The 230,686-nt window shown below is 61.0% G+C and carries 162 protein-coding genes, 2 tRNA genes and 4 pseudogenes (1 of these 168 cut by a window edge); 83 read left to right on the forward strand and 85 right to left on the reverse strand.

Features of this window, described 5'->3' with window-relative positions:
• Positions 1-70: 70 nt before the first annotated feature.
• Positions 71-517 carry a zincin-like metallopeptidase domain-containing protein gene (locus WG908_RS02510; protein ID WP_340185377.1) on the forward strand — a complete coding sequence of 149 codons (447 nt, stop codon included), beginning with the start codon at positions 71-73 and terminating at the stop codon, positions 515-517.
• A 50-nt stretch (positions 518-567) separates the two neighbouring features.
• Positions 568-1,413 (forward strand): putative phage abortive infection protein, encoded by an 846-nt coding sequence (locus tag WG908_RS02515; RefSeq protein WP_340184997.1) that lies wholly within the window; start codon positions 568-570, stop codon positions 1,411-1,413.
• On the opposite strand, the gene WG908_RS02520 is transcribed toward WG908_RS02515, so the two are convergent.
• Genes WG908_RS02520 through WG908_RS02530 form a run of 3 tightly spaced genes read right to left on the reverse strand, consistent with a single transcriptional unit; the run spans position 1,408 to position 3,139 of the window.
• Complete coding sequence (locus tag WG908_RS02520) at positions 1,408-2,292, reverse strand: hypothetical protein (RefSeq protein WP_340184998.1); 885 nt, start codon at positions 2,290-2,292, stop codon at positions 1,408-1,410. The two genes, WG908_RS02515 and WG908_RS02520, sit on opposite strands and share 6 nt — an antisense overlap.
• On the reverse strand, positions 2,289-2,783 hold the full coding sequence (locus WG908_RS02525) for a GNAT family N-acetyltransferase (protein WP_340184999.1): 495 nt from the start codon (positions 2,781-2,783) through the stop codon (positions 2,289-2,291). The genes WG908_RS02520 and WG908_RS02525 overlap by 4 nt, the downstream gene beginning before the upstream one ends.
• Positions 2,780-3,139, reverse strand: a complete 360-nt coding sequence (locus WG908_RS02530; protein ID WP_340185000.1) for a type II toxin-antitoxin system TacA family antitoxin — start codon at positions 3,137-3,139, stop codon at positions 2,780-2,782. Before WG908_RS02530 ends, WG908_RS02525 begins: the two co-directional genes overlap by 4 nt.
• 168 nt (positions 3,140-3,307) lie before the next feature.
• Here WG908_RS02530 and WG908_RS02535 point away from each other — a divergent pair, with 168 nt between their 5' ends.
• From WG908_RS02535 to WG908_RS02550, 4 genes and pseudogenes are all read left to right on the forward strand, one after another.
• The gene (locus tag WG908_RS02535; RefSeq protein ID WP_340185001.1) at positions 3,308-4,048 is read left to right on the forward strand and encodes a hypothetical protein; all 741 of its coding nucleotides are present in this window, start codon (positions 3,308-3,310) and stop codon (positions 4,046-4,048) included.
• Positions 4,049-4,208: 160 nt separating this feature from the next.
• Complete coding sequence (locus WG908_RS02540; protein ID WP_340185002.1) at positions 4,209-5,033, forward strand: IS5 family transposase; 825 nt, start codon at positions 4,209-4,211, stop codon at positions 5,031-5,033.
• Between the two features lie 14 nt (positions 5,034-5,047).
• Positions 5,048-5,299: pseudogene (locus WG908_RS02545) on the forward strand (IS3 family transposase); the annotation flags it as partial.
• A 35-nt stretch (positions 5,300-5,334) separates the two neighbouring features.
• A pseudogene (locus WG908_RS02550) lies at positions 5,335-5,577 on the forward strand (transposase); the annotation flags it as partial.
• Here the strand turns inward: WG908_RS02550 and WG908_RS02555 are convergent.
• The gene (locus WG908_RS02555; RefSeq protein ID WP_340185003.1) at positions 5,562-5,807 is read right to left on the reverse strand and encodes a hypothetical protein; all 246 of its coding nucleotides are present in this window, start codon (positions 5,805-5,807) and stop codon (positions 5,562-5,564) included. The pseudogene WG908_RS02550 and the gene WG908_RS02555 overlap by 16 nt on opposite strands.
• 29 nt (positions 5,808-5,836) lie before the next feature.
• Here WG908_RS02555 and WG908_RS02560 point away from each other — a divergent pair, with 29 nt between their 5' ends.
• Positions 5,837-6,100: a hypothetical protein gene (locus tag WG908_RS02560; protein WP_340185004.1), complete on the forward strand. Its 264-nt coding sequence runs from the start codon at positions 5,837-5,839 to the stop codon at positions 6,098-6,100.
• A gap of 12 nt (positions 6,101-6,112) precedes the next feature.
• Here WG908_RS02560 and WG908_RS02565 read toward each other — a convergent pair whose 3' ends face one another.
• A complete protein-coding gene (locus WG908_RS02565) occupies positions 6,113-7,105 on the reverse strand; it encodes an Lrp/AsnC family transcriptional regulator (protein WP_340185005.1) in 993 nt (330 codons plus the stop codon).
• Positions 7,106-7,366: 261 nt separating this feature from the next.
• Here WG908_RS02565 and WG908_RS02570 point away from each other — a divergent pair, with 261 nt between their 5' ends.
• A complete protein-coding gene (locus WG908_RS02570) occupies positions 7,367-8,839 on the forward strand; it encodes a phosphotransferase family protein (RefSeq protein ID WP_340185006.1) in 1,473 nt (490 codons plus the stop codon).
• Between the two features lie 58 nt (positions 8,840-8,897).
• Positions 8,898-10,013: an Rv3169 family protein gene (locus WG908_RS02575; protein WP_340185007.1), complete on the forward strand. Its 1,116-nt coding sequence runs from the start codon at positions 8,898-8,900 to the stop codon at positions 10,011-10,013.
• Between the two features lie 104 nt (positions 10,014-10,117).
• Here the strand turns inward: WG908_RS02575 and WG908_RS02580 are convergent, their stop codons facing one another.
• From WG908_RS02580 to WG908_RS02590, 3 genes are all read right to left on the reverse strand, one after another.
• Positions 10,118-11,275: a serine hydrolase domain-containing protein gene (locus tag WG908_RS02580; protein WP_340185008.1), complete on the reverse strand. Its 1,158-nt coding sequence runs from the start codon at positions 11,273-11,275 to the stop codon at positions 10,118-10,120.
• 383 nt (positions 11,276-11,658) lie between these two features.
• Entirely contained in the window at positions 11,659-12,573 is a 915-nt protein-coding gene (locus WG908_RS02585) for an NADPH-dependent F420 reductase (protein ID WP_340185378.1), read from the reverse strand.
• Complete coding sequence (locus WG908_RS02590; RefSeq protein WP_340185009.1) at positions 12,486-13,808, reverse strand: NtaA/DmoA family FMN-dependent monooxygenase; 1,323 nt, start codon at positions 13,806-13,808, stop codon at positions 12,486-12,488. Before WG908_RS02590 ends, WG908_RS02585 begins: the two co-directional genes overlap by 88 nt.
• 122 nt (positions 13,809-13,930) lie before the next feature.
• On the opposite strand from WG908_RS02590, the gene WG908_RS02595 reads away from it, so the two are divergent.
• Positions 13,931-14,533, forward strand: a complete 603-nt coding sequence (locus tag WG908_RS02595) for a TetR/AcrR family transcriptional regulator (RefSeq protein ID WP_340185010.1) — start codon at positions 13,931-13,933, stop codon at positions 14,531-14,533.
• A gap of 98 nt (positions 14,534-14,631) precedes the next feature.
• On the opposite strand, the gene WG908_RS02600 is transcribed toward WG908_RS02595, so the two are convergent.
• Positions 14,632-15,270, reverse strand: a complete 639-nt coding sequence (locus WG908_RS02600) for a TetR/AcrR family transcriptional regulator (protein WP_340185011.1) — start codon at positions 15,268-15,270, stop codon at positions 14,632-14,634.
• A gap of 114 nt (positions 15,271-15,384) precedes the next feature.
• On the opposite strand from WG908_RS02600, the gene WG908_RS02605 reads away from it, so the two are divergent.
• Positions 15,385-16,263 carry an SDR family oxidoreductase gene (locus WG908_RS02605; RefSeq protein ID WP_340185012.1) on the forward strand — a complete coding sequence of 293 codons (879 nt, stop codon included), beginning with the start codon at positions 15,385-15,387 and terminating at the stop codon, positions 16,261-16,263.
• A gap of 263 nt (positions 16,264-16,526) precedes the next feature.
• Complete coding sequence (locus WG908_RS02610) at positions 16,527-17,171, forward strand: TetR/AcrR family transcriptional regulator (protein ID WP_340185013.1); 645 nt, start codon at positions 16,527-16,529, stop codon at positions 17,169-17,171.
• A 584-nt stretch (positions 17,172-17,755) separates the two neighbouring features.
• Here the strand turns inward: WG908_RS02610 and WG908_RS02615 are convergent.
• The 6 genes from WG908_RS02615 to WG908_RS02640 all read right to left on the reverse strand — a co-directional run bounded on the left by WG908_RS02615 (position 17,756) and on the right by WG908_RS02640 (position 25,677).
• On the reverse strand, positions 17,756-19,951 hold the full coding sequence (locus WG908_RS02615; RefSeq protein WP_340185014.1) for a TonB-dependent receptor: 2,196 nt from the start codon (positions 19,949-19,951) through the stop codon (positions 17,756-17,758).
• Positions 19,952-20,064: 113 nt separating this feature from the next.
• A complete protein-coding gene (locus WG908_RS02620; protein ID WP_340185015.1) occupies positions 20,065-20,577 on the reverse strand; it encodes a nuclear transport factor 2 family protein in 513 nt (170 codons plus the stop codon).
• A gap of 505 nt (positions 20,578-21,082) precedes the next feature.
• Positions 21,083-22,516 (reverse strand): MFS transporter, encoded by a 1,434-nt coding sequence (locus WG908_RS02625; RefSeq protein ID WP_340185016.1) that lies wholly within the window; start codon positions 22,514-22,516, stop codon positions 21,083-21,085.
• Entirely contained in the window at positions 22,513-22,713 is a 201-nt protein-coding gene (locus WG908_RS02630) for a hypothetical protein (RefSeq protein ID WP_340185017.1), read from the reverse strand. The genes WG908_RS02625 and WG908_RS02630 overlap by 4 nt, the downstream gene beginning before the upstream one ends.
• A gap of 55 nt (positions 22,714-22,768) precedes the next feature.
• Positions 22,769-25,183, reverse strand: a complete 2,415-nt coding sequence (locus tag WG908_RS02635; protein ID WP_340185018.1) for a TonB-dependent receptor — start codon at positions 25,181-25,183, stop codon at positions 22,769-22,771.
• A gap of 14 nt (positions 25,184-25,197) precedes the next feature.
• On the reverse strand, positions 25,198-25,677 hold the full coding sequence (locus tag WG908_RS02640; protein ID WP_340185019.1) for a hypothetical protein: 480 nt from the start codon (positions 25,675-25,677) through the stop codon (positions 25,198-25,200).
• A gap of 186 nt (positions 25,678-25,863) precedes the next feature.
• Here WG908_RS02640 and WG908_RS02645 point away from each other — a divergent pair, with 186 nt between their 5' ends.
• A complete protein-coding gene (locus tag WG908_RS02645) occupies positions 25,864-26,835 on the forward strand; it encodes an efflux RND transporter periplasmic adaptor subunit (protein WP_340185020.1) in 972 nt (323 codons plus the stop codon).
• A 38-nt stretch (positions 26,836-26,873) separates the two neighbouring features.
• Positions 26,874-28,223, forward strand: a complete 1,350-nt coding sequence (locus WG908_RS02650) for a TolC family outer membrane protein (protein ID WP_340185021.1) — start codon at positions 26,874-26,876, stop codon at positions 28,221-28,223.
• Positions 28,224-28,266: 43 nt separating this feature from the next.
• Here WG908_RS02650 and WG908_RS02655 read toward each other — a convergent pair whose 3' ends face one another.
• The 6 genes from WG908_RS02655 to WG908_RS02680 all read right to left on the reverse strand — a co-directional run bounded on the left by WG908_RS02655 (position 28,267) and on the right by WG908_RS02680 (position 73,937).
• Positions 28,267-30,318: a preprotein translocase subunit SecA gene (locus WG908_RS02655; RefSeq protein WP_340185022.1), complete on the reverse strand. Its 2,052-nt coding sequence runs from the start codon at positions 30,316-30,318 to the stop codon at positions 28,267-28,269.
• Positions 30,311-32,464, reverse strand: coding sequence for a peptidase M50 (locus tag WG908_RS02660; RefSeq protein WP_340185023.1), 2,154 nt, complete (start codon positions 32,462-32,464; stop codon positions 30,311-30,313). Before WG908_RS02660 ends, WG908_RS02655 begins: the two co-directional genes overlap by 8 nt.
• 7 nt (positions 32,465-32,471) lie before the next feature.
• Positions 32,472-34,301, reverse strand: coding sequence for a GAF domain-containing protein (locus WG908_RS02665; protein WP_340185024.1), 1,830 nt, complete (start codon positions 34,299-34,301; stop codon positions 32,472-32,474).
• Positions 34,302-34,436: 135 nt separating this feature from the next.
• Positions 34,437-34,739 (reverse strand): DUF3467 domain-containing protein, encoded by a 303-nt coding sequence (locus WG908_RS02670; protein WP_340185025.1) that lies wholly within the window; start codon positions 34,737-34,739, stop codon positions 34,437-34,439.
• Complete coding sequence (locus WG908_RS02675) at positions 34,736-71,332, reverse strand: putative Ig domain-containing protein (RefSeq protein ID WP_340185026.1); 36,597 nt, start codon at positions 71,330-71,332, stop codon at positions 34,736-34,738. The genes WG908_RS02670 and WG908_RS02675 overlap by 4 nt, the downstream gene beginning before the upstream one ends.
• Before the next feature lie 517 nt (positions 71,333-71,849).
• Positions 71,850-73,937 (reverse strand): catalase, encoded by a 2,088-nt coding sequence (locus WG908_RS02680; protein ID WP_340185027.1) that lies wholly within the window; start codon positions 73,935-73,937, stop codon positions 71,850-71,852.
• A 184-nt stretch (positions 73,938-74,121) separates the two neighbouring features.
• Here WG908_RS02680 and WG908_RS02685 point away from each other — a divergent pair, with 184 nt between their 5' ends.
• Positions 74,122-74,862 (forward strand): VirB8 family type IV secretion system protein, encoded by a 741-nt coding sequence (locus WG908_RS02685; RefSeq protein WP_340185028.1) that lies wholly within the window; start codon positions 74,122-74,124, stop codon positions 74,860-74,862.
• A 321-nt stretch (positions 74,863-75,183) separates the two neighbouring features.
• Here the strand turns inward: WG908_RS02685 and WG908_RS02690 are convergent, their stop codons facing one another.
• The 4 genes from WG908_RS02690 to iolG form a co-directional block, all read right to left on the reverse strand.
• Positions 75,184-76,050 carry a MurR/RpiR family transcriptional regulator gene (locus WG908_RS02690; protein WP_340185029.1) on the reverse strand — a complete coding sequence of 289 codons (867 nt, stop codon included), beginning with the start codon at positions 76,048-76,050 and terminating at the stop codon, positions 75,184-75,186.
• A gap of 109 nt (positions 76,051-76,159) precedes the next feature.
• Positions 76,160-76,549: a hydroxypyruvate isomerase family protein gene (locus tag WG908_RS02695; protein ID WP_340185030.1), complete on the reverse strand. Its 390-nt coding sequence runs from the start codon at positions 76,547-76,549 to the stop codon at positions 76,160-76,162.
• Between the two features lie 8 nt (positions 76,550-76,557).
• Positions 76,558-76,920, reverse strand: coding sequence for a hydroxypyruvate isomerase family protein (locus WG908_RS02700; RefSeq protein WP_340185031.1), 363 nt, complete (start codon positions 76,918-76,920; stop codon positions 76,558-76,560).
• Positions 76,917-77,918, reverse strand: a complete 1,002-nt coding sequence (gene iolG / locus WG908_RS02705; RefSeq protein WP_340185032.1) for an inositol 2-dehydrogenase — start codon at positions 77,916-77,918, stop codon at positions 76,917-76,919. Before iolG ends, WG908_RS02700 begins: the two co-directional genes overlap by 4 nt.
• Before the next feature lie 177 nt (positions 77,919-78,095).
• Here iolG and WG908_RS02710 point away from each other — a divergent pair, with 177 nt between their 5' ends.
• From WG908_RS02710 to WG908_RS02745, 8 genes are all read left to right on the forward strand, one after another.
• A complete protein-coding gene (locus WG908_RS02710) occupies positions 78,096-79,364 on the forward strand; it encodes an MFS transporter (RefSeq protein ID WP_340185033.1) in 1,269 nt (422 codons plus the stop codon).
• A gap of 118 nt (positions 79,365-79,482) precedes the next feature.
• Complete coding sequence (locus tag WG908_RS02715) at positions 79,483-80,751, forward strand: serine hydrolase domain-containing protein (RefSeq protein WP_340185034.1); 1,269 nt, start codon at positions 79,483-79,485, stop codon at positions 80,749-80,751.
• A complete protein-coding gene (locus WG908_RS02720; protein WP_340185035.1) occupies positions 80,748-82,679 on the forward strand; it encodes a bifunctional 5-dehydro-2-deoxygluconokinase/5-dehydro-2-deoxyphosphogluconate aldolase in 1,932 nt (643 codons plus the stop codon). Before WG908_RS02715 ends, WG908_RS02720 begins: the two co-directional genes overlap by 4 nt.
• Positions 82,676-84,508, forward strand: a complete 1,833-nt coding sequence (gene iolD, locus WG908_RS02725) for a 3D-(3,5/4)-trihydroxycyclohexane-1,2-dione acylhydrolase (decyclizing) (RefSeq protein ID WP_340185036.1) — start codon at positions 82,676-82,678, stop codon at positions 84,506-84,508. The genes WG908_RS02720 and iolD overlap by 4 nt, the downstream gene beginning before the upstream one ends.
• Positions 84,508-85,401, forward strand: coding sequence for a myo-inosose-2 dehydratase (gene iolE / locus WG908_RS02730; protein ID WP_340185037.1), 894 nt, complete (start codon positions 84,508-84,510; stop codon positions 85,399-85,401). The genes iolD and iolE overlap by 1 nt, the downstream gene beginning before the upstream one ends.
• Positions 85,398-86,225: a 5-deoxy-glucuronate isomerase gene (gene iolB, locus WG908_RS02735; RefSeq protein WP_340185038.1), complete on the forward strand. Its 828-nt coding sequence runs from the start codon at positions 85,398-85,400 to the stop codon at positions 86,223-86,225. The genes iolE and iolB overlap by 4 nt, the downstream gene beginning before the upstream one ends.
• 4 nt (positions 86,226-86,229) lie before the next feature.
• Entirely contained in the window at positions 86,230-87,177 is a 948-nt protein-coding gene (locus WG908_RS02740) for an alpha/beta hydrolase (RefSeq protein ID WP_340185039.1), read from the forward strand.
• A 119-nt stretch (positions 87,178-87,296) separates the two neighbouring features.
• Positions 87,297-88,808, forward strand: coding sequence for a CoA-acylating methylmalonate-semialdehyde dehydrogenase (locus WG908_RS02745; RefSeq protein ID WP_445326659.1), 1,512 nt, complete (start codon positions 87,297-87,299; stop codon positions 88,806-88,808).
• Positions 88,809-89,228: 420 nt separating this feature from the next.
• Here the strand turns inward: WG908_RS02745 and WG908_RS02750 are convergent, their stop codons facing one another.
• From WG908_RS02750 to WG908_RS02770, 5 genes are all read right to left on the reverse strand, one after another.
• Positions 89,229-91,322, reverse strand: a complete 2,094-nt coding sequence (locus WG908_RS02750) for a TonB-dependent receptor (protein ID WP_340185041.1) — start codon at positions 91,320-91,322, stop codon at positions 89,229-89,231.
• A gap of 1,620 nt (positions 91,323-92,942) precedes the next feature.
• Positions 92,943-93,170, reverse strand: coding sequence for a hypothetical protein (locus WG908_RS02755; protein ID WP_340185042.1), 228 nt, complete (start codon positions 93,168-93,170; stop codon positions 92,943-92,945).
• 284 nt (positions 93,171-93,454) lie between these two features.
• Complete coding sequence (locus WG908_RS02760) at positions 93,455-94,900, reverse strand: efflux transporter outer membrane subunit (RefSeq protein ID WP_340185043.1); 1,446 nt, start codon at positions 94,898-94,900, stop codon at positions 93,455-93,457.
• Positions 94,893-97,994: an efflux RND transporter permease subunit gene (locus WG908_RS02765; protein WP_340185044.1), complete on the reverse strand. Its 3,102-nt coding sequence runs from the start codon at positions 97,992-97,994 to the stop codon at positions 94,893-94,895. The genes WG908_RS02760 and WG908_RS02765 overlap by 8 nt, the downstream gene beginning before the upstream one ends.
• Before the next feature lies 1 nt (position 97,995).
• Positions 97,996-99,129 (reverse strand): efflux RND transporter periplasmic adaptor subunit, encoded by a 1,134-nt coding sequence (locus WG908_RS02770; RefSeq protein WP_340185045.1) that lies wholly within the window; start codon positions 99,127-99,129, stop codon positions 97,996-97,998.
• Between the two features lie 141 nt (positions 99,130-99,270).
• On the opposite strand from WG908_RS02770, the gene WG908_RS02775 reads away from it, so the two are divergent.
• Positions 99,271-99,960, forward strand: a complete 690-nt coding sequence (locus WG908_RS02775; RefSeq protein WP_340185046.1) for a helix-turn-helix transcriptional regulator — start codon at positions 99,271-99,273, stop codon at positions 99,958-99,960.
• Positions 99,961-100,581: 621 nt separating this feature from the next.
• On the opposite strand, the gene WG908_RS02780 is transcribed toward WG908_RS02775, so the two are convergent.
• From WG908_RS02780 to WG908_RS02795, 4 genes are all read right to left on the reverse strand, one after another.
• A complete protein-coding gene (locus WG908_RS02780; protein WP_340185047.1) occupies positions 100,582-100,869 on the reverse strand; it encodes a recombinase family protein in 288 nt (95 codons plus the stop codon).
• A gap of 314 nt (positions 100,870-101,183) precedes the next feature.
• Positions 101,184-101,639: a hypothetical protein gene (locus WG908_RS02785; protein WP_340185048.1), complete on the reverse strand. Its 456-nt coding sequence runs from the start codon at positions 101,637-101,639 to the stop codon at positions 101,184-101,186.
• Positions 101,640-101,641: 2 nt separating this feature from the next.
• Entirely contained in the window at positions 101,642-103,819 is a 2,178-nt protein-coding gene (locus WG908_RS02790) for an RHS repeat-associated core domain-containing protein (RefSeq protein ID WP_340185049.1), read from the reverse strand.
• A complete protein-coding gene (locus WG908_RS02795; RefSeq protein ID WP_340185050.1) occupies positions 103,816-104,106 on the reverse strand; it encodes an SIMPL domain-containing protein in 291 nt (96 codons plus the stop codon). Before WG908_RS02795 ends, WG908_RS02790 begins: the two co-directional genes overlap by 4 nt.
• 149 nt (positions 104,107-104,255) lie before the next feature.
• Here WG908_RS02795 and WG908_RS02800 point away from each other — a divergent pair, with 149 nt between their 5' ends.
• From WG908_RS02800 to WG908_RS02815, 4 genes are read left to right on the forward strand one after another with little or no spacing between them, the layout of a single operon-like run.
• Positions 104,256-106,505, forward strand: coding sequence for a TonB-dependent receptor (locus WG908_RS02800; protein WP_340185051.1), 2,250 nt, complete (start codon positions 104,256-104,258; stop codon positions 106,503-106,505).
• Positions 106,505-107,092, forward strand: coding sequence for a hypothetical protein (locus tag WG908_RS02805; RefSeq protein ID WP_340185052.1), 588 nt, complete (start codon positions 106,505-106,507; stop codon positions 107,090-107,092). The genes WG908_RS02800 and WG908_RS02805 overlap by 1 nt, the downstream gene beginning before the upstream one ends.
• On the forward strand, positions 107,089-108,594 hold the full coding sequence (locus WG908_RS02810) for a PepSY-associated TM helix domain-containing protein (RefSeq protein ID WP_340185053.1): 1,506 nt from the start codon (positions 107,089-107,091) through the stop codon (positions 108,592-108,594). The genes WG908_RS02805 and WG908_RS02810 overlap by 4 nt, the downstream gene beginning before the upstream one ends.
• Positions 108,591-109,631, forward strand: a complete 1,041-nt coding sequence (locus WG908_RS02815) for a pyridoxamine 5'-phosphate oxidase family protein (RefSeq protein WP_340185054.1) — start codon at positions 108,591-108,593, stop codon at positions 109,629-109,631. The genes WG908_RS02810 and WG908_RS02815 overlap by 4 nt, the downstream gene beginning before the upstream one ends.
• Before the next feature lie 465 nt (positions 109,632-110,096).
• Here WG908_RS02815 and WG908_RS02820 read toward each other — a convergent pair whose 3' ends face one another.
• Together WG908_RS02820 and WG908_RS02825 are read right to left on the reverse strand one after the other, a co-directional pair.
• Positions 110,097-110,840, reverse strand: a complete 744-nt coding sequence (locus WG908_RS02820) for an energy transducer TonB (RefSeq protein WP_340185055.1) — start codon at positions 110,838-110,840, stop codon at positions 110,097-110,099.
• Between the two features lie 4 nt (positions 110,841-110,844).
• On the reverse strand, positions 110,845-112,926 hold the full coding sequence (locus WG908_RS02825) for a TonB-dependent receptor, heme/hemoglobin family (RefSeq protein ID WP_340185056.1): 2,082 nt from the start codon (positions 112,924-112,926) through the stop codon (positions 110,845-110,847).
• Positions 112,927-113,055: 129 nt separating this feature from the next.
• Here WG908_RS02825 and WG908_RS02830 point away from each other — a divergent pair, with 129 nt between their 5' ends.
• Both WG908_RS02830 and WG908_RS02835 read left to right on the forward strand, forming a co-directional pair.
• Positions 113,056-113,844, forward strand: a complete 789-nt coding sequence (locus WG908_RS02830; protein WP_340185057.1) for a DUF4198 domain-containing protein — start codon at positions 113,056-113,058, stop codon at positions 113,842-113,844.
• 32 nt (positions 113,845-113,876) lie between these two features.
• Positions 113,877-114,365 carry an EF-hand domain-containing protein gene (locus tag WG908_RS02835; protein ID WP_340185058.1) on the forward strand — a complete coding sequence of 163 codons (489 nt, stop codon included), beginning with the start codon at positions 113,877-113,879 and terminating at the stop codon, positions 114,363-114,365.
• A 98-nt stretch (positions 114,366-114,463) separates the two neighbouring features.
• Here the strand turns inward: WG908_RS02835 and WG908_RS02840 are convergent, their stop codons facing one another.
• Together WG908_RS02840 and WG908_RS02845 are read right to left on the reverse strand one after the other, a co-directional pair.
• Positions 114,464-115,498 carry a tyrosine-type recombinase/integrase gene (locus WG908_RS02840; RefSeq protein WP_340185059.1) on the reverse strand — a complete coding sequence of 345 codons (1,035 nt, stop codon included), beginning with the start codon at positions 115,496-115,498 and terminating at the stop codon, positions 114,464-114,466.
• A gap of 143 nt (positions 115,499-115,641) precedes the next feature.
• Positions 115,642-115,733 (reverse strand) — tRNA-Ser (locus tag WG908_RS02845).
• A gap of 229 nt (positions 115,734-115,962) precedes the next feature.
• Between WG908_RS02845 and WG908_RS02850 the strand changes: the two genes are divergently transcribed.
• Positions 115,963-116,772, forward strand: a complete 810-nt coding sequence (locus WG908_RS02850) for a DUF1134 domain-containing protein (RefSeq protein WP_340185060.1) — start codon at positions 115,963-115,965, stop codon at positions 116,770-116,772.
• Between the two features lie 7 nt (positions 116,773-116,779).
• On the opposite strand, the gene dinB is transcribed toward WG908_RS02850, so the two are convergent.
• From dinB to WG908_RS02865, 3 genes are read right to left on the reverse strand one after another with little or no spacing between them, the layout of a single operon-like run.
• On the reverse strand, positions 116,780-117,865 hold the full coding sequence (dinB, locus tag WG908_RS02855; protein ID WP_340185061.1) for a DNA polymerase IV: 1,086 nt from the start codon (positions 117,863-117,865) through the stop codon (positions 116,780-116,782).
• Between the two features lie 37 nt (positions 117,866-117,902).
• A complete protein-coding gene (locus WG908_RS02860; protein WP_340185062.1) occupies positions 117,903-118,436 on the reverse strand; it encodes a DUF177 domain-containing protein in 534 nt (177 codons plus the stop codon).
• A complete protein-coding gene (locus WG908_RS02865) occupies positions 118,433-118,960 on the reverse strand; it encodes a ubiquinol-cytochrome C chaperone family protein (protein WP_340185063.1) in 528 nt (175 codons plus the stop codon). Before WG908_RS02865 ends, WG908_RS02860 begins: the two co-directional genes overlap by 4 nt.
• A gap of 219 nt (positions 118,961-119,179) precedes the next feature.
• On the opposite strand from WG908_RS02865, the gene WG908_RS02870 reads away from it, so the two are divergent.
• Positions 119,180-119,692, forward strand: coding sequence for an outer membrane protein assembly factor BamE (locus tag WG908_RS02870; protein ID WP_340185064.1), 513 nt, complete (start codon positions 119,180-119,182; stop codon positions 119,690-119,692).
• 40 nt (positions 119,693-119,732) lie between these two features.
• Here the strand turns inward: WG908_RS02870 and WG908_RS02875 are convergent, their stop codons facing one another.
• Positions 119,733-121,040: a tetratricopeptide repeat protein gene (locus WG908_RS02875; RefSeq protein ID WP_340185065.1), complete on the reverse strand. Its 1,308-nt coding sequence runs from the start codon at positions 121,038-121,040 to the stop codon at positions 119,733-119,735.
• Between the two features lie 406 nt (positions 121,041-121,446).
• Here WG908_RS02875 and WG908_RS02880 point away from each other — a divergent pair, with 406 nt between their 5' ends.
• A complete protein-coding gene (locus tag WG908_RS02880) occupies positions 121,447-124,719 on the forward strand; it encodes a PAS domain S-box protein (RefSeq protein WP_340185066.1) in 3,273 nt (1,090 codons plus the stop codon).
• Between the two features lie 58 nt (positions 124,720-124,777).
• Here the strand turns inward: WG908_RS02880 and WG908_RS02885 are convergent, their stop codons facing one another.
• Both WG908_RS02885 and WG908_RS02890 read right to left on the reverse strand, forming a co-directional pair.
• On the reverse strand, positions 124,778-126,355 hold the full coding sequence (locus tag WG908_RS02885; protein WP_340185067.1) for a class I adenylate-forming enzyme family protein: 1,578 nt from the start codon (positions 126,353-126,355) through the stop codon (positions 124,778-124,780).
• A gap of 219 nt (positions 126,356-126,574) precedes the next feature.
• Complete coding sequence (locus WG908_RS02890; protein ID WP_340185068.1) at positions 126,575-127,522, reverse strand: NAD-dependent epimerase/dehydratase family protein; 948 nt, start codon at positions 127,520-127,522, stop codon at positions 126,575-126,577.
• A gap of 289 nt (positions 127,523-127,811) precedes the next feature.
• On the opposite strand from WG908_RS02890, the gene WG908_RS02895 reads away from it, so the two are divergent.
• From WG908_RS02895 to WG908_RS02905, 3 genes are read left to right on the forward strand one after another with little or no spacing between them, the layout of a single operon-like run.
• Complete coding sequence (locus WG908_RS02895; RefSeq protein WP_340185069.1) at positions 127,812-129,053, forward strand: acyl-CoA dehydrogenase family protein; 1,242 nt, start codon at positions 127,812-127,814, stop codon at positions 129,051-129,053.
• Positions 129,046-130,119, forward strand: a complete 1,074-nt coding sequence (locus WG908_RS02900; protein WP_340185070.1) for a phosphotransferase family protein — start codon at positions 129,046-129,048, stop codon at positions 130,117-130,119. Before WG908_RS02895 ends, WG908_RS02900 begins: the two co-directional genes overlap by 8 nt.
• Before the next feature lie 8 nt (positions 130,120-130,127).
• The gene (locus tag WG908_RS02905) at positions 130,128-130,874 is read left to right on the forward strand and encodes an SDR family NAD(P)-dependent oxidoreductase (RefSeq protein WP_340185071.1); all 747 of its coding nucleotides are present in this window, start codon (positions 130,128-130,130) and stop codon (positions 130,872-130,874) included.
• A 65-nt stretch (positions 130,875-130,939) separates the two neighbouring features.
• On the opposite strand, the gene WG908_RS02910 is transcribed toward WG908_RS02905, so the two are convergent.
• Positions 130,940-131,461: an SRPBCC family protein gene (locus WG908_RS02910; protein WP_340185072.1), complete on the reverse strand. Its 522-nt coding sequence runs from the start codon at positions 131,459-131,461 to the stop codon at positions 130,940-130,942.
• 130 nt (positions 131,462-131,591) lie between these two features.
• Positions 131,592-132,452: an SDR family NAD(P)-dependent oxidoreductase gene (locus WG908_RS02915; protein WP_340185073.1), complete on the reverse strand. Its 861-nt coding sequence runs from the start codon at positions 132,450-132,452 to the stop codon at positions 131,592-131,594.
• 778 nt (positions 132,453-133,230) lie between these two features.
• On the opposite strand from WG908_RS02915, the gene WG908_RS02920 reads away from it, so the two are divergent.
• Positions 133,231-135,198, forward strand: coding sequence for an oxidoreductase (locus WG908_RS02920; RefSeq protein ID WP_340185074.1), 1,968 nt, complete (start codon positions 133,231-133,233; stop codon positions 135,196-135,198).
• A gap of 329 nt (positions 135,199-135,527) precedes the next feature.
• Positions 135,528-136,475, forward strand: coding sequence for an ROK family protein (locus WG908_RS02925; protein WP_340185075.1), 948 nt, complete (start codon positions 135,528-135,530; stop codon positions 136,473-136,475).
• Positions 136,476-136,710: 235 nt separating this feature from the next.
• Here WG908_RS02925 and WG908_RS02930 read toward each other — a convergent pair.
• The 3 genes and pseudogenes from WG908_RS02930 to WG908_RS02940 form a co-directional block, all read right to left on the reverse strand.
• Positions 136,711-137,651: pseudogene (locus WG908_RS02930) on the reverse strand (IS3 family transposase); the annotation flags it as partial.
• 198 nt (positions 137,652-137,849) lie between these two features.
• On the reverse strand, positions 137,850-138,212 hold the full coding sequence (locus WG908_RS02935; RefSeq protein ID WP_340185076.1) for a hypothetical protein: 363 nt from the start codon (positions 138,210-138,212) through the stop codon (positions 137,850-137,852).
• Positions 138,213-138,377: 165 nt separating this feature from the next.
• On the reverse strand, positions 138,378-139,331 hold the full coding sequence (locus WG908_RS02940; RefSeq protein WP_340185077.1) for an alpha/beta hydrolase: 954 nt from the start codon (positions 139,329-139,331) through the stop codon (positions 138,378-138,380).
• A gap of 287 nt (positions 139,332-139,618) precedes the next feature.
• Here WG908_RS02940 and WG908_RS02945 point away from each other — a divergent pair, with 287 nt between their 5' ends.
• Entirely contained in the window at positions 139,619-140,329 is a 711-nt protein-coding gene (locus WG908_RS02945) for an alpha/beta fold hydrolase (RefSeq protein WP_340185078.1), read from the forward strand.
• Positions 140,330-140,340: 11 nt separating this feature from the next.
• Positions 140,341-140,712 carry a nuclear transport factor 2 family protein gene (locus tag WG908_RS02950; protein ID WP_340185079.1) on the forward strand — a complete coding sequence of 124 codons (372 nt, stop codon included), beginning with the start codon at positions 140,341-140,343 and terminating at the stop codon, positions 140,710-140,712.
• 44 nt (positions 140,713-140,756) lie between these two features.
• Here the strand turns inward: WG908_RS02950 and WG908_RS02955 are convergent, their stop codons facing one another.
• The 6 genes from WG908_RS02955 to WG908_RS02980 all read right to left on the reverse strand — a co-directional run bounded on the left by WG908_RS02955 (position 140,757) and on the right by WG908_RS02980 (position 147,361).
• Positions 140,757-140,939, reverse strand: a complete 183-nt coding sequence (locus WG908_RS02955; protein ID WP_340185080.1) for a hypothetical protein — start codon at positions 140,937-140,939, stop codon at positions 140,757-140,759.
• An 88-nt stretch (positions 140,940-141,027) separates the two neighbouring features.
• Positions 141,028-141,339, reverse strand: a complete 312-nt coding sequence (locus tag WG908_RS02960; protein WP_340185081.1) for an alcohol dehydrogenase catalytic domain-containing protein — start codon at positions 141,337-141,339, stop codon at positions 141,028-141,030.
• A gap of 129 nt (positions 141,340-141,468) precedes the next feature.
• Positions 141,469-142,557 carry a Rieske 2Fe-2S domain-containing protein gene (locus WG908_RS02965; RefSeq protein WP_340185082.1) on the reverse strand — a complete coding sequence of 363 codons (1,089 nt, stop codon included), beginning with the start codon at positions 142,555-142,557 and terminating at the stop codon, positions 141,469-141,471.
• A 37-nt stretch (positions 142,558-142,594) separates the two neighbouring features.
• The gene (locus WG908_RS02970; RefSeq protein WP_340185083.1) at positions 142,595-143,668 is read right to left on the reverse strand and encodes an NAD(P)-dependent alcohol dehydrogenase; all 1,074 of its coding nucleotides are present in this window, start codon (positions 143,666-143,668) and stop codon (positions 142,595-142,597) included.
• Between the two features lie 9 nt (positions 143,669-143,677).
• The gene (locus WG908_RS02975) at positions 143,678-146,281 is read right to left on the reverse strand and encodes a TonB-dependent receptor (RefSeq protein WP_340185084.1); all 2,604 of its coding nucleotides are present in this window, start codon (positions 146,279-146,281) and stop codon (positions 143,678-143,680) included.
• A 141-nt stretch (positions 146,282-146,422) separates the two neighbouring features.
• The gene (locus WG908_RS02980) at positions 146,423-147,361 is read right to left on the reverse strand and encodes an AraC family transcriptional regulator (protein WP_340185085.1); all 939 of its coding nucleotides are present in this window, start codon (positions 147,359-147,361) and stop codon (positions 146,423-146,425) included.
• Positions 147,362-147,625: 264 nt separating this feature from the next.
• Here WG908_RS02980 and WG908_RS02985 point away from each other — a divergent pair, with 264 nt between their 5' ends.
• Positions 147,626-148,468 carry a p-hydroxycinnamoyl CoA hydratase/lyase gene (locus tag WG908_RS02985; protein WP_340185086.1) on the forward strand — a complete coding sequence of 281 codons (843 nt, stop codon included), beginning with the start codon at positions 147,626-147,628 and terminating at the stop codon, positions 148,466-148,468.
• 185 nt (positions 148,469-148,653) lie between these two features.
• On the opposite strand, the gene ligA (WG908_RS02990) is transcribed toward WG908_RS02985, so the two are convergent.
• The 3 genes from ligA (WG908_RS02990) to WG908_RS03000 all read right to left on the reverse strand — a co-directional run bounded on the left by ligA (WG908_RS02990) (position 148,654) and on the right by WG908_RS03000 (position 151,882).
• Positions 148,654-149,058, reverse strand: a complete 405-nt coding sequence (gene ligA / locus WG908_RS02990) for a protocatechuate 4,5-dioxygenase subunit alpha (protein ID WP_340185087.1) — start codon at positions 149,056-149,058, stop codon at positions 148,654-148,656.
• 10 nt (positions 149,059-149,068) lie between these two features.
• Positions 149,069-151,216 carry an acetate--CoA ligase family protein gene (locus WG908_RS02995; RefSeq protein WP_445326652.1) on the reverse strand — a complete coding sequence of 716 codons (2,148 nt, stop codon included), beginning with the start codon at positions 151,214-151,216 and terminating at the stop codon, positions 149,069-149,071.
• Between the two features lie 201 nt (positions 151,217-151,417).
• Entirely contained in the window at positions 151,418-151,882 is a 465-nt protein-coding gene (locus tag WG908_RS03000) for a MarR family winged helix-turn-helix transcriptional regulator (protein WP_340185380.1), read from the reverse strand.
• A 139-nt stretch (positions 151,883-152,021) separates the two neighbouring features.
• On the opposite strand from WG908_RS03000, the gene WG908_RS03005 reads away from it, so the two are divergent.
• Positions 152,022-153,422 (forward strand): aldehyde dehydrogenase family protein, encoded by a 1,401-nt coding sequence (locus tag WG908_RS03005; RefSeq protein WP_445326660.1) that lies wholly within the window; start codon positions 152,022-152,024, stop codon positions 153,420-153,422.
• A 23-nt stretch (positions 153,423-153,445) separates the two neighbouring features.
• Here WG908_RS03005 and WG908_RS03010 read toward each other — a convergent pair whose 3' ends face one another.
• The 7 genes from WG908_RS03010 to WG908_RS03040 form a co-directional block, all read right to left on the reverse strand.
• A complete protein-coding gene (locus WG908_RS03010; protein ID WP_340185089.1) occupies positions 153,446-153,625 on the reverse strand; it encodes an FAD-dependent monooxygenase in 180 nt (59 codons plus the stop codon).
• Positions 153,622-154,563, reverse strand: a complete 942-nt coding sequence (locus WG908_RS03015) for a Gfo/Idh/MocA family oxidoreductase (RefSeq protein ID WP_340185090.1) — start codon at positions 154,561-154,563, stop codon at positions 153,622-153,624. The genes WG908_RS03010 and WG908_RS03015 overlap by 4 nt, the downstream gene beginning before the upstream one ends.
• Before the next feature lie 23 nt (positions 154,564-154,586).
• A complete protein-coding gene (locus WG908_RS03020; protein ID WP_340185091.1) occupies positions 154,587-155,429 on the reverse strand; it encodes a class III extradiol dioxygenase subunit beta in 843 nt (280 codons plus the stop codon).
• The gene (ligA, locus tag WG908_RS03025; protein WP_340185092.1) at positions 155,429-155,848 is read right to left on the reverse strand and encodes a protocatechuate 4,5-dioxygenase subunit alpha; all 420 of its coding nucleotides are present in this window, start codon (positions 155,846-155,848) and stop codon (positions 155,429-155,431) included. Before ligA (WG908_RS03025) ends, WG908_RS03020 begins: the two co-directional genes overlap by 1 nt.
• Complete coding sequence (locus tag WG908_RS03030) at positions 155,845-156,870, reverse strand: amidohydrolase family protein (protein WP_340185093.1); 1,026 nt, start codon at positions 156,868-156,870, stop codon at positions 155,845-155,847. Before WG908_RS03030 ends, ligA (WG908_RS03025) begins: the two co-directional genes overlap by 4 nt.
• Positions 156,867-157,745, reverse strand: a complete 879-nt coding sequence (locus WG908_RS03035) for an NAD(P)-dependent oxidoreductase (RefSeq protein WP_340185094.1) — start codon at positions 157,743-157,745, stop codon at positions 156,867-156,869. Before WG908_RS03035 ends, WG908_RS03030 begins: the two co-directional genes overlap by 4 nt.
• Positions 157,746-157,812: 67 nt before the next feature.
• Complete coding sequence (locus WG908_RS03040) at positions 157,813-158,985, reverse strand: LysR family transcriptional regulator (RefSeq protein ID WP_340185095.1); 1,173 nt, start codon at positions 158,983-158,985, stop codon at positions 157,813-157,815.
• A gap of 101 nt (positions 158,986-159,086) precedes the next feature.
• Here WG908_RS03040 and ligK point away from each other — a divergent pair, with 101 nt between their 5' ends.
• From ligK to WG908_RS03055, 3 genes are read left to right on the forward strand one after another with little or no spacing between them, the layout of a single operon-like run.
• Positions 159,087-159,761 carry a 4-carboxy-4-hydroxy-2-oxoadipate aldolase/oxaloacetate decarboxylase gene (ligK, locus tag WG908_RS03045; protein WP_340185096.1) on the forward strand — a complete coding sequence of 225 codons (675 nt, stop codon included), beginning with the start codon at positions 159,087-159,089 and terminating at the stop codon, positions 159,759-159,761.
• The gene (locus tag WG908_RS03050; protein WP_340185097.1) at positions 159,754-160,809 is read left to right on the forward strand and encodes a 4-oxalomesaconate tautomerase; all 1,056 of its coding nucleotides are present in this window, start codon (positions 159,754-159,756) and stop codon (positions 160,807-160,809) included. The genes ligK and WG908_RS03050 overlap by 8 nt, the downstream gene beginning before the upstream one ends.
• Positions 160,806-161,735 (forward strand): amidohydrolase family protein, encoded by a 930-nt coding sequence (locus tag WG908_RS03055; protein ID WP_340185098.1) that lies wholly within the window; start codon positions 160,806-160,808, stop codon positions 161,733-161,735. Before WG908_RS03050 ends, WG908_RS03055 begins: the two co-directional genes overlap by 4 nt.
• 26 nt (positions 161,736-161,761) lie before the next feature.
• Here the strand turns inward: WG908_RS03055 and WG908_RS03060 are convergent, their stop codons facing one another.
• Complete coding sequence (locus tag WG908_RS03060; RefSeq protein ID WP_340185099.1) at positions 161,762-162,004, reverse strand: antirestriction protein ArdA; 243 nt, start codon at positions 162,002-162,004, stop codon at positions 161,762-161,764.
• Between the two features lie 451 nt (positions 162,005-162,455).
• Between WG908_RS03060 and WG908_RS03065 the strand changes: the two genes are divergently transcribed.
• The 9 genes from WG908_RS03065 (at position 162,456) to WG908_RS03105 (ending at position 169,407) form a co-directional block, all read left to right on the forward strand.
• A complete protein-coding gene (locus WG908_RS03065; protein WP_340185100.1) occupies positions 162,456-163,727 on the forward strand; it encodes a tyrosine-type recombinase/integrase in 1,272 nt (423 codons plus the stop codon).
• Positions 163,728-163,833: 106 nt separating this feature from the next.
• The gene (locus WG908_RS03070; protein WP_340185101.1) at positions 163,834-164,415 is read left to right on the forward strand and encodes a tyrosine-type recombinase/integrase; all 582 of its coding nucleotides are present in this window, start codon (positions 163,834-163,836) and stop codon (positions 164,413-164,415) included.
• Positions 164,412-165,014, forward strand: a complete 603-nt coding sequence (locus WG908_RS03075) for a hypothetical protein (protein WP_340185102.1) — start codon at positions 164,412-164,414, stop codon at positions 165,012-165,014. The genes WG908_RS03070 and WG908_RS03075 overlap by 4 nt, the downstream gene beginning before the upstream one ends.
• A gap of 149 nt (positions 165,015-165,163) precedes the next feature.
• Positions 165,164-165,493 carry a DUF3768 domain-containing protein gene (locus tag WG908_RS03080; protein WP_340185103.1) on the forward strand — a complete coding sequence of 110 codons (330 nt, stop codon included), beginning with the start codon at positions 165,164-165,166 and terminating at the stop codon, positions 165,491-165,493.
• A 2-nt stretch (positions 165,494-165,495) separates the two neighbouring features.
• Positions 165,496-166,095, forward strand: a complete 600-nt coding sequence (locus tag WG908_RS03085; RefSeq protein ID WP_340185104.1) for a hypothetical protein — start codon at positions 165,496-165,498, stop codon at positions 166,093-166,095.
• A gap of 418 nt (positions 166,096-166,513) precedes the next feature.
• Complete coding sequence (locus WG908_RS03090) at positions 166,514-167,113, forward strand: DUF805 domain-containing protein (RefSeq protein ID WP_340185105.1); 600 nt, start codon at positions 166,514-166,516, stop codon at positions 167,111-167,113.
• Between the two features lie 181 nt (positions 167,114-167,294).
• On the forward strand, positions 167,295-168,149 hold the full coding sequence (locus WG908_RS03095; RefSeq protein WP_340185106.1) for a hypothetical protein: 855 nt from the start codon (positions 167,295-167,297) through the stop codon (positions 168,147-168,149).
• 50 nt (positions 168,150-168,199) lie between these two features.
• On the forward strand, positions 168,200-169,069 hold the full coding sequence (locus tag WG908_RS03100) for an SHOCT domain-containing protein (RefSeq protein ID WP_340185107.1): 870 nt from the start codon (positions 168,200-168,202) through the stop codon (positions 169,067-169,069).
• The gene (locus WG908_RS03105) at positions 169,063-169,407 is read left to right on the forward strand and encodes a lysozyme inhibitor LprI family protein (RefSeq protein WP_340185108.1); all 345 of its coding nucleotides are present in this window, start codon (positions 169,063-169,065) and stop codon (positions 169,405-169,407) included. The genes WG908_RS03100 and WG908_RS03105 overlap by 7 nt, the downstream gene beginning before the upstream one ends.
• 293 nt (positions 169,408-169,700) lie before the next feature.
• Here WG908_RS03105 and WG908_RS03110 read toward each other — a convergent pair whose 3' ends face one another.
• Both WG908_RS03110 and WG908_RS03115 read right to left on the reverse strand, forming a co-directional pair.
• Positions 169,701-169,877: a hypothetical protein gene (locus WG908_RS03110; RefSeq protein WP_340185109.1), complete on the reverse strand. Its 177-nt coding sequence runs from the start codon at positions 169,875-169,877 to the stop codon at positions 169,701-169,703.
• 48 nt (positions 169,878-169,925) lie between these two features.
• On the reverse strand, positions 169,926-170,171 hold the full coding sequence (locus tag WG908_RS03115) for a hypothetical protein (protein ID WP_340185110.1): 246 nt from the start codon (positions 170,169-170,171) through the stop codon (positions 169,926-169,928).
• Between the two features lie 950 nt (positions 170,172-171,121).
• Here WG908_RS03115 and WG908_RS03120 point away from each other — a divergent pair.
• The 13 genes from WG908_RS03120 to WG908_RS03180 all read left to right on the forward strand — a co-directional run bounded on the left by WG908_RS03120 (position 171,122) and on the right by WG908_RS03180 (position 193,596).
• The gene (locus tag WG908_RS03120) at positions 171,122-171,688 is read left to right on the forward strand and encodes an RNA polymerase sigma factor (RefSeq protein ID WP_340185111.1); all 567 of its coding nucleotides are present in this window, start codon (positions 171,122-171,124) and stop codon (positions 171,686-171,688) included.
• Positions 171,685-172,731, forward strand: a complete 1,047-nt coding sequence (locus WG908_RS03125; protein ID WP_340185112.1) for a FecR family protein — start codon at positions 171,685-171,687, stop codon at positions 172,729-172,731. The genes WG908_RS03120 and WG908_RS03125 overlap by 4 nt, the downstream gene beginning before the upstream one ends.
• Positions 172,732-172,893: 162 nt before the next feature.
• On the forward strand, positions 172,894-175,659 hold the full coding sequence (locus tag WG908_RS03130; RefSeq protein WP_340185113.1) for a TonB-dependent receptor: 2,766 nt from the start codon (positions 172,894-172,896) through the stop codon (positions 175,657-175,659).
• A gap of 158 nt (positions 175,660-175,817) precedes the next feature.
• On the forward strand, positions 175,818-177,734 hold the full coding sequence (locus tag WG908_RS03135; RefSeq protein WP_340185114.1) for a DUF3604 domain-containing protein: 1,917 nt from the start codon (positions 175,818-175,820) through the stop codon (positions 177,732-177,734).
• Between the two features lie 116 nt (positions 177,735-177,850).
• The gene (locus tag WG908_RS03140; protein WP_340185115.1) at positions 177,851-179,788 is read left to right on the forward strand and encodes a DUF3604 domain-containing protein; all 1,938 of its coding nucleotides are present in this window, start codon (positions 177,851-177,853) and stop codon (positions 179,786-179,788) included.
• A 53-nt stretch (positions 179,789-179,841) separates the two neighbouring features.
• Positions 179,842-180,744, forward strand: a complete 903-nt coding sequence (locus WG908_RS03145; RefSeq protein ID WP_340185116.1) for a peptidylprolyl isomerase — start codon at positions 179,842-179,844, stop codon at positions 180,742-180,744.
• Positions 180,741-181,727 (forward strand): HupE/UreJ family protein, encoded by a 987-nt coding sequence (locus tag WG908_RS03150; RefSeq protein WP_340185117.1) that lies wholly within the window; start codon positions 180,741-180,743, stop codon positions 181,725-181,727. The genes WG908_RS03145 and WG908_RS03150 overlap by 4 nt, the downstream gene beginning before the upstream one ends.
• Positions 181,728-181,891: 164 nt before the next feature.
• Positions 181,892-183,880, forward strand: coding sequence for a TonB-dependent receptor (locus WG908_RS03155; RefSeq protein ID WP_340185118.1), 1,989 nt, complete (start codon positions 181,892-181,894; stop codon positions 183,878-183,880).
• Between the two features lie 675 nt (positions 183,881-184,555).
• On the forward strand, positions 184,556-186,904 hold the full coding sequence (locus WG908_RS03160; RefSeq protein WP_340185119.1) for an ATP-dependent nuclease: 2,349 nt from the start codon (positions 184,556-184,558) through the stop codon (positions 186,902-186,904).
• The gene (locus WG908_RS03165; protein WP_340185120.1) at positions 186,901-188,778 is read left to right on the forward strand and encodes a UvrD-helicase domain-containing protein; all 1,878 of its coding nucleotides are present in this window, start codon (positions 186,901-186,903) and stop codon (positions 188,776-188,778) included. Before WG908_RS03160 ends, WG908_RS03165 begins: the two co-directional genes overlap by 4 nt.
• 128 nt (positions 188,779-188,906) lie before the next feature.
• Positions 188,907-189,776, forward strand: coding sequence for a glycosyltransferase family 32 protein (locus WG908_RS03170; RefSeq protein WP_340185121.1), 870 nt, complete (start codon positions 188,907-188,909; stop codon positions 189,774-189,776).
• Positions 189,773-191,995 (forward strand): family 16 glycosylhydrolase, encoded by a 2,223-nt coding sequence (locus WG908_RS03175; RefSeq protein WP_340185122.1) that lies wholly within the window; start codon positions 189,773-189,775, stop codon positions 191,993-191,995. Before WG908_RS03170 ends, WG908_RS03175 begins: the two co-directional genes overlap by 4 nt.
• Positions 191,992-193,596 carry a carbamoyltransferase C-terminal domain-containing protein gene (locus tag WG908_RS03180; RefSeq protein ID WP_340185123.1) on the forward strand — a complete coding sequence of 535 codons (1,605 nt, stop codon included), beginning with the start codon at positions 191,992-191,994 and terminating at the stop codon, positions 193,594-193,596. Before WG908_RS03175 ends, WG908_RS03180 begins: the two co-directional genes overlap by 4 nt.
• A gap of 336 nt (positions 193,597-193,932) precedes the next feature.
• Here WG908_RS03180 and htpG read toward each other — a convergent pair whose 3' ends face one another.
• The 7 genes and pseudogenes from htpG to WG908_RS03215 all read right to left on the reverse strand — a co-directional run bounded on the left by htpG (position 193,933) and on the right by WG908_RS03215 (position 201,794).
• Positions 193,933-195,819: a molecular chaperone HtpG gene (htpG, locus tag WG908_RS03185; protein ID WP_340185124.1), complete on the reverse strand. Its 1,887-nt coding sequence runs from the start codon at positions 195,817-195,819 to the stop codon at positions 193,933-193,935.
• A 128-nt stretch (positions 195,820-195,947) separates the two neighbouring features.
• Positions 195,948-197,118 (reverse strand): annotated as a pseudogene (locus WG908_RS03190) (IS3 family transposase).
• A 78-nt stretch (positions 197,119-197,196) separates the two neighbouring features.
• Complete coding sequence (locus tag WG908_RS03195; protein ID WP_340185125.1) at positions 197,197-197,535, reverse strand: hypothetical protein; 339 nt, start codon at positions 197,533-197,535, stop codon at positions 197,197-197,199.
• Positions 197,536-197,717: 182 nt separating this feature from the next.
• Complete coding sequence (locus WG908_RS03200) at positions 197,718-198,401, reverse strand: hypothetical protein (protein WP_340185126.1); 684 nt, start codon at positions 198,399-198,401, stop codon at positions 197,718-197,720.
• A gap of 320 nt (positions 198,402-198,721) precedes the next feature.
• On the reverse strand, positions 198,722-199,003 hold the full coding sequence (locus WG908_RS03205) for a hypothetical protein (protein ID WP_340185127.1): 282 nt from the start codon (positions 199,001-199,003) through the stop codon (positions 198,722-198,724).
• A gap of 94 nt (positions 199,004-199,097) precedes the next feature.
• A complete protein-coding gene (locus tag WG908_RS03210) occupies positions 199,098-200,708 on the reverse strand; it encodes a DUF927 domain-containing protein (RefSeq protein ID WP_340185128.1) in 1,611 nt (536 codons plus the stop codon).
• A 228-nt stretch (positions 200,709-200,936) separates the two neighbouring features.
• On the reverse strand, positions 200,937-201,794 hold the full coding sequence (locus WG908_RS03215) for a hypothetical protein (RefSeq protein WP_340185129.1): 858 nt from the start codon (positions 201,792-201,794) through the stop codon (positions 200,937-200,939).
• Positions 201,795-202,192: 398 nt separating this feature from the next.
• On the opposite strand from WG908_RS03215, the gene WG908_RS03220 reads away from it, so the two are divergent.
• On the forward strand, positions 202,193-202,744 hold the full coding sequence (locus WG908_RS03220) for a hypothetical protein (protein ID WP_340185130.1): 552 nt from the start codon (positions 202,193-202,195) through the stop codon (positions 202,742-202,744).
• A 222-nt stretch (positions 202,745-202,966) separates the two neighbouring features.
• Here WG908_RS03220 and WG908_RS03225 read toward each other — a convergent pair.
• The 5 genes from WG908_RS03225 to WG908_RS03245 form a co-directional block, all read right to left on the reverse strand.
• Positions 202,967-203,040 (reverse strand) — tRNA-Gly (locus WG908_RS03225).
• A 135-nt stretch (positions 203,041-203,175) separates the two neighbouring features.
• Complete coding sequence (locus WG908_RS03230; protein ID WP_340185131.1) at positions 203,176-205,368, reverse strand: KAP family P-loop NTPase fold protein; 2,193 nt, start codon at positions 205,366-205,368, stop codon at positions 203,176-203,178.
• A gap of 52 nt (positions 205,369-205,420) precedes the next feature.
• Positions 205,421-205,951, reverse strand: a complete 531-nt coding sequence (locus WG908_RS03235) for a hypothetical protein (protein WP_340185132.1) — start codon at positions 205,949-205,951, stop codon at positions 205,421-205,423.
• Positions 205,948-206,289 (reverse strand): helix-turn-helix domain-containing protein, encoded by a 342-nt coding sequence (locus WG908_RS03240; protein ID WP_340185133.1) that lies wholly within the window; start codon positions 206,287-206,289, stop codon positions 205,948-205,950. Before WG908_RS03240 ends, WG908_RS03235 begins: the two co-directional genes overlap by 4 nt.
• Before the next feature lie 60 nt (positions 206,290-206,349).
• Positions 206,350-207,666 carry a hypothetical protein gene (locus WG908_RS03245; protein ID WP_340185134.1) on the reverse strand — a complete coding sequence of 439 codons (1,317 nt, stop codon included), beginning with the start codon at positions 207,664-207,666 and terminating at the stop codon, positions 206,350-206,352.
• Between the two features lie 107 nt (positions 207,667-207,773).
• Between WG908_RS03245 and WG908_RS03250 the strand changes: the two genes are divergently transcribed.
• The 12 genes from WG908_RS03250 (at position 207,774) to WG908_RS03305 (ending at position 219,919) form a co-directional block, all read left to right on the forward strand.
• Positions 207,774-208,049 (forward strand): hypothetical protein, encoded by a 276-nt coding sequence (locus WG908_RS03250; RefSeq protein WP_340185135.1) that lies wholly within the window; start codon positions 207,774-207,776, stop codon positions 208,047-208,049.
• Complete coding sequence (locus WG908_RS03255) at positions 208,046-209,764, forward strand: recombinase family protein (protein ID WP_340185136.1); 1,719 nt, start codon at positions 208,046-208,048, stop codon at positions 209,762-209,764. The genes WG908_RS03250 and WG908_RS03255 overlap by 4 nt, the downstream gene beginning before the upstream one ends.
• 534 nt (positions 209,765-210,298) lie before the next feature.
• Positions 210,299-210,892: a hypothetical protein gene (locus WG908_RS03260; RefSeq protein ID WP_340185137.1), complete on the forward strand. Its 594-nt coding sequence runs from the start codon at positions 210,299-210,301 to the stop codon at positions 210,890-210,892.
• 120 nt (positions 210,893-211,012) lie between these two features.
• Positions 211,013-212,170 carry a type IV secretory system conjugative DNA transfer family protein gene (locus WG908_RS03265; RefSeq protein ID WP_340185138.1) on the forward strand — a complete coding sequence of 386 codons (1,158 nt, stop codon included), beginning with the start codon at positions 211,013-211,015 and terminating at the stop codon, positions 212,168-212,170.
• Between the two features lie 121 nt (positions 212,171-212,291).
• Positions 212,292-212,855 carry a tyrosine-type recombinase/integrase gene (locus WG908_RS03270; protein WP_340185139.1) on the forward strand — a complete coding sequence of 188 codons (564 nt, stop codon included), beginning with the start codon at positions 212,292-212,294 and terminating at the stop codon, positions 212,853-212,855.
• A gap of 58 nt (positions 212,856-212,913) precedes the next feature.
• Positions 212,914-215,169: a protein kinase domain-containing protein gene (locus tag WG908_RS03275; RefSeq protein WP_340185140.1), complete on the forward strand. Its 2,256-nt coding sequence runs from the start codon at positions 212,914-212,916 to the stop codon at positions 215,167-215,169.
• Positions 215,170-215,788: 619 nt separating this feature from the next.
• Positions 215,789-216,451 (forward strand): hypothetical protein, encoded by a 663-nt coding sequence (locus tag WG908_RS03280; RefSeq protein WP_340185141.1) that lies wholly within the window; start codon positions 215,789-215,791, stop codon positions 216,449-216,451.
• Between the two features lie 28 nt (positions 216,452-216,479).
• Positions 216,480-216,743, forward strand: a complete 264-nt coding sequence (locus tag WG908_RS03285; protein WP_340185142.1) for a hypothetical protein — start codon at positions 216,480-216,482, stop codon at positions 216,741-216,743.
• A gap of 11 nt (positions 216,744-216,754) precedes the next feature.
• A complete protein-coding gene (locus WG908_RS03290) occupies positions 216,755-217,141 on the forward strand; it encodes a hypothetical protein (protein WP_340185143.1) in 387 nt (128 codons plus the stop codon).
• Between the two features lie 166 nt (positions 217,142-217,307).
• Entirely contained in the window at positions 217,308-218,222 is a 915-nt protein-coding gene (locus WG908_RS03295) for a replication-relaxation family protein (RefSeq protein WP_340185144.1), read from the forward strand.
• Between the two features lie 72 nt (positions 218,223-218,294).
• Entirely contained in the window at positions 218,295-219,425 is a 1,131-nt protein-coding gene (locus WG908_RS03300; protein WP_340185145.1) for a radical SAM/SPASM domain-containing protein, read from the forward strand.
• 11 nt (positions 219,426-219,436) lie between these two features.
• Positions 219,437-219,919, forward strand: coding sequence for a hypothetical protein (locus WG908_RS03305; RefSeq protein WP_340185146.1), 483 nt, complete (start codon positions 219,437-219,439; stop codon positions 219,917-219,919).
• 12 nt (positions 219,920-219,931) lie between these two features.
• Here the strand turns inward: WG908_RS03305 and WG908_RS03310 are convergent, their stop codons facing one another.
• From WG908_RS03310 to WG908_RS03330, 5 genes are all read right to left on the reverse strand, one after another.
• Entirely contained in the window at positions 219,932-221,920 is a 1,989-nt protein-coding gene (locus WG908_RS03310; RefSeq protein WP_340185147.1) for a type IV secretory system conjugative DNA transfer family protein, read from the reverse strand.
• Positions 221,913-222,623: a hypothetical protein gene (locus WG908_RS03315; protein WP_340185148.1), complete on the reverse strand. Its 711-nt coding sequence runs from the start codon at positions 222,621-222,623 to the stop codon at positions 221,913-221,915. Before WG908_RS03315 ends, WG908_RS03310 begins: the two co-directional genes overlap by 8 nt.
• 300 nt (positions 222,624-222,923) lie before the next feature.
• Positions 222,924-223,115, reverse strand: coding sequence for a helix-turn-helix transcriptional regulator (locus WG908_RS03320; protein ID WP_340185149.1), 192 nt, complete (start codon positions 223,113-223,115; stop codon positions 222,924-222,926).
• A 35-nt stretch (positions 223,116-223,150) separates the two neighbouring features.
• The gene (locus WG908_RS03325; protein WP_340185150.1) at positions 223,151-224,257 is read right to left on the reverse strand and encodes an integrase arm-type DNA-binding domain-containing protein; all 1,107 of its coding nucleotides are present in this window, start codon (positions 224,255-224,257) and stop codon (positions 223,151-223,153) included.
• A 370-nt stretch (positions 224,258-224,627) separates the two neighbouring features.
• Positions 224,628-225,578 (reverse strand): SDR family NAD(P)-dependent oxidoreductase, encoded by a 951-nt coding sequence (locus tag WG908_RS03330; protein WP_340185151.1) that lies wholly within the window; start codon positions 225,576-225,578, stop codon positions 224,628-224,630.
• 475 nt (positions 225,579-226,053) lie between these two features.
• On the opposite strand from WG908_RS03330, the gene WG908_RS03335 reads away from it, so the two are divergent.
• The 3 genes in view from WG908_RS03335 to WG908_RS03345 are tightly spaced (each overlapping or abutting the next) and all read left to right on the forward strand, a layout consistent with a single transcriptional unit that may run on beyond the window.
• On the forward strand, positions 226,054-228,900 hold the full coding sequence (locus WG908_RS03335; protein WP_340185152.1) for a monovalent cation/H+ antiporter subunit A: 2,847 nt from the start codon (positions 226,054-226,056) through the stop codon (positions 228,898-228,900).
• The gene (locus WG908_RS03340) at positions 228,897-229,253 is read left to right on the forward strand and encodes a Na+/H+ antiporter subunit C (RefSeq protein ID WP_340185153.1); all 357 of its coding nucleotides are present in this window, start codon (positions 228,897-228,899) and stop codon (positions 229,251-229,253) included. Before WG908_RS03335 ends, WG908_RS03340 begins: the two co-directional genes overlap by 4 nt.
• Positions 229,250-230,686, forward strand: partial view of a monovalent cation/H+ antiporter subunit D gene (locus WG908_RS03345; protein WP_340185154.1) — the 5' portion only. The gene runs 87 nt beyond the window's last position; the window shows 1,437 of its 1,524 coding nt (coding positions 1-1,437); its start codon is at positions 229,250-229,252; its stop codon lies beyond the right edge, outside the window. The genes WG908_RS03340 and WG908_RS03345 overlap by 4 nt, the downstream gene beginning before the upstream one ends.

Here is a 230,686-nt window from a genome sequence, read left to right on the forward strand (position 1 = left end):
CCCGTGCCAGGAATAATTGCGCTATATTTCCGAGCGCAATTCCTTTCTGGACGCATCCCCTCCGCTGCGGATGGAGCCCTTTCATACATTACGCTTTCACTGGCCTACCACGCCATTGCCTACGGCTTGCTACATCCCCACTCGCGATACCGTCCAAATGGTGCCGTTTGCCCGCTTCAAGGAGGCGAAGGGCTACTACTCGGTTCTAGCGCATGAACTGACGCATTGGAGCGGCGCAAAGTCCCGCCTTGACCGCGATCTGACTGGCCGTTTCGGGTCCGAAAGCTACGCCACGGAAGAGCTTGTCGCCGAGTTGGGCGCGGCGTTCGTCGGCGGGCAACTGGGCATTGGCTGCGAACCGCGCGACGATCACCCACCCTATATCGCGACATGGCTCAAGGTGCTCAAAAGCGACAGCCGCGCAATCTTCACCGCCGCCGCAAAGGCACAGGCCGCTGCGGACTATTTGCGGGCCTTTGCGACAGCAGAGATCGAGGGGGCGGTTGACCACGCTTGATATGACCGGCGGCCTGGGGTCTAACGATGTTAATAGAGCGGGGATCAAGCATGAATATCAAGCCATCGGTTATAGTGTTTGGCCTGATCATGCTGCTTATGTTTTGGGGATACTGGGGCGACTACAGCTACGCGATCGCAAACTTTTTTATTGGCGAGGCCACCAAGGAGCAGGTCGAAAAGGCAGGAACATGGGGTGATTCATTCGGCGCGTTCAACGCACTGATATCGACCATTGGATTCATAACGGTCCTTGCCACCCTCCTCTTGCAAGCGCGATCGATTAAGGACCAGGCGAACGATCTGCACCGCCAACGTTTTGAAGCAACATTTTTCGAGTTGCTGCGGGTGATGCGCGGTTTGCGTGAGGAGGTGTTGTTTCAGCATTCGAAGGACTATGTCGCCTCGAGGAAAGAAAAGAAGGGTACATCTAGCTTAGTTCCGATCACCACCGGTATTAAAAGGAAAGGAATTGATGCGATCAGCCATGCGAACCAGGAATTTGTACACTGGCTGATTAAATTAGGCCGGGCCAATAATCCGACCATTGAAGATATGATCAACACCTATATGCGGCGTATTCACAGTACATACGAAGCGACCCTCGCTCCCTATTTCAGGATCATTTACACGATCCTTTACCGTATAAAAACCGACCCAATTATCCCTGAGGCTGACAAACGTTACTATGCCAATCTCCTGCGTTCGCAGATGACCACGTTTGAAATCACGCTCATGGGCATCAATGCCCTGGCACCTGTTGCGAAGGATTTTAGCGAGCTTGTCACTCATTTCCGGATGCTGAAATATCTGCCCGACAATCTATGCGAAGGCGATTGGAGAGATTTTACAAACCCGAAGCTTTCGCGGCCCGCGACTGACCACGTCCAGCTATGAGGATGCCGAAGATTCGCGAAGGATCGCCGCTACCCGCTGAGCATCATAATCGGTTTGATTGGCGCGTACGCGATCAAGCGCCGACATCATCCCCATCTGACCAAGCGACCAGATGACCAGTCCCCGGCCATCATCCATGATCCCCGCTGGAGCATCGCCGACGAGCTGAATGGCCTCATCATCTGATATAGTTCGACCGGCCATTGCGCACAAATAGGCGTAACTCGCCGGATGGCGCGCCCGAATGACCGACCACACGTCATCGGGAATGTTCGTTGATCGCAAGGCGGCTTTGCTGATGATCCAGCCCTCCTCAATCCGTACCGCGAATTCCGGCAGCACCTCATCAAGGATTGCCGCATCCGCTTTATAGGCCAGCGTTTTTGCGGCTCGCGGGTCTCCGGATTGCCGCCAATATGCAGCGATAGCGACAGGATCAAACAAACTCTCATCACTGCTGATCGCTTTGAGCCATCTCGCCGCCGCGCCCCTTGAACCTTTGTCCGCCCAGCGTTCCAGCACTTCATGTCGCGTAGGGAGCGGGAACCATTCGAAAATCGCAGAGAGAAGCGCATCGACGCGGGTTTGCAATATACGGTCATCTCTTGGGAGGGCCTGCACTTCCTCAACGAGAAGGGAAGCCCGCTGCGCATGTTCGCCGCTGGAAGTCCGCAGCAGTCGTAGAAGCCTCCCGCGCAGCGCCATGCGCAAAGGTGTTGCTTCCTTCATCGTGAGGCATATCGCCCTGCAAAGCTCATCAAAGGTGATGGAGGCGATGTATGCGTGGAAAAGACTGCGTTCGACTTCGTAAGGCGTGAAGGCGCGGGCGCATTCAGTGATCCGCTCCAGCTTCTCATCGAAGTTAGCCCGTGGCGTCACAGATTCTTCCGCAGATCGCTTAACGATATCATCAGCGTCATGTCATGCGACGGTGATTGCAGAAATCCCCGCGCGAGATAAAAATTCTTCGCGTCTTCACTAATGGCATGAACGATCATGCCACGTATGCCGACGAGATCGGCGGCAGCGATGACACGTTTGCCTGCATCTTGCACGAGATCGCGTCCCAAACCCATTTTTTGATAACTGCGGTCGATGGCAAGGCGGGCCAGGGTTACAACAGGGACGGGATCGGGCATGTTGCGACGAAAGCGCCCGCTGGCTTCAGCGCTGGCTATCGAACTGGACGCGAGCGCATAGTAACCGACGACTTGCTGCTCTTCCGTCGCAACCACGAAAGTACGACTTGCGCCGCTACTCTGGTTCGTTCGGGCACGGCGCTTGAGCCAGTCATCGAGTAAGGGTATCCCGGAATCAAAATCGTCTAGCAAATGAAGATCGGCTAACGGCGCTGGAGCAAAAACCGTCACTTTTTCTCCCAGAGCGGCGTCGCCCGCATCGTCTGGCGCAGCTTTTCGTTTGACTGTGGCGGAGCATCGAGCACAGCGAGGAAGCGCTCATAAGTTTCCGCGTCCACGGAAATCACAGTCTGATCGAGAATAGCGTCTTCGGCGGCTCGGCGCGACGCTTCTATCATAAAGTCCGTGCGGGAACGGCCTTGCATCTGCGCGGCCCGATCGATCAGGGCGCGAGTATCCTCACGCATCTTCAAATTAACAGCTTTGATATGATTATCTGCGGTTTGTGGTGTTGGCATTTTTGAATCCTTTGACCCATCATACCACGAAAGATACACAATGGGTATCTTTTTGTAGCCTATCAGCATTCGATATGGCCAGCCATTGGACACACAGGCTACGATCACATCGCGCCCGAACATTAGACGACCCGTATCACGGATGGCGGAAATCTGCCATTTTTACTCGGAATTAACCATAATCTCCGATAATATGGGCATGGATGAGGGCAACGAAGGCGACAGACCTCTATCGACTTGCAGCGAGACAATATCAACGACACCAAGCGGCAAGTCGATACGATTGCGTCAGCAATCGCGCCTTCTCTGGTTTTCGGTGCGGTGGCGCTACCGCCCGGTTTGCCCGACTATCGCAAGATCGAACTTGAATCTCGTGCCGAGCAGGCCAAGATTTCTGCGCAGGAAGCCGGGTTCGTCGCGGCTGACATGAGCAGAGCTTTCGATGGCAAAACGATACAGGAACGCGACAAGGACGAGGAGAACCGCCTTTATGTCGCATCCCTCGTTCAGGAAGTAGAGCAACGCCTTGAACGTGAGCGACAAGAATGGTCGCGGACGTCATCGACCGTAAGCAGCGTAACCATGACAGGGGCCGAATGGGCGAAATTGGCAGACCGCTTGCGTAATGACGATGATCTGCGCCGCCGCATTATGGATGTGTTTGAAAAACGAGGCATGACTAAACAGGAAGCCGAAGCCCGGTATGAACGTGTCGCGGACATCGCTGAGATCGCGGCTATCCCGCCGTCACAGCGGACGGATGAACAGAAGGCCACTATGAAACAGGCCGAAGCCGATCCGACATTGAAGCGAGACATGGAAGATGCGCGACAAGCCCAACTTGGCAGAGCGCCAGCCCGCTCAACTGGTTTGGCAGAAAACTTTGAAGCAGCAGCTTCAAGTCAGTCAGTAGCGACGGCACAAGCCGTAACGCCTCCTGCGTCTGCACCAACAGTTGTGCCCGGTATGGGATTTTGATCCGCTATCGCTGGAGTTTCACCGCATGTTGCGTGAAACTTCCTTTGGAATAGGCCGATAGCATATAATTTGCGCCCTCTGACGTAACAGCACTCAGAGGCTGTTTGGAAAATCGGATTGAAGGATTTCCTTGCGGCATGAAGTCTGATTCAGGGCGCGGATGTGGACTGAAGCGAGCCGTGGCCGGATATCGAAGATCGAGCGCAAGACGAAGCGTTACCCGAGCGATTTGACCGATGAAGAGTGGGGGCGGATCGCACCGCTGATGCCCCGACCTGGGCGGCGCGGCCGCCCCCGCGAGGTGGATCTCCGGGAGGTGATCAACGCGGTGCGTTACCTCGTGCGCTCGGGTTGCGGCTGGCGGATGCTGCCCATCCACTTCGGCGCCTGGCAGACGGCCTACGGCTGGTTCCGCGAACTGTCTCGCCGCTTCCTGTTCCAGACGATCCACGACATCGAGTTGATGCTGGACCGCGAGCAGCAGGGTCGAGAGCAGAGCCCGAGCGCGGCGGTCATCGACAGCCAGTCGGTCAAGGCGCCATCGGCCGACGAGCGCGGCTTCGACGCCGCAAAGAAGATCGTCGGACGCAAGCGACATATCGCGGTCGATACCGACGGCCGGTTGCTTATGGTGAACCTCACGTCCGCCGACATCTCCGACAGCGCCGGTGCGCAAACGATCCTCGACGGCATCCGCAAGCGCTGGCCATGGGTGAAGCATCTCTTCGCCGATGGCGCCTACGACCGCCTAAAACTCATGGAAAAGGCCAGCTATCTCGACTTCGTCGTCGAGGTAGTCCGCCGCTGCGATACCCAAAAAGGCTTCAAGGTCTTGCCGCGCCGCTGGGTCGTCGAACGGACCTTCGGTTGGATGATCCGCTGGCGCCGCCTCGTCCGCGACTATGAGAAGCGGATCGACGTCTCGCACGCCATGATCCTCGTCGCCATGGGCGGAAACCTCCTACGCCGGAACGCTCACCCCTGATTTTCCAAACGGACTCTAACGACTATCAGAAAAAGCTGCAGGCCTATGGCCTGCATCCATCGATGAGCGGCAAGGGTAATTGTTACGACAATGCCTCTGTCGAGACGTTCTTCAAATCCCTGAAGGCGGAACTCATCTGGCGGCAGAGCTGGCCAACGCGCCGTCAGGCGGAAGCTGCCATCTTCCAGTACATCAATGGCTTCTACAACACCCGTCGCCGCCATTCATATCTCGGCGGCATCAGCCCCCTCGCGTTCGAAGCAAGGTGGCTTAATGAGATAGGTGACCGGCACAAAACCGTTACAAGTCCACATCGGTGCAGGTGCTCATCGAGGCCGCAGGCGCAACCCTGCGCTTTCTCCCGCCCTACAGCCCCGACTTCAACCCGATCGAGAAAGCGTTCTCCCGCCTCAAGGCCATGCTCCGTAAAGCGGGCAAGCGAACGGTCAGCGGCCTGTGGAGCTTGATCGGCAAACTCGTAGATATCTTCCAGCCTCAGGAATGCGCCAACTACTTCAGATCATGTGGCTACGAACCAGAATGATCGAAAAACGCTCTAATATCTACACGGCGTATGCGTTGCTGTAACTGGCGGCGCTCGGCAAGCTGGGCCTCGACAAGTCGCTGGCGCTGTTCGCGGTCGCGCTGGAGCGCGGCCCACGCTTCACGCTCATTCTCCGCGCGGAGTTTTGCATAGCGCCCGGTAATGCGGTCAAGCACACCAGCCAGACCGTGACGCATACGTTCGCCGCGCTGCTGCTGGTCCATCTTCAAGGCGTTGCCTGCGCGTCGATGACGGCGAGATGCCGCGCCAGATCGATCGCAAGGCCAAAAGCCTTCAGGAATATGGCGACGCGGCGGGCGTGGATGAAGGGACGTCGGGCATTTCCACCCGCTTGCCCTTCAAGGCGCCGTCGGCGAGCTTGAGCCACGACACGACCGAAACCGGCGCCGATCCGGTCCGCCTCATGCATGTGCCGGAAGGCATGGTGCGACAGGAGCCGTTCCCGACCGGGACAGAGGCGCCCTGCCTGAAGGTCATCAAGGGTGAGCGCGCGTCGCGCTAATTTCAGCCGGGATCAGGTATATTTGTTGCCCCACCTCGTGTCGTTTTTGTACGCGCCGGCCAGGGCCGAGATCGTGACGTCGATGATCCCGTCGACCCGGGCCAGTTCCTCATTCTTGATCCGCTTTATCGCATCCATGTCCTCGCCGAACATGATGCTCTTTATCGGAGCAGGTCCGGTCGTCACGAAGATTTGGGGAAGCCAGGGCTTTCCCCGCAGACAGCTCAACACATCGGCCAGGCAGTTTGCTCTTGGTTCTATTTCGACGAACGCGAACGCCCGGATGCCCAGCGCCTGCGGATCGAGAACGGTGATGAACCGAATAAGCCCCCGACTTTCCAGACTGCGCACGCGGTAGCGGATGGTGCTTGCGTTGATCTGATATTTGCGCGCGATCATGTTGATCGATTGCCGGGCATTGCCCAGCAACTCCGTGATGATCTGACAATCCAGCTCGTCGACCTGTCCGGCGAATATCCGGCCGATCTCGCTCATCGTCTCTGCAAAATCAGCCTTGGGTTCAGGCAGGGAATCGAAGCGGACATAGCGGGGCTGAAAGGAAGGAATGTCGAGAACGACGGACACCGTGAAGCGATAGACGCCCGCTACCATGCCGATGCGGTTTGCCATCAGGTCGTGGAGCGCCCTGACCGTGCCGAAGCGGATCATCAGCAACAGGTCCCACTGGCCGGCCACCAGCTGGCTGATCAGCATGACTTCGGCGATAGGCCGGATATCCGCGGCGACGGCTTCAAGCGGACGGCCTCGCACTTCCAGCGACACGAAGCACACCTGCTCTCCGGCCGCCGTGAGATCGAGCACAGCCAGCACATGCGACACCCGCCGCCGATCGAGCGCGCGCATGCGGCCAGTCACCTGCGCCAGCGGCGCGCCCAATGTTTCGGCGACCGCGCGAGCGCTGACCAACGGGTCGGCGGCGAGCGCGTCCAGAATGGCTCGGTCCACTTCCGTCAGCACCAGATTTTTCAAGCCCTTGCCGGTCATTTTCTCTCCTTGGCCGCCACCTGGATAACGCGCCGGCTGCACCCTGCATAGCAAATGCGCGAATTATGCAAAAACAAGCAATATATGATACGCTCTATTGCGGTTTTTTGCACCTTATATAGACTATTTCATTATTTGAGCAATGTGTCGCTTGACGAAACTGCTCAAGACGAATATCTGGACGGCGAAGGCGGACTAACCCGTCAACATTGAGGATGGCGGCACGGCAAAGGCCGGGCGGCATTACCTGAAAGCAGGGTCATGAATCTGGAAAGGCGCCGCCTCCTTGAGGCGATGGCAGAATCGATCAACCGGATATCGAGACGCTATGACGTCCCGGCGTCGGACATGGACCATATGGCGGCGATGACCGTCGCGAGCGAATTGTCCCGTCGCGACGAGGAAGATCGGGCGCAGCATATCTATGGCCAGGGCTATCTGTTGGCGGGTCGGCTGGCCGCGCTGGTTGGCCAGGACGAAGCCTCCAAGCCCCTGATCGCGCATTTGGACGGATTGCCGACCACCCTGGAAAAGAACGGGGACCAGGCATCGGCCCGCGACCTGCTCGATACGCTCAAGACCCTGCTGGCATCGCTGGTTGCAAGGTCGGGTTATCCCGCCGATCCGACCGGCGCATTGCAACCTGTCATGACATCGCTGTTCCAATGGGAATGCGACCTTCTGAAACTTCCCGAACCGCACAGCACGCCGCCGCAGACGCGGGATGTAAAGGAAATGCTGGAAAGCTCGGCCCGCAAGCGGGTGCCCGACCTTGCCGGCGCGCGGGTCGTCGATTTCAACAGCCTGATCGGCGGCTTTGCGAATGAAACGACGCTGTTCAAGCTGGAAGATGGCCAGGGCAGGATCTGGGACCTGGTTTCGCGCGCCGGGACGGGCTTGCAGCTAGGTATCGAAGGGCGCGACCTGGGCGGCGAATATCATCTTCTGCGCTACCTCCATGCCCATGATATCCTCGTTGCCGAACCGATCTGGCACGAAGGCGATGTCGAACGATATGGCACGCAGTTCCTGGTGACCCGCAAGTTGGAGGGGAAGAATTTCGGAACGGTCGTTCATGCCGAGCGCCTGAGATCTTCGCAACTTCGCGCCCTGGCGGTCCAGCTCGCGAAAATCCATTCCATGCCGCTCGACGCGACTGATCCCGACCTTGGCAAAAGTCACCTCGACACGGCCCTGATCGGGGCTTCGACCACCGACGCGGTCGGCGACTATCTTGAGCGCTGGATCAGGCTGTGGCGATCGACCGGCCTTGAAAATTCGCCCTCGATCGAGGCGACCATGCAATGGCTGCGCGCCAACCTGCCCCAGAATGCCGAAGCGCCGGTTCTCGTCCATGGCGATTATGCGCTTCACAACATCATGATCCAGGATGACAGGATTACCGGCATTCTCGATTGGGAAATGTCGCATCTGGGCGACCGGGCCGAAGATCTGGCCGGGCTGCTCGCGTCCTTCCCCGATGCGGACGACGCCGCAACCTTCATGCAATATTATATAGAGGCAGGCGGCAAGCCGGTGACGGCGTTCCAGCGGGAATATTGCAACGTGTTCCGCTACTTCGGGATGTACGTCGTCATGCTGGAATCCGAATTTCGCTTCTATACCCTTTCCGGCGTTCATCCCGAATTGCTGGTGTTGGGCTCCTTCGTCCAGACGCCCGCTTCGCGCATGGCCCAGGCCATCGAAAAGGCCGAGCAGGCCAGGGCGCTGTGATAAGGGCCACCGCCCGAGCAGGCGGAACCCATGGTTTTACCCTTAGAAAGTCAATGTAATGGCGCTTACAGCATGGGATGATTATTTCATCCACCAGACCGGAGATACGCTGGACACGGTCGCGGACAAGAATGAAAATTTCATGGACCGCACCTGGTTCGGATGTCACGGCCAGGATGGCAGGACATATATTGCCGCGGGCCTGGGCACCTATCCCAACGTCAGCGGCCATGGCGTGATCGATGGTTCCTTTTGCGTCATCCGCGACGGGGTGCAGCATAATTTCCGCGCTTCCCGGCATATCACGCATGATGGAGGCGGGACCGACCGCAACAACAGCGTCGTGGGACCGCTGACGATTGAAACGATCGAGCCGATGAAGCGGCACCGCTTCTCTCTGGGTCCAAATCCGCATGGCATTACGGGGTCGATCGACGTGACTGCCCGCGCGGCGCCCTTCCTGTACAACAAGCTGGACGTGCCCAGCCATCCGATGACCCATTTTACCCAGATGGCCCATTTTGACGGCGCCATCACGATCGACGGCGAGAAGATCGCGCTGGATCGTTATGTCGGCGTGCGTGACCGTACCTGGGGCGTTCGCGGCAAGGGATTGATGCGCCATGTCGAAGCCTATTTCTGGATCATGGGGCATTTCGACGATTTCAGCCTGAACTTCACGTTTTTCCACGTGCCGGTGGAAGGCAATAATTACATTCTGGAAGACGGCGGAATCATGCACGATGATGGCCGTGTCACTCGCCTGGTCAAAGCCCGGCATCGCTTCCATTTCGACGAGGACACGACCGCTCCGGGCAGCACCCGCCTGTGGAGCCGGGCGGAGTGGGAGTTCACCGACGAGCACGGCAAGATCTGGAAGCTGGAGGCCAAGGGCATTCACCAGCCCTTCTACAATGCCGGCCAGGGCTATGACGATCGCCACGGCCTGGACCGTGGGCCGCTGCTGGTCGAAGGCGAAAGCTGGGACTTCAACAGGAATTCGACGCTGGCCGACCTTCGCAACAGCCGGACCGGCGATGACGACCGCTGGCACTTCGATATCCAGGATCGCCTTGCCGAATTGACGCTGAACGGAATCAGGGGCGTCGGACTGGTCAACAATGTCTGCGGCCCGCGCGAAGGCTGGGCCTATAGCCCGACGCTGCAGGATTGACGCCGGCAAGAGGACGGCATTGCAAAAGATGCCGTCCTCTTGCCGACGCGGGCGGGGCAGGATCGCGCCCGGCGCGCAGCCGCGAAATCGCGACCGCATGACTGTCAGCAAGCCGCCTCGGCTGCATATAGCGCATCAAGCAAGGCGGCGACCCGTGGATCGATCCATCGTTCATCGGGATTCCGCATGGTATTGGTCACATAAGCGACGCCGATCCTTCGCGCCGGATCGGCAAACGCAACGCTGCCGCCAAAGCCCGGATGGCCGAAAGAGGCCGGATTCGGCCCTATGCCGCCATCATTGAGGCGGAAACCGGCGGCATAGCGGCCGGGGACGCCCATGGCCTGATCGATGCCGGCAACGCGCTCGCGGATCGCCTGATCGAGCACCGTCCTGCCGAGCAGCCTTGGTTCGTCCTGCCCGCCGTCGCTGACCAGATTTGCATAGAGCTTCGCCAGGGCGCTGGCGCTCGCGGTCCCGGCCGCGGCCGAATGCCCCGCCGCGCGCCAGTAACGCTGGTTGGGAAAGTCCCAGGCGATCATCGGATTGGCGAGCGCGGCCGCCATGGCTTGAGGATTGGGCGCTTCCAACTCGCCGCCGGCGGCCTCATCCGGTCCGAACATCGCAGCGTAGCGATCATCTTCCTCGATCGGCAGTCCCAGGAAAATATCGACATCGATTTTCGAGGCGATTTCTTCGACGTAAAAGCGAGCGATGGTCTGGCCGTCGATCCGGCGGACAAGTTCATCGGCCAGGGTGCCGATGGTCAGCGCATGATAGCCCCACAGTCCCGGACCAAAGAATGGTTCCTGCGCGGCGAGCATGGCGGCAACGCGATCATGGGCGATAAAATCTTCCAGCGTCACCGGCTCGCGCGCGCCCACCAGGCCAGCCTGGTGCGACATCATTTCGCCGACCGTGATCGCCGCCTTGCCGTTCGCCGCGAATTCCGGCCAATAGGCGCAGACGGGAGTTTCATAATCCAGCCGGCCCCGGTCGACCAGCATTGCGATGCAGATGGCTGCCACGCCCTTGGTCGTTGAATTGACGCCGAACAGGGTACGATCCGTTATCCTGACGGACCGATCGTCGAAGTGGGTCCCCCCCCACAGATCCACCACCGCAGCGCCGTTTCGATAGACGGCGAACCCCGCCCCGACATCCCGCCCCGATGCCAGATTATCCTTGAACGCTTCGCGGACGCCCTCATAGCCGGGCGCCACGGTTCCCTGAACATCGACGTCCCTGGTTTCCAAACTCATCACTATTTTACCTCTCGCGGTGTTATCGGGGAAAGGCATGCGGACGCGAGCACTGTACGCATCGCAACGGCCGCCGGGCCGGGCCTTCGCATCATCCACTCCTTTGTCACCAGCCTGCCTGCTGTCGTTCTTGCGCCCGCCGGGCTTGCCCGCCCGGTCGGGCGGCAACCCCCACAGGAGCGCAAGCGACTTTGCCCGCTGCTGTTGATGCCGCTGGTGAATGATCGCGTCCAATACGGATTCTGCGTCGATTAATCCGAAAATCGTCATATTCGAACGCCGATCCGATGTGAGTGTCGGGCGTGCCCGCGATCCCCAACGCATGATCAATGTCGCGATCATAGCCGAAGAAGGCTCTTCCGCCCGACCCGCCGCGAGGACGCCTACATGAAGATGAGGCGGTTCAGAGTGACGAGAAGGTCGGTATCGGGATTGCTCTTCCCATCGCCAAAGCGATCCTGCGCGACTGCGGCCACCAGTTCGCGACGGATGGGAAGGCGCGCTTTCTCGGCCGTGGGCAAGGCTGCCGCCAGTTCCTCTTTGTCGAGATCGGTGCAATAGACCGGCGATCCGGGCTGCTGACGCCAGGAGTCGGCGATCGATCCCGCGTCGACCGGGTCGAAGCCGGTTTCGTCGACCAGGCGCATCGCCACCTCTCGATCGACCGCCCGATCGGCGGCGACCGGAATGGCGATGCGGTCGGGACTGCCCGGCGCCTTGCCATATTCACGAAAGGACCGTGCGCCTATCGCGTTCCACGCTTTGGCGACCGGCCGGCCCAACTGCTCGACCACCCACAGGCTTTCCACCTGGCCCGCTTCGATGGAATCGATTTTGCCGTCCCGCGCCGGGTAATAGTTGGCGGTGTCGATCACCACCGTGTCCTCGGGGACGTTCGCGAGAAGATGCCGGACCGTCGACAGGCGTTCGAACGGGATCGACAGGATGATGACATCCACGCCTTTCACCGCGTCCTCGGCCGTGGCCGCGCGAGCGCCGGATGCCAGCATCTCCTTGTCGATCGTATCGGGGCCGCGCGAGTTCGCGACTTTAATCTCATGACCGGCTTTTGCCAGTTCGCGGACGAGCGTCTTTCCGATATTGCCGGTGCCCAGAATTGCTATCTTCATGATCTTATCCTCTTCGCTTGAAAATTGACGTCGTGGTTCGCGCCGGGCCCGTGGAGCCGGGACTTGCCGCCCTTGATTCTTCAGCCTGCAAGGCGCTGATCCATACCATATTGTGCGGGCGCGCCGAGATGCTCGCGCAGGGTGACCCCCGCATATTCCCGGTGAAATAGCCCGCGATCCTGAAGGATCGGCACCACGCCATCGACAAAGGCGTCGATCCCGTCGTCATATACATCGGGAGATATCCAGAAGCCATCGGCCGCGCCGGCTTCGAACCACTCCTGCATGTGATCGGCGGCCTCGACGGCCGGCCCCGCGATCACGGGATGATAGTCAATCACGCCATGGGCCAGCACGTCGCTCAGCGACCAGCCCTGGCGCGCGATCGCCAGCGCGTGCGCCGAGCGCGGATCACCCGGCGAGGGTCGCGCCGCCGCCAGTTGCGCCGGAGACAGAGGCTGATCGAGTTGCGCCGGGTCGAGACGCAGGCCGAGCATCTGGCCGAGATAGGCGACACGTTGCGGGAACAGACGCCCGTTCAGCGCGATCCTGCGATCCAGACCTGACCGGCGGTCGGCCGTGATCGTGGTCATCAGGCCGGGGAAGAATTTTATCTCGTCGGGATCGCGGCCAGCGCGCCTGGCGGCGTCGCGGAGCGCCATGCGCTGTGCGCGGGCGTCGTCGATTGTGTAGGTCGCGCCGATAACGCCACTGGCGTAGCGCCCGGCCACCTCCAGCCCGTTGCCGCCGCCGCCCGCCTGGAAAATCACCGGCTGGCCCTGCGGCGATGGCGGAAGCGGCAGGGGGCCGCGCGAGCCGACATGGCGGCCCCGCAAATGGATGGGCTGGATCTTCGCCGAATCCGCAAAGCGCCCGGACGCCTGATCATGGATCCACGCATCCTGTCCCCAACTGCCCCACAAGGCCTGCACGATCTGGACGAATTCGTGCAGCCGCTCATATCTGTCCGGGCGGGGCGGGACGTCGCGGCCATAATTGGCCGCCCCGGCCGGATCGCTGGTCGGCACCGCGTTCCATCCGGCGCGACCATGGCTCATGATATCGAGCGCCTTGAACTGGCGGGCCAGATTATACGGCTCGTTGAACGTGGTGGAACCGGTGGCGACCATGCCGATCCGTTCCGTTTCGCGCGCGACCGCGGCGAGCACCATCATCGGATCGATGGTGATCATCGGCGCCTCGGCTTCGACATCGCCCATCAAAGCGGGGAAGTCCGGCACGAACAGGAACTGGAACTTGCCCCGTTCGGCAGCCTGGGCATGACGCACCATCGCATCCACGCTGCTATAGGCTGTCGGCGAAACGCCGGGCATCCGCCATGCGCCCGGTTGCGAACCGTAGCCGTTGCCGAAATGCATGCCGATCATCATCTGTCTGGTCATCTTGTCTTCGTTTCGCTGGCCGATGGTGCGCCCTTGTCGGACGGCACGATTACATCCTATATGGAGACTATCTCCACTTAAGACGCCAAATACGGAGAGCATCTCCGTTATTCAAGGGTCAAATGAACGCCATGCCTCACACGCCGACCGTCCGCGAGCCGCGCAGAGACGCCCAGCGTAATCGGGCATATATTCTCGATGCGGCGCGACAGGCTTTCCTGAACGAGGGCGTCGAGGTGTCGATGGATGCGATAGCCAAAAAGGCAGGGGTGGGTGCGGGCACCCTGTACCGGCATTTCCCGAACAAGGATGCGCTGCTGGCCGCGCTACTCGATCTCCATCACGCAACCCTGGACGAACAGCGCACGATGATCGAGGCGGAGGAACGCAATAGCGGACAGGCCCTGGAGCGGTGGATCGACGCGCTGGGCGACTGGATGCTGGCCTATCACGGGCTTCCCGAGCCGCTGCGGGCTGCATGCAAGGTCGAATCGGCTTTGACCCCGACCTGCCTTGACGTCATCGCGACCACGGAAACCTTCCTGCAAGCCGCGCAGAATGACGGCTTTGCGCGTTCAACCTTGCAGGGACGCGACATCTATCTTGGTGCTTTGGCGATAGCCTGGGCAAGTGGCATTACGACCGCCGACCAGCGGATACGGACCGTACTGCGCGACATGCTCAAGGACGGATGGTCGGCGCACGGCGCAAATTCGGGCTACTGATCTTGGCACAGGTCGCGATGCTTCGCTGGGCGGACCGGGGGAGCATCGTCGATTGGGTGACCGTGGCGCCCCAGCCGTCATCGGGCGTCGGATCGCTTTCAAGGGTGAAGGGACGCCTTGCGGCCGACCTCAAGCAACAGCCCGGCGGCTTCGCGATTCGCCGCGGCTATCGCGGGGTTGGACGTTGCTTGAGCCATCACGATCGATCCCTGGACAAGCGACAGGATCTGGACGACCGTCTTTTCAGGGTCGATCAGTCCCAACGGCCCGACAAGCGACGCGACAAGATTGTGTAAACTGTCGAAATAGGACGATATTATCGACTGTATCTCGGGCGAGTTCGCGTCCGGCCCGAATTCGGCCATGCCTTTGACGAACGGGCAGCCACGGAAGGACGGGGTTCCGAAGGAGCCACCCAGCACGTCGAAAACCGCAAGGACACGCTCGGGCGGCGATAACGATGGTGCGTCGGTCGCGGCCGACAGCATCTCAAGCCACATGTCATTCTTCTGCCGCAGATAGGTCGCGATCAGATTGGCCTTCGAGGGGAAATGTTTGTAGAATGTCATCTTGGCGACGCCGCTTTCGGCGATGATCCGGTCGATGCCGACCGTGTGGATACTCAAGCGGCCGAACAGGGCCGACGCCGTCTTCAAAATGCGCTCTTTCGGGGCGAGCGCGCTAAGCGGTTGATCGTCCAAATCGTCAAATGTCATCGCCACGTCGCTCATACCCATCTCCGATCCAGCCCAAATCGCTCGGCAGACAGACTGGCCTGTCTATTTCTCACTTGCAACTATAGACAGGTCTGTCTACCACAATCCAGAGCCTGAAAACGGAAAGGACCTGGAATGAACGGAAAAGTAGTTGTCGTAACCGGCGCTAGCAGCGGATTTGGCAAGCTGACGGTGTTGGAGCTGGCGCGACGGGGGCACAGCGTGATTGCAACCATGCGCGATGTCGACGGGAGGAATGGTCCCGTCCGAGACGAGCTGATCGAAGCGGCAAAGGCAGAAGGCAAGGCGCTCCAGATACTCGAAATGGATGTTACCGACGAAGCGTCGGTGAACGCCGCGATCGACCAGGTGATCAAGCAGCACGGAAAGATCGACGCGTTGATCAACAACGCGGGAACCATGTTCGTTGGCGTCACCGAAGCCTACACGATCGCCGATGTCGAACGGCAGTTCGCGGTCAATTTCTTCGGCGCCGTCCGCGCCGATCGCGCCGTGCTGCCGCACATGCGCGCTGCTGGCAGCGGCTTGCTCGTCCATGTCACATCGCTGATGGGCCGGCTCATCTTTCCCTTCTTCGGTGTCTATTCCGCGAGCAAGTTCGCGCTCGAGGCGCTGGCCGAATCCTATCGTTACGAACTGTCGAGCTTCGGCGTCGATTCGGTGATCGTCGAGCCGGGACCATTTCCCAGCAATCTGCTCCCGTCCAGCCCGGAGCCGTCCGACGAGGCTGTGCTGGCATCCTATGGACCGGTCGCGGCAATCCCCGGCCAGATCAAAGACCCCGCAAATCAGGGCTACGATCCGACCAACCCGCCCCGCCCCCAGTTGGTGGCCGATGCGATCGCGGGTCTGGTGGAAGCCACCGAACGGCGTCCGCTGCGGACCGTCGTCATGCCCGAAGGCATGGATCTTGGCGTGGAACGGCTCAATCAGGCTGTTGGCGCGATCCAAAACGACATGCTTGGCGCGCTTGGCATGGGCGGAATGATCTGAAATCCGGGCCGGCAGGTGGATTGCACCACCACCTGCCGGCGCCTTCCCACATATTCACTGCCGTTCGAACCGATCCATTCGCCATCATCCTCGCTTGCCAATGCTTCAGACCCAGCCTGATCGGCACATAAATCAGCCAGTTCGCCTCACATCGGCATGTGGTGCAGGAAGAAAGTATGTTCGCTTTTTTCTGGACTCGCCTCGATAGACATGGAATTTGGCAGGGGTGAGGGCGGTCGCCGAAGGCGACACGAGGGAGTTGGATGACCAAGACGGCAATAGCGATATCGCGGCGCGAAGAACGCACCAAGCGGCGGCGAACTCAGATCATCGACGCCGCCCGAGTTTGCGTTCGTGATGACGGCTTCCACGCCGCAAGCATCAGTCGCATCGCGGCCACGGCGGCAATGAGCGCGGGCCACATCTACAAATATTTCGAGAATAAAGAAGCGATCATGACGGCGCTTATAGAGCACCACATGGATGAGTTCTCGGTGCTCATAGCTGAAATCGACCAGTCGGAGAAACGAACCGTTCAATCCCTGGTGCAGTCGTTTGTCGCCAAGCTTCCTTCAATTCTCAAGGACGATCGCACCGCCCTCTGGCTGGAGATTCAAGCCGAGGCCGGGCGCAATCCCAGAGTCAGAGAAATGTCCATTTTGTCAGCGAACCGGTTTCGAGAGACCATTCGCAAGGTCATAGAACCTGTACTCGAAGGAAATACCGAAGAAGAAATCGACACTCGCGTCGAAATGCTGCTTATATGCATGCACGGCCTTGGTTTGCAGGCAAGCGCACAGTCAGGCAGCGGCTTTCTCGCGCTTGCGACGGCTGTCGAACTCACCTTCCAGACCATGCTGACGACAGGCTTGCAGTCTGTTGCCCCGCGCAAGGTCAAGGCGGCGTAGAGCGAGAGCGCCCAGGGAGCGCAACTGATCGACCAGATGCGCCGCGATTGGTACTGCACGCCGCTGGAACAGCCTGTTTGATGCGAACATCAGTCGGCGCCCAGGGCCGATACGCAGTTCAAGATGTCAGGATAACCAGGCGAGCCGGAATCATTTGGCGAAAAAAACTGACATCCCGCTGGTGATCAGGGTTGGACAGGGCATCCATCCGGGCCGCTTGTCGATATCGTCCCCAGACAAATCTCAACCGAAACCGGCGGTTGCGCGCTCGAAACGCTGAAGGGGCCGGCGCAAAATCCTTACAAGTCGATGATTTGCCGTGACGTCTTCTTCCACGTCGGACCTATGTCCGTGCCATTCCGGCGGGCGATCCGCTCGTCTGCCGGGATCGAGGCATCGGTTTGTCCCCTTCCCCTGTGGATATCAAAAGAGAGATATCCACAGGGTTTGAGGGGCCGATTACATGGCCAAGATGCGGCCCTTAGAGCGCGCTGCGTTTGATCCAACGCAATTCGCGCGCTCTAAGCTTTTCTTTTCACATCGCTTTTGTCGGAAAACCGGTTCCCACTTTTCCGCACGATGCTTTAGAACGCATATTCCATGCGCAGGCCGTATGTGCGCGGCAATCCTGCATTATAGGATGTGCCGAACGGCACCAGCGTTTGCCGGCGCGTCACATATTTGTTGTCGAACAGATTGTTCACGAAGAAGCCGACGCGCAGGTTCATGCCGGGAGGGCTGACATAACCCGATGCGTTGGCGAGGAACAGTCCGCCGTCCCGGTCGTACCTCAGGTTACCGCCGGCGCCGGGCTGGTAATTGATACCCGAACGGTACGTGGCGAGACTTGAAAGCGACGCGGTCCATGATCCAACAGCGAAGTCGTAGTTGGCGCTGAACGATCCTGCCCATGTGGGAGCCTGCGGCGGTGGCGTACCGGTCAGGTTGGTCACCAGGGGGTCACAGTTGACCAGTCCCGCACCCGGAACAAAGCATGCAAGCCCGATGACGCCATCAAACGGCTTGTACCGCGGATGTTGCCAGGCGCCGGTAAGCCCGAAGTTCAGACCATCCATCGGAATGATCTGTGCCTCGACCTCGATGCCATAGTTTTCCAGGTTCGCGCTTGAGGTGACGCTGCCGCCCTGGGTGACGTCGCGGATCGTCTGCGCTTGCAGACCCTTGTTCTTGAAATAGAACGCCGCTGCGTTCAGGCGAAGCCGGTTGTCCAGCATCGATTGCTTGATGCCGATCTCATGGCTGGCGATCTTTTCAGGACGCACGACTGCAGGCGGCGAGAGTTGCGAATCCGGGAAGCCGCCCGCCTTGAAGCCGCGCGTGAAGCTGTAGTAAACATTGGTCGGCCCATTGTCCCACGCCAGCACGAAGCGCGGCGTGAACGCCCGCTGGGTCGCCCGCAGATCCACACCCCAGGGGAAGCCATATGCCGACCCCCTCATGCCGCGCTCGTCATAGGTGTAGCGACCGCCCAAGGTCACCTTCACCTGGTCGGTAAGGTTATAATAGCCTTCCAGGAAGGCCGCATAGGAACTTGTGTCGCCGCTGTTCAAGAAACCATCCGTGGTGGAATCGTCCTGGGTGGGGCTGGTTATGAAAGCTGCCCTGAAATGACGCTTGTCGCGCAGATAGCTCAGACCGAACAGATATTCGAACCGGCCGCCAAGCTGCGAGGCGACCACGAAGTCCTGCGAGAAGGTCTTGCCGCCGACATCCGCACCGACATATTCGAACAGCGGCAGCGGAGTCATATCGGTATCGCCGCCATTGTGCAGAGTCTTCTGACGGCGGTATGTCGTCGTGCTCGTCAGCAGGAAGCTGTCGAGATCGAACGTCATCTTGAGGGTGGCGCCGTAAAATTTCGTGTGCGCAGGCGGCGCATAGGATTCATTTTGTTGTTCATAGAATCCGAGCGTGGGGCTGACCACGCCGGGTGCGATAACGCAGCCCAGGCACGTTTCGTCGTTGCGCCCCAAGGTGCCCGTGCGCGTCACGGTATTGCGCAGGTCATAATATTCACCGCCAAGCACGATGTCGGCAGCGCCGGGAGTCCAGCGCAGTTTCGCCCTTGCGCTGTAATTCTTTTCCCAACCATTTTTGCTGTTGGTGGTCAGGTTGCGAATGAAGCCGCCATTATGCTTGTATCCGCCCGAAACGCGCAGCGCGAGATCCTCGCCAAGCGGCAGGTTGATCATGGCGTTCAGCTGCTGACGATCGAGGTTGCCGACCTCGCCGCGCACACGGCCTTCCAACTTGTCCGTAGGATCGGCGCTGTTGATGATGATCACGCCGGCCGACGCATTGCGGCCATAGAGCGTGCCCTGCGGACCGCGCAGAACCTGGATGCTGCCGATATCGAAATTATCGAGGAATTCGTTCGCGGTGATGGTGTTCGTCAGATAGGCGCCATCTTCATAGATCGCGACCGGGCTTTCCAGGCCTGCCGCCGTAAACGCCACGCCAAGCCCGCGAATATTGGGCGAGAAGAAGCCGGCGCTGACGGTGAAATTCGCGCCTGGCGTCACTGACGCGATATCGGAGATCTTGGACAGGCCAAGCTTCTGTACGGTGTCGGCCGTTACCGCAGTCACCGCGATCGGCGTATCCTGCAACCGTTCCGACCGGCGCTGGGCGGTGACGACGATGTCGGCGGTTTCCGCATTGGCATCCGCCGCGGGCGCCGGATCGGACTGGGCCTGTGCATAGCTCGCGGAAGCGAGCAGCCCGCCGAGCGCAATTGCGATCGGTCCTAATTTCCTCATAATATTCCTCCCTTTACCTTGTTAACCAATGCATCCATGTCTTTAATCTTCCTATTATTATAGCGGCCTGCGACCACAGAAGATTATAGACCCCCTTTAAAAAATTGCCTTATTCAGCGTGCGCGAACAAGTGTTCTGGATAATTTCATCGACTTTATGAGCCACCTGTCTCCCTTTTTCTCATAGGTTTCATGATAATGACCCATGCCGTTCATATATCTCATCGGCTGACCTTCCGAGAAGTAAACCTCGTCTTCGAAAGGCCATATCGCCTTCGCCGTCGTTTCGGTCAGGATTTCGATGGTCGGGTTGAAGAGCTTATGCACGAGAAGATTGTGCTCCGCCATATTACGAGCGACTTCGACAATGTTCTTCGCCCCTATTACGGGCCAAGCCACGCCATTTTCGACAGACTGTAGAAGCTCCAAGCTAAATTCGCTGCCTGTGCGCATCCACTCGCCGGTCTTGGGGTGGCGCGCCGTCATGGCGTTGGTTTCATCGAACACGGCATCATCGGTGAAGAGCTCACCAAAGCCGTCCCAGTCCTTCGTGTCTACGCAATAGGCATAGCGGGCCTTGCATAGCCTGACCCCTTCGATGGCCAGCAAACGATCTACGGCGTCCATCCAGCACTCTCCCAGGCAAGCTGCTATTCATTCCCGTTCGTGATGACGGATTAGGGTTGGGTCAACTGATACTAGTATTTTAACAATCGCGCGCACGCACGGTCACGCGCGTGTCGATTACTTGGAATATTCTTGCAGCTAAGCTCACTCCCCCGGTCCACTGACTATGCAGGCCGCTTCACCACGGCTTCTTTGCGCTCGACCATCCACGCGAAGGCGTGGCTTGTCAAGAGAACGGGCGTCCTTTTTTCTGCGGTGCAGCTTGCCTGCCACACTCGCCCGTTCCCGCCGCTAAAATATATCCCGCACCGTCAGTCCGCGATCGGCGCGCCATCGACGGCGACCGCAGCACGAGGTGAGCGAGGACGATATCCCCGCGCCGCGTTTTCAGGTCATAGCCGATGTCCTGCCGCTGGCCCAGGCGGCCGCACCTGTGCCGCGCCAATGAATTTTCATATCCCGTCGAGATCGGGATCGAAGGCGGATGACGATGCCCCTGGGCACGTCAAGGTTCCGTCCGTCCGGCTGGAAGCGCGCCGCCCTCGTTCGACTTCGCGCTTTTGAGGAAGAGCGCGGCTATGACGATGCCGATGAAGCAATAGGCGGCGCCGACATAGAAGCTCGGCGCAAAGCGGGCGAAAGGGTCAGCCGCGGTCGACAGGCCCGGCGCGGCCACCAGTAGCGACATGCCCACCGCGGAAACCATCTGGCTGGCGGTGTACATTATGGCGGTGGCGACACCTTGCTGTTCAGCCGGAATGACTTTCAGCCCCTCGTTGAGCGACATGTTGACGCCGGTCAGCGTAGCAAATGGCGCCAGGAAGACGAACAGCAGCAGGACCCCCGCCGCCATGGATAGCGGAACCTGCGAGAGGATCAGGTACAGCGTGGCCAGAAACAGGAAGACCGCGGCAAGGGAGCGTTTGGGGAAGGGGAGGACGAAACGGTTGGAAACCGGCGCCAAGGGAATGAGCAGCAACGAAGCGACCGACATGGGTAGCAGCGCATAGGAAGCCTGTAGCGCCGAGAAACCAATCGCTTTCTGAAACGAGATGTTGGACAGCACGATTATCCCCTTGCCCACGATCACGATCATGGAAAGCAGACCTATCGCCGCAAAGAAGTTTTTCGTACGGAACAACGCCGGTGAGATAAGGGGCGCGGAAGACCTTTTCTCAGCCACGATGAACAACACGACCAGTGCGAGCGCGACCGCCAGGGCCGAGGGCGCGGCAGCACGCAGTTCTTCCGATTTGGCCGTGAACGACGACAGGGCATATATCAGCGACGCCATCGCCGACGCCAGAACGACGGCATTCAGATAAGGGATGCGGGTCGTCCGGGCATCGTTCGAGCGCGCGCCGACCGCGCCGATCCTGGTGAGCAGCACGAGCAGCAGGACGCAGACCGGGACGTTGAGCAGGAACGACGTGCGCCAGCCGAACTGGCCGATGCTCCACCCTGCCACGATTGTCAGCAAAGGCGCGCCGACAGCCTGGCTGGCCATATTGATGGTATAGGCCCTGAAGCGCTTCGGTCCCGAGGGAAAGGCCAGCGTCAGCGTCGAAAAAGCCGAAGGATAGATCAGCCCTCCACCGATCCCCTGAAGGCAACGCCCCACGAGCAACAGGGGCAGGCCGGGCGACATGCTGGTAACCGCGCTGCCCGCAAGAAACATGACCAGGCCAGCTCTCAGCATCGCCTTCTGGCCGAAAATGTCGGTCAGCCGCCCGCCGACGATCAGGACGCCGGCATAAGCGATGATGTAAACCGTCAGCACCCATTGTGACAGGGCCGGGCCAAGACCCATGCCCCGTTCCATCGACGGCATTGCGACGCTGGCGAGGGAAAAGTCGCTCCCCACCATCGTCTGGGCCGCCACCGCGATAAACAGCAGCAGCATCGGATTATGCGCGCGCGATGCAGTGTCTGGGGTCATTGCTTTTCGATCCGCTTCAGCTTGACGGGTGACAAATGCCGCGGACGGGCCGCGCCGCAGCCGAAGAACGGCCAAGCGCGGCCCGCCGGTTCATCGGCAATCGCACCGTCACTGCGGCGCTGCAACGCGGTGGATCCGTCGGCGCTTCGGATCATGAAGTGGTCGATGCCATAGGGGATCGTCTCTGGCGTGGCCAATGGCGGATCCCCATATTTGAAACGGGATGCATGTCATGTGCCGCCACGCCCAGGACTATCGTCCGAAGGCAACGGTGACGCGGAGCATGATTTCCCGGCCCCGATTGAGCACCGCATAATCATCCGCCGGGACGCCGCCAGCGACCGTGCCGGAAGCGCCGCCCGTGAAGGTCAGTTGCTGCCCGCCGGCCCAGTAGAAATCGTTGGTCAGGTTGCGACCGATAAGCGCCACTTCCCAGCGATCCTCGGCTTGGGCGATCCGCGCCGTGGCGTCTATGAGCGCGCGCTTGGGCGACCTCAACCCTGGGGTCAGCGCCGCGTCGGTCGGCGAACCGCCGGCGAAGGTGACGTCGGCGGAAAGGCCAAGCTTGAGCGTCGAGCCAAGCGGGGTATCATAGCTTGCGCCCGCATTCCCCGCCCATTTGGGCGCGTTGATGAGTTGCCGCCCGGACAGATCCTGATTGTTGCCAGTCTCGCCCGGCAGGATCGGACGGGCATTACCGCCGCCCAGCGCCCGGAAGTTGCAGCCCTGCGCCTGCGACTGGCCTCGCCAGCAGGGAGCGAAATATTCGAGATATTTTGCATCATTATAGCTGATCGCGCCCCTGAGCGTCAGTCCCTCGATCGGGGTGCGGTAGTTCATGTCGAACTCGATGCCCTTGGTCCGCACGCCGCCGGCGTTACGAATGGTGCCGACGGAGTTTTCGAACGCGGTAATCTGGAGACCCGTCACCTTGTAGCTGAACAGCGACAGGTTGGTGCGCAGCGCACCATCGAGCATCAAAGCCTTCACACCGCCTTCGAAGCCCTTGATTTTCTGCGCATCATAATTGAGCGGCAGGCCGGGCGTCCCGCCGCTGCCGTTGAAACCGCCCGACAGAAAGCCCTTCTTGAAGGACCCGAACAGGGTCAGCTGCTCCGTGGGTCGATAGGTGGCGGTGAGTTCAGGCGAGAAATCGTTGAACGAAGCCTTGTTCACCGGGGTTGTGAAAGGAATCATCGGATTGGTGCGCGAACCGGACAAATCCGCCAGGAATACGGGGAGCTTTTTCTTCTCGTGCGAATAGCGTCCGCCCGCTGAGAGTTCCAGTTGCGGGGTCACGTCGAATCGGGCCTGGGCAAATGCGGAATAGGCGATGCCGTCCTGGACGACATAATATTGCGATATTTCGGCCGGATTGCTTTGGTTGATAAACGCATGCTGGCCGACCGAGGATTTGGTGTCGGAATAGATTGCGCCGACGGTGAAATTCAGTGGCCCGTCAAAGCTGCTGTTGGCGCGAAGCTCCTGCGAAATCTCTCGATTGTTGAAGAAATAGTAGGACGCAAGCGCCGGCAGACCGAAGCTGTAGCCAAATGCCAGGATCGGAACGACAGGATAGCGCGCGAAATGTTCAACGGTCGAGAACTTGCTCTTGTAGAAACTGGTGACCGAAGTCAGGTCGATCGTATCGCTGGGCTGATAGTTCAGTTCCAGCCCGGCGAGAATTTGCCGTTGATCACCATAGGTATGGCCGTCGCCGAATTTCGGCTCATAAGGCGTGAAAGCCGTGCTGACATTGTCGGTGCGGTCGTTGCGATTGTCCGCTTTACAGGCGGAAACCACTCCGGGAATCTGGGGCGTACCAAGCGGGCAGTTGATGAGCTGAGAATTTTCGGCAGGCCCGGCGCCCTTGGCCTGTCCATAGGCAATTTTGAGACGAGCCGTGAATGCGTCGGTCGGATCGAACTTCAACGTGCCGCGCAATGCGATTTCACGACTGCGCGGGCCGTAGCGGTGGAAGGGCGGGTCTATGTTGCCCGCAGGGACATCATTCTTCACCCAGCCGCGCAAGTCCGAACCATAGACGGCAAGCCGCGCACCGAGCGTATCGGTCAACGGACCTGCAACAAAGCCTTCGCCGCGCCATTCATGGGCATTGAATTCGTAACCGACCGACGCCTTGGCCTGGAAATTCGGCGTGGGATCGGCGCTGCGGACCGAAATGATGCCGCCCGGGCTGTTTTTGCCGAAGAACAGCGCCTGCGGCCCCTTGAGAACCTCGATCTGCTGGAGATCCATGAACGCCAGGCGGCGAACGGTCGACTTCGCGACCTGAACACCGTCGATGTTGAACGACACCGCCTGATCGCCGAGCGGGTTGGTGTCGGGGCCGGACACGCCGCGCAGCGCGATGGTGCCGCCCTGCGAAGCGCCGCCAGATCCCAAGATCGTCAGGCCGGGCACAAGCTGGGCAACCGCGTCGACGCTGTTGATCCCGCGCCGCGTGAGTTCCGCTCCGCTGACCGCCGTCAGCACGACGGGAACCGCTATCGATGTCTCGTCGCGCCTGCGCGCGGTGACGATGATATCTTCGGACGATGCGGAACTGGACGCATTGGCTGCCTCCTGCGCCACCGCAACGCCCGGCACCACGGCGGCAAGCGCGGATGAGACAAAAAGAGCCGATTTGATAGCTGATTTCATCATGGCAATCCTCCCTTTTATATCACCCTGTGCTGCCCTTCGCTGTCCCCTGGCGTCAATTGAGTAATGCATGTGATGATATGAACAACGCTCATCCAATCCATTGGATTGGCGTTGATGATCGAGCAAAACCAGAACCGGCAGAGCAGGCTTGGGGGTGCGCGAACGAATGCGGCCAAGCATAGACCTGTGGCGAGGCTGACGATGACTTGCCGATTTCGGCAATCTTCTCGCACCCAAGGGGATGCGCTTGAAGCGTTCGAGCCGGTCGAGTTTTGCCCGACGCGCCGGCGCGCCTGACAGAACATCCTGACGAAAAGGCGGATTTGTTCTTTCCGTTGGCCTTGCGCCGGGTTCGTCCATGCGGCCGGAGCGCAGCGGAAGATCAGCACAAAGCGCCTGTGGACCGGTGGCGCGATCATTGAGCCGGGCTTGGCGCCGATCAGGCAAGCCAGCGCCCCCATCGCGACGGCGATCTTGGGAAATATCCTGGCCATGATCCGCCAATCGCGTGCCAGACAATTCCACCATCACAAATAGTTGCAACATATTGCCAGGTTGGCTAGGCTGGCGATGCGGAATAAAAATGCGGATTTCCGCCCTTCCGCCAAAGATACAAGTCGCAAATTACTGCATCCGATAGCGGGCGCTGTCCGATGCCGTGCTTTGGGGGGGCTTGGTCGATGGATCGCAAGCAGGCTGTTGTTTTCGGTGGCGGTGCACTGGCGCTGATTGTCGGGATAACGCTTGTCGCGCGCAGTGGGGAAACACCCGCCACGCCCCGGGAAGCGCCGGTCCCATCCGCCACCGTCGCGACCGCCAAAGCCCCTGCCCCGACGGTTCCGTCCAACAGCGGCAACGCGGTGGCACCGCCCGGACTGGATGCTGCCCGGCCGGCCGATTGCCTGATCGAACCAAGTCAGGTCGTTCGCGTGAACAGCGGTGTCGAAGGCGTGGTCCAGAATATCTATGTCGACAGGGGCGATGATGTCCGGCGTGGGCAGGTCGTCGCCCAGTTGTACACCGATGTCGAGCGTGCCGCCGCCGCCGCGGCGCAGGCCCGCGCATCCAACCCCCACGCCGAGCGTGCCGCCGCAAGTCGCGCGGCGTATCTTGCCACGGTCAGCCAGCGATCGGACCAGGTCAGCCAGTATCTGGCCCGTGATGCCGTGGACGAAGCGCGCGCCAACGCGCAATCGGCGGCGGAGGAGCGCAAGGCCGCCGCGGAAGAGCAGCGGGTTGCGCGCCTGGAATATGTCCAGGCGCAGCGCGTGATCGGACAAAAGACCGTGCGCAGCCCTGTCAATGGGATCGTGACGGAGCGACGCATGGCCCCTGGCGAATATCGTGGTGCCGACGCGACTCATATCCTGACGATCGCGCAGGTCGATCCGCTGAATGTCGAAGTGTTCGCCCCCATCGCCCAACTCGACGCGGTGCAGGTCGGCGACGAGGTTTCGATCTTTCCCGAAGCGCCGGTCGGCGGAAAGTACCGGGCGCGGATCAAGGTGATCGACCGTGTTTTCGATGCGGCCAGCGGCACATTCGGGATGCGCCTCGCGCTGCCCAACCCCGGCAACAAGCTGCCCGCCGGGCTGCGCTGCCGGCTCGAAATCGATCGCAAACCCGCAAATAATGCCGCGCGGCCGGCGTAAACGGTCCCACTCAACAACCAGACAGGAGCTTGACGGGCATGACCAGGAAGCAAGCCTATTTCGCAGGTATCGCTGCATGCGCAATCCTGCCTTCGTCCGTCGGCGCCGAAACCCTGCAACAGGCGCTGGAAAGCGCATATCGCAACAACCCGACCATATCGGCCCAGCGCGCGGGCATCCGCGTCGCCGAAGAGGATGTGCCATTGGCGCGCGCCGCCGGGATGCCCACGATCGATGGCAGCGCCACCTATCAGGAGAATGTCCTTACGGGCAAACCGGCGCCGGGCGGATTCTTCTCGAACCCGGATCGCCAGTTTGTCGGCCAGCTCAACGCCAATGTTCCGCTTCTGGATTTCGGCGGTGTGCGCGGCAGCATGAGCGCGGCCAAGGCGCGGGTGGAGGCGAGCCATTTTGGCCTGATCAAGACCGAGGCGGACCTGTTTTCCGCCGTCGTGGGGGCCTATATGGATGTGGTGCGCGATGAGGCGGTCGTCGGTCTTAACCGCAACAATGTCGAGGTGATGCGCTACACCGTCAAGGAAGCGGTCGATCGCCGCCGCGCCGGCAGCCGGGGTCCGACCGACGTGGCGCAGGCCGAAGCCCGGCTGGCGCTGGCGGAAAGCCAGATGGAAACGGCCGGAGCGCGGCTCATTTCGAGCAAGGAGCAATATATAAGGCTGGTTGGCCATGCCGCCGAAAATCTGGAACTGCCGCCGCCATTGCCGCAGATGCCGGCTTCATCCACGCAGGCTGTGGAAACGGCGCTGGCCAACAATCCTGAAATAGCATCCGCGCGCGCGCAGCGCACCGCCGCCGGTTTCGACATCGATGTCGCCCGATCGCAGGCCTATCCCAAATTCAGTGCGATCGGCGGGATCAGCCAATATGATTATCTGGGGTCGCTGGCCCAAGGCACGGGGCCCCGCAACGGTGATCGCGGCACCACCGCCTTTGTCGGCGTGACGCTGAAAATGCCCATCCTGGACGGCGGCCGCAGCGGTGCGCAGACACGCCAGGCCCTCGCCAAGCAGGATGTTGCCGACAAGCAGGCGCTGGACGCCGAAGGCAAGGTCATTGCCGAAGCCCGCTCCGCCTTTGCCACATGGCAGGCCGCGACCCATGTGACCGACACCGCCCAGCGCGGCGTTGCCGCCAATCAGCAGGTGCTGGCGGGGATGCGCGCGGAAGTGGGCGCCGGGCTGCGCCCGCTGCTCGATCAGCTCAATGCCGAACAGGAACTGCTGAACGCCCAGGTCACGATGCTCACCGCGCGGCGCGATGCCTATGTCGCGGGCTTCGCGCTACTCGCCGTGATGGGCAGGGCGGACGCGGCGGACCTCAATTTCGACAAGACCATGCTCTATCAGCCGACCGTGAAGACGGATTGAGCGGGCAGCATCCACCCGTCGCCTGCGCCGACCCGCCTCCGTCTTAATCGCCGCCGCCAAAGGCCATGGTTTTGCGGAGCCGCTCCTCGGCCAGTTCCGTCTGCCGCCGGTCGGCCGCGTGGCGTTTCTCGGCATGGCGCTGCGCCAGCCGGCGCAGCATGTTCGCCTTGCCATCGAACAGCGGCCAGTTCCTGGCGGAAGAACCGACGATCCGGGCGGCGCGCGGCGCGAAGTCCCTATATAGCTGGTCGTCCAGCGCCGTGATCGCAATGGTGCTGCCGGGATCTCCCTGCCGCCCGGCACGGCCGAACAGCTGGCGATCGATCCGCGCGGTATCGTGAAAACCGGTGAGGATGACATGCAATCCGCCATGGGCTTTGGCCGTCGGGTTCAGCAGAATGTCGGTGCCGCGTCCGGCCATGTTGGTCGCGACCGTGACGGCCCCCGGCTCCCCCGCCTTCGCGATGATCTCCGCCTCCTCCTCGTCCTGCCGCGCGTTCAGCACCCGGTGCGCTATGCCCGCATGCGTGAGCGCCTGCGAGACGGCGTCGGAATCCGCGACGGAGCGCGTGCCGATCAGCACCGGACGCGCGCCTTCCTGCGCGTGCATCCGGGCGACTTCAGCGGCAACCATTGCCCATTTTTCCTGCGCCGACCGCACCATCGCATGACCGCGATCGCTGCGAAGATCGGGGCGGTTGCGCGGGATCACCACGACCTTCAGCGCATAATCGGCCCATAGTTCATCCGCCACTTCACCGGCGGTTCCGGTCATGCCGCTCAGCCGGCGATAGCGGCGGAAAAAGCGCTGATAGGTGATCCGCGCCATGGTGTTGCGGACGCCGGAAATATCCACCGCCTCCTTGGTCTCCACCAGTTGATGCAGCCCGCCTTCCCACGATCGGTCCGCCATCACACGGCCGGTGGATTCGTCGACGATCTGAACCTTGCCATCCGTTACGATATAGTCCCGATCGCGCAGGAACAGGCGTGTGGCGGAAATCGCCCGCATCGCCAGTTCCTCGCGCGCCAGCCGGATACGCCATTGGGTGTGCGGCAGACCCTGGGACAGTTCAGCAACTCTGTCCTTGCCATGCGCGGTCAGGTGGACCGAGCGCGTCGCTTCGGTCAAAATATAGTCGCGGCCTTCCTCCAGCATGGCGGCCAGTTCCAGTGCGGCGAGATAGACGCCATCGGCGTCGCCGGGCAATTCGGCCGAAAGGATCAGCGGCGTGCGCGCCTCGTCGATGAAAATCGAATCCGCCTCGTCGACGATTGCGAAATGCAGCCCGCGCATCAACAGCGGCTGCGTACCGTGACCGAACAGCTCTGCGATCAGGCGCCGCCCCTGCCCCCGCCTCTTTCCCAGCGCCGTCTGGTCGCGCAGATAGTCGAAGGTCATTTCCTTGTTCGTGCCATAGACGATATCGCATCCATAGGCGGCGCGGCGCTCAGGATTTTCCTGGCCGTTGACGATCAGGCCGCAGCGCAGGCCGAACCGTTCGATCACCGGGCGCAGGCCGTTGCAGTCCCGTTCGGCCAGATAGTCGTTCACGGTAAAGACATGGACCGGCATACCGGCCATCGCCGCGGTGATCGCGGGCAGCAAAGCGGTGATCGTCTTGCCCTCGCCGGTGGCCATTTCGGCCAGCCCGCCATCCAGCATCACCAGCCCGGCCATCAGTTGGACGGGGAAATGGCGCAGGCCCAGTTCCCGCCCGCTCACTTCGCGAATGAGGGCAAAGGCTTCGTCAACGGCCGCTTCGCCCAGCCGATCGCACATCAACCGTTCGCGCATCTCCATGCAGGCGGCATCGAGCGCCTGATCGGACAGGTCGGCAAACGCCGCGGACCGCAGGGCAATCCGCTGCGCGCGATCGAGCAGGCCTGCCCTGTCCCGCTGAACGGCCAGCATGAAGCGTCCCAGCAGGAGGTCGAGCGGCCGGTCCCACTTCCATGATGGCGCCGGCCCACGCTCGGCATAGGGCGCGATGACGGGGCGGGCATCGCTTCGCGCCTCATGCCAGAAATGGCGCGCCTTTTCGCGCAGCTTGTCATTGAACGCGGCCCAGCGCGAAAGCGTCGCCTCAACCATTGAATTGCGTCAGGAACAGCTGGCGCAGCCGGCGCATGAACTGCCAGCCGACCGGTTCCCAGCCCAGTTGCAAGCGGACATGAACGCGGGTGCCAAAGCGCGCATCGCGCAGTTGCCGCGGCAGGGAGACATCGAACAGGAACACGCGGCTGAGCGCGGTCAGCCCTTTCTCATCCCCCGGATCGGTGGGGATGCTTCCGCCATAGGTGGTGGACAGCGCCTCGCTCGGCAGTTCGAAGGTGCCGCCCGGTATCGCGCGGGCAATGTGCCCGTCCCAGCTGCGCCCCGGTGTGGACGCCAGCCAGAAACGCAACCCCCGCAGCCGCGCCCGCACAAGCTCGATGTCGTCCTGCGGCACGACCACCCGCGCCACCGCCGCATAGCCGGGCGTCACATAGCCCAGAAGCGTACCCTTTTGCACGTAGCGGCCGGGCAAATCCTGCGCCGGTGCCTGGGTGAGCATGAATGTGCCATCGGTGCCGGCTGTCAGGCCCAGATCCCCCAGCCGCTGTTCCTGAACGGCCAGCCTGCGGGAATATTCCCGCCATGCATCCTGGCTGATCTGCCGCTTGACCAGATCACCCGCCAGTTCGGCATCGGCTTCCACCTCAAGCTCACGCAAGCGCCAGCGAATCTGCTCGACTTCGGCCTCCAGCACCGGGTTTTCCGCCTGCATCAGCAGCGTCCCCCTTTTCACCTGCGCGCCGTCGGATGCCGCCAGCCGGGTGATGACGCCATCGGCGCCAGCGCGAACATGCGCCTCCTCCGGCAGCCAGACGATCCCCTGGGCATTGACGTGCAATGGCAGCGGAACAGCAAACAGCGCCAGCATGAGCGCGCCAACCATGCCGAGCGTGATCCGCATCGCCCGTTTCCGGTTGCCATGCAGTTGCGGGCTGGACACCACATGGGCAAACATCTTCCAGACCGGAAGGCCCAGCCCACTCCACAATGACCAGAGCGCGATCAACACCCCGACCACAAAATATTTCTGGGCGACGAACAGCGCGATGGCGATCAGCATCGTCATACGGGCGATCAGCGCGGCGGGGGCAAAGAAGAGGAACCATCTTTTCTCCCCCGGCGTGGCGTCGAACGGCAGCCCGCCGGGGGTGCGGAATATATATTTGTCGACCAGATGCGCCCAGAACCTGTTTGCGCGACTGCCAAGATTGGGAATCTCTATGAGGTCGGCCAAGATGTAATAGCCGTCGAACCGCAGAAACGGATTGCCGTTGACCAGCACGGTCGACACCCCGGCAATCAGCATGACGTTGAAGGCGATGGCCCGCGCCAGTCCCGGCTCCATCAGCACCCACGCAAAGGTTGCGAGCGCGGCGACAAACACTTCCGTAATCATGCCAGCCGCGCCGACCAGCGCACGCTGCCATTTGCTCGCAAGGATGCTGACATGCGAAGCATCGACATAGGGAACAGGCACGAGGATGAGCAGCATCACGCCCATTTCCCGCACTTCCCGGCCGAAATTCTTGGCCGCAAACCCGTGCCCCAGTTCATGGATGCATTTGACCAGCGGATAGATGAGGGCGATGAGCAGCAGATTGTCCGCCGCCAGCACCCGGTCCGCCAGATTGCCCGTCATCTCGTTCCAGTGGGCGCCGACCAGGAGCAGTGCGGGAACAACCACACTCAGCCACAGAAACAGGCCCGCGACGCTGAACAGGGGCGCGACCACATTCATATGGCGGGTCAGGAAACGGTCCGGATCGACAAGATTGAGCCGCACGGACATCGGGCTTTTGAGATTTTGCAGCCAGCGCTGGCGCCGCTCCTTCTTGAGCCGCTGATAGGCTTCGCCGGTGTCGGGCAATGTATCGCTCGCGAGCAGGTCCGCCGCATGTAGCTGTCCCAGCGCGGCAATGACGTCATCCTGACTGGGCGCATCTTCGCCCAGGCGCTCCACCAGCAATTCCCACAGCGCCTCGACCGTCGTCGATCCGTCCAGTCGGCCCGCCAGTTCATAGGCGCCCTTGGGGAAGCGGTGCGCCTTGCCAGATGCACCGTCGTCTATCACATACCAGACCTGCCCGCGATAACGATGCCTGCGCACCCGCACATGCCCCTTGAGCCGGGGGCGGAGCCGCGCGACCTGAAACCATGACGAACTGTGGAACGGATTAGCCATGATGCGCTCAGGGGATCCACTTCCAGAAGAACAGCTGGAGCCAGTTGCGCAGTCCGCGTGTCCATATCCACAGGTTCGATCGGCGGTCGATCGTCACCTTGGCAATGCCTTCCATGCCTGGACGCAGCGTCTTTGGCGCGTCGCTGTCCAGTTCGGCCTCGACCCGAAACGTGTTCTTCCCTTCCTGCGTCCCGGTTACGGATGAGATGCGGGTGACGACGAATGGCACGGTCCCCCCGGCAAGACCCGTGGGAGCAAAGCGTCCCTTCTGTCCCGGCCGCACATAGGTGATATCCGCTTCCTCGACATGAAGGACGACGCGAAAATCGTCGAGCGGCGCTACTTCGAACAATATCTCGCCCTCCTTGACCGGCGTGCCGACGAGTTGACTGACATCACCCGAAACCAGAACGCCTGATAGCGGCGCGAGAATATTGGTCCGTGCGAGCTTATATTCGATGAGGCGGAGCTGCGCTTGCGCCTGGCGCAGCTTGGCCCCGTCCAGATTCATGTTCGATCGCTCGTGCTTGGCGAGCGATTGCCGATATTCCCGGTCGAGCTGCTGCACTTCGCTTACCGAACGGGCATGGTCCAGCAGCAGGTCGCGATCGTCGAGCGTGGCAAGCAACTGGCCCTGCTTTACGACATCGCCCGCGCGGGCATGGGATTGAGCGATGAAACCGGAGAAGGGCACCGCCGCAGCGCGTTGCACCCGGCCCTCCAGCGCGGCATCGGCGCTGACACGGAACTGCGCGAGCGGCACGAGCAGGATCAGCAGCAACAGGAGAGCGGCAACGCCAAGCGCCTTGGCAAGCGGACGGCGGGGGCCGAACAATGCGCGCGCGCCGTCCATCATGTGCCGACGCGCGCGACCACCGAACCAGCGTTCCTCACGCAGTTTGAACGCCAGCAATTGCGCTGTCAGGCTCGCCACGCCCTGGGCGAACAGCAGATCGCGCGCAGCGAAAGTAACGCCTTCCGCATCGCGCTCCAGCGTAATGACCCCCACCGGCAGCCCGCGATCCAGCACCGGCACGGACGCGACCGCCGTCAACCCCCCGCCCGCAGCCAGACGGGCCTGTTGAAGCGTGATGAGGCGGTTGCCATCGGACGGCGGGACGCTGAGCGTTACGCCCTGATCCAGCGCCTCGTCCATCGCCGCCTCGATCGCTTCGGCGGTATCGGATTTCTTGCGAAACCATGCACCATGGGACATCGCGGCGAGAGACACCTTATCCTTGTAAACCTTGCCAAAGCTCACGCGCGAACATTCGAGCGCGACCGCCAGAGCATTGCACAGGCCGACCGCGGATTCATCGAAGCTTTCATGCTCCTCAATCGCCGCCAGCACATCCAGCGCAGCAATGGATGCGGCGTTTCTATCGGCCTGTTCGTTCGCCTGATGCTGCCATACGATAGACAGGATCCAGCCTACGCCCCAATGGAGTTCGCGCAATATCGGCTGCAACCGCTCCGCCGTTGCCCCTGTAATGACGAGCACGACCGCGCCATAGGTCCGCCCGGCGGCCGCGATGGGATAGGCGATGCCGGTCTGGGCGGGATGATCCGGGTCGTTTTCAACGACTGCCTGGCCACTGGCCAGCGTCTGTTCAGCCACTTTGCGCAGATGCGGGATATCCTGCGGCCCGGCGGGCCAGGAGGCCGCCGGCGCGAAGCTGTTCTCCTCCCCTTCCAGCACGACGAGCCCGGCGACGGCCCCAGGCGTGCGCGCGCATTGCAAATCCAGCCAGGCTCGGCAAAAGGACCCGGCATCGCGCGCGCTGGCCATCGATGCCCACAGCCGGGCATCGTCGGACGGTTCGGGTGTGGCAGGCATGGCTCTCAAATTATCATCACCCCCCAAACGCTTGCCCGCCTCATCCGGGGCTTCCCCAACCGTCAACCCGCCACGCGGGCACCGCGACCATGGACGCAAAAGCGCGTCCGGTCGCCATTTCCGCCGACGTCGTCCTCAGGCAAGTTTGCCGTATCGCGTTTCATAGTCGCGCACGAGTTGCGCCAACGCCTCGCTCAGCCGTTTCGCGGCAAAGGGGCTGAGGATGATCCGGTGCTGCAAATCCACTTCCAGTTCAGCGGGCGTAGCGCTGGGCTGGTCCCAATTCTGGTTCACGCCGAAATTGAGCACCACCTCCTCACGGGTGCTGGTGGCGTTGCACATATTGCAATAGCTGCTCTTGAGATTGGCACTGTTGAACCGAAGCGTCTGCTGGCGCGGCGCGGCCTGTCCCTTGGGCGTCGCGGTCTTTTCATTCATGTGCTTGTCTCCAGTTCGCCCGAAGGCCCTTCACCGGCGGGCGCGGCGGCCTTGCGGCGCTTGTCGCCCGACTTTTCTCTCGGCCGATTGAGGCCGGGAATGAGAATGGGGATGAAATCACCACCAGTCGTGCAGTCACGGTCATCGCCATTGTCGAGCAGGAAGCGCGACAGCCATGTCGAGCATTGATCATCGCCGCCGGTCATCGCGGCCATCATGCCTTGAACGGCAGGTCGCGCGCCCATGTTGATTTTCGGCGGCACGGCGGCGGCTTTCGCGACACCTGCTGCCGTGCCGGATCCATCGCCCGGTGCTGAAGCCGCTGGCGCCGGCGTGACGGGCGCGGGCGTCGCGCGCGGAGCCGATGCGGGCGATGGCGGCGTGCCGGACTCAGCCGCCGGGACCGGAGCGCCGTCGTCAGGCTGCGCCTGCTTACTGCCGTCCATGCCCTCTTCATACCAGGCCGAATCCGTCGCGTGGATATCCCGTGCCCAGCGATCCACCGCATCGTAAAAGCCATAAGTGAGCGGACCGAAATCAGCAGGAGGCACGACCTGCGATCGCCACAGCGGCGCGGGCTTGGCCGGGGTAAATTCGATGTCCGGCAGGTGGGGGTTGGCGAACGGGCGATGGTCGCGGATGTCGGCGATCAGCGAAGGCGGCGCATCGCCCCACGCCGCAAACCCCTTGTCGATGTCCAGCGCCACGCGCGTCGCGAGCCACAGGTCCGCAATGGTTTGCCGACGATCGGCATCGGCATCGCCAAAATAGCCGACCAGTTGCAGCGCCTGATCATCCTGGGTGGCGGACGGTGCGGCCGCGTTGATCGCTTCGACCCTGACTTCCAGCACTTCGCTCGACCCATAGGGAGCCGTTTCGGGCACGGTCGCGTCCAGGCTGAGTATCCAGCGTTCGCCCGCTGCGATCGGTGTATCGCTGCTGACGCTGATCCGGGCGAGACGCTTGCCGCCCTCGGCAGCCTCGGTCACGAAGCCAAGGCTCGCGCCCGCGGGGAGATCGGCCCCCGGCAACACGCCATCGACGCGCAACAGCGCGGGATCGTACATGACCGTGAATGTCATGGTCTTGACGCCGCCCTGGCTGGCGAAGCTGACTTGCAGCCCGGCACCATCGGCAAGCGGGACATCGACATGCTCGCCCGGCCCGCGCATGAAGTCGGGCAGGCTCGCGCTGCCCGCCATGGACTGGCTGAAGGTCAGGCTGGTTCGATAGGCGCCGCCGGTCAGGCCATCATTATTGCCGTCCAGCACCGAACCATCAGCGCTGATGAAAGCGCCATGGGCGATGACCAGATCATAGCTGCCATATTGCAGCGGCTTGCCATCGGCGCGGGTGAGCGCGAAGCCCAGCCCATCGGTCGCAAAGCCGAGCGTGAGCGCGACCGCATTGCCGGCACCGTCGGTCAGTTGCACCGCCCGGCTGCCCGCCAGAGCATCTAGCGGTTCGGAAACGCGCACGACCAGACCGCCATCGGCAAAGCCCGCCTGCGTCAGCCGCAGCAGCGGCGGATCATTGACGACAAGGCTGATCGGCGATGCCAAGAAACTGCCATCGTCATTGCGCAAGCGCGCGCTGACCAGGAAATTGCCATCATCGGCATATATGTGGCTGGCCGCGCTGGCGCTGCCTGCCACCGAAACGGGCGCCGTGCCATCGCCCCAGTCGATGATCCATTCGATCGGCCTGTCGTCGCCCGGATCGCTCGATCCCAGCGCAATCATATAGGTTTTGCCGGTCAATGTCGTGGTCAGGCCCGATACGCTGAGGATCGGCGCAACATCGGCCACCGCGACATTGAAGCTCTGTTCGGCCTGCGCGCCATGGGGATCGGTCACGCGGACGGTAAAGACCGCATCCGCGCCGCCATCGGCAGGCAGCCAGCTGAGCACTCCGCCGTCCGTCAGCGTTGCCCCCGCCAGTCCTGACACCAGCGAGAATATCAAATCGCCAGGCGCATCGTCGCCATCGCTTGCGACAAGCTGCAACGACAGCGCGCTGCCTTCGTTCACGCTGACCGGGCCAGGCGCCGTCAGGACCGGCGCGATATTCGTCACCTCGATAGTGAAGCCGACCTCTGCAAATGCCCCCAGCGGATCGGTTACGCGAACGATCACCGGCTGACTGCCAAGCCCGGCGGCCGTCCAGCTGAACTGGCCATCGCTCGTCACATTTGCTCCCGCCGGGCCGCTGACCAGCGAATAGGCCAACTGCGGCGCGGCATGATTGCTGTCGCTGGCGGAAAGCGTGATCGCGACATGGCCGCCCGTCTGTACCGAACGATCGGCTATCGCCGCGAACACGGGCGCGGGGTTGGACACGGTGATCGCAAAGCTGCGTTCGGCAATCAGTCCGCCGCTATCGGTCACGCGCACGGTCACAGACCGGGAGCCGGGATCGCCCGCCTGCCAGCTGAACAGGCCGCTGGCCGAAATGGTCGCACCGTCGGGACCGTTCACCAGCGAATAGGTCAGCGCTTCGGCGACATCCTCATTGTCGCTGGCCACGATCGGCAGGATTAGCAGCTTGCCGCTTTCGATCGCGATATCGCCTAGCACGGGCAGCGTCGGCGCGGTGTTGCCGATGACCGGCACGACATTCAGGGCGAAACTCCGCTGGTCGAAGGCACCATCGGGATCGGTGACGCGAACCGTGACCTGGCTGGCCCCGCTTCCTGTCGCTATCCAACGCAGTTCGCCGGCCGGCGAGAGCGTCGCGCCGGCGGGACCCGCGATCAACCTGTAGGTCAGGTCAGTCGCGACATCATCCTCATCGCTTGCGGCCAGCTGGAGCGTGAACAGCGATCCTGCATCGACGTCACGATCAGGCAGCGGGGCAAAGACAGGTGCGGCATTGCCCGGCACCACGACGGTGATGGCAAAGCTGCGCTCGGCCGTTCCGCCATCGCTGTCGGTGACGCGGACCGTGACATTCTCGATACCCGGCAGGCCGGCTGTCCAGCTGAACAGGCCCGAAGGACTGACGCTGGCGCCGGCGGGGCCGGAGATGAGTTCGTAGGTCAGAGCCGATGCGGTATCCTCGACGTCGCTGCCCAACAGATTGAGCGTGACGAAACTGCCCTGCACCGCGCTGCGATCCTGCACGATGGCAAGTTCCGGCAGGTCGTTGACGGCATTCACGGCGATGGCGACGCTGGCCGACACCGGCGCGCTCAGGCCGTCGGTGACGCTGTAGGTGAAGCTGTCTGCGCCCGCAAAGTTCGCATCCGGGCGATAGGTCCATGCGCCACCCGTCACGGTCGGCGGGATGAGCGTACCATTTGCCGGGCCGCTCAGGATCGCGACACTCAGCAGATCGCCATCGGCGTCATCATCATTGGCCAGAAGGTCGATGACGATATCCTGATCTTCATTCCCGCTGCCGCTGTCGTTGGTTGCAACCGGCGCATTGTTCGCCACCGCCTCGAACATGATATTGTCGATGGTCACGCGGCTGTCGAGATCGCCCATCGCTATGAGATCGAAGGACAGCAACGCGCCGTTGCTGCGGTCGACGCCTGCAAGCGAGACGGTCACCGTGGCGGTGCCGGCCAAAGGATCGCCGGTCACGGTCACGCCGGGGGCAAGGTAGAGCGATCCATCGGCCTGAAGGTTGAGCAGGGCGTCGGAAAGGTCCAGCCCGTCCAGATCGCCCAGCAGCGACTGGCCGGTAACCGGATCGAGCAGCGCCACTTCGAACGCATCGGGCGGCAGCGCGCTGTTCGCACCCAGCACCGCCGAACGGATCTGGAAACTGATTTCCGTCGCGCCATTGGGCAGGACGAATTTCTGGCTGAGCGAGGACAGGAAACGGCTGTCTTCGGCCAGCACGCCCAGGCCGCCGGAAACCACGCCGCCTCCAACTGGCAACCAACCCGCCGCCGCACCGAAATCGCCGTTCTGGAACGGCGCGGTCGCTGCTGTTCCCGGCGTCAGCAAGGCAAGCGGCGCAACGGCGGTGGGGGTCGAATTGCCAGTCCCGGTGAGCGTGACAGTGCGCACCGCCCCCACCACCGGCGCTGCGACCGGTACGACCGGCAGATCGGCCAGGCCCGGCAAGCGCCGCTCGCCCAGGCCCAGCGATTCATTCATCACTCGGCCGACAGTCGTGGTCGGCAGTTCCGACAGGCCAAGTTCATGGCCCATTTCGTGGATCAGCACGGTGAGCAGATCGTACCGCCCCGCCGCCGCGCTGCCGTCTATGGCGATCATCCGGCTGCCCGACGTCAGGAACTCGCTCGCCCCGTTCGGCGTGCTATCGACGAACCAGCCGCGTCCGGCACCGTCCGCATCGATCGCGATGACATGGCCTGAATGAACCGCCAGCGCCGCATCCTGATGATCGGTCACGGTAAATTCCAGATCGGCCAGTTTCTGCGCGTCGGCATCGCTGATCCCCGCCGCCATCCAGGCGAGCCGCGCGTCATCGACCAGGCCGACAAGCTGTTCCAGCGTGACGGCCGGCGCGGCGGGCGTGATCGCGACGCCTTCGGCCGCGACCTGCGGCGATCCGGGCATGACGCCATTCATCGCCGCGACCGTCGTGAAGCGGAGGTCGTCGAGCAGATATATCTGGCTGACCGCCGTCCCCAGATCCTTGGCCGCGTGGGTGATCGCGTCGATGAATGCCGCGTCCTCCAGATCCTGTTTGTCCTCCGCCGTCGGCGCCATATTTTCATGGGTGATCGTGATCGTCGCCGAGCGGCCCTTATATTCATCGGGAACGATGACCGAGAATTCGCTGGACGTGAACATCCCGGTGCCCAGATCGACCTGCCGCGCGCCTGCCTCCTGATTGGCGACCAGCGCATCGATTGTCGGCAGTCCGGCACCTTCGAAACGGACGCGAATTTTCGCGCCGGGCTGCAACATATAGGGCTTGTACACCTTGAAGGTCAGATAGGGCTGATCCTTGGGCACATAGACGAAATTGTGGGTGATGGAATCGAGGCCCGGCAGGATCCGTCGCGTCTCCATCTTGATCGCTTCCCAGATGTCGCCATCGGGCAGGAAGGAATCGATGATCTTGGTGAGGGCGGCGCTGGCCCCCATGATCAGCGAATAATTGTCCTGATTGGGGAACAGCTTGTCGAAGCCGTTTTCGATCGCATTGGAAACATAGGCCTTCAGGCGATTGAGGCCAGCTTCGTCCTTGGTATCGGCACCCAGGGACATGGTGACGCCGGTGCTTTCGACGAGCGTGTTGAGGCCGTCGTTGAGCGCTTCTGTCGCCATGCCAGCGGCCTTGAACACCTTGTTGGTCGCTTTGAAATATTTGTTGACCATGTCGATTTTCTTGCCGGGATCGAAACCGGCCCAGCCCACGACCTTTGCTGCCAGCTTCGCCTCAATAAAGTTCAGGGTCGGCAGCTTGAAATTGCCGATCGTGATCTGGTTGGCCAGGCTGACCTGGCTGTCGAAAAAGTCCTCCCAAATCTTGACCAGCACCTTCTTGACCAGCGCCTGGGGATTGGTGTTGACCATGAACAGCGCGGCGACATCGATCTTGCCGATGGCATCGGCATCGGGCAGGCCGAGCAGATCGAGCTTGAACCCCTCCCCGCCATGAAATGCGAAGCCTGGAATTTCGTATGAAATCGGGAAGCGGCCCGCATCGTCAGCCAGTTCGCCGGTCGCAATGCGCTCCAGATGGACGTTGAGCGATTCGCGCGTGCCCTGTTCGAAATTGCCGTTGAAGATGCTCTGGACGGCGGAGCCGCCGGGATTGGGCGCTTCGCTATTGTCGGTGGTGACATCGACCTCGCCGCCGCTGATGATCGGCCGGAAATCCGCCCCGCCGCCGACGGCCGAATAGAACCAGCCGGTGCCGACGCCGTCGGTGATGTTGAAGTGCGTCGTGGACGTCGTGTTGCCGGTGACCATCTGGTTCGCCGCACCGATGCGCACCGACATGCTGGGGCTGGTCACCTTGCCCGGATCGACAAAATACCATGGCTCCATATTCCATTGATCGAGCGAGGGTACGCCGAACACCTTGGGCCGGATGCCATCGTCGGTGATGCGCCGATAGATATCCAGTCCCTGGAATTTGGTCATGTTGGTGTCGATCGTGCCGGCATACCATTGCCACACGCGGCTGTGCGGGCCGCCTGCGCCCAATCCGGCGAAATCGTCCAGATTGAACCCGGATACCCCCGGCACCACGCCGCCCAGATATCGCGAAATATCCGTCGGGCCGATATCGCGCCCGTTGGGCGTGGCCGTCGTGAAGGTCTGCGACGCCGCATCCTGGTAATAATTGTCGCTGAAACTGACGTTCGACCACAATTTGACGTCGGGATCGAGGAAATCGCCGAACTTCACCGGATCCAGCTGCACGCCCAGCGTCTGCGCCAGGTCCTGGAATTTCTGAATGCGGAACGCCATCTTGGCGGCACCGGCCGCTTCGACCATGCCCTTGCCGACGCCGCCCAGGATCGCCCCCGTCGCCACCAGCGAAAGGCCGCCTGAACCGACGGCCGATCCGACGGCGCCCACAGCCGTGGCGACCGAACGCACGGCGAGCGCCAGCGACTTGAAACTGCTATAGGCCTTCGCGATGTTCAGCAGCGTGTTGACGGGAATATCCAGCGAATCCTGGACGAAATCATGCGGGTCCAGCGTCGTCATGTGGATGCCGCTGGTGACCCGGCCATAATAGCCAAGGCGCTGGATAATCTCGCTGTTGACCACCGTGCCGCGTGAATGGCCGATGAAATGCAGTGGCGAGCTGAGCAGCGTATTGCTCGATTCCGCGTCCAGATCCATGAGCGCGGCAAACAGGGCGTCGGCGGCAGCTTCGGAGAAGCCCGCTTCGGCATGGGCGGATTCGCGAACCCAGTCCGAAATCAGCACGACAGGCTTGCCGGCATAGGCTGCCAGCATATCGCCAGTGACAACCCTGGTCGGGTTGCTCATGTCCACCCAGGTGCCCTCGTTCTTGTCATAGAGCAGGACGATGCCGCCCCCGCCCAGACGCGAGATCATCTCTCCCATTTCCTGGAAAGCCGCAGGCTGGTGGAAGGAATCATTGTCGGTCCAGATGCCGTCCAATTGGAATCCGTGGGTCAGTACGGTCACGCCGTTGAATGTGCCGGCCGGCACCTGATCGGGCAGGACGGTGAACTGCCGGAAATCGCGAATGCCGAATTCGGTTGAGCGGACCCCCCAGAAATAGGTCTGGCCGCCGGTCAGGACCCGCGCGAATTCGGGATCGAACGTCAGTTCGAACTTGCCTGGCGGCAGTTCCCCATCCGGCACGACTTCGCCCGTCGCCAGAACCCGCCATTTGCCCGCTTCCAAGTTCAGCTTGGTGAAGATGCGGCTGGGATGCTTGTCGGAACCCTGCCAGTCGGGCTGTTGCAGCAAACCTCTTTCGCGGATCGGATCGTCCGGCCACAACCCGTCGCCGGGCGCCAGCGTGCTGAGATAGAAGCTGGTCTTCATCACCGATCCGGCGGGCATCAGCGTCGGATCGAACTCCCATTTGAAGGTCAGCGGTGGCGGGTTGTCGCCGTGAAGGTCCAGTTCGGTGGTAGGGGTGAGCAGATTGAGCGCCTGGACCGCATTGAGCGCCAGTCCGCGCCCGTGTCGGGTGACGTCGACGGCGCCCTGACCGGCGGATTCATTATAGATGTCGAACGGATAGTTGGGATTATCGATCGCCTTGTCCTGAAACTCGACAAGCAGCTTGTCGAAATCGCTGCGCTTGGCGATTTCACGAACCTTGTTGATGTCCATGACGACGATGTTACCGGCGCCCCGGTAATTCGCGTAAAGCTTGGTGCCGGAGCTATCGACACGCAATTCCTCCAGGAACGCGAACGGAACCGGCGTCGTCGCCCCGACGAGCCGACGGTTCGGCCCGAAGGGATCCTTGATCACGAGAATCTTGGAGCCGACCCGGTAAAATTCATCGACCAGTTGCGAATAGTCCATGTCGCGATACCAATAGAGTGTCGGCAGACCCCAATCGGCGACGAACATATATTCCAGGTCGGGCGTGACCGCGATGCCGGACGCATTATGGACGTTGAGATCCGGCACCCGGCCGATCGAAAAGCGGCCGTCATCGGTGCTGCGCTTCTTGTCGACGCTGATGACCAGCCCGCCGATGGTGAACGGTTGTTCGAACACGCCGATTTCCTGACCCATGGTCAGGGTCGCGATCTGGGTAACGACGTGCGTTCCCGCAGGCGTGCGCTCCAGCAGCTTTGCGCCACGATTGCGGTCCCCGCGGGCCACGAACACCATCTTGTTGGGATCGACCGTCGGCTGGATATCGAACACCTCGATGCCCGCCGCCACCTTGTCCACGACCGTGCGCCATCCATGGATATTGGCCTGATCCTCGGCCGGACGCTGCTCTTCATCGACGTTGACGACCATGATCAGGCCGGCATCGCTGTTCTGATTGTTGATCCAGGGGCGCTGGCCGAACATTTCGGATACCGGCAGGCCGACATAGAGGCGGGTGCCATCGGCGTTCAATGCCATGCTGGTGATATGGCCGAACTGTTCGCCCTTGCTGGTAATTTCCATGTTCAGCGTATGCTGCGGGTCGGCGACGACCTTCAGGTAATTGTCCCGGCCCGGATCGATGTTGATGACATAGACCTTGCCCAGACCGGCAGCGTAGAGATAGCCGTTTTCCGTATCGACCGCGAGCGCCGTGACCACGCCGCCCTCGACCTTGATGAAATCATTGTCGCCGTTGGGATTGAGGTCATATTGGCGCAGCGTCAGCGTATCGATGACGGCAATGCCCTTTTCGGTCGCAACAAAGGCAGCGCCCAGGTCGCCGGTCACGACGATTTCCCTGACCGGCGCGCCCAGATCGATACGGGCGATCAGCTGGTCGGTAGGCTGTGCGGTTTCGAACGACAGCTTGCGATCGATGATCTGCACGCCCTTCGCATCGCCGACAAACGCATATCCCGCCTTGTTGTCGATCTTGACGACCGCGCTTTCGACCAGCTCGGTGAAGTCATTGGGTTCGCCACTCGCCGACCCGAACGATCCGACAGCCGGGCGCACGATCGTGATATCGCTGGCCCCCAGCAGAACGGTGGGGGGCGCGGTGAAGCTGAGCCGCTGTGTCCCGCCAACCTCTCCCGTTATCACCGCGTCGGATATGACCACGCGCTTGGATCCGTGGGTCAGGACGACGCGGACATTCTCTTTCTTGGCGCTGATCGACCCGGCTTCGCCGTCGATGAAGTCAAGGCCCGTTATCGTGACGGCGGTGCTGCCGTCATTGGCGACCAGGGTTGCGACATTGGACACCACAGGCCCCTTGTCGGACTGGAAGGCCTGCGGCGGGAAACTGGCAAGGATCGTCTTGCCGTCATTGAGTTCCGCCTGCGTGAATTCAGGTGACAAGTCGATCCGGCGGACCGCCGCCTGATCTTTCGCCAGATCGGCGTAAATCTGGATTTCCTTGAGCTGCGCGAACAGCGGCAGCGCAATGGATCCAAGCGCGGCCCCAGCCAGGCCCAGCGCCACCGTTGCGCCTGCCAGGCCGCCCACCGCGGCAATGCCGATCGCCGGCGCGAACACCAGCGCATTGAGCGCGGTGAAGCCGACATTCAGCCGCAGGATCGGCAGGGGCTTTGCCGCGCCCGCGACCAGCACCGCGCCGCGCCTGCTCAGGCCGGGGAACGGCGGCGACTTGGCCCGTGCCATGCCGTCCGCATCGATCACCCCGGAATCGATGACCGTCCAGACCGGAATGGTTTCGCCATTGGGTCCCAGCGGCAAATCAACGCTGGCGAAGAACCAGACCTGATCGCCCGGATTGCCCGCTACCGGCACCGCGATCTGGACCGTATCGTTGAATTCCGCGCCGTCGACCTGGAGGTCGAATGCGCTGAGGAAGTGGAACGCATCGGTCGCCGGCATGACGATGGGCAGTTCAGCCTCCGTCAGCGTATCGATCGTGACCGTTGCATTGCCGCTCAGCGCGCCCGGTCCAAAGGCGATCTGGACGCCATCGGCATTCTGCACGATCGCGCCCTCAGCGCCATTGACCGCAACATCATCGCCTATGACCGGCGGGGCGACGGTTACCATCACCCGGTCTTCACTGAACCCGTTGATCACAGTGACAAAGGTCGACCCGGCGCCGACCCCGCGCATCAGGCCGGTTTCATCCACGGTCACGATCGCGCTGTCGGCGGACACATAGACGGTCCCTGCCGCCGCGCCGTTGGCGAAGGTTTCCTCCGTCACATCAAGGCTGGTGATAATGGCGCGCGAACCGCCGTTGGGCAGCAGGGTCACGCTGTCGGGATAGGCGTTGATCCCGTAAATCTGCGTCATCAACTCGCGCACGCTGTCGGGATCGCCGACCGTCAGCGACGTAGCCGCAGCGATATTGCCGCGCGACACCTTGAGATAAGTCGCCCCCTGAGCCAGAGCCAATAATGTCCCGTCCGCGCCCAAGCGGACGATATCGGGATGGCCGACGCTCGCCGTCACATAGGAATAGGGCAGCGCAACATCGGCCTGATCGGCAAACTGACCGACAAGCGCCACGCCGCCGCTTTCGCCCGGTGCGGCAAAAGCGGGCTGGCGCAGTGCGAAATTCAAGGACAACAAGGCGGCGTCGGAGACGCTGATGTCGATCACGCCTTCGGCCGAACTGCCAAAGCCGTCATCGGCCGAAAAGCGGATCGACGCCGCGCCCGAATATCCAGCTGTCGGCGTGAACAGAACGCCAAGCCCGTCGGCGGCAAGGGCGGCCGCTCCGCCAGTCGCCCCGACGATACGGAAATAGAGACGGTCGCCATCCGGGTCGGTCGCAAGCTTGGTCAGATCAACATAACGCTGCAAGTCGACATGGGTTTTTTCCAGCGAAATCGTGGCGGCGATCGCCGGCGACTGGTTTGCACGGAAACCATAGTTGGCAGCGACGATCTGATTGTCGATCGCGTCCGTCGCGCCATCGCCGCTGACATCCGATCCGGCAAGGGCGGCGACCACGGCGGCGCTGTCCAAGCCATCGACCTTCGCATCGCCGTTGATATCGCCCGCGACGCGCATCTCGAAGGAATAGGCTCCGCTGCCCGAAATCCGCAATTCATGCAGGCCCGATGTGGATAGCGCGAACAGGGTCACAAGCTTGCCGCCCGCCCGGGCGCTCGCCAGAGGGGTGAGCCCTGCGATCTGGGGCGTTACCGTGCCTGTGGTCTCTACCCTCAGGATGACGAACGGGTTGGGCAGCCCCTCCAATTCGCTCTCGCGCAGCGTGAACGCAAAACTTTCCGCGCCGCCCGCACCCAGATTGCCCGAGACGGTCTGGCCGGTGAACGTCGCCGGGGTCGCCAGATCCGCGACGATCGCTTCCGTCACCACGGTGCCGTCGCCATTATGGACGATCCGTTTGCCCGCGCCCGATGAAGGCACTTCAAGCGCCAGCCGACCATCGACATAGCCATAGCGGATGCCCGCCCCGGTCACGAGATCGCGCAATGCGGTCAGCCGGTTGTCCTCGTCCCAGCTATAGATGCTGGCCTTGCCCGATGCATCGGTGACCTGGGTAACATTGCCGCGCGCGTCATGCAGGAAGCGCAGCGCATCGCCGCCCAGCGCGGTGACGCCGCTGTCGCCGATCAGCAGCTTGCCCGCTGACTTTTGAATTTCAACGGTGCCGCGCTGGCTGTCGAGAATGGAAATCGTGCCGTCAGGCGCACGCAGGGCATAGTCCCGGTCGCCGAACACAGGCGATCCGGGATTATAGGCCGCGCCGCTATCCACATCGTAGAATTTGCCGCCAATCTTGCGAAGCTGGACATCGATAGAACTGAGTTGCCAGCCATGTGTGCCATCCGCCGTCCAGGCGGGGCGGTAGAAGGTCTGGCCGCCGATGACTTCCTCGACGGGGCTGAAGGTGAAGCCTGCCCGTTCGCCGGTGGGCAAGGTCAGGAACAGTCGCGTGCCGATTTCGAACGCGGGCAGCGCGCCGCCTGCATTGGGCTGGATCCCTACGCTGGTGACGATATCGGCGTCGATCCCCAGGAACGTCCATTTGCCCGTAATGCTGTCATAGGCCCGGACCAGATCGAACGGCACGCCGCCCAGCACGGTCGATATATCGACATGCTGCGTCGTATAGCGGGACAGCTTGTTCGCGCCCGTGCGCAACTCGATCGTGGCGCTGTCGACGCTGGTGCGACCGGAAATATCGGTGGCGGTCAACCGCAGACGATAGAAACCGTCAGCCAGGCTGCGCCCGTCCAGCGTCGCGAGCGTACCCGAAAGGTTGGCGCCGCCTTCGCCGAGCAGGGTGACATCGCCCTGTCCGTCGATCAATTGCAGCGTCCAGCCGTCGAGATTGCTGTCGTCGATCGTCCCGGTGATGGCCAGGGTCGATGTAACGATAGCGTCGTCAATGACGCCGTCGAACAGGGCGCTGGGCGCATTCTTGTCCAGCGGGTCGCGCACTTTGAGGATTTGCGTGATGGTTTTTTCACCACCATCTGCGTCCCGCGCAGTAACGGTGAAACTATATTTGCCCGGCGAACCGGCAACCACCGTTGCCCGCCCATTTGCGTCGAGCGGCACGTCCTGGCCATCGAGCAGAACGCGCAGCGATGTGATGTCGGCCAGGCTGTCCGCCACGGCGTGGATCAGCACATTTTGGCCCGGCGCCGCCGGGAAGCTGGGCGTCAGTTCCAGGCGGACGACTGGCGGCACGGGATCGATGGTGGCGCGCAGCAATATGGTTTGCCGCACCTTGGCCCGTCCGTCGTCGGCAATCAGGGTGACGGCATAATCGCCCGCCTGACCAGGACCAGGGGTCCAGACAAATTCGCCGGTAGCGGCGTCGAAACTCGCTCCTTCGGGCAAATCCTCGGCAGAGAATGTCAGGACGTCTTCGCTATCGGGGTCGCTTGCCCGCACGATGAAGCGCTTCTCCTCGCCGATCAGGAAGGCATGATAGCCCTCATCCAGCACCGGCAGACGATTGACGTTGGCCACCCGGACCATGACGTCGATGCTATCCACCGCGCCCAGCGGGTCGGTCGCGGTAAAGCGCAGAACATGATCCCCGGCCTGTCCATAGCCTGGCGTCCATTGGATCTCACCGCGCTCCGGGATGAAAAGCATGCCTTCGGGCAAGCCGTTGGGGACCTGGTAGATGATCGGGTCAGCATCGGGATCGCCCGCGATGATGCGGAACAGCATCGGCGCGCCTTCCCGCGCCAGTTGCAGGCCCATAGGCACGAACACCGGTGCCTGATTGGCATTGGCGACCGTCAGTGTGATCGTTTCGCTGCTGCTGGAATGGCCGTCGCTTACGGAGAAGGTGACACTATATTCGCCGCTGGAGTTGAGCGGCGGGGTCCAGACGAATGCGCCGGATTGAGGATCGAGCGAGGCGGTGTCCGGCGCGCCGCTCATCGTGAAGGTCAGCCGGTCATTGTCCGCGTCAGCCCCGACCAGGGTGAACGCGAGTGCGGCGCCCTCCGTCACACTTTGGTTGCCTACCGGAGCCAGTTGCGGGGCCGCATTCGTTGCGCGCACGACCACCTTGAACGATGCCGTGCCGCTCACGGGCGTAACGACGCCGCTGCCCGAATCCGTCACCGTCACTGTGGCATCATGGCTGCCGGCCTGCGCCAGCGTCGGCGTCCATTCGATCGTCGCCTTGCCGTAAACGCCGGTGGGGGTGATGGTGGCTCCGGGCAGCCCGGCGAGCGCATAGGTCAGCGCGTCCTGGTCCATGTCGGCGACATTGACGGTAACCTTCATGGTCTCGCCGATCACCGCCACGACATCGCCAATATGGCCGATTTCAGGCGCTTCGTTGGGGCTGGTCACCTTGATCGTGAAGGCATAGCCGCCGCCAAGCGGCTTGCCCGATCCGTCCCCATCATCAGTCGCGGTGACGATGACGACATGGTCCCCGCGCGCATTGGCACCGGGCGCAACGCGAATCTTGCCGGTGCCGTCGCCATTATCGACGAAGGAGATGAAATCGGGCAGCGGACGGAACGGGCTTTCGTTGCGCAGGGCCAGGACCAGCGGATTGCCGTCCGCGTCGCTCGCGCTGACGGGAATTTCGAGGACCGCATCCTTGGCAACAGTCACATTTTCGATGGGACTGACCACCGGACGACGGTTCTGGTTGAACACGCTGATGGGAACGATGATGTCCGTCGTCAGCGGAACGCCCGTCCCATCGCCGGTATCGGTCGCGCGGAAACGCACGACATGGTCGCCAGCCTGCGCATTGGTCGGCGTCCAGGTGAAATCATAGGTTTCGGGATCGAATGTCGCGCCGGGCGGGATGTCGCCGATCAACTGGACGGTTACGGTCCGCGACGTCTCGCTGGTTTCGACCGCCTCCCCGTTTTCGCCGTTGCGCAAAGCGGGTGTGTAATAGGGATTGTCGGGATCGAAGGCGAAAACGTTGAAGGCAAGCTGCTGGCCTTCGAGAATCTGCCACCCTTCAAGCTGGTCGAATATCGGTGCGGCATTGGCGTTGCCGACCGTAATCTTTGTCACGAACCGCACCAGCGTTTCGCCGTCGGTAACGAAGAAGGCGATGTCATAGACACCGTTCTGAATATAGTTGGGCGTCCAGGAAAATTCGCCGGTCGTGGGGTTCAGCGCCGCGCCAAAGGGCAGGTTTTCCGCGCCATAAGACAGTTCGCGGTCGCTGCGCGAACTGGCGTTGATCCGAAAATTGACGAGATCGCCTTCGCGTGCGATCCTGTCGGCGACAGGCACCACCTGTGGCGGCTCGTTTCGTTCGGCAACGAACAGGGTGACAACCACCTCGTCACGGGACAGGCCATCGGTGACGAAGAAGCGGACATCATATGTCCCCGCCGATTCATAGCCAGGCAACCAGGAGAAGGCCCGCGTTGCCGGATCGAAGGTGGCTCCGGCGGGCAGCCCGTCCGCCCAATAGGTCAGCGGCTGCGATTCAGGATCGACCGCGACCAGCTCGAATTCGAACAACTGCCCTTCACCGCTCGACACGGCGGAGAGCGACGATGTGAATTCCGGCGCGCGATTGCCCCCGGCGATCGCCAGCACGAAACGCTGGAGCGAAACGGCGCCGCGAGCGTCGAACGCCTCGATCACCACCGGGGTGATCGAGGCCGTACCGGCAGGCGGCGTCCATTGCAGCAGGCCGGTCGTCGCGTCGATCGTCATGCCCGCAGGCGCAGTGAGCAATCCGAAGGATACCGCCTGCCCTTCGGCATCGTTCGCCACGACTTGATAGCGCAGCGGCGTTCCCACGGTCGCCGATTGCGGCGGCACACTGACGAAGGACGGCGCGGTGTTGGGGACGGCATTCGCAACGATGCCGGTCACGAAATCAAGCCTGCGATTGGCCGATGTCGTGATTGAAACCGTCCGGCCGGACGTGCTTTCCCCTGCCTCCAATATGCCATCAGTCGGCAGCGCACCGGACAGGTCGATCAGGAAGCGTCCGTCGTCGGTCTGGCCGGTCGCACCCACCGGAACGCCGGGGAAGCCGCCAAGCGGGTCGATCGTCAGCAAGGCGGGCAGGGTGATCGGCCCGTCGGTCTTGTTGGTAATCGTGACCTTGTAGGAAATGGTGCCCGTCTCGCGGTCCAGTCGGGTATCTTCGAACAGGATGTCGACAAGGGTCGAGATATCCTCGAACGCCGCGAACCCGGTCTGGTAATTGACGCCCATGCGCTGGCCGTTCGCCGAAGTCAGCGGAGCGCCGATGGTCAGCGTGTAATCGCCCGCCGGGATATTGCCGACGTTGAGATAAGCGGTCCGGCTGGCGGCGTCATAGGTGACGGCGCGGATCTGCTGCGCGCCCAAAGTGGCGTGACTGAGCGTGTAATATTCGGCATTTGTCACCGATCCGGCCTGGCTGGCCGATCCGGCGAACATGTCCTGATCGAATGTCACCGACAGGAAGGCCTGCGGCAGCGCGATCTGCGCGCCGGGGGACGGATTCGTGGCGACCACGATGGGCGCGGTCGCAGGCGCGATGAGGTCGACCTGGTTGCTCTGGCTGACCAGCACGCGGCCATCGCTGGTCGTGATGACGACATCTCCGCGCGACCCTCCCTTGGCCACGTCGATCCGCCGCAAAGTCGCGGTATCCACCATGGTGAGTGCGCCGCCCGGTTCCGCCAGCCCCGCATCGTCGACTGTTCCAGCGGTGTGCGTGACGAACAGCAATCCGTCGAGCCGCGTTCCCGCCTTGCCAAAGGCAAGCGAATCCGCGGGCGCATCGAACGTCAGCATGGTTTCCGCACGCGCGCGATCGGTGAAACGCACCACCTGCTTGCGGTCCGGCCATGCCACGGCCCACAATGCGCCATCATTGTCGAATGCGAGACTGCCGACACGCAGGTTTTCGTCCCTGCTCCACTGGGTGAAGCTGCCATCGTCGGGATCGAAGACCGACACGCCGCTGTTGGTCGACACATAGATTTTGCCGGTGGCGGGATGCACCGCCAGCGCAATGGTGACGCCATCGCCGAACCGGTCGAGAATAGCCCCTGTCTGTGGATCGAGCCGCAACAGCGGCCCTCCGCCCGTGGTCGCCCACAGTCCGCCGTCGCCATCGAACGCCATGTTGAAAATGGCGGTGTCCAGTTCTGCAAACGGTGTTGCCGCTTGGCCGCCCTGTCCGCTGAATTTCCAGATCGTGCCGCGATTGGCGCCGCCGGAAACCAGGAAATCGCCCTCCGGCGTCTCCACGATCGCCATCGGCCCGATTTCGGTCGTGCTGCGCGTGATGCCGGTGGCGAAGGCGCGCGCGGCAAAGGGATTGAGGACGGAATCGAATTCGCTCGGCGCGCTTAGCGGGGCCGCGGCAGGAACCAGCGCTTCGGCTTGGGTGAACAGCGCGTTGATCGAAGGTTCCGGCGTCGGAGCGGGCGGCTGACCGAAATTGGGCGCCGTCGTGTCGGGCACGGTGGGCACACCGCCCAGATTGACGCTGGACCCGTCGGAAATGGCGTTGACGCCGGGCCTGGGCACTTCGCGATTGCCCGCAATATCGGTCGCCAGTGCCAGGAATTCATAAGTTTTGCCTGCATCGCCCTCAAAGACAAGCATACCGGCCACGTCGGGCAACATCCGACGCCAGATTTTAAAATCACCCCCATTTTCAGCGGCATAAAGCGTCACATGCTTGACGCCTGAACCGCCGACATCATCCTGAACGCGCCAGTTCACTTCGAAATTCGCCGTCGTGCCCACTCTTTTGGCGGTGAGCGTGCTCGTCGGCGCGGCCGCGTCCACCATTTGACTGAGGACAATGGTATCCTCGGGCGCGAAGCCATCCATCAGCACTCGCGCGGAGGCGGAAATGCGCTCGCCAGTCGCCACATCGTCCGCAGGGACGATGGTGTAGCTGACAAAGCCCGCGCCCGTCCCGCTCGCATCATTGGGGGCCAGCAGGCCGCGGGTCGCATCCTGCAGGACTTCGCCCGTCAACGGGTCGATCGCCTGGATAAGCCAACTTGCGCTCGCCGGCTGCCGGAACAGGTCCAGCACCGCGCTGATCCGCAGGATGAACCCGCGCGTGGCGGTAAAGTCGATCTCGGCATCGAAACTGGTGCGGCCATCGGGCACGTCGATGTTGATATCGCCGATCTTGATATCGCCGAGGCGGAAGCTGCGCGGATCGAGATCGGGGTCGAGCGTGGTCACGACCTGGATTTCGTTGGTATAGCGCGCCGAGCCTGCCGCATTTTCGAAGCTGACGGTGTAAGGTAGTTCCGCCGCGCCCGGCAGCCAGCCCTGCGTGTCGAGCGTTTGCGGACCTGTGATCGATGCCAGCCGGTTGACCTGACCCTCGCTGGCGAAGAAGCGCGAGAAATCGAGCTGGGCAAATTCCTGCCCATCGACCGGCTCCGGCCCGTTGATCTGGAAATCGGCGGGCAACCCCGCGCCGCGCTGGTCGAACGGCACCCATGGCACGAAAATGCGGAACGCTTCGAAATGCGTGGGCGTGGACAGTCCCAGATCATAGTCCGCCCGGACCGGGAGCGCCGGAACCGGTATCTCGCCATCATATCGGTCGCTGTGGCGCGGGTCCATATATTCAATGGCCGCCATCAGCCCGTCTTCATGCCCATAATAGCCGCGGACCTGATCGAAGAAGGCGAGCAGATCGCCGGTGGAGCGTACCGCAGACCCACCGGGGCCGAACAATATCCCCGATGCCAGCGTCGTCATCAGGCTGACGATATGCTGTTTCGTCCGAATGGGCGGAACGTCCTGCTCGTCGCGCAGCAGTCCGGCCTGCTCCAGCGCGGCGAGATAGAGGTCGGTCCACTGCCCTTTATCGGCGGCCAGCGCCAGCAACGGTGGGGGCGCATCATTCGCCTCAAGGATCGCGGTGCGCAGGTCGCGCGCCTGCTTCGACTGGAAGTCGACAAATTCGGCCCGCGTCATCGTCGTGGCCGCCGCGACGATATGGAAGCGGAACGGGATGAACGGGATTTCATCCTTGCTGGGAACAGCGCTATTCTGCTGGTAAAGGCCGACAAAATCGAGTTGGTCGAGCGTGCTGCGCGCGGCAGGCATGATCTCGCTCACCTTGTCCTTGACCGCTTCCCACCAGTCGCCAAGGCCACCCTCGTCACTGTCCAGGATCGGCGCGAGGTCGGGGAACAGGCTGTTCATCCTATCCTGAAACGCGCTGAACGCACGATCCGCCATTTCCTTGAGCCCAGGATAGGTGCGAACATTGACGCTAAAGCCGCCAAAACCGTCGGCCGGCTGATCGAACAGGAAGCCCGATGTCAGCAACTGCCCGTTGGTGTTGGTGATCGATTCCAGGTTGATGAAGGGAATATCGGCATTGTCGCCACCCTCTGCGCCCTCTGGAATACCGCGCACATTGGTGAAGAATTCGAGGAATTTGAGGCCATAGACATATTGGTTGTAATTCAGTTCCGGCACGCCGACCTGGAAATAGGTGTAGGGCGCATCGAGGTTCGAAATATTCTGGAGCGCGATGGAATAGGTCGCCTGGTCGCCCGCCAGTATGACACGCGGCCCACCCACGCCGATCGTGACTTCGGGTTCGATCCCACGCTCGATCAGGAAGCGATAGGGTTCGACCGTTTCGGCGCCATCGGGATTGGTGACCTTCAGGTCGTAAAGGCCGTGCGGCGCGTCGGTAAAATCGAATGTCGCGATAATCGTGCTGCTGTCGACCACCTCCCAGGCGACAGGCTCAAACTCGGCGATGCCGGGCCGGGACAGCTTCAGGATCGCATCCTCATGGAAGCGCGCGCCCTTGATCGTGGTGGTGACATAGCGGCTGTCGCCGCCGGTATCGGTCTCTATGCTGGTGATTACCATCGGCATGAGATCGGCGATCAGGCGGACCGTGCTGCCTTCGTCCGGGCCGCTATGGCCGCGCACCATCACATAATAGACGCCCGGCTCCGTATCCGGCACGATCGCGGTCAGTTCCTGCGCCAGCGGCCCGGCATAGGTCGCGTCGAACAGGGCGGAGGTCGGCACATCGTCATGCCGCAGGAATACTTCGTTGATCGCACGCTCATCATCGGACGCCACGCGCAGCCGCAGGGTCTGTTCCGCCGGCACGACGATACGATAAAGCCGCTCCTGCCCCGGCTTGAGATTGGCCGACAGCGGGATTCCGAGCGTCAGCGTCTCGATGGAGATGCTGGTGGCGTTGGCGGCGGCGGTGATGTTGTTCGCCTCGCCCGCATCCTCGAACAACTGGTTGCGCGCATCGGCGCGAACGATAATGCGATAATCGCCCGCCGCCGCGCCGGGCAGCGTGGTATTCAGGCTGAGCGTATAGCTCTGGTCCGCCAGCAGCGATCCGGCAAAATTGGCGCGCCCCAGCAGCTTGTCGCCCACGTCCCAGGTCGCATCGCGCGACAGATAGACCGCATCGCTCCAGCTTCCCGAAGCGGTCACCATGCTCTTGTTCGTCACCGTCCAGCTGACGGTGACGGGATCGCCCGCCTGCTTGTTGTCCGGCGCCACGATATCCGTGACCTGAATGTCGGTTGGCGGCGGCAGCTCGATGACCATCGGCACATCGCTGCCACGGACATTGTTGCGCTCGTCCGCTTCAAAGAGACTGCCGGTAACGTCATAGCGCGCCGGATCGGTCACCACGAAAACATAATAGGCTTCGGTGCCCAGGTCTCCCGGAACGACGAAATCCTTGACCACGGAATAGGTGCCGCCCGCGTTCAGACCGCCGTCATGGCGGATCGAACCCAGGAAACGGTCCGATGTCAGGTCGAGAAACGGATCGCGTGAGAGATAGACAAGGTCGTCCCATTGCGGTTGCAGGGCCGGGGTAGCGCCGCCCACATTGGTGACGCTATATTCCACACGGAAGGGCTGGCCACGGGTCGCGCGCAAAGGCACCCCGAGCGTGGCGACCTGAAGGTCCGGCGGGGTATAGGGCGTCAGCGTGACCGGCTGCAGGGTCAGGTTGTTGCCTTCCCCTGCATATTCCCGAACCTTGCCATTGACCGCGCCGCGCACCCCGGCCAGGCGGGACGAAAGCGTGCTTTTGGCATAGCCCGATTGTTCAAGGCCCAAATCCGCCGCCGCGATGACGTTGAAATCACCCTCCAGCTCGAACGGCAGGCTGACGGTGACCGTGGCAATATAGGATTCGCCGGGATTGAGGATGCCGACATGCGCATTTTCCGCGCGGACGATCACGCCGGGCGCCGCTTCCCGCGACATCAGCCAGTCGCCTTCATCGAGCGAGGCATCGAGCGACAGATAGACCCGGTCCACCCAGGAGTCCTCGCGCGTCGCCCGCGTGCCGACATTTTCGACGCGGAAGCTGATTTCAACCGTGCCGCCCGCAGGCAGCGTGTCCGGCAGGGTCAGTTCGGTAACCTTGAGGTCCGCCTCGCGATAGACGACCGGAAACTGCGCCTGTTCGACCGTCCCCGCGGGCAGTTCGAATACGAACTTGCGGAAAGCATCGTCCTTCAGCGCATCATTATTGCCCGACCGGACGATGTCGCTGGGCACCACCGGCCGCGATGGCGTGTTGGTGAACACATAGACATAATATTCGCCGTCCACCCCGGGCGGCATGTCGAACTCCAGCGTGTTGCTGTAGCTCTGCCCGGTTGCCAGCCCTTCATTGGCCTGCGTTACCGAACCCACATAGGTCGCGCGGTTCGCAATGAAGGTCGGGTCCTTGGACACCCAGATCTGATCGGTCCAATATTGCGTGCCCGACCAGACCGGCGCGCCCTTATTTTCGACGGTATAGGTAACGCTTGTCCGTTCGCCGGAATAGGCGACGACGCCCGGCGCGGCGGGCACCACGCTGACCACCTGCAAGTCGGCAGGGGCGTTCGTCACGGTGGTGGCGGCGAACTTTGCGTTGTCGAGCATGTTAGGGTCACCGCCCAGTGTCGACCTGACGATGACATAAAGCCCGGCAGCGGCAGGATTGAGCGTGAACGTCGCGCTGTTGGTATAGCTTGCACCCGGATCGAGCGACGAGAGATTCTGGAAACTGCCAAGATCGAATATGTTGCGCGCATTTTCCAGCAACGGCGCATCGGACAGATAGACCTGGTCCGTCCAGCCATTGGCCTGCGCATCGCCGGTCGACCGCACCGTCCAGCTGACGGTGAAATCCTCGCCGCCCTTGGCCGACGCCGGAGCGGTTACATCCGTCACCGCGATGGCGCGCGTGCTGGAAACCGGCGGGGTGCCGACGATCTGGATCGCGCGGGCGCGATAATTGCTGCTCTGGATTTCGGCCGGATCGTCGGGGTTGACATTGATCGCCAGCGAATCTTCCAGCAGCGTCGCATAGGGATCGACCCAGGGCATGATATAATATGTGCCGGACACCAGGTTGGCAGGCAGGGTCACAGTCAGTTCGCGGTCATAACCCTGCCCTTCCACAAGCGGGCCTCCGGTGTAGGGAAGGCTGGTGAGCAATATGTCGCCAAGGCCGGGGTGCGGACGGTTCTTGTCCCTGGTCAGCCAGATCTGCTCGGTCCATTGACCAAGATTGCTGGTGCCAGCGCCACGATTGGTCACGGTATAGCGCACCGGCACGCTGTTGCCCTCGAATGCCTGGGCGTTGGTGACGACATTGTCGACGACAAGATCGGCGAACGGCACAGGTTCGACATAAATCTGGTGCGCGCGCACGTTACTGGCCGCCGTGTCGTTCGGCCATTCGTCGATGGCGTTGCCGGTATCCGTGGCCACCAGCACGAACACATTGCCCCGGAACCGCAACGGCACGGTGAAGGTCGCGGAACTCGACTCATAGCTGTCCAGCGAATCGAGCGCGATCGGATTGGCCAGCTGCGACACGAGGATATCGTCGCCGCTGATCTTGTCATCCAGCGACAGCCAGACCTGATCGGTCCAGTTGCCATTGGCTTCGACCAGCCCCTGATTGATGACGGTGAAATCGACAGACGCGGTGGCCCCCGCTGCCACCCTGTCAGGCGCGATGATTTCGCTGATCTGCAAATCGGGGCGCGGCAGCACCGATACGAGGATAGATTCGTCGTCGACCGAACGATTGTTCGCCTCGGCGGAATGTTCATAAACGGCGTCGCCTGCATCGGTGACAACGATCACCTCGAACCGTTCGCTGGTTTTGGCCGGCAAGCGCATTTCCTCGCGCCGGCTATAGCTGGTCCCCGCCGCCAGCGGGCCGGTATAGCTATAGGTGCCGATCAGCGTGCCTGCGCCGCTGTCGCCCGCCTTGCGCAGATAGACCTTGTCCACCCAGCTGCCCTCGGCCGCGCTCAGCCCTTCATTCTTGACCGTCCAGCCAATGTCGACCACGCCGCCCTCGACGCCATTGGCCGGCGCGGAGATGGCCGTGACGCGAAGATCGGGCGGCGGCGAGAGCGAGATGCTGATCGGGGCGGATGTGCCGCTATTGTTGCCGGTAAAGGCAAATTCATAGGGCTGGCTGCCCGGATTATCGCCGCCCGGCGCGATTACGACGATACGGTAATCGCCCGCTATGCCATCGGGCAAAGTGAAGTTGGCCGTGCGGTCGTAACTGTCCCCCACCCCAAGGAAGCCGAGATGATTGACCGAACCAAGCAGGATCCGGCCACTGCCATCGGTCCTTTCCAGATAGACGCTGTCGAACCATTCGCCGGTATTGGTCAGGCCGATGCCCTGATTGCTTTCCCGCCAAGTCACATCGATGGACGTGCCCGATTGCGCCAATGTGGGCGCCACCACGCTTTCGATCTGCAGATCGGCCCAGGCGATCGGCGACACGTCGAAAAAGCCCGTCAGTGCGGTGCGGTTCGCATCGGCGCCGTTTTCGAACACCGCCTCTGTCGCATCTGAACGAACGAACAGCGTGTAGCGACCGTAGAATCCGGCAGGCAGGATCAGATCAAGGTCGGCGTCATAGCTGTCGCCCAGTGCCAACCCGCCCGAATGGACCAGCTCGCCCAACATTAGGTCGTCGCCATCGCCGAATATCTGATTGCGCGACATATAGACGCGATCCGTCCAGCTTCCGGTGGTCCCAAGGCCGGTGCCGATATTGGTGACAGTCCAGCCGACCGTGACGCGCGCGGGATCGTTGATCGTACGGGCTGGCGCGGTGACGTTGCCGACGTCCAGGTCGGCATAGGGCGCAAGGCCCACCATAAGGGCGACAGAGGCGCTGTTGTTGGTTTCGCCTCCACCGGTTTCGGGCACGGTGGCGCCGCTATCGCTCTGCACGATGATGCGATATTCACCCGAAGCATCAATGGGCAGATGGACGGTGAGCGCACCGTCGTAAACCTCGCCGACGTCCAGGCTAGATCCGCGCACGACCTCGCCCAGTTTGATGTCTGCCGCATCCACGATGCCATCGCGGGAGAGCCAGAGGCTGTCCGTCCAGCCGCCGATGCTGGCCCCTGTCCCATCGTTGCGGACCTGCCATGTCACGGCGATGTCGCTGTTCGATTGCGGATCGACGCCGCCCGGCAGGGTGAGGTTGATCGGCACCAGATCGGGATGGGTCAGGGTCAGCGCGTTCGACGCGCCGTCATTGTCGGCCTCTATGCCGCCTTCGAACACTTGCTGGCCAACATCGGCGCGGACGAGAATGGAATATGCGCCATCGGCCAGGTGCACCGGCAATGTGACCGACTGATGCACCTCATAGGCCTCACCCGGCGCAAGATCGAACGTGCGGACGATGCTGGCCAGCGTCGTCGCGCCCGAAACGGTCGTGTCGTTATCCACATAGATACGGTCGGTCCAGGGCGCGCTCGCGCTCACCGTGCCGCTGTTGCGGATGATATAGCTGATCTCCACCGTTTCGCTCGGTCGCGCACCCGAAGGCACGGTGACGCTTTCGACGACCAGATTGCCTGAGGGCGCGACAGCGAAACGGACATGCGCCGAAACCCCGGCATTGTCGCCTTCAAGGCCATTTTCGAACACGGCGCTTCCGGCGTCGGTCACCAGTATCAGGCGATAATCGCCGCTGCGTCCGTCCTGCACGCGGGCTTGAACGGATACGGTATAGCTGTCGCCTATTGCCAGACCGGCATCGCGCGGAACTTCGGCCAGCACCAGGTCGTCCGCGTCGGCGACGCTATCGGCCGACAGTATCAGCCGGTCGACATGACCGCCGGCAGCAGCCGCGTCCCCGGTGTTGCGCACGCGCCAGGACACCGTGAAGGGATCGCCGCCCAGCACGGTGGCAGCCGGGCCGGATATGGCCTCTGTCACCAGGTTGGGCGCGCGGCTGGTAATGGCGATGTCCGCAGGACCACCCGCATTGTCCGCCCGCGTATCCGGTTCGACAATGTCCTGCGCCGCATCGGTCACGACATAGATACGATAGTCGCCCGACGTCACATTCGGCAGGGCCAGCGTAGCCGAACCATTGTAGCGGCCCCCATCCGCCAGTCCGCCGGTTCGGGCCACATTGCCCAGGATGACATCGTCTGCGTTGCCGAGGATGGCATCGCTGCTCAATATCACCCGGTCCGACCATGTGGCGCCGTCCGCCGTCTCCACACCGGCGTTCGTCACGGTCCAGCGGACCGTGATGTTGCCCCCGCCCAGGCCATTGGCGGGCGCCCTGACATTGCTGACGCGCAAATCCGCATATTGCCGGGCAGCGACGGCGGTCTCAGCTTGCGCGCTATTATTTCCCTCGGCGGCGACGCCGGCCGCCGCCTCGCGCACGCTGGACTGCCCGTTCGCATTGCTGTCGGCGATTATGGTGACGCGGATGTCGCCAACCGCGCGCTGCCCTTCGGGCAGGGTGAAGCTGGCGGTGCGCGCGCGGCTTTCGCCCGCCGCCAAAGCGGCGGTCGTGACGATCGTGCTGTCGAACAGCGTCTCACCGGTGGTCAGATTCTGTACCAGCAGGCGATTGTCGAACCCTGCAAGGGTGCCGACATTGCCCAGATTGCTTTCATCCCATGTCAGCGTGATGGCATCGCCCGATGCGGGCGCGCTGTTGCTGATCGCCAGATTGCGTATCTGGAGATCGGGCGCAGACGTGATGATTGCGGCCGTGCTGTTGTTGGTCTCGCCAGTGGCGGTTATATTCGCTTCGGCAACCTGATCGAAAATATCGGTGACCACCGAAAATTCGAAAATGCCCTGCCCCGATATGCCGGCGGGCCAGAGGATCTGCGCGGACCGCTGCACGGACTCGTCCGCGCCCAATGCGCCGGTGAAGCGCACCGTGGCGACCCGGACCTGCTGCCCGGTCATGACATTGCGGACGAACACTCGTTCGCTGAAATCCGCCGCCGTCGCGCTGTTGCCCGCGTTGGTGGTGGTCCAGTTGACCGTGACGGTATCGCCAGGGTTCCAACCGCCAGCCGGGTCCGCCGCGACGGCGGAAACGACGAGATCGCGGAACGGGGCCAGTTGGGACGTGAACTCCAGCGTCGCGGCGTTGTTCGTTTCGGCGGTGCCCAGGATATTTTCTTCGCCGATGGTGTTGGCGACGTCGTTCGTCACCGTCACGCCGATCCGGCCGACACCGCGATTGCCCGTGGGCAGCGTCAGCGTGGTTTGCCGCTGCCGTTCACCCTCCGCGGCGATCACCGTGCCGCTGTCATCCAGCAGGATGTTGCCGATAATCTCGTTGGTATCCAGATTGCGCAGCAACGCCCGGTCCTGCCACGCCCCGCTAGTCGGGCGCGTACCCTGATTGCGCGTTTTCCAGCTTATGGTGATCTCGCTGCCGGAACTGATCGTGCCGCTGCTGCTGACCGCCAGCTCGATCGGAATGAGATCGGGCGAGGGCCGCACCTCCAGCGAGGAGATGCGGATAGGCGCGATCAACGTGTTTTCGATGATGTTGAAGCTATACGTCCCGACCGATGCGGCCTGTTGCACATAGCCTTCGATCAGCAGCGTGTAGGAACCGCTATCGGGAAGGACCAGCGTATCGACATCGTTCATGTCACCGGCAAACAGCTGCCGGCCATTGGGGGCAATCAACCGCCAGTGGGTGGACACGCCGGCGTAGCTGAGCCTGTCGAAGAAGAAGCGGTCGCCCGCCTCGCCGTCGAACCGGTACATATCGGTTTCGGAGCCGGGGCTAAGCGTGCCATTGACCGGTACGCCCGGCGTGATCGGCAGCGCATCGGCGAGTTTTTGCAGACGGATCGAATAGTCCCGATCCGCCGTCGTGCCGCTTTCGATCCGCAGCACATGGTCGCCAGCGGGCAGACGATAGACCACCTGGGCGTTTGACCGATCATAGCTGTCGGTCTGGGTGAAGGGCAGCGCGGCAAAGTCACCGGCGGGGCCGGTCAGCCGCCAGCTGACATCGCCGAACGGCGACAGCGCATCGACATAGACAAGGGTTTCCTCGGCCAGCGTGAAACGCAGATCTTCCCGCTGGCCGGGTTGATCGAGCGTCGAACTGATCGTTTCGCCCAGATCGATCGTGCGGCTCTTGTGGACCAGCTTGTCGACCTGAAACTGGTAATCGACAGGGCCGGATTCGCCGATCTGGCCCTCATAGGCCAGCGTATAGACGCCTGCCTTGGCGAGCGTGACGAAGCCGGTATCGGTGCGGTAATTGGCGCTCATCGCCACCCGGCCATCGGGATCGAACAGTCGCCATTGGCCCGATCCGGGGCTGGAGATGAAATCGAAATATATCTCGTCACCGACAGCGCCGGTGAATGTGTAGAGATTGGTGCCGTTGCCCGGCTCCAGCCGGCCGGTGGTCGGCGCATTCAGCACAAGGTCGCTCGCCAGCGCCGTATCGAGCAGGCGGAAAGCAAAATCGCCGGTCAGGTCGTCATTGGCATCGACCGTGATGGCATAGTCGCCCGGCTCGAAGAACATTGCGCCGGGCGATGCGCCGGAATGGGCATCGGCATTCTGGAAATTACGCGAAATTATGGTCCCGGATGGTCCGGTCAGCGTCCATGCGAACTGGGCCGTGTTGATCAGGCTGTCGAATATCAGATATTGCGGGTCGCTGACGGTGAAGGTGTATCGCGCCTTCGCGCCTGGCACGGCGATGGTGCCGCTGATCGTGTCGCCGCTCGTCAGCGGTGTGCTGCTGTCGACCATGTCTACCACACGGAAACTCAAAGTCTGCGGCGCCGACGTGCCCACGCGCCCTTCAACCAGCAGCGTGTAGGTGCCGTCGAGCGGCAACACAGGCTGCTCGACATCCCCGACCCGCGTCGTGTCGAAAACCAGATTGCCGGCCGGGTCGATCAGCCGCCAGAAGGGATCGTTCGATCCGCTCAAAAGGTCGAAAAACAGCGCCTGGCCGGCGGCAGCATCGAACCGGTATATTTCCGTCAGGTTGCCGGGGGTGAGGGTGAGATCCTGCGTTTCGTTCAGGTCAATCGCCGTGCCGTCCGCCAGCGACGCCAGGCGGAAAGAATAGCTGCCAGTATTGGCGCCGGTGGCGGAAATGGCGACACGATAGGTTCCGGGCGCGAGCGTCATGACCGGGTTGCCGGAAAATTCGGCAGAATCCGTGCTGTTGAAACTGCGCGCGGCGGGCGTCTGGGTCGGCCCGCTAATGTCCCAGCGCAGCGCGCTGTTATTGGTCAGCGCATCGAAAACGACCGATGTTTCTTCCGTCAGGGTAAATTCGTAGCGCTGCACCGCGCCGGCCGCAGCAATCGAACCGCTGACCGCATCGTTGAGCGCCAGCGCCGTCATCGGTTGCGCCGCGGCGGTCATGGCGATTGCGAAATTATCGAAATCCTGATCGGCTGTCGCGCTGCCCTGGCTTGCGCCCAGCACCAGGCGCCCTGCCTCCAGTTCCATGCCCGCCACGAAGAAATCGGTGACGGCGGCGATGGTCGCGCCCCCTTCGGGCGTGAGTTCGATCGTGACCAGCGATCCGCCATCGGTCCGCTCCACGACCATCCGCGCGCGCGCCCAATCACCGCTGGCCAGCGTCAGGCCGGGATTGGCGATGTCGGTCAGCTTGACGCCATTATAATGAATCGAAATGTGATTGGCGTTGACTTCGCCGTTGCTGAGCGTGTCGAAACCTATGCCCAGCGCACCGGCGAGATTGGCTTCGGGCGTCACCAGCATCCCCGGCCCGCCATTGCCATATTGGCTGACCGGCAGATAGAGCAGGCCAAAGCCGTCGGCGTCGTCCGTCTGGCCGGCGCGGCGGGTCAGGCGGAAATCGAAACCCAGATCGACGACATCCTGCCGCCCGCTGCCGGTGGCGGAAAAGGCGATCGAATTCTGGCCGTTCGCTTGCAGGGAATCGGTCAGCCTGATGACATTGTTGCCGCCATCGGACAATATTTGTGCGGCCGTCCCGCGATGATTGCCCAATATATAGGGCAGGCCCGCTACATCGAAATTCTGGCTGGTCCGGCCGCCTGCCGCCAGGATCGGCGGCTCGTTGTAAATGAAGCTGTAGCTGCCATCCGTGGTGGCCGAACGCCGCCCTTCCACCAGCAAGGTATAGGTGCCGGCCATCGCCGCCGTCATCAGATCCGTATCGCCAAGGCCCACGGGGCCGAAAATCACCTGGCCCAACGGGTCGATCAGGCGCCAGCTATGGTTGCCGGACGAATTGCTGACCACGTCGAAACCGAAGCGCATACCGGTCGTCGCGGTGAAGCGGAACATATCCGTTTCCTGACCATTCTGGCCGATGGTGCGATTAAACGTCCCGTCCGGCACTAGTTCCTCGGCGGATGCGAGGTCGAGCAGGCGGAAACTGTAGTCGCCGGTATTTTCCGCCGTCGCGTCGATCGTCAGCGTATAGCTGCCCGCGCCAAGGCTGAGCACCGGATTGCCGCCGAAATCATAGCCGTCGGAGTCATGCACGTTGCGGCTGGCGACCTCGACGCCATCGGGGCCTCGCAACGTCCAGTTGAAACTGGTCGCCGTCGTCAGAGTATCGAACACCAGCTTGCTGGCCGCGCCGAGCGTGAAGCTGTAGGCGTCGCTTTCCCCCACCGTGCCGATCGATCCGTCCACGCGCGACCCGATGGTCAGCGCCGCATTCCGCGTGGTGACGGGATAGACGCCGAACTGATAGTCGGCGACCGTCGCCGTATAGGCCGGCCCCTCGATCAGCAGCGAATAGACGCCGCTTATGGCAAGCTCCAGCCCGTCAATATTGCCGATTATATTGGGACCGAATACTTCATTGCCGAACGGATCGATCAGCCGCCACCGCATGTCGTTGTGAACGGTGCCGCCGTCGAAGAAGAATGCTTCCCCCGCATTGGCGGCAAAGCGGTAGATGTCCGTCTCGCTCGTGGGCGTGAGCGTTCCCGAAACCGGCGAACCGAGCGTCAGTGGCGTCCCGAGGGAAAGGTCGCGCAGGCGGAAGTTATAATTGCCGGTCACGCTGCCGACTGCGTCGATCTTCAGCTGATAATCCCCCGCACCCAGTCGCAGGACGGGCGACGCCGTGAAATCGGCGGAATCCGTGTCGCTAAAGCGCCGGGCAGTGACGATTTCGCCCTGCGGGCCGGTCAGAGTCCAGTTGATGTCGCCCGAGTTTGTCAGGCTGTCGAGCATGACCAGCGTTTGGGCCGTCAGGCTGAAGCTGTAGATATCGCTTTCGCCAGGCTTTGCGATGCGGCCGGAAACACCATTGGCGTTGGTCGTGCGCAGCAGGGCGCCGCCGCTCAACGCCGCACTTTCGAAATCGAGCGCATAGAGAAGGCCATCGGTGCCCGGCGTCGGCGGACTCGTCATTCCGGCGGCCACATCAGCCTGGCTGCGCGCAACGTCCCAGATGCGGAAGCTGTCGACTGCGCCTTCCCACTGGCCGTAGCTGATCTCGACCTCCTCATACTGGCCGATCAGCAGCGGTTCGCCCGCATCGGCATTATTGCCGATCCTGATCGCGTCCGATGCCTGCTCCACCCCGTTCACGAGGATTTTCATCGCGCCGCCGTCACGGTCGGCCACCAGCGCGATATGCGCCCATTCGCCCGCGGCGATCAGTCCGCCGCCGGTCTGGATCGACTGCACCCCGGACGCATCGCGCACCGCCGCCCAGACGGACCCGTTGGCGTTGACCGCAATCCGGTAGGGCGAAGTGCCATGGGTCGATTTGGCGACCAGCGACGTCCAGCTGTTGGTGAACCGGTCGAGCTTGAACCAGCCTTCGACCGTCAGATTGCGGCTTGGCGATATCTGTGGGCTGTCTGGCACCTCGACATAATCGACCCCGCGGAGGCCAAGTGCGTTGCCGCTCTTGCCAGGCTGTATCCGTGGCGCTTGAGGATTGGGGCCGTCGAGCGTGATCGCCACCGGCGGCGTGGCCGCAACCTTGTAGGCAGCGAAGCGGAAATCGACCGGCCATTCCCGCCAGACGCGTGGTTCGACGATCAGCGTATAGACGCCGCCGATTGCCAGCGCCCCGGTTTCCCGCGAGGAAAAGTCGTCCGGACCGAAAATCTGGCGGCCATAAGGATCGATCAGCCGATACGACACCCTGTTGCCCGAATTGGTCACCTGCTGGACATCGAACAGCAGATTGTCGCCCGGATCGACGCTCAGGCGATAAGCGTAGCTTTCCGAAGACCCGCTTGCCGTTTGCGAAATCGCGGTATCGAACGGCACCAGCGGCGCGGCGGACAAGTCGAGCAGGCGGAAAGCGAAGGCGCCGGTGGCAGCACCCGTGCCATCGACCAATATGGTGTAGGTGCCCGGCTCGACGGTGAAAACGGGGTTGCTGCCGCCCAGTTCGTAACTGTCGCCGTTGCGCAGATTGTTCGATATAGAAAAACCGCCCGGTCCGGTGACGGAAACGACCATCTGATCATTGTCATGCAGACTGTCGAACACCATCATCGTGCGTTCGGCGACGGTGAAGGTGTAGGTCCGCTTGTCGCCCGGCGTGCCGAGGCGGCCCTCGACCACCCCCTTGACGTTTGCAAGGTCGCGCAGGACCGGGATTTTCGCGCCGGTGACATTATTGGTCACGGCGCCCGATGTCACCGCGTCCAGGCTCAGTCGCAACGCCAGGCCGGTGGTGTCCGTGGGCGCACCCGCGTTCATGTTCGCGGCGATCTGCGCCTCCGTGCGCCCGCCGTTCCACACGCGCACCTCGTCCAGCCCGCCCTCGAACTTGCGATAGGCCTCATGATATTCGCTGGTGCCGCCGATCATCAAAGGCGTGGCAGCCGAACCGTTCGACACCGCCGTGCTGACCGATCGGGAGGCTGCCAGCACACCGTTGATATAGATTTTCATCGTACCCGTGCTGCGCTCCAGCACCGCGGCGACATGACTCCATTCGCCATAGGGCACAGCGCCGCCCGCCGTCTCCAGCGTGTCGTTCGACGTGCCGCGCATAGTTGAAAAATGTATGTAGCCGTTGGCGTTGAACCATAGCGAATAGCCGCGCTGCCCCGCGTCGTCGGCCTTGTAAACGATCGGCGACCATGTGTCGGCCTGCCGGTCGGGATTGATCCAGAATTCGATCGTCACATCCTGCCGCAGGTCAAGCGCGGGATCGACGATCTGGATCTGCTCATGCGCTGAAAATGAAAGGGCGTTGCCGATCTTGCCCGGTCGCGTCAGCGCCCCGCTGGTCGTGCCGTCGATGGCAATCGTCTGGGTGGGGTTGGTCGGCCTTTGCAGGGTGAAGCCATAGCTCTGACTGGCGCTGCCATCCCACACCCGCCCTTCCAGAAGGATGAGGTAGCGCCCTGTCTTGGGCAGCACGATCTCGCGATTGTCCATGTTCGTGGGGCCGACGAACTGAAGGCCATCGGGATCGATGATCCGCAAAGAGGCATTGGGCTGGCTTTGCAGATTCTGGTAGAATATCGTCTCGCCCGCCGCCCCTTCGAAACTGTAGACATCCGTTTCGCGTAAAGGGCTGAGATCGGACCGAACCGGCCGGCCAAAGACAAGTGCGGTGGCCGATGCCGTGTCGATCAGGCGGAATTCGGCGCTGCCCGTCTTTCCGGCGTTGGCGGAAATATCCAGATCATAATCGCCGGCGGGAAGCGTGAAAATGCGGTCAGCATTGTTTTCGTATGAATCGGTGCTGTAGAAATTGCTGCCGACAAGGTTCAGTCCGGCGCTTGAGATGGCCCAGGAAATCTCAGTGTCTGGCGTGAAACTGTCGAAATAGAAGGATTTGGGCGCGGTCAGCGTGAATGTATACCGCTGTTTCTGGGTCGGCTTGGCGATCGTCGCGGTGGTCCGCTCGCCAAAATCGAGCGCGATGGGGGCCGGGTCCGCTTCGATCCGCGACAGCGCAAACTGATAGTTTATTGTGGCTGTGTTGTCCCAGGGCCGCCCTTCCACCAGCAATGTATAGGTGCCGGCGCGCGGCATGGTGATGGCGGCATCGCGAAAGTCGGTGGGGCCGTATACGATCTGACCAAAGGCATCGAGGATTTTGACAGATCCGTTGCCCGCCCCCTGAATACCGTCGAAAAAGACCTTCTCGCCCGCTGCCGCCGTGAAGCGATAGACATCGGTTTCCCGGCCCGGATCGAGCGTGCCGGACGTGGGGGAACCATCGACCGCGAGCAATGCCCCGGCGGCGGCATCGAGCAGGCGGAACTTATAGTCGCCCAGCGTCCGTCCGCCGGTTTCTACTTGCGGCGACCCCCGGACCACCAGTTCATAGTCGCCTGCCTCCAGCAGCATCGGCGTGCGGTTCTGCTGTTCGTAGCTGTCCGAATAATAGAACCGATTGCCAAGGGAAGCCTGCGGCCCGCTCAGCGCCCATTCAAGATAGACCTCGGCGCTGTAAGTGTCGAAAATCACAAGCTTCTGCGTATCGACCGTAAAGCGATAGCGCTGAACATCTCCGGCCTTGGCGATGGTGCCTTGCGTGATGTCATTCAGCGTCAGGTCAATCGGCGCCGGATCGGCCGGACGATTGAGGATGAAGGCATAATTGTCCGACGCGCCGCTATCCCAGACACGGCCTTCCACGACAAAATAATAGGTGCCCGAAACGGGCATGACGAGTTCGTGATAATCGAACCCGGCGGGACCGAACAATTGACGCCCATTGCTCGAAAAGATGCGCCAGCTCGCGCTATTGGGATAGTCGCGAACGTCGAGAACGATCTTTTCGCCAGCGCTCGCGGTAAAACTGAAAATGTCGGATTCGCGAACGGGCGTGAGTGTGGAGGATGTGACGCTGCCATCGGCCGCGACGGGCGTGGCGCTTGCAAAATCGAGCAGGCGAAAGCTGTAGGCGCCGGTGCTGCCCTGCACGCGGATCTGATAGTCGCCCGGCTGCGTCAGGTCGATAAATGTGTTCGCGTAATTCTCGAAACTGTCAGTGTAAAAGAAGGGGCGATCCGGCGTGATCCGCCCGGATGGACCGAACAGCGCCCATGTCTTGCCCGTGTCGGGCGTCAGGCTGTCGAAATAGACCCTTGTGGGTGCGGTAATGGAAAAGCTGTGGAGATCGGCTTCGTTTGCGGCGCTCAGCGTATCGCCGACCGATGCACCGAGTGCAAACGCGGTGCCTGCCCCCCTGTCGGGCGGCGCCGTGTTGCCGGTGCGGCTGACCTTGAGCGCATAGTCGACCGGCGCCCCTTCCCACACCCGCCCTTCGAGGACCAGAACATAGGTTCCGTCATAGTCGAGCGTGAGCGGCACCGAGCCATTGAACTGGCGCGCGGATGTGACGAGACGGCCCAGCGGATCATATAGCCGCCAGAACGCATTGACATTGGTGCTCGAAATTCGCTCGACCGTGATCGCATCGCCTTCTTGCCCCGTGAACGCGAACATGTCGGTCTCGTTGCCCGGCTCCAGCCTGCCGGTCGTTTCCGCGCCAAGCGTCAGCGCGGTTGCGCTCGCAAGGTTGAGCAGGCGGAACTGATAATCGGCGGCCACGTCCCCTGCACCATCGACGGTGAGCGTATATGTGCCCGGCGCAAGGTTGAGCAACTGGCTGCCATTGGCGTCGATTTCGGCTGAATCGGAATAGTAGAAATTGCGATCCGCAACCTCCGCGCCGAACGGCCCCGTCAGCGACCAACTCAACGCGGAATTCGCCGTCAGCGAATCGAAGGCCAGCTTCGTCGCTTCGCTCAGCGTGAAGGTGAAGCGATCGGCTTCCCCGGCATCGATCCGCCCGCTGGTCAGCGCGTTCGGCGTCAGCGCGGCAGCATCGTCCGAAACCTTGAGCAGTTCCGCGGTAAATGCCGCGCTGCCCTGATTGTAGAGATAGCCTTCGACCGCGATCAGATATTCGCCCGTCTGGGGCAGCTTCCCCAGGTCGATATCGCCCAGTCCCGAACCGTTGAGCAGCAAGGCGCCATCGGGGCGATATACGCGTATATACTGGCTGTTGCTGGCGCTGAGCAGGTTGAAGAAATAATGGTCGTCCTTCACCCCGTCGAACCGAAACAGCTTTGTCTCGGTCCCGCGCCGCAGGACACCGCTGGCGACCAGAGCGCCCGGCGCGAGTCCCGCAGCGGTCTGACCGGTCGCCTCGTCAAAGCGCCAATAGCCCGCAAGGCCGCTCTCGCTGCCCGTCAGCGGGCGCTGATATCCGCTGGCGATGTCGGCCGCGCTGCGCGCCATGCCCCATAGGCGCACATCGTCCACCTGCCCGTCGAACGGATAATTGCCGGTCGGCGCCGCACCGATGTTGAGCGCATTGGCGCTGTGATTGATGGCTGCGTCATAGGCCTTTTCGGCAACCAGCGCGCCATCGACATAAAGCCGCAAGGTCGTGCCGTCATAGGCTCCGGCGACATGTTTCCATTGATCCGTCGCGAGCGGCGCCTCGACAAAGCCATCGCTCCAGTTGTTGACGAAGAAGCGGACATTTCCCCCGACACGCACCAGCCCGTAGCCATTGCTCCATCCGGTATCGTTCAGCTTGCTGACGATGCCCTGATAGAAGCCGCCCCCGCTGCGTGCGTTGACCCATGCCTCGAGCGTGATCGCTGCCGGATTGAGTGCGGCGTCGTTCGCGACCGCAAGCTCGCCAAGCGTGGCGACATCCCAACTGCGGTTGATCGTTCCGCCCTGCGCCGAATAGTCGATCGGCGCGCCCGCGGCGTGCGCAATATTGGCCAGAGCGCCGCCATCCTCGATCGTCGCGCCGAAACTGTCCCCTGCACTGATCGCAGTGGCCGTCGTCGAAAAATCGAGCAGGCGGAAGGCAAAATCACCAGTTGCATCGCCATCGGCGAACACCGTCAGCTTATATTGTCCAGCGACAAGATTGAGCAGCGGGTCGCCGTTGAAGGAATCCGAACTGTTGAAATTCCGGTTGTTGATGACCTGACCGCGCGGTCCGCTGAGCGACCATTTGAGGCTGTCGCGGCGAATCAGATTGTCGAACAGCAGCTTGCTGTCGCTGGCGAGGTCGAAATCGAACACCGCGCTGCTGCCTGCGGTCGCGAGGCGCCCCTGTACCCGTTCATTGATCGTCAGGGCCGCGCTGGCCTGCGTAATCTTGCCGAAGGTGAAGGAGTAGCTGATGTCGGCCGTGGCCGAACTATACACCCGGCCTTCAATCTCCATCATGTACGTACCGCTGCGGTTCAGCAGATAGGCACCGGAATCGTCGAACCCATTTGGCCCGGTGACATATTCGCCGTCCGGGCCGATCAGCCGCCACGCTGTCGATTCAGCCGGATAGCTGTGCGCATCAAAGAAGAAACTGTCCCCGGCCAGCGCGTCGAACGTGTAGAGCGCGGTTTCGTTCGCCTTGTGCAGCCCGTTGACGACATCGCCAGGCGTAAAGACATCGGCATTGGCTATATCGAGCAGGCGGAATGCATAATTGCCGGTCGCGTCTGCCCGGCCATCAATGCTCAGCGTATATTCGCCCGCTTGCAGATCGAGGATGTTGCCACCCGAAAAGTCATAGGAATCCGACTGGGCCAGATTGCGGTTCGAAACAATGCTGCCTTTCTGGTCCGCCAGCGCCCAGACCATATTGTTGGTGGCGGTGAGGGAATCGAACACCACCTTCTTGGGTTCGGTCAGGGTGAATGCGAAGCGATCGGTTTCACCCGGCACTTCGATAGTGCCGGTGATCGGCGGCACGTCGGCCGCCAGCAGCAGGCGCGGCTCTACCGGTTCAAAATGGAGCCGGTTTGCCAGACTGGAAGAATTTCGCAGCGCCGACCGGCGGCGCATACGCCAATTTTCGGGCAGTCGGTCCAACGAGCGCCGCCCGCAGGCCAGCATATCGCCTAAAATGCGAAGCGCCTTTAGGTCGTGCTCCATAGTCCCCCCCAAACGGCATCCAGACTGGAATGATCGTCTGTTGCCCTGCTTTGGGACAAGAGGGTGGAACATACCCTCCGTTGGACCGGTGAGCCCGTCGAACAGCGGAACCGGCAACGCGGACGACAGTTCCTGTCACACCGGCTGGTTTAGACCGGGGTGACCAGAACGTGAGCGACACGACCCGCTTACTTTCAACATTTACCGTCTAAATTCGACCGCGATTTATCGCGGCATACTTATCTTCGAATCAACCTAACTAGTCTGTCAAACCTTGCAACTTATCGCAAGCTGATTACCAGCATTCATGCAGGTAGGCTGCCCGACATTCATGGAAGCAGGCCATGTCGCCCCGGACACCGGCAAGGACTGGGCGCGCCATTTTTTGGATCGCGCGCCCGTTTCCAATTAGTGACGCGGTTCGTCGTCCAAGGGCTTCAACCGATGTTCATCGTCATGCAAGCATGCGCACTGCCGGTTCGCGGGCGTAGAAGCGCTGGCTCGCCGCCTTCACGAACTTGCCATCGAGGCCAGTCACGCCCTCGTCGGGTACGACCCCGGCCTTGTCGAGCAGCGGCTTACCCGCGTCGCTGGCGCCGATGGCTTTAAGATGCCCGAACGCATTCATGACGAACTCGACCGCAGCCCCCTCGTTGATCAGCGCCGCGCAGCCGTTCTCGGACAGGATAATGGCGACAGCGTCGAATAGCTGGCTCGGCGATCCAGCCAGTTGGCCGTCGGCCTTTTGCAGCGACCCGTCCGACAGTGTCGCTCCGCCGACCTTCGGCGCGACGATCACGGGCTTGCCCTTGGCCTTTTTCACGGCCGCAACCACTGAATTGAGCGCGGCGGCGTCGGTGCCATCGGCGATCAATATGCCGACAGCACGCCCTTCGAGCGTCGACTTCATATTTTTATGGATCGACAGCGCATCGGACGGCGCCATGTCGACAGGCTCCTTCGCGGCCGGCGCCTTTTCGGGCAGGGGGATATTCAGGCCGGCGGCAACGCGCTTGGCCAGTTCTTCGTCGACGTTGCGCAGGTTGGCGACCATGCGACCGGGCACCTGGTCCAGCAATCCGACCTTGGAGAGTTCGAATACGAATGACGAGGCGATGTGCGCCTGTTCATTTTCGGTCTGGGAGCGGTAGAACAGCCGCGCCTGGCTGTAGTGATCGGCGAACGTCTCCGACCGAATGCGCAGCTTGTCGCCCGCTTCGTCGGCACCGGTCGCGGCGTTTGCCGTTACAAAGCCGGCATCATGGCTTTCGCGTGGCCCGCCTTCCTCACCATGGGCGGCAAGGCTGTTAGGCTCGTAATTGGCGCGACCCTTGGGGACCATTGTCTGCATCTTGCCGTCGCGCTGGAAATTGCCAAACGGGCAGCGGGGTGCGTTCACGGGAATTTGATGGAAGTTGGTCGTGCCCAGGCGGGAATTTTGCGTGTCGAGATAGGAGAATAGCCGCCCCTGCAGCAGCGGATCGTTCGAAAAATCGATGCCCGGCGGGACATTCGACGGCAAAAACGCGACCTGTTCGGTCTCGGCGAAGAAATTGCCGACATTGCGGTTGAGCGTCAGCGTTCCGATCAGGCGCACCGGCACGTCGTCTTCGGGGATGAGCTTGGTTGCGTCGAGCACGTCATAGGGTTGCGCTTCGGCGAAAGCCTGATCGAACAGCTGAATGCCAAGGTCCCACTGCGGGAAGTCGCCGCTGTCGATGGCTTCGAACAGGTCGCGGCGGTGATAGTCATTGTCGGCGGCCTGAAGCTTCAGCGCCTCGTCCCAGATGGTCGACTGCAAGCCCAGCCTTGGCTTCCAGTGGAACTTGACGAAACTCGCCTTGCCCTGAGCGTTGACCAGCTTGAAGGTGTGGACGCCAAAGCCTTCCATCATGCGCAATGAGCGCGGCAAAGTGCGGTCGGACATCGCCCACATCAGCATATGGGTCGTCTCTGGCATCAGCGACGCCCAGTCCCAGAAGGTGTCGTGCGCCGACCCGGCCTGCGGATAGCCACGGTCGGCCTCCATCTTCACGGCATGGACGAGGTCGGGGAACTTCAAAGCGTCCTGGATGAAGAAGACAGGAATATTGTTGCCGACAAGATCCCAATTGCCTTCTCGCGTATAGAATTTGACCGCGAAGCCGCGCACGTCGCGCGGTGTGTCGACCGATCCCGCACCGCCCGCAACGGTTGAAAAGCGAACGAAAACCTCGGTTTTCTCGCCCTTGGCGAACACCGCCGCGCGTGACAGGTCCGAAATGTCGGCGGTCGCTTCGAACACGCCATGCGCGCCGGAGCCGCGGGCATGGACGATCCGCTCGGGGATACGTTCATGGTCGAAGTGGAATATCTTTTCGCGTAGCACGAAATCTTCGAGCAGCGTCGGACCCCGCGCGCCGGACTTGAGGCTGTTCTGATTGTCGCTGACCGGCACGCCGTGATTGGTCGTCAGGACCGCCGTCACCTCCGCGCCTGCTTCCGCGGTCTGGTGAGTCTCGCCGCCATTGGGCTTTGGCGCGCGTGTCGGTGTCTTGGCCATGGAATGATGTCTCCGGTCTCATGTGAAGGCGCATTCCCAGGCGCGCGGGAATGACCGATCCACCCCAAACGCGCGAACGGGCAGTTGGTCGCTGTTGCGGGCGATTATCATGCGGGGCCGCGCCGTTGGCGAAAGCAGGGCGGCTGACCGACGTGACCAAAGCTTCGTGCCGACAGGATCCTGCGTGGCCACAGCGCAATCGAGAATGACGCGCGGCACCGCATCGGGCGTCAGCTTCGAAGAGCGGTGGAACGCCGCCCGCGCCGTCAGCTGGGCCGATGATAGCCAGGAAGGGCTGCGTCGGTCGCGGCGCATGGCCTGGCTGGTCGCTGGCCTGGCCTGTGCAGTCGCCTTTTTCGCGGTGGTTGCCATCGCGCTGATGATGCCGCTCAAGACCATCGTCCCCTATACGCTGCTGGTCGATCGGACGACTGGCTATGTCCAATTGCTCAAGGGCGACGGCCGTCAGACCCTGGCGCCGGACGAGGCGCTCACCAAATCACTGCTCGCGCAATATGTGGTCGCGCGCGAAGGGTTCGACATCACCAGCATCGAAGCAGACTATCGCAAGGTAGGCTTGTGGTCTTCAGAGCGCGCGCGCAGCGACTATCTTGCCATGATGCCCGCCTCCAACCCGGCAAGCCCGTTCCAGCGCTACCCGCGTACCAGTGTGTTGGCCGTGCATATCAAGAGCGTCTCGCCGCTTGGGCCCGGCACGGCCCAGGTCCGGTTCGAAACCGAGCGCAAAGACCAGGGCCAGATGGAAGGACCGCGCGATGCATGGGTCTCGATCGTCCGCTATCGCTTTATCGATGCGCCCATGTCGATGGAGGACCGGCTGATCAACCCGTTGGGCTTTCAGGTCCTGCGTTATCGACGTGACCAGGAAGCCTTGCTCGAGCCGGCCATGGTGCCCCAACCATGATCCGCTGGACTGCGCCACTTGTGCTTTTCCTGCTCTGCCTCCCCGCTGCGGCGGAGGTCGTGCCCCAAGCCTCGCCTGGCGATCCACGCCTATCCGCGCGAGATTGAATTCGTCGCGGGCCTCGCCGCAGCTAGCGAGCCTTTGCATCGATGGCGGCGAAGCCTTTCAAGCTGGTGGTCTAGCGATAGTCGAACCCGATGAGACCGTTCCGCCTACGACCCGGTCGCCACATCGTGACCGGCGAGATGCGCGCCCAGCTCTGCATCGACGTCGCCGCACCGGCCTAGATTCGCGAGCCCTGCCGCAACCGCCGTGGCGCGGCTAGGAGGTGGCGCGTGAAATCTTGCGGCTGGCAAGCCCGATCGCAAGGGACTGCGCGAGGCACATTGATGCCGCCAACGAACGGAAGCCGCGGACCTCGGACTCGCGAACCTGTAATACCAGCGCACCCTCCTTCGCGATGGCGCCGATGACGCTGTCGGTGATGGCGATCACCGCACCTTGACCCGCGAACGCCTCGACGAGAGCGATCGTTTCCGCACTGTACGGGGCATAGCTAATTGCCACCAGGACGTCTCCGTCCCGCAATCCGCGGGTCTGCTGCAGGTGAAGGCCGCCGACGCCATCGACAAGAACGGTCCGCTTGTCGGCTTGCGCCAGCATGTAGGTGAGATAGCTGGCGACGGGGAAGGAGCGTCGAAAGCCGGTCACATAAACCGTGTCGGCTTTTTCGATCAGGTCGATCGCCTCGGTCAGTTCGCGCATTCCCACCGAATGGTTCAGATTCTCCAGTGCGAGAATGTTGCCCCTGACGAATTCGGACAGCAACTCCCGCGGCCCCTCCTCCTCGCCCGGCGCGGCATAACGATGCTGCCGGATCCGCTCGGCATAGCCCAGCGAATGATCCTGCTGTAGCAGTCCGTCGCGGATCAGCCGTTGCATGGGGCTGGCGCCGGCAAAGCCGAACGCCTGTGCGAACCGCACGATCGCGGAAGGCTGGACATTGCTACGTTCGGCCACGACCGCCAGCGTCTCGAACGCGAGATCGTTGGGCTCGTCCAAGATATGCCGGGCGATGCGCTGCAAGCGGTCGCTGAGTGCGTCATAGCGCTCGCGTATGGTCAGGAGGAAGCTTTCCAGATCCTCGGGCGGCTTGGGCGTCATTTGCATTACATTCCTAATGACCATGAAAGAGATCCCAGAACAAGCATTTCATCATCGCTTTATATGCTTCAGACGTGCCGGATGACCGCTCGGCCGCGCGGGCGACCATGGCAAGGGCGGCGGTGCGTGGCCCCTAGACAACGGTGAACGCCGCAGGAAAGCAGTCGAGCGTGGCGGCGAGATCGCCCGATGCCCAGGCCTCCAAGCCCACAGGACCATCATACCCCATCGTGGCTAGTGCGCGCGCGGTGTTGGAATAGTTGATCTCGCCGATATAGGACAGCACCTGGCGGCAAAGCTCGATAAAATTCCCCTCGCCAATCTGCGCGTGATAAAGGGCCGGCATCAGGCGAAGCGAGGGGCGTTCGATCGAAGCGATCAGATTCAGGCATTCGGATGCCTTGTCGAACGGAACCCCGGGATGATCTAGGGGGGCGTTCAGATTCTCCAGCACGAAGGTGAGCCACTCTTCTTCGCCAAGATCGGCGAGGCGGCGCAGCGTGTCGCCCGCCGGCAGCCACATAGCGCCCGTCAATTCGGTCGCCGGTCGCAACGACAGACCGTCCCACCCAGTCCGGTGCCGTGCAGGTTGAGCCGCGGCACGCCAAGCCGTTTCACGACCGCGACGGATTCACCCGCCGTTGCCAGAAGCTCGTCGGCGCCCTCGCGATCGGCAAATCGGCCACGGACATAGTCGGTCATCGATGAGAAGGTAGCGCCACTCGTCGCCAGCGCGTCGATATCGTGGCGCGTCCAGTCCCAGATTTCCCCCAGGAATCCGGCCACGTCGATCCGGCGCACACGCTCCAGCGGTGGCAGATCGACAAACAGCATCTCGCTCGACGCCGCCAGCGGAAAGGGGACGCCCGGGAAATGCCCTTTGGCGGCGCTCATTGATCGCCCCCGGTTACAAGTGTGACCACGCCGCCGGTGCGCGCGGACCGTTCTGCTGCCTGCGCCAAAACCAGCGCGCCGACGCCGTCGTTCTGGTCCGCCAGCGGCGCCGCCTTGCCTTCCACCACATCGGCGAAGTGCTCCATCTCGATCCGATAGGCGTCGGCGTAGCGGTCGAGGAAAAAGTTCTCGAATGGCGCGCTCTTGGCGCCTGGCTCGGTCCAGCTTTGTACGGTCGTCTCGAGCACATTGTCGGCGCGGATCAGCCCCTTCGACCCGAAGGCTTCGATTCGCTGGTCATAGCCATAGCCGCTGCGTCGGCTGTTAGAGATAACGCACAGCTTGCCAGTAATGGTACGCAGTATGATCTTGGCGCTGTCAAAGTCGCCAGCCGCGCCGATCTCCGGGTCCACCAGTACAGAGGCGGAGGCAAAGACGCTCTCGATCTCGTCGTCCAGCAGCCAGCGCGCCATGTCGAAATCGTGGATCGACATATCCTTGAAGATGCCACCTGACGTCTTGATGTAGGCCGGCGGCGGCGGCGCGGGATCATGGCTGATGATATGGAGCGTCTCCAGCGCGCCGACCGCGCCTTGTGACAGCTGCGCGCGCAGGCTGGAGAAGTTCGGGTCAAAGCGGCGATTGAAGCCGAGCAGCACTTTCGTCCCGACGGCCTCTAGTTCCTTCAATGCTCCCAATGCGCGACCAACGTCCTGATCGAGCGGCTTTTCGCAGAATACATGCTTTCCCGCCCGGACTGCGGCGAGCGTATAGTCGAGGTGCGTGTCGGTCGAGCTTGCGATTACGACGCCGACGATTTCGGGATCGGCCCAGACCTGCTCCACGTCGGCGACCCCCGCCGCGTGCAACTTCGCCAGCCCAGCAGCATCGCTATACGGGTCGACGACATATTTCAGCGACAGCCGTGCGTTGCGCGCAGCGTTACCGGCGTGGATGTGCCCGATCCGGCCGGCACCGATGACTGCAATACCATTCATGCCCGCTCCTAAAATAGAATGAATATTCCGCAATCGTAGCCACGAAGCGATTCATTGTGAAGAGGGTTCCTTCTTAAAATATGCCTTCAGGCCTCCTTCCTTATGGAATTGATATTCTATATCATCCATTGACAGAAGTTTCAATTCTCGTATCCGGGGGTAGAGAGGAAAAATGCGATGACCGAAAAGATCGGATTCGCCGCTCCGACGCGGCAGCCGAAGGTGCTGCCCTCGAAGACGCGGCGGTTGGCGATTTTGCTCTTCCTCGCCTATTCATCACTCATCACCCTGTTCCAGGGCGTGCAGAACATTCTGTTGCCGCCCGTTGTGCAGCGGCTGGCGCCCGATGCGAAGGTGTCAACGATGGCCCTTCTGGCTACGCTTGCCTCGGTCACCACGGTCATCGCGCTCTTCGCAGGGGGTGCCGTGTCGGATCGCACGCGGTCGCGCTGGGGACGGCGGACACCGTCGCTGGTGCTCTCGTGGCTCGCGGGCGTGATCCTGATGCCGGTCATGGGCATCGCCGGTTCGGTCACGCTTCTCGCGGTGGCGATGCCGCTGCTGTGGTTCGCGCTGAATTATTACCAGTCGGTCCTTCTGGCCGCGCTGCCCGATCGCATCCCGGAAAACGAACTCGGTTTTGCCTCCGCCGCGGTCGGCCTCGGCGCTCCGGTCGGGATATTCTGCGGGGTCAACCTGGCGGCGTTCGCGTCGAACGTGCTGGTCGGTTACATCCTTCTGGCGATCCCCTTCACGATCCTGACCTGGGCGCTGGTGTTGCTGGAGCCCGAGGGACCGTCGGTCGACATGTCCGTCCCGCCCCGGCAGCCCATGTCACTGATTACCTTACTGGCGCAATTCTCCAGCGTGCGGGACCGCAATTTCGCCTTGGCACTGGCGTCGCGCTTTCTGATGTTTCTGTGCTATTTCTCCGTCAGCGGGTACATGTTTTACATTGTACAAGACTATGTTGGGGCGGCGAAGACACCCTTTGGCAACGCCGCCACGGGCGTCAGCATCCTGCTGAGCGTGATGACGGTCACCTGGCTGGTGGTCACGCTAGGATCGGGATATTTCGCTGACCGGATTCGTCGCACTGCGCTTGTCGTCGCACTCGCTTCGTTCGGCGCCGCGATCGTCACCATGCTGCCAGCGGCCAGCCCGAACTGGCCAGTAATGCTCGTTTTCGCTCTCGGCATCGGGCTGACCTTCGGCGCCTATTTCGTACTTGACCTGAAGTTGGCCATATTGGTCCTGCCCGCTCCAGAGACCGCCGGCCGCGACCTCGGCATCCTTCTGGCGGCTGGATCAGCACCCGGAGTCATCTCCCCTGTGATCGCCGCGTCGATCATCGAAGGCGGCGGCTACCCGGCGTTGTTTTTTTTCGGGGCGGCAGTCGCTGCGCTGGCGGGCGTGTGCGCTATCCTCATTCGGATCGTCCGATAAACGCAAGGCGCGGCCCAACCATGTGTTGCATTATTAATTCCAATAAATTATGAAATAGAAATAACATTCCGATATGGACGCCGTTATGCAAATAGCCACGAAACAATTGGATCCCGACATGTCGTCGGACGGCGGCGCAGGAGGCTGGGCGCCGATCGATGCGATGATCCGCGACGTGGTCGATCGCGGGCTGCTCAGTGGCGCGGTAACGATGGCGTGGCATCGCGGCGGGCTGGCCCACGCGTCGGTAATCGGGTGGCAGGATGTCGCCACCGGCACCCCAATGCGGACGGACACGATTTTCCGGCTATTCTCGATGACCAAGCCAGTCATGGCGGTCGCAATGATGATCCTGCGTCAGGAAGGGCGCTGGGCGCCTGAAGACCGGCTCTCCGACCATCTCCCCGAACTCGCCGGGTTGGAGGTACTGCGCGGGGTGGACGCCGGCGGCATGCCGATACTCTCGCCCCCCGCGACGCCGGTGCTGATCGAACATGTGATGACCCACCGCGCCGGTTTCACCTACGGGTTCAGCGACGAGCCGGTGGACCGTGCCTTTCGTGCGGCGGGCGTACCGATCGTCCCCCATGACTTGCCGCTCGCCGACTATCTCACGCGGCTCGCCCGCGCGCCGCTTGCCTTCGATCCTGGCACGGGGTGGTGTTATGGCGTCGCCATGGACGTGCAGGGCGCCCTTGTCGAGCGGTTGAGCGGCATGACGTTGCGCGACTTCATGATCGAGCGAATCTTCACGCCGCTCGGGATGGTCGATACCGATTTCGTCGTGCCGGCATCGAAGCGCGACCGCTTCGCCAGCCTGTACGTGCTGCCAGGCGACACCTTGCTGGAGGCGAGCGCCGAAGGTCCGATGCCTTACGACAATATGGCACATATTCCGGCAAACGCGCTCATCCTTCCCTATGACCGCATCCCTGCCTTCGCATCGGGGGGCGGGGGGCTGGTCTCGACGGCAGGCGACTATCTGCGCCTCGCCCGAATGCTGCTGAACTGCGGCGAACTGGACGGCGCGCGGATTTTGAGCCCGGAGGCGGTGACGGAGATGACGCGCAGCCACACGCCGCCGGCGCTGCTGACCGGCGCCTATGGCACCGCGCCGCACGTCCTGCGGCCGGGCTATGAATTTGCCTATAATGGGGTGGCCGTTACCGATCCTGTTGCGGCCGACGTGCGGCTGGGACGCGACACCTATTTCTGGGATGGCGCGGCGGGGTGCTGGTTCTGGGCAGATCCGACCAACGATGTTGCATTCGTCTGCCTCGTCCAGTTGCTGGCCGACGCCGAGCGCCTGTCGCTGCAATTCCGTAGCCGCGGGCTGGTGGCCGATATCGTCGCGGGCGGGGCGCGACACGGGGGAGACGACAATTGAGCGACAGGGCGGCCGCGATCAAATCTCTGGATATCATCACGCTGGGGCGGTCCAGCGTCGATCTCTACGGGGAACAGGTTGGCGGACGGCTGGAGGACATGGGCTCGTTCGCCAAATATGTCGGCGGCAGTCCCACGAACACCGCGGTCGGCGCCGCGCGGCTGGGCCTCAGGACCGGACTCATCACCCGCGTCGGTGCCGATCACATGGGACGCTTCATCCGCGAGGAGCTGGAACGCGAAGGTGTGGACGTCACTGGCGTGGTCAGCGACCCCGACCGCCTGACAGCGCTCGTCATCCTCGGCATCCGCGATCCCGACACCTTTCCGCTCATCTTCTATCGCGAGAATTGCGCCGACATGGCGCTGTGCGAGGCGGACATCGACGAGGCTTTCGTTGGCTCGGCAGGCGCGCTGCTCATCAATGGCACGCACCTGTCGCGTCCCGATGTATTCGCCGCGAGCGTGAAGGCGGCGAAGGCGGTGAAGGCAGCGGGCGGTCGCGTCGTGTTCGATATCGACTATCGCCCGGTGCTGTGGGGCCTGGCCGGCAAGGACAATGGCGAGGACCGCTTCGTCGCCGACGCGGATGTCACTGCCGCGCTCCAGCGCGTGCTGCCGCTGTGCGATCTGATCGTGGGAACCGAAGAGGAGGTGCACATCCTCGGCGGGACGACCGACACAATGGCCGCACTGGGCGCGATCCGCGCAAAAAGCGCGGCGCTGCTGGTGTGCAAGCGCGGTGCCGACGGCTGCGTCGCTTTCCCGGATGCGATCCCCGGCCGGCTGGGCGACGGCGTCGTCGGGCGCGGCTTCGCAATCGAAGTGTTCAACGTGCTGGGCGCGGGCGACGCCTTCATGGCCGGGTTCCTGCGCGGCTGGCTGCGCGGCGAGCCGATCGAAACCTGCTGTACCTATGCCAATGCCTGTGGGGCGATCGTCGTGTCGCGTCACGGCTGCGCGCCGGCGGAACCAAGCTGGCAGGAATTGCAGATGTTCCTCGCGCACGACAACTGGCCGCTCCGCCTGCGTGACAGCGCCGCGCTGGAACAGGCGCACTGGTCTACTAACCGCCATCCCGAATATGTCGACCTGACCGTGCTCGCGATCGACCATCGCAGCCAGTTCGACGAATTGGTCGCGACGCTGGGCACTGGCAATCTCGACCACATACCCCGCTTCAAGGAACTGGCGCTGCGCGCGCTGGAGCGGGTGGCGCGCGACCACCACGGCTACGGCCTGCTGGTGGACGGGCGCTATGGCGCGCGCGCGCTGGAAGCGGCAGCGGACACGCCCTATTGGGTTGGCCGTCCGATCGAACTGCCTGGCTCGCGCCCGCTGCAGTTCGAGGGCGGACGCGAAGCGGCGACAATCCTCGCCGACTGGCCGCTCGACCATGTCGTCAAATGCCTGGTCTTCTACCACCCTGACGACGACGCCGCTCTGCGCGAGGCCCAGGATCGCCAGATCCTGCACTTGTTCGAAGCATGCCGCCAGACCCGGCACGAATTGCTGTTGGAGGTGATCGCGTCCAAGCACGGCCCGGTCGCCACCGACACGATGGCGAGGCTGGTTGGGCATTTCTATGGGCTGGGCGTGTATCCCGACTGGTGGAAACTGGAGCCCGCCGTCGAACCGGCGGCCTGGACCGCGGTGGAGGCGGTGATCCACGAGCACGATCCCTATTGCCGTGGCATCGTGCTGTTGGGGCTGGCCGCCACGCAGGACGAACTGCTGACCAGCTTCGCCGCCGCGGCGACCAGCCCGATGGTGAAGGGGTTCGCGGTAGGCCGCACGATCTGGGCCGAGCCGGCGGCGAACTGGCTGGAGGGTACGATCGACGACGAAGGCGCGGTGGAGGCGATGGCGGCGAACTTCTCCATCCTGGTCGATGGTTGGCGCGCGGTACGCGAAAGGCAGGCGGCATGAGCGCGGCGACGATCCGACTGACAACCGCGCAGGCGCTGGTGCGCTGGATGGCGGCGCAACATGTCGCCACGGACGGGGGCGAGGTGCCATTCTTCGGTGGCGTTTGGGCGATTTTCGGTCATGGCAACGTGGCGGGTATGGGCGAAGCCCTTGCCGGCGTGGGCGACGCGTTGCCAACCTTTCGCGCGCACAACGAGCAGGGGATGGCGCATGCCGCCATCGCGTTCGCCAAGGCCAACCGGCGCGAACGCGCGATGGCCTGCACCACCTCGATCGGGCCGGGCGCCACCAACATGGTGACCGCAGCCGCCCTGGCGCACGTCAACCGGCTGCCGGTGCTGTTCCTGCCCGGCGACGTCTACGCCAGCCGCCGCCCCGATCCGGTATTGCAACAGATCGAAGATTTCGGCGACGGCACGGTCAGCGCCAACGACTGCTTTCGCCCGGTCAGCCGCTACTTCGACCGGATCAGCCGGCCCGAGCAAATCCTGGACGCCGCGCCACGCGCAATGACCGTGCTGACCGATCCCGCCAGCACGGGTCCGGTGACGCTGGCACTCTGTCAGGACGTGCAGGCAGAGGCTTATGATTGGCCAGAGAGCTTTTTCGCGCGGAAGGTATGGCGGCGGCGGCGACCCCGCCCGGACGAGGGGGAACTCGCTGCGCTGGTCGACGCGATCCGCGCGGCAGAACGTCCGCTGATCATCGCCGGCGGCGGCGTGCTCTATTCACGCGGCGAAGAGGCGCTGGCAGCTTTCGCGCACGCGACTGGCATACCCGTCGCAGAAACCCAGGCCGGCAAGGGTGCGCTGGTGTGGGACCAGCCCGAGGCACTCGGCGCGATCGGTGTCACTGGCACCAGTGCGGCCAACCGCGCCGCAGCGGCGGCGGACCTGGTGATCGGCATCGGCACGCGGTTGCAGGACTTCACCACCGGATCGCGCACTCTGTTCGGCGGCGCGCTGTTTCAGGTCAACGTCACCTCGCACGACGCGGCGAAGCATCATGGGCAAGGCGTCGTGGGCGACGCGCGTGCGGTGATCGAGACGTTAACGGAGAAACTCGGCGACTGGCAGGTGCCGGTGGCATGGCGGGAAGCCAATGCCATTGCAGTGTTGGAGTGGAACGTTGCGGCCGAGGCGGCGACGACTCCCTCCCACGCGCTGACGTCCGACGCGCAGGTCATCGCCGCGGTTTGGCGGCAGGCCAGCACCGACACCGTCGTCGTCTGCGCGGCGGGCGGACTGCCTGGCGAACTGCACAAATTGTGGCGCACGCACCGGCCAGGCGGCTATCATGTCGAATACGGCTTTTCATGCATGGGTTACGAGATCGCTGGCGGGCTGGGCGTGAAGATGGCCGATCCGGCGCGCGACGTGGTCGTGATGGTCGGCGACGGCAGCTATCTGATGCTCAATTCGGAACTGGCGACCTCGGTCATGCTGGGGTTGAAGATCACCGTCGTGCTGCTCGACAACCGTGGCTATGGCTGCATCAACCGGTTGCAGCAGGCGACCGGCGGGCGGCCCTTCAACAATCTGCTCGCCGATACGCGGCACGAAACGCTGCCTGCGATCGACTTTGCCGCCCATGCCCGCAGTCTGGGCGCGACGGCGGAGAAGGTCGCCGGCATTTTTGATCTGGAGAAGGCGCTCGCGCGCGCCGCCGCTTCGCCGAAGAGCTATGTCATCGTGATCGACACCGATCCGAGGATCACGACCCAGGCCGGCGGCCATTGGTGGGACGTCGCGGTGCCCGAGGTCTCCATCCGCGATGAGGTCGCCATCGCCCGGGCCCGCTACGAAATAATGAAGAAGGAACAATCGTGATGACGATCCGCTGGGGCGCCAGCCCGATCGCCTGGGCCAATGACGACTTGCCCGAGCTGGGGGGCGACACGACGCTCGACGCGCTACTGACCGATGTGAAGGAGATCGGCTTCGATGGCGTCGAGCTCGGCAACAAATTTCCCCGCGACCCTGCCACGCTGAAGCCGATCATGGCCGGTTACGGTCTGGACATCGTCGGCGGATGGTACTCGTCCAACCTTCTCGTTCGCGACGCCGACGCCGAGATCGAAGCGATGACGGATCATCTGGCGCTCCTCGAAGCGATGGGATCGAACGTGTTCATCCTCGCCGAAACTTCGAACGCGGTGCACGGCGACCGATCGAGCCGGCTCGACACGCACCCGCAGCTTGCCGACGATGCGTGGGTGCGTTTCGGCCAGCGGCTGGACGCGGTAGCGGCCTATGTCAACGGACAGGGCTTGTGCTTCGCCTATCACCATCATTGCGGCACCGTCGTCGAGAGCGCCGCCGAACTCCGCCGCTTCTTCGAGGTGACCGGCGACCATGTCGGGCTGGTACTCGACACCGGCCACGCATTCTGCGGTGGAATCGATCCGGTCACAATCGTGCACGAGCGACTGGAACGCGTGAACCACATCCACTGCAAGGACGTGCGGGCCGCCCGGCACAAGGCGTTCCTCGCGAACGGCAGCAGCTTTCTCGACGGCGTGATCGGCGGCATGTTCACGACGCCGGGCGATGGCGATTATGATTTTGCGCCGTTCATGCGCGCACTTGCGGGGGTGGATTACACGGGCTGGATCGTCATCGAGGCGGAGCAGGATCCTGCGATCGCGAATCCTCGCACCTACCAGCAGCTGGGCCTCGATACGCTCAAGCGTCTCGCCCGCGATGCCGAGCTGGTCATATGAGCTTGCGCGTCCGCAGCAAGACGCCCGACGCCAGCGGCGTCGTGCTTGACATCACGCCGCAGAGCGCGGGTTGGCGCTATGTCGGCTTTCGGGTCGTAAGGCTTATGGCCGGCCAGGCCTATGACGGGATCGAGCATGGCCGGGAGGCTTGCCTCGTCATTCTCTCGGGCACGATCGACGTCATCTGCGGCAATGAGCGCTTCAACAATGTCGGTGAGCGGGCGGACGTTTTCGACGGTCCGGCCACCTCGGTCTATGTGCCGGCTGGAACGCCCTACAGGATCGAGGCGGATGGCGTCGCCGAGATCGCTATTTGCACTGCACCCGGCACGGGGAAAGGTCGCCCACGCGTCATATGTCCAGAGGATGTCGGCCTTGAGACGCGGGGACAGGGCACGAACACGCGCTTCGTACGCAATATTCTCGATGACAAGGCCGAAGCCGAGAGCCTGCTCGTGGTCGAGGTAATCACCCCCGGCGGTCATTGGTCGAGCTATCCGCCGCACAAGCATGATCGTGACGTCTATCCAGAGGAAACCTTCCTCGAGGAGACTTATTACCACCGGCTGTCGCCGCAGCAGGGCTTCGCATTCCAGCGCGTCTACACCGACGATCGCTCAATTGATGAGACAATTGCGGTGGAGGACGGTGACGTCGTCATGGTGCCGCGCGGCTATCATCCGGTCGGGGCGCCGCACGGCTATAATCTCTACTATTTGAACGTCATGGCAGGACCGCGTCGCAATTGGGTCTTCGCAAACGACCCCGCGCACGAATGGATCGTGCGCTCGCCGTCACAGCCAACCCAAACCCCAGGAGAGTGAACCCATGGCCCTCGATCCGGTCCTTCAGCAGATTCTAGGCCAGCTTCCGATCCCTTCCGGCGAGATCGACTTTGCAGCGATGAGAATGGAAACAGCGCCAATGGCGCCCCTGTTCCATGGTCCGGAGGGACCGATCGTGGTCGGCGCGGTCGAGGACAAGGCACTTTCAGGCCCCGCTGGCAACAGTGTAGCGATCCGCATCTTCCGTCCGGCCGGCGCGCCCCTCGGCACTCTGCACTTACTCCACGGGGGTGGCTGGGCTGTTGGGGGCATCGATTTTGTCGAGCCGCTGGCCCGGCGCCTGACGCGCGATCTCTCGATGGTCGTCGTCACCAGCGCCTATCGGCTGGCGCCCGAGCATCCATTCCCGGCCGGCTTCGAGGACTCGCTCGCCGCAGCGCGCTGGGTCCTTGATCATGTCGGCGAGCTCGGCGGCGCGGTTCACCCGGTCGTCATCGGAGGCGAGAGCGCCGGCGGCAATCTGGCCGCCGCCATCGCCCTGGAATTGCGCGAGACCGCCGGCAAGAATTTCGACGCGCAGTTGCTCTTCTTCCCTGCCGTCGATCTTCGCAATGAGGCGGATAACTATCCGTCCCGCCGCGCCAACGCCGATCCGAGCCTGCGCACAGAGACTTTCCCGCAGATCATGGGAGGCTATTGCGGCGGGCACGATCCCGCCGACCCGCGGATTTCACCCCTCGCCGCGGAGCGCCTCGACAATTTGCCTCCGGCCGTGGTCGTGGTGCTGACCGTCGATCCGTTGCACGACGAGGCTGTCGCCTATGCCGATCGGCTGCGACAGGCGGGCGTGGCGGTCGACATCATCGAGTTTGACAACCTGACACATGGCTTCGCTAACCTGTCGGCTCTGGTGCCGGCGGCGGCTGATGCCACTGACATGGTGGTCGATCGCCTGAACTCACTGCTCGCCAGGCCGGGAAGCGACGCATAGCTGGAATCTCGAATGACTGCGGGCGCCAATCGCAGTCCCGTGCGGACCAGGCCGCCGCGAAAAAAATCCCAAGGAGTATAGTTGTGGCAAGTACGAGCCTTCGTGACGTTCAGCATTTTATCGGCGGCCAGGCGGTCGCGTCAGCCTCGGGTCGGTTCGGCGACGTGTTCGATCCGAACGTCGGCCGCGTGCAAGCGCGCGTCGGGCTTGGTACTGCTGACGAGTTGAACCGCGCTGTTGAGGTTGCGGCGGCGGCTCAGCCGGCCTGGGCGGCTATCAACCCGCAGCGGCGCGCGCGGGTGATGTTCGCGTTCAAGCAACTGGTGGAAGCGGAAATGGATTCGCTGGCGCGGCTGCTCGCCTCTGAACATGGCAAGGTGGTCAGTGATGCCAGGGGCGACATCCAGCGCGGCCTCGATGTGGTGGAATTCGCCTGCGGCATCCCTCACCTGCTGAAGGGAGAGTACACAGAGGGTGCCGGGCCGGGGATCGACGTCTATTCGATGCGTCAGCCGATCGGCATCGGCGCGGGCATCACGCCGTTCAACTTTCCGGCGATGATCCCGCTGTGGATGAGCGCGGTCGCGATCGCGACTGGCAACGCCTTCATTCTCAAGCCGTCGGAGCGTGACCCCTCCGTGCCGGTGCGCCTTGGCGAACTGTTTCAGGCGGCAGGCCTGCCCGACGGCATCTTCCAGGTCGTCCACGGCGACAAGGAGATGGTGGACGCCATCCTCGATCATCCCGCGATCGGCGCGGTCAGCTTCGTCGGCTCATCCGACATTGCGCAATATGTCTATTCGCGCGGCGTCGCTGCGGGCAAGCGTGTGCAGGCGATGGGCGGGGCGAAGAACCACGGCATCGTTATGCCCGACGCAGATCTCGACCAGACCGTCGCAGACCTGTGCGGCGCGGCTTTTGGCTCGGCGGGCGAGCGCTGCATGGCGCTTCCGGTCGTGGTTCCGGTTGGCGCGGAGACCGCCGAGCGGCTGAAGGCGAAGCTGATCCCTGCGATCGGGGCGCTGCGCCTCGGCGTCTCCACCGATGCCGATGCCCATTACGGCCCGGTCGTCACCGCCGAGCACAAAGCCCGGATCGAACGTTGGATCCAGACCGGGGTGGAGGAGGGCGCGGAACTGGTCGTCGACGGCCGCGGCTTCACCCTACAGGGGCATGAAAATGGCTTCTTCGTTGGTCCCAGCCTGTTCGACCACGTCACACCGGACATGTCGTCCTATCGCGAGGAGATTTTCGGACCGGTGCTGCAAATCGTCCGCGCGTCGAGTTTCGAGGAGGCGCTCGCGCTGCCATCCCGACACCAGTACGGCAACGGCGTGGCGATCTTTACTCGCAACGGCGATGCCGCGCGTGAATTTGCGCAGCGTGTCAATGTCGGCATGGTCGGTATCAATGTTCCGATCCCCGTACCTGTCGCCTATCACAGCTTTGGCGGCTGGAAGCGCTCGGCATTTGGCGATCACAATCAACACGGTATGGAAGGCGTGCACTTCTGGACCAAGGTCAAGACCATCACCCAGCGCTGGCCCGATCATATGCTTGCCGAAAGGGGCGCGGAAGATGGCGGTCCAAGCCGAAACATGGGTTCGTTCGTGATCCCGACCATGTCGTGAACGGCCAAACGTTCATCATCGCTGCCCGAAGTGGTCCTACCCGACGCGAGGGAGAAGGAGTCGCCAACGGACGGAAACATGGAATGGCTTGAGCCGGCAAGTGACGCCCAAAAAATGCTTGTCTGGTCGTAGATCTAGCGCCAGGCGGGTGCCTGCGCGTCGACGGCGATGATAAAGCTTGAGGATGATGTTTTTATCCCCCCGAGATCGGGGATCATCGCCTCGCGCAGCAGATATTTCTGGACCTTGCCGGAAACGGATGTTCTCAAGCGCCGTACGAACTGAACAAAGTGCGACGAGTCAGACTCTTCGCACTTTGATATAACCGGTCAATAAGAGCCTTAAGCATGCCCATGGACAAATGCGCTTGCTCAATCTCCGGCCCTGCTACCCACATTGTTTTCGACAGATAAAGGCGACCTAGAACTTGAGGTCCAGGGCAAGACCGAGCTGGCGGAAGCCATTGTAGCTGAGATTCTGGATATGGTCGCCGGGGAAGAACGGATGCCCCTGCACTGTGGCGACAAAATGTTCGTTCGTGCAGTTGCGGCAGAACGCACGGAGGGTCCAGCCCATCGGTTTCTGGGTCAGGGCAAGCCCAAGATCGACTGTAGTGTAGCCCTTCTGCTCGGCGCTGGGGTTCCCGTTCGACAGGAAGTTGTAGGAGGATTGTGAGCTAATGCCGACGTTCAGTGTGGCGGCGAAATCGTCGCCCAATGGCTGTTCGTAACTTACGTCCACCAGTCCCTTCCATTCTGGCGCGTTCGGCAGTCTCCTGCCGGAAGAGTCCGTGACTCCGTTCACGCAGTCCGGCTGCCCAACATAGCAGGTATCCCCCGTGAACGAGATGAAGCGGGCATCCGTGTATGCAAGTCCTCCGCTTAGCGTCAGGCGCGGCAAGGGGCGAGCAATGATCTGAAGTTCCGCGCCACGAGTGCGGAGCTTGCCGGCGTTCTGAAGCAGAAACGACAGATTGGTGAAATCGATGCTCTCCGCCTGGAAATCCTTGAACTCCGTGTTGAACGCAGAGACGTTGACGGTCAGCTTGCGGCCAAAAAACTGAGCCTTCGATCCGATCTCGAAATGGGTCGATATCTCTGGACGTACATATGAGAAGGAATATTGCGCATATCCCGGCCCCTTATAGCCGCGCGCGGCGGTGCCGTAGACCATCCAGTCGTCGTCGAAATCATATTGCAGCGTTGTGCGCCAGGAGAAGTTGGTTTCTTTGCGGCTTTGCTCGTCCTCAGCCGCAACCGGCAGAAGTGACAGAACGCCTCCCCCCGCCGTGTTTTCAAAGCGCATGTTTATGGTTTCGTGCGTGAGACGGGCCCCCGCGGTCAGCTTCAAGCTGTCGGTAAGCCGATAGGTGCCCTGCCCGTAGACAGCATAGCTGCCGAGTTGCTGGCGCCAAAAGCTATCGGACCCGAGAATTGTCGTGAAGCCAGGAGGCACTGGCATCCCGAGCGTAGCCGCCAGCAGAGAGCTTTCCTGAACACGGGCCTTCAACAGGTAGAGCCCCACCTGATAGTCGAACCTGCCGCCGGTGGGCGAGGTAAGCCGCAGCTCGTCGGAAAACTGCCTCGCCGTGATCCCCCCGCCGAAGAACTGGACGAGTGGCAGCGGGCTATAGTCAGGATCGAACGCCTGGGATGTTTTGAAATCCCGGTAAGCGGCGATGTTCGTAAGCCTCATGCCGCCATCGAATTCGTAGGAAATCTTCGCCTGGCCGCCACCGACGCGCAGATCATAAAAGGTTGGCCCATCATACGCGCTCTTCGAATTACTCACGCTGGGAGTGATGCCAAGCGCCGGAAGTATCGAAGCGAGGGGGCTTGCGGGCGTCACGACGCGGAAGCTCGCAACGCCGCCGCCGGCCCCGCGCGAATCCATATAATCGCCAGACAACAGGATGGAGAGGCGATCGGTCGGCTCCCAAAGGATCTTCGCAGACCCTCCGATCTGACGCAGGCCGCCTTCAAAATCAGGATTTGGCACAACATTCTTCTGAAGCGCCGAGTTTTTTACGTAGAACCCATTGATACGTATGGCCGCGTCGCTGGAGACCGCAAGGTTTGCGATCCCCTGCACGCGGAACAGGGATGTATCGTTCGCGTTGTCGAGCTGTCCATATTCCGAAAACAGGCGACCCGAGTTGCTTCCAAGCTGCGGATCATTGGTGCGGATATTGATCAACCCCGCGGAAGCGTTCTTGCCGAAGAGGAATCCTTGCGGTCCGTTCAGCACCTCCACCTGAGCCAAATCCGTGAAATTGATGACGCCCAGCTCGGATCTGATCAGGGTCACATCGTCGAGCACGACCGCGACGCTCGGCTCCACCGAACGCTGGAAGCTCGCCGTCCCCACGCCGCGAATCGCAAAATTGGTTCCCTGCGCGTTGGAGGCGTTGTTCTGCGTGACAAGGCTCGGCGAGAGCCGGCCCAGATCTTCCGGATTTTGGACGCCCTGTTCACGTAGGGTTTCACCTTCGATCGCGGTGAGGGTGATCGGCACGTCCTGCAGCCGCTCCGGCCGACGGTTCGCAGTTACGATAATATCTGCGAGGGTAGCATCAGCGTTGGACTTGGCGGCGGGTACGGGGACCGCTTCTCGCGACGTGCCACTTTCTGAGCGGGATTGAGCGAGAGCAAGCCCGGGGACAAATACCCAAGCGGCCGTTGCGCACCACAAACCGTACCGTAGCCTCATCATTCCCCTCCTAAGGACATATGTCTCGCTCTTTCGATTAGCCTATTATGGAATGATAGTTCTGTCAATAAACCATGTGGAATAATATTTTCGAATATGAGGGGTGATTGCCCCCCGCTGAGACTGGGCGATCGCGGATTGATCCTTACGATCCACACTTGGCGGAGCCGGCTTAAGACAGGTCATGAAAGCGACCACTCGGCAAAGCCATTGTAGCTGCGGAAACCGAAGAATGCCGAAAATCCTATCGCGCCTCGGGAGCGGCGCGCGAAAGGTGTGATTGCGCAGGGCATTCTGGCTCCATGCGCCGATCTGAGTCGGAAATGTCCTACCATTGTAGAATGTATCTTCCGTAAAATCTCATGTTCGGAATACTTACCGCTGGAGTCGGTCGGGAGCCGCCGGAAGGCGGTGCGCATGCAAGCCATATTTCTGGTTCCACGCCGTAACGATTTTGACGTGGTAGAAAACGTGGCGCTGACTTTGGTTCGGCGTACATCTGCGGACCGCCGCGGGCAGATATGGAACCGGATTGTATCGTGGGTTCGAATCCCGCTTATGCGACCCGCCCTCAAGGGGGTTGGGCCAGCCTAATTGCGCAGTGAATTTGGCTCCTCAGCAGGCCGTAAGCAGCGCCAGTGCGGCCCGTCCAAAGGGTAGTGTCAGTTAGGAGTAGGCCGCAAACTTTCTAACGATTGACACGGTAACAGGTCCGCAGCGGTCTCGAGCGGCTACCAGATCGCTTGGACGGAAGCCGTGCTGAACCTGGAGATGCTCCTCACCATCCCATAATAGGCGAATGGGAGACTCATTCTTTGCCTCAAAAATTTGGCATCCCAGCCACCCAAAACGCGGTTGCCACCAGCGCCAGATATACGCCCGCTCGTTCTCAGCGGTCAAAGGTGCCCCATTGATGTAAGCGATCGCTATCCATTCGCCATCAGGCGAGACGGCGCGCTCCCGTTCGTAATCCAACACGAAGTTGAGCCATACACCCCCCGCAAACAATAGGGCCAAAGCAACTGCGCCACCCAGAGCGCATCCGCGTCGGGTCATCAATCACCTCTTCAACTATACCGACATTATTCTCTCGCGCATTTTTGATGTTCGCAACTGATCGTTTTGCCAACGTGGAATGATCGGGTGTGGCTGACCCTGCTGATGCCGTCACGCCACTAGCCACGCTGGCGCACCGTCAGCGAGCATTATGCTGCCCATAGCCCTTCCTCCTCCCAACGCCGGAGGGCAGAGACAACGACGATAATGTCAGCGCCGTCCAGTGCCCCGCTCTCAATGCCGGGAAGGATTTGGCTCTCAACCCAAGCATCGAACGAACCATACCAGCGGGTGAACGGCGATGGCCTCGGCTTCCGATCCTCCTCGCTGCGCTTCATGCGGCGCTGGAGTGCCCGGAGGCTCATGTGGTCAAGTCAGGCCGAGCTTCGCGCGCCAATCCTGCGCCTCCGGCAGCGCCTCGGCCAAGGGTTGCGCGGGCGGTGTGGGCGGTGGCGCGTTTAATTGCCGCCGCCGATCAGATGCCATACGCAACGCGCTGCTGACCTTGATGTCGTGGGCGATCTGTGCGCCAGCGAGCGCGGCTTCCTCGTCCACCCCGCCGAAATGGCGGACGGAACCGGGTTCATCAGCTTTCATTGCAGCACTCCTAGATGGCTCAGCATGCCCAGCACGTCTGCGCGATCCCGTTCCCCGCTGCCACCCTCGCGCAGCACGTCCATGCAGTTCTTCACTGCCTGCGCGCGGATCGCGGCGTGACCCCGCAAGAAGCACGGGCAACATCATGGTCTGGACCACCCCGGATGGAAAGCACCGCTGCGTCCGCTGCGAGGGCGGCAAGTGTACTGCGGTGCTGAACTCGAGCGCCGGGGTCACGTACGTGCCGTCATTGATCTCTTCCAATCGCGAAAGCCTATGTAGCGTCAGTGGGTTCGCATCGGTGCCTGCTCGGTTTCCTGACTGTGCTGCCATCCACCGCCCAACGCCTTGAACAGGTCCACCCGTGCGGACGCGAGCCGCTGTGCGGAACCGGCATAGGCACTGCGGGCCGAAAGCATGTCGGCTTGGGCAAGGAGGACGTCGAGATAGCCGATGGATCCCCCGCGGTATCGAAGATCGGCGAGCCTGTGCGCTTCGCCGGCGCGTAGCTGCGCCTCCCGGAGCGACTGAAGCCGATCCTGCTCGGCAGCGACAACCGTCAGCGCCTGCTCGACTTCCTTGAGAGCATTGAGCACGCGCCCGTCGAACGTTGCCAGCGCAGCGTCACCCTGCGCTTGGGCCTGGCGGACCCGCGCGCGCGCAACAGCGATATTGGGAAAGCTCCAGGAAATGAGGGGTCCCAGTGAGAAGGAGAAGGAGTCTCCGTCCCTCACCATATCGTTGCGGAAAAAGTTGCCCGACCCGCCCAGACTGACCTTCGGGTATAGGTCAGCCGTCGCAACGCCAATTCGCGCCGTATCTGCTGCGAGCTGGCGTTCCGCCTGGCGGAGATCCGGGCGGCGACGGAGGAGAGCGGCACCGTCCCCGACCGGGAGGTTGTTCGCGGGTTCAGGAGCCTGCGAACAGGACTGCGCAGCTTCGGGAACATCACCTGGTGTCGTGCCGATCAGTGCAGCCAGCTCAAACAGCGCGACCTGACGCTGCCCCTCGAGGGCCGGGATTGCCGATCGCGCAGTCGCCGCGGCGGCTCCGGCCCGTTCCACATCGAGTTTGCCGACCGATCCGGCCCGCTCCTGATCGGCAACGAGCCTGAGACTGTCGCTGCTCGTCTTCGAGGACTGCCGCGCGACCTCGATCGCAAAGGCATAGGCGCACGCATTGACATAGGCGCGCGTGGTCTCGGCCGCGACCGTAACCCGAACCGCGTCGCGCGCCGCTTCGACCGCTTCGGCATCCGCCCGGGCGGCTGTGATGGCGCGGCTGACGCGGCCGAACAGATCGACCTCCCACGCGATCGATAGACCGCCGGACTGAGACCATTGCGCGTCGCCTGAACCGCCCGCAATGCCATTCTGTCCCGCCCCCTGGACGGCATCGCCATAGGCAAGCCCGCCATTGAGGGTGGTGGACGGCAGCCGCGCGGTCCGCGCCTCGCCGAGCACCGCCCGGGCGCGCGCGAGGTTCGCGGCCGCGACGCGCAGATCAGTATTGGCGACGAAGGCCCGCTCGACCAGAGCGTCCAACGCGGGATCGCGGTAAAGGCGCCACCAATCGGCGGGCAGCGCCGCCACTGGATCGAAGCCGGCTCCCTTCGTCACGAACGGCTCGGCGGTGGCCGCAGGGATCTTTGGCCGTTCATAATTCGGTCCGACGGCGCAGGCAGAGGCGAGCAGCGACGCGATCAAGCCGAGGACTTTGAAATTACGCATGAGCCAGCCCTCCTTCGGCTGCGGGCTGGCCTTTGGGCGAGGACTGGCTGCCCGGGTCGGTTCCCGGTTTGGGACGATGATCGCCGGCGAGCAGCGTGTAGACGGTCGGCAGCACGAATAACGTGAACAGGGTGCCGACCAGCATCCCCATCACGACAACGATGCCGATCGCAAAGCGGCTGTTCGCGCCTGCGCCGGTAGCGAACAAGAGCGGCACGAGACCCGCGACCATGGCAGCGGTCGTCATGAGCACGGGACGCATGCGCACCGCAGCGGCGTGGCGGATCGCCTGCGCCCGGCCCCAGCCTTCCGTGCGCTGCATCTCGTTGGCGAATGCCACCATAAGGATGCCGTGCTTTGAGATGAGGCCGATGAGTGTGACGAGGCCGATTTGCGTATAGATGTTGAGGGTAGTGAAGCCCAGATAGAGCGGTATCAGCGCGCCGCAAACCGCCAGCGGCACCGTCACGAGGATCACGAGCGGATCGCGGAAGCTCTCGAACTGTGCGGCAAGCACCAGGAAGATCACGACCAGCGCGAAGGCGAAAGATACCGTAAGCTGGCTGCCTTCGTGCACATATTGTCGGCTGTTTGACAGCCAGTCGACCCTGGTCCCCGGCGGTAGCGGCTGACTTTTGAGGAAGTCGACGGCCTGGCCCATGGTCACGCCGGGCAGCAGCACCGCCGAGAGCGTGGCCGAGTTCATCTGGTTGAACTGGGGCAGCCGGTTGGGCTGCGGCCGGATTTCAACCCTAGCCACCGTGGACAGCGGGACCAGCTTGCCCGACGCGGCCTTCACGTAGAATTCGCCGAGATTATCCGGGGTGACACGCTTGTCTTGCGGCACCTGGGCGATGACGTCGTAGGAGCGATCATGCCAGTTGAAGCGGTTGACGTAATTCTCGCCGACCAGCACGGCCAGCGTATCGGCGATCTCGGCCATGGTCACGCCTATCTCGCCAGCCTTGGCCTGATCGATGCTGATATGCGCCTCCGGACTGTCGAATGCGAGGTCGCTATCGACAAAGGCGAACAGGCCGCTGCCCCATGCCGCGCCCTTGATCCCTTCGAGGGTTTGATAGATTGCGGGGAAATCGTCCGCCGACCGGATGACCATCTGGACCGGCAGGCCACCACTACCGGCGGGAAGCGGGCTGTCCTGGAAGGCGGTCGCGTAAACGCCGGTGATGGCGCTGGTACGGCCCGCCAGTTCCGCCTGGACATGGTCGCCATTGCGGCTGCGGTCGGCCCAGTCCTTCATCACGATGCCGCCAAAGCCGCCATTGGCATTGTTGTCGCCGCCAATGTCGAAGAAGCTGGCGCGATATTCGGGGAACTGGTGAAAGATCTTATCGACCTCGGCGCTGAATCGCGCCGTGTAGCTGGCATTGGCATATTGCGGCGCCTTGGTCTGGACGAACACATATCCCATGTCCTCCTGGGGCGCCAACTCGCTCTTGGAGCCGGCAAACAGCACCCCGATCGCGACAAGGACGGTGACGCCGACGATCAGCACGGCCGTGCGCGCCGCCAGGGTCTTGTCGAGCAGGCGGACATAGGCTTCGGTGGCCCGGTGCATGGCGCGCTCGACGGCCTGGGTAAGTCGCCCCTCACCCGCCTTGGGTTTGAGAAGCAGGCCGCTCATCATCGGTGACAGGGTGAGCGCAATCACGCCCGACACGATCACCGACCCCGCGAGCGTGAAGGCGAATTCACGGAACAACGCGCCCGTAAGGCCACCCATCAGACCGATCGGCGCGTAGACGGCGGCCAGCGTGATGGTCATCGCGACCACCGGGCCGATGATCTCGCGCGCACCGACCAGCGCGGCGTCCAGCGGTGCGAGGCCGTCTTCGATGTGACGGTGGATATTTTCCACCACGACGATGGCGTCGTCGACGACGAGGCCGATCGCCAGCACCATGGCGAGCAGCGTGAGCAGGTTAAGCGAAAAACCAAAGGCCAGCATCAGCGCCGCCGTGCCGAGCAGCGACAGGGGTATCGTGACAACCGGGATGATGACGGCCCTGAACGTGCCCAGAAACAGGAAGATCACGAAGATCACAATAAGGATCGCCTCGATCAGCGTATGCTGGACCTGCTCGATGGAGGCGTCGACGAACTGCGCGGCGTCGAACACGCTCGAAACCTTGAGAGCTGGGGGCGCGGCGCGCTGGATGTCGGGCAGCATGGCCTTGACCGCGCGCACAATCTCCAGCGGGTTGCCGTCCGGCGTGGGCGAGATGGCGATCGTGACGCCGGGGCGGCCCGATGCGAGGCCGATGCCATCATAATTCTGGCCGCCAAGCTCGATCGTCGCGACGTCACCTACCCGCACCACGCTATCGCGGCCCGTCTTGAGCACCATCTGGCGGAAGGCGTCGACGGTGCGCAGGTCGGTGCCCGCGGTAATGTTGATCGCGGTGCTTTCGCCCTTGATCTGCCCCGGCGCCGCCTGGACGTTGTTCGCCCGGAGGGCATTGGCCAGGTCGCTCGCGGTGAGGCCGCGCGCGGCGAGCTTCACCGGATCGACCCAGATACGCATCGCCAGTGGCGCGCCGCCGGTGATCCGCGCCGAACCGACACCGGGAACCGAGGTGATCAGAGGCTGGGCCACGCGCGTCGCAAAGTCGGCCATCTGTGATGGTGAGAGCGTATCACTGGCGAAGGCAACATATTGGATGGCGGACGCGCCGTCGGTGATCTTCGAGATGACCGGGTCGGTAGCCCCGGCGGGCAGGCGATATTTGACCTGCTGGACCCGCGCGAGGACTTCGGTCATCGAGCGGTCGGCATTGGCGTTGAGGACCAGCTTAGCCCGAATCTGGCTCTTGCCCTGGCTGGAGGTCGAGGCGAGATATTCGATGCCGTTTGCGGTGGCGATCGCCTGAGAGATCGGCGTGGTGACAAAGCCGTGCATTACTTCCTGCGAGGCGCCGGGGAGCGACGTGTCAATCGTGATCGTCGCATTTTCCATGCCGGGATACTGGCGGATCGGCAGGCTGAACGTCGCGCTGAGGCCGGCGAGCAGGATCAGCAGGCTGACGACGATCGCCAGGATCGGCCGGCGTATGAAGAGGTCGGTGAACGCCATGTCAGCGGCCCCCGGCCTGGACGATGCGCGCGACCTTGACCTCGGCGCCGGGCTGCACGCGCAACTGGCCTTCCGACACGACGACGTCGCCGGGGCGCAGGCCCTTGTCGACCACGACCTCGTTGCCGATGCGGCGGCCGGCCTGGACCGGCACGATCTCCGCCTTGCCGCCCGTACGAGCGCTTTTGCCCCGGATGACGATCACGCTGTCGCCCTGTGCCGATGTCTGGATGGCGGTCGCCGGTACGACGAGCGCGCCTTGCTGCGGTGGCAGCGCCAATCCGGCCGTCACATACATGCCGGGGCGCAGCGCGCGATCAGCATTGGGCAGGAGCGCCTGCACGGTGACATTGCGCGTGTCCCTGCCGATCTGAGGCTCGATGGCGTTGACGCGCGCGGTAAAGGTGCGAGCCGGAAAAGCATCGCTGGTCACGGAAACCGTCGATCCGGGTTTCAAGCGCGCGAGTTCCTGTTGCGGAAGAGCGAATTCGACATAGAGCGAATCAAGCGCCGTCAGCGTCGCGACGGGATCACCGGGGTTGATGAACTGTCCCAGATTGACGCGGCGGATGCCGACCTCGCCAGAGAAGGGCGCGCGGACCTGCTTCTGGATCAGGCGCGCATCTATCTGCCGCACCGCGGCCGTGGCCTGGTCACGCTCGGCGCGGCGCTGTTGCAGCAGTTCGCGCGGTTCGGCCCCTGTCGGGGCAAGCTGCTCGGAACGGGCGAGCTGTATGCCACTGAACGCCGCCCTGGCTTTCGCGGCCTCCCGGTCGGCGCGTTCGGGGCCGTCGAACAGCTGGACGAGAAGCGCCCCGGCCCGCACGTTGGAGCCGGCCGTGAAGGTGATGGCCGACACCCGGCCCGCAACCTCACTCGAGAGCGTTACTTCGCGAACCGCCGTGAGCGTGCCAACCGCGTTCAATGAGGAGGGCACATCGCGAGGCGCAACAACCACAGCAGCGACCGGGACGGCTTGTTGTTGCCAACTTTGGCCTTGGCCGCTTTTCAGCGTGTGCCAAAGAAACAGGCCACCAAGTATCGCCGCTAGAACGATCGCCGTGAGGACGATGGTCCGGCCTTGCGGACGCGAGGAGGGAAGCTGAGGAGGAATATCGTGAAGCGAGTCCGTCATGCTCTCGCCTCATCGGCAAGCGCTCTGAAGACGAATTGCGATGTTGCGGGGCAGTTCAGATCCATGTTCAAGATCCCCTTTTAGACTTCCGGGCCGCGCTTGCGCAGGCGCATAAGTTTTGTTATTTTCCAAGCTATGACTTTGAAAACCAAACCGTCAGATATGTCAAGCTCAACATTGGAATATTCAGGTTGGTCGACGCGTACGCCCGGCGACCGTGTATTGATGGCCCTGAAATTGCAGGGTCGCCTCTCATCTGCTGCGATCGGCAAGAAGCTTGGAATCACCGGTGAAGCGGCTCGTCAGCAACTCATGCGCTTGGCTGAACAGGACCTCGTCGTCGCGACGAGCGAAGCCAGAGGCGTTGGCCGACCGCAACAGTTGTGGGACTTGACCGCAGCTGCTCAATCGCGGTTTCCCGATACATGCGCGAGCCTGACGGAGCAGTTGCTCGATATCATACGCACGCGCCTGGGTGAGTCAGCCCTCGACATGATCATCAACGTTCGCGAAAGCGAGACGCAGCGCCGCTATCTGGAGGAGCTGGGGGGCAAACACCTGCTTCGCGACCGGGTAGCTGCGCTGGCCGCATTGCGCTCGAAAGAAGGCTATATGGCTGATTGGCGGGAGGAGGGCGACGGGTCATTTCTGCTCATCGAGAACCACTGCCCCATCAGCCCGGTTGCAACAGTGTGCGGTGGTTTCTGCAGCGCGGAACTGGAAATGTTCGGAACCGCGCTGGGGCCCACCGTGTCGATCCATCGCGCAGAGCATATCATCGAAGGCGGGCGCCGATGCACTTACGTCATTCGTGAGAGCGGTCTCTCTTGAGAGCGGTCTCTGTAGAACAAGAGGGTTCGCTCGGACACCATGTCGATGTAAAGGCCGCGACCGCGTTGCGCAGTTGATCCATCTGGATGACATGGGCTCTTCATACCACACCAGCGGCTCGTCCGCTCCTGGACCCCATACATAGCGACGCTGGATAGCAAAGTTCGATGAGGCCAGCTCTACCGAAATATGATTGCCGTCATATTGGAACCCGTGTGCGCTTGAATCTCCCGTCAGCACACCATCCAGACGGCCCAGCGGATCATAATAGAATTGCTTGCCCGTGTCGCTTGTCTGCACCAGCTCGTTCTTGGTGCTGTAGGTGTAGGTCGAGCCGCCGGCGCTGGCGAGGTTGCCCTTGACGTCATAGGTGGGCGTCACCGAGCCGGACGCGGTATATTGGTTGAGCGTATTGGTCGCATATGTGCGGTTCACGTCGACATGGCCGGCCCAGGCGTAGGCGCTGTTCGACCAGGACTTCGTCGCGATCTGCCCTGCAGGATTATAGGTGAACCCCAGCGTCTGGTCATGCGCCGTACCGGTCAGGTTGTTGACCAGGCCGGTGAGACGCGACCCCCCGTCATAGCTATAGTCGGTCACCACGCCAGGCGGCAGTGCGCTTCAGTGTAGCTGGGGGTGTTGATGTCCCAAAATCGAGCCCGGCTGGTCCGCCGTGGACCTCGCCAAGCGATCAAGCCGGGACACGACCAGCGTGTCGCCCTCCCGCACGAAGGCGCTCCTGAGCTTGTCGAAGGGTCCAGCACCGTGCCCAAGCCGTCGCGCTGCCCCGACCGACGACGCCTGTTCCTTCACGATCTTGGTGCACCCGGTTGCAGCGAGCGCCGCTTCCTGCGCTTCCAGACCCGCAACCTGGTCCACCGTCGAGGTGCGCGCATAGCCGATAAGCATCTGATATTCCTGCCTTTCTACAACAGGAAGGATGCCATCGGATCACCCGTAAGTTACGGATTTTGCTGGGTTATTGACAATAAAAGTCCGCCCGCTGCGCCTCACATGAACCCAGAACCTGCGAGGCACTGCCTCACTCACCGCGCCGCCAGTTCAATGACACACCCCTGCGCAATAGGGGCCGGGATCAGATCAGCAGGGGCGTGTGAGGCAGCGAACCGCCACATACATATCAAAAATCTCTGCTACTTCGGTGTGGAAGCGTGCGGGTCAGGCCTGCCAGCGTGCCAGCAGCATCACACAACAAAACGGTGTCAATTCGGTAGGATACTGGGAGCCTCACCTTGATCCTGTCGTAAGATATAGCTCGAATATGAAGGTGGCTTGGTTTGTAGCGACAAGCTTACCCGGCCAGCAATGTAAAAAATGCGCTCACCCGTCAACTTCACCTCTAAAAAAGACCTACGGAATAGAAATCCTCGATTTCCTCTCACCGAGACGTGGCCAGAAGCAATGGATATTGCTATATCATTAAAATCAAAATCATCATGATCTACATCGCCTATCGCAAAGCGATCAGCGACAACTACATCAAAAATATAAGGTGTTACTTCTATGTGAAATGGACAATGCATATTTGAAAAGGTCTGAACGTCAATTGAATATCCATCTTCAATAGAGCGCACATCAACGGTGCACTTTTCCTTGTCCAACACATTTGACAGTTTGCGTAAAGCGTCATCGAGGTGATGCATAGAGAACACCGTCATTATTACTTCGGGCCAGGAATGGGGCTGAAATGCCAGTGCGTTGTTGTGCCCGGCCTACCGCCGTGAAAACCAAGATAGTTCCGAGTTCCCGCCCAACCGTCCAGCCAACTCCATCCGAACGCGGTTTCTTCGCCAACGCGTGAGTTGAGCACGCCGGGCCCCTGACCAGCCCGCAAGCGTGCCCTGCCTAGTATCGCTCCAGTAGGACCAAGTCCGGGAAGAATTGCGGCTGATGCACCAATTAGTGGCGGGATGGCGATAGCAATTTCCAAGTTCAACCATGGCGCTGGATCAACATAGTAAGGGTTGTAGTTGTAGGGTTTGCCATCTGCCCCGAAATATTTCCTGTCGGGGCACGTTCCACGGCACTCCCCAGTGACCACGATGTCGGCCTCATCATTTTCCGGCTCCGATTCTTCATCGCCATCGACAGCGTGAGCCGGCGTAGTAAAGGCACTAAAATCGATTGTTGGGAGAACAAAATACTGTTGTATAGCTGGACCGCCGTAATAATTATATGTCCCGAAATTTAGAGGAGCCGTTACCACTATGTCTACTCCTACTAAATCGCCGATAATTGCGGATGTGCCACTCGGATCCGTCCTATTGACCGGATCCCCGCCGACATAGTCATACCAGTTCATGCCGTCCGCGTAACCGATGGGATCGGTCTGCATGAACCGCCCGAGCGTGGGCGAGTAGATGCGGGCCTTGTAGTTGTACATGCCAAGCTCCGGGATCCAGGCTTGTCCTGTATATTGGAACCGCCCGATATTGCCAGAGCCCGGGATACCGTGATCGTCATAGGTGTTGACGCCCAGCACCGTGCCGCTGTTGTTGGTCACCGCGACCACCGATCCGCGCTCGTCGGCGACCAGGTAGCGGCGATTGGCGGCGGTGAGCGCAGAGCCTTCGTACCACACCAGCGGCTCGTCGGGATTGGGACCCCATACATAGCGACGCTGGATAGCAAAGTTGGATGCCAGCTCCAACGAAATCTGGCTGCCGTCATATTGGTATATCTGCGAGGTCGCGCCGCCTACCAGCAGCGTGTCCATACGGCCCAGCGGATCATAATAGAATTGCTTGCCCGTGTCGCTTGTCTGCACCAGCTCGTTCTTGGTGCTGTAGGTGTAGGTCGAGCCGCCGGCGCTGGCGAGGTTGCCCTTGACGTCATAGGTGGGCGTCACCGAGCCGGACGCGGTATATTGGTTGAGCGTATTGGTCGCATATGTGCGGTTCACGTCGACATGGCCGGCCCAGGCGTAGGCGCTGTTCGACCAGGACTTCGTCGCGATCTGCCCTGCAGGATTATAGGTGAACCCCAGCGTCTGGTCATGCGCCGTACCGGTCAGGTTGTTGACCAGGCCGGTGAGACGCGACCCCCCGTCATAGCTATAGTCGGTCACCACGCCATTGCCGCGCGTCAACTTCTTGCGCCGCCCCAGATCGTCATATTCGAAGGTGACGAGCGTATCGACGCCCTTTTCCTTGATCGCGGTCATCTCACCCACGCCGTTATAGTGGTAGGTCAGATAATCGGTTGGCGACCAGTACATCCGCGTCCGCCGGCCCGCCGCGTCATATTCCATCACCCGCGTCGAGATCGAGTCGCCCTGCCCGGTCACGTTGCCCAGCACATCATAGGTAAAGGTCGAGCTGTGGGTGTTGGCGTCGTTCGCGCTCAACAGCCGTCCCAGATTGTCGTAGTTCATGGTCACGTCGGAATCGAAGATGCTTGGTCCTGGATAATCGATCGTCTTGAGATGGCCCAGATCGTCATAGCTATATGCGATGGTGATCGCGACGGAATGACCGCGCAGGCCGCGATTGGTCAGGCGGCCCACGCTGTCGTAGGTCAACTGCACCTTGTCCGCCGCTGTCCCATTGTTACAGGCCGTCGCTGTGCTGTTGTAGCAGGTTCTGATCAGCCGATCATGGCCGTCATAAGCGTAGCGTGTCACATTGTTCTTGCCGTCATAAATGCGTGTGACCTGTCCGTTCGGGCTGCGGGCGTAAAGCACCGAATTGCGAACCAAAGGGGTCCCATAACCTTCCTCGACGCGTTCAATCTCGCCTGCATATTCGTAGATATAATGGGCGATCCGGTCGGGGCCATTGGAGCCAGCGGTGGTCGTTGTGCAGGCCCCGGGCAACGAGCCGAACGTGGCCGGGTTCATCCGCTGCGCCACGCAATCCAGGCGACCGGCGCCGCGCGTATGTCGGGCCGGACGGCGACGCTTGCCAGCCCCTTTTCGATCGCGTCCCGTTTCGTTTCCATGGCGCGCACGGCCTCATCGCTGGTCGCGCCCTCGCCATGAACGGAGAAGCTGACGACGGCACGGTCGGGCGGACTGGGGATCGTCGCGGCACCATTTACGACGATCCGGGGACGCTGCTCCTCGCCGGGCTGCGCAATCGCGGGGTATGGCAATAGGATCGGGAATAGGACGGCAAAGTGGCGCATGGAAATCTCCCGAGATGGAGCTGCCAACCTAGCGGACAGGGCCAGCGGGGCAATGTGATAAATGATATTGACTCGCAATATTATCTCTTCTAGCGCTTTTCCAATTCGGGGGAAACATAGTGCGCGCTTCATATCTGGCTGCCTGCAGCTTGTTCGCAATTAATGTCTTAAGTCCGGCCTTCGCTCAGGCTCCGGCCAGCGCGCCGGAGGATAATGCCGATACGATCATCGTAACCGGTGAAAAGGCAAATCGCTCGCTTCAGGATACGCTGACGAGCGTCGCGGTGACGACGCCGAAACGCATCCAGCAGGAAAACCTCGTCAGTATTCAGGATGTATTTCAGCGGACCGCCAACGTCACCGAGACCTATGGTGTGGCCGGCTTCACGATCCGTGGCATTGCGAACCGGGGCGTCATGGGCGGGGAAGGCGCGGCTCTTGCGACCATCTTCGTCGATGGCGCCGCGCTTCCTTCGGCTATCGTCCAGGCCGCCCCCACCGACATGTGGGATGTCGAGCAGATCGAGATTTTGCGCGGTCCACAATCCACGCTGCAGGGGCTGAATGCGCTGGCAGGCGCGGTCATCCTGCGTACGACCGAGCCGACGATGACCTGGTCGGCGCGCGCCCGCGCTCAATATAGCAGCGGCGACGACCGACAATTCGCCATCGCTGCAGGTGGTCCCATCGTGCCTGGAGAATTGGCCTTCCGGGTTTCGGCCGAAAAGCGGGACGCGGATGGCTTCACCTGGAACGCTACACGGCGCGCTCCAGAAAATCCGCTGGATTCGACCAATGTCCGCGCCAAGCTGCTCTGGACGCCCACCGCCCTGCCGGGGTTTGAGGCGCGGGTCGGCTACACCCATTATGACCGTTATGGCGGGTACAGCTTCAGCTATGTCGACACGACCACGCCGGACTTCTTCGACCATCGGCGCAATTTTTCCGATGTCCGGAACGACAGCGATTCCAACACCGACATCAGCACACTGGACTTGCGCTATGATTTCGGCGGCGACCTCAGCCTGACCGCGATCACCGCCTATAATGACGTGGGCGAGATCAACAATTACGATAATGACCTGACCGCAGCCGACAGCGGCCAATATGTCCAGCGCAACCGTTACAAGACCTTCTCGCAGGAATTGCGGCTAAACTATGAAGGCGACCGGCTGAGCGGCCTGCTCGGCGCCTTCTACTATAACCGCAAGAACAGCATCAACACGACCAGCGAGACCGGAGTACCCACTCCGCTCGGCACGATCGCCGCTCTGCTTCAGTCGAACGGCATAGATGCCGCCACGGCGCAATATGTCGCGGGCCTCTATGGTGCGGCCCTGCCCCAGATTCCGGTCGATTTCGCGTCGCAGGGCGCAGGGCGGGTCCGCACCTATGCCCTGTTCGGCGATGCGCGGTTCAAGCTGACCGAACGGCTCTCGCTGCTCGGAGGTTTCCGCTACGACCGCGAAACCAACAATCTCGCCGTCGCGCAGCAGACGGCTTTTGCCGGCACCTATCCCGATCCGCTGGCCTTCGGTCCGGCAGGATCGCCCCTCTGGTTCGCCGTGTTGGGCATCAATGCGGGGGTGGACGACATCGTGTCCCAGGCAACGGGAGGCGCGATCGCGATCAACCGCACGTTTAAGGCTTTCCTGCCCAAGGCCGGGATCGAAATGGCCTGGACCCCGGACATCAAGACCGCCTTCACCGCCCAGCGGGGCTATCGGTCGGGCGGATCTAGCAGCAACCTCGCCCGGTCGGCGACCTTCGCCTATGATCCGGAATTCACCTGGAATTACGAACTGTCCTTCCGCTCGGCCTGGCTGGACGGCGCGCTGACGCTCAATGCCAACGCCTTTTATGTCGACTGGAAGGATCAGCAGGTGTCGGCCAATTTCGGCCTCAACGTCTATGACACCAATGTCGTCAACGCCGGCAAGTCGCATCTCTACGGATTCGAGGTAGAGACGGCGCATCGCATCAGCCCGGCGTTCGACTGGTATGCCTCCGTCGGCTATACCAAGACCAAATTTGATGAGTTTTCGACGACGGTGGGCAGCGTGAGCGACTATGCCGGGCTGGAATTTGCCCATGCGCCGCACTGGACCCTGTCGGCGGGGATCAATGCGCGCCCGGTCGAGCATGTAAGCCTCAACGTCAACGCCAGCCATCGCAGTGCCGTCTTCTCCGAAATTAGCATTCCGCAGTCGGAAACGCGGCTGGGTGCCCGCACGCTGGTGAATGCACGCATCGCCTATGAAGCGGAGCATTGGACGGTTTCGGCCTTCGCCTCCAACATCTTCGACGAACATTATTTCCAATATACCGTCGAAGGACTGGGCCGCGGCGTGCTGGGCAATCCCCGTGTGCTGGGCGTATCGCTGGAAACGCGCTGGTAATGATGACGCTGCTTGCCTGTCTCCCAATGTTGGCAGGCGGGGCACTGGGTGCCGTCGCCCTGCGCCGCGCGTGGCGGTCTCCTGCGGCAAAAGGCGCAGGCTATCGGACATTGGGCTGGGCGGTGATCGTGGCGACACTGGTCTGGCCCGCCTTCCTGCTGGGCGACACGCGCGGGCCGTTCATCGCGGTCGCCATGCTGTCGGTGGCCGCGCTGGCGGTGGTGGCGACGGGCGCGACCGTTCGAACCGGGAGGGCGGGCAAGACTGGCCGCGCCGGACGCGCATCGGACAGTCTTGCGCCCGAGCCCCTCGACCGGCCGACAACCCGCTGGCGCAGCATATTGCGCTGGCTGCTCGCCGGCCCGATCGGCATGATCGCCGCCATGGCGGTCGGCATATGCTATGCCGTCTGGGTGCCGGGCGAGGCGCAGACCCGCCTGCTGATCGGCGGCTTGATTGTCCCGGTCGTGTGGGGCGGCGCCATGGCCTGGACCCTGGCGGACAATCGCATCATCCGCGCGACGGCGGTTCTGGTCGGCACTGCGCTCACAGGCTTTGGCCTGGCCATATTGAAGGGATTCGCATGACTGCGAAGGCCAAACGCAAGCCGCGGCTGCCCCGCGTACCCGCCGACTTTGTGCGCGCGGTGTTGAAGGGGCATAGTTCGCTTGGCCTCGCCTTCGCCGCCATCATCTATCTGGTGTGCCTGACGGGTAGCATCGCCGTGTTCGCCCATGAATTTCAGCGCTGGGAAACGGCGGGCGCACCACACCTGACCGCCGTATCGCCCGCCGCCGTCCAGCACGCGCTGGAGGCCGCAATCGCGCGGGTCGGCGGCGGTGTGGAACATGGCTATATCAATCTGCCCACGCCCGATCTGCCTCAGGCCAGCATCAGCGTCGAGAAGGACCATGTGCATCATGCGTGGATATTCGATGCGGCCGGCAATCTGGCGGCGCCCGGAGATGCGCCGTTCAGCGAATTCGTGACGCGGTTGCACATCAACCTGCACATTCCGGGCAGTTTGGGCGTCTTCATCGTCGGCCTGACCGGCGTGGCCCTGCTGTCCTCGCTCATATCCGGACTGCTCGCCCATCCGCGCATCTTCCGCGACGCCTTTCACCTGCGCCTGGGCGGTTCGCGCCGCTTGCAGGAGGCGGACCTGCACAACCGCATCGGCATATGGGCGCTGCCCTTTCATGTCCTCGTGTCGCTGACGGGGGCGCTGCTCGGCCTCACCACCATCATCGTTGGCGTGCTGGGCATGGCGTTGTTTCAAGGGGATACGGCCAAGGTCTATGCCCTGTTCATTCCGCAGGCGCCAAAGGACGATCCGCGGCCCGCGCCTATCATCGACCTGCGCCCGATGTTTCCTATCGTCGATCGCGCGGCACCGGGCGGGCGCATCGACCTCATCCTGCTGGAGCATCCCGCCGAAATGGGCGGGGCAGCGATGTTCAACGTGCGACGCGAAGACACGCGCCTTGCCAATTACGACGCCTATGCCTTCGATCGCTCGGGCAAGCTGTATCACCGCGCCCAGTCGTCTGAGAATAACCTGGGCGAGCGGATATTGGGGGCGATCGGCAAGCTGCATTTTGGCTGGTTCGGCGGGGGCATGGTGAAGATCGCCTATGCGCTTCTTGGCCTTGGCCTCACCTATCTGGCCGCTGGCGGCGTGACGATCTGGCTTGCCCGGCGACGTGACAAGCGCAATCCGGCGCCCGGCCTCGAACGACTGTGGGCCGCGACGATCTGGAGCCAGCCGATCGCTCTTGCCACCACGGCGCTTGTAACGGCGGCGCTGGGCGGAGTGGTCAGCAAGCAGGTGCTGATCGTGATATGGGCCGCCGTGACGCTGGCCATACTCTTCTCTGCCCTGCGGATCGAAGCGGGCGCATTATCGCTGTGGCTGAAGCGTGCTTCAGGCGTGCTGCTGATCGCTGCCGGGCTGGTCCATTCGCTGCGTTTCCTTTCCGCCGACTCGGTCGTCTGGTCGGTCGATATCGGGCTGCTGGCATGCGGCTCTGTGCTGTTGTGGCTGGCGCGGGGCGGCATCGCGCATCCTGTGCAGGCCCAGGCAGCATGACCGAGGACAGGCTCGGCGACGGTATCATCGACAGCATAGCGAAGCTGGAGGCGGTCACCGGCCGTACGCCGCCCGCCATACATCTCAAGGTCATCGACCATCTGGACGAGGGCGCGTTGCGATGGCTCGCCCAATCGCCGCTGGCGTTCGTCTGTCTGGGTTCCGGTCTGGACACCGCCAAGGCCAGCGTCATCGCGACCATCTGCGGTGGTGTGCCGGGCTTTGCGTGGGGCGACACCCGGCGGTTGCGTATACCGCTCGCGTCGCTGGACAATGCCGAGCCGCTGGCGGTCAGAGCATCGTTCGGATCGCTGTTCCTGATCCCCGGTATCCGGGAGGCATTGCGCATCAATGGCCGGTTGGAAGCGATGGATGCCGAGCATCTGCATGTCGTTGTGGAGGAGTGCTACGGCCATTGCGCGAAGGCTATCATCCGATCCGACCTGTGGGCGGCGCAGCCCTGCGACGCACCGGCGGACCTCGCCAGCTTTGTCACGGCGAGCCGCTTTCTGGCGCTGGCCACGGTTGGTGCCGGCGGCCAGGCGGATCTCAGCCCAAAAGGCGATCCAGCCGGCTGCATGGCGATGCTCGACGGCGACAGGATATGGTTTGCAGATCGGCCCGGCAACCGCCGTGTCGACAGTTTTCGCAACATCGTGGAGCAGTCGCAGACGGGGATCGTCCTGCTTGTACCCGGCGCGACCCATATGCTGACGGCAAGGGGTTCGGCGCGTCTGGCGACCGATTTGGCGATCCGCGACCGCTTCGCCACGCAGGGTAAAACGCCGCTATTGGCCATCGAGCTATCCGTCGAAACGATGGCGCTCCACGCCAGCCGCGCGCTGGAACGGGCATCCCCATGGCCCGTGCGCCAGACCAGCGACATTGACCCGACCAAATTGTTCATGGGCCATATCAAGCTCAACAAGGGCGGAGGCGTTGGCGCGATGCTCGCACGCGCAAGCCTCTCGGTGCCCGGTATGACGGGGCTGCTCAAGAGGGGGTTGGAGAAGGATTATAAGGACAATCTCTATTGACCCGAAAGCGAGAACCGTGCCTTTCCGGTACGCACGACTGCTGCATAGCGCCCGTCCACTGCGGGACATTACATCATATCCCCCGCATGTGCTTGATTTTGGCGCAATATACCGGCTGCTGATCGACAGGCCGAGCGATGGCTGTTTGCGCTTTGTCTGGCGATCCAGAAATGGCAGCTCCTGTCAATATAAGCCATACACGAGCTGGCGGATGGATGTCCGTACCCGGTCGCCGAGCGCCGTTTGGCGGACTGTCCGCAACTAAGGATCGACAGCTGCCGGAAGAGCGGAACGTCTGCTGCTGGGGTCGAAAATCTAGCTCTGAGCGTCCACGATGGGTCAGTCTTGCCCGCCCATATTTTGTCAATCGTTGGAGGTTTGGGGCTGTTAAGGCAGCCCGCAAGCCCAAAGATGGAGTGGGTATGAAATCTACGCCGATCGTACAGGGCAAGGTCAAAGTCGTCGCTATGCTGGCAGGGTGAATATGATCGGCGCAGTAAACTCGATGCGCTCGCCCGGTAGCTCGGTCGGTGCGCTAGGATAGGGGGAGGCGCGACGCAGCATCGCTTCGGCCTCATCGTCCAGCACGGTATTGCCCGATCCCTGGACGATCGCACCCTCCAGCAACATGCCGGCGCGGTCGAGGACGAAGCGGACCTGCACCCGCCCCTCCTCCCGCCGCATCCGGGCCCGGCGGGGATAGATTTTATGGCCGTAGAGCCAGGATCGGACCTTGGCGGCATAGCTGCGGCTGGTGCCGGGTGGCGCTTTCACGTCCAGGCCATCCGCGGCGCCGCGCCGAGGCGGGGGTGCGGCCGAGGCGGTGGCTTGCAAAGCGGGCGGCGATGGCGCTGCGTGGGGACTAGCTGTCGGCGCGGCCGCCGATATCGGCATGGAGAGAGAAAGACGCGACGGCGCCACCACGACCGGTGGCGTGACAATGGTCATCGCGGTCGGCTGCCGTGCGGGCGGTTGTTTGGTGGTTGGGTGCTGAACGGCGGCAGGCGTGCTGGGGGTCTCCGCCTCTTCCTTGCCCTGCTCCACGCCTTTGAGCAGGGCTAAGGATAGGACTGTCAGCGCCGAGGATTCGCTCCGGCGGCTGACATGCCCCATGCCAAGATTAAGCAGCGCCCCGATCAATAACCCGTTGACCAATAGCGAGGCCACCACCGGCCCGCCGATGCGGAAAGGATGGGCTGCCTGTGCCATGGCGTCAGAATGTGTTTGCCACGGTGAACTTGAAGCTCTGCCCTTCCGCCGCAAGCGAGGACAGATGGCGGCGATATTGCTTGTCGAAGACGTTATCTATCGCGATGCGGAATTCGAATCCCCTGGCCGCGCCGCTCTGCGGCTTGAAGGCGAAGAAGAGGTTGTGGACGGTATAGCCCGGTGTCGGCAGGCCTGATCCGGCCGAGGCGAAGGCGCCGGTCGTCACCTTGTCCTGCCGCTCCGCAAACTCGCCCGTCCAGCCGCCCGATAAGCCGCTCGCCGGATCGGCATAGCCCAACGTCAGGCGATAGTCGTTGGCCGGAATGGTATTGAGATAATCGCCCGTCAGTCGGTTCTTGCCATCGATGAAGGAGGCGTTGCCGCGCGCGAAGAAACCCCCAATGCCATATTCCGCCTCGACCTCCAGCCCCTTGAAGCGCGAGCGGTTGATATTCTGGAAATAGGGTGTGCCCGCCGCCGCTGTGACATTGACGATCAGGTCCTTGACATCGTTCTGAAACAGAGTGGTCTTGGCGCGGAAGCGATCGCCCCTGCCCAGCGTGTCGTCGAAGGAAAAGGTGAAGCCGACTTCGACATTATCGGACTTTTCGGGTTTCAGGTCGGGATTGTCGGGCCGGGTCGTGGAACGGGTGAAAATCTCATCGATATTGGGCATCCGCACGGTGCGCGCGACCGAACCGAACAGGCCGAACCAAGGCGTAACATTGTAAAGCGCGGCCAGCTTGGGCGATACACCGCTATCCTTGACCCTTTCCGTCAGCGTCGTGCCGCTGACCACCGTATCGCCGGGCTTCAGCTTGGTCCAGTCGACGCGGACGCCCGGCATGATCGTCAGCTTGTCGGACCAGACGATTTCCAGCTGGCCGAACAGGCCATAGCGGTTCATATCGCCTTCGGGATGGGTGCCCGCACCCGGCGTTACCGTGCCGTTGAGCGCGACGCGCGGATTGCGCCGCTCCTGCTTGCTCCACTGGCCGCCCAGGATCAGGAAGGTCGTCCAGTCGCCACCCATGGCGAACTCGCTGGTGTTCTGGACCTTCGCCTGCCAGCTCTCATAGGAAAAATCGGAATAGGCGAGCGGGCCGAGGAAGGTCGTTTCGGTCTGGTGCACCTTCGACAGCGAATAGGCGACCTGCGCCTCGACATTGAAGATCTTGCTGCCGTCGAAATCGTTGACGTAGCCCAGCACGGCGGTCTTGTCGTGGACGCGGCGGCGCATCAGCGCAGCGCCGGTCGCGGCGGAGATCTGATCGTAGACTTGCGGCGCGTCGCTGATCCAGTCCTGATAACTGGCCCAGATGGCGTGCTTCTTGTTGCCGCCGATGGCGATCCGGCCCTTCACCAGCCAGCTGTCCGACAGGGTGGCGGAGGCCGCGACGGTGTCGCCATTGCCGCTCTTATAATCGTCGGTGCGCCTATAGTTGTAGCTGCCCAGCAGTTCGACGCCCTCGGTCGGCTGGACTGCGACGATGCCCGACAGGGTGTGCGCCTGCGCATTGGTTTCGGTCGCCGCCTTCAGGCGAACCGCCAGCGGATCGCCGTCGTCCAGAAAATCGGACGCGTCCTTGGTGGTGAAGTTGACCACGCCCGCCAGCGCGCCCGCGCCATAGAGGGTCGAGGAGGCAGGGCCGCGCAGCACTTCGATCCGCTTGTAGAGTTCAGGCTCGGTGAACAGCGCGCCCATGCGATATTGTTCGTAGAATTTGGTGACGCCATCGACCGTAAGCAGGATGCGATTGTCGCTGTCGCCGATCGCCGTGCCCATGCCGCGAATGTTGAAGCCCTGGCCAAGCTGGCCGACGCCGCCCTGGACGTTGACGCCCGGCATCCCTTCCAGCAGGTCGCCGATCGTCGTCGCCTGGACCTGATCGATATCATCCTGATCAAGTGTGCTGACCGCCTGCGGCGTATCGATCGCGACTTTTTCGGTGCCGGCGGAAATGATCATGCGGTCGAGCGCCATGCGCGTCGTTTCCGGTGCATCGGCGTCATCCTGGGCCCATGCCTGGGCCGGCGCAACGATCAGCGCGGTTCCCAACAGCAACGTCAGTCTGGTCTTCATCATATGTGCGGCCCCCATTTTCGTAAACTGCATCGGGCCTTGATCGCCCGAACGACGATGCACCTATCAGCTTAATATGATATTGCAAGTGAGTCGCATTAGATTTAACAGCCGTCGCAGAAAGGGGAAATCATGAAGACACCACCCATACATTCCATCGCCCTGCTGCTGACCCTCGTCGGCGCTTCCACCGCGCAGGCGCATATGCCCTATGTGCTGCCGACCCTGTTCGATGTGGGCAAGAGCGACCATGTCACCGTTCAGTCGGCTTTCGCCGAAGATGCCTTTCTGCCCGAAGTCGCAATGCGCGACGCCCCCTTCCACCTGGTCGGTCCGGACGGGAAGGATCTGCCGACCGGACCGGTTACCCATTTGCGCGACCTCAGCGTCTTTGAGGCGGCCATCCCTGCCGACGGCACCTATCGCGTGACCAGCGGCCAGCGTGCCGGGCGCAAGGGCAAGATGTTCAAGCGAGGCGACACATGGGCCGTGCGCGGCGAAGGTGCCGAAGCGCCTGCCGATGCCGAGCAGGTCGAGGTGCAGAGCATGACTCTGGCCGACGCCTATGTGACGCGCGGCCAGCCGACCGAAACGGCGCTCAAGCCGATGGGCAAGGCATTGGAGATCCAGCCGATCACCCATCCCAACGGGATCGTCGCGGGATCGGACGTCCGCTTCGCTCTGCTGTTTGACGGCAAGCCGCTCGCTCATACCGACATCACTATGTTTCGCGGCGCCGGCCTCTATGATGGGCGCAAGGTGGCGGCCCAGGTGAAGAGCGGCGCCGATGGGCGCTTCACCCTGCAGCCCGGCGATGCGGGTACCTATCTGATCCTGGTGCGCCATCGCGGCGCAGCCCCGGCCGGGTCGGAAACCCCCTATCGCAGCTACACCTACACCCTGACCTTCGACGCGGCCTGAGCGCCGCGTTCCCCATATCCAACGGAGACTATATGATATTCCAGCTTACCTTGGCCGCCGCCCTGTTGACGCTCGCCGGCACCGCCATGGCCGCGCCGCATGAAGGATCGGCCTTCATCCACGACTATGACGCCGATTCTGACGGCCAGGTCAGCCGCGCCGAATTCGACAAAGGTCGCGTTGCCCGCTTCAAGGCGACCGACGCCAATGGTGACGGCTGGGTGTCGGAGAACGAATATGTGCAGGAATATAGCGCGCGACTGGAACAGCAACTCGCCGCGTCCGATCGCAACGAAGAGAAGAAGACGGAGGAGCGGCAGCGCCAGATCCGGCAGACTCATGTCCGATTCGGTGTGCTGGACAAGGACAAGGACGGCAAGATGTCCCAGGCCGAATATGACTTTTCGGGCGCGCGCGCCTTTGCCGAACAGGACAATGACAAGGACGGCATCGTGACCGCCACCGATGCCGCAGCGACCGCCGCGCGCCAGCTTGCCGAAAGGGAAAAGGTCACCCAATAATCTGCTGGCAGCCGTTCCCAACCAAGGGGTGCCCTCAATCGCGGTCGGCACCCCTTCCCATTAAGAAAATCCATAGGCGCGACAGCAAGTTCGCCGCTTTACGCCCAATCGTGGCGTAGCCGACAGTCCGTTTCCTGGAATGAGCCACAGGCGATCGAGCGTCTTGAATGGGTCGACAGCGGTAGGCGACAGCTGGGACATGCCTGCCGTTCCCAAAGCGACTTGCTAATGGCAGGTCTTGTCAGGGGGCGGACATCCGGCGTTTGCTCTGGCCACCCCTTGCATACCGCAGCCTTGATCGTCTCGGCTAGTGCCGGTCTCGACAGCGGGACGACATGCTCCCGCTGCGCCTTCATGCGCTCCTTGGAGATGGTCCACAGGGTATTCTCGATGTCGATCTCACTCCATGCCGCGCCGCGCACTTCGCCGGAGCGTGCGGCGGTCAGGATGGTAAACTGCAAGGCAAGGCGGCTGAACGATTCCCGTTCGCGTAGCCTGACCACGAAGGCCGCCACATCGGCATAGGACATGGCGGCGAAATGCCCGTCCTTCTTGGGCTGGCGCAGAAGCCCCTTGGTAATCGAGCGCATGGGCGCTTCGGTTTCGCGGTAGCCCGACGCAAAGGCCCAATCGAGGACAGCGCCGATCCGCTGGCGCACCCGGCGTGCCGTTTCCGGCTTGGTCAGCCAGATTTCGGCTAAGACGTTGCGGATCATCGGGCCGGTAATCTCGGACACCCGGATATCGCCGATGATAGGAAAGGCGCAGGCTTCCAGCGTTCGCAGCCATTGCCCTTCATGCTTCTCGTTGCGCCAGGTCTTGCGGTTCGCCGCATAGACCTTGGCCGTCGCTTCCCTGAGTGTCGGTATGCCGCGCGCCTTGCGCTTCTCGAACACAGGGTCGAGGCCAAGCTCGACCCAGGTCCGCACCTCGCGCGCCCTGTCGCGGGCAACAGACAACGTCACCTTCGCTGCGCTGCCCAATCCGATGTCGCGCCTGCGGCCATGCTTCTGGACGCGGCACACCCAGCTTTTGGAGCCGGTCGCGCCGACCACGAGAAACAGGCCATCGCCATCACCGAACCTGCCCGGTCGCTTTGCTGCCTTCACACCTGTTACGGAGAGCTTTCCCATGCCGATATTCTCCCACGCTTATTACCACACGCCAGATCGATCACCGACGGATGCGAGGGGATGAGGTGGGACGCGAATCAGCCAGAAAGGCCCGGAAACACTGGGCTTTTTCGGTTTGCTAGGGATGTAGGAAAACAAAGAATTGGCGGAGACGGAGGGATTCGAACCCTCGGTGCCGAATTCTCAGCACGACGGTTTAGCAAACCGTTGGTTTCAGCCACTCACCCACGTCTCCACATGGCCTGATCACCCGCGAGGGGCGGCGGCTAGGCGAAAGGGGCTATAGCGAGGGCTTTGCGACATGGCAACGGGGGATATGCGGCGGAAATAAGCGGTTATCGCGCGGCTGCTCATTCGGTCTGGCGCGGAATCGACTCATGTCGCCGTTCGTTCATTGCCGTTTCAGCTTCGCGGTCGGATAGATACGCTCTTTACCATATCGGGCGGGTCGGGGAATGACGGACATGATGGGGATAACCGCGCAGTTTGCCGGGCGCATGGCGCGTGCCGGCACGCTCATCGCCACGATAGCGGGCCTGGCGCTGACCCCGGTGGCGCAGGCGCAGGTCCGCACCGTCGATCCCAACAGCGCCATCGACGCGGACCTTGCCCCGCCTCCGCCCGCCAACAATGCGCCCAGCGATCCGGGTGTAAATGCCACGCCAGGCCCCGGCGTCAGCACCGACAGCAGCGTCTATGACAATCAGGCCGATGCCGGCGTCGTCGGCGGCACTACCGCGACCGGCGCGCCGGTCACGGCGGCATCGCCTCCGGCCGCGCCGGTGCCGGCTGAATCCTTTCAGGAAGACGACCTGATCGGCGCGGCCGAAGGCGTGTTCGGCAAGGGAGCCGAGGGGTTGGCCGGCATGATCGAAAAGATCCTGAAGGATCAGGGCCGCCCCAATGCCTATATCGCCGGGCGCGAAGCCGCCGGAGCGTTCGTGGTCGGTCTGCGCTATGGATCGGGCACGCTCAATCACAAGGTGGAGGGCAAGCGCGAAGTCTATTGGACCGGCCCGTCGGTCGGCTTCGATTTTGGCGGCAATGCGGCCAACACTTTTGTCCTGGTCTATAATCTCTACGACACCCAGGATCTCTATCACCGCTTCCCCGCGGCGGAGGGCACCGCCTATCTGGTGGGCGGCTTCACGGCCAGCTATCTGCGTTGGGGCAATGTCGTGCTCATCCCCATCCGGCTGGGCGTCGGCTACCGGCTCGGCGTCAATGCCGGCTATATGAAGTTCAGCGAGAAGCGGAACTGGCTGCCGTTTTGACCAGGGGCTAGATGGCGAGCGCCAGTTGCTCGGCGGCCTGGCCATCGTCGTCCTCGAGATTGTGGACGCCAAGGCCTAGCAGCCGCGCGCCCATCCGCAGCGGCAATTGCGCGACCAGCAGGTCGCGCGCCGCAAGCGCCAGCACATCGGGCGATCGCACCGGGCTCGCAAAGCTGCGCGACCGGGTGATGATGCGGAAATCGGCGAACTTGATCTTGAGCACCACCGTGCGGCCATGGGCGCCGCTCTTTTCGATCCGCCGCCACAGGCTCTGCGCGATCCGGTCCATCTCCTCCACCAGCCGATCGCGATCGACCAGATCGTCGAAGAAGGTGTCCTCGACGCTGATGGACTTGCGCGCCTGCCGATCCTGGACCGGGCGATCGTCCTGCCCCCGCGCGGCGCGAAAGTAGAAGTGCGCGGCGCTGCCGAAATGCCGTTCGAGGAACGGCAGATCGCACGCGCACAGGTCCGCGCCGGTCTCGATCCCGAGCGCTGCCATACGCTGCGCCGTGACCGGCCCCACACCATGGATGCGGCGCACCGGCATGGCGGCGATGAACGCCGCGCCTTCGCTCGGCCATACCACGCAGATCCCGTCGGGCTTGTTCTGGTCGGATGCCAACTTGGCGATCAACTTGTTGTAGGAAACGCCAGCCGACGCGGTCAGCCCGGTTTCGGCGTGGATCAGGCGACGGATTTCCTGCGCCACCACCGTTGCAGACGACAGGCCGGGCTTGTTTACGGTGACGTCGAGATAGGCCTCGTCGAGCGAAAGCGGCTGGATGATGTCGGTGAAGCGTTCGAAGATAGCCCTGATCTGTGCCGACACCGCGCGATACACCTCGAATCGCGGCGGCGCGAAGAGCAGGTCGGGGCACAGCCGCCGCGCCCGCGCGCCGGGCATGGCCGACCGCACGCCGAACGCCCGCGCTTCATAGCTTGCCGCCGCGACCACGCCGCGCGGCCCGCCGCCGCCGACCGCCACCGGCCTGCCCCGCAACGCGGGATCATCGCGCTGTTCCACCGACGCGAAGAAAGCATCCATGTCGACATGGATGATCTTGCGCGGCGGCGGCGTCTGTTGATCCATCGCTCCCCTATGCCAGATGGAGAACGAAAGGGGAATATCAGCCCTTGCCGCCGTGCGCCCTGGTCTTGAGCGCCAGCAGAGCGGCAAAGGGACTGGCCTGTTCCTCGCTCAATACGCCCGCGTCCTTGAGAACCGCGTCGGCGTCGGGCGTGCGGGGATAAGGTTCCATCATCAGCGCCATCGTTTCGGCTACAGCCTCGCCCATGTCGATGATGCCGCCTTCGTAGCCGATCGTATCGCAATCCTCGGCGTCCAGTTCGATCTCCTCGACTGTATCGCTCTCCTCCGCGAAACGCAGCGTGAAGGGCGAATCGATCGTCTCGGGCACCGGGCCACCGGTCGCGACGCAGGGCTGGACCAGTTGGGCGCGCACCCGGCCCCGCGCGATGATAGCGCCTTCATCCTGTGACAGGGCATAATCGGCCTCCAGCCGATCGAGCGCGATCAGCCCGAAACGACGGACCAGCCCGGCACGCTCGGCGGCATCGGCCGTGATCGTGACGGGGTCGACATGCCGGCCGATCTGGTCGAGCCGGACGAGCCGTGAAAATTCGGGCTGCGGATCCGTCATCCAATGTCTCCCGCCCGTAACCTGTCGACCGTCACGTCACGCCGCCGTGCCCATCCGGCACGAATCTCCGCCTCGACATGGGCCAGCGCCGCCGGATCGGGCGCCACGCTCCGATACAGGTTGCGCGACAACGCCTCCGCCAGGTCCGCTTCCCCCGTCAGCGCGGCGCGATAGGCCGCCAGCCGTCCGCCCAGCGCGCTCATCATCCGCCCGACATGCTTGCCCACGACCACATCGCCTATGCCCTGCTGGCGCAACTGCCCATCCATGTCATCGACGAACAATTCGGTCAGCCAGACGCTGTCCTGTGCCGCAGCCGCCTGCTCCAGCCGCAGCAGCACCTGTGCCAGGATTGCGACGATCATGTCGAACCGGCCGTCGATCGTATCCGGCACCGCCCCTTGCGCATACCAATGCTCGCGCCGCCCCTCAGCCACGATCGCGTCATAGAGCGGCGCGAGGGCCTGGCGCGGATCGTCGCGGCGGAAAAGACGGGTGAAGAGCGAGGAAGCTTTGACGGACATGGCCCAATTCTATCAACTAAGGCGGACTACCGGACATGGTCGGGCGCGGCGGCTCTTGCCCCTGCCCGCGCAATTCCATATTGATTGCTGTGCCCGGCAATGCAATGGCTGCGGCCTTAGAGCATTTTCGGGTCGGGTGAAATCACCTGATGACCTGGAAAATGCAGAAGTGAAGTGCCAGTCGCCAGGGCGGTAAAGCGCCCACCCCAGGAGAATTTCATGCGCCAGTTCAGCCGTCACAGTCTCCATGGGCGGATCATGCTCGCGACCGGCCTCTGCCTGACCCTGCTGGCGGCATCGGGCTGCGCACGCATTCGAACGCACCAGGGCTACCAGATCGACAAGCTGCTGGTCGATTCGGTGCAGCCGGGCATCGACAATCGGGCGTCGGTCGAAGGGACGTTGGGACGCCCGACCTTTACCGCGCAGTTCGGTGAGCAGGACTGGTATTATGTCTCGCGCGACATGCGCCAACTGGCATTTTCCAATCCCAAGCCGACGGCGCAGACCGTGCTGCGCGTCCGTTTCGATGCGGCCGGCAATGTCGCCGCGGTCGACCGGATGGGCCTGGAACAGGTCGCGGACATCTCGCCCATGGGCGGAAAAACACCGACGCTCGGCCGCAATCGTAGCCTGTTCGACGAGATTTTCGGCAATATCGGAGCGGTTGGCGCCGGCGGCATGGGTGGCGCCGGTGGTCCGGGCGGCGGTTCCGGCCCCAACGGCAGCTGATCTGCGCCGCCGGGGCAGCCTCGCGCCCGGCCGGTCCCGATCAGGTCAGGCGGAAGCTGATCACGATTACGATCAGCAAGGTCAGGACCAGCAGCGGCAGGCCGATCAGCATGACCAGCGCCCTGGCGTCAAGCTTGTCGGGATCGGCGCCGCGCTTGAGCGTCAGTTCGGCTCGGGTGCGATCAAGGGCGCTGGTTGTCAGACGAAGCTCGTGCTTCTGTTGCTGGATGAGGTCGCGCAGCAGCGTCCGTTCGTCCTTGTAGAATGCCAGGATGTCCGGCTCTCGCGCGATCGCGGTGTCGAATGACGCCAGCGCGTCGTCAAACTGCCCCGTCAGATACTGGAGATGCGCGCGAAAGGCGATCATCGTCACGTCATGGGCGATAACCGGCCAGGTCTTGTTCAAAAGGGCCAGCGCCTCGTCGGCCTTGCCCTGCCGCAGCAGGAAGCGGCTATATTCGACCTGCGCCTGAGCGAAGTCCCGCCGCTCATAAACCTGTTTGAACAATGTGTCGGCGGCGCCGTTGTGCCCTCGCGCCGCGCACGCCTTGGCCAGATTGAACAGATAGCCCGACGACCGATCCCGCCGCTTGCGCATCTGCGCGCGCAGATTGGGAACGTCGCCCCTTGCCAGCGAATCGAAGAGGGCAGGCAACAGGTTCATCTGTTCTAGAACCACGCCGGCCGGATGCCCCGTATAGGGTGCCGGCACCAGCATCACATAATTGCTGGCTTCCAGCATCATATGCGCATGTCCGGCATCGGGACTATACGGATCATAAACGACATAATGGGTCGCACCGCTGTGGCGCAATATGTCGGTCAGCGGCTCGTGATGGAAGGTCATCCGGGCCGCATCCGCCGCCCACCGCACGTCGAACGGGACGATCTCCGGGTCGTTCGACAGTTGCGGCGACAAGGCTATCACGGTCTGCGCGCCGATGGCGTCGGCAAAATACATGGCGGCATAACCGCCCATGTCCGACCCATATGTCAGGATCGTTTCATAGGCCGGAAGCCGTTTCGAGACGATATCCTTCAGCGTTTCACGCGACAGATCCTGATACCAGTTGTTGATGTTGCATTTGAGCGCCAGAACATCGTAACCGCGCTGCAGCAAGAACGCTTCGGCATAGCCGGGCGCATGGATATCGAGACTGTCATAATTGGCGAAAGTCACGGCCAGCTTGGCCGATGGGGTCGGCCGGGTGATATATTCAAGGCCGGTATGGCCGTTGCCATACAGGCTGTAGCTGACCGTTTCGGGCATGGCCGGCTGAGCCGGGTCGACCGTCATCAATTCGGACTTGGGCTTCACCTGCGCCGCAGGCTTGTCGCGCTGCGCCATGTCAGTTTCCCCCTGCCTGGGCGGAACGATCGCCCGATCGAATGGACGCAGGCTTAGTTCGGGCTTGGGCGGCCACCAGATGCTGTTCGATCATGCTGACCGGTTCGACCCGGCAGCCGGCCATGTCAAGCATAAAGGGCCGCAGCCGTGCGGGGCGGGATTCGCCCCACAGGCGCGGGCCGTTATCGCGGGATGGTGGTGAATCAAACGTCATGACCAACAACAGGCTCCCCGGAAGGCGGCGTCAAGCAGCTTATGCCGCACTGCAGCACGACTGTAAATTGCCGGGCGGCCAGCGGGGAACTCCGTGCGGCCTGCCGGGTTCAGCATCGACTGTCGCCGGACGGCGCAGCGCATGCGACTTTCAGGCTGGACGATCGCGGCCAAAACGGGGAAATGATTGTCCATGAACGTGTCCGCCGCCCGCCCTGCCCCGGCCTATCCCTTCCTGGCGGGCGGGGGAGACATGGCTGCGCGCATCTCCGCGTTCGACTGGTCAACGACCCCGATCGGTCCGATCCATGACTGGTGCTCCAGCCTTCGCAACACCATTGGCCTGATGCTTCGCAGCCGGATGCCGATGGTGCTGTTGTGGGGCGCCGAAGGCGTGATGATCTATAACGACGCCTATTCGGTTTTCGCCGGCGGTCGCGATTCACGGCTGCTGGGATCATGTGTCCGCGACGGCTGGGAAGAGGTCGCCGATTTCAACGATCATGTGATGAAGACCTGCCTGGCGGGCGGTACGCTCAGCTTTCAGGATCAACTGCTGACCCTGCATCGCCATGGCCGGCCCGAACAGGTGTGGATGAACCTGGAATATTCGCCGGTGCCGGGCGAGGATGGCGCACCGGCCGGCGTCATCGCGCTGGTCATGGAGATCACCCAGGATCATGATAACCGCGCGGCGCTGGAAGAAAGCGAGGCGCGGTTGCGCTTTCTGGACGATCTGGGTCGCGCCATTACCGACTGCCACGATGCCGACGACGTGCTGGCGATCACCACTCGGCTGACCGCTGGGCATCTTCGCCTGTCCAACTGCGCCTATGCCGACATGGACGAAGATCAGGACGGCTTGACCATCCGGGGCGACTGGCACGGGCCGGAATCAACTTCTCTGGTCGGCCATTATCGGCTCGCCGATTTTGGCGCGCTGACGGTGGCGGAACTGCACGCCGGGCGGCCCTTGATCGTCAATGATGTTGCGGACGAATTGCCGCCTGCCGACGCTGCGACGTTTCAGCGGCTGGGCGTTGCGGCGCTCGTCTGCATGCCGTTGATCAAGGCCGGCCGCCTGACGGCGCTGATGGCTATCCACGATCGCGCGCCGCGCCGTTGGTCCACGAACGACCTGACAGTCATCCGCGAAGTCACCGAGCGGTCCTGGGCGCATATCGAACGGGCACGCGCCGAACAGAAGGTGTCGCAGGGTCAGGCGGAACTGCGCCGGGCACAGGAAGCCGGCGGCGTCGGCCTGTTTTCGATCGACGTGCGAACCAACATCCTCACATGCACGCCCGCCTTCTGCCGCGTCTTCGGCTTTCCCACCCGCGATCATATCCACGCGCCCGAGATCGAACGGCTGATCGTGGCCGAAGATCACCAGATCGTGTCCGACATCGTCCGTCGCCGCGATGGATCGGCGCCGCTGGACGTGGAATATCGCATCAGGCGTGCCGACGACGGCGAGGAACGGCTGATCGCTCGCAAGGGCGAATATGAATATGACGAAAGCGGTAATCCGGTCCGCCTCGTCGGCGTCGTGCAGGACGTGACAGAGCGACGTCGTATCCAGCGGGCGCTCGAAAAGAGCGAGGCCAGCTTCGGTGCGCTCGCCCAATATATGCCCAATCAGGTCTGGACCGCGCGCGGCGACGGCCTGCTCGACTGGTTCAACTCGCGCGTTTACGATTATTGCGGCGCGACCGAAGGCGATCTTGACGGCGCCGGCTGGGCGCAGATCGTTCATCCCGACGATTTGCCGGCGACGCTGGAGCGGTGGAGCGAAGCGCTGCTGACCGGCCAGACCTATCAGGCCGAATTCAGACTGCGCGGGCGCGAAGGAGGATATCGCTGGTATCTGTCGCGCGCGGTGCCGCTGCGCGACGCGCAGGGCCGCATCAGCAGCTGGATCGGCACCAACACCGACATCGACGACCAGAAGATGCTGGAGGCAGCCAGCACGCGTGACCGCAACCGGCTCTGGACGATGAGCCAGGACCTGATGCTGGTTTGCGACCTGAACGGCGTTATCACCGCGATCAACCCGTCGGCGAAACGGCTGCTGGGCTGGACCGAAACGGACATGATCGGCCAGCGGCTCGACCATTTCGTCCATCCCGAAGATGTCGCGGACACCGTTGCCGAAATCGGCCGCATCGGGACCGGCACGACGACGCTGGCGTTCGAGAATCGCTATCGCACCAGCAGCGGCGACTATCGCCTGCTGGCATGGACGGCGGTGCCCGATGCCGACCGCATCCATGGCGTGGGCCGCGACATCACCGACCAGCGCGCGACCGAGGAGGCACTGCGGCAAAGCCAGAAGATGGAAGCGGTGGGCCAGCTGACCGGTGGCATCGCCCATGATTTCAACAATCTGTTGCAGGGCATCACCGGCAGCCTCGACATCATGGACAACCGTCTGGCGCAGGGTCGCACCGACGATCTGTCCCGCTGGCTGACCGGCGCCAAGGCATCGGCCAACCGCGCCGCCGCGCTCACTCACCGGCTACTTGCATTCTCCCGCCGCCAGCCGCTCGATCCGCGGCCCGTGCGGGCCAATCCGCTGATGGCGTCGATGGAGGATATGCTGCGACGGACGCTGGGGGAAAGGATCGGGCTGGAAATGGTGCTGGCCGGTGGCCTGTGGCTCACCCGCTGCGATCCCAATCAGCTGGAAAGCGCGATCCTCAACCTTGCCATCAACGCGCGCGACGCGATGCCCGATGGCGGGCGCCTGACAATCGAAACCTGCAACGCGCATATCGACAGCGCCTATGCCGCCATGCAGGGCGACGTCGAGCCTGGGCAATATGTGTGCATCTGCGTGACCGATACCGGCACTGGCATGGGCAAGGATGTTATCGCTCGCGCGTTCGAACCCTTCTTTACCACCAAGCCGATCGGCCAGGGGACGGGCCTGGGGCTTTCCATGATTTACGGCTTTACCCGCCAGTCCGAAGGCTATGCGCGCATCTACAGCGAAGTCGGCAAGGGCACCACGATCAAGCTCTACCTGCCGCGCTATCGCGGCGAAGAGGATCCGGAGGAAACAAGTCCCGGCCTGGTCGCGTCCGCCGCGGCGGACGCGGGCGAAGTCGTGCTGGTGGTCGAGGACGAGCCGGTGGTGCGCGGGCTGATCGTCGAAGTGCTGCGCGAACTTGGCTATCGCGCGATCGAAGCGAGCGATGGCCCCAAGGGGCTGGAAATATTGCAGTCGGCCCGCCGCATCGACCTGCTGATCACCGATATCGGCCTGCCCGGCCTCAATGGCCGCCAGGTCGCCGACGGGGGCCGGGTGTCGCGACCCGACCTCAAGATCCTGTTCATGACCGGCTATGCCGAAAATGCCGCGCTGGCATCGGGTTTCCTGGAGCCTGGCATGGCGATGATCACCAAGCCCTTTTCGATGGACGTCCTTTCCAATCGCATCCGGGAAACGCTGGAGCAGGGATGAGGGAGGCGCGCGCGTCGCCGCCCCTCATCGCTCCGGCCCGGCGCGACCAGCGGCTGCATTACTGATTTTCGGGTTCCGCAAACAGTTTCACCAACTCGAATTTCTGGATCTTGCCCGACGCCGTCCGGGGGAAATCATCGACCAGGCGCCACATCTTGGGCACCTTGTGGCGGGAAATGCGGTTGAGCAGGAACTCGCGCGCTTCCTCCACGTCGATGACCGTGCCGGCATGGCATTTGATCGCAACCGCGACCTCTTCGCCCCAGCGCGGGTGCGGCACGCCGACGACGGCGCATTCGGCGATGCCCGGAAAGTCGCCCAGCCGATCTTCGATTTCGCGCGGATAGATGTTTTCACCGCCACGAATGATCATTTCCTTGAGCCGGCCGGTCACGCGGACATAGCCATGCTCGTCGAGCGTCCCCAGATCGCCGGTCCGCAGGAAACCTTGCTCATCGAATGCCGCGGCAGTCGCTTCGGGATTGTTGAAATAGCCCCGCGTCATATAGGGGCTGCGGATGCGGATTTCGCCGATCTGGTCGATGCCCAGCGTGTCGCCGGTGACGGCGTCGGAGATTTTCAGTTCCGTATAGGGATAGGGCTTGCCGACGGTCCCCGCGATCACTTCCACCGGATCGCCGCGCAGCGACTTGCACATCACCCCGCCGGCTTCGGTCTGGCCGAACATGATCTGGACATCGGCATGGAAACGGTCACCCAGGCGGCGCACGAATTCCGGGGAAACCGTGGTGGCGCCGGTCTGGATCACTTCGAGCGACGACAGGTCGGTCTTGTCGAAATCGGGATGTTCCATGATGGCGATGGCCATGGTGGGAACGCAGGGGAACCAGGCGACATGTTCCTGTTCGATCAGGCGCAGCACTTCGGCCGGGTCGAAGGCGCGCAACACAACATGGGTGCTAAGGCGCGAAATGCAGCCGAGGATGGTGCTGACGGACCCGCCAATATGGAAAAACGGCATGACCCCCAGCCAGGCAAGCCCGTCTTCGATCTTGTAGAGTTCCGAGCCGAGCAGCGCATTGTTGACGATGCCGCGATGGTGCAGCTTGACGCCCTTGGGCGTTCCGGTCGTGCCCGAGGTGTAGAGGATGAGCGCCGTATCGTCGGGATGAACCGTCGCCACGCCATTGCCGTCGGCTTTCCCGGCGGCCAGATGATCGCGCCAGTCGCTGATCAGCAGCGTTTCGCGCAGGTGCGGCAGCGAGGGCCGCACTTCCTCGATGATGCCGGTCATGCTGACGCCGCGATATTCCAGGTCCGAAATCACGCCGACCACCTGGCTCTGTCGCATCAACGCTTCGACCTCCGCCGATCGCAGCGCCGGGTTGAGCGTGATCAGTATAAGGCCCGCCTGCGCCGCCGCCATCTGATACAGGATCCACGGCGCACTGTTCGCGCCCCAGATCGCGACATGGTCGCCAGTCTTGAAATGGGTCAGGAGAAACGAGGCAAGACGCAGCGAATCCGCATGCAACGCCTTGTATGTCCACGACAGTTCGCCATCCTTGATAGCGATCGTGTCACCAGCTTTCTCGGCGGCGTTGCTCAGGAGCTGTCCTACTGTCCAGTCCCGGATCTCCGAACGATCATGGCCCGAAGAATGTGCCTCATCCATCTGATTTCCCCGTTTCTCTTTCGTTCATACGTTCGCCGCCGCGTCCGCCCGATGGATACTATATCCTATCCGGCACGGCATTCCGCTGCTGAACCCGTTATAGCAGCCATCGCGAGTTATCCAGACGCACTCTTGTTCGGCCGACTATTTTTTCCGGCGATCGATGGGCCGAAAGATTTGCCGGCGCGACGGCCCCGACGCGTCAAGTGGCAGGTCCCGTCACAGGTCCTGATCGGGGAAGCGGCGATAATAATCGACCATGTCCGCGATGCCCGCCTTTACCCCATAATCGGGTTCGAAACCCAGTTCCCGGATCGCCCGCCCGCCATCCACATTGGGTGGGAATGCCGATCCGAACGGGGCCTGCGGATCGCGGGTTATCACCGCATCGGGAACGACGGACTTGATCAGCGCGATAAAGGAGTCTTCCGAAAATGGCGGCTCGGTGGGTGTATTGAAGAGCCAGTTGTCGCTGCGGTCGCAAAGGGTCGCATCGACACAGAATTTACCCTGGTCCTTGTTGTAGATGATCTGAAGCCCGTTGGTCGACCAGGCCGGGAAGATCGACGGCCTGCCCGTCGCGGCATTATAGATGACCCTGTTATAGTTCGCGCCCCAGCTTCCCGAAAGCTTGCCCAGGCCAAACGCGAATGCCGGCCGGACGCAGGTGATATCCAGCCCCTTGGCGAGATAGGCGCCGGTCATCAGCTCGCAAAAATATTTGCTCGCCCCATAGGGCGTGGTCGGCGCAATCCGATAGCTTTCGTCGACCAGCCGGCCGTCATAATCGGGCATCGTGCCGACCGCTGCGATCGAGCTGGCCCAGCAGACCCGCCTGACCCCGTGGCGCAGACCCGCGTCGAAGACGTTGGCGGTGCCCTGGCAGTTCACCTTCATTGCCTTGATCGGGTCCGACGACGATTCCGGGCCCAGGAAGGCGGCAAGGTGCAGGATATGGTCGATCGCATTGGCGCCGACGATATCGAAAAGCTGATCTTGATCCAAAATGTCGCCCTGCACGATCATGGCGGCGGGCGCGATCGCCTGAAGGATCGGCGACGCGGCAACACGATCTAGGACGACGACATCATGCCCCCGACGGATAAATTCCGCTACGGCATACATGCCGATATTCCCGGTGCCACCGGTCACGAGTATTTTGGCCATCCCATATCTCCCAGTCCCTGCGTTTGACACGCCGGCGATAGGTCCTATAACCTATAAATTCTTTAGGGGCGAGGGGGGACGATATCGACAATCTTCATCGACGGATGGTTGCCGCCGCTTGATCTGCCCTTCTGACGTGCTATCGCGCATCGGTGCAGCAATGGTCGCAAACGGAGTCTGTTCGATCTTGAAAGTGCCGATAGCGCCAGGCCTGGCCTTCTGATTCTCATCGCCCGGCGCAGATTGCGTTCAACTCGCCATCGCGCCTGGGCCTGTAACGGAGCTTAATATGGATTTCGCCATCAGTCCGCGGGGCAAGGAATGGCTCGCCCGGGTGCAGACGTTTCTGGAAGACAATGTCTATCCGAACGAGGCGCTGTACGAGGAACAGCTTGGCGATGAGACCAATGACCTCTGGCGCGTACCCCCGCTCATGCTCGAATTGCAGCAGAAGGCGCGGGACGCGAGTCTGTGGAACATGCACATGCATGATACGCGCCACGGGCCGGGCCTGAGTAACCTGGACTATGCGCCGATCGCCGAGGCGCTGGGGCGGGTTCACTGGGCGTCGGAAGTGTTCAACTGCAACGCGCCCGACAGCGGCAACATGGACGTGCTGTCGCTCTATGGCAGCCCCGAGCAGCAGGAAAAGTGGCTGAAGCCCATGCTGGCAGGCGAGATCAAGTCCTGCTTCGCCATGACCGAACCGGCGGTGGCTTCCTCCGACGCGACCAATATCGAGACCCGGATCGAGCGCGACGGCGACCATTATGTCATCAACGGGCGCAAATGGTGGATCACCAACGCCTATAATCCGCGCACGAAGATCTTCATCGTGATGGGCAAGACCGATCCCAACGCGCCCATCCACCTCCAGCAGACCCAGATCCTGGTCGAACCCAGCACGCCGGGCGTCAAGCTGGTGCGCTCGCTGCCGATCTTCGGCTATCATGACCGTCCGCACGGCCATGCGGAAATCCTGTTCGAAAATGTCAGGGTTCCAGCCGAGAATGTCATCCTTGGCGAGGGGCGCGGCTTTGAGATCGCGCAGGGCCGCCTGGGGCCAGGGCGCATCCATCACGCCATGCGGATCATCGGCGTGTCGGAACGGCTGCTTGAAAAGCTCTGCACGCGACTTACTACCCGCGTCGCCTTCGGCAAGCGGCTGTCCGACGAAAGCGTGTGGAAGGAGCGGATCGCCCGCGCGCGCATCAACATCGAAATGAGCCGTCTGCTCGTGTACAAGACGGCGTGGCTTATGGACACTGTGGGCGTCAAGAACGCCCGCAGCGAGATATCGCAGATCAAGGTCATCGTGCCCGAACTGGCGCAGCAGCTGTGCGACGTCGTCCAGCAGGCCTATGGTGCGGCCGGCATGTGCGACGATTTCGGCCTCGCCTATGCCTTTGCCCGCCTGCGCGTGATGCGCATCGGCGACGGGCCCGACGAAGTGCACAACCGCGTCATAGCCCGCAACGAACTCAACAAATATCTTCCGCCCAAATCCAGCGAAGGGGCCAAACATGGCTGATCGGCAGGAACTGCTCACCGGCACGGAAGCGCCGCCCGAACATCTGGCGCTCGATACGCAAAAGCTTGCCGCCTATCTTGGCCCCCGCGTCGATGGTCTGGGCAGCGACTTTGCGGTCGAAAAGTTCAAGGGCGGCCAGTCGAACCCCACCTACAAGCTGGTGGGACATGACAAAAGCTATGTTCTGCGCCGCAAGCCGCCCGGCCAGCTGCTCGCCTCCGCCCATGCGATCGACCGCGAATATCGCGTGACCAAGGCGCTGGCCGATGCCGGGTTCCCCGTCCCCCGCCCCGCGCTCTATTGCGACGATGAATCGGTCATTGGCTCTGCCTTCTACATCACCGAATTCATCGCCGGGCGGGTATTCTGGAACGCCGACCTGCCCGATGTCGACAAGGCGGACCGGACCGCCATCTATGATTCGATGAACGCCTATCTCGCCGACCTGCACAAGCTCGATTACAGGGCGCTCGGCCTTGAGGGTTTCGGCAAGGAAACCGGCTTTACGGCGCGCAACCTCAAGCGCTGGTGCGGCAATTACGAACAATCCAAGCTGGTCGACGTGCCCGATATCGACTGGCTGATGCAGGCGCTCGCCGAACGGCTGCCAGCGAGCGAGCCGACCGCGATCCTGCACGGGGATTTTGGCCTTTACAACGCGATGGTCCATCCGACCGAACCGAAGGTCCTGTCCGCGCTGGACTGGGAGCTTTCGACGCTGGGCAACCCCTATATCGACCTGGCGCATAACACGCGCGCCTGGTGGGAACCGCTCGGCTTTGCCGAAGGGAGCGCAACGACGCTGATCGGCCATGATCTGGACGCGCTCGGCATCCCGTCGCTCGACGCCTATATCGACAGCTATTGCCGGCGCATGGGCATCGGCGGCATTCCCGATCTCGGCTTTTACCTGAGCTTCGTTCAGTTCCGCTATGCGGTCATGATCCAGGGCATTTTGAAGCGCGCGAGCATCGGCACGGGGGTCAACCGCGCCGTCACCCATACGCAGGATCGTGTCGCGACGATCGCCGCTCTGGCACGCAATACCCTCACCCAATCGCTATAGGTCCGGTCATGAAGCAATATTTCGATTTCAGCGGCAAGGTCGCCCTCGTCACCGGCGGCAGCCGCGGTTTGGGCGCGGCAATCTCGCGGGCCTTTGCCGAACAGGGCGCAAACGTCGTCATCGCCAGCCGCAACGCTGAAAATTGCGAACAGCTGGCCGCCGAAATCGAGTCGGAATATGGCGTCCAGGCGCTGGGGGTCGGCGCGCATCTGGGGCGCTGGGACGACATCGACCGGCTCGCCGACGCGGCCTATGCGCGGTTCGGCAAGGTCGACATATTGGTCAACAATGCCGGCATGTCGCCGCTGTCCGACGGATCGCTGGGTACGCCCGAAGCGCTGTTCGACAAGGTGATCGGCGTCAATTTCAAGGGGCCGTTCCGCATGACTGCGCTGGTCGCGAGCCGCATGGCGGAAGGCGACGGCGGCAGCATCATCAACATTTCGTCGATCGGCTCGATCCGGCCGCAGCCCGAATATGCGCCCTATTCGGGTGCGAAGGCAGCGCTGAACGCCGTTACCATCGCCCATGCCTTTGAATATGCGCCCAAGGTGCGGGTCAACGCAATCCTGCCCGGCAGTTTCCGTACCGACATCGCTAAGGCATGGTCGCCCGACAAGGCGAAGAACATCAAGTCCGCGATCAAGCGCTATGGCGAGCCTGAAGAGATCGTGTCGACCGTCCTCTATTTGGCGTCGGACCATTCAAGCTTCACGACCGGCGCACTGATCCAGGTGGATGGCGGACGGCCCTGAATGTTCCATGCCCCGGCGCGTCGATCGTGGACCGACGCGCCGGCGGCAGGCTCGCCTTTGTCCGATCAGGCAGGGCTGCTTAACGCCGCTTCGGCTCCGCGCTGCTTGATCATGTGCCGGTCCAGCCCCTCGACGATCATGACATAGACGGCGTCCAGCCAGCCTTTCGCTTCCTCGACCGTGCCGGTTTCATCCACGTCGTACATGGATTGAATGCTCATCTGGCAGCTGTCGTCGGAAATGGGATCAAGCGTCCAACTCGCAAGATAATTGCGAATGCCACCGATCATACCATCATTCGCATCATAATAGATGCGATAGGATTTCTTGTCCGCCAGGATCAGGACCTCTCTATTTTCCAAAGGCAATCCGGCATCGACCGCATTGTCCCGCGTCATCACGCGCGTTCGCGGAATGGCGTCAGGTTCGCCTTCCAGAAAAGACAGGGCGAGCGCCGGCCCGTCATTATCCCCGTGATGGAACCAGCTTATGTCGCCCCAGTCCATCAGGACGTCCCACAGCGCGTCGATATTCCCATGGACCACGCCCGTATAATAGCCATTCACTCGCGCTACATGCGTCATCATTCACCTCATCTCTCGACAACCATTATGAACCGTCACGCTTCTGTCGCAAAGGCGCATTTTCAGCGCAATCGCCAATAAGGCCAGACCGCCGATAGCCGGCAGGTCATCCCCGCCTCATCGGCGGGCGCCCTTATTCGGCCCGTTGCAGTTCCTGTTCCGCCTGCGCCTTTGCTTCCTCGAGATAGGCCATCACCTTCTCCCGCGGCACCGCCGGACGAAATACCGAAAGACCCCCGTCCACGGCAAGCTGCGTCCCGGTGACGAAGCGCGATTCATCCGATCCCAGGAACGTCGCGGCATAGGCGATGTCCATCGGCTTGCCGGCTACGGGCAAAGGCTGCGATCCCGACATCATTTCATCGAGATGCGCCGGCATGACATCGGCCACATCCGTGCTCGCCCCGACCAGTTGGCCCCACATCGACGTCGCATAGGCGCCGGGAACGATGGCGTTGACCCGCACCTTGTTGCCGGCAAGCTCGAACGCGGCCCAGCGCGCGAGATAGAGTACCGCGCCCTTGCAGACCACATAGACCATGCTGGCCGCCGGCGAGAAATTTTCAGCGGCGGCGGACGAGACGAGAATGACCGATCCCCCGCCCCGTCTTTCCATGGGCGCGACCGCATGCTTGATGCACATGACATGGCTGCGCAGCAGATTGGCCTGCCCATCATCCCAAGCCTGGGTGGTCAGATCGACGATCTTCTCCTTGTGATCCACCGACGCGGCCGCATGAACGACGATGTCGAGTCCGCCGAACTTTTCTTCGGCCATCGCCATCGTCCGGGCGATATCATCCTCGTTGCGGATATCGCAGGCGCTGAAAAAGACCGATCCGGGAAAGCGCCCTTCGATCGCCGCGCCTTTATGCGCCTGGATATCGGCGACGATGACCTTGGCGCCCTCATCGACATACATTTCGACGATACCGAGCGCGATTCCCGACACGCCGCCCGTGACGACCGCGACTTTTCCTGACAAACGTCCCATTGCTCTCCTCTCCGCGCGGGCTGTCCCGACGATCTAGAACCGCATCCGCGGTGGCTTTCTACAGCTGTCAGTGGTGAAGGATGGCCGGTTGGCGCGCAACAGCCTTTTGGCAGTCTGGCGATGGGAATATGCGCCAGCCGAACGGGACGCCTTGCCATATGCGGGGCCACCCACGGCTTCCTTCGCCAGACCATTTGGATGGCCGGAGAGCTATGACCTCAACGCTGATAGGCGGGAGGGCCGTCGTCGGACCGATCCCGACCCCTGTTTTCCTGCTCGCACTACAAGCGCTGCGGCATCGAATTTCGCCTTGGAACCGCCGATACCCGATCGCCGATCGCACCGATTCTGTAGGGGGTGACGAAGCCGAGTCACTGTCATCGCCGACCAGTTGACAGGTCGAACCTGACTCGCTAGCGCCATAGTATTACCATACTAATCGCGCAAACACGCAATGGCGGACGCGTTCAGTATCCTGATGGTCGCGGTGAGCCGAAATCCAGCCGCCATCAGGTGCTGGAGATGGGATGAGGGTAGAATGCGAGAGCGCGACTTTGCCAAAATTGATGCCCCTGCCGTCACGGCGACGAGGGTTGGAGCACGCCCTGTTTCTGCCCCATGGCAGCGCAGGCCGATGCTCCTGCCTTGCTCGTCACCCAGGCGGCGCCACCGACGGGCGACGGCTGTTCCGCGTGCGCCTTTTGAGGCATCATCATAATAACGAGGCGGGTGTTCTTCGCCCCAAATCCATAACGCGAAAATGTTTCTGAGAGGTCCCATGTCCTACACCCACGTCGATAAGCCCATCAGGCTCCGCAATCTCGAGATCAAGAACCGGACGTTCCGATCCGCCCATGCGACCGACCTGGGCGGGGGATATATGTCCGATGTCCTGATCGCCTATCACGAACAACGGGCGCGTGGGGGCGTGGGTCTCATCATCAATGAGATCGGATCGGTTCACCCGTCGACCAGAATGTACCAGAATCTGTTCGACCCCGAATATGATGCCGGCATGCGCAGGCTGGTCGACCGGATCAAGCCGCATGGCACACGGCTGTTCCAGCAACTCTGGCACGGGGGCAACACCGGTGGATTTGACGGCATACCGCCGTGGAGCGCATCGGACGTTCCCAATATCACGTCTGGCCATGTACCGGTCCGCATGACGAAGGCCATGATCGACGAGATCGTCGCATCCTATGCCGATTGCGCGCGCCGCATGGAGGCGTGCGGCGTCGATGGTGTCGACCTGCATTTTGCCCACGGTTATCTGCCCGCGCAATTTTACTCGCCGCTGACCAATGATCGCGATGACGAATATGGCGGCTCCATCGAAAACCGGATGCGCTTCATGCTTGAAGTGATCACGGCGGTACGAAGCGCCGTATCATCGGATTTCGTCGTCGGCGCGCGCGTCGGCAATGATCTTGCGCCGGGCGGCATCGGCGAGGAAGAAACCATCCTGCTCGCTCAAACCCTCGAAGCAAAGGGGCTGGTCGATTATATCAACGTTTCCGTCGGCAGCTACAACCGCAACGACAAGATGATCGGCGGCATGAATGAGCCGACGGGCTACCAGCTTCCCACCAGCATTCCCATCACCCAGGCCGTCAAGGTGCCGACCCTGATCACGGGCCGTTTTCGCACGCTGGAAGAAATCGACCAGGTCATCCGCGCTGGCGAAGCCGACATGGTGGGCCTGGTGCGCGCGATGATTGCCGACCCCCAACTGGTTGCCAAGAGCCTGGCTGGCCACAGCGATAGCGTCAGGCCGTGCATCGCCTGCAACCAGGCGTGCGTCACCAACCTGCTGATCGGTGCGCCGATGGAATGTGCCGTCAATCCTGGCACGGGGCATGAGCTGGAGCGCGGCGATCACCTGCTGACCACCGCGCCCGAGCGGCGCACCGTCCTGGTCGTCGGTGGCGGCCCCGCCGGGATGGAGGCGGCGCGGGTCGCGGCGACGCGCGGACATAATGTTATATTGGCCGAGGCGAACCCCTATCTTGGCGGTGCTTTGCGCGCAGCGGGGAAGGTTCCGACGCGGCACAATCTGCTCGACATCATCACGTGGCTGGAGGAAGAAATTTTCCGGCTGGGGGTCGAGGTTCGCCTCAGCAGCTATCTGGACGCCGACGACGTGCTGGAGATCGGCGCGGATGTCGTGATCGTCGCCACGGGGGCGATGGAGCGGATGAACGGTGTGCAAATGTCGCACATTGGCGAACCCATCACCAATGTCGAACGCAGGGGCGTCATTTCTTCCACCGAATTGTTCATGGCGACGCCATCCAACCTGGGCCAGACTGCCGTCGTGCTTGACGATGTCGGCCATTTCGAGGGGCTGGGAGCGGCGGAATTCCTGATCAACCAGGGTCTGCGGGTTACCTATGTCACGCCCCTGCGCGAAGTCGCGCCGACCGCGCGATTGACGTTGATGGTCGAACCCTATCTGCAGCGCATGGAGGGCAAGCCCTTCAGCTACATGGTCCGCACCCGCGGCATCGCCATCGGCGACGCCGACATTACCGTCGGGCCGGCCCATCTGTACGACACTCTGGCGGATTCGGTGACGATACCGGCCGACACCATCGTCCTTGTCTCGCATAATCGCCAGAACCGCGAGATATACGACGCACTGGAAGGGCGGGTCGCCAACCTCCATGTGATCGGCGATGCCAGCGCCCCGCGCTTCGTCCAGGCGGCGATCCGCGAGGGTCATATCGCCGGCGCAAGTGCGTGATCGCAAACCGACGCCACGGGTGAACGTGCCAGCATAGCGCCCATGGCGTCCATGCGGCACGTTTACGCACCCAAGGTCTGCCACTCTTTCGCGCCATGATGTCGTCAACGGCGCGCGCATGGCCCGTATAGCCTCGCCCTGGGCGATGGGGCCGCTGCATCTCCCCATGCCGCTCGATCATCGCTTCGGCATGAACCATGGCCAAATCTGGCGTGGCAGACGGGTCGGGCGGCGCAATCTTCACGCGCTGATATTCGGTGATGCGCGGACGGACCATGTCCTGCGAGGCCGACAGGGCACGGAACTATTGCAGGGGGGCCCCTCGCGCGATGCAGGGTTTCGCGCTAGGTTGGTTCGTCGATGCCTGGCTGGAGGATGGCTCGATGGAACATGCAGACCGGATTGCGGGCGTCGAGCTGGGCGGCACCAAGGCAATCGCGCTGGTCGCCCAGGCCGGGCGCGTGGTCGAAAGGCTGGTCGTACCCACGACGGACCCGGCGCAAACGCTGGGCGCCCTTCGTATGGCGCTGCTCGACTGGCATGGGCACAGCCCGATCGACGCGCTGGGCATCGCCTCCTTCGGTCCGTTACGCCTCGATCGGACGGCGGCGGATTTCGGTCGCATGCTCGCAACGCCCAAGGCGGGCTGGTCGGACGCGGACATCGCCGGACAGCTCGCCGGGGGCTTCGATGTGCCCTGGCGGATCGACACCGACGTCAATGGCGCCACGCTCGCCGAGTGGCGATGGGGCGCGGGGCAAGGGTGCGGCAGCCTATGCTACCTGACGATCGGCACGGGCGTGGGCGGCGGCATCGTCATGGACGGCAGGCCCGTTCACGGCATGCTCCACCCCGAACTCGGCCACATGCGCTTTCGCAGAGCGCAGGGCGACAATTTCGCGGGCGCCTGTCCCTTCCATGGCGATTGCGTGGAAGGACTCGTATCGGGGTCCGCGCTCAAGGCCCGCTTCGGCCGGCCTGGCGAAGACATTGGCGATGACGATCCGCAATGGTCCTTCGTCGCGCAGGATCTGGCGGAGTTGGTGTGCGCGATCCTGCTGACGGTATCGCCCCACAGGATTTTGATCGGCGGCAGCGTCGCGCTCGGCCGGCCCTTTCTGTTGCCGATGATCCGCGCACGATCGGTCGATATGCTGTCGAACTATCTTCCGCACGTCACCGCCGATGCTGCGCAGCATATCATGGTTCAACCCGGCTTGGGCGCCGATGCCGGGCCAATGGGCGCGCTAGCCCTTGGCATGGCGGCGCTCAACTGACCAACGGCGCCCGACCCGTCCCAGTGGACACCTGCACGCACCAACGCATGTTGACGATGGAGCGGGTAACAACCCGATCCGGTGCCCATGCCATGATGCGCCCGATTTCCTCATTCGTGAGGTCGGTCTTGCACAAATACGTGCAGAAGGTTCTTCGGACGTCATGGAGATGCTTCTTGCGCGGCGGGATTGATAGATCGGCATTACCGGGATCAACGACCTTAGCCTTGTCCCGCACATTGTCCATCCACCGGCCCCGGCCGTCCATGCCGATGCGGACATCGGCCTCGCGCAGCACCGTGGTGAAGGCCTGCGACGTGAACTGGCTACCCTGGTCGGTGTTGAAGATCTCCGGCTTGCCGAACCGGGCCAATGCCTCCTCCAGAGCCGCGACACAGAAGCCGGCGTCCATCGTGTTCGACAGCCGCCAGGCCAACACCTTGCGGGTTGCCCAGTCCATGATCGCCACCAGATAGAGGAAGCCGCGGCGCATGGGGATGTAGGTCACGTCAGCGCAGCACATGTGATTGGGCCGCTCGATCGCCAGCTTGCGCAGCAGATACGGGTAGACCCGGTGCCGCGGGTGGGGATCACTGGTGCGCGGCCGCTAGTAGATCGGCGTCAGGCCCATCTTCGCCATCGGCCGCCGCGCGCGACGGCGACCAATATCCCGACCATTGCGCCGCAGATACCGCGCCATCTGGCGGCTGCCATACCACGGGCACTCCATGAAGGTCTCGTCGATCACCGTCATCAGTGCCAGCGTCTCGTCCGCTTCCGGCACCGGGGCGTAGTAACAGGCCGAGCGACTGATCCGCAGCAGGCGGCACTGCGCCGAGATCGACAGGCGGTGGTGAGCAGGTTCGACCATCGCCCGCCTCCGGTCCACGCTCATCGACCGAAGGCTTTCGCTAAAAAATCCCGCTCCACCACCAACTGCCCGATCTTGGCGTGCAGTTTTTCTACCTCGCTCTCGCTGACGGCCCTGGCAACATCGCCCGCCCCGGAAAAGGTGCCTGCCATCCCGTCGAGGGCTTGCCGCTTCCACGATGCGATCATCATGTGGTGCACGCCATGCTTGGCGGCCAGCTCCGCCAGCGTCAAATCGCCACGAATCGCTTCCAACGCAACCTTGGCTTTAAAATCCGCGCTGTAGCGCTTCCTCGTCGTCTTCATTCCCGTACCAATCCATCAGGTCGGGATTAGCTGAGCATCCTGTCCAAAAAAACGGCACCACCTCACTGACGATCCCGTGCGAGCTATGATTTCACATCGATGCGGGAAGAAAGGGGATTGAGCGAGATCAGCCATTGAAGGCTGTCACGCCACGGTTCCTGCATTGCGCCACCTTAGCGCTGCCTAGCGTTCCTTCCTTTATGCCATCAGCCAGGCCATTGCAGCATCGCTGCTGGTAAATGTCTTGACATGGGGTTGCGGTATCACGCGCTGTGCCTGCATCTTGTTCAGCGCGCTGCCCACAAGGATCGCATAGCGCCCATTATTTTCCGCCATCAGTTTCGCGAAAAATACGGAGAAGGCTTCGCCCACCTCGTGGGATTGTACCGGATAGTCGGTACACTGGGCGAAAACCCGATAGCTATGATGACGGGTCAGGATCTCTGAATGCAGCGCGAGAAATTCCTGCTTGAAGCGGTCGAAGATCTCCAATGACCAGTAGCCACTCTGCGTTACCTTCAACAGATTGCTCTGCTCGTCGTAGGAGAAAAAATAATCCAAAGACCTCTCCGCTATCTGCTGTCAGCGAAACGTCATCCGCCGCCGACGCCTCGCAGCGCAATCATGCACTAAGTCCCACGAGAGAGCGGATGCGTCAACTCATCCGAGCAGACAATGCGAGGTTTCAGGGGCAAGCGGAACGAAGTCGCGGCGGGCTTGAAAAGCTCAGCTACGCGCAGTCAGACGCTGGCGCAGCATCAACGCAATCATGTCCAGCGCCTCGAAGGTCTCCGGCAGAATGGCGCCCAGTTCGATGAAGCCGTGGATCATGCCGGGAAAGGTACGGCGCATCACTTCGACGCCGGCCTGTTCCAGCCTTTCGGCATAAAAGCTGCCCTCGTCATGCAGAACGTCACACCCTGCCGTGATGACGAGCGCGGGGCAAAGGCCAGCCATCTCTTTCACGACCAGAGGCGATATATGCCAGTGCGCCGCGATCGTTTCATCCGTCAGATACGCATCGAGGAAATATTTCATCACCTCTTGCGTCAGGGGCGGCATCGCCGCGTTGCGAACGCGGGACGGATAATTCCAGGCCGTTTCACGATTGTCCGTCCCAGGATAGATAAGGACCTGGCAGCAAAGCTGGAAATTGGCATCCCGAGCGGCGATGGCGACCACCGCGCTGAGGCTGCCGCCTGCGCTGTCACCGCCAACGGCGATCCGTTCAGGATCAATGCCGAGCGTGTAAGCGTTCGCGACAATCCACCAGAAGGCAGCGATGACGTCATTGGACGATGCAGGCGCGGGATGTTCGGGCGCAAGTCGATAGTCCACCGCAACAACTGCACATCCAGTACGTTGCGCCAACTGGCGGCAAATTCTGTCGTGAGACTCGAGATCGCCGATCACCCATCCGCCGCCATGAATATATATCAGCGCGGGCACCGACCCCTGGGGTAACCCATGCGGACGATAGTGTCGCAGCGGAATGGAACCAAGCGGCCCTTCGGCGGCAAGATCCTCCACAGTCGCCATCTCTATCTGTGGTCCCCCGAACACCGCGCTCTGCTCCCGATAGGGGGCACGAGCCTGTTCGATCGAAAGCTCTGTAAAATTGGGAGCGCCGGCTTCTTCCAGCGACGCGGAAAACTTCAAGACATCAGGTGTTGGTTTCACGGCAACGCTCCGTCCTCTGCCAATATTCTACAGGCACTTTTTGTCATGCCATCTGCATCGCGGTCGCGTTCCGCTCCGTACAACAACTCAGCTTAAGACACGTCCGTCTCTGCATTTGCGATACATGAAGGGCTGTGCTAAAATGTATCCCTAGGCTACAGTGTAGCACATGTCCATCCATGGCGAGAATCTACGCTATCTACGCTCAAAATGGTCCGACCAGCCGCGGTCCGCCAAGCGATAAGGGCGCAAGCCTCAGGTACGGCGGCTGTCACAAGGATTTTGTAGTGCGCGAAACAATCTATCTGGTGCCCGGCCTTTTATGCGATTCGACCGTGTGGGAACATCAACATACAGTCCTGGCCGCCGATTATGACGTTATCGTTCCCGATCTGACCCGCCAGTGCTCGATCGGCCAGATGGCCATCGATATTCTGGCTGACGCCCCGGCGCGCTTTTCGATTGCGGGCCACTCGATGGGCGCGCGAGTTGCGCTGGCGGTGGTCGATCAGGCACCGGAACGGGTAGACCGCATCGCGCTGCTCGATACCGGCGTACATCCCGCGACGACCGACGAACCTGTTCGCCGTCAGGAACTGCTGGATATCAGCGCCCGGTCGGGGATGCGCGCGCTGGCAGATCGCTGGCTGCCGCCGATGGTGAAGGACGGAACGCTCGACGCGGACCCGAGCCTGCGCGAAAAACTCTATGCGATGGTCGAGCGCATGTCGCCGCAGATTCATCGCAATCAGATCGGCGCGTTGCTCGGTCGCCCCGATGCGCGGACGCAGCTTGGCGCAATCGCCTGTCCCGTCTTGATCGGCGTTGGCGAACAGGATCGCTGGAGTCCGCCAGAACAGCATGAAGCGATTGCCGCGGCCATCCCCCATGCCCGCTACGTCGTCTTTCCCGACAGCGGCCACATGGCCCCGATGGAAGCGCCAACGGCCGTTACCGAGGCGTTGCAATACTGGTTGCGCGCACAACTTCAGGCTTGAAGGCCCCATATATGAACGACATCGAATGGGCCGTCGAACGGCAGATTCGCCGCTTCGCCATACTGAACGACGCGCACGACCATGATGGCCTTGCCGCTATGTTCACCGACGATGGCCGCTTCGCGCGTCCGACTGAACCGGATGCGCCGATCATCGGCAAGGAAGCGATCCGCGCCTTCTTCCGCGACAGGCCCAAACGCATCGCCCGTCATGTCATGGCGAATATCCTGGTCGACGTCGTTTCGGAACTGGAAGTGCGGGCGCACAGCTATGTCCTGTTGCACATGGCCGACAAGGTGCTGGTCGGGGATTTCTTTGACCGGCTCATGTTGCAGAACGACGCCTGGCTTTTCGCCGAACGTCGCGGGACGCTTGCCTGGTAAACCAACAGATGGGCGCCGCGCGTTGTGGCGGCGCCCCCCTGCCGCTACGCCGCGTTCAGGATCGCGCCATGGGGATCGAGCACGAACTTCTCCGCCGCGCCCTTATCGAACGTCTCATATCCGGCCGCCGCATCCTCCAATGATATGACCTTGGCATTGACGATGTCGGCGATAGGCAGCCGGTCGTGCAGGATCGCCATCATCAACTGTCGATTATATTTCAGCACGGGCGCAGCATGGTGAGATCGGAAATCTTCTCCATCGCCCGATCACGATCGGGCAGTTTGAGCAGATTGAAGTCCGCATAGGGCACTGTCACATAACGGGCCTGTCCCCGATCCAGCCGCCCATATCGACATAGCCATAGGCACCGCCCGCCCGCGCCGGATTGACCGTCAGGCACACGCCGGTGTCCTGCGACTCGCATATGCGGCAGCGGCCGCAGGCGACGTTGAACGGGGCCGACACGATGTCGCCGATCTCCAGCATCTCGACATCGACGCCTTTCTCGATCACTTCGCCGGTAATCTCATGGCCCAGCACCAGCCCGGCGGGCGCGGTCGTGCGGCCACGCACCATATGCTGGTCCGACCCACAGATGTTGGTCGAAAGCACCTTGAGGATCACGCCATGTTCGATCCGGCGGCCGTTGGGCGTCTAGCTTCGAATCGGCAATATCCTGCACCTCGACCTTGCCGGGGGCGACATAGACTGCACCTCTGTTGCTGCTCATCTCACTCTCGCCTTATGCGCCGATCAGACCGTGTCCGCGCGTTGCGTCAACTGACGTGCGCCGGCTTCTTCGGCAAGCGCGCGGTCGATCATCATCCGCGAACGGACACCGCCCGCGTCGATATTCAGCAGCAGCAGCTTGCGGTCGGGATAGCGGTCGAGGTTGCGCTGTTGCAGCTGCAATATCTCCATATCCTCGCCGAATATCTTGCCCTGCCCTTCGCGAATAGTGTCGGTCAGCGCCTTGTCCTGAACGGCAAAGCGCCGGGCCATGCCCCAGAAATACCAGTGCGACGTTTCGGTTTCGGGCGTGATGAAATCCACGACGATGCTCGATGCCTTATCCTTGTCGTCCGCGTCGTAACCGCCCTTCCCCTCCAGCGCGACGCCGACCTCGATCATCACATGGCTCGGCAGCGAGAAGCGGCAGACCTGCCAGCGATCGACGGTCGCATCACCCGGCAGCCCCGCGCTCTCCAGCGCCATTTGCCAGAAAGGCGGCGCTTTGATCCCGTCCATGAAACGACTGGTGACGACCTCCTTACCGACCACCCGCGTCTTGACCGGCGCTTCGTCAATCTCTTTCTGGCCGATGCTGGTGGCGTGGACATAGGTTTCGTGCGTCAGATCCATCAGATTATCGATCATCAGGCGATAATCACAGGCGACATGATACAGGCCCCCGCCATAGGCCCATTCGTCGCTTTCGGCCCATTCCAGATGGTGCAGACGGGCCGGGTCGGCGGCCTCCGCATCGCCCGGCCACACCCAGATGAAGCCATAGCGTTCGATCACCGGAAAAGTACGGATGGGCGGGAAACCACCGACGCGCTGCCCCGGCATCGCGACCGTGCTCCCCTCGCATCCCATGGCGAGCCCATGATAGCCGCAGACCAGCGCACCGCCTTGAACGAAGCCAAGCGACAGCGGCGCGCCCCGATGAGGGCAAAAATCGTCGAGCGCCGCGACCTTGCCGTCACCGCCACGGAAAAAGACCATGCGTTCGCCGCAAATCTGCCGCCCCAGCGGCTTCCCATCGATCTCGTCCGGCGTGCAGGCGACATACCAGGCATTGCGGGGCCATGTCTTCGTGGGGACTTGCTCAATATCCAATGGCTGCTCCTTGATACTGCCAGCAACGGCTCGCCGCTTATGGCATCACGACCACGGGCTTAATCACTTCCCCCCGTTCGGATGCGGCGAACGCTTCTTCGATCTGCGCAAAGGGATAATAACGGACCAGCTTTTCGAGCGGCAGGCGGCCTTCCCGATAATAAGCGATCAGGCGTGGAATGAAGCGCTGAGGATCGATGCCGCCTTCCACTACGCCGACGATCCGCCGCCCCAGGCTCATGATCGCCGAAGGATCGATCGCCAGTCCATCGCTGGGATAGGCGCCGACCAGCGCCAGCGTACCACGCGGGGCCAGCATCGCGATGGCCTGCGAAAGAAGGGTGGGCACGCCCGTCGTATCGACGATATGGTCGAACACTCCCTCCAGCGCCGCGAGATCATCCACAGCCTCCGTCGCGCCCAGTTCGCGGGCCAGTTCCAGCCGGTGCGCATGGCGATCAAGGATCGCGATGCAGCCGGCCCCCGTAATCTTCGCAGCCATCAATGCAGACAGACCGACCGCGCCCGCCCCCATGATCGCGATCGACTGGCCCGGCTGGACGCTCAGCGTTTCCAGCACCGTGCCCGCGCCGGTCTGGACGCCGCAACCCAGCGGCGCGAGCAGGTCCAGCGGCAGGTCCGCGTCGATCCGCACCACATTGTCCTGATGCGCCAACGCATAGGTCGCGAAGGCCGACTGGCCAAAGATATTGCTGCCGATCGGCTGTTCGCCGCGCCGGATATCTCCCTCGCCCGCCCGTCGAAGGCCCAGAAAATTGCGCGGCACGAACTCTCTGCAATAGCCCGGCTGATGATCGTGGCAGGCGGAGCAAACACCGCAACTATGGAAGCTCAGCAGGACATGGTCGCCCGCCGTCAATCCGTCGACATTCGCCCCGACCGCTTCGACAATGCCCGCGCCTTCATGACCCAGGATGACGGGAAAGGGGATGGGTAACGCCCCCTCCCGCATCACCATATCGGTATGACATATACCGCAAGCGTGGATACGCACCCGCACCTGACCGGGGCCGGGCGGATCCATGGCCAGTTGCTCGAACCGGAATGGATCGCCCGACCGCTCGATGACGGCGGCGTCTATAGTCAGCACCCCCACCGCTCAGAAGTCGAAGCCGAAGCGCAGATACCATTCGCGCGGCCGGTTATAGGTGCCGAAAATCGCGCCCGCCGCGATATTCGACCCCCCCGAAGTCAGGAAGCGCTTGTCCGTCAGATTCGTGCCGCCTGCGGTCAGCGACCAGTGGCCGCCCGGCTCCCGATAGCTGATGCTGGCGTTGACGATGTCAGCGGCCACGCGCTTCAACAGCAAGGTCCGCTGCGTATCGTTCCACGCGCTGGAGCTGTGCGTCCAGTCGGCCAGCACGACCAGCGAGCCGCCATTGCCGAGCTTGGCTTCATAGCGCGGGCTGACATTGATCTTCCACTTGGGCGTCTTGGGCAGGGTTTCGCCCACAAGCGTGCCTGCCTGGAAGGGATTTGCTCCACCCACCGCGGCGGTAGCAGGGGAAACCGACGTATATTGGGCGTCGATATAGCCGACCGATCCGTTGATGGTCAGGCCGTCCACGGGCGCGGCGAGGACTTCCAGTTCGAACCCGCGAATAAGGGCGTCGCCTGCGTTGGAGATGGTCGGCGACGTGCCAACCTGGATATTGAGCTGAATGTCGCGATATTTGGTCGAAAAGACTGCGGCGTTCACCTGGAGGTGGCGATCCAGCAGGGTCGATTTGATACCCGCTTCCCAGGTGGTCGCCTTTTCCTCGTTGAAGTCGGGCGCGACATTGCCTTGCGGATTGGTCAGCCGCGTGGTCCAGCCGCCGGTCTTATAGCCCTTCGACCAGCTGCCATAGAGCATAACATCCTCGTTTGGATGGACCTGAACGCCGACCTTGGGCGAAAAGTCGCTGAACTTCTTGCGGTTCACGCCGGGGGTATAGACCCGCACCGGATTGGTCGGATCGGGAAAGCTCAACCCCACCTGACATGGGATGGGAGCCAGCGGGAACGGCCCGTTCGGAAAAATGGTGCCGTCGGAATTGGCGCATCCGAACAGCTTGTAATTGAAACCGTTCAGTTCCTGCTGGCCACCCTCGAACCGCTTGCGTTCATTGGTGTAGCGCCCACCGATGGTGATGCCGATCAGGTCGATCGGGCGATAGTCCAACTGGCCGAAAAAGGCATAGTTTTTGGTGGACAACTGATTGGGCCCGTCGACCTGGACCTGTCCTTCCGAAAAGGTGACATAATCGTGCAGGTCGCCGGATTCGCTGAAATAATAAGCGCCAAGAACGTACCGCAGCTTCTTGTCCAATGCGTCGCCCAGCAGTTGCAGTTCCTGGCTGAACTGCTTCTGGTTCATGGTGAAGCTGAGCTGGCCGAAATTGAGCGGCGACCCGTCCGCATCCAGTCCCGCATTCCAGTGCAGTTCGCGATAGGCGATGATCGACTTGAGCGCGACATTGTCCGCTAGATCGAAATCGACGATGCCACTCAATCCCCAGGTCTGTAGATCGGAATAGCTGTTGCCGGTCGCATAGCTGCGATCCTTGTCGTTGATCAGATAGCGACTGTCCCAGGGCAGGCGATCATTGGCGGGGTTACCGTCTACATTGACGCTGGCATAGCTCGGCAACTGGAACTGCGGATTGAACTGCGTGCCCGACACGCCACACAGGGCAGAAGCATTGCGGGCGGCGATCTGTGCGCCCGTGCTGCCGATGCAGAAATTATAGAGACCGGCGAACAGGAACCCGGTGGTGCCGGTCGGGTCGAACGCGGTGCCGGGCAAATTGGTCGCGCCTGCAAAATTTCCGGGCACGAATTCCGCCGTGCCAAGCAGCTTGTTCGCCGAAGTGCCCTTGTCCTTGCTATAGTCGCCCGAGAAGGTCGCGCGGATCGCGCCGCCATCGTCCCACTTCAGCTTGCCGCGCAGGTTCCAGTTGTCGTTTTCGCCCTCGCGGCTGGCGCTGTCATAGCCCGCTGCCGAAAAAGCGGTGAAGGATGGCGTGTTGTTGACACGCTGGTCAGGGAAAGGCACGCGTTTTAGGAAACCGTCGCGGGTCTTGACGCCAAAGGTGATCGCCGAACTGAGACCTTCGGTGATCGGGATGGTCACTGATCCACGGACCTGAAGCAGGTCGTAGCTGCCAACCGTCACGTCACCCGTAGCCTTGAATTCCTTGCCCGGATCGCTGGTCACGATGGAGATGGCGCCGCCGATCGTGTTGCGACCGAACAGCGTGCCCTGCGGTCCCTTCAATATCTCGATGCGGGCAACGTCGAGCAGATCCTGGTTCGCGCCCACGGTGCGCGCCAGGTAGACGCCATCCAGATAGATGCCGACCCCCGGATCGATGTTGAACGCGAAATCATCGGAACCGATGCCGCGAATATAAGCAGCCAGCACGGCGGTCGAACCGGAAAAGGGCGTGCCGGCGTCCAGATTGACGTTGGGCGCGATCGCCGACAATTGCGACACGCTGCCGATCGCCCGCTCCTGCAACGCTTGCGAGGTGAAAGCCGAAATCGCGATCGGCACGTCCTGTACATTTTCAGCCCGCTTCTGCGCGGTGACAACGATGTCCGCGATCCCGTTCTGGTCGGCGCTCGCGTCACTGGTGGCCTGCGGGCTATCCTGTGCGATGGCGGGTGCGGCTGTCCAGGCAGCGGAGGCCAGCAACAGCGCGATGGTCGTTTTTCTCATGGAATGTCTCTCCCCTAAAAATCTATGCCTTGTTCTGGCGATTTATATTTTTTCTACCGGCCGACGCGCTCCGGGTCTTGGATGCACGCGAACCCCCGATAAGGATGTACGCGAACCTGACGTCGGGGTGCGGCGCAATGGCTACGACAGGATTGGGTCCGCGCCCTTCCTGCTCCGCCACATGCTGGGCGACAGACCGAACTGGCGGCGAAAGCAGCGGGCGAAGAAAGCCGAATCATTAAAGCCGACTTCAAAGGCGATGTCGGTGATCGTCTGCCTATCGTCGCGGGCCAACAGGACCGTCGCCCGTTCCAGCCGTTGCATAGTGATGAAGGTCGTCGGCGTCAGGCCGACCTGGCGGAAAAAGGCCTTCTGAACCGCTCGCGTCGAGAGATCGAGCGCTTCACCGATCAAAGCGGTGCCCAGATCGGGATTACCCAGATTGTCGAGCGCATAGTGCACAGGAGAACGCCATGGCCGGCTGGTCGGCTGACCCTCCGGCTTGCGTCGACAGACCATGCGCGCGGCATCGGCCATCAACGCCCCGATATCATCATCCATGTCCGCCAGATGCTCCCGCTGCGACCAGACGCCCTGGAGCACATGCCCCAGAAACGCGACATTGGGATCATTCGCGGGCAGAAGACACCCGTGCCAGTCGCGCGCGGCGACATCCTCGCCCATCATCCTTACCGGCACCTGGAGGATCAGGCAGTCGTTTGATCGTGATATATCGATAGTGTAGGGGCGCGTGTCGTCAGCAACGATGATTTCCCCGACGCGCGCGCTGCCGCTCTCGTCTCCATGCGCCATTGTCATGGTGCCGCGACGCAATATATGCAGCAGCAGATGCCGGTCATCGTTCTGAGACGCGATCCTGCTAACCCTGGCGCGATCGCTTCGCGCCCGTGTCAGCCCGACACCGCCGATCGAACAGCGCGCCAGATCGGCCTCTATGCCCTCCGATGCGTCGACGGTCATGCCCGGAAAGGCATTGGCGACGACATCGCGCCAAAACAGACGCCTGCGCTGGTGCGGCACCAGTCTGGTGGAGAAGCGCTCTATGACGCTTCGCGACATTCGCTCCGCTGAAGGCCCGACATAATCCGGGTATAGCGTCATATCCCTCCCTCCCCATCTCGCCACGTCGGCGATCCAGCCCGGCTTGTCTTTTATATAACGCAAAACGTATCCCAGGGATACTAATTCCGCAACATAATTTTGCTTGCCCGAATAGGATCATCACATATTGCGACTTGCTTATCCCCTCCCGGATATTGTATGCCAGGGATACATCAGCGCCGGCCGTTCCGGCCCCTTATTTCCAAAAACTGATGCAGGGAGATGATGATGCCTGAAAAGGATGTTGTTTCGGTCCATGTCGAGGACCGGATTGCCTGGGTCAATTTTGCGCGGCCCGAAAAGCGCAACGCCATGAGCCCCACGCTTAACCGGCGGATGATGGAAGTGCTGGACGAACTGGAGTTCCGCGATGACGTGGGCGTGCTGGTTTTAGGCGGCGAAGGCTCCGCCTGGTCGGCCGGAATGGACCTGAAGGAGTATTTTCGGGAAACCGAATCGCAAGGACTGCGCGGCGTCCGCAAGTCGCAGAGCGAAAGCTATGGCTGGTTTCGCCGCCTGCGCTGGTTCCAAAAGCCGACGATCGCCATGGTCAACGGCTGGTGCTTTGGCGGCGGCTTTGGCCCGCTTTTCGCCTGCGACCTGGCGATCAGCGCGGACGAGGCGCAATTTGGCCTGTCCGAAATCAACTGGGGCATCCTACCCGGCGGCGGCGTGACAAAGGTGGTCGTCGATCTGCTGCCGATGCGTGACGCCATGTGGCTGACGCTGACAGGCGACCTGATCGACGGCAAGCAGGCCGCCGCCATGCGCCTCGTCAATGAAAGCGTGCCGCTGGACCAGTTGAAGGACCGGACCCGCGCGGTTGCGGAAATCCTGCTCAGGAAAAACCCCGTCGCCCTGAAATTCGCGAAGGATGCCGTCCGCCGCGTCGGCACGATGACCTATGACGAAGCGGAGGATTATCTGGTGCGCATGCAGGAAGCCGCCAACTTCCATGACAAAACCGATGGTCGCAAGGAAGGCATTCGCCAGTTCATCGACGAGAAAAGCTACAAGCCGGGCCTTGGCGCCTATGACCTAACCAAGGTCAAAGCGGACAACTAGAGCGATTTCTAATCAGATGGAATCATCTGATGACTCGGAAATCGCGTAAAAACAAAAGTTTAGAGCGGCTGATCCGATACAATCGGATCAGCCGCTCTAAACCGGCAGGCCCGCATGGAAAGGGGGCGTTCCGGGATCATGCCAGTGCGCGCCCTTTTCCATGAGTCCAAATATCATGCGCCCCTTCAGTTTTGGTCCCGTATGGAACGCTGGCCCACGGGCGACCGGCCACCAGCGACCATCATTCTGGTATAATCCTCGAAATTCATGTCGGTCATGGTCGACACCGCCTGCGCGAAGGGAATGCCATCGGTGGAAAACAGCTTCGCCAGAAAATAGACATTGCCGCCCAGTTCCAGACAGCGATTATAATCGCGCGCCAGCACTGCCGCCTTCTGGTCCTGCGTCATCGACCATTCGTCCAGATAGGCGGCTTCGTCGGCCTTGAACCGCGCGCGATTGTCGGCGCGCATCAGGCTCATGGCAAACTGGTTGAGATGGAACCCTTGCCGTGCGCGCGCAGCGGTAAATACCCTCGTTCCGGGAATATCCTCCAACTCGGCCAGATAGCTGTGAATATCGGTTGTCATGCGTGCCGCCTCACAGAGAGATGAGGGCGTCGAGGGCAAGTACGCCCTTGCCCTGCGGATAGATGATCACGGGGTTGAGATCGACTTCCCGGATTATGGGCGTGGCAGCGACCACATGTCCCAGCCGCTGCACCAGCAACGCAAGTGCGTCGATGTCCATCGCCGGCGCACCCCGAAAGCCATCCAGCAGCGGCGCCATGCGCAGCTTCCTGATTTCGGCGATGATGGCGTCTCGACCAAGATCGACTGGCAGCAGGCGAACATCATGCAGCAATTCTGCAGCGACGCCACCGAACCCGACGAGAATGGTCGGCCCCCAATGCGGATCATTGCGTCCGCCCACGATCATTTCGACGCCGCGTTCCGCCATGCCCTCGACCAATATACCGTCCAACGACAGGCCGGGCCGGGATGCGGCGATATTGGCATGCAGCCGATGCCAACCATCGACCAGTTCCCCGCGCGTTTTAAGGCCGACGATAACGCCACCCGCATCGCTTTTGTGCGGCAGTTCGGGGGACTGTGCTTTCAACACAACCGGATAACCTAGCCGTGCCGCCGACTCCACCGCCTCATCCAGAGTGCGGGCCATTGCAAAATCAGGGAAGGCGATCCCATGCTGCGCCATGATCGCCTTCGACCGATATTCGGGCACGCTGCTGCCCGCCTGCGTCAAGCCGGTGACCGGCGCGGTGTCGGAGTTTTCAATGGACGTATCCCGCTGCAGAAAAGCGGTTATCCGCGCCAGGGCCCGCAGTGACCTCTCCGCCGTCGGCAGGTAGGTGACGCCCATCTGGCGCAATGCCCGGATGTCCTCGTCGAGCACCCCGCCGCCCTCGTCGACACCGGTCACGATGATCGGCTTGGTCGTGTCGATCGCCTTGATCGCCTCGATGACCGCCGCGAACTTGATGTGCGATGTCCCGGTTGCGGTCTGGATCAGCGTCAATATTATGGTGCTGATGCGCGGATCGGCGGCGAGCGCCGCCAACGTCCTTCCATAGAGGCCTGCATCCACCAGACCCTGCGCCGTTATATCCAGCGGATTGGTGACAGGCACGAAATCCGGTAAAGCCGCGCGCAGTGCCGGACTGTCGGCATCGGTAAGCACGGGAAGATGGAGATCGACCGTTTCGGCCAGATCCAGCATCATCGCCTTGAAAGCGCCCGATTCGGCGATGACCCCGGTGCCGCCCGCCGTCATTGCCGCGCATCGCGTGACGATCTCCACCACGTCGCCCAGTTCTTCGAGCGACTGGACCACAATGACGCCCGCCCGTTCGGCATGGACCTGCATGACGGCATAGTCGCCCGCCATCGCGCCCGTATGTGTGGCCGCACTCGCCGCGCCCGCATCGCTGCGGCCAGGGTGCAGCAAAACCACCTGCTTCCCCGCTGCATGCGCCGCGCGCGCGCCCGCCAGAAAGCGGGTCGGATCGCGGAAATGCTCGACGATCATGCCGATGACGGCGGTCTCGGTATCCTCGACCAGATGGGCAAGATAATCCTCGACACCGCTGGCCGCCTCATTCCCGGTGGAGATATAGCAGCTCAAGGGCACTTCCCGATGGATCATCGTCGTTGCCACCACGGCGGCCATCGCGCCGGACTGCGACACGAAGCCGACGCGCCGCGCACCTTGCGCCAGTGCTTCCGGCATCTCGATGAAGGTCAACGACACGCGGTCGCGGAAATTGACGAAACCCAGACAGTTGGGGCCTTCCACCACCATGCCTGCGTACCGTGCGATTCTACCGATCTCCTCCTGATCGGCCAGTCCCTGCGGTCCATCCTCGGCAAAGCCCGCCGAAAAAATGACCGCCGCCCCCGCCCGTCGCCGCGCCAGACCGCGCATCGCATCCAGCACACCCGCGCGCGGTATCGCCAGCACGGCAACGTCCACCCCTTCGGGCAGGTCATCCACGGACGACACGCACGCCCGTCCGCCAATCTCCGTGCGTTTGGGGTTGACCAGATGAATGTCGCCGGCAAATCCCTGTTTGATCAGGTTACCCAGCACCGAAGCGCCCAGCGCGCCGACCTTGTCAGACGCGCCAACGATCGCCACGGATCGCGGGCGCAACAAACGGTCCAGCGGAAGCACGCGCACCGAACGGTCGAGCGCTTCCTGTCCGCCAATGCTGGCAACCTTGGTCAAGCGCGATACTCCATGCTGGAGCCATCATCGGACTGGAGCGCGCATCGACGGTTCTCCCGCCACCACGTGCCGCCACGCATCCCCCCGAATCAGACTGTTTGATCTGTCCGGCATATTGTGCGCCAGTGATACAGTTTGCGCAATCCCTGATTGTCAGACGCTGTTCGTCAGGCCCGGCGCCCAAGCCAACCCCCGGCTCGATCAGCCTTTGTCGTCGCGCTTCACCGCGCCCTTGCGCTTCGGAATATCGGGTCCAAGTTTGCGTAACAACGTATGCAGCGTGCGCACCTCGTCCGCGGTCAAACGAGCCGTCATGCGGGCATCCGACTGACGTGTGGCGTCCAGCATCGCCGCCACCAGCGCCTCCCCTTCCGGACGGAGGTGCAGGGCATTGGTGCGCAGATCCCGGCCCGACCGCCGCTCGACCAGGTTGCGGTCAGCCAATATGTTCACCAGTTTCATGGCGCTGGAACGGTTGACGCTTAGTGCCTTGCCCAACGCAGTCTGGTCGCTTCCGGGATTGTCACGGATAAGAATCAGCGCCGTCAGTTTTGCTGGGGAAAGGTCAAAGGAAGACAGCGCGGCGCGTGCGTCCGCCTCCATGATCAGGTGCGCGCGCTGTACTTGATAGCCCATCAGCGCCTTGAGATCCGAACCCTGTTTCATGCCCAAACGATACCCCTTGCCGTCATTGTATCCTTAGCATACATATGCAGGATACAGTCGGCCTTCGATTATAGCGATACCGAAAGCGGACAAAGTTCCTTGCATTCATAGGAGAGCGATAGTGAGTGTGCAATTTCGCATGTTGATAGACGGTGAGCTGGTTACCGGCCCCAGCAGCTTCGACGTTATCAACCCCGCGACAGCGGAAGTCTTTGCCCGTTGTCCGAAAGCGGATGAGGCCCTGCTGGAGCGCGCCGTTGCCGCCGCAAAAGGCGCCCTGCCTGCATGGTCGGCCCGATCTATGGATGACCGCGCGGCCCTGATCCTTGCGCTCGCCGATGCGCTGGAAGAACGGAGCGGCGAATTTGCCAGCCTGCTGACGCGCGAACAGGGCAAGCCACTCGATCAGGCCGGTTACGAAATCATGGGCAGCATCTACACGCTGCGCGCTTTCGCCCAGATGCGCATCGCGCCCAGGACGCTGCGCAACGACAATGGGAACAGTGTCATCGAACATCGCACGCCGCTGGGCGTCATTGCGGCGATCACGCCGTGGAACTTCCCGGTGATACTGCTGATGAACAAGCTGGCCCCGGCGCTGCTCACCGGCAACACCATGATCGCCAAGCCTGCGCCGACCACGCCACTCACCACCCTGTTGTTCGGCGAACTGTGCCAGCAGATTTTGCCGGCCGGCGTGGTGAACATCCTGTGCGACCAGAATGAAATGGGCGCGCTCATCACCGGTCATCCGGACATCGCCAAGGTCGCGTTCACCGGATCGACCGCGACCGGCAGGAAGGTCATGGCCTCCTCGGCCGGGACGGTGAAGCGCGTCACACTGGAACTCGGTGGCAATGATGCGGCCATCGTTCTTGACGATGTCGATGCACGGCGGGTCGCCCGCAAAGTCTATCAGGGCGCGATGACCAACGCGGGCCAGATATGTGTGGCGATCAAACGAGCCTATGTCCCGGCCGCTCTCTATGAAGATTTCTGCGACGAACTCGTGATCCTCGCCAACGCGGCGATCGTAGACGATGGCGCCAAGCAGGGCACGACGATCGGCCCGATCCAGAACAAGATGCAATTCGACAAGGTCATGGCATTGATCGAGGACGCACGCGGTCGCGGGACCATTTTGGCGGGCGGCGATGCGCTGGACCGGCCGGGTTATTTCATTCCGCCCACCATCGTGCGCGATCTTGACGACTCAGCCCCCTTGGTGGCCGAAGAGCAATTCGGTCCCGTCCTGCCGGTGCTGCAATATACCGACATCGATGATGTCATCGCCCGCGCCAACAATTCCGAATATGGCCTGGGCGGCACGGTATGGGGCAAGGATGTCGATCGTGCGATGGCCGTCGCCATGCGCATCGATACAGGGACGGTGTGGGTCAATCAGCATCTCGCCATCGACCCCAATATCCCGTTCCGCGGCGTCAAACAGTCCGGCCTCGGCGCGGAACTGGGCGAAGCGGGCCTGCTGGAATATACGCAGGCCCACATCGTCAACGCCGTAGCGCTGGAAGACGCCTGACCCGGATGCACCGGGCGGCATCGTTATCGGCGACAGCTTGCATGTGCCGCTGGCGATACCGTCCGGTACGCAAAAGCCTGAAGCGGCGATGCTGCCGCTCCAGGTGCAACGCAGTCGATCCCTTCGCTACGCAACCGGTGACCGAGCATCGGCCCCGCCGGCGCCGAACCGATGATCGCAACCTGGGTACGGCGCACCGTCACGACGCGAGCTGCTTTTCGAGATCACCCAGTACGCGATAGCAGTCGAGCACCTGGCGGACCGAACCGTTGGGTTCGCGCGCTTCGCGGATGGCGGCGATGAATTCGCGATCCTGCAATTCGATGCCGTTCATTGACACCGCGACATGGCTGACGTCGATCGGCTGTTCCTTGCCGTTCACCAGCTCATCATAGCGCGCGATATAGGTCGCGCTATCGCCAATATAGCGAAAGAAGGTGCCCAGCGGCCCGTCATTGTTGAAACTGAGCGACAGTGTACAGATCGCGCCGCTCTCGCTCTTCAACTGGATCGACATGTCCATCGCTATGCCCAGTTCGGGATGGATAGGCCCCTCGATCGCATTGGCCTGTACGATCCGGCCGGCCTGATAGGCGAACAGGTCGACCGTATGTGCGGCATGGTGCCAGAGCAGATGGTCGGTCCAGCTCCGTGCCTCACCCTTCGCATTGATATTCTTGCGGCGGAAGAAATAGGTCTGCACGTCCATCTGTTGCAGGGTGAGTTCGCCCGCTACGATCCGGTTATGGACATATTGGTGGCTGGGATTGAAGCGGCGGGTATGGCCGACCATGCAGGTAAGGCCCGTTTCCTGCTGCTTCGCCACAACGGCTTGCGCATCGGCCCAGCTATCGGCGAGCGGGATTTCCACCTGGACATGCTTGCCCGCGTTCATGCAGGCAAGCGCCTGTTGGGCGTGCATCTGCGTGGGCGTGCAGAGGATAACCGCATCGACATCGTCGCGGGCAAGCGCATCTTCCAGATGCTCTGAACTATGCCTGGCGCCATATTTGCTGGCGACCGCCGCAGCCTGTTCACCAGTGCGACTGATGATCGAGACGATTTCAACGCCATCGACCTTTTTCAGACCTTCGAGATGCTTTTCGCCGAACGCACCGGCGCCGGCCAGGGCTATACGCATGGAATTTCCTTGTATCTTTGCCGTCAGGCGATCGGTTCGAGCACGATATGCCCGACCGCCGTGTTGGATGCCGGGACGTGGTAATGGCGATGCAGTGCGCGGACATTTGGCCCGAGCGCACCGCGCATAATGAGCCACATGACCATCTCGATCCCCTCGGACCCGGTCTCGCGCAGATATTCGATGTGCGGGATGTGACGGAGGCGTTGCGGGTCATCGACCAGATCGTCGAGGAAGCGATTGTCCCATTCGGCGTTGATGAGACCGGCGCGCGGCCCCTGTAGCTGGTGGCTCATGCCACCCGTGCCCCAGATCTGGACGTTTATGTCCTCGTGATAGCTTTCCACGGCACGGGCGATAGCTTCGCCGAGCGCGTAGCACCGGTTTCCGGTCGGCGGCGGATACGTGACGACGTTGACCGCCAGCGGAACGACTTTGCACGGCCAGGCTTCCGGTTGGTTGAACATCAGGCTCAATGGCACGGTCAGTCCGTGATCGACATCCATCTGGTTGACGATCGTCATGTCGAACTCGTCGAGGATGCACGACTGGGCGATATGCCAGGCGAGATCGGGATCCCCGATCACTTGCGGAACCGGGCGCGGTCCCCAGCCCTCGTCCGCGCTCTTGTAGCGTTCCCCACAGCCGATCGCGAAAGTGGGGATGAAGTTCATGTCGAAGGCGCTGGCATGGTCGTTATAGACCAGGATCACGACGTCCGGCTTTTGCGCCGCTTCCCAGGCGCGGGTCCACTCGAACCCGGCAAAGCAATCCTTCCAATAGGGTTCCTGCGTCTTGCCATGGTCGATCGTCGCGCCCAGCGCCGGAACATGGCTGGCGCCAACGCCAGCAGTTATACGGGCCATCAATAGGGATCCTTCATCGAGCGTAGGCCGACCGGTGAGCGACCGCCAGCGATCATCATCGCCTGATAGTCGGAGGCGCTCATGCCGGACATCGTACCGACCGCCTGCCAAAAGCTCTCATCGGTGAAGAACCGTTTGGCGAGGAAGTAGATATTGCCACCCTCATCCAGCGCCGCGTTATAATCACGGTCCAGCACCGCCTGTTTCTGCGGCTCGGTCAACGGCCATTCTTCCAGATAACCGCTTTCGTCAGCCTTGAAGCGTGCGCGATTTTCCGCTTTCATCAGCGTCATGCAGAACTGGTTGAGCCAATAGCCCTTGCACGCCCGCACGGTGGTGAAAACGCGGGTGCCGGGAATATCCTCCAACTCGGCCAGATAATCGTGAATGTTTTGGCGTTTGGGAATGTCGGCCATCATCGCCCCTGCCCTTTCAGCATGGCATCCAGGCGTGGAAAAACCTTGCGCGCATTGCCCGCGAAGATCGCGTCGCGCGCTTCCGCGCTAATGTCGAGCGCATCGACATAGCGCTTGGTATCGTCGAAATAATGGCCCGTCGTGGGATCGATGCCACGGACTGCGCCGACCATTTCAGAGCCGAACAGGATATTTCTGCTATCGATCACGTCTGCCAGCAGATCGATGCCCGGCTGGTGATAGACGCAGGTATCAAAGAAGATATTGTTCATCAGGTGCGTCGACAGGTCTGGCTTTTGAAGCATGTCGGCCAGGCCGCGATAACGCCCCCAATGATAGGGAACCGCACCGCCGCCATGCGGAATGATAAAACGCAATGTCGGGAAATCCGCAAACAAATCGCCCTCCAGCAATTGCATGAAGGCGATGGTATCGGCGGCGATATAATAACCGCCAGTGGCATGCATCGCCGGATTGCAGCTGCCCGACACATGGATCATCGCCGGAACATCCAGGTCCACCATCTTTTCGTAGAAGGGATACCAATATCTGTCCGTCAACGGCGGCTGGCGGAAATGCCCGCCGCTGGGATCGGGGTTGAGGTTGCAACCGATAAAACCGAGTTCGGTTACGCAACGCTCCAGCTCGGCAATCGAATTGCGCATGTCGGTGTCCGGCGATTGCGGCAACATGCACACGCCCGCGAACACATCGGGATAGAGGGCGACAACGCGCGCGATAAGATCGTTGCAGCGTATCGCCCATTCCTTGGCCATCGCCGCGTCACCGACATGGGGCGCCATTGCCGAAGCGCGGGGCGAAAAGATCGTCATGTCCGCGCCGCGTTCCTTGATGAGGCGCAGCTGGTTGGACTCGATCGTCTCACGGATTTCGGCATCGCTGATAGCGGGATAGGGTGGCACGGCTTCACCCGCCTTGAACGCCGCCTTCTGCGCATCGCGCCAGGCGTCATGGCCCTTGGGCAGCACGGTGTAGTGGCCGTGACAGTCGATCACCAGTGTCATGCGTTCTGCTTTCTCATCAACTCTATCTGCGCAATCTTGGCCGACAATCCTTCGGCGGGCCGATCCAGGCCAAGCCCGCCAATGGCGCGCTGACGCACGACCGTGCCGCGTGTCATCTCCGCGCCGGTGCCAAGCCCATCGAGCGTCTTTACCACCTCTTCCATTTCGGCGGCGCGGCGCAGACCATGGACCATCATGCGGTCGAGATTATAGTCGGCGTGGCTATCCCAAGGTTTGGGCTTCTCACTATCATCGAGCGAGGCGATAACCTCTTCGCGTACACCGGCGGCCTCTGCGGCCAGCACACATTCGGCGGTCAGCGCCTCAAGCCCCTTGACCATCACCGAACGGATCATCTTTATCGACGAAGCCCGGCCAACGCTATCGCCGACGACGCGGATATTGGTGAAACCCAGTGCGGCAAGCTGTTCGGTCGCAGCCTCCGCCTGTGCGCCGCTCAATAGCAATGGAACAGCGAGACGGATGGGATTGACCGGCGCCATCACCGCCACATCGACATAATGGCCACCAGCGGCCTCTATCACGCGCGCTGCGGCCAGCTTGGTTTGCGGCGCAATGCTGTTCATGTCGTAATAGAATGTGCCAGGGGAAAGGTCGGCGGCGGCAGCCTCTGCCGCGGGCAGTGCTTGATCCGCAGTGACGAGCGAGAGCAACAGGTCGGCACCAATGACGATCTCCGCCATCGTATCACGCCCGTCTGCCTGCGCTGCGGCGTAATCGGCCAGCTTGGCGGCGCGCGTGTCGGCACGGTCCGTCTTGCTGTCATAGATACGGCAGCCCACGACCCAATCACCCGCCTGGACGAAAGTGCGGCCCGCTTCTCCGAAGCCGATCAATCCGGTCATTACCTCCATGCCGCTCTTGTAGCCATCGGGAGGACATGGGCGCCAATCCAATCACCGCCGAAGCGATAAGCTGATGCTAATCCTTGGGGACGGGACGCATCTTTCCGGCCTCTTCTTCCAGCGTTGCCATGAACTTCAGTTGCAGCGGCGTTGGTCGCCAGTCGGCGCGGGTTGTGAGGCCGATTATGCGATTGACCACACCGGGCGCAACCCCCAGTTGAACGAGCCAGCCTGCTTCCAGTTCGACCGCCACCTGATCGGGCGAGAGCATGGTGAGAAAGTCGGTCTGCCCGAGCAGTTGGCGAATGGTGATGACCGAACCACATTCGACTGGCACTTTTGGCAGTTCGACATCAGCAAGCGCGAACATGTGCCGCCACAGCCCGCGCAGAGGCGTACCCTCCGCGGCCATGACCCAGGGAAACGCTGCCAGATCTGCCGGGTTTGGTCGCCCTGCTTCCTGGGCGAGCGGATGGCCGGGGCGCGCCAATATCAACGGCTGATCGGTGAACAAGGCGGTCTGGACCAGATCCGGACCGGGAGGTTCGTCGCGCAGCGCGCCGATCATCATGTCGATATCGCCGTCCCGTAGCGGTCCGAGCAATTCGGCGTGCGATCCTTCGGCGACAGAGAAGTCGACTTGCGCATGGTCGCGAAGAAATGTGGCTATTGCATTGGGCAGGAGGCGAGCGCGAGATAGCGGCATGGCACCGACCGCGATATGGCCTACCTCCCTGCCCTGCAATGCAGCAATCTCCGCAAGACCGGATCGGAGTTCGGCCAGCGCGAGCCGAAAATTACGCGCAATTTCGTCCCCGCGCCGGGTGAGCATGACTCCACGGCCCCGCCGATCGACGAGCCGCGTGCCCAGCGCCAACGACAGGTCGGCGACCGCGCGATGCAGCGAGGCTTCGGCCAGCCCGGTCGCGCCCGCCGCCGCCGCATAGCTGCCATATTGCGCCAAAGCGACGAAGGCGCGGATCTGTGCCGCCGTGGCGCGTCGGTTGCCCAGCAAACGCAGCGCGTTATTGGCGCGCTCAGCCAGCAAATGCGCCGCCGGTGTCGCAACCAGTGTGCCCGGCACACGATCGAACAGCGCCATGCCAATCTGCCGCTCCAGCTTGGCGATTCCCTGCGTGATGGCCGGCTGGGTCAGGTTCACCGCGCGCGCCGCCACGCTGATGCTGCCGCTGCGCACGACGAGCGGGAGCGCCATGAGGTGACGAATGTTGAGTTGATCCGGGCTCATTCGAATCGATCATTAGCAATTACTTATGCCTGATGCACGAGTTCCCATTTGCACAGAGCCAGACGAAACGCGCATCAGGTCGCACAAATCAGGAGAAGAGCATGGCTGGCATCGTCGTCCAGAATATCGAACGCCCGGCGTTGTCCGTGATCGATGGCCTCGCGAAATGCGGCGTGGCGACATGCCACGAGGCGCAAGGGCGAACTGGCCTGCTCGCACCCTATATGCGGCCTATTTATACTGGCGCCCGGATCGCCGGGGCCGCCGTCACCATCTCCGCACCGCCCGGCGACAACTGGATGGTGCATGTCGCCATCGAACAACTGCGCGAAGGCGACGTGCTGCTGCTCGCGCCCACCAGCCCCTGCTCGGACGGCTATTTCGGCGATCTGCTGGCAACATCGGCGCAGGCGCGCGGATGTCGCGGCCTGATCATCGACGCAGGTGTACGCGACCTGCGTGATCTGAAAGATATGAACTTTCCCGTCTGGTCCAGGACAGTCCATGCTCAGGGGACGATCAAAGCCACGCTCGGATCGGTCAATGTTCCCGTCGTGTGCGCCAACGCGCTGGTCAATCCCGGCGACGTGGTGATTGCCGACGACGATGGCGTGTGCATCGTACCGCGCGTGGATGCCGAAGCGGTGCTGGCCAAGGCGCAGGCGCGCGAGGCACTGGAAGAAGCGAAACGCCAGCGGCTGGCCTCCGGCGAACTGGGCCTCGATATTTACGACATGCGCGGCAAGCTGGCCGAGATAGGGTTGAAATATGTCTGATCGCGCGCCCGTCATGTGGATGCGCGGGGGAACATCGAAGGGGGGTTATTTCCTTAAGGATGACCTGCCAACAGACACCACGGAACGCGACGCCTTCCTCTTGCGTGTCATGGGATCGCCCGATGCACGCCAGATCGATGGCATGGGTGGCGCGGACCCGCTGACCAGCAAGGTGGCGGTGGTCGCAAGGTCGACGCGCGAGGGGATCGACGTCGATTATCTGTTCCTGCAGGTCTTCGTTGACAAGGCTCTGGTGTCCGAAAGCCAGAATTGCGGCAACATTCTTGCCGGAATTGGACCGTTCGCGATCGAGCGTGGGCTGGTCGCAGCGCAGGATGGAGAGACGCGCGTTTTCATCTACATGGAAAATACCGGACAAGGTGCGATGGCAACAGTGCAGACGCCCGGCGGCGTTGTTACTTATGCAGGGGACTCGCGTATCGATGGCGTGCCGGGTGTTGCGGCCCCCGTGCCACTGGAGTTTCGCGACACTGCTGGGTCATCTTGCGGGGCGCTTCTGCCCACCGGCAATGCGGTCGATATCGTCAACGGCGTGCCGGTGACACTGATAGACAACGGGATGCCCTGCGTTGTGATGAAAGCAAGTAATGTCGGCGCAACAGGATATGAAAGCCGTGACGAGCTGGACGCGGACACGGCATTGAAAGCGAAGATCGAAGCCATAAGGCTGGCGGTTGGAGAGCGGATGAACCTGGGCGACGTGACCGACAAATCGGTCCCCAAGATGATGCTGGTCGCCCCGCCCCGCAATGGTGGCGCGGTCACGGTACGCAGTTTCATCCCGCATCGCGCTCATGCGTCGATCGGGGTGCTGGGTGCGGTCAGCGTGGCTACCGCCTGTCTGATCGCCGGGTCGCCCGCTGCCGAAGTTGCGGATGTTCGCGATGGGCGTCGAAAGACGCTGTCGGTCGAGCATCCGACCGGCGAGACGACCTGCCTCATGGAACTGGACGAAAACGGCACGGTAGTCAGCGCAGCAATGCTGCGCACTGCACGCAAATTGATGGACGGAGTGGTTTTCGCATGAGTGCCGATACGCAGGAGCGCATCATCAGCTGGCATGGTAATCCGTCGGTCCCGCGCTTTACGCCACCGCCCGGCGCGGTCGATGCGCATTGCCATGTGTTCGGGCCGATGGCGCAGTTTCCGTTCAGCGCACAATCCAAATATCTGCCCGAAGATGCCGGTGCGGACATGCTGTTCGCGCTGCGTGACCGGCTTGGCTTCTCGCGCAACGTCATCGTGCAGGCGAGCTGCCACGGCACCGACAACAGTGCGACGCTGGATGCCATCGCAAAATCCGATGGCAAGGCGCGCGGGGTCGCCGTGGTTGATCCGGCGATTTCCGATGCGGAGCTGGACAGATTGCACGCCGGCGGGATCCGAGGCGTTCGGTTCAACTTCCTCAAGCGGCTGGTCGATAACGCGCCCAAAGACAAATTTCTCGACATCGCCCGGCGTGTCGAGGCGCTTGGCTGGCATGTCGTCGTTTATTTCGAGGCGGATATATTGGAGGAATTGCGTCCTTTCCTCGACGCGATTCCGACGCTGATCGTCATCGATCATATGGGGCGGCCTGACGTCGCACAGGGGCCGGATGGCGTTGACATGCGAGCGTTACGCGCTTTGCTAGATAGCCGGGACGACATCTGGATGAAGGTGACCTGCCCCGACCGGCTTGACGCCAAGGGTCCGCCCTGGGACGATTTCGTTGCGGCAGTCGCGCCCCTGATCGCCGGCTATTGCGACCGTGTGCTGTGGGGGACCGACTGGCCGCACCCGAACATGCAGGACGCAATAGCTGACGATGGCGCGCTGGTCGACATGGTCCCGCGTATCGCCCCGACGCTTGAACTCCAGCGCAAGCTGCTGATCGACAATCCGATTAGCCTCTACTGGCCCGAAGCGCCGCCGCAATGGTGGAGCAAGGCCGCGCCAAGATCGTCATGTTGATGAACGAACGCGGCCAGTTCGGCAACTCAGTCCAAGGATTCGTCTTCGTCAATGCGAGTGCCCCCGAACCCTTCATAATCATGGATGGCCCATTCTCCGGCATCTGCCAGCGGCGAGGCGCGCAACATGGCCGCGACCTCATCCCATAGCGCCCACGGCTCTTGATCGGCGTCGATCCATGCCCCGTGCAGGATGCCGTAATTGTAGGCCGCAAGGCAGGCCACATAGATGCGGGGTTGTTCGGTCTGGTCGGTGACGGTTGCTCCCATGGCTTTCTCCGTTGGGTTTGAGTAGTCGCCCGTTCGCTTGCTGAATCCCCGATCTCGTCAGACACCCGCCACCTCGCTCAAAGAGCGGCAATCATCCCGGCGAATGGGCACCGCGCAAGGCGGCCGGCAGGCCACACTTACCCCGTGTGGGCAAGATACGCAGCACATATGTGGATAGCGCCGCCGTCGTTATTTCGCTCGCGGAGAGGATGCGAGCAAAACACGGAGCAAAACAATCCGGGGGCGGGGCTTAGCAAACGACGGAAAAGCGTGGAGCGGGTAGCGGGGATCGAACCCGCATCACAAGCTTGGAAGTTTGATGATAGGGTGTACGCCAAGGCGGCCATAAGAGAAATATTGGCTAATTTCCGCCATTTTATTACCACACGTTCCTTTGCCTTCCCCTGCAATTCCCGCTAATGTGATTGCTAGGTGATTGCTAGGACTCGATATGGCGCAAGGACACATTACAAAGCGGGCGGTGGACGCACTTCAGGTGGGCGCAACCCCGCAATTCCTGTGGGATAACGAAATTAAAGGATTTGGCCTGAAGCTCACGCCGTCCGGTGGCCGGACATATATCTTCCAATACCGAATGGGCGGCCGGGCATCGAAGGTCCAAAGGCATACGATTGGCGCTCATGGCGCCTGGACCCCGGATCAAGCCAGGAAGGAAGCAAAGCGGCTATCTCATATTGTTGATCGTGGAGAAGATCCTGGATTTATCAAGCGGGAGAAACGACACGCTGCCATCGATCTTGCCTTTTCCGCCTACGCTGAACGCTTCATCGCCGAGTATCTCGCGAGTGAGTGGAAAGGTGGTCATGAGCTTGCCGCCGGCCTTCTCAGGCGTGAAGCCATGCCGGTGCTCAAGGATCGACCGCTCACTGAAATTCGGCGCTCTGACATCTCAACGATCATGGATCGTATGGCTGATCGGCCGGCTAGTCGTCGTAACGCATTTGCAGCGCTTCGGCGGCTGTTGAGATGGGCTGTCAGTCGTGGAGACCTACCTCAGTCTCCCATGAGCGAAATGGAGCCGCCGCCCGCCCCCGTATCGCGAGATCGGGTTTTGGACGACGTGGAACTCACTGTGGTTTGGCATGCGGCAAATAAACTGGGCTATCCCTTTAGCTCCTTCGTAAGGCTTCTGATTCTTACGGGACAGCGTCGCGAAGAGGTGGCGGGTATGACATGGGCAGAGGTAAAACGGGCAGATGGGCGTTGGACGATCCCAGCCCAAAGATCGAAAAACGGCATCGCTCATGATGTGCCCTTGAGTGCTCAGGTCATTGAAATCTTGGACGCTATCTCGAAACAGCAAGGGAACAAACGTGATGTGTGGCCGAGTTCGGGCTACATCATTACAGCAAGCGGGGACAAACCGGCTCGCGGGTTCTCCGTAGCGAAGACGCGCCTCAACCGGTTTTGCACCCAAATGATTAAGCAGCTCGAACTTACGGAATTCGATAAGGGCGAACTGCCGTCTTGGCGGTTTCACGATCTCAGACGGACTTGCGCTACGGGACTCCAACGTTTGGGCGTCCGATTTGAAGTGACGGAAGCTGTTCTTAACCACCTTAGCGGTACGCGATCGGGTATCGCCGGGGTGTATCAGCGCCATACATGGTCGGAGGAAAAGCATGCAGCTCTGACAGCTTGGTCTTCGCACGTGACATCGGCCGTTAACAAGCTGGGCAGAGAGGATAAATTAGATAAATAATTGAGTTTAAAGGATAATTTGACATTTTGGTGTCATTCTGCTACAGTAGCGTGGCTTGCTGCTGGACTGCCCAGCGCTAGCTCCATCCACATAGCGGAACATTCTTATGTCCAGACAACCTGCAAAGGTTCTGGAGCCGGTCGACATACGCCTCCTGATGGCGCACGTCCGGTTCCAGCGCCATCCCGACCGCAATCGCGTTATGATCCTCCTGAGTTTCAAGGCTGGCCTGCGGGCCTGTGAGATCGCTGGATTGACCTGGCCCATGGTGCTGGCGTCGGACGGCACCATAGCCATGCATCTGAGCATAGCGCGCGCCATCGCCAAATATGGTTCGGCACGGCAAATCCCCATTCATCGACAACTCCGTGCCGGCCTGGATGTGCTTCACAGGCGGAGCGGACGACCGTCGGCCGGACCTGTCATCCAGTCCGAACGGGGTAACGCCATGGCGGCGGGCGCGATCGTGAACTGGTTCTCCGCGACCTACCGTGCCCTGGGCTTGTCCGGCTGTTCCTCCCACTCCGGCAGGCGGACGTTCATTACACGGGCTGCGCGGCTGCTTCCACGCACAGGCGGCTCGCTTAGAGACGTTCAGGAACTTGCCGGGCACCGCGCGCTGACCACCACCGAGCGCTATATCGAGGGAGACCGTGAAGCGCAGCACAAGCTGGTGCGAATGATGTGATCACTGTTCGCCGCTTCTGGAAGCTCGATCAGGCGCTCCGCCTACTGGATTTTGGTCCCCTCCTGGATTGGACGGAATCGATCGACCCGCCGGCAAGCGGCGACGACTTCGCCGAACAGGCCATCTACGTGATCTGTAATTCCGGAATGCGCTACATCGTCGCTGGCCCGATCTTCGAGCGCTGCATGGTTGCGCTGCGGTCTGGGGCAAGCGCCACGACCGTCTACGGCCATCCTGGCAAGAGCCGCGCGATCGACGATATCTGGCGCGACCGTGACGATATCTTTTCTGGCTACCAGGGCGCGGACGACAAGCTTGCCTACTGCCAGGCGCTGCCTTGGATCGGACCAGTCACCAAATATCACCTGGTGAAGAACCTGGGCGTGGATACGGCCAAGCCGGACGTGCACCTGATGCGCCTAGCCAAGCGCGACAAGACCACGCCGCTGAAGCTGTGCCAGCGATTGTCCAAGCATACAGGCCGTCGGATCGCCACGGTGGACACCACATTATGGCTCGCCTGTGCCGAGGGCATATTGAGCTCCCGGCGCTACGAGAAAAAGGGCTGGCGCGCAGCTTTCGCCGGCAGCGCTGCTTAGGCGATCCTCCCGGCCAGGGCTGAGCGCCTGCCGCCCCGCACCTTGTCCAACAACGGCGATATGTCGGCGCAATTCCCAACCTGAAGGAGACTGTTATGTCAGCACGGCCAGATTCTGCCTATGGAAAGAACAAATCAAGAACTTCTGATTTGGAGGAGCGCATTGCCCGCATCCGCGCGCTCAACGATCAACTGCGCAGTTTTCGCCTGGGTGGGTTCGTCACCATCACACAGGGCATCCAAGGCCTGGGCAAGACGGCGCTGCAGGAAATCCTGATGCGCGTCGCCAAGTTCGACAGCTTCGAGGAGGGCAACGATCCCTATGGCGAGCATGATTTCGGTGCGCTGGAATATGGGGGACAGCGGATCTTCTGGAAGATCGACTATTACGACAAAAGTCTGGAAGGTGGTTCGCCCAATCCGGCCGACCCCGATGTCACCAGCCGGGTCATCACCATCATGCTCGCGTCGGAATATTGATCGTGAGCGAACACGCTGCCCTCGCCCTCATGGAAGCGCGAGAGGATATGGAGCCGCTCAGGCAAGGAGAGCTGGATGGGTTGTGCGGGCTCTACGCCATCCTCAATACCGTGCGGCTGCTGGCCTATCCAGACAGGCACCTGCACCCTATTCAAACCCGCAAGCTGTTCAAGCGCGGCATCGAAGTCCTTGCGGACCGGCAGGAGCTGAAGATCGCTCTGGCCGAAGGGATGCAGTCGGGCATGTGGGAGATGCTGTGTCAGGCCCTCAGCTTCGAGATTCACAGCATCACAGGGTTTCGACTGCGGCGACGGTCCGTCTTTGCCTCGAAGATCGGTGTGACGCCGTCAGGCATCGCGAAGGCAATCCGCTATCATCTCGATCACGGCCGGCCGGTGCTGGCGGTGCTGGGCGGCAAATATAATCATTGGACGGTGATTGCAGGCTACAGCCGCCATCGGCTGCATCTATTCGATAGCTATGGCTATTGCTGGATCAATGCGCGGTCACTGACTTTGGACGAGCATCTGACCAATCGGGCGCATCTGCTCAACGTCGATACGACCATAGCCGTTGAGCGGGTCGCTGATGAAGAGAACTAGGCGGCGCTTGCCAAGCTCCCAAGCCACCGTCTACCATAGCACTGCCTCCGCGATACTCGGGGGCGGGGCGTGGAAACCTCAAAGTAGTCAGCCGGTCACAGATATTCTGGGGCCGGGTGGCATGCGCGCATGTCCAGCCGGCAACGGTAAAGGCGCATGCGCCTGTGGGCTACTTCAGGTTTCCAACATCCGGCTTCGGCCGTCGCCCCAATCGAAAAAGGGGGCGGCGCCGGGGTGGAGGATGATCAAGAACGATATGCGCTAAGCCACAGTTGCTGGCTCGCTTCGGTCGACGTCCAGTTCGCCAACCACAATTTCGTGAAGCAGCGCCTCGGATCGCAGTATCCAAAGCGCGACCATATCATGCGTGGGCATTTCGATGCCCGCGCCTTTTCCACATGTCCTACAGGAGGGTTCGATGCAGGGATTTCTTGCGTTCAGGCGCTATTTTGATTTTTCCGGCCGCAGCGGTCGCGCCGAGTTTTGGCAGTATATCCTGATTCTGGTGGGGCTCCTGCTGTTGAGCGCCGTAATCGGTTACGATAGCGTCGAACCCAAGCTGCCTATGTTGACGATCCTGGTCCTGCTGGGGACCATCGTGCCGAGCTACGCCGTCACGATCCGACGCTTGCACGATCGCGGAATCACAGGCTGGGCCGTGGGCGTGATCTGGATTTTGAACGGCATAAATTACACCCTTGCGGACATGCAAGCCAGCTCTGGGAGCGCTCTGATCGCGACGCTCGCCAAGGTCGCAGCAGGCGGGACCGCCGTATACGCTCTTCTCCTTTGCTATCCGCTCATCATGCCCGGCAATCCTGAACCCAATGAATATGGCCCGCCCTATCATCCAGATGGCGAACATCCCGGTAAGCCGGATAGCAAGGTCACCGTTACTGCGTCCCAGGCTCCAATGGAGGACAGGCTGGGGCAGATCGAACGGCTGGCCAAGCTGCGCCACGACGGCATCCTGACCGACGCCGAGTTCCAGCAGCAGAAGGCCGCGCTGCTGAAGTGAAAGGCGCGCCCACCTCGGCAAGTCAGGCTTCCGGCCCGCCGCCCGCTTCGAAAAGGAAGTCCTCATGATGATTGTCAGAGTCCTGATGCGGCTGCTGCCGATATCCTTATGCTTGCTCCTCCCCACAGCATGCTCCCAGCTCATGGGGTCAGGCGTCCCGGAAAATGTGCTGGCTACTTGCGTGGCGACTTCTACCGGCGAAGTGACAGTTCCCAGCGACACCAGTGTTCGCGAGTTGATGGAGCCGCTCCAGCGTAAAAATCCCAGCGTTGTTTGGGAAAGCACTGGAGGCCGGTCCGGCATCATACGCCTACGGACGGCAGATAAGCTGACCGGCAAGGTCGTCACCATCGCCCTGGAGCTTACAGAGATGCCCGGCCAGTCCGACCCTGCGGCTTGCGCGTCGGGGATGTCACTCATCAATCGCATGGAGGCGGACGGTAACGTGCTGACCGGGGTCGAGGCGCAGACGATAATCCTGGGCATGTTGCAGAAGATACGTGAGGAGGCCGCTGCAGCCGAAACGGCTGATCCCGCGCCGGTCCCGGCCACGCCGCGGCAACCGCAAGCCAGTGCGGCAACCGAGCCGCTTATCAATGGCTGCTATCATCTCGAAAGCTGCGCCTACTCCAAGGTTCTAAGCGTCGAGACGATCAAGGAGCAAGGTGGCGAGCGCTTGCTGCGCGCGTCCCTCCAGCGTGGCGAGGTGAGCGATGCTACCGGCGCGCCAGCCGACATGCAGCGCATCCGCTGGGACGACGAGCCCGCGACCATCTACGCCTTCTGTTCGACGCGCTCGCCCGCCATCGCCTGGCGCCAGGACAGCGCATATCTCGCCGAAGAGTTCGACTTTGCCAGTGGCGGCGTTGCCGGCGTGCAGCAGGACAGCGCCAACACCTATCAGGCGCTCTGCCACAATATCTACGACAATAGCTTGGCCAATATCGCCTCATCGCTTGGCTATCGGCCATTGCAGGACGGCGGGCGCGGTCAGTTCACCATCAACAATCCGGCCGAGCTGTTCGCTGGCCGGTAGCAGCGCGCGGTCCGCCCGCGGGGCATACACCCATATCTCAGGAGACCATCATGGAAGATCGCTTCGCCAATTTGGAACGGCTGGCTCGGCTGCGCGACGAGGGCATGCTCACTGCCGAAGAGTTCGCTGCCGAAAAGGCGCGGCTACTGGGAAGCGCCGGTGCCAATGGAGCGCAAGTTGCCTCGGAACGATTGGAGCAGGCCGAAGAGTCGGTCGTTCATCCAGGTTCTGTTGCGGAGCGCCATGGGCTACGATCCGGCAGAACGGCTCTTGCCATCGTCCTCGTCATTGCCGCGGCTCTGACGGCGGCAGGCGGCGCTTATTTTTACGGGCGAGATGCGGCTCCAGCGCCGGCCCTCCCGTCGCCATCGCCGGTGGTCCGCAACGATGCGCCTGTGGCGATCACTCCGCCAGCCCAACCCGTGCCTGCAGCCTTGCTGCTGGACGGCGACATCAAGTTCAGCGACCCGGCCAACTGCAAAGCCAGCAAGGGTACAGAGGCCCTGTTCAGCAATGTGCTCGTGCCTCCCAACGGCGACGTCGCGAACATCAGGAGCAAGCCGATCCGCGTCGGACCTGATCAGATCAAGATCAAGCCGATCTTCAAGAAAAGCAGCGATGAAGATATGGTCGCGTATGAAGGCGTTGCCGAATTCCCCCAGCCCGCTACGTGGCATGGGCTGAAAGTGCGCGGCGTAACGGCAACCCTCGACGTGGTTCCGGAATCGGACTCCACCTATTCGAGGCAAATCCGCTTTTCTGAAGCGCCGGACACTCTGCGCGCAGCCTTGAACAAGCTGGGGTTCGCGATCCCTCCCTCGCCCGACTATGCCAATCTCACCGATGACGCCTGCGGCGGGTCCATGCAGATCATCGCGATACCGGGCGGCAGCGCGCTTCAATGCAGCTGGGGATGCTGATCAACCACATCAAGAAAGGAAACACCATGCGCCGCCTATATCTATTGACGGCGATCTTGTTGGCTACCCTGCCTGTCGCGCTTATGGCCCAGGACACGCGCAATGCTGAACTCGCGCACGCCGACGCGCAGCTGAACAGCTCCTACCGAGCGCTTATGCGACGGCTTTCCTCTAGTGATCAAAATGCGCTGCGAAAGGCCCAACGCGCTTGGTTGGCCTTTCGTGATGCGGATTGCGCATTTGGATGGCCCGACCGGCGTGAATGCCTGGCACAACGCACCGAAGAGCGGACACAGCAACTGATGGATAGCCCCTATTTCAACAGCACCCGCAAATAGGTGCAAACGCCTCGGCTGGCCCGGCCGTGCCTTCGGCGACGGGGCAGGCATGAGGGTGACGCACGTGCTCACCATTCGCGGGTCCGTCGGCTACGGGGGGCGATACCCGCCGGGTGCGGTGCCGGTGGCGCCGCCGCCGATAATGATGGAGCAGTCAGCCGTGGCAAATGACGGCCGGGTGATGCCGGGCAGACAACGAACATGGTCGCTATGCAGGTGGACTTTGCGTTGGTGCGGAAATGACCGCGGCCGCGGACATAAAGGAACCCCCGCCGTAGCGGGGGTTGCTCGTCTTACGCGTCGGTGCCGGGCTCGTTGGTCTTGGGCGCCTTGCCGTCCTCTGCACGACCTTCGTTCCGCAGATCGCGCCCTTCCTGAGCCTTCTTCTGGCTCACGGGCGACTTGCCGTGCTCGTTCAGCTCCTCCTTGATGTAACCCGCTGCTTCTTTGGCTTTGCCTTCGATGCTCATGCTCTTCTCCTGCGATAGAGCCACAATATAGTGACACCCATTAAGCGCTTAACTGCGCCAGAAGGTCCCAGCATGATCTCGCGAAATGACGAGGTCAGGATAATGCGCGCTTGGGTAAGCGGCGGACTTGTCATTCAACATCAGCCTGGCGCCCTGTGACTGGATGACGGATGATATGGGGCCGGCCATCAGGCTCGTCATTCCGGACAAATGGACCGTAACCCGCAAGCGCGTGTCCTCCGCGTCGATCGTGCACGGCACCTCCGCGCCCATGGTAAACACGGTCAGCGCCATGCGGTCGGCGCTGGGCCAGGAGTGCGTGATAGTGGCCGCGCCGCCGGGTATATGGGAGGCGAGCTTGTCCGCGCGCGGCCATGCGGCTCTTGGCCTCTTCGCGACCGAGGGTGTGTGGGATGTCGATGACGGTGGGTGTGGGCATTCTGCAGGGACGTGCGGGACGGTGGGTTGTTCCCCGGCGACGACGGGCCTGCTACGATGCTACGTTTTCACCTCTGTCGGAAGGCGATCATATTGCCGCCGAGTGCTTTCGGCCCGTTAGTTGAAATTGGCCGGTAGGTGCATGTCCGGTTCGGAGCGCGGATGCAGGGATAGCTGCCGTTCGCTTGCGGTCAGCTCCCGACCAGCTTGAGCCGTTCGCAGGTCGCATGAGAACGGCCGCATCCTGCAAAACCGGCCGTTCGCTTATGATGCCGATGGTGGTAGCAAATGGTTCTTCGCGGCGATCGCCGCTCATTTGGACGCGGCTGTTGCATCCTGAAAGGCCAGTTGACCGCGAACGCAGCATCGCCTGGTCACGGTGGATGATCGACGTCTACGACATCGGAGCCGACTTGCTTGACCGGGCCGCGCGAGGTCAGCCTGCGCGAAACGACGTTGAACGGGGCCGCCGCCGACGCCCCCGCCTCCACGACGACGCGGCCGGTCGGGTCGGGTCGGGCGCCGGGTTATTTGATCATCGGGCGCGACGCTTTCCGTAACCGCCTTGCACGGTCGCCTGGTCGAAGCAGTAAAGTCCGGCAGCGCTCAGTTGCATCGCATCGCTCACATCGGAGCCATTTCGGATGAAGGCCCAGCGAACAGTCCCGTTGAGACGCGTGATCTGCGCCAAGTGGCATGACGGTTCCAATACTTCCGCCCGATTTAATTGCCTCTCTGCCGCAAATGATGGCATGGACCGACAATCGCAAAGGACGCATATGCCCGTGCGGGCAGAGGGACGATTAATGCCTGATAAGTTGAGCGATGGCGTTATTCCCACATCGCTCGACCGCCACCGGCGGCTCTTTCTTGATAGGCTATACCGTGACCATATAGGTAATCTAGTGGATTGGTTGCGCCGTCACTATGGTGGCGGCCCCCCGTCGCCTGAGGATATTGCGCAAACTGCCTTCACCAAACTGACGGCGCTTGACGACATCCAACGGATCGAAAAAATCAAACCCTATCTCTATGCCACCGCTGTCAATGTGGCGCTCGACGAGATCAAATGGATTAAGCGTACTGTCGCTTTCAGTGAACATGAACTTCATCGCACTGGTCACGCCTTGGAAGAAATTACGCCTGATCGCGTCTATGAGGGGAGGGAGGAGTTAACCCTGCTCTCTCAAGCCATGGAGGGGTTGTCAGACAAGCAACGTGAAATCATCAGGAGGAGCCGCTTTCTGGGCCAGACCTACGCCCGGATATCGGCCGAAACCGGCTGGAGCAGCGCTGATATCTCACGACAATTGAGTGCCGCTATGGTCACCATCCAAGCAGCGACCGCCAATGGATCGACGGAGGATAAATGAGCGATATAGCGAATATTCTTCCTCCCGGAGACGATGCCGGCGCGCCGCAGGATCAAGCTGTGCGCTGGTTGGCCTATTTATATTCGGGTGAGGCGACCAACGAAGGCAGGGCCAACTTCTCTTCCTGGCTGGATCACTCGAGCATCAATGTCGTCGCCTATCGCAATCTGGAACAGATCTGGCGCGATATGATCTTCGCTGGCGTTCAGACCATTGCTTCGACCGAGGCGTCCGACGACAAACCCGCAAGCAATATCGTCGCGCTCGAAAGTCGCTCGAGCAGCCTCTCTCCCCTGTCTGGGCGGCGTGGCGCGATCGCTGCGATGATGGCGGTGGCCGCGTCGCTGGTGCTGGCGTTGGGGATCTGGCGTCTGGAATTTTTCGATACGCCCACCGTCCACGCCTATCGAACAGCTGTTGGGGAAATAAGGACCGTCTCGCTTTCTGACGGCACGCGGGTCACGCTCGCGGCGGAATCCGCGATCCGGGCAATATTTTCCAATCGGCGTCGCGGGGTCGAACTTGTCGCGGGCCGGGCCTGGTTCGATGTCGCCTCCAATCCGGCAAAGCCGTTCACCGTCCTGGCCGCAGCGACACATATTCAGGTGGTCGGCACGCAGTTCGATGTCGATCGCGCTCCTGACGATGTGCGGGTGTCGGTGGCAAGGGGCGTCGTGCGCGTCGCGCCGCTTGCTGGCCCGGCAACGCGCAATGACGGCGTCCGATTAGTCGCCGGTCAGCGCGTCCTATCCGCTCTGGACGGGCGCATCGGTCCAATCGAGCGTTTCGATCCAGCCCGTGCGGCACCCTGGCGGACAGGGCTGCTTATATATCGTAATGCCCGACTGAAAGATGTGGTGGCGGAGGTGAACCGTTATCGCGTCGACAAGATCGTTCTGGCCGATGGAAGCCTTGGCGACATGAGAATCACCATGGCGGTGCGCGCCGATCAGACCGAGACCCTGCTGTTGGGACTCGAGGCGACGGCTCCGCTACAGATAGATCGCACCCCGTCGCGCATCATGGTCCGACCCAAGAGATAGACGGGAGGGGGCGGCGGCTGTAAAGAAATATTGCTTTTAATGAGTAGGTTGCAAAAAAATTTTCGACAAACCTGGAATATTTTTTGAACTGCGCAGTCTCTTCACAGGGGGCGCTCGCCTGGGTGGCCTCTAATAAATGACAATATCAGGGGAGATCAGGGCATGCCGTGCAATCATGTTTCTCGCAAAGCGGTATCGGATCGCTGGAGTAATGGGCTTACAAGCGCCTGTTCCGGGCTGGCGCTGACGCTGGGCTTCGCGGCCGCTGCGTGCATTGCGCAACCAGCGGTGGCGCAGGCGGCATCACAAACCATCTCGATCCCCGCCGGACCGCTGGACGTCGCACTGCTGGAGCTTGTGAGCAGGACAGGTATCTCAGTATTTGTCCCTCCCGCCCTCGCGGCAGGGAAAACCGCACCATCGATAGGCGGCACGATGACGCCGGATCAGGCTCTGAGCGGCCTGTTGCGGGGCAGTGGCCTTGTCTACAACCGCGGAAGCAATGGGGCCTATGTCATCCTGCGAGCGCAGCCGAAGAAGATTTCTTCGGCGTTCTTCCCTGCGGCGCCCCAGACGGCTGCCCAGTCCGCAGGGACTGCCGCGCGCGGGGCTGCCCCCTTGCCCGCTGAAGACATCATAGTCACCGCACGCAAACGCGACGAGACATCGATAGCGGTACCGGTCGTATTGACGGCGGTTAGCGGGGCGGAACTCACGCGGCGCGGGATCAACAGCGCCGACGCGCTGTCCCAACTGGTGCCCGGCCTGACGATCGCCGGCGCTGGCGGCGGCGCCCAGGGCGGCACGATCGCCCTGCGTGGCGTGGCCGGTCCCGACACCAACCCGCTCGGCGACCAGGCCGTGTCTTTCAACATCGATGGCGTCCAGGTGGCGAAGTCGAGCGTTCGCCGCCTGGCGTTCATGGACCTTCAGCAGGTGGAGGTTCTCAAGGGGCCGCAATCGCTGTTCTTCGGCAAGAACAGTCCGGGCGGCATCATTTCGCTGCGCACCGCCGACCCGACGCCAAATTTCCAGGCCAAGGCGTCTGTTGGCTATGAGTTCAACGCGCAGGAGTGGCGCGGCGAAGGTTTTATGTCCGGTCCACTGACGGACACGCTCGGCGCGCGGCTCGCTGTCTACGGTTCGGATATGCGTGGCTGGGTCAAGAGCGTGGTGCCGGCGGACAGCATCAGTCCGCCCTTCCATCGATACGGCCCCCGCAGTCGTGAACTCGATATGCGCGGCACATTGAAATTCGATCCGAGCGACGCGTTCAGCGCGCGCCTCAAAGTCTCGTACGGCACGGTCAAGGGTGCTGCCGCCACTGGCAATGCACAGGTTGTCAACTGCCCCACCGGAATGTCACAGCTCGTCGGCGTGGTCAGCGACTGCAAGGCCGACCGGCGGATAAATCGCACCGATAATGTCAGCACTGCTTTCACACCCTATGAACCCGCCTTCGGCGATGGCCATACCTATTCGAAGCAGCGGCAGATTCTGGTCGGGTTGGAACTCAACTACAAACCTAGCGATACGATTGACCTAACCTCGGTAACTGGCTTTTACCAGGCCAAATTCAGGAATGTCGATCAATTTGCAACATATCCGGTTGTTCCCATCGGGCAGTTCGGCAGTTTCGGTCTGCCGCAGTTTCCGTCTTTCCTGACCTATTATAACCGGGAGATTTCGCAGGAACTTCGCGCGAGCAGCAACTTTGATGGTCCGCTGAATGTCACTGTCGGAGGCATCTACTCGGACACGCGCTCCTCGATCTTCACTCACGCCATGTACAATATGAGCGACCCGCGAGAACTGGTCCATTCCTTCGCCGCTCAGGATGGCGTCGCCTCTTCGGCGTTCGGCCAGGCCCGCCTGGACGTCACGCCGCAACTCGAACTGTCAGCGGGCGGACGTTATTCGCACGAGAAAAAGTCGCTTCCCGTCACGCTCGCGGATCTGACCCTTTCGCGCGTCAACCCGGTGACCCCTTATGCAACACCGGTGCGTAAGGTTTCCTTCAACAATTTCTCGCCGGAACTCACGGCCACCTACCGGCCCACGGAGAGGCTGACTCTGTTCGGTTCGTTCAAGAAAGGTTTTCTGTCGGGCGGCTTCAACGGCAGCACGGCAACGCCCGGCCTGCCCCTCAATTACGGCCCCCAGACGATCAAGGGCTTTGAAGCCGGTGTGAAAGCGGCTTTGTTCGACGGCGCGCTGCGCACCAATTTGTCAGTCTACACCTACAAGGTCGGGGGCCTTCAGATCACGGCATTCGAAAATGGTATCGGCACCATTCGCAACGCCGGCGGCGTGCGGACCAAGGGCATCGAGTTCGACATGAACTATCGCTCACCGATCGAAGGGTTGACGCTGAGAGGCGCCATAAATTATAATCGCGCTCGCTATCTCAGCTATTTCGGGCCTTGCTGGCGCGGGCAATCGCAGGGACAAGGCTGTAACTTCCGGGCGACTGGTGGCGGCAATGCCCGGCCGATCCTGCCGGGCGAGACCGGCAACAATCAGGATTTGGCCGGACAGCAACTCGTCAACGCGCCTGAATGGTCGGGGAATGCAGGCGCTAGCTACGAAACCCCGCTTGGCTCGGCGCTCAAGCTCGGCCTCTCGACCGACGTCACTTTCGCCAGCAGCGTGCCGACAGACGCCGCCATCAACCCGCTCCTGATTTCGCCCAAGCGCGCCCTGCTCGACGCCACCGCGCGGATCGGCGATGCCAAGGGTGCCTGGGAAGTGGCACTGATCGGTCGCAACCTGACCCAGAAATATTATTGGGCGAGTGGACAGCAGCTGCAGTTCACGGGATTGACAGCATCGGGCACCCCAACCGCCTTCATCCCGGCTGACACATATGCCGTCCTCAACCGGGGTCGTGAAATCATGATCCGCGTAACGGTCGCCTTCGGGCAATAGGCAGAGACGCGTCAGCCGATGACAGCACAGTTTTGCCATGGGATGAGACTATAGTATCAGGACCCCAAAAAAATAGCGGACTTAACTAAAGCAAGGTCAGGGGCCCTCTTTCATAAGAGGCGCCCCAAAGGGCTGTCGAAGAATTGAAGGAATTTCCCATGGCAAAACGCAAGATGGTTGTAATGCACGGGGCATGGGTCGCTTGTGCGGCCATTTCGGCCGGATTGCTGTTCACCGGGGGCAAGGAACCGGTGGCGAGCGCCGCCAGCGAAGCGGGTTCGATGGCCTCCTCCTCCGCTACACAGCCCTATTCGCCGCCTGTGCGTTTCGCCAATGAGGATATGAATCTTTACTGGGGCAATACCCACCTGCACACCAATAATTCCATGGACGCCATCAGCCTGGGCGGGGCCACCACCACACCCGAAGAGGCGTTTCGATTTGCGATGGGTGAGCAGATCGTCGCCGCGAGCGGCGTGCCGGCCAAACTCCGTCACCCCCTCGATTTCCTCGTCGTGTCGGATCATGCCGAGTTTCTCGGTGTGCTTCCAAAACTCGCCAAAGCCGACAGCACGAAGATCGACTGGCAGCCGGGCCGGCAATGGAGCGAATTTCTGCAGTCCGGCGATCCTAAGAAGCTAGCAGCTATTTACACGCAGTTTTATTCAGGGGTGAAGGTGCCTGCGGAGTTTACGCAGTCGATATGGCAGGATGTTGTGAAGACCGCAGACCGCTTCAATAATCCAGGGCGCTTCACGGCTTTTATCGGTTATGAATGGTCATCCACGCCTAATGGCGACAATCTGCATCGCAACGTGATCTTTCGCGATGGCGCGGCCAAAGCCATGCAGGTCCTGCCTTTCTCCGCTAACGACAGCAAAGATGCAGAACAGCTCTGGGCGTATCTGAGGGCCTATGAGGCCAAGACGGGTGGTCAGGTACTCGCGATCCCGCATAATGGCAACATCAGCAACGGGCGCATGTTCGCGCCTGAAACCTTTACCGGCCAGCCGCTGACGGCGGCCTATGCGCGCGAACGGGCGCGGTGGGAGCCGGTGGTCGAGGTCACTCAAATGAAGGGGACGAGCGAGGCACATTCCACCCTCTCCCCGACAGACGAATTCGCCGACTTCGAAATCTGGGATCTCGGCAACTTCCAGCAAAGTGCCAAGCAGCCCTGGATGCTGCCCTTTGAATATGCCCGCCCGGCGCTCAAGGCGGGGTTGCAGTTCGCGCAGAAATTGGGGGTGAACCCGTTCAAGTTCGGGATGATCGGCGGCACTGACCAGCATAATGGCCTGACCACTACCAGCGAGGACAATTTCATCGGGCAGTTCACCAATTCCGAACCGGCGGCCGGCCGCTACAGCCGCGCCATGGCGCCGGTGAAGAATGTCCGGGAAAACTGGCGGCTGGGCGCATCGGGCCTGACGGCGGTGTGGGCAAAGGAGAATACGCGCGAGGCAATCTTCGACGCGATGAAGCGGCGCGAAGTCTATGCGACCACCGGTTCACGGATACAGGTGCGGGTCTTTGGCGGATGGAATTTCGCAAAGTCCGACGTCTTGCGGCCCGATTACGCCCATATCGGCTACGAGAAAGGCGTGCCGATGGGGGGCGACCTGACCCGTCAGGCTGGAGCCAGGGCACCGAGCTTCATGATCGCGGCGGCCAGAGACCCCGACGACGCCAATCTCGACCGGATCCAGGTCATCAAGGGCTGGCTCGATGCGAAAGGCGAAGCGCATGAGAAGATATATGATGTCGCGCTGTCTGGCGGTCGCAAGGTCAATCCGAGGACCGGAAAGGCGCCGCCGGTGGGCAATACGGTCGATATCGCCAACGCGACCTATACCAACAGCATCGGTGCCCCCGAACTGGCGACCGTTTGGACCGATCCGGCGTTCGACCCGAACCAGCGTGCCTTCTATTATGTGCGCGTGCTGGAAATCCCAAAGCCCCGCTGGACGGCCTATGACGCCCAATTCTTCAAGGTGAAGATGCCCGCCAACATCCCGATGACCGTACAGGATCGCGCTTTCAGTTCGCCGATCTGGTACGATCCCGGGAAGTGACGGCGCAATGCACGCCATTCAGTTCGGAACATCGCGATAAATATGGCATATAGTACCAAACGTTTGCGTGGCGCGCTGCTCGTCTGGCCGTTCGTCGGGGAAAGGATGATGAGGTGATGGGGAAGCGCAAGATGGTATCGAAGGGCGCAAAATGGGCGACTTTGGCAGCCATGTCGGGCGGGCTTCTGCTTGCCGGTGGCAAGGCTTTGTTGGCCGAACCAGCTGAAGCGCCGGCCGCCACTGTGCCTGCGGTTCCCGGCGGTTCGGCCGCATTGGCCTATTCTCCACCGGTACGCTTTGCCAACGAAAACACCAATCTTTATTGGGGCGACACGCACCTCCACACCAGTTACTCCGCCGACGCTTTTGGTTTTGGCAATCACACGGTTAGCCCGGATGAAGCCTATCGGCTGGCGCGAGGTGAAGAGGTGGCCGGCACGAGCGGTCTGCACGTAAAGCTGCGTCGCCCGCTCGATTTCCTCGTGGTGGCGGATCATGCGGAATATATCGGCGTGTTCCCGCGGCTGGCCAAGGGCGGCAGCACCGAAGGCCCCTGGGAACAGGGCAAGCGCTGGAGCGATTTGCTCAAAGCCGGCGACGTCAGGACGGCGATGAATGAATTTTTTGACATTCTCCGTGCGGGCGGTTCCAGGTCCCCGGAGCCCGCAGCGCTGGTGAAGTCGATCTGGCAGGATGTCGTCAGCACCGCCGACCGGTTCAACGAACCGGGCCGCTTCACGGCTCTCATCGGCTATGAATGGAGTTCCACCCCTGGGGGCGACAACCTGCACCGCAACGTCATTTTCCGGGATGGCGCCGACAAGGCCCTTCAGGTCGTGCCCTTCTCAGCCATGGACAGCACGGACCCGGAAAAATTATGGGCTTATCTCGGGGCCTATGAGACAAAGACCGGCGGACAGGTCCTGGCCGTTCCCCATAATGGCAATCTGAGCAACGGCCGCATGTTCACCCCGCAGACTTTCACGGGCCAGCCATTCACAGCATCCTATGCGCGTGAGCGCGCACGGTGGGAGCCGGTCTATGAGGTCACGCAGACCAAGGGAACGAGCGAAACCCATCCGACCCTGTCCCCAACCGACGAATTTGCCGGTTTCGAATTGTGGGACACCACCAATGTGCAGGGTGCTGTCGCCAAGACGCCTGCGATGCTGCAATATGAATATGCGCGCAAGGCGTTGAAGGACGGTCTGCTCCACGAGCAGAAGCTGGGCGCCAATCCGTTCAAGTTCGGCATGATCGGGAGCACCGATTCGCATATCGGCGTGTCGACCACGGCTGAGGATAATTTCTTCGGTAAACTGCCCGGGTCCGAACCGTCTGCGCGACGTTACGCTTTGCCCGTGGCGGAGACGAAGATAACGCAGTGGAACTGGCAGATCGGCGCGTCGGGGCTTGCAGCGGTATGGGCAAAGGAAAATACCCGCGCATCGATATTCGATGCGATCCGGCGGCGAGAAGTGTATGCGACCACGGGCTCGCGCATTCAACTGCGCGTCTTTGGCGGGTGGAACTTCGCGAAATCCGACGTGCAGCGGCCCGACTATGTGCATCTGGGTTATGAAAAGGGCGTGCCGATGGGCGGCGACCTGACCCGCAGCCGTGGAGCCAGTGCGCCGATGTTCATGATCGCCGCCGCCAAGGATCCCGACGACGCCAATCTCGACCGGGTCCAGGTGATCAAGGGCTGGGTCGACGCCAAGGGCCAGACGCACGAGAAAATATATGACGCCGCTGTATCGGGCGGCCGCAAGGTCGATCCGAAGACGGGCAAGGTGTCGGCTGTCGGCAGCACGGTGAACCTGGCCGACGCTTCCTATACGAACAGCATCGGCGCGCCCGAACTGGCGACGGTGTGGACCGATCCGGATTTCGACCCCAGGCAGCGCGCCTTCTATTATGTGCGGGTGCTGGAAATTCCCAAGCCGCGCTGGACGGCTTACGATGCGGCCTTCTTCAAGGTGAAGATGCCCGCCAATATCCCGATGGTCGTGCAGGACCGCGCCTTCAGCTCGCCTATCTGGTACAATCCATAAGTGCATCAGTGGGCGGAACGGAAATATCGCAGGCTTGGGGCAGGTACAGATGCATGAATGACATCGTCGCGCGCGTGCGGCGGGAGCCGCTTGTCTGGTTTCTGCTCGCGGGTCTTTCGCTTTTCGGCCTGCATGCGCTGGTCAGTCCGGGTGAGGACGTAGCCGCTTCACGGGTGATCGAGGTCGACCGCGACCGCCTTCTGCAATTCATGCAGCTTCGCGCGCGTTCTTTCAATGAACGGGGGGCCGGCAAATTCTTGGATCAGATGTCGCCGCAAGAGGTCGCCACCATGGTCAAGGACATGGTGCGCGAAGAAGCGATGTATCGCGAAGGATTGCGCCTCGGCCTCGACAAGAATGATTATGTGATGCGGCGGCGGCTGGTCCAGTCGCTGGAATATCTGGCCGAGGGCGCGCCGGCATCGGACGGACCGCCGGACGAAGCCACGCTGAAGCGCTATTATGAATCGCATCGCGATCGTTATATCGACGCGCCGTCGATCAGTTTTTCCCACGCCTTCTTCAGCGCCGGTGCGCATGGATGGGATGGCGCGCAACGGCTGGCGGCCGATGCGCTGGCCAAGGTGAACGCGGGCGGGCAACAGACGCGCGTTCCGTCCGCCGACCGCTTCCTCTACCTCAATGATTATATCGAGCGCACCCCTGAGATCATCGAGAGCCATTTCGGTCAGGACTTTGCGGAGCGATTGCTCGCAATGGCGCCGCAGGGGGAGCGCTGGCAGGGGCCGCTGCGCTCGAAATACGGATTTCATCTTGTGAGGGTCGTCGGCAAGGATCCTGGCCGTCCCCTGCCCTTCGCGCAGGCGCGAGCCATGGTCGCGGAGGATGAAGCGAAGGACGCCAGGGCCGCCCGCCGCGAAGCCTTCGCCGATGGTCTGATCGCCCAGTTCAAGGTGGATGTCGACAGCGACCTGCAAAAGCGCATGGCCAAATGAGCATGGCCCGCCTGCTGCTGGTTTTGGTGTGTTGGCTGGCAGCCTCCGTGCCGGCCGCTGCCCATGATGCGTTCCCACTGCTGATCAACATACGGCAGACGGGCGGCGCGCTCTATTCCGTGGATCTAAGGTTACCGCCTTCTTTCCCCGACCGTTTCGCGCCCGAGGTGCGGATCGACCAACGGTGCAAGCGCATCGCCGGCCGGGACGATCGTGGAACCGATCTTTACCACTGTCCGCGCGGTCTGGGGGGCGACTTGCGACTGGTCTATCCCGGGTCGGCGCCCTCGGTGCCGGGACTCGTCCGGATCATCTGGGCGTCGGGCGAAACCCGGTCGCTGTTGCTCAAGCCCGGCGAAACCGGCGTCACGCTGCCGCAGCCCGAAAGCAGGTCCGGGGTCGCGGGCCAGTATCTGCGCCTCGGCATCGAACATATATTGATGGGCTATGATCATCTGCTGTTCCTGGTCTGCCTGCTGTGGCTGGCCGGCGGCTTGCGGCGCATCCTGCTGACGATCACCGGCTTCACCCTGGCGCATTCGGTGACGCTGGCGCTTTCGGCGCTGGGATGGGTCGAGGTGGCAGTGCCGCCGGTGGAAGCGGCGATCGCGCTGAGCATCGTCTTTCTGGCCGTGGAAATCTATAAGGGGCCGCGCGATACGCTCAGCTGGCGTTACCCCATCGCCGTATCGAGCAGTTTCGGCCTGCTCCACGGCTTTGGCTTTGCCGCGGTGCTGGGCCAGATCGGCCTGCCGCAGACCGAACTCGTCACCGGGTTGCTGTTTTTCAATCTGGGCGTCGAGATCGGCCAGCTGATCTTCGTGATCGCCGCGATCGCGCTGTACCTGATCCTGCGTAAAGCCTGGACGCATCTGCGCCTGCGGGCCGATGCGCCGGTCATCGCGCGCCATGCCAGCGCCGCGCTCGTCGGAACGCTCGCCTCCTACTGGCTGGCCGAGCGCACGGTCGCCCTGTTCGGCTAATCCTGCAGGATCGCGGAAGAATGATAAGCCGCGCGCCAACACGCGCCGCGCAGAGGAAAGAACGTCCCCGGAGCATGCGATCTATGAATCCATCCAATGGACACCCTATCCTGGACCGTCGTGTTTCGATTCTCGCCGGGATCATGTTTCTGGCCGCTTCTCCCATGGCCGCAGCACAGGATCCGGCGCGCGACGACGATCATGACATCATCGTCTACGGCCGTTCCCTTCCCCAGATCGGCTCGGCGATCTCCGGATCGCAAGGCGTCGTTGGCTATCGCGATTTCGAGGACAAGCCCCTGTCCCGCGTTGGCGAACTGGTCGAAAACGTGCCCGGCGTGATCGCCACCCAGCATAGCGGCACCGGCAAGGCGAACCAATATTTCCTGCGCGGCTTCAACCTGGATCATGGTACGGACTTTGCCGCCTTCGTCGATGGCGTGCCCGTCAATATGCGCAGCCACGGCCATGGGCAGGGCTATCTCGATCTCAACTTCCTGATCCCGGAACTGGTCGAACGGATCGATTATCGCAAAGGCCCTTATTTTGCCGATGTCGGGGATTTTTCGGCCGCCGGCACCGTGATGTTCAGGACGATGGACAGGCTTCAAAGACCGATCGTCGAGGCGACCATGGGTAGCTATGGCTATTATCGTTTGCTCTCCGCGGGGAGCGCCGCCGTGGGAAACGGGGATCTGCTCGTCGCGCTGGACGGCACTCTGTCCAACGGACCCTGGACGCTCGACGAGGATTTGCAAAAGATCAATGCGTTGGTCAAATATTCGCAGGGCACGTCCGACCGTGGATGGAATCTAGGCTTTACAGTTTATCACGCACGCTGGAATGCCACCGATCAGGTGCCCGAACGTGCCATCGACAGCGGCCTTATCAGCCGTTGGGGGAATGTCGACCCGACACTGGGCGGCGAAACCACCCGGCTGGGACTGAACGCCGGCGCCACGCTGGGGAACACGCAGATCAGCCTGTACGGCATTTATTATCGCTTCGCGCTTACGTCCAACTTCACCTTCTTCCTCAACGATCCCGTCAATGGCGACCAGTTTCAGCAACGCGACCAGCGCGGCGTCTTCGGCGGATCAGTGCGGCGCAACTGCGCCGCCCGCATCGCCGGATTGCCGGTCGACCTGACCATCGGCGGGGATGCGCGGTGGGATCATATCGGCAAGATTGGCCTGTATAGCTCGGTCGGCGGCGTGACCAGCGGAACGATCCGTCAGGACAAGGTCGATGAATATAGCAGTGCCCTGTTCGCTGAGGGCACCGCATCGCTGACCGATCGGCTACGCCTCACGCTTGGCCTGCGTGGTGACCTCTATGGCTATGGGGTGGCCGCGCAGACCCTCGCCACCAACAGCGGAAAAGGTTCGGACTTCATGCTAAGCCCGAAGATGGCGCTCGCATGGCGCATGCTGGGCCGGCTTGAACTTTATGCCAATTATGGCGAGAGCTTCCATTCCAACGACGTGCGCGGGGCAACGATCAGCATCGATCCCGTAACCGGCGATCCGGTCGACCGGGTGCGGGCGCTGGTCAAGGCCCGTGGCGCCGAAATCGGCGCGCGCATCGAAGCGCCGCGGCTGACAATGTCGCTGGTCGGTTTTTACCTCGGGCTGGCATCGGAACTGGTGTTCGTCGGCGACGGCGGTGGCACCGAACCCAATGATGCGACCCGCCGCCATGGCGCAGAAGCCAGCCTGTTCTGGCGTCCGACCGACTGGCTGACGATCGATGCCGCAGCGGCAGTTACCCATGCGCGCTTTCACGCCGTTCCGTCCGGCGAGGACCGCATTCCCAATTCAGTAAGCGAGGTGATCTCGGCGGGCGCGGCCGTGGAACTGGGCCATGGCCTCAGCGGCTCGCTACGCCTCCGCCACTTCGGCGCATCTCCGCTCATCGAAGACGGCAGCGTCCGGTCCGATCCGACGACGCTCATCAACCTGGGCGCCTATTACCGCGCCGGGCGCGTAAAACTGGGTTTGGATGTGCTAAACCTTCTCAATGCCCGCGACGCCGACATCAGCTATTTCTATGCGTCCCGCCTTCGCGGCGAACCCGCAGAAGGCGTGGAGGACCGGCACATCCACCCCGTCGAACCACGGCAGGTGCGCGTGTCGCTGAGAATAGCTTGGTAGTGACCGCTTTAACTTGATGACGAAGAATGGCTCAACGATGTTAGCGGCATTCAAACCCACGAATGGCGGACTCCGGCGGAAGCCGACGCTTTACGGTCCACTCATGGCGACGGCTTTGTCCCAATTGCGGCCAGATGATCGGAGAGAGACGCAGCCCATCGCGATGGAATGAAGTCTCGTTGATTTTCGGCAGATTGGCCAATAGCGCATGCCGCGGCCGATCTTGACTCGTAGCAAATTTGCACATTCGCCACATGTCGTGGTTGGCCGCTGAGGTTCGCTCATGATCGCAGTCCGCCGCTTTTCCGGCAACCTAGGCAACTCGGCGGCCACACTGCGAGGTTGTGGCTTCACTTCCTTGATGGCGGACGGCGACAAGTGGGACTTTCCGGAATGTCGGCTTCAGAAACACGGACCGACGAAAGCTGCCATTCGCTCAGCTCGATCGGAACGCTCGATAAACTGTGCGTTCGCGACTATCGCTAGGGAGGGTTGCCGTGTGGATAGCGGACGTCTTTCACCGAGTGTTATACCTGTCATAGTCATGATGAAATCATCCAATCTGAACGCAATATTCGCAATACCCGTGCTCGCCCGGCGTCAAGAATAGAACTAGGATTGACCTAATTGGCGGTCTGCGCGAAGTATCGGTATGACGCAAACCGGGGGATAAGGATGCATTTGAAGAAGCTGGCTATCCGCAACTTTCGTAGGTTGCAGAATGTCGTTATCGATTTCGCTTCCGATATCTCCATTTTCGTCGGCGCCAATAACAGCGGAAAGACCTCGGTCGGGCACGCGCTTCAGCTGTTCACCGGGCATGGCCGCTTCAGCATCCATGATTTTAGCGCGGAGTTGTGGCCGAGTATCATCGCATTCGGCGCCGGTGAGGAGGGCGCCGCGCTGCCGACCCTCGAAGTTGATATCTGGCTGGAGATCGGCGCCGAGGACGTCCACCGGGCGATCGATCTGCTGCCGAGCCTCGCATGGGATAGCACGCTTGTCGGGATGCGCGTCGCTTATACTCCGATCGACCCCGAGGCAACGCGTGGCAGATATGCCGAGGCCCGCGAACGCTCTCTCGCTGCGGTCGACAAGGACGAGCACGATGTGCCGGTGTTCGACCCCGCGCCGCGTCACCTTCGCGATTACCTGCGCGAGCATCTGAATGACGAATATGAGCTACGCTACTTCATACTCGATCCGGCGAAGTTCGATGCCAACATGGTCGCCGAAGTCGGCTATGTCCCGGCATCGCTCGCCGGACGCGATCGCAGCGGGCGCGAAATTTTAAGCGGCATTCTCCGGATCGATTTCCTCAATGCCCAGCGCCATTTGTCGGATAGTCCTGGCGGCGCCCGCGCGGAGGACCTGTCGCGCGTGCTCAGCCGTTTCTACGGCCGCAATCTCGAGCAAAAGGGCGAGGATCTCGACGCCCTTCGCGCCCTCGCCGCATCCGAAGTTTCGCTTAACCAGCATCTCGAGCGCGTGTTCGAGCCGACTCTAAGGAGCCTCGCCAAGCTCGGCTATCCCGGGCTGTCGAACCCGCGAATGATGATACGATCGGCGCTCGACCCGGCGCAGATTATGAGCAGCCGCGACGGCGCGCTGGTCCACTATGCGCTGGGTCCCGATGATGGCGCGCCCGACCCGCCGACGCTGCCCGACCGCTACAATGGGCTGGGATTCAAGAACCTCATCTTCATGGTGGTCGAGCTTCTCGATCTGCACGCTCAGTGGCTTGCTATTGAGGAGAACCGCCCGCCGGTCCATCTGATCTTCATCGAGGAGCCCGAGGCGCATCTCCACGCCCAGTTGCAGCAGGCCTTCATCCGCAAGGTCATGGACATCCTTTCACTAAAGGGCGCCGATCGCACCGCCTATACGAGTCAGGTAGTTGTCACCACGCATTCGACTCATATCCTCTATGAGCGCGGCTTTCAGCCGATCCGCTACTTCCGGCGTAGCCGGGCAGAAGCGACCTCGACTTCGGACATCCTCAATCTCTCCGTCTTCTACGACAGCACGGATCCCGATGTTCGCACCTTTCTCGAGCGCTACCTCAAGCTCGCGCATTGCGATCTTTTCTTTGCGGATGCTGCCGTGCTCGTCGAAGGCAATGTCGAACGATTGCTCCTGCCGCAGATGATCGAAACCGCCGCGCCGCGGCTCCAGTCGAGCTATCTGACGATCCTCGAGATCGGGGGCGCATTCGGCTATCGATTCAAGGCGCTGATCGAATTCCTTGGTCTTACCACGCTTATCATCACCGACCTCGACAGTGTCTTCGGTCCGCTGGATCAGCTGGAGGCAGGTGTCGAGGGGGCTGCAACCGCAGGAGACGGCCCTGTGCAGGCGGTTGGGGACGCCGCCGTGGCGGACGCCGATGACGAAGACGAAGACGAAGACGAGGAGGCGACCGATCAGCTGCCGGCCGAAAAGCCGGGCAAGGCCTGCATCGCCGGACATCCGGGAGCGGCAACCTCAAATCAAACGCTTCTGCAATGGCTTCCGAAATGCGGTACCGTCGCAGAGCTGTGGGAGGCGACCGCCGACGACAAAACACAGGTACGCGCCAACGACAACGACGCCCTTGTGCGCGTCGCCTATCAATGCCGCACCGATGTGACTTGGGGCGGCGACACGCTCTCGTTGGCAGGCCGCACGCTCGAGGAAGCGTTCGCGCTCGAGAATCTCGACTGGTGCCAGCACAAGGATCGAAAGCCGCTTCAGCTCCGCATCGCTAAGAATGATGAGAAGGATCTCTGCGAGTTGGCCAGCCGCATTCACAAGCGCGTTCAGGCGAAGAGCTTCAGCAAGACCGACTTTGCCCTCGCATTGCTCGCCGAAGACCCCGCAACCTGGGTTGTGCCAGAATACATCGCTGCCGGCCTTCGCTGGCTCGAAGCTGAAATCGCACCCCAGGACCCAGAGCCCGACGACGAGGAAGACGCGGAAGGTGTGACCGGCGGCGGGCCCGACGCCCCTGCTGCGCTCGAGCCGGATGGCGAGGTTGCCGCGTGACCAGCCGGATCGGCAGCCCCGACACGCCGGCGGACATCGAAATCCGCGCCTGCCTCGATTGCAAAGTCCCGCGTTCGTTCGTGATGGTCGCGGGTGCCGGCTCGGGCAAGACTACTTCGTTGATCAAGGCACTCGATCACCTTGCCCGGACCCGAGGTAGGGCGCTGCGCCGCGCGGGACAGCAGATTGCCTGCATCACCTATACCGAGGTGGCCGTCGGCGAGATCTCAGAAGATGTCGGTGTCTCGCCACTGTTTCACATCTCCACGATCCACAGTTTCCTGTGGTCGGTGATCCGTCCGTTTCAAAGCGATATCGCGACCTGGGTCGGCATCCGCATCGAGGAGAAGATCGCCGAGCGCCGCGAACATTACGACAGGCCGCGCACGCAGGCGCGAACCAAGGCACGGCTGGAGATCGAGATCGCCGAGCTCGAAGCCCAGCTCGCCGAGATCGGTGCCGTCGAGAAATTTATCTACGGCACCGGCAGCAGCTACGCCGAAGGAATTCTCGGCCATGATGATGTGTTGAAGCTGACACCCCATTGCTTTGGCGCGCATCCGCTTCTTCGACAGGTCGTTGCCAGCCGCTTCCCATTCATTTTCGTGGACGAAAGCCAGGACACTAATCCCGAAGTCATCGAAGCGCTGCGCGCGATCGCGGCTGAGCAGCCGCGCCTGTGCGTCGGCTTCTTCGGCGACCCCATGCAGAAGATTTACATGAGTGGCACTGGTGCCGTCGCGCTCGGCCCTGGCTGGGCCGAAATCGACAAGCCCGAGAATTTTCGCTGCCCGACCTCGGTCCTCGGTGTGGTCAATGCGATCCGGGCCGCCGGCGACGGCCTAGTTCAGACCCGCGGCCGCCGGATCAAGGTCGGCGATGTCGAGCAGGCCGTGGTCGGCACCGCAAATATCTTCGTTCTCCCAGCCGACGATCAGCGTAGCGCTCGCCTCGCTGCGGTCCGCACGTGGCTCGCCGGAGAGACCGACGACCCGTTGTGGCTGAGCGACGTACCCGAAGGCGATGTTCGGTTACTGGTGCTGGTGCATCGCATGGCGGCAACGCGGCTTGGATTCCCAAACCTTTACTCCGCGCTCAACGACCGTGCGCCTATGAGCCTCAGTGAAGGCATCGCCGATGGCTCCGCTTGGCCGCTACGACCAGTCGCGCAGCATATTCTACCTTTGGTCATGGCCGCTCGCGAAGATGATCGCTTCACGGTCATGTCTATCCTGCGCAGCGAAAGCCCAATGCTCGAACCGGATCGTCTGCGCGGATTGCCGGCGGCTCCGATCCTGACCAATCTTCAACAGGCGCTCGACGCTTTGGTCGAGATGCTCGCAGATGGATCACAGGCCACGGTGCGACAGCTGATGAGGCATGTACGAGACACCCAATTGCTCCGCCTCGACGACCGGTTTGGGCCTCATCTGGTGGATGAACCGGTAGATGGCGGCAGCAACGGCTTCTCCAATGTCCAGGCTTTCCTTGCCTGCCAGATCGGGGAGCTCTGGGCCTATCGGCGCTATTTCACCGAAGAATCGCCGTTCGCGACCCATCATGGCGTGAAGGGTGCGCAGTTTGAGCGCGTTCTGGTCGTGGTCGACGACGAAGAGGCGGCGTTTCACCAGTACTCTTACGGCAAATATTTTGGTTATGCGCCACTGTCGGACAATGACCAAGCGAAGATCGATGCGGGTGAGGAGACAGTGCTCGATCGCACGCGGCGTCTCTTCTACGTCTGCTGTTCGCGCGCATTAAAAGATTTGGCTGTCGTCCTTTTTGTCCCGGACGTGGCTGCGGCGAACGCTGCGATCGCCGCTAAGAACCTCTTCCCCCAAGTATCAGTACGTGGTCCCGAGGTGCTGGCCTGACGATAACGTCTTCAGCATCAAGATCAAAGCATTCTGTTAATCACCCGATGTGCGCGGGCACAATCCAAATCTCGCATGAATATTACTCAAGATATGTGCTGATAGACGCGTCCAAAGGAACAACGCAGATGAACGAAGGAAGTGTGAACGAAGGGGCAGAGATTGATCCACTATCGCCTGAGGACCGCGCACGCTCTAACTTTGTGCGCGATCTGGTGCAGCGGAGAGGCCCCTCCAAATCCGGTTCGACTGCGTGGCCGGGCCCAACCCCGAGGCGAATCGTGCAGTTCTGGGACGATCTGGAACGACTGCCCGAAGACGTCGAAGCCTGCATGAATTCCTGGAGGAAGCTGGAAACGGACGGCTTTGAGTTGGAGGTCTTCGATAGGACTTCTGCGAGCAATTTCATTCGCGACCGTTTGGGAAGTCGCCACGAGGATGCCTTCACTCGCTGCTATCACCCATCCATGATGTCGGACTATTTCCGGTATTCATATATACTCGTTGAAGGCGGTTTCTACATAGACGCCGACGATGTCTATCATGGGACGCCAATTGGCCACCTTTTCGACGACGGGCGGCTGAAGCTTCAACCTTTCTGCTACGATCTCGCAACGTCTCAAATGGTGGCACCACCGACATTTACCGGGGCCGGAGCCCATCAACGCGGGTGGATTTTCTACTTCAACACGACCCCCATGATTGCGGCGCGCAATCACCCCATGATCGAGAGAGCCTTGCTGAACGCCACCGCATCTCTGGAAGCGGACAGCGTGGATGGGTTACCTGAGGTCCAGGCTACAACCGGTCCGGGAAATCTTACCCGATCGGTATTTGAAATAGTGAGCGAGGGATGTTCGCCTGAAGCGCTGATGGTTGCGCATGACTGGGAGTTAACCTCCACGAGCCAGTGGCCGCTCAGCTACCGCAGCGACGCGCGGAACTGGAGGCTGTCCAATCAAAAGCGGTACAGTGGATCGACATCGGAGGGGCGATGAATCTGACACGTCCATCGCTGGCGGTCGTGCGGCTGGCGCTTCGCCTCGGATACGGCCTCCGCAGATTCCTTCCAAAGCAGACATCGACAACGTTCGGGCGACGCGGTTCACCGGGGAAGACAATCGACAGGATCTACGTCATCAACCTCGATCGTGCTCCAGATCGATGGTCCCGTATCAAAAGTGAGCTCGGGCGGATAGTGGACAAGTTCGGCAACGATCTGCTCGGTATCACGGAACGTCATAGCGCTGTTGATGCGAGGAGCTTTGTGCTGGACTCCACAGAGGATGCGGATGTGGACCCGTTCTACACACTGGCAGATCAGCTTTTCGTCGAGCCTCAGCCACTGACACTTCCGACGCGGTTCGAGCTGGCAGCGCCCATTCGAATGAGCAGGGCTGAGATCGCTGTTGCAAGGTCGCACATGGAAATTTGGAGGCGAATTGCGCTGGGTGCCGAGGCCCATGCTCTCGTCCTTGAGGACGATGTGTGGTTTCATCCGAATTTCGGTCGTTACATTGACGAGGCATGGAAGGAGCTGACGACCAAGTCAGGGGATGGCGAGATCGACATCCTCTATGTTTCCTACATGGAGGCAACACATGGCGCTCCAAAGCATCTCTTGTCGCGGCACGTGTTCGTACCAGAACGAGGTCTGTGGTATCTGTCGGGCTATGTTCTCTCGCGGCAGGGCGCGAGGAAGCTCCTTGACCTGCTGCCATGCCGGGGCCCCGTCGATCTCTGGATCAACCATCAGTTCAGCAAACTGAACGTATTCGCGACAAGGCGGGCGATTGTCCGCCAGAGAAGAGATCTCTTCTCGACCAACTCCTATTCGATTCTCCCAGCTCTTTCCACAATCGGCGCCATAAACAGTGAGGGAGCCGCCCTCTTCCATGCTCGTCCACCACGCCTGCCGGTTTTTGCATTTGGCCCCGCCAACTCGGGTCAGTCTTCTCTTGCGATGGCGTTGTCCATGCTCGGGTATCGATGCTGCAGCGATCTGGAGCAACTACCACCCTATGAGCTAAGGCGTCTTCGCGATGGAAGCGCCGATCGCGTCTTTGGCGCATACGTCAATGTGGGGCGCCTCGAGACAATGGTCGAGGACCTTAGACGAAGCTATCCGGAGGCCAAGTTCATTGTGACAGCCGCTCCCGGCGATCAGGCCGCCCAAATCGTCCGGGACATCCTGGCGCGGCTCGCCGGCGCGGACGTGATCGTCCTTGATACCGGCAACATCAACGCCTGGAGGGTTCTGTGCGAGCACCTCAGATGCGTGCCACCATTATGCCCTTTCCCGACCCTGGAGGACCTCGGGCAGCGGCCTGTCATGGAAACATCCAGGCAATCCATTCATTCTCGGCGGCGTGCAGCTTCCAAGTGGGATAGGTCTCCATGGATCGTCGAGCCGGATCATGGCGCCTGGACAGGCATTCGAACTTTGCCGCTGCCTCCAGAGGAGGATCGTAGTTGGAGCGATGCCGGCGACGGCGTTCAGAACCTCGATCTCAGGGATTGGGCCGCGCGGTCAGACACATTCACTAGCAATCTAGCCCTGTTTCGCCCCTCAAATGTCGAGCACGACAGGCTTAACGGAGCTAAGATACATATTCGACGCGAAGATCTTGGCGTTCGACAGTACAGTGCGGGCGCTCTCACCAGTCATACCGATTTTCTTTTTGGCAGGTTCGAGGCGACTTTCAGAGCCTCTGATGTGCCAGGAGTGATCACTGGGTTTTTCCTTCACCGCAACTCACCGCACCAGGAAATCGACATCGAAATACTGGGGTGCAGGCCAGATCGCCTGCTGATCAATGTCTTTTACAACCCGGGCGGCCAGGGTGACAAATTCGACTTTGGCTACAGAGGTTGCCCAAGCCATATCGACCTGGGCTTTGATGCTTCGAAAGGGATGCATCGCTATGCCATCGAGTGGAGCCCTGGCGAGATCCGATGGTTTGTAGATGATCTGCTGGTCCATCGGCGCGACTTGTGGGATCCCACCCCGATCCCACATCTGCCGATGAAGCTGCATTTCAACGCCTGGCCTTCTCGCGCCTCTCGGTTCGCCGGGCGGCTAAGTAACCGCAGACTGCCGGCAACGGCCGAGGTGCAAGCAGTACGCACATACGCCTTTGATTCATCAATATCCGAACCGGAAGCTCAAGGGCTCTCGGGCATGGACCAGCCAGCCAGAGGTGGAGCTTCAGCTTGAGGATACTTTCCTACAACCCAGGTCATGACGGCGCGTTCGCCTATATCGAAGACGGACGCTTAGTATTCTCTGTTGAGGCCGAAAAGGGTTCGAGGTACCGGCATTCGTCGCTCTCGGTTACCGATGCATTCGGCGCGCTCACCGAACTTCCCACCGTTCCCGACGTGCTATGCAAGGGAGGGTGGTGGCCGGGTGATGCACCGCGCGACGGAGAGTTGATGGCTGAGTATCGCGGCAGCGATCGTGAACAGGTGATCTTCGGCAAGCGGCCTTTCCTGGGAAAGACCATTGATTTCTTCTCGTCGTCACATGAGCGGTCACACCTTTTATGCGCGTTTGGGATGTCTGAACTGCCGAAGGGAATGCCGTGTTATGCACTGCTTTGGGAAGGCGTCGTCGGGGCGTTCTACGAGATCAATGCCGATCTCGGGATTACCAAGATTGCGGATGTGATGCCGGAACCCGGCCATCGCTACGCCATGCTCTACGCCTTGGCAGACCCGACTTTTGACTTACACACTGCCGAATTTTCCCGCCTGTCCGATGCCGGAAAACTAATGGCACTCGCTTCGTTCTCGAAACGAAGCCAGGCGACCGACGAAGAAGAGATGCTAGCATCGTTTCTCCTGCAAGACTGCAAGCATCTGAGGCCGCAGGATTGCAAAACCCTGATGAATTCACACTACTATAATGTCGGTGTCGAGGATGAAGAGTTTTGTAATTTTGCCGGAATTTTCAGTGATCGCCTGTTCGAGCGCTTCTGTAGCTTTGCGGACAAAAACCTGAAGCGAGGAATGCCGTTGCTCATCTCGGGCGGATGTGGGCTCAACTGCGACTGGAACAGCAAGTGGAAGGAATCAGGATTGTTTAGCGAGGTGTTCGTTCCGCCGGTCGCGAACGATTCGGGTTCTGCGATCGGCACGGCCATCGATGCCCAGTTCCATTTCACCGGCAATCCAAAGATTAGGTGGGACGTATATTCCGGATCGAAATTTCTGCATGACAAACCTGTCGACAGCGCGCTGTTTGAGCATTGGGAACCGAGCCCCGAGATCGTTGCAGAAATGTTGGCCGCCGACCTGATATTGGGTTGGGTCAACGGCCGGTACGAAATCGGACCTCGCGCACTTGGAAATCGTTCCATCCTAGCAGCGCCCTTCAAGGCAAGCACCAGAGAGCGGCTGAATGTCATAAAACAGAGAGAACAGTTTCGCCCTATCGCTCCCATCTGCCTAGAAGAAGAAGCTGAAAAATGGTTCGGCTGCAGAAATCCAAGCCCATTTATGCTTTATACCTATCACGCCTTAACGGCTGAGCTTGCAGCGGTAACCCATGTGAACCAGACTGCGCGGCTGCAAACAGTGTCTGCATCAAGCAATCGCCCAATGTTCGATTTGCTGAAAGCGTTCAAATCAAAGACGGGCTATGGAGTGCTGTGCAACACATCTCTGAACTTCAAGCACAAGGGGTTCATCAACACGGCATCCGATCTTTCGGAGTACACGTTGGCGCATCAGCTTGACGGATTTGCAATCGATGGAGACTTGCACCTGTTGCGGTCATCGGAGAATTACCAGAGGTTTCGACGTGAGCATGCTTGATATGCGTGCGCCTGGCCCGTCAAACGAGGTTTCCCGGAGTTTAGACGGCGCTTAGCCTCGCCTAAACGTCTCGGTCTATCTGTCGCACGCTTTGCTGACGGAAAAACGGACCGTCGGCACCTGAGAACGAAATTTGGGCGCTTGGACGACCGATAAGGGTCGATCACAGGAAGGCATCTTAAAAGGTCAGGTCTGGCATTTGACGCTGCCGTGACTGCCGGTGCCGACCGTTCCCATTAACGGGCCAAACGATCGGCACCCTTATTTCCGCTTCAGGCCGAGCGCTCACGGCCTGGACTTGGATAAGTATTAACCTCGCTGTCGGGACATTATGTGTTAGTTCAGCGATTTCGCCATTAACCGCTCCAGCCGCTCAGCAAAAGCGCGAGGATCAGCGGGTGGCTGACCTTCTGCGATACGCGCTTCGTCAAGCAGCAGGAAGGCAAGGTCAGCTCGCTCCTCATCGCTCGCTCGGGTCTGGCCGAGCTTGGCGATCAGCGCATGGACGGCATTGACTTCCAGCACCGGCTTCGCCCGCTCAGGCGCCTGTCCGGCCGCTGCCAGCATCCGTTCGAGTTGCAGGTCCATCGCGCTCTCCGACGCGACGATGCAGACGGCGCTGGTCGTCAACCGGTCGGAAACGCGGACATCGGACACCTGTTCGGCCAGGGCTTCCTTGGCAAAGCTGATGAAGCTGCTCACATCCTCGCTTGGCGCGTCCATCGCTGCGCTGCCTTCAGCCAGAGGGATCAGGCTGAGGTCGGTCGCGCCTTGGGTCACCGACTTGAATGGCTTGCCGTCATAATCCACACCAACGGTCGTCCAGAAGCTGTCGACCTGGTCGGGAAGCAACAGAACCTCGATCCCACGCGCCTTGAAACCCTCGAGCTGCGGCGATTGAGCGATGCGATCGAGATCGGTCCCGGTCGCATAATAGATCGCGGTCTGGTTGTCCTTGAGGGAGGCCACATAGTCCTTGAGCGAGCGCCACTCGCCGTTCGACGTGCTGGTCTTGAACCGGGCAAGGCCCAGCAACTGCGCGCGCCGCTCGAAATCCTCATAGAGGCCTTCCTTGAGCACTGCCCCGAAATTCTCCCAGATCGCAGCATAGCGTTCGGTATCGCTGGTTGCGATCTTGTCCAGTTCCGACAGGATACGGTTGCTCACGCCCTTCTGAATCGCGAACAAGACGGGGCTGTCCTGGATCATTTCGCGCGACATGTTGAGCGGCAGGTCGGCGGAGTCCACAAGACCCCGCACGAAGCGCAGGTAGCGAGGCAGGATTTCCGCCTCGTCGGTGATGAAGACGCGGCGGACATAGAGCTTGATCCGTCCCTTGCGATCGGGATCAAACAGGTCGAACGGCTTGGTTTCGGGAATGAAGGTCAGCACAGAATATTCGTGCCGCCCCTCCGCGCGATAGTGGAGCGTCAATGCGGGCGTGTCGAATTGGCCCGCGACGCTGCGGTAGAAGTCGACATAATCCTCTTCGCTGATATCGGACTTAGCCTTTGTCCAAAGTGCTGCCCCATCAGCGACCTGACGCTCTTCCTCCTCGCTGCCCAGCTCCTTGATGAAGATGGGCACGGGGACGTGGCCCGACTGCGCCTTCACGATCCGCTCGACCGTGTAACGCTCGGCATAGGTCTTTGCATCATCCAGCAGATGGAGAGTCACCCGGGTGCCGCGCGCTGGCGCCTCCGCGGTGTCGACTGGCGCGATCGTGTATGTTCCGAGGCCATCCGACGACCATCTGGCGGCGTCATCAGTTCCCGCACGCCGCGACACGACATCGACATTCCCCGCCACCATGAAAGCGGAATAGAAGCCGACGCCGAACTGGCCGATCAACTGCTGGCCTTCACCATTCTTGTCAGCGGTCAGCTTATCCATGAAGGCCTTGGTCCCCGACCGCGCGATCGTGCCCAGCGTTTCCCCCATGTCAGCGGCGCTCATGCCGATACCATTGTCCTCGACGACGACTGTCCCGGCTTCCTTGTCGAGCGCCAGCGTGATGCGCGGCTGCGGATCGTCGCCGAACAGGGCCGGATCGGAAATTGCCTCATAGCGCAGTTTCTCGCACGCGTCGGCCGCGTTGGAGATCAACTCGCGCAGGAATACGTCCTTGTCGGAATAAACCGAGTGCACCATCATATGCAGCAACTTGGAAACATCCGCCTCGAAGGCATGCGTTTCAGGGGCGCTCATGGTGTCGGTCGTCATGGGTCTTCGCTCTCTCATATGGCAGACTGTGCGATGGTCAGATGGATCGAATGCGATTTCCATTCAAGAGGTGAGCTTGAAAGCACCGCCTTCTTGATCTGCCCCCGCCGAGTGGGCCGGTTGGTTGGTTAGTGGATTATGCTCGCCGCCGCCATATCCGGGCGGAGGAGTAGCGAAGCGGAACCGGAGGCCGGATATGGCGGTGAAGCTGTTTCTGGTGCCGGTGGTCGGTAGCCAAGGCTGCTGTGCGGACGGACGGTGTTGTAATGCCGCCGCCAGGCTTCGATCAGCACCTTGGCCTCGGCGAGACTGTAGAAGATTTCGCCGTTGAGCAGTTCGTCGCGAAGCGACCCGTTAAAGCTCTCATTATAGCCATTCTCCCATGGTGATCCCGGCGCGATATAGAGCGTCTTCACGCCGATCTGACCCAGCCATTGCTGGACGGCCGTCGCGATAAATTCGCTGCCATTGTCGGACCGGATATTGGCTGGCGGCCCGCGAGAGATGAACAGGTCAGCCAAGGCCGCCAGCACGTCCTCATGCTTGAGCTGCCGCGCGACGATGAGCGCCAGGCACTCCCTGCTGGCCTCGTCGATGATGGTCAGGATACGGAACTTGCGCCCATCATGCGTGCGACCCTCGACGAAGTCATAGGCCCATACATGCCCTGGATACTCGGGCCGCAGGCGGATGCACGAACCGTCACTGAGCCACAGCCTGCCGCGCTTTGGCTGACGCTGCGGGACCTTTAGCCCCTCACGCCGCCAAATCCGCTCGACCCGCTTATGGTTCACCGTCCACCCCGCATGGCACAGCAATGCCGTTACACGGCGATAGCCGTAGCGACCATATTGCTTTGCCAGCGCGATGATGTCCTCCGTCAGCGCTTGCTCGTCATCCGCCCCGCGCGGCACCTTTCGCTGCGTCGATCGATGCTGTCCCAGCACCCGGCAGATCCGTCGCTCGGACACCGGAAGCGCTCGTCGCACATGATCGATACAGCGTCGCCGCCGCGCGGGGCTCAGAAGTTTCCCCGTGCAGCCTCCTGCAAGATCAGCTTATCCAGGGTCAGGTCCGAGATCGCACGGCGAAGCCGCAGATTCTCCTTCTCCAGATCCTTCATTCGCCGCGCCTGGTCGGTCTTCAGACCACCATACTCCTTGCGCCAACGGTAATAAGTCTGCTCGCTGACTGCGATCCGGCGACAGGCTTCGGCAGTCGATCCCCCTGCGCAAGAACGATCTCAACTTCACGCAGCTTGCCGATGATCTCTTCCGGCTTGTGCTTCTTGCTCGGCATTCAATGTCCCTTTCGTGGTCCAGTCTATCATAGCCTCTGGGCCACTCAGCGGGGGCAGATCATTCTTGGTCCTGCCTGTCAAAAGCGGTGCCAAACAGAATTTCGGCGCAACCATTGTTTCACAGCAACCCTGCGCAGGGATTTCTCAATCTCACCGCCACAATAAGCATCGCCTTGTTCCTTGATTGACGCCTTATTCAGTCGCGCCAGGGCAGGCTTACTTTGCAACCGCCTCGACATGGACGCGATGTGCGGCGCTGCCTCGACCAAGGTGTTGGCGATGGTGGAGAAGCGATCCGCCATGGTGGTCCATGTCGAGATTGCGATATCGGCCACGTCTGTGCTGTCCGTTACAATCAGATATCCCGTCTCTTTCCCCAAACCATGGCGTGCGCCAGGCGCTTCCCAGATCGCCATCAGCCGCCTTGCGCCATCTCATGGAGGGGAAACGCAAAAAAAATCGGACCGACCGCAGCTGGGGATCAAAAACTTCTGGCTGAACGGCCGGAAAGGGTCGGCGACGGTCTGGCAGCTATGGTGCCTGCCTGGTTCGGCCTGGACGAACATTCGGGCAGCTATCTACATCCGCCCTTCCATGGTCAATGTTTCGTGACCGACGGCAGCGGCAAACTACCCTCGAACGTCAGGGCGAGAGGCCAGAGCGGTGTCTTCGTGAAGAACCGTTCAGATTGGTTCTGGCGGGTCTCCTGCAGAAGACCGAGCCAGCAAAGCGGCCGAAGGACATGGACATAGACCAGTGACTTTAGATGGTAGTCTTTGTCGCTGGCGCCCATCAGTCGAGTAGAGAATTGCTTGTCCGTCACACCTGAATGGGCTTCGACATTAACGGCCTTAAGCACCGAAACCCATTCGATATCCACCATGTCATCATGACCGTTGGCAAGGAGCAGATGCTGGGCCAAGGTGATCCATAGGCTTCCTGGATGCTCAAACAAGTCCTTGCCCGTCCTGGTAATGTGCAGGAAGCCTTTGCGATGGCGCGCGAGCTTGGCTGCCAGAAGCAAGTCATGCAGTACCACCAGTGGTGGAAAATCATGCTCATTCAGAACCTTGTTGAGCGCATATAGTTCGTCGGTGGTGTAGCCCGGCCAAGCGAACGCGTCGGCGGCCCACGTGACAAAATAACGCTTCAAGGCCCTGCTGGGGGTGAGGCCGATTGGACCGCTTTCGACAAGATGACGCAGGGTCAGTGAGGCAGCTCTATGCAGGGGTGAGAGCGCCAATTCCGGGGCGTCAGCGGCTGGGGCATGAAACTCGATCATCGTGTTACGGGCTCTGCCCCACCACAGGCCTGGAAACAAGACACCCGCAACCAGCTTCTAAAGCATGTTTATGAATAGCGGTGACACATGGAACGGGACATAAGCGTTGAGCTAGCTGACGGACGGCTCTTTGGAGCCTCTGGTTGCCGCTAAAGGTCTAGAATGGGTCGGTTTCGCTCCGGCTGCTAACCTGGGGCAGCCGTTGACGTGGAGATCTGCACTTGTGCCCTCTGTTTGCCCGAGCGTAGCCTAGGCCATCGATGGTGCGACGCCAAGCCTGCGCCCGGATTTGCCGGCCTCAGCCGCCAGCAACTGAACCGTCAGGGCTCGGGCAAGAATTCTCTTTCGATCAAGTCCCTTTTTATGTCGTCGAGGAAAAGAAATGCCCATCCAAGCTCATCGGCGAAATTGCCGAATTCTGGGTCACGGTCGCAGAGATGCATGAGCTCATGCAGGAGATCACGCACCGCAGTTTCCTGAGTTGCCCCGGAAAGTCTGCAAAATAGCTCAACAGTCTTTTTTGCTCTAGCTGCACATTCTTTATTTAAGCCATCGGGGTCGGGAAGCCGGCCACGCTTCTCGCGGTTGGATATGGTTTTCATCAGATGCTCCTACTGCTGCCAGCAACGCTAGCACCGGTCATTTACAGGACACATTATCAGCCGCCGGACGTTCGGCATCCGGCGGCTGCAAATGTCATTTCTTGGCTTTTTTCCGATCTAGGATCATGCAAATAAAGCGGTCATTAGCCTTATTGCTGCGAACCGACCGCTTCACCGTATGATGATCTCCGTCCCGACGGATCATGCGTACAACCTCATAATCGTCTCGGCGCGCACGGTTCCATCCAGGGATCAAGCTGCGAATATATGCCGGGTTCAGCAAATGCTCGACCTCACCCTGCCTCGTCGTTTGCCGAAAGCATTTGACCGCTGCGAGCTGCTTATCGGACATCCGGCGTTTTCCAACGACGTCCAAATCCACTATGTCCGGATCATCCGCCAACGCTTTCAGCATTTCCGCAGGAGAAGGCAGCGGCGCACGCGATGCCCTATTCAAGCGATAGCAACCCAATGTTGATGCAAGCGGGCTGAAACTATCAGGGAGCGCGCCAAAATGCTTGGCAAGATGGCCAGCCGCGCAGATCAACCCGAAGGCATCGACCACCCTCCTGGCCGACCCGCCATTAGCTTCCACGCAGGCATGCTTGCGGAAAGCAGCAATGTGCCCTTCCAAGCGGGCCCGGAACCCTTCTGGATCATCATGGACCTTTTGCACCAGTTGCCGGAGGTAGTGAGGCATTGCCCAGCCGTGATTTTCCGAAGCGGCATTTATGAGATCCGCTATAAAATCGTCGATATCCACATAACCGGGTGGCAAGTGATCAAAAACGCCGAACTCGCGACCGAGCAGGGGGATCGTTGACAGTCGATGCGATACGGCTTCGATCACCTCGGCGGCATTCTGGCCGCTAATAATCTGCAACAGCGATTGGTTTGCATTCGTTAGAAACACGAATTTGAATTTACGGGATGTCGCGCCATATCGTCGCTTCTCCTCGCCTTTACCTAGCGCCATAAGCAGTTGCATGAGGCTGTTAGCTCGCGCCCTGGGAGAGGCGCCTAGCTCGAACAGCGTTCCGTCATCAACGATTAGAGGCAAATCCGAGTAGTTCTGCGTTTCCCATTCGATACCGGCTGCCGTTGTGGCGAACGAAAGTCCGTATTTGCCCTGCTCGCCGCCAAGAAAGCCGCCGCAAGCTGAGGAAACCAAATTCAGGAGGGTGCTTTTCCCGGCGGCCGCCTCCCCAGCCGCCTCAAAACCGCAATTTTCTTCCCGGTTCAACAGCGACCGTAGCGGTGCCGCAAATGCAGCCATGAGGAAGAATTCGCAAACTTGATGCCCAGCTAAGGGGCTAGCTACACTGGCCAACCAACTATCGAGAGTACCAGTCTGGTGAACCCTATCCGGTTTGAGTTCACAAACCACCTCCGCGGACGAAAACCCTTCCGGTGCGAAAACTCTCCCGTCGAGATAGACGAAATATGACCCATTCCAGCCAAACCGGTCGAATATTGCCTCAGGCTCGAAATCTTCGATCTCCGAGAGCACTTCGATTAAGCGAGTCTTACGTTTCCCTACAAAGGTGAGTTCACAGGCTGCGAGGTTGGCGATGGCGTCATTTGGTCGACGTGCAAATTCCTGCGCATCGATGTAGCCAATTTTGTCGTATTCTCGTATTTCGTACAACAGGGCTCCACTGGCGGCGCGGACTCCTCGCGCTCTGATATCAAAAAACTTTTTCATTTATTTTTCCTTGAAAATGTATAAATGCTTTGGAAATCGAACTCCCCGATTTCCCCAGTTTCCCCAGCGCGCACAACAATGCACTGCACTGGATTATCCAGCACAGGTAGTGACACGCTGTGTTACTCAATTAATTTCCCGTCCAACTATCATATATGGCTGAATAATGGTCAGATCAGGCTCTATGCGCCAGATTCAAAGGTCATCACCTCTACATCTCCTTCCTATTCATACACGTTTTACTACCAACCCATCCTTGCCGACGCTCATGCCGACCATCAGGGTCACGTCGGAGAGCGACCATTGGTCGAGCCACAGGAGCAGCAAGGTGTGGTAAGGTTCGGGGATACGGCGCTTACGGCCACGGACGGGCTTGCCATCCCGGATGAATGTGTAACGGGCCGGCCACCAATCCTGGATCGTATAGATGAGGGGGTGAGGGAGGTTGGTGAGGCTCTTCCACCGAATCCGAATGGGGGACCGAATGTCGCGCCTGCGATTGAACCGGTACCTTGGCAGCTTCTTCAAGCTGCGGACGACGTCCACCATCTCGCCGTCAACGAACCCGTGCAAATGGACATGGAACAAGCCGGTGTTGAGGTCATATTCGCCGTGGAGACCCGCAAAGAGATAGCCAGTTTTCCCACGGATGCCTTTGCGCTCGAGCTGGGCAAGGAACCGACGGATTAGCAGTTTTGGATCGAGTTTCGCGAGTTCGTCCGGTGTATATATCCAGTCGCGTGGTATGACAGTAAACGTCTTGGGATCGCCGGTTTCCCCCAACTTCCAGAATGCGCCGCCGATGTTGAATCGCTGCCGGCCCATATAAATAGGGCACGCCAGGGAGTCGGTCTCATCGCCATTGGCGGATGCCAACAACCGCTCGGCCAGCGCCAACGCTTTCTGATCGTCGAAAGCGTCGGTGCCCTTATGTACGACATTGCGCGTAAGGCGGGCGCGTTTTCTAGCTTCCCCTTGCGCCTTCCGGAACGAAGGGAATTTACTTTTATACCTGCCATAGGCCGGCGCCCGGCTCGGGCTGTATCGATCTTCAGGCCTTGGAACACCTGTGATATCGCGCTTCATTGCTCAACCCCGTTTCCGCGGCTGGGCTCAGAGGTGCTCGATCGGAGGCACTTTGCCTCGTAATCCTCAATATCAACTATGGAGTATCGCACCGCCGAGCCAAACTTGGCATAGCGAATACCTCCTCCCTTCAGCCGTTGGGCCTGGAGCCATTTCTTGGACAGATTTAGCCTGTAGGCGGTCTGGGCTTCTGTAAGCCATGTTTGGCGCCGATCGCTCAAATCGGCATTCGGGGTGAGATCGCGTTTCATGCTGTGGATTTACACGATGTCAAAATGAGCTAGATTTTCGGCGCGTGTTGCCGGCGGCAAGTTTTCGGATTTTTGGCCAAGGATGCAAAGGATGCCTTCAACGAAGCCATCTTCGTCGATATTTAGCTTCCCCATGGGGAATCATCGATGACTGTAAAGTCATCTCGTCATCTCACGACTGCGAGTCGGAGAGGGGCAAAAACCCAAAAAGTTGATCGGCGTCCCATCCGCGTCTCCGACGAGGATGAAGGAGAATGGGATTCCGCCAGAGAGAGGGTGCGGCAAATGATAAGGCTGGCACCCGGTAAAGGAAAAGGGGTATCACCCTATGATAATACCGATAATGTACAGAAAAGGGAGGCATACAGGTTAACACGAAAGTATTTAAAAAGACGGAATGCTAAAATAATAGAAAATTTACTGATAAATCGAGGCGACGCACCTAAACGCATTAAATTCAAAGATAACCCATTTTACTGGGTGTTAATTCTTCTCGATTTATTTAATCGAGATAATGATCGAGGAAATTTGTCCAAAACTGCTCGAATATTGTTGTACGCCCACCATCACGATATCGACCCTGATCTCGTGGTCGGGTTTCTCCACCAGTGCGGCACTCCAGCTTCCATATGCAAAAAGGCTGCGGTTGGCGAATTGGAGCCTTGGTTTGCGAAGCGCAGGGAGGAACTGGATTGGTAGAGCCCGGCTGCAAGATCGTCCCTAGCAGAACCCTAAAAGGATCGTACTAGCTCGCACCCAAGCTAGGTTCGTATTCCACATCTGATGGGAAAGCGCCCTCCAGTCGGATACCCTACATTACCTTATGTTACCCTGCCAGGTGATTGCCAGGTGATTGCCAGACAGCAAAAGCCTAGGAATCCAGAGCGCCTTCGACGGGGATTTTATCGTTATTTTTCAAGATGGAGCGGGTAGCGGGGATCGAACCCGCATCACAAGCTTGGAAGGCTAGTGCTCTACCATTGAGCTATACCCGCAATCTCAAAGCCTTAGATACCTTCGCCGACTGGCTCTGTCTCTTTTCTGGCTCCGAAACCTCACGCTCTCTATCCATCCCATGCTGATATTGGCAAGGCTTTTCGATCAGCACACCAACGGATTTCCGCAGTTCGTTAGCTTTCTTGATCGCCCTCATTGGGTGCTGGCTTCCGATGCAGGTACGAGAATTGCTCGGCAATGCGCTGATCAACATCCTGAGCGCCCCGCCATTCGTCCTGCCACTCAGCCGTGTCCAAATGTTCACCGTAGATCGTCCGTAGTTGGGCATACACTGTATCAACGTCCACGAGATCGCCTAAGCTCTTGTATGCCTCTGGACTAAAATCACTCACGGTAACAACGCCGCTTCCCCCCTGCGAGCGTCCAGCAACTGCCTTGAGAAAGCGGAGGGCGTTGGCGGGCTCCTCTAGCAGCACCGACATAAGATAGTCTTTGAATCTCGTCCGCGCTTCGGGGCTACCGTACAGTTCGATCGAAAACGCCGTCATACCGAAACGATTCCCGATTGCGTCAAACACGTTGGATTCCGCCGCGCCTTCAAGCACCCGACGAAGCAATATGTCGATGACAGGCTGAATGCGATCCACCGGCACGAAGCCCGAATCGCTCCGGGCACCTTTGCGCTGCACGCTAAAGCGGATCAGTTGAGATATAAAATTGAGAGTGTCGGCCTGCTCGGCAGCTTCCGCCAGATGGATATCCTGCTGAGCCGGCTCCATCCGCTCGATCAGCCTCGTAAGGAGTACTGCCGCCTGAGTGAACACAAAGTCACCCGACATTATGTCTTCCGTGGTCGGAATGCGGGACGATTCCATGCTGATCGCACGGATGAGCGCAGGGGCGACAGCAAGATCAACCGTCTTTTCGCGCTGACGAAGCTTCCTTATCAACAATTCGGCCGCACCGCCTTCATATGCTGCGACAACCATCTCGCGCACCGTCACCTCGTCACCCTCAACAGCTTTCGTAACGAGTTGGTCAACCTTCAAATCAGACATATCGCCGGTTGGCACAGCGTAGGTAAAATAGCGTTTGAAATAGTCTCTGCTGCATATCCGCTTTTCTTGAGCCCAAGAGGCATCCCAATCATCACCGTAGATCGTGCCGCTCATTCGGGGAAACAGTTCTCGGATCAAATCTCGTATGGTCTCTTTTTCCTCCGCGCTGCCTTCCAGATCGAGAATCGCTTGCTCTATCTTGGGCACTTCTTCTGGCCGCCTAGCATTTTCCCTCGCACGCAATACCTCGTCAGGATTCTTACGCAGCGCCTCATATATGGAGGGATAAAATACCCTCAATGCTTCAATCTGAATCTGATCTACCAGACGCACTTCGCCAGCAAGCAAGGGAACTGCAAACGTAATTGCGTTGTCAAACAACTTAACCTGTCGAGGTGTTTTTAGAATGTAAGCGAAGGCCATATGAATGCTGGTCCCAAGCTCCGATCCTTCCTCGCGCGAGATTTCTATTTTATTTTCGGAGAAAACGCGATCACATGCTTTGAACATCAATTGGCGTAGCGTATCCAAGTTCGCAGGTGGCAGATGTAGCGGAACCTGAATGATCTTTTCTAGAAATTTCCGGCCCGCAGCCGGATCACCTCGGCCATACGCATCGCCCAACGCTTCAGCGACAATCACGTCGTCAAAAGCCAAAACATAGGTAGCGTGATCGAAGCCGCCAGAGAGCCTGACGAGTTTGAACAGGGTTTGAATATCGGCTCGATCAAGACGGTCTATGTCATCGATAAAGACGACAATCTTTTTCTCATACTTCCGAAGAACGCCTCCGACGCTATCACGAATTTTTTCTAACTCTTCCGTTGATAACGACTCTCCGACAGCTCGCACCGCACCGCCCAAATATGGAATGTCTCCGTAGTTTTTTAGAACTTCACCCACATTCTCACGAGTGAACCATTTAGTTCCCTGTAGCTTCCTAGAAATGGATTGAAAGAAGCTTCGCGTGATAGCTTCGGTGTTATTGCCATAGAACCAGGGATTGTAATCCATCGACAGAATGTTTTGATCCTGTCTTAGATATTCCTTGATCATCGTTAATGTCGATGTTTTGCCGTCACCCCATGGGGCGTACAGGGCCACTACCAGGCTGGATGGGTCCCGCCTCTTAGCGATGATGTTGGCAATTTGACGAGCGAATGGGGCGCGATCGAATAAGTCTTCGGCTGTATTTTCGATGGGTCGATCAACCTGGACCGAAAATTCCGCTACTGCTGGCGCTGCGTCAGGCTGACCCTCTGGTGAAGCATCCGCAGAATGACGAAATATGCGATCAAATAGGTTCATGTCTCAATTCTAGATGATCTGGAACCGTAGGCAATGCGTCATACCTCCGCACTCAACCGCCCATCAGATCGTCGAATACGCGGCTTGCTCCGAGTTGGTAGTGAGTGAGCGTTAACGCCGCTGCTGCAAACAGCGACATCCGCCATTGCTCGCCTTCCCACGGACGACGCCTCTTAGGGACGAGATGGGAAATGGCAGGCAACATCCTTGCAGTGGCATCCGCAATATCCTGTCTCGTCACCGCTCCTACGGAGGCGAAGCACGACCGAACGTCTCCCAATGTGTAGACGGTAATATCGATGCTACGGGAGGAAGCCAGGGCGACGATTGCCCGACCAAGCTTCGCAACTCGACTGCGCCGCTTCGAAGTGCCCCGCTCGAATGCTTCCAGCACGATCGTTTCGATCGAGAGGCGGAGCAGAATTTTTTCCAGCCCCGCAATAACACGGGCATTCTTCTCACGGCCTCGCGTACCCACCGTTCCCCAATCGTAGGGGCTGAAGGGATTTTCAAACGCGATCCAACTTGCACCTCGGCTATTGGGATGGATCGCCAGCGTTAGCGCCTTGTAGGGCGGCTTCACGCGCGACGGGTTAGCTTTTCAATGCGATTCCCGATCCGGGTGACGAGAGTCCGTTTCTTGGCGGCGATGCTCGATTCAAGCTGCTCGACCTTGATTGAGAGATCAGCGAGGATCGGCAGCATCCGTTGTGCAACGGCATGAGTGGTATCGGGAAAGAGCGTTGCCAGTCGGGTATCGAACACCAGTTCAAGCGCGATCGCCGTCATGAACATCGGAACGGTTTTGGCGAGTTCGTAACTGCTGATGGCATCCTCGGATGTATCGATGAGGTTGGCCAGTTCTTTTTGCGTGAGCGCCCACGTCCGTCGTTGAACGGACAAACGGTTTGGATGGTGCATAGGGATTAAGGGTTAGGGCGGCTGATGGCCGCTACCCCTAATGGTTCTCTAGGTCCTCGGTTAGGGGGAGGCGAGCAAGTCCGCGTCCTGCGCGGATGTCGTCGTCATGGCGTGTGGGAAACCATACGCATCAGCAAGTTTCAAAATGCGTGCGTGCTCGGTGGGCGGAATGACGTAGACGCCATGCGACTTGCGTGTCTGCACGCCGAGCTTGCGCACTGTTAATCCTACCCACTTCGGGTTCGGGTGAACCCCCGGTTTCCCCGCATTGCTGTTGAAAAATGCTTCAGCCACATGGGCGAGCGGGACGTGAGATGTGTTCGTCTCTGCCAGTGCCGTGAGTAACGCCGCCACAACCTGTCCTTCCGTAGTCTCCCGTCGTGCCCGTCCGAGAGCCTCATTCCCCTCGTCAAATACCGCCGCTGCCTCTACCCTAACGGCGGGGTCATCAATGAGCGACAGGAGCGCAAGGGCAGTCTGATTTGTTCGGGCCGCAGCTCCTGCGATAAGCCGCTCGGGATTCGGTTCAATGTCGTTGAAATGTTGCAGTCGCCACGAAAGCAGGCGGTTCCGCAGATCGCGAGCTTCAGCAGAAAGCGACTTGGGCAGATGGATAGGAATATGCGGAGGCAACGGGCGTTTACTGGTTTCTTCGGTCACGAACCGGCTTTCGAGCGCCGCATCTGAGAATGATTCCCGCATCGCGAGCACCTTCGGGCCGAAGACGGAAAAGGCTTGCGGGTTCAGTTCGCGGTTCTTGTTCGTCATGGTGCGTAGCACGGGAAGGCCACGCATGTTCCCGTTGTTGAGCACCTTCACAAGGTCGGCGGTTGTGTCAGAAAACCGGAGATCGGCCTCGTCCAGCACCATGGTCCCGCCAACGGCGTCCAAGATGTGAAAAATAGGTGAGACGGTCGATGCTCCTGACGCGAAGAACGGCTTGTAACAAATCGACCCTATCGTGAGCAGGCATCGGGTTTTCCCGCTGCCCCAGTCTCCCCGGAACCTGAGGTATGGAAGCTCCGCGAATGCGTCATACACCCAGGTCAGCAGTACATAATAAGGAGCGAGAGCACGCATGCCGGGCGACAAGTCTACATAGCGATCGAGATAGTCGCCAATCGCGCGAACCATCTCCCCTTTGTCCCCAACCTCCCCGATCGCGGACGGGAGCAGGACGCAGCCTGACGTGAGGAGATTATTCGTGGCTGAATAGGGCACCAGCCGTTCGCCCGCAGGCGTCGTGTATATGTCAGCAACCGAAGTTGAGCCGCCCGCTTCGCGGACAGCAAGCAACGACGTCGTGCCGTCGAATAGGGTCTCAATGAGTGTCCCGTCTTCAAGGACTCGCGAAACTACGGGCGTGGAATCTTTCATCGGTAAAGCATGGCAGAGGCCGCCGCGACAACGCAGGCTGGCAATCTCGTGTGGCAGTCGAACCTGGACGCCTTTGTCGCGTACGGCATTTTTGACACGCTGTGTGCATGTCACACTACGAGGTCAGCAAATCTTTTGAGGAAGCATTCGAAAAAGAATGGCTCGCCAAGGTAGACTTAGGGGATATTGGGGAGGTTCGCCGCCTTCTTGGCGCTTATGGTGACAATCTTACCGACGTCGAGGTTATAGCCATCCGCGACCTGTGCCGCAAATTTGCGGACTATGCCTATCACTGGTGGATGGATGTGCGGGAGGAGAGGCTTGCCGAAAAGCAACATGAGGAAGATAATTCCTCTGAAGGACCGACCTTCTCCATTTCATGACCGCGATCCAATGTGTCGTACACTGTCGTGTCAGCACCGGCAAGCAAGCCTATGAAGGCGAGAGTCTTGCGGTACAAGAAAGCCTATGCCTTGAAATAGCCGCCCGCAACGGTTGGACGCTTGCACATGCACCATGGCTTGAAGCCTATTCTGGCCGAAAGAGCATTCGACCGGCTTTTGCCGATATCCTCCAGTTCCTCGACGATCACCCCGGACAGGTGGGCTATTATCTGTTCCGTTCAATCGACCGCTTCACGCGACGAGGCACCTACACCTACGAGGGCATGAAGCGTGCGCTTGCCGATCGTGGCGTTCGCATGATCGATAGCATGGGCGTCATCCAGCAGCCGGTCAATTCGCTTGGCGATCTTGGTTTTGAATATGATTGGAGCATAGGGTCGCCGAGCGAGATCACGGAAGTGGTAATGGCAACCACGGCCAAGGCTGAGGTCACTACCATCCTTACCCGCCTCATCGGCCAAGAAATACGGCTGGCGCAACGTGGTTACAAAATTCGTGGTCCTCAGGACGGTTATAAGAATGAAAAAATCTATGTCGATGGGAAGCGTCGGACCATTCAGGTTCCCGACCCTGAAAGGGCACCATTCTATATCAAAATGTTTGAGCTTCGAGCGAGCGGACAGTTGAGCGACGAGCAGATCGTCGTGCGGCTGAATGCCATTGGCTTTCGTACCCGAACGGTGCGTCGGTGGGACGCAGAACATCGAGGTATTATCGGCACGCGGGGCGGCGTCCCGCTTACCGTGAAGCGCTTTCAGGAGATCATCAAGCGCCCAATCTATTGCGGCGTGGTGTGGGAGAAGTGGACGAACTGGCAGCCGATCCGTGCCGCCTATCCGGGCCTTGTGTCGATCGAAATCTACAACGCTGCAAATCGCGGCGTCCGCTACCTGGCAAAACTCGAAGGTGACGGGCTGGAACTCAAGCACAATTATCGGCAGACGGTCCCGCTCAACCGCAACAACCCGCTCTTTCCCTATAAGAATGTGATCCTGTGCCCAGCGTGTCGCAAACCCTTCATGGCGAGCAGTTCGCGCAGCCGCTCGGGCTATCGCGTCCCGGCCTATCATTGCTCACGCAAGCACAAGCGTATCGCCTACAACAAGGTCGCGTTCGAGAAGATCGTGAGCGATTATGTCGGTCGGCTGCGCTTCCAGCCGCACATCACTGATCTGTTGATCGCCACCATTTATCAAAAATATGGGGAGCGACATGCGGAGACGCTCGATGACGCGGCTGCGGTCGGACGGATGGTGGCTGATCTTGAAGCGGAAAAGGCCGCGAATATTCGCGCCTTTCCAAAGGCCATGACCACTTTCATGCAGAGGGCGATCGAGGAAGAGATTGTGAGGCTGGACCGAGAGATAGCGGTGACCATGAAGGCGCGTCATAAAATGGAAGTGTCGGAATCCGAACTGGACCGCTACACCAAGGCGCTCAAGGAGGTTATGGACAATCCCGGCCTTCTGCTTGACCAACCGACCAGCGTCGCGCGACAGAAGAGCCGATTCATGCTGCTGTTCCAGGACTTTCCGACTATAGACGAATTGGCCTCTGGAACCGCAAAATTGAGCCTACTTGTTGAGCCGTGCGAGGGTCAGACCGATCCCAACACCGTGTTGGTGCGCCTACAAGGACTCAACTGGAACGGTGTGGTCATTTCGTGCCTGAAGCGTTGGCTTCAGTATCCGTAAGGGTTTGTGAGGATTTTGCGTTTTTCGTATCCTGCCACCAGTGATACGCGTAATCGGCAAATCTCCGACATAGGTCACGAATGGCGACGACCTCGTCGTCAGTAAGGGTTGTGCCATGACTCCCTAGCAGCTTCCGAACTTCGGCAATATCGTCCAGATCAATAGTCTTAAGCCATTCTTTTCAAAATGCTTCATCAAAACTAGTGCTGGGCTCATAGTTTTCGGGTACTCGGCTCTGCCGTTTTCGTGGTTCCTGCATACATGCAATGTTATATATACGCGCTAAATGGCATACATACTTCACGATATGCAAGAGATGCTGAACCGTGGTTCCAGCGGATTAGTGCGCCTACAAGGACTCAACTGGAACGGTGTGGTCATTCCGTGCCTGAAGCGTTGGCTTCAGTATCCGTAAGGTTTTTCGGCAGATTTTCGTTCTGAATCTCACGCCACTGGTGATAGCTGGTATTAGCGAAGTGTGGATACGATGTTCTTAGAAATGCATTGCAAGCACGTACATGGTAGGATGCGGCAATGGAAGGTTCATCATCTCGAAGCCCCTTTGGAGAAAATGTCCTGCTTCAGGAATATCTTCGCCTTTGCAATGACATTCGATCTATTGAATCGAGTGGGGACAGAGTTTTAAGTATCGCCGTCGCGTTGCTAGGGCTAGTAGCAACAACGGGCATCGTTCAAAAGGCTGATGCGGTCTTCATCCTGCTGCCTGTAGCAATAATTGGCGTCTTGATGTATGCAATGACTGTGTATGTCTGGATATTTTCCATGGGCGGATACAAATCTCATTTAGAAGATTTAATAAACTCATCCATTGGAGAGAAAATTCTTTTGTGGGAAAAAATAGTGCCTCGCAGAGACAAATACAATCTCGCGAGGGTAGCATTAGTATCCATATACATACTAGTTACAGGGGCTATCATGGGACTCTGCGTTTTAAAAGTATCGGAAGCGTATGGTCTTTGGTTGGGTCGTGGAATTGCAACAATCGGCATATTTGGGCTATTTATTCTTATTATCGCCTGGCACAAAATGAAAAAGGTGGGACTAGCTTCCTATCTAGCAGCTCAAGATCTCCATGGAAAAAGTGAAGATGTAGACGAGGATATGTGAGGTTTTCGATGATAATGCTGCAATGTGGGATGAGGCCTCGTGCCGCATCACTGCGAGTCCCCGCGTTTCGGACGGCTTAGCTCGCCTAATAAACAAATACATTTCATTGAAAATGGTGGAATGGATGCTGACATTTCCTATTTCGCTGAAACCAATTTCCGTAATCGCCCTGTACCGTTCGGCATACGCCAGGGTGATCGCCTCTCCCATATGCTGGCCCTTGGTCGAACCGGCGCTGGGAAATCCACTCTACTCCTCAACCTCATACAGCAGGACCTCAAGGCAGGCAGAGGGTTCGCACTGATCGACCCACACGGAGATTTGGCGGATGCCGTGGCAAAGGGTGCCGAAGGCCAGGTTATCTATCTCAACGTCCCCGATCCCATACAACCGTTCGGATATAATCCGCTCCGAAGAGTCCGCGATGACAAGATACCGCTTGCTGCCTCCGGTCTCCTTGAAACCTTCAGGAAGCTATGGCCGACCGCCTGGGGCATCAGAATGGAGCATCTGCTACGCAATAGCCTCTACGCGCTTCTCGAACGTGACGGTTCCACGCTGCCGGACATCCTTCGCCTTTATTCCGATGACGGCTTCCGTAGAGGGGTAACCCGTTCGATTAGGAACCCCGTGGTTCGATCCTTCTGGCGGAACGAGTTTGAGCAATATCCGCCACGATTGAGGGTCGAGGCATGCGCTCCAATCCAGAACAAGCTGTCAGCCTTGCTATCGGACCCTACGCTCTATCGCATTCTCGTGAATCCATCTCGCGACCTGCATCTGCGCACGATGATGGATAGCGGGCAGGCCTTGGTCGTGAACCTGTCTCGCGGTCAGTTGGGTGAGGATTCAGCCCTCACACTTGGCGCGTTGATGCTTTCGACATTGGGGTTGGCAGGCTTCAGCCGGGCAGACGTACCGGAAACGCAACGCCGTCCGTTCTTCATTTATGCCGATGAATTTCACCTGTTCACGACCTTGTCGCTGGTGAGCATGTTGGCAGAATTGCGTAAGCACGCGGTGGGGATGATTCTCGCGACGCAGCACCTAGCGGCTTTGGAGGCTGATATCCGCCACGCCCTTCTCGGAAATGTGGGCACTGTGGTATCCTTTCGCCTTGGCGTTGAAGATGCCTCGCTCATCGCACGGGAGATGCACCCGGTCTTCGGAGCCGACGACCTTCTCAATCTGCCGAACTTCCACATCTATGTGAAGCTGATGATCGATGGAGCGCCTGGCAAGCCTTTCAGCGCGAAGACAATAAAATACATTTATTAGATTTTATCGGATTTTATCTTAATTATTACTATTAAATAAATCGCATTTAACAGAATGAGGCATATTGTTTCATTAACTTTCTCAAGTCAATTGGAGAAAAATAACCATTTTACCGAGTCTTATGATCTACGATCTCAATGGCAAAAGAAAATATCTCACAAAGAGCGAGCGTGAACGGTTTATGCAGATGGCAACCCGTCAAGCCGGAGGGGTTGAAACATTTTGCCTTACCCTGGCATATACCGGTGCCCGCATTTCAGAAGTTTTGGCACTCCGCGCGAGCAACGTCGATATGGATGCTGGGCTTATCGTAATCGAAAGTCTGAAAAAGCGCCGCAGAGGGGTGTTTCGTCAAATCCCTGTGCCTAGCGGACTTCTTCATAAACTGGCAATCGAGCACTCTTTGGCTACGGCTCCGCTGGACGCCATGCTTTGGAGATGGAGCCGCACCACTGCATGGAAACAGGTCAAAATGATTATGCATGAGGCCGAGGTGCCGACCTTTTGCTCATCACCCAAAGGACTACGGCACTCGTTTGGCGTAGTTGGAGTTTCAGAAGCCCAAATTCCGCTTAACATGATGCAAAAATGGCTCGGCCACGCTCGGATCGAAACGACCGCAATTTATGCTAACGCTGTTGGTTCGGAGGAGCGGGTCATCGCCAGCAGGATGTGGATCAGCTAAGACACGTCCATATTCAGCCATCTACGATAGGCGTCATGAATGCCGGAATGGAGGGAGCGTGAAGAACGTCGAAAAGAAAGTTAAGATAGAACTGTTTACCGAAGGGACTTTTATCAGCGCGGGCACCTTTGCGGAAGCTTATGCCATTTCCCGGGAAGAGATTTCCGGTCCTCCAAATGAGAAGCTTGCGATCATGAAATGGCTTCGGGCGGATGCACCGCAAGGCGGACGCGATCGTTTCATGAATGAAATTTGGGCTCTTCAGCGCCTTCAGCACCCCGCGATCCCCAAGTTCATAAGTGAAGGTGAGTTAGAAGGTCGACCCTATATCGTGATGTCACGTGCACCCGGCCGGTCGCTGCGAAAGCGCCTCCTAGACCCCGTTGGTGAGCGTGGAACGTTTGGTGAAAAATGGGTTCTTAGGGTCATCGTTGCGCTGCTATCTGCCGTATGTTCGGCGCAGGCTGAGGGAATCACTCATCGCGATATAAAGGACGACAACGTCGTCTGTGATGACACCGCAGAAAGTGTTTTCCTGATCGACTTCGGTTTTTGCAAAGGGGTTTCGCAACCGGTCGATGCCGATTCCTTTTTCCAGGTCGGGGCTCCAAGGTATAGCCCTCCAGCTAAACTACGCCACCCTTCAGTCACGCATCCTACTCAGGACGTGTTCGCGATCGGCGTGCTGGCCTATCTTTTGCTCACAAACACCTATCCATGGTCGGTTTCATCTGATCAAGACCATGGATTTCTTGCCGATCTTATGGAAAATTCCATTCCACCGGAAGTAACAGATTTAAATTCGACAGTGTCATTTGAAATGGCGAATCTTGTATCGTCACTTATCATTCCGGATGATCAACGGCGACCGGATGCGAGCATATCTCTAGCTCGTGCGAAAGAAATAATAGCGAGTGACAATCTCCGTTATCCGTCTCATTATACGAGCAAGTTTCCAAAAGTTACGCGAGACCCCGTCCATGGGGACATTAGGCTCACGAAGAATGAAGTTCGCCTTATAGATACTTCTTCATTTCAACGCCTTCGCCACATCAAGCAATTGGGTTTCGCCAACCTCGCGTACATGGGTGCTCAACATACTAGATTGGCGCATTCGACGGGTGCAATGCACGTCGCTGACCGGATCATGCTGTCGATTACAGACAGTTCTGGCATTTCGATCGATCCCGAGGAGCGGTTACTTGTTCGGACTTACGCGCTCGTTCATGATATTACACACATGCCTTATGGCCATACACTTGAGGATGAACTCGGTTTTTTCCTACGGCATGATCGGAATCAGGCGCGAACCGAGCGCCTACTGCAGCGAGATATTGAGTTTGGCAGTGTTCTACAGTCGTCTTCCTATGGCAAAGCTGTGTTCGCGGAGCTCAATGCAGGCGAGCCGACGGCTGCGCTAGCTCTCGCGCGTGATATTGTTGATGGCCATGCTGGCGCGGACGTGATGGATTATATCGATCGAGATTCGCTATATTGCGGCGTTGACCATCAGGTTGACACCGCAATTTACCGGCAATTTAATATACTCCCGATCGGGGATCATTCAGCAGGCCCGGTCAAACATCTGGTAACGAAGGTTTACGGCTCGCGAGGGCTGCGCATTGATGCGACTTTCGCAATCGAGAGTCTGCTGATCCAGCGCTTCGCACTGTTCATGAAGGTCTACACCCACTCAGCCAAGCTGGCTGCGGGGGCGATGCTCGGTAAGGCGCTCCAAGATGTCGTTTCGCACTATGGTCCTGAAGAAGTTGAGGTGATGATCGAGACTATGGGCGATGATGAGCTCATCCTTTGGCTTCGGGATCAATCAATTTCGGAAAGCGCTCGGCACCTGGCGCAGGGCTTGCTCAGCAGGAAGCTTTTTGTCCCCATATATGCTGGCGAACCAGTCCCTATCGATGACCGTAATCTAAATGGCTATGCTGACGCCCAACAATGGCAGAAGGACCTAAAACTAGACACGCCTGCCGGACGCGATAACGCAGAACGTATAATTGCTCTGAATGCCGGCGTAAGAGAAAGCGATGTCATCATTTACTGGACTCGGAAGGCTCCTGGATTACAGAAGATAAAATACTATTTTCAGGAAGCTCCAGGTCTAACGCCGTTGCATTCTAGAAGCTCACTCAACAGTCGGATGGTCGAACGTCATCTTTCGATATGGTTGATCCGCATCTTCGTATCTCCGGAACTTCCTAGAGACAAAAAGGACAACGTCCGGGTTGCTGCTGAGGCTTTTTTTGGTAGACCGAATCTTGTCCGCTCAAGAAAGCAACAAAGAGAATGGTTCTGATAGAAAAAGCATAGACTGGATATTGACTGTACTGCACGATTTACATGAGCATAAAAAGCACTCCCTTATGGGAGTGCAGTGGTTATGCACAATGTTGTAGCGGGACGATGTCTGGTAGGAATTTAATGCTCGCCCGGCTCCTTATTTCTTGCGCGGCCTGGTTGGGAGAGACACCTAGGATGTGCGCGGCTAGATCGATCTGATCGCCGCCCTTTTTGTGGGTGAAACAAAAATATCCTTTTCCTTCGATAATGATAAGATCGAAGCCTGCTTCGCCTTTGCAGCTAGGACAAGCCGCTCTCCATTCACCACCTGTGCATTTACAATCTAATTCGATTAATTGAATTATCCTGGAGAATGAAAATTTTCTAATGAATGATGATCTGTCAACGAGGTTCACGTTCTCTTGGCCCTTCTAAAATATAATGGGACAATTCCCCTTTAATTCTATCATGAAGTTGCCTTATTCTCATTCTTGGTTGTATAAGGTGACGTTTAGCCCGACGACGTACTGTGCTCACCTATAGGCGGCGCCATTGCGGGGAGGGCATATCAGGCTGCTGAACAAAATGCCTCAAAGTGTTCACCCGGTTTTTCGGAGTGACATGGGGGGTAGACGGTGGCCAGAGGAACCTCGTGGGGCATTGCGGTTTCTGGCGCGCTCATAGCGATGCCAATTCCGGCATCTGCCAAGCCTAAAATCCCTCATCCCAGCTACCAACCGGCGCGCGACCGCAATATCGAGGTCGAGGTCAGCGAAGTGCTGATGACAGGCGACAAGGGCTACCTGCCCAAGGATCGCAATTGGGTGCAACTGCGCCTTCTCGTTCGAAACCGGCGCAACGATGTCGTGACGCTTTCCGAGATCAAGGCGCGGCAAGCGAGCGGGGTGGCGTTGGCTTCTGCGACCGTGTCCACTCAACTGGCCAAGCCTCCCGACCTGGGCAAGACTATAGGAAAGGGCGCTGGGTTGGCGGCTGCCGGGCAGGTTGCGGGCTACCTCATCTTTCCACCACTCGCGCTTGTTGGCAGTGCCGCCGGCCTCGTGAGCGTCATCGGCGGCAATGGAAGCTGGCGTAAACGGATGGAGCGCATCGACGAAACGATGCTCAATGCCGGTGACATCGCGCCCGATACGGCAACCGAAGGCACCATCTACATACCGGCCACCGTCACGCAGTCCGCCCTTATCGTGATGTATCGCGTTGGCGGACGAAGCCAGACCTTGTCCATTCCCCAAACCGCCAACCTAAGGGCCACGCCCACAGCGGCGAACGAGTGAGAGATTTGTCGCACAAGGAGCATCTATCATGAGAATGCTGATCGCCATCCTGTTGCCGCCCCTGCACTTCTTTCTTGCAGGTCGCCCGGTTGCGGGCGTCATACACCTGGTCTTCTGGGGTATCTCGATCCCGCTCTTTTTCGTGTTCGGCCTCGGCATCATGATCTGGTTCGTGCAAGCATTCCTCGCAACTTGGGATTTGCGCCGGTTGCTCCAGGAAGAGCAGGCCACCCTTATCGCTGAGAAAATGGCGGAGAAGGTGGCATTCGCGCAGCGTCCAAGCGAACAGTAAGAGGAGGATTGATGCCCACGTTCGCACGCTGTCGCTGGTTCATATTGGCAGTCCTTCTAACCTCGGCATGCGGCTCACCAAAGCCAAGCGGCCTTTACTCGACAGCCACAGAACGCTTCACCTTCTCGGACGATGGAACCGCAATCTTCGAAGGGCACAAGGGCGCTGTGCCCGCCACATGGCGGATGCTCGATGACGATCGTTTTCTCATCACCGTCACAGGCTTTGGATCGGTTTCTACATTCGCCTGCAAAACCCGCGATGGCATCAATATCCGATTGCCGCCTCCCGGTGATCGTGTGGTCCACTTTCAACAAGGGGAATATGGGACGAGCCAGGTTACGTCCGGTTCGTCGCTGGGCCTCATGTTCGGTGAGCGAAAGGACTGCAAACCATAGGTTTCCTACGCATCAAAAGGGATCGCTCCCGCTATGTAGCGATCTGCGTATGACGGCGTACCAAAATATTTTCCGCTTCACATGACAGATCATGTCAGTGCCCGCTTTCTCAAGGCGCTGCATGGCGACCGGTTACAGGCATCGGTTGTGCGCATAGCGTGGCGCAATGGCCAACGTCGCCCACCTTCGGCGCATACGCTCCGCCCCGCCTTCCGCCCGCGTGCAACGGCTGGTTTTGTCCGACGCCGATTATGAGCTGTTCCAAGCGATCAACCGCCATGGGCCTTTGCCATCGAATTACCTCTATGAATTTACCCGGCGTCGTAGGCGGGATCGCAGCCATCTCCAGAATCGCTTGACCGAGTTTTACAACGGGGACGCAGGTGGCTCCTATCTCACCCGGCCACGCCAGCAGTTCGCCAGCTATCAAGCCAGATACCAGCCTCTCATATATGACCTTGCACCTCGTGCCCTACGAGCGTTGTCCGAACGCGGCACGCTGGCAAGCCCTGCTGCGGTTCGGTCTGATCCCTTCGTTCACCGATTTATGACCGCCTGTGTGAGCGCTTCCCTTGAACTAACGGCACCGTCGCAAGGACTTCGGTATATCTCGTTTCAAGAAATTCTCGATCACCCGAAATGCGGTGCTGCCCGCACAGCAGCCAACCCGTTGGCGCTTCAGCTTGGCAACCGATTGGCAGGAGAGATCATTCCCGACCTGCTGTATGGCATCGAATACCCCGGCATCGGTTTTCGCTTTTTTGCGGTCGAAATCGACCGAAATACCGAGAGCATCGAACGCAGGAACCTGTGCCAAAGCGCTTTTGCGCGAAAGGTGGCGGGATATGTCGCGGCCCTTCGAGACCAAAGCTACCGTTTGTGGTGGGGCATTCCGAACCTGCACATCCTCACCGTCACGACGAACGCCACTCACGCACGCAAGCTGAACGAATACATCAAGAGCCATGTCCCGGAAACGGTCCAGTCCCGATTCGTGATAAAGGTGGATGCTACGTTCGGCATTGATTGGCGTGTGCCGGATGCACCTCTCATACAGATGCTCCCGATTCGGGCGCTTTAGTGCAAAATCAGTCGCAGAATTGCTGCAATTGTGAAACAATCCCAAAATCATCGACTCCCAAGGGGATATTGGATGCTCGATTTGCGCTATCGCTCTTTGAGCGCCGTGGTTCTCAAAGTAACCAGTCGATGCAATCTGGATTGCGCCTATTGTTATGAAAAAATAGGCCCATCACCTGACATGAGTATCGAAACATTCAAATCGATCACCAGTCGGGTATTGCAGTCCAGCAAAAAGGAGAAAGTGCTATTTATTCTTCATGGAGGAGAACCTCTTTTAATGAAGAACGATTGGTTAGCGAAGGCTGCGGCGCATCTTGATCGAGAGTCAAAAATGTTTGGAAAGGTAGCTCGCCTTAGCATGCAATCCAATATTCTGAACTTAAAGCCCTCTAAAATATCTGTTTTGATGGAGGCTGGAATTTCTCTCAGCGCTAGCATGGATGGTCCTCCGGCGATAAAAAATGCTCAACGCCCTCTTTCCGAGCGAGCCGCCGAAGCTTATCGCAGAGCCCGTGATGCTGGGCTTTCGGTGTCGGTTTTGATGACCATCAACGCAAGCAACTGGAACCGATTTCCCGAGATCATGGATTGGCTTCACGATGATTTGGGCGTGAAGATGTTCAAAGCAAACGCGGTTACGCCAGTTGGAATGGGTGCCGGGTTGGCCCCGTTACCTTCTGCGCATCTGCAAAAAGCAAGAGTAGACATGGCGCAACATATGTTTGCCAATCGCGGAGCAATTGTAGAAGATCATATGGTACTTGATTTCTCGCGATATGTTGCGCGTGATCGGAATAATTTGCCTCAAAGTTTATGTCGCGAACGCCGGTGTGGAGCAGGGACTGAGGTAGTCGGATTTACGCAGAATGGCGGAATTTTGCCGTGTGGACGATTTGAATGGTCTGACCATAATCACCGACTTGGAGCACTTGACGATATAAACGATACCGCATTCCACGCACGAGTTGAAGATTTTCATGACCTTGTACCGGAATCATGGAAGGATTGCGGCTCCTGCGGAGCACGCTCTATCTGTTCTTTCGGTTGCCAGGCTTTTATTGTCTGCAACAAAGACCACTTCAACGTTGAGTGCGAGCAGACAAAAATGATGATGAACTGGATGATCCGCAATGATAGCGTAATCCGTTCCTTCATGACGGGCTACGAGGGGCGATGGGCACCCCTAAGGACTAAGCACTAGGGAGATAGACGATGCCAAGAATGCCGTATGGGGGAAGAGGAGATCGCTTTGGCGGCGACTTTGGGCGATATCGGCCCGATGACATGCGGAGACGCTCTGGGTTTGGCCCATCATTCTCTGACTATGAGGATGGCTCGCAATATCGCGATTACAATGATTCAACTTATACAGACCACTACGTCGATAATAATTATCAGGACTTACATGATCCTGATTATAGGATTTCAGCAAAATTAAAACCCTGGGAGATCGATCCTGATATAATACATAAAATTGTTGTATTGAAGCCAGACGGGTCCGGGTTGCTTGCCGGAGACCCAGATCATGGTTCAGGGCTTTTCGAAGACAGCCAAAAGAATGATGCGGGCTTTGCTACGGATGTGCTGCCGAAACTTCTCAATGCAGGCTGGCTGGTTCATTCAGTGCAGCCTGGGCTATCAGAGGGCGAAAAGCTCGTTGTGTTAGCGAGAAGTAAGCCGCCAAGAAAACCTTGATCAAATCATAACCTACCACTCGGATGAAATATCTTCGTCGGGCATTTCCGCCACGGTTGGTACGGCCTCGCTGGCTTCGCGATCATTGCCGACGAGTGAGACCCGCTCCCGATTGCGACGGATCAGTTCGTCATATGCATCATCGGAAAGCTGCGGGGGCCGCGTGAGTGGCGCAATGGGTATGGAGAGAGCCGAAGGTGTAACGCCTCGGATATGGGCGGCGAACTGGAGCTTGGGCTGAGCCAGTACAAAGTCAGTTGTGGTTCGCATGTCTCGCGCCATAACGGCGGCGTCCTGGGCCGAGAGGCCCGAAGCGAATTTGATGCCCGCATTGGCAGCGAGCGAAGCACGCAGCGAGCTATTCGCTTGATCAAGATACTGATGGGCCAGGAGCAGCCCACATTTATATTTCCTCGATTCTGTAAGTAAGTCATCGATATTGTTTGAGAAAAAGCTGCCCGCCTCGTCCACCATGAGGAACGTCGGCTTGCGCTCATGCTCGGGGATCGCGGCACGTTCCAGTACGGCTTGAAGGACAAGCGATATGATGAGCTTTCCGAAGAGGGCCGATCCCTCTTTGAGGAAGTCCTTGGCGGTATCGACCAGAATAACCGCACCACGGTTCATCTCCGTGAAGAGATCGACCTTGGTTTCGGGGGCCGTGAACAACCGGGCCATGGTCGGGCTTTCGATGATCGCCTGGAGCCGATAGCGGACCTGCTCCTTGGTGCCTTCGAACGTCTTGGTATTGAAGTCGCGTTCGAAGAATTCTCGCTGAATATCGGGAAGCGCCGCGATGGCCCGCTCGTAGGGGGCGGAATCCGTCATGAGCTTCAGCATGTCGAGGATAGTGGCATTCCTGCCCTCGACATCCGGCAGCGTCAGCATGAGTCGGGTCACATAGCGGAAAAAGACATCCTGCTTGCCGGTGAGCGTGAGGTTGGTCAGACCGTTCCAGAGAAAGCCGAAGGTTTGGAGGACACCCGCCGTCACCTGCTCCTTGGTCGCCTCGTCATAGTTGGCGAATCGATCCCGGTTAACGGCAAAGGGATTGAGAGCCACCGGATAGCGGGTGTCGCGTGGATCGATGAGAATCAGGCGGTCCTCGATACCAAGATCGGAACGCACCAATTTCCGCACGAGATCAGAATGCGGATCGATGAGGACGATAGAGGGCGGATCATCGCTCGCCAGATCGTGGCGGATGAGATTTTCGATCAGGACCGTCTTGCCCTGCCCGCTGCCCGCTAACACATGCCAATGATTGAAGCGGTCATGGTGAGTCAGTCGGAGCGGCACGGGCGTCATGAAGAGATCATGGAAGGGCGTCCGCTTCAGATACACATCAATCAGTTCGACCGGTGGCAGTCCGCTTTCGTTAGGATACCGAAACGGCTTCCGGCTCTCGCTTTCAGGGTCACGCCCTGACGCTTCGCACAGATTGCGATACACCTGCCGGGCGTTCCTTTTGAACAGGCCCATTTCGAAATAGCCCGCCAGCATCTGCGAAATGCCCTGCACCACGTCGCCAGCGTCCGGCAGGCAGCACACGAGCGGCATCGTAAAGGGCGACGATGCATCTGATTGGGGGAGGAGTTCTGAGAGGCCCCCGCAGATACGGTCGAACGCTTCCTGCATATGCGCCAGCAGCGCCGCCTTATTCTGATAGAAATGCTGTTTGGCGTAGAGGAGGTTTCGATACTCGACAAACTCCTGCATGCTCATGCGGTCGAACGCCGGTTCGGGCGTCTCCTCGAACGCGGGACAGTCGAGCGTAAGGGCGATCAGCAGATCGACAAACGGGTCTACGAGCGTATCGGGTACGTCTCCCAGCGCCCGCCCGAATGCCCGCTGCTGTACTGACCGTTCTTCCGCGAAGATCGCGTCCTGCTCCGCGATCCAGTGATAGAGATCACGGACCTCTCGTAGCTCACGATCTTTTTCGCTGCCAAACCGCCGGAACAGGGGCGTGTATGTCGATGGCTTCTGGAAATCAGCCATGACACATGAACAGCAGGAAGATCACCGGGATGGGGGCGATGATGAGGACGCTTCGTGCGGTCGCGGGGCTGGTCCCGATCGCGTTCCCGAACCACCCGACGAAGCCTCGCGGCTCGGTGTCGCCTTCGTCGTCATAATAAGGCTCGGCTTCGACATCGGATGAGATCAGCGTTGGCGGAGCCGGGAGTGCGGGAGACGGAGCGAAAGTGGATCGCAACGGAGGCGGCGCTAGTATCGGTTCAGGGCGGGCGGACTGCGCAACGATTTGGGCATCGCCATTTGCAAAGGTGACAAGGATTTCCGACCCATCGAAGGTTTCCGCTATGTCGAGATAGGTTCTGAGGCTCTGGCAGGCCTCGATGACGGCATTTTCAGCCGCGATCAGTTCGTCCATGCTCTTACACTCGATGTACTGGCCCTTCTCCAGGCCCCGCACGGTGATGTTGAGGCGAAGAGCAGCCATCGCCACATGCATCAATGCTTTCAACCCGCCGCGTGCAGTATCCTCGGCGCTCGCGGCATAGCTTTTGTCCAGATGCCGACGTGACGCTTCGCTGTTGTAGATGACCTGATCGTAGAGCTTGTATCGCGACAGGTTGCGTCGTTCGTGATCGGTGAGTTCCGCTCGTGCGTTCAAGCAGAAGATGACATTTGTCGAGACGATGCCGCCTTCGCGCTGCGATCTGCGTAATTTGAGCTGCATGACAACTCTCTCCCCCCATGAGGAACGTATCGCATGTGGAATGAACTCACAATATCGACACTATGGTCGAGTCAGGTCTTTGCATTCAATTTGGATGATTCAGAAGAGAACGGGGTGGCGGTGGAGATAGGGGGTGGCGGGTGGGTGTCGGACCTCGATATCTCACCGAAACCGCTGGGATTTCTTGGGTTGGAGACCGTGTCGGCAGGCATACAGAATAGGGGTGCCTATGCCGGTGCCTATAGGGGTGCAAAGGGACACAAAAAGGGCCGGTGGCGGTGCCACCGGCCCAAAGCTCCATCAGGAGCCGGATGCATCGCGTCGGGCAATGCGTTCGCGGAGCCAGACCTCTATTTCCTCCTCGACCCACCCAACCCTTCCGACGCCCAGACGTACCCGCTTGGGGAATTGTCCTGCGGCTTCAAGGCGGGCGATATGAGCAGGGCTGTAGAGAACCCGGTGACGAACGTCCTTCTTCGATAGCAGTCTCATTGTCGCTAACTCCCGTGTTGGGAGCGTCGCGACGCTCAGGTGTTTTGTCCCTGGGCGAGCAAGCGTAACACAAATGCCTCATAGCGGGCCAGTGCATCCCGCTTTTCGTCAAGCCTGTCGTATCGGTCGTAAATCTCATCAAGCACGGGCGGTGCGTGGTTGATGAGGACTTCGCAGACCTCTCTCGGCACTTTTAGACGGGCCATGTTTGAACGGAACGTGCGTCGAATATCACGCAGAGTCCAACCGCTTGTACCGGTTTCCCTTTGGATCGCATCGAGGATCGCGTGCAAGCTCCACGGGTTCAACGCCTTTTTGTTGGTGTGGCGGCCAGGAAAATAGAAGTCGCCATCATGGAGACGCTCGGCAAGGACGCTCGCAGCCAAGGGCAAAACGGGGATACCGTGATCCCTCCCATTCTTGGTGTTAGCGCCAGGGATCGTCAGCACGCCGTCCGAAAGCCAGTCGCGACGAAGGACGCAGGTTTCGCCATTGCGTGTTCCCCACAGGATCAGCAATCGAACGATGAGACGTGATCCAGAATTGGTGGCATTCCAGACCGCCTTGAGTTCGTCGTCCGACAGAACGCGGGTGCCTTTGCGATCTTTTCCGGGAGGAGGATAGCCCTCCATGGGCGAGTGTTTGAGATATCGATGGGGCGGGCGGCAGCACCACGAGAAAAAGGTTCGAGCCATCCGGTATAGATGAAGCTGCTGGCCCGGACGATCCGACAGCTTGTCCAGAACGCGGCGAATGTCCCCATCAGTGACGTCCACCAACTGCTTGTGCTCGATCGTCTTCAGATATTTTCCGAGAACAAGCTTCACGATGTGGGGCCAGCCGCTCGTCGAGCCGCTATAGTGCTCCGCGAGAAATTCCGTCCGAGCGTCTTTGACGGTTTTGGTTTCGGGTTTCGGGCCGCTCGCGGGTTCTGCCAACAGACGCTTAGCTTCCGCTCGCGCGTCGGACAGCGACAACTCGCCATATTTGCCGATCGACAGGCGTTCACGGGTTCGCCCCCGCATGACGGTCCACGTCTTCGAACGCTTGCCCACGCGAACGCCAAAGCCAGGCGTTGTCGTATCCCAATAGGTGACGTAGGTTTCGGACGCCTTGAGGGCGCGAACGGCGATATCGGTCAAATGCAAATTTGGCACAATCTGTCTCCAATCTGTCTCCGCAATGCGAGGAATAGGAGCCAGAAACTATGTGCCACATGAGAAGGTAAAATGCCAGTAAGTGTTTGACTTACAAGCATTTTGAGAAGCTATGAGATTGCTTGAGCAGCTAAATGCCACGCTTGGAAGGCTAGTGCTCTACCATTGAGCCATACCCGCATGTCTGCCGTCTTTCAGCGCCAGAGCCTCGCCAGATCGCGGGCCATTATACAGCCGCCGCCGCGAGGTACTCGCCCAATGCCACGACGATGGCCGGATCGTCAACATGGCGCGTGCGGATTATGTGGCTCCCCCATCGCAAAGACGGCGGGAGCCACGAGCCCCAGTGAAATCATCACGCGAAATCGAAGGACTGGCCCACCATCTGTTCGCTGATGGTCCACAGCCTCGCGGCACGGTCCGGATCGAGTGCGTAGGCGCGGGGTCCATGGTTGGACACGACCTGCGAATCATTGACGTCGAACAGCTGGCAATCCTGGCTGTAGCGACCGCCGACGTCGTCCGCCGGGGCCACGAACGCGGCCCAGACCGTGGTCGCCGCGCCTTCGGGAATCGATTTGTTGCGGTGGTGGATGTCGCGTTCGGCATTGACGAACGCGGAATAATCTTCCCGGCTCATGTGGCGCGTCAGCGCAGTGTCGGTGACCACGCCCGGATGCACGGCGGCCACCCGGACGCCGCGATCGCGCAAACGCTTGTCCAGTTCGACCGTGAACAGGACATTGGCGGTCTTGGCGGCGCCATAGGCCATCCATGCGTCATAGGAGCGACGCTCGAAATTGGGGTCGTCCAGGTCGATGTCGGCCAGCCGATGCGCCATCGACGACAGGATGATCACGCGCGAACCCGAACGGAGCAGCGGAACCAGGAGGTTGACCAGCAGGAAATGGCCAAGGTGATTGATGCCCAACTGGGTTTCATGGCCATCGCTGGTCTTGCCTTGCGGCGTGGCCATCACTCCTGCGTTACAGATGATGACATCGAAAGGCGCCCCCTTGGCCAGCAGCGCGTCGGCGCATTGCCGCACGCTTTGCAGCGACGCAAGGTCGAGCTTGACGAGTTCCACGCTGCCCGACGCATCGCCCGCAAGCTGCGCAATCGCGGCGCGGGCCTTGTCCGGATCGCGTACCGCGCCGATCACCTCGGCACCACGCACCGCCATCGCCCGGCACGTTTCCAGCCCCAGCCCCGCGCCCGCGCCGGTCAGCAGCACCCGCTTGCCCGTCAGGTCCATGTCGCCAAGCACGTCGTCGGTCGTCTGATCCTTTTCGATCTGATAGTCCATCTGGTCCTCTCTCTTCTCGTGCTCGATCGACTGCCATTATCCACGCCGGCGCCTCGGTCGAACGTGGTTTCATGCACTTCCAGGATGACGATAGCGCGCTTGTGCGGATCGAGAAACCGGCTCTCGTCCTCGGCTATCATCCGCTGCATCAAATCAGATGACCTTGAACATCCTTCATCCTTTCTTCACGAGCCATTTTTTGCCAGCCGATCAACGGACCTGACGGATCGGTGCGCGTCGACGCGGCGAAGCATGGGTCAGCGGCGGACAATGCGAAAGCCGCTATCTGCGCGATGCACGGCCCGCCTGCGGCGGAATGCCGGGCGGAAAGGCTTGCCCGACCATGCCCGACCTTGCATAGAGGCAAGGGCCGGCGCCGAGGGTCGGCACGATCCCATCTTGCCCCCATGGTCCTGCGCGGACTGCGGCAGCAAACCGCCCCGCGCGGATGTTCGTCCGCAAGTCGGAGCTGTCAATGTCGCTGTTTCTCCTTTCTCTCCTGCCGTTCCTGGGCGCGGTGCTTGTGGGAAGCATGCCACGCGCCGGCCGAACGACGCAGGCGATGGCGGCGGGCATCATCACCGGTGCCGCGCTACTGCTTCTGCTAGCTCATGCGCCCGCAATATTTGCGGCCGGGACGGTGTCGGCGACGCTCGAATGGATCCCCGGCCTTGGCCTGTCGGCCAGCCTGTTTCTCGACGCGCTCGGGCTGCTGTTTGGCGGCCTCATTCTCGGCATCGGCCTGCTCGTCATCATCTACGCGCGATTCTATCTCGATCCGAGCGATCCGATGGGGCGCTTCTACGCCTGTCTGCTTGTATTCCAGGGGGCGATGCTCGGCATTGCGCTGTCGGGCAATGTCCTGTTGCTGCTCATCTTCTGGGAATTGACGAGCCTGTCATCCTTCCTGCTGATCGGCTTCTGGCGCGATCGGGCCGAAGCGCGGCAGGGCGCGCGCATGGCGCTGGCGGTGACCGGCGGCGGCGGACTTGCGCTGATCGCGGGCCTGTTGCTGCTCGGCCGGATCGCCGGCACCTATGAACTGGCCGGCATCCTGCGCAGTGGCGCGCTGATCCAGGCGTCGCCGTTCTACCCCCTCGCGCTGGTCCTGATCCTCATCGGCTGCTTCACCAAATCGGCGCAGTTTCCCTTCCATTTCTGGCTGCCCCACGCGATGGCTGCGCCAACCCCGGTCAGCACCTATCTCCACTCCGCGACGATGGTGAAGGCGGGCGTCTTCCTGCTGGCCCGGTTGTGGCCCGCGCTCGCCGGCACGCAGCTGTGGTTCTATCTCGTCGCCACCACCGGCCTTGTGACCATGCTGCTGGGCGCGCTGATCGCCCTGTTCAAGCATGATCTCAAGGCGATCCTCGCCTATTCGACCGTCAGCCAGCTTGGCCTGCTGACGATGCTGTTCGGCTTTGGCACGCCGATGGCGGCGGTGGCGGGGGTGTTACACATCCTCAACCATGCGCTGTTCAAGGCGGCGCTGTTCATGAATGCGGGCATCGTCGATCACGCAACGGGCACGCGCGACGCCCGGCTGCTCGGCGGCCTGGCGACGTTGATGCCGATCACGGCGACGCTGGGGCTGCTCGCGTGCGCGTCGATGGCGGGATTGCCGCCGCTCGGCGGCTTTCTCTCGAAGGAAATGATGCTGGAGCAGGCCGCGCGCACGACGTTGGGCACCCAATGGCTGGTGCCCCTGCTGGCGACGATCGCGGCGACATTGTCGGTCGCCTATTCGCTGCGGTACGCCGTGCATATTTACCTTGGCCGGCGGCGCAGCGAAACGGCGCTCGCGCCGCATGATCCCCCGCCGGGCCTGTGGGGGCCGCCGGCATTGCTGGTCGGCGGCGCAATCGCCCTCGGCCTGTTTCCGATGCTGATTGCTGGCGACCTGGTACAGGCTGCGGCCGGGGCCGTCATCGGCGCGCCGCCCCCCGCCTTCGCGATCAGCCTCTGGCACGGCTTCACCCCGGCCCTGGGGTTGAGCGTCATGGCGGTCATTGCCGGCGCGCTCATTCTGGCGGGCTATGCGCCGATCCTGCGCCGATGGGACGGGCTTCCCCTCCCTGTGGCCCAGTCGCTGTTCGACGCTGGCGTCGCTATCCTGGTGACGGTGAGCGATCGGATCACCCGCGCCATCCATAACGGCTCGCTCCAGCGCTATCTGGGCGTATTGTTCGTCGTGGCGATCGCTGCCGGCGCGGCGGGGCTGGCAACCGGTGGTTTCGCCGCCGGTCAGCGCCCGACGCTGCCAGCGTCACCCGTCGCGATCATCGGCTGGCTCACCCTGATCGCCGCGACGGTGGCGGTCATCCGCGCGCAACGGCAACGCTACTTCGCGCTGATCTATATCAGCGTCATCGGCCTCATCGTCTCGCTCGGTTTCATCTATCTGTCGGCGCCCGATCTCGCGCTCACCCAGATTTCGGTCGAAATCGTCACCATCCTGCTCCTGCTGCTGGCGCTCAACCTGCTGCCCAAGCATCCCTCGCGCCTCAGTTGCACGGCGCTGCGGCTGCGCGATGGAGCGCTGGGCGCTGCGGGCGGATGCGGCGCGGGCTTTCTCGCCTGGGCGGTCATGACCCGTCCACCAAACGACCCTATTTCCGCCCATCATTGGGCCAACAGCTATTCGGGCGGCGGGGGCACCAATGTCGTCAACGTCACCCTCGTCGATTTCCGGGCGTTCGACACGTTCGGCGAAATCATCGTGCTCGGCATCGCCGCGCTCGCCATCTTCGCGCTGCTTCAGACCGCGACGCGCGGCGCTTCGGGCCGGCGACTTTTGCAATGGATGCCTGACCTGGTGCGCTCGCCCGAGCACCATCCGATGATGTTCGTCGTGGCGACCCGGTTGCTGCTCCCGCTCGCTTTGCTTGTGGGCGTTTATATCTTCCTGCGCGGTCACAATTTGCCGGGCGGCGGCTTCATCGCCGGGCTGGTGGTGTCGATCGCGATCCTGATGCAATATATCGCCTCCGGCTTCGACTGGACCGACCATCGCCGGCAGGTCGATGAACATGCGATGATCGCGTGCGGAGTCCTGATCGCCGTGGCGACAGGGCTCGGCGCGCTGTTGTTCGGGAAACCGTTGTTCACCAGCGCCTTTGGCTATTTCAGCCTGCCGCTCATCGGCACTTTCGAGCTGGCCACTGCCATGGCATTCGATGTCGGCGTCGGCGTGACCGTCATCGGCGCGGTGATGCTGGCGCTCGCCGAACTCAGCCATGTCGCGCAGCGGGCCGAAAAGGATGCCAGAACCGAACATGCCATGGATGTCGATCCCGGCCGTTCGCGGGTGCCGGCACGATGAGCCTGGAATTTCTGGTCGCCAGCACCGTTGGCGTGCTCACGGCGGCGGGCATATATCTCTGCCTGCGCGGCCGTACCTTTCCGGTGGTTCTGGGGCTGGCGATGCTGTCCTATGCCATCAACGTCTTCCTGTTCGCGATGGGCCGCTTGGTGGTGGATCGTCCACCGCTTTACGCCAAGGGTCTGGTCGACCATGCCGACCCCCTGCCGCAGGCGCTGGTGCTGACGGCTATCGTCATTTCCTTCGGCATGACCGCGCTCGTCGTTGTCCTGTCGCTGCGAACCTATCTCGAAACCGGAACCGATCAGGTCGACGGTCTGGTCGACGACCAGCGCGATGAGGGCGAGGCATGACCGACCTGATCGTCGCTCCCATCGTCCTGCCCGCGATCGTCGCCGCGCTGTCGCTGCTGTTGCGCCGCCGGCAACGCTGGCTTGCAGCCGCGCTCGGCCTCGCGGGCTGCGCGATGCTTTTGCTGATCGCCCTGGCGCTGTTCATGCGCGCATATGACGGCACGATCCTGGTCTATGCCCTTGGCGACTGGCCCGCCCCTTTTGGCATCGCGCTGGTGCTCGACCGGCTTTCGGCGCTGATGCTGCTGCTGACGGCAATATTGGCGATGGTCATCCTGTGCCATGCCATATTGACGGGCCTTGACCGCAGGGGATGGCATTTCCATCCCCTCTTCCAATTCCTGCTGGTCGGGATCGACGGCGCATTCCTGACCGGCGATCTTTTCAACCTGTTCGTCTTCTTCGAAGTCCTGTTGATCGCCTCCTACGGCCTCATGCTCCACGGCCAGGGGGCCAGTCGCCTCAGGGCCGGCGTCCAGTATATTGTGATCAACCTGGTGGGTTCGACCTTGTTCCTGATCGGCATCGGCCTTCTCTATGGTGTGACCGGCACGCTCAACATGGCGCATATGGCCGAGCGCGTGGCGACCCTGCCGCCGGGGGATCGGGGCCTTGCGGGCGCGGGCGGGCTGTTGCTGATGGTGGTGTTCGCGCTCAAGGCGGCGCTGCTGCCGCTGCACCTGTGGTTGCCGCGCACCTATGCCAGCACCGCGCCCGCCGTGGCCGCGCTGTTCGCGATCATGACCAAGGTCGGCGTCTATTCGCTCATTCGCGTGACCGTCCTGATCTTCGGCGCCGGGGCGGGGCCACTTGCATGGATGTCCGCGCGCTGGATGTTGCCGGCGTCGCTGCTCACCGTCCTGATCGCCTTTATCGGACTGTTGTCGGCGCGGGGGCTGCGTGAACAGGCCGCGTTCGGCATCGCCGGGTCTACCGGCACGCTGCTGGTGGCGGTGTCGCTGTTCGAGCCGCGCGCGATGGCCGCCGCCCTCTATTATCTTCCCCACAGCACGTTCGCCGGCGCGCTCCTGTTCCTCGTTGCCGATCTGGTCGCCCGTCGCCGCGCCGATCAGGGCGATGCCATCACCGTGGGGCCGCGCTTTGCCGATATCGAAGGGATTTCGCTGCTCTACCTGCTCGCCGCGATCGCGCTGGCGGGCATGCCGCCGCTGTCGGGGTTCATCGGCAAGCTGCTGATCCTCGACGCCGTGGCCGCCCATGCCGCCGCAGGCTGGATATGGACGACCATTCTTGTCACCACGCTGATCGCGATCATCGGCCTGGCCCGCACGGGGAGCACCCTGTTCTGGAACAGCAGCGCGAACGGGCAAGCGGCGCGGCCGGCGGTGGGGGGAGTCCACGCCGCCGAACTGCTGCCGGGCGCAGCGGTCATCGTCCTGATGGCCGTGCTGGTCATCGCCGCCGGCCCCGCC

The organism is Sphingobium anseongense (assembly GCF_037725245.1).
GTDB lineage: Bacteria > Pseudomonadota > Alphaproteobacteria > Sphingomonadales > Sphingomonadaceae > Sphingobium.

Bases quoted from the DNA above. Each gene is read 5' to 3' on its own strand.
- WG908_RS02510 (WP_340185377.1), top strand. From the start codon at position 71: ATGGAGCCCTTTCATACATTACGCTTTCACTGGCCTACCACGCCATTG.
- WG908_RS02515 (WP_340184997.1), top strand. From the start codon at position 568: ATGAATATCAAGCCATCGGTTATAGTGTTTGGCCTGATCATGCTGCTT.
- WG908_RS02530 (WP_340185000.1), bottom strand. From the start codon at position 3,139: ATGCTGATAGGCTACAAAAAGATACCCATTGTGTATCTTTCGTGGTAT.
- WG908_RS02540 (WP_340185002.1), top strand. From the start codon at position 4,209: ATGTGGACTGAAGCGAGCCGTGGCCGGATATCGAAGATCGAGCGCAAG.
- WG908_RS02560 (WP_340185004.1), top strand. From the start codon at position 5,837: ATGCCGCGCCAGATCGATCGCAAGGCCAAAAGCCTTCAGGAATATGGC.
- WG908_RS02565 (WP_340185005.1), bottom strand. From the start codon at position 7,105: ATGACCGGCAAGGGCTTGAAAAATCTGGTGCTGACGGAAGTGGACCGA.
- WG908_RS02570 (WP_340185006.1), top strand. From the start codon at position 7,367: ATGAATCTGGAAAGGCGCCGCCTCCTTGAGGCGATGGCAGAATCGATC.
- WG908_RS02575 (WP_340185007.1), top strand. From the start codon at position 8,898: ATGGCGCTTACAGCATGGGATGATTATTTCATCCACCAGACCGGAGAT.
- WG908_RS02580 (WP_340185008.1), bottom strand. From the start codon at position 11,275: ATGAGTTTGGAAACCAGGGACGTCGATGTTCAGGGAACCGTGGCGCCC.
- WG908_RS02590 (WP_340185009.1), bottom strand. From the start codon at position 13,808: ATGACCAGACAGATGATGATCGGCATGCATTTCGGCAACGGCTACGGT.
- WG908_RS02595 (WP_340185010.1), top strand. From the start codon at position 13,931: ATGAACGCCATGCCTCACACGCCGACCGTCCGCGAGCCGCGCAGAGAC.
- WG908_RS02600 (WP_340185011.1), bottom strand. From the start codon at position 15,270: ATGGGTATGAGCGACGTGGCGATGACATTTGACGATTTGGACGATCAA.
- WG908_RS02605 (WP_340185012.1), top strand. From the start codon at position 15,385: ATGAACGGAAAAGTAGTTGTCGTAACCGGCGCTAGCAGCGGATTTGGC.
- WG908_RS02610 (WP_340185013.1), top strand. From the start codon at position 16,527: ATGACCAAGACGGCAATAGCGATATCGCGGCGCGAAGAACGCACCAAG.
- WG908_RS02615 (WP_340185014.1), bottom strand. From the start codon at position 19,951: ATGAGGAAATTAGGACCGATCGCAATTGCGCTCGGCGGGCTGCTCGCT.
- WG908_RS02620 (WP_340185015.1), bottom strand. From the start codon at position 20,577: ATGGACGCCGTAGATCGTTTGCTGGCCATCGAAGGGGTCAGGCTATGC.
- WG908_RS02625 (WP_340185016.1), bottom strand. From the start codon at position 22,516: ATGACCCCAGACACTGCATCGCGCGCGCATAATCCGATGCTGCTGCTG.
- WG908_RS02635 (WP_340185018.1), bottom strand. From the start codon at position 25,183: ATGATGAAATCAGCTATCAAATCGGCTCTTTTTGTCTCATCCGCGCTT.
- WG908_RS02640 (WP_340185019.1), bottom strand. From the start codon at position 25,677: ATGGCCAGGATATTTCCCAAGATCGCCGTCGCGATGGGGGCGCTGGCT.
- WG908_RS02645 (WP_340185020.1), top strand. From the start codon at position 25,864: ATGGATCGCAAGCAGGCTGTTGTTTTCGGTGGCGGTGCACTGGCGCTG.
- WG908_RS02650 (WP_340185021.1), top strand. From the start codon at position 26,874: ATGACCAGGAAGCAAGCCTATTTCGCAGGTATCGCTGCATGCGCAATC.
- WG908_RS02655 (WP_340185022.1), bottom strand. From the start codon at position 30,318: ATGGTTGAGGCGACGCTTTCGCGCTGGGCCGCGTTCAATGACAAGCTG.
- WG908_RS02660 (WP_340185023.1), bottom strand. From the start codon at position 32,464: ATGGCTAATCCGTTCCACAGTTCGTCATGGTTTCAGGTCGCGCGGCTC.
- WG908_RS02665 (WP_340185024.1), bottom strand. From the start codon at position 34,301: ATGCCTGCCACACCCGAACCGTCCGACGATGCCCGGCTGTGGGCATCG.
- WG908_RS02670 (WP_340185025.1), bottom strand. From the start codon at position 34,739: ATGAATGAAAAGACCGCGACGCCCAAGGGACAGGCCGCGCCGCGCCAG.
- WG908_RS02680 (WP_340185027.1), bottom strand. From the start codon at position 73,937: ATGGCCAAGACACCGACACGCGCGCCAAAGCCCAATGGCGGCGAGACT.
- WG908_RS02690 (WP_340185029.1), bottom strand. From the start codon at position 76,050: ATGGTCATTAGGAATGTAATGCAAATGACGCCCAAGCCGCCCGAGGAT.
- WG908_RS02695 (WP_340185030.1), bottom strand. From the start codon at position 76,549: ATGTGGCTGCCGGCGGGCGACACGCTGCGCCGCCTCGCCGATCTTGGC.
- WG908_RS02700 (WP_340185031.1), bottom strand. From the start codon at position 76,920: ATGAGCGCCGCCAAAGGGCATTTCCCGGGCGTCCCCTTTCCGCTGGCG.
- iolG (WP_340185032.1), bottom strand. From the start codon at position 77,918: ATGAATGGTATTGCAGTCATCGGTGCCGGCCGGATCGGGCACATCCAC.
- WG908_RS02710 (WP_340185033.1), top strand. From the start codon at position 78,096: ATGACCGAAAAGATCGGATTCGCCGCTCCGACGCGGCAGCCGAAGGTG.
- WG908_RS02715 (WP_340185034.1), top strand. From the start codon at position 79,483: ATGTCGTCGGACGGCGGCGCAGGAGGCTGGGCGCCGATCGATGCGATG.
- iolD (WP_340185036.1), top strand. From the start codon at position 82,676: ATGAGCGCGGCGACGATCCGACTGACAACCGCGCAGGCGCTGGTGCGC.
- iolE (WP_340185037.1), top strand. From the start codon at position 84,508: ATGACGATCCGCTGGGGCGCCAGCCCGATCGCCTGGGCCAATGACGAC.
- iolB (WP_340185038.1), top strand. From the start codon at position 85,398: ATGAGCTTGCGCGTCCGCAGCAAGACGCCCGACGCCAGCGGCGTCGTG.
- WG908_RS02740 (WP_340185039.1), top strand. From the start codon at position 86,230: ATGGCCCTCGATCCGGTCCTTCAGCAGATTCTAGGCCAGCTTCCGATC.
- WG908_RS02755 (WP_340185042.1), bottom strand. From the start codon at position 93,170: ATGAAAGCTGATGAACCCGGTTCCGTCCGCCATTTCGGCGGGGTGGAC.
- WG908_RS02760 (WP_340185043.1), bottom strand. From the start codon at position 94,900: ATGCGTAATTTCAAAGTCCTCGGCTTGATCGCGTCGCTGCTCGCCTCT.
- WG908_RS02765 (WP_340185044.1), bottom strand. From the start codon at position 97,994: ATGGCGTTCACCGACCTCTTCATACGCCGGCCGATCCTGGCGATCGTC.
- WG908_RS02770 (WP_340185045.1), bottom strand. From the start codon at position 99,129: ATGACGGACTCGCTTCACGATATTCCTCCTCAGCTTCCCTCCTCGCGT.
- WG908_RS02780 (WP_340185047.1), bottom strand. From the start codon at position 100,869: ATGCTTATCGGCTATGCGCGCACCTCGACGGTGGACCAGGTTGCGGGT.
- WG908_RS02785 (WP_340185048.1), bottom strand. From the start codon at position 101,639: ATGACGGTGTTCTCTATGCATCACCTCGATGACGCTTTACGCAAACTG.
- WG908_RS02790 (WP_340185049.1), bottom strand. From the start codon at position 103,819: ATGAACCCGGCCACGTTCGGCTCGTTGCCCGGGGCCTGCACAACGACC.
- WG908_RS02795 (WP_340185050.1), bottom strand. From the start codon at position 104,106: ATGCGCCACTTTGCCGTCCTATTCCCGATCCTATTGCCATACCCCGCG.
- WG908_RS02805 (WP_340185052.1), top strand. From the start codon at position 106,505: ATGATGACGCTGCTTGCCTGTCTCCCAATGTTGGCAGGCGGGGCACTG.
- WG908_RS02810 (WP_340185053.1), top strand. From the start codon at position 107,089: ATGACTGCGAAGGCCAAACGCAAGCCGCGGCTGCCCCGCGTACCCGCC.
- WG908_RS02815 (WP_340185054.1), top strand. From the start codon at position 108,591: ATGACCGAGGACAGGCTCGGCGACGGTATCATCGACAGCATAGCGAAG.
- WG908_RS02820 (WP_340185055.1), bottom strand. From the start codon at position 110,840: ATGGCACAGGCAGCCCATCCTTTCCGCATCGGCGGGCCGGTGGTGGCC.
- WG908_RS02825 (WP_340185056.1), bottom strand. From the start codon at position 112,926: ATGATGAAGACCAGACTGACGTTGCTGTTGGGAACCGCGCTGATCGTT.
- WG908_RS02830 (WP_340185057.1), top strand. From the start codon at position 113,056: ATGAAGACACCACCCATACATTCCATCGCCCTGCTGCTGACCCTCGTC.
- WG908_RS02835 (WP_340185058.1), top strand. From the start codon at position 113,877: ATGATATTCCAGCTTACCTTGGCCGCCGCCCTGTTGACGCTCGCCGGC.
- WG908_RS02840 (WP_340185059.1), bottom strand. From the start codon at position 115,498: ATGGGAAAGCTCTCCGTAACAGGTGTGAAGGCAGCAAAGCGACCGGGC.
- WG908_RS02850 (WP_340185060.1), top strand. From the start codon at position 115,963: ATGATGGGGATAACCGCGCAGTTTGCCGGGCGCATGGCGCGTGCCGGC.
- dinB (WP_340185061.1), bottom strand. From the start codon at position 117,865: ATGGATCAACAGACGCCGCCGCCGCGCAAGATCATCCATGTCGACATG.
- WG908_RS02860 (WP_340185062.1), bottom strand. From the start codon at position 118,436: ATGACGGATCCGCAGCCCGAATTTTCACGGCTCGTCCGGCTCGACCAG.
- WG908_RS02865 (WP_340185063.1), bottom strand. From the start codon at position 118,960: ATGTCCGTCAAAGCTTCCTCGCTCTTCACCCGTCTTTTCCGCCGCGAC.
- WG908_RS02870 (WP_340185064.1), top strand. From the start codon at position 119,180: ATGCGCCAGTTCAGCCGTCACAGTCTCCATGGGCGGATCATGCTCGCG.
- WG908_RS02875 (WP_340185065.1), bottom strand. From the start codon at position 121,040: ATGGCGCAGCGCGACAAGCCTGCGGCGCAGGTGAAGCCCAAGTCCGAA.
- WG908_RS02880 (WP_340185066.1), top strand. From the start codon at position 121,447: ATGAACGTGTCCGCCGCCCGCCCTGCCCCGGCCTATCCCTTCCTGGCG.
- WG908_RS02885 (WP_340185067.1), bottom strand. From the start codon at position 126,355: ATGGATGAGGCACATTCTTCGGGCCATGATCGTTCGGAGATCCGGGAC.
- WG908_RS02890 (WP_340185068.1), bottom strand. From the start codon at position 127,522: ATGGCCAAAATACTCGTGACCGGTGGCACCGGGAATATCGGCATGTAT.
- WG908_RS02895 (WP_340185069.1), top strand. From the start codon at position 127,812: ATGGATTTCGCCATCAGTCCGCGGGGCAAGGAATGGCTCGCCCGGGTG.
- WG908_RS02900 (WP_340185070.1), top strand. From the start codon at position 129,046: ATGGCTGATCGGCAGGAACTGCTCACCGGCACGGAAGCGCCGCCCGAA.
- WG908_RS02905 (WP_340185071.1), top strand. From the start codon at position 130,128: ATGAAGCAATATTTCGATTTCAGCGGCAAGGTCGCCCTCGTCACCGGC.
- WG908_RS02910 (WP_340185072.1), bottom strand. From the start codon at position 131,461: ATGATGACGCATGTAGCGCGAGTGAATGGCTATTATACGGGCGTGGTC.
- WG908_RS02915 (WP_340185073.1), bottom strand. From the start codon at position 132,452: ATGGGACGTTTGTCAGGAAAAGTCGCGGTCGTCACGGGCGGCGTGTCG.
- WG908_RS02920 (WP_340185074.1), top strand. From the start codon at position 133,231: ATGTCCTACACCCACGTCGATAAGCCCATCAGGCTCCGCAATCTCGAG.
- WG908_RS02925 (WP_340185075.1), top strand. From the start codon at position 135,528: ATGCAGGGTTTCGCGCTAGGTTGGTTCGTCGATGCCTGGCTGGAGGAT.
- WG908_RS02950 (WP_340185079.1), top strand. From the start codon at position 140,341: ATGAACGACATCGAATGGGCCGTCGAACGGCAGATTCGCCGCTTCGCC.
- WG908_RS02975 (WP_340185084.1), bottom strand. From the start codon at position 146,281: ATGAGAAAAACGACCATCGCGCTGTTGCTGGCCTCCGCTGCCTGGACA.
- WG908_RS02980 (WP_340185085.1), bottom strand. From the start codon at position 147,361: ATGTCGCGAAGCGTCATAGAGCGCTTCTCCACCAGACTGGTGCCGCAC.
- WG908_RS02985 (WP_340185086.1), top strand. From the start codon at position 147,626: ATGATGATGCCTGAAAAGGATGTTGTTTCGGTCCATGTCGAGGACCGG.
- ligA (WP_340185087.1), bottom strand. From the start codon at position 149,058: ATGACAACCGATATTCACAGCTATCTGGCCGAGTTGGAGGATATTCCC.
- WG908_RS03000 (WP_340185380.1), bottom strand. From the start codon at position 151,882: ATGAAACAGGGTTCGGATCTCAAGGCGCTGATGGGCTATCAAGTACAG.
- WG908_RS03005 (WP_445326660.1), top strand. From the start codon at position 152,022: ATGTTGATAGACGGTGAGCTGGTTACCGGCCCCAGCAGCTTCGACGTT.
- WG908_RS03015 (WP_340185090.1), bottom strand. From the start codon at position 154,563: ATGCGTATAGCCCTGGCCGGCGCCGGTGCGTTCGGCGAAAAGCATCTC.
- WG908_RS03020 (WP_340185091.1), bottom strand. From the start codon at position 155,429: ATGGCCCGTATAACTGCTGGCGTTGGCGCCAGCCATGTTCCGGCGCTG.
- ligA (WP_340185092.1), bottom strand. From the start codon at position 155,848: ATGATGGCCGACATTCCCAAACGCCAAAACATTCACGATTATCTGGCC.
- WG908_RS03030 (WP_340185093.1), bottom strand. From the start codon at position 156,870: ATGACACTGGTGATCGACTGTCACGGCCACTACACCGTGCTGCCCAAG.
- WG908_RS03035 (WP_340185094.1), bottom strand. From the start codon at position 157,745: ATGGAGGTAATGACCGGATTGATCGGCTTCGGAGAAGCGGGCCGCACT.
- WG908_RS03040 (WP_340185095.1), bottom strand. From the start codon at position 158,985: ATGAGCCCGGATCAACTCAACATTCGTCACCTCATGGCGCTCCCGCTC.
- ligK (WP_340185096.1), top strand. From the start codon at position 159,087: ATGGCTGGCATCGTCGTCCAGAATATCGAACGCCCGGCGTTGTCCGTG.
- WG908_RS03050 (WP_340185097.1), top strand. From the start codon at position 159,754: ATGTCTGATCGCGCGCCCGTCATGTGGATGCGCGGGGGAACATCGAAG.
- WG908_RS03055 (WP_340185098.1), top strand. From the start codon at position 160,806: ATGAGTGCCGATACGCAGGAGCGCATCATCAGCTGGCATGGTAATCCG.
- WG908_RS03060 (WP_340185099.1), bottom strand. From the start codon at position 162,004: ATGGGAGCAACCGTCACCGACCAGACCGAACAACCCCGCATCTATGTG.
- WG908_RS03065 (WP_340185100.1), top strand. From the start codon at position 162,456: ATGGCGCAAGGACACATTACAAAGCGGGCGGTGGACGCACTTCAGGTG.
- WG908_RS03070 (WP_340185101.1), top strand. From the start codon at position 163,834: ATGTCCAGACAACCTGCAAAGGTTCTGGAGCCGGTCGACATACGCCTC.
- WG908_RS03090 (WP_340185105.1), top strand. From the start codon at position 166,514: ATGCAGGGATTTCTTGCGTTCAGGCGCTATTTTGATTTTTCCGGCCGC.
- WG908_RS03100 (WP_340185107.1), top strand. From the start codon at position 168,200: ATGGAAGATCGCTTCGCCAATTTGGAACGGCTGGCTCGGCTGCGCGAC.
- WG908_RS03105 (WP_340185108.1), top strand. From the start codon at position 169,063: ATGCTGATCAACCACATCAAGAAAGGAAACACCATGCGCCGCCTATAT.
- WG908_RS03110 (WP_340185109.1), bottom strand. From the start codon at position 169,877: ATGAGCATCGAAGGCAAAGCCAAAGAAGCAGCGGGTTACATCAAGGAG.
- WG908_RS03115 (WP_340185110.1), bottom strand. From the start codon at position 170,171: ATGGCGCTGACCGTGTTTACCATGGGCGCGGAGGTGCCGTGCACGATC.
- WG908_RS03120 (WP_340185111.1), top strand. From the start codon at position 171,122: ATGCCTGATAAGTTGAGCGATGGCGTTATTCCCACATCGCTCGACCGC.
- WG908_RS03125 (WP_340185112.1), top strand. From the start codon at position 171,685: ATGAGCGATATAGCGAATATTCTTCCTCCCGGAGACGATGCCGGCGCG.
- WG908_RS03130 (WP_340185113.1), top strand. From the start codon at position 172,894: ATGCCGTGCAATCATGTTTCTCGCAAAGCGGTATCGGATCGCTGGAGT.
- WG908_RS03135 (WP_340185114.1), top strand. From the start codon at position 175,818: ATGGCAAAACGCAAGATGGTTGTAATGCACGGGGCATGGGTCGCTTGT.
- WG908_RS03140 (WP_340185115.1), top strand. From the start codon at position 177,851: ATGGGGAAGCGCAAGATGGTATCGAAGGGCGCAAAATGGGCGACTTTG.
- WG908_RS03145 (WP_340185116.1), top strand. From the start codon at position 179,842: ATGAATGACATCGTCGCGCGCGTGCGGCGGGAGCCGCTTGTCTGGTTT.
- WG908_RS03150 (WP_340185117.1), top strand. From the start codon at position 180,741: ATGAGCATGGCCCGCCTGCTGCTGGTTTTGGTGTGTTGGCTGGCAGCC.
- WG908_RS03155 (WP_340185118.1), top strand. From the start codon at position 181,892: ATGGCCGCAGCACAGGATCCGGCGCGCGACGACGATCATGACATCATC.
- WG908_RS03160 (WP_340185119.1), top strand. From the start codon at position 184,556: ATGCATTTGAAGAAGCTGGCTATCCGCAACTTTCGTAGGTTGCAGAAT.
- WG908_RS03170 (WP_340185121.1), top strand. From the start codon at position 188,907: ATGAACGAAGGAAGTGTGAACGAAGGGGCAGAGATTGATCCACTATCG.
- WG908_RS03175 (WP_340185122.1), top strand. From the start codon at position 189,773: ATGAATCTGACACGTCCATCGCTGGCGGTCGTGCGGCTGGCGCTTCGC.
- htpG (WP_340185124.1), bottom strand. From the start codon at position 195,819: ATGACGACCGACACCATGAGCGCCCCTGAAACGCATGCCTTCGAGGCG.
- WG908_RS03195 (WP_340185125.1), bottom strand. From the start codon at position 197,535: ATGGCGATCTGGGAAGCGCCTGGCGCACGCCATGGTTTGGGGAAAGAG.
- WG908_RS03200 (WP_340185126.1), bottom strand. From the start codon at position 198,401: ATGATCGAGTTTCATGCCCCAGCCGCTGACGCCCCGGAATTGGCGCTC.
- WG908_RS03205 (WP_340185127.1), bottom strand. From the start codon at position 199,003: ATGAAAACCATATCCAACCGCGAGAAGCGTGGCCGGCTTCCCGACCCC.
- WG908_RS03210 (WP_340185128.1), bottom strand. From the start codon at position 200,708: ATGAAAAAGTTTTTTGATATCAGAGCGCGAGGAGTCCGCGCCGCCAGT.
- WG908_RS03215 (WP_340185129.1), bottom strand. From the start codon at position 201,794: ATGAAGCGCGATATCACAGGTGTTCCAAGGCCTGAAGATCGATACAGC.
- WG908_RS03220 (WP_340185130.1), top strand. From the start codon at position 202,193: ATGACTGTAAAGTCATCTCGTCATCTCACGACTGCGAGTCGGAGAGGG.
- WG908_RS03230 (WP_340185131.1), bottom strand. From the start codon at position 205,368: ATGAACCTATTTGATCGCATATTTCGTCATTCTGCGGATGCTTCACCA.
- WG908_RS03240 (WP_340185133.1), bottom strand. From the start codon at position 206,289: ATGCACCATCCAAACCGTTTGTCCGTTCAACGACGGACGTGGGCGCTC.
- WG908_RS03245 (WP_340185134.1), bottom strand. From the start codon at position 207,666: ATGAAAGATTCCACGCCCGTAGTTTCGCGAGTCCTTGAAGACGGGACA.
- WG908_RS03250 (WP_340185135.1), top strand. From the start codon at position 207,774: ATGTCACACTACGAGGTCAGCAAATCTTTTGAGGAAGCATTCGAAAAA.
- WG908_RS03255 (WP_340185136.1), top strand. From the start codon at position 208,046: ATGACCGCGATCCAATGTGTCGTACACTGTCGTGTCAGCACCGGCAAG.
- WG908_RS03260 (WP_340185137.1), top strand. From the start codon at position 210,299: ATGGAAGGTTCATCATCTCGAAGCCCCTTTGGAGAAAATGTCCTGCTT.
- WG908_RS03265 (WP_340185138.1), top strand. From the start codon at position 211,013: ATGGATGCTGACATTTCCTATTTCGCTGAAACCAATTTCCGTAATCGC.
- WG908_RS03270 (WP_340185139.1), top strand. From the start codon at position 212,292: ATGATCTACGATCTCAATGGCAAAAGAAAATATCTCACAAAGAGCGAG.
- WG908_RS03285 (WP_340185142.1), top strand. From the start codon at position 216,480: ATGAGAATGCTGATCGCCATCCTGTTGCCGCCCCTGCACTTCTTTCTT.
- WG908_RS03290 (WP_340185143.1), top strand. From the start codon at position 216,755: ATGCCCACGTTCGCACGCTGTCGCTGGTTCATATTGGCAGTCCTTCTA.
- WG908_RS03295 (WP_340185144.1), top strand. From the start codon at position 217,308: ATGGCCAACGTCGCCCACCTTCGGCGCATACGCTCCGCCCCGCCTTCC.
- WG908_RS03300 (WP_340185145.1), top strand. From the start codon at position 218,295: ATGCTCGATTTGCGCTATCGCTCTTTGAGCGCCGTGGTTCTCAAAGTA.
- WG908_RS03305 (WP_340185146.1), top strand. From the start codon at position 219,437: ATGCCAAGAATGCCGTATGGGGGAAGAGGAGATCGCTTTGGCGGCGAC.
- WG908_RS03310 (WP_340185147.1), bottom strand. From the start codon at position 221,920: ATGGCTGATTTCCAGAAGCCATCGACATACACGCCCCTGTTCCGGCGG.
- WG908_RS03315 (WP_340185148.1), bottom strand. From the start codon at position 222,623: ATGCAGCTCAAATTACGCAGATCGCAGCGCGAAGGCGGCATCGTCTCG.
- WG908_RS03320 (WP_340185149.1), bottom strand. From the start codon at position 223,115: ATGAGACTGCTATCGAAGAAGGACGTTCGTCACCGGGTTCTCTACAGC.
- WG908_RS03330 (WP_340185151.1), bottom strand. From the start codon at position 225,578: ATGGACTATCAGATCGAAAAGGATCAGACGACCGACGACGTGCTTGGC.
- WG908_RS03335 (WP_340185152.1), top strand. From the start codon at position 226,054: ATGTCGCTGTTTCTCCTTTCTCTCCTGCCGTTCCTGGGCGCGGTGCTT.
- WG908_RS03340 (WP_340185153.1), top strand. From the start codon at position 228,897: ATGAGCCTGGAATTTCTGGTCGCCAGCACCGTTGGCGTGCTCACGGCG.